At 57.3% G+C, this 172912-nt stretch carries 152 protein-coding genes, 5 tRNA genes, 1 pseudogene and 1 other annotated feature (1 of these 159 only partly in view); of the genes and pseudogenes, 91 read left to right on the top strand and 67 right to left on the bottom strand.

Translation table 11 applies throughout. From position 1 onward, the window contains the following. On the top strand, positions 1-185 hold a 185-nt coding region (locus GWQ31_RS08120; protein ID WP_275909081.1), incomplete at its 5' end, for an integrase core domain-containing protein. A gap of 65 nt (positions 186-250) precedes the next feature. Here GWQ31_RS08120 and GWQ31_RS08115 read toward each other — a convergent pair. The 3 genes from GWQ31_RS08115 to GWQ31_RS08105 form a co-directional block, all read right to left on the bottom strand. Then, the gene (locus GWQ31_RS08115; protein ID WP_021140912.1) at positions 251-499 is read right to left on the bottom strand and encodes a YfhL family 4Fe-4S dicluster ferredoxin; all 249 of its coding nucleotides are present in this window, start codon (positions 497-499) and stop codon (positions 251-253) included. 1 nt (position 500) lies between these two features. Further along, positions 501-1862, bottom strand: a complete 1362-nt coding sequence (gene yegQ / locus GWQ31_RS08110) for a tRNA 5-hydroxyuridine modification protein YegQ (RefSeq protein ID WP_005311829.1) — start codon at positions 1860-1862, stop codon at positions 501-503. Positions 1863-2101: 239 nt separating this feature from the next. Further along, positions 2102-2803 carry an EAL domain-containing protein gene (locus GWQ31_RS08105; protein ID WP_275909080.1) on the bottom strand — a complete coding sequence of 234 codons (702 nt, stop codon included), beginning with the start codon at positions 2801-2803 and terminating at the stop codon, positions 2102-2104. On the opposite strand from GWQ31_RS08105, the pseudogene GWQ31_RS08100 reads away from it, so the two are divergent. After that, positions 2796-3401: pseudogene (locus GWQ31_RS08100) on the top strand (response regulator); the annotation flags it as partial. The gene GWQ31_RS08105 and the pseudogene GWQ31_RS08100 sit on opposite strands and share 8 nt — an antisense overlap. Here GWQ31_RS08100 and GWQ31_RS08095 read toward each other — a convergent pair. The 4 genes from GWQ31_RS08095 to GWQ31_RS08080 form a co-directional block, all read right to left on the bottom strand. Further along, positions 3387-3662 carry a hypothetical protein gene (locus GWQ31_RS08095; RefSeq protein WP_265456299.1) on the bottom strand — a complete coding sequence of 92 codons (276 nt, stop codon included), beginning with the start codon at positions 3660-3662 and terminating at the stop codon, positions 3387-3389. The pseudogene GWQ31_RS08100 and the gene GWQ31_RS08095 overlap by 15 nt on opposite strands. Positions 3663-3800: 138 nt before the next feature. Beyond that, positions 3801-3885: transfer RNA gene (locus GWQ31_RS08090), tRNA-Tyr, on the bottom strand. Between the two features lie 44 nt (positions 3886-3929). Continuing rightward, a tRNA-Tyr gene (locus GWQ31_RS08085) sits at positions 3930-4014 on the bottom strand. 39 nt (positions 4015-4053) lie between these two features. Then, positions 4054-4138, bottom strand: a tRNA-Tyr gene (locus GWQ31_RS08080). Positions 4139-4484: 346 nt separating this feature from the next. Between GWQ31_RS08080 and GWQ31_RS08075 the strand changes: the two genes are divergently transcribed. Beyond that, positions 4485-5717 (top strand): cysteine desulfurase-like protein, encoded by a 1233-nt coding sequence (locus GWQ31_RS08075; protein ID WP_275909079.1) that lies wholly within the window; start codon positions 4485-4487, stop codon positions 5715-5717. A gap of 52 nt (positions 5718-5769) precedes the next feature. Here the strand turns inward: GWQ31_RS08075 and GWQ31_RS08070 are convergent, their stop codons facing one another. From GWQ31_RS08070 to GWQ31_RS08020, 11 genes are all read right to left on the bottom strand, one after another. Next, positions 5770-6831, bottom strand: a complete 1062-nt coding sequence (locus GWQ31_RS08070) for a chemotaxis response regulator protein-glutamate methylesterase (RefSeq protein ID WP_058393557.1) — start codon at positions 6829-6831, stop codon at positions 5770-5772. A 10-nt stretch (positions 6832-6841) separates the two neighbouring features. Further along, the gene (cheD, locus tag GWQ31_RS08065; RefSeq protein WP_005311846.1) at positions 6842-7312 is read right to left on the bottom strand and encodes a chemoreceptor glutamine deamidase CheD; all 471 of its coding nucleotides are present in this window, start codon (positions 7310-7312) and stop codon (positions 6842-6844) included. A gap of 10 nt (positions 7313-7322) precedes the next feature. Beyond that, the gene (locus tag GWQ31_RS08060) at positions 7323-8126 is read right to left on the bottom strand and encodes a protein-glutamate O-methyltransferase CheR (protein ID WP_275909078.1); all 804 of its coding nucleotides are present in this window, start codon (positions 8124-8126) and stop codon (positions 7323-7325) included. Between the two features lie 61 nt (positions 8127-8187). Continuing rightward, positions 8188-10359 (bottom strand): methyl-accepting chemotaxis protein, encoded by a 2172-nt coding sequence (locus GWQ31_RS08055; RefSeq protein ID WP_275909077.1) that lies wholly within the window; start codon positions 10357-10359, stop codon positions 8188-8190. Positions 10360-10431: 72 nt separating this feature from the next. Beyond that, on the bottom strand, positions 10432-11004 hold the full coding sequence (locus tag GWQ31_RS08050) for a chemotaxis protein CheW (RefSeq protein ID WP_159165712.1): 573 nt from the start codon (positions 11002-11004) through the stop codon (positions 10432-10434). 12 nt (positions 11005-11016) lie between these two features. After that, the gene (locus GWQ31_RS08045; protein WP_275909076.1) at positions 11017-12939 is read right to left on the bottom strand and encodes a methyl-accepting chemotaxis protein; all 1923 of its coding nucleotides are present in this window, start codon (positions 12937-12939) and stop codon (positions 11017-11019) included. Between the two features lie 15 nt (positions 12940-12954). Further along, positions 12955-15168, bottom strand: coding sequence for a chemotaxis protein CheA (locus tag GWQ31_RS08040; RefSeq protein ID WP_275909075.1), 2214 nt, complete (start codon positions 15166-15168; stop codon positions 12955-12957). Positions 15169-15194: 26 nt separating this feature from the next. Next, on the bottom strand, positions 15195-15521 hold the full coding sequence (locus GWQ31_RS08035; protein ID WP_265422128.1) for an STAS domain-containing protein: 327 nt from the start codon (positions 15519-15521) through the stop codon (positions 15195-15197). A 14-nt stretch (positions 15522-15535) separates the two neighbouring features. Then, on the bottom strand, positions 15536-15904 hold the full coding sequence (locus tag GWQ31_RS08030; RefSeq protein WP_021140510.1) for a response regulator: 369 nt from the start codon (positions 15902-15904) through the stop codon (positions 15536-15538). 9 nt (positions 15905-15913) lie between these two features. Further along, positions 15914-17131: a methyl-accepting chemotaxis protein gene (locus GWQ31_RS08025; protein ID WP_275909074.1), complete on the bottom strand. Its 1218-nt coding sequence runs from the start codon at positions 17129-17131 to the stop codon at positions 15914-15916. A 267-nt stretch (positions 17132-17398) separates the two neighbouring features. After that, a complete protein-coding gene (locus GWQ31_RS08020; RefSeq protein WP_265422126.1) occupies positions 17399-18487 on the bottom strand; it encodes a ketoacyl-ACP synthase III in 1089 nt (362 codons plus the stop codon). Positions 18488-18725: 238 nt separating this feature from the next. Here GWQ31_RS08020 and GWQ31_RS08015 point away from each other — a divergent pair, with 238 nt between their 5' ends. The 6 genes from GWQ31_RS08015 (at position 18726) to GWQ31_RS07990 (ending at position 24064) form a co-directional block, all read left to right on the top strand. Then, on the top strand, positions 18726-19667 hold the full coding sequence (locus GWQ31_RS08015) for a LysR family transcriptional regulator (protein WP_005311863.1): 942 nt from the start codon (positions 18726-18728) through the stop codon (positions 19665-19667). Between the two features lie 129 nt (positions 19668-19796). Then, a complete protein-coding gene (locus GWQ31_RS08010; protein WP_275909073.1) occupies positions 19797-20405 on the top strand; it encodes a LysE family translocator in 609 nt (202 codons plus the stop codon). A gap of 190 nt (positions 20406-20595) precedes the next feature. Next, complete coding sequence (locus GWQ31_RS08005; RefSeq protein ID WP_275909072.1) at positions 20596-22464, top strand: U32 family peptidase; 1869 nt, start codon at positions 20596-20598, stop codon at positions 22462-22464. Between the two features lie 180 nt (positions 22465-22644). Further along, entirely contained in the window at positions 22645-22974 is a 330-nt protein-coding gene (locus tag GWQ31_RS08000) for a DHCW motif cupin fold protein (protein ID WP_275909071.1), read from the top strand. 39 nt (positions 22975-23013) lie between these two features. After that, entirely contained in the window at positions 23014-23265 is a 252-nt protein-coding gene (locus GWQ31_RS07995; protein WP_059113107.1) for a DUF1272 domain-containing protein, read from the top strand. 133 nt (positions 23266-23398) lie between these two features. After that, positions 23399-24064 (top strand): class I SAM-dependent methyltransferase, encoded by a 666-nt coding sequence (locus tag GWQ31_RS07990; RefSeq protein ID WP_275909070.1) that lies wholly within the window; start codon positions 23399-23401, stop codon positions 24062-24064. Here the strand turns inward: GWQ31_RS07990 and GWQ31_RS07985 are convergent. Both GWQ31_RS07985 and GWQ31_RS07980 read right to left on the bottom strand, forming a co-directional pair. Beyond that, entirely contained in the window at positions 24037-24531 is a 495-nt protein-coding gene (locus GWQ31_RS07985; protein ID WP_275909069.1) for a methylated-DNA--[protein]-cysteine S-methyltransferase, read from the bottom strand. The two genes, GWQ31_RS07990 and GWQ31_RS07985, sit on opposite strands and share 28 nt — an antisense overlap. After that, positions 24518-26086 (bottom strand): AlkA N-terminal domain-containing protein, encoded by a 1569-nt coding sequence (locus GWQ31_RS07980; RefSeq protein WP_275909068.1) that lies wholly within the window; start codon positions 26084-26086, stop codon positions 24518-24520. Before GWQ31_RS07980 ends, GWQ31_RS07985 begins: the two co-directional genes overlap by 14 nt. A 188-nt stretch (positions 26087-26274) precedes the next feature. Between GWQ31_RS07980 and GWQ31_RS07975 the strand changes: the two genes are divergently transcribed. Next, a complete protein-coding gene (locus tag GWQ31_RS07975; RefSeq protein WP_275909067.1) occupies positions 26275-26676 on the top strand; it encodes a glyoxalase/bleomycin resistance/dioxygenase family protein in 402 nt (133 codons plus the stop codon). A 69-nt stretch (positions 26677-26745) separates the two neighbouring features. Here GWQ31_RS07975 and GWQ31_RS07970 read toward each other — a convergent pair whose 3' ends face one another. From GWQ31_RS07970 to GWQ31_RS07955, 4 genes are all read right to left on the bottom strand, one after another. Next, the gene (locus tag GWQ31_RS07970) at positions 26746-28224 is read right to left on the bottom strand and encodes a carboxypeptidase M32 (RefSeq protein ID WP_275909066.1); all 1479 of its coding nucleotides are present in this window, start codon (positions 28222-28224) and stop codon (positions 26746-26748) included. 133 nt (positions 28225-28357) lie between these two features. Beyond that, complete coding sequence (gene smrA, locus GWQ31_RS07965) at positions 28358-28939, bottom strand: DNA endonuclease SmrA (RefSeq protein ID WP_275909065.1); 582 nt, start codon at positions 28937-28939, stop codon at positions 28358-28360. Between the two features lie 175 nt (positions 28940-29114). After that, the gene (locus GWQ31_RS07960) at positions 29115-29264 is read right to left on the bottom strand and encodes a DUF3149 domain-containing protein (RefSeq protein WP_005311880.1); all 150 of its coding nucleotides are present in this window, start codon (positions 29262-29264) and stop codon (positions 29115-29117) included. Between the two features lie 193 nt (positions 29265-29457). Then, positions 29458-30336, bottom strand: a complete 879-nt coding sequence (locus tag GWQ31_RS07955) for a TraB/GumN family protein (protein ID WP_021140524.1) — start codon at positions 30334-30336, stop codon at positions 29458-29460. A 70-nt stretch (positions 30337-30406) separates the two neighbouring features. Here GWQ31_RS07955 and GWQ31_RS07950 point away from each other — a divergent pair, with 70 nt between their 5' ends. Then, positions 30407-30739: a DUF1904 family protein gene (locus GWQ31_RS07950; protein ID WP_275909064.1), complete on the top strand. Its 333-nt coding sequence runs from the start codon at positions 30407-30409 to the stop codon at positions 30737-30739. A gap of 118 nt (positions 30740-30857) precedes the next feature. Here the strand turns inward: GWQ31_RS07950 and GWQ31_RS07945 are convergent, their stop codons facing one another. From GWQ31_RS07945 to GWQ31_RS07930, 4 genes are all read right to left on the bottom strand, one after another. Then, the gene (locus GWQ31_RS07945; RefSeq protein WP_265432158.1) at positions 30858-31688 is read right to left on the bottom strand and encodes an SDR family oxidoreductase; all 831 of its coding nucleotides are present in this window, start codon (positions 31686-31688) and stop codon (positions 30858-30860) included. A gap of 114 nt (positions 31689-31802) precedes the next feature. Further along, positions 31803-33248: an OprD family outer membrane porin gene (locus GWQ31_RS07940; protein ID WP_021140526.1), complete on the bottom strand. Its 1446-nt coding sequence runs from the start codon at positions 33246-33248 to the stop codon at positions 31803-31805. A 508-nt stretch (positions 33249-33756) separates the two neighbouring features. Continuing rightward, the gene (locus GWQ31_RS07935) at positions 33757-35700 is read right to left on the bottom strand and encodes a methyl-accepting chemotaxis protein (protein WP_275909063.1); all 1944 of its coding nucleotides are present in this window, start codon (positions 35698-35700) and stop codon (positions 33757-33759) included. Positions 35701-35795: 95 nt separating this feature from the next. Next, positions 35796-36698 carry a DMT family transporter gene (locus tag GWQ31_RS07930; protein WP_275909062.1) on the bottom strand — a complete coding sequence of 301 codons (903 nt, stop codon included), beginning with the start codon at positions 36696-36698 and terminating at the stop codon, positions 35796-35798. A gap of 202 nt (positions 36699-36900) precedes the next feature. On the opposite strand from GWQ31_RS07930, the gene dptF reads away from it, so the two are divergent. The 5 genes from dptF to GWQ31_RS07905 are packed head-to-tail and all read left to right on the top strand — an operon-like array spanning position 36901 to position 48228. Continuing rightward, a complete protein-coding gene (gene dptF / locus GWQ31_RS07925) occupies positions 36901-38520 on the top strand; it encodes a DNA phosphorothioation-dependent restriction protein DptF (protein ID WP_275909061.1) in 1620 nt (539 codons plus the stop codon). Between the two features lie 2 nt (positions 38521-38522). Next, positions 38523-39851, top strand: coding sequence for a DNA phosphorothioation-dependent restriction protein DptG (gene dptG, locus GWQ31_RS07920; protein WP_275909060.1), 1329 nt, complete (start codon positions 38523-38525; stop codon positions 39849-39851). Then, the gene (gene dptH, locus GWQ31_RS07915; RefSeq protein ID WP_275909059.1) at positions 39832-44880 is read left to right on the top strand and encodes a DNA phosphorothioation-dependent restriction protein DptH; all 5049 of its coding nucleotides are present in this window, start codon (positions 39832-39834) and stop codon (positions 44878-44880) included. Before dptG ends, dptH begins: the two co-directional genes overlap by 20 nt. Before the next feature lies 1 nt (position 44881). Continuing rightward, positions 44882-47026: a DNA sulfur modification protein DndB gene (locus GWQ31_RS07910; protein ID WP_275909058.1), complete on the top strand. Its 2145-nt coding sequence runs from the start codon at positions 44882-44884 to the stop codon at positions 47024-47026. Between the two features lie 11 nt (positions 47027-47037). Next, positions 47038-48228 carry a hypothetical protein gene (locus tag GWQ31_RS07905; protein ID WP_275909057.1) on the top strand — a complete coding sequence of 397 codons (1191 nt, stop codon included), beginning with the start codon at positions 47038-47040 and terminating at the stop codon, positions 48226-48228. Between the two features lie 32 nt (positions 48229-48260). Here the strand turns inward: GWQ31_RS07905 and dndE are convergent, their stop codons facing one another. The 8 genes from dndE to GWQ31_RS07865 all read right to left on the bottom strand — a co-directional run bounded on the left by dndE (position 48261) and on the right by GWQ31_RS07865 (position 57543). After that, positions 48261-48608, bottom strand: coding sequence for a DNA sulfur modification protein DndE (dndE, locus tag GWQ31_RS07900; RefSeq protein ID WP_275909056.1), 348 nt, complete (start codon positions 48606-48608; stop codon positions 48261-48263). Next, positions 48608-50626, bottom strand: a complete 2019-nt coding sequence (gene dndD / locus GWQ31_RS07895; protein WP_275909055.1) for a DNA sulfur modification protein DndD — start codon at positions 50624-50626, stop codon at positions 48608-48610. The genes dndE and dndD overlap by 1 nt, the downstream gene beginning before the upstream one ends. Further along, on the bottom strand, positions 50616-52250 hold the full coding sequence (gene dndC / locus GWQ31_RS07890) for a DNA phosphorothioation system sulfurtransferase DndC (RefSeq protein WP_275909054.1): 1635 nt from the start codon (positions 52248-52250) through the stop codon (positions 50616-50618). The genes dndD and dndC overlap by 11 nt, the downstream gene beginning before the upstream one ends. Next, positions 52247-53332, bottom strand: coding sequence for a DNA sulfur modification protein DndB (dndB, locus tag GWQ31_RS07885; RefSeq protein ID WP_275909053.1), 1086 nt, complete (start codon positions 53330-53332; stop codon positions 52247-52249). Before dndB ends, dndC begins: the two co-directional genes overlap by 4 nt. 144 nt (positions 53333-53476) lie before the next feature. Then, positions 53477-55501 (bottom strand): DNA phosphorothioation-associated putative methyltransferase, encoded by a 2025-nt coding sequence (locus GWQ31_RS07880; RefSeq protein WP_275909052.1) that lies wholly within the window; start codon positions 55499-55501, stop codon positions 53477-53479. Further along, positions 55501-56040: a hypothetical protein gene (locus tag GWQ31_RS07875; RefSeq protein ID WP_275909051.1), complete on the bottom strand. Its 540-nt coding sequence runs from the start codon at positions 56038-56040 to the stop codon at positions 55501-55503. Before GWQ31_RS07875 ends, GWQ31_RS07880 begins: the two co-directional genes overlap by 1 nt. Positions 56041-56261: 221 nt before the next feature. Continuing rightward, a tRNA-Arg gene (locus GWQ31_RS07870) sits at positions 56262-56338 on the bottom strand. Positions 56339-56388: 50 nt separating this feature from the next. Beyond that, positions 56389-57543 carry a flagellar assembly protein FlgT gene (locus GWQ31_RS07865; RefSeq protein ID WP_265421661.1) on the bottom strand — a complete coding sequence of 385 codons (1155 nt, stop codon included), beginning with the start codon at positions 57541-57543 and terminating at the stop codon, positions 56389-56391. Positions 57544-57737: 194 nt separating this feature from the next. Between GWQ31_RS07865 and GWQ31_RS07860 the strand changes: the two genes are divergently transcribed. Next, positions 57738-58358 carry a FlgO family outer membrane protein gene (locus GWQ31_RS07860; RefSeq protein WP_275909050.1) on the top strand — a complete coding sequence of 207 codons (621 nt, stop codon included), beginning with the start codon at positions 57738-57740 and terminating at the stop codon, positions 58356-58358. A 16-nt stretch (positions 58359-58374) separates the two neighbouring features. Then, positions 58375-58800 carry an LPP20 family lipoprotein gene (locus tag GWQ31_RS07855; RefSeq protein WP_021140532.1) on the top strand — a complete coding sequence of 142 codons (426 nt, stop codon included), beginning with the start codon at positions 58375-58377 and terminating at the stop codon, positions 58798-58800. A gap of 69 nt (positions 58801-58869) precedes the next feature. Here GWQ31_RS07855 and pheA read toward each other — a convergent pair whose 3' ends face one another. Beyond that, entirely contained in the window at positions 58870-60042 is a 1173-nt protein-coding gene (gene pheA / locus GWQ31_RS07850) for a prephenate dehydratase (protein WP_275909049.1), read from the bottom strand. Positions 60043-60080: 38 nt separating this feature from the next. Further along, positions 60081-60203: a sequence feature (Phe leader region), on the bottom strand. Positions 60204-60373: 170 nt separating this feature from the next. Here pheA and GWQ31_RS07845 point away from each other — a divergent pair. The 21 genes from GWQ31_RS07845 to galE all read left to right on the top strand — a co-directional run bounded on the left by GWQ31_RS07845 (position 60374) and on the right by galE (position 78459). Beyond that, positions 60374-60970 carry an HAD family phosphatase gene (locus GWQ31_RS07845; protein ID WP_275909048.1) on the top strand — a complete coding sequence of 199 codons (597 nt, stop codon included), beginning with the start codon at positions 60374-60376 and terminating at the stop codon, positions 60968-60970. Positions 60971-61001: 31 nt separating this feature from the next. Continuing rightward, on the top strand, positions 61002-61280 hold the full coding sequence (locus GWQ31_RS07840) for a DUF6482 family protein (RefSeq protein WP_265461601.1): 279 nt from the start codon (positions 61002-61004) through the stop codon (positions 61278-61280). Between the two features lie 44 nt (positions 61281-61324). After that, complete coding sequence (locus tag GWQ31_RS07835; protein ID WP_275909047.1) at positions 61325-62197, top strand: hypothetical protein; 873 nt, start codon at positions 61325-61327, stop codon at positions 62195-62197. 105 nt (positions 62198-62302) lie between these two features. Beyond that, the gene (locus tag GWQ31_RS07830) at positions 62303-62851 is read left to right on the top strand and encodes a DUF3157 family protein (RefSeq protein ID WP_275909046.1); all 549 of its coding nucleotides are present in this window, start codon (positions 62303-62305) and stop codon (positions 62849-62851) included. A gap of 189 nt (positions 62852-63040) precedes the next feature. Beyond that, on the top strand, positions 63041-63682 hold the full coding sequence (locus tag GWQ31_RS07825; RefSeq protein ID WP_275909045.1) for an outer membrane beta-barrel protein: 642 nt from the start codon (positions 63041-63043) through the stop codon (positions 63680-63682). 174 nt (positions 63683-63856) lie between these two features. Then, on the top strand, positions 63857-64801 hold the full coding sequence (locus GWQ31_RS07820; RefSeq protein WP_087756312.1) for a DUF523 and DUF1722 domain-containing protein: 945 nt from the start codon (positions 63857-63859) through the stop codon (positions 64799-64801). Positions 64802-65248: 447 nt separating this feature from the next. Next, the gene (locus GWQ31_RS07815; RefSeq protein ID WP_275906457.1) at positions 65249-66151 is read left to right on the top strand and encodes a MerR family transcriptional regulator; all 903 of its coding nucleotides are present in this window, start codon (positions 65249-65251) and stop codon (positions 66149-66151) included. Next, positions 66148-67569 carry a deoxyribodipyrimidine photo-lyase gene (phrB, locus tag GWQ31_RS07810; protein WP_275909044.1) on the top strand — a complete coding sequence of 474 codons (1422 nt, stop codon included), beginning with the start codon at positions 66148-66150 and terminating at the stop codon, positions 67567-67569. The genes GWQ31_RS07815 and phrB overlap by 4 nt, the downstream gene beginning before the upstream one ends. A 1-nt stretch (position 67570) precedes the next feature. After that, positions 67571-67999: a nuclear transport factor 2 family protein gene (locus GWQ31_RS07805; protein WP_021140940.1), complete on the top strand. Its 429-nt coding sequence runs from the start codon at positions 67571-67573 to the stop codon at positions 67997-67999. Further along, on the top strand, positions 67996-68730 hold the full coding sequence (locus GWQ31_RS07800) for an SDR family NAD(P)-dependent oxidoreductase (protein ID WP_275909043.1): 735 nt from the start codon (positions 67996-67998) through the stop codon (positions 68728-68730). Before GWQ31_RS07805 ends, GWQ31_RS07800 begins: the two co-directional genes overlap by 4 nt. Next, the gene (locus tag GWQ31_RS07795; protein ID WP_059112956.1) at positions 68727-69986 is read left to right on the top strand and encodes an FAD-dependent oxidoreductase; all 1260 of its coding nucleotides are present in this window, start codon (positions 68727-68729) and stop codon (positions 69984-69986) included. Before GWQ31_RS07800 ends, GWQ31_RS07795 begins: the two co-directional genes overlap by 4 nt. Then, the gene (locus tag GWQ31_RS07790; RefSeq protein WP_275909042.1) at positions 69983-70735 is read left to right on the top strand and encodes a DUF1365 domain-containing protein; all 753 of its coding nucleotides are present in this window, start codon (positions 69983-69985) and stop codon (positions 70733-70735) included. The genes GWQ31_RS07795 and GWQ31_RS07790 overlap by 4 nt, the downstream gene beginning before the upstream one ends. After that, positions 70735-71991, top strand: a complete 1257-nt coding sequence (locus tag GWQ31_RS07785; protein WP_234593174.1) for a cyclopropane-fatty-acyl-phospholipid synthase family protein — start codon at positions 70735-70737, stop codon at positions 71989-71991. Before GWQ31_RS07790 ends, GWQ31_RS07785 begins: the two co-directional genes overlap by 1 nt. A gap of 2 nt (positions 71992-71993) precedes the next feature. Beyond that, complete coding sequence (locus GWQ31_RS07780; protein ID WP_275909041.1) at positions 71994-72473, top strand: DUF2878 domain-containing protein; 480 nt, start codon at positions 71994-71996, stop codon at positions 72471-72473. Next, complete coding sequence (locus tag GWQ31_RS07775; RefSeq protein ID WP_005311934.1) at positions 72470-72688, top strand: TIGR02450 family Trp-rich protein; 219 nt, start codon at positions 72470-72472, stop codon at positions 72686-72688. The genes GWQ31_RS07780 and GWQ31_RS07775 overlap by 4 nt, the downstream gene beginning before the upstream one ends. Then, entirely contained in the window at positions 72645-73187 is a 543-nt protein-coding gene (locus GWQ31_RS07770; RefSeq protein ID WP_265433006.1) for a chalcone isomerase family protein, read from the top strand. The genes GWQ31_RS07775 and GWQ31_RS07770 overlap by 44 nt, the downstream gene beginning before the upstream one ends. A 14-nt stretch (positions 73188-73201) precedes the next feature. Next, positions 73202-73744, top strand: coding sequence for a DUF3833 domain-containing protein (locus tag GWQ31_RS07765; protein WP_275909040.1), 543 nt, complete (start codon positions 73202-73204; stop codon positions 73742-73744). A 131-nt stretch (positions 73745-73875) separates the two neighbouring features. After that, the gene (locus GWQ31_RS07760) at positions 73876-74343 is read left to right on the top strand and encodes a Dps family protein (RefSeq protein WP_021140949.1); all 468 of its coding nucleotides are present in this window, start codon (positions 73876-73878) and stop codon (positions 74341-74343) included. A gap of 205 nt (positions 74344-74548) precedes the next feature. After that, entirely contained in the window at positions 74549-76198 is a 1650-nt protein-coding gene (gene hcp / locus GWQ31_RS07755; protein WP_275909039.1) for a hydroxylamine reductase, read from the top strand. Between the two features lie 132 nt (positions 76199-76330). Further along, positions 76331-77350 carry a hybrid-cluster NAD(P)-dependent oxidoreductase gene (locus GWQ31_RS07750; RefSeq protein ID WP_275909038.1) on the top strand — a complete coding sequence of 340 codons (1020 nt, stop codon included), beginning with the start codon at positions 76331-76333 and terminating at the stop codon, positions 77348-77350. Positions 77351-77433: 83 nt separating this feature from the next. Further along, positions 77434-78459 carry a UDP-glucose 4-epimerase GalE gene (galE, locus tag GWQ31_RS07745; protein ID WP_265461616.1) on the top strand — a complete coding sequence of 342 codons (1026 nt, stop codon included), beginning with the start codon at positions 77434-77436 and terminating at the stop codon, positions 78457-78459. Between the two features lie 180 nt (positions 78460-78639). Here galE and GWQ31_RS07740 read toward each other — a convergent pair whose 3' ends face one another. Then, complete coding sequence (locus GWQ31_RS07740) at positions 78640-79389, bottom strand: DsbA family protein (protein WP_021140953.1); 750 nt, start codon at positions 79387-79389, stop codon at positions 78640-78642. A gap of 198 nt (positions 79390-79587) precedes the next feature. Here GWQ31_RS07740 and GWQ31_RS07735 point away from each other — a divergent pair. Continuing rightward, a tRNA-Ser gene (locus GWQ31_RS07735) sits at positions 79588-79675 on the top strand. Positions 79676-80431: 756 nt separating this feature from the next. On the opposite strand, the gene GWQ31_RS07730 is transcribed toward GWQ31_RS07735, so the two are convergent. Further along, positions 80432-81337, bottom strand: a complete 906-nt coding sequence (locus GWQ31_RS07730; RefSeq protein WP_275906449.1) for a LysR family transcriptional regulator — start codon at positions 81335-81337, stop codon at positions 80432-80434. A gap of 267 nt (positions 81338-81604) precedes the next feature. Between GWQ31_RS07730 and GWQ31_RS07725 the strand changes: the two genes are divergently transcribed. The 10 genes from GWQ31_RS07725 to GWQ31_RS07680 all read left to right on the top strand — a co-directional run bounded on the left by GWQ31_RS07725 (position 81605) and on the right by GWQ31_RS07680 (position 94100). Continuing rightward, positions 81605-83098, top strand: a complete 1494-nt coding sequence (locus GWQ31_RS07725) for a DASS family sodium-coupled anion symporter (protein ID WP_275909037.1) — start codon at positions 81605-81607, stop codon at positions 83096-83098. Positions 83099-83150: 52 nt separating this feature from the next. Beyond that, positions 83151-83753, top strand: coding sequence for a histidine phosphatase family protein (locus GWQ31_RS07720; protein ID WP_265461619.1), 603 nt, complete (start codon positions 83151-83153; stop codon positions 83751-83753). A gap of 347 nt (positions 83754-84100) precedes the next feature. Next, the gene (locus GWQ31_RS07715; protein WP_275909036.1) at positions 84101-84871 is read left to right on the top strand and encodes a LuxR family transcriptional regulator; all 771 of its coding nucleotides are present in this window, start codon (positions 84101-84103) and stop codon (positions 84869-84871) included. Between the two features lie 230 nt (positions 84872-85101). Further along, positions 85102-85620 (top strand): type VI secretion system effector Hcp1, encoded by a 519-nt coding sequence (hcp1, locus tag GWQ31_RS07710; RefSeq protein ID WP_021140316.1) that lies wholly within the window; start codon positions 85102-85104, stop codon positions 85618-85620. Between the two features lie 188 nt (positions 85621-85808). Continuing rightward, positions 85809-86108, top strand: a complete 300-nt coding sequence (locus GWQ31_RS07705) for a PAAR domain-containing protein (protein WP_275909035.1) — start codon at positions 85809-85811, stop codon at positions 86106-86108. Positions 86109-86119: 11 nt separating this feature from the next. After that, entirely contained in the window at positions 86120-88165 is a 2046-nt protein-coding gene (tssI, locus tag GWQ31_RS07700; protein ID WP_275909034.1) for a type VI secretion system tip protein VgrG, read from the top strand. Beyond that, positions 88165-89034: a DUF4123 domain-containing protein gene (locus GWQ31_RS07695; RefSeq protein WP_275909033.1), complete on the top strand. Its 870-nt coding sequence runs from the start codon at positions 88165-88167 to the stop codon at positions 89032-89034. Before tssI ends, GWQ31_RS07695 begins: the two co-directional genes overlap by 1 nt. Further along, positions 89031-92210 carry a T6SS effector BTH_I2691 family protein gene (locus GWQ31_RS07690; protein ID WP_275909032.1) on the top strand — a complete coding sequence of 1060 codons (3180 nt, stop codon included), beginning with the start codon at positions 89031-89033 and terminating at the stop codon, positions 92208-92210. The genes GWQ31_RS07695 and GWQ31_RS07690 overlap by 4 nt, the downstream gene beginning before the upstream one ends. Beyond that, positions 92210-92953, top strand: a complete 744-nt coding sequence (locus tag GWQ31_RS07685; RefSeq protein WP_125606272.1) for a hypothetical protein — start codon at positions 92210-92212, stop codon at positions 92951-92953. Before GWQ31_RS07690 ends, GWQ31_RS07685 begins: the two co-directional genes overlap by 1 nt. A 496-nt stretch (positions 92954-93449) precedes the next feature. Further along, positions 93450-94100, top strand: coding sequence for a hypothetical protein (locus GWQ31_RS07680; RefSeq protein WP_275909031.1), 651 nt, complete (start codon positions 93450-93452; stop codon positions 94098-94100). A gap of 284 nt (positions 94101-94384) precedes the next feature. Here the strand turns inward: GWQ31_RS07680 and GWQ31_RS07675 are convergent, their stop codons facing one another. Together GWQ31_RS07675 and GWQ31_RS07670 are read right to left on the bottom strand one after the other, a co-directional pair. Further along, entirely contained in the window at positions 94385-102895 is an 8511-nt protein-coding gene (locus GWQ31_RS07675) for a glucoamylase family protein (protein ID WP_275909030.1), read from the bottom strand. A 524-nt stretch (positions 102896-103419) separates the two neighbouring features. After that, positions 103420-104331, bottom strand: coding sequence for a LysR family transcriptional regulator (locus tag GWQ31_RS07670; RefSeq protein ID WP_275909029.1), 912 nt, complete (start codon positions 104329-104331; stop codon positions 103420-103422). Between the two features lie 109 nt (positions 104332-104440). On the opposite strand from GWQ31_RS07670, the gene budA reads away from it, so the two are divergent. After that, on the top strand, positions 104441-105220 hold the full coding sequence (budA, locus tag GWQ31_RS07665; protein WP_275909028.1) for an acetolactate decarboxylase: 780 nt from the start codon (positions 104441-104443) through the stop codon (positions 105218-105220). 27 nt (positions 105221-105247) lie between these two features. Further along, positions 105248-106918 carry an acetolactate synthase AlsS gene (gene alsS / locus GWQ31_RS07660; protein WP_169046636.1) on the top strand — a complete coding sequence of 557 codons (1671 nt, stop codon included), beginning with the start codon at positions 105248-105250 and terminating at the stop codon, positions 106916-106918. 111 nt (positions 106919-107029) lie between these two features. On the opposite strand, the gene GWQ31_RS07655 is transcribed toward alsS, so the two are convergent. Both GWQ31_RS07655 and GWQ31_RS07650 read right to left on the bottom strand, forming a co-directional pair. Then, positions 107030-107605: a DJ-1 family glyoxalase III gene (locus GWQ31_RS07655; protein WP_275909027.1), complete on the bottom strand. Its 576-nt coding sequence runs from the start codon at positions 107603-107605 to the stop codon at positions 107030-107032. Between the two features lie 35 nt (positions 107606-107640). After that, a complete protein-coding gene (locus tag GWQ31_RS07650; protein WP_219615262.1) occupies positions 107641-108588 on the bottom strand; it encodes a 2-dehydropantoate 2-reductase in 948 nt (315 codons plus the stop codon). Between the two features lie 199 nt (positions 108589-108787). On the opposite strand from GWQ31_RS07650, the gene GWQ31_RS07645 reads away from it, so the two are divergent. Continuing rightward, a complete protein-coding gene (locus GWQ31_RS07645) occupies positions 108788-109270 on the top strand; it encodes a YajQ family cyclic di-GMP-binding protein (RefSeq protein WP_005311958.1) in 483 nt (160 codons plus the stop codon). Between the two features lie 132 nt (positions 109271-109402). Here GWQ31_RS07645 and GWQ31_RS07640 read toward each other — a convergent pair whose 3' ends face one another. The 6 genes from GWQ31_RS07640 to GWQ31_RS07615 all read right to left on the bottom strand — a co-directional run bounded on the left by GWQ31_RS07640 (position 109403) and on the right by GWQ31_RS07615 (position 114612). After that, positions 109403-110245, bottom strand: a complete 843-nt coding sequence (locus GWQ31_RS07640; RefSeq protein ID WP_021139380.1) for an outer membrane protein OmpK — start codon at positions 110243-110245, stop codon at positions 109403-109405. 156 nt (positions 110246-110401) lie between these two features. Further along, on the bottom strand, positions 110402-111781 hold the full coding sequence (locus GWQ31_RS07635) for an MFS transporter (protein ID WP_275909026.1): 1380 nt from the start codon (positions 111779-111781) through the stop codon (positions 110402-110404). Positions 111782-111866: 85 nt separating this feature from the next. After that, positions 111867-112196 carry a hypothetical protein gene (locus GWQ31_RS07630; protein WP_059112155.1) on the bottom strand — a complete coding sequence of 110 codons (330 nt, stop codon included), beginning with the start codon at positions 112194-112196 and terminating at the stop codon, positions 111867-111869. Between the two features lie 116 nt (positions 112197-112312). After that, positions 112313-112864, bottom strand: a complete 552-nt coding sequence (locus GWQ31_RS07625) for a peptidylprolyl isomerase (RefSeq protein ID WP_159165758.1) — start codon at positions 112862-112864, stop codon at positions 112313-112315. A 17-nt stretch (positions 112865-112881) separates the two neighbouring features. Further along, entirely contained in the window at positions 112882-113454 is a 573-nt protein-coding gene (locus GWQ31_RS07620) for a YajG family lipoprotein (RefSeq protein ID WP_159165759.1), read from the bottom strand. A 24-nt stretch (positions 113455-113478) separates the two neighbouring features. Next, complete coding sequence (locus GWQ31_RS07615; RefSeq protein WP_275909025.1) at positions 113479-114612, bottom strand: methyltransferase; 1134 nt, start codon at positions 114610-114612, stop codon at positions 113479-113481. 194 nt (positions 114613-114806) lie between these two features. Between GWQ31_RS07615 and GWQ31_RS07610 the strand changes: the two genes are divergently transcribed. Continuing rightward, a complete protein-coding gene (locus tag GWQ31_RS07610) occupies positions 114807-115127 on the top strand; it encodes a BolA/IbaG family iron-sulfur metabolism protein (protein WP_021139374.1) in 321 nt (106 codons plus the stop codon). A gap of 36 nt (positions 115128-115163) precedes the next feature. On the opposite strand, the gene GWQ31_RS07605 is transcribed toward GWQ31_RS07610, so the two are convergent. After that, complete coding sequence (locus GWQ31_RS07605; protein ID WP_275909024.1) at positions 115164-115484, bottom strand: hypothetical protein; 321 nt, start codon at positions 115482-115484, stop codon at positions 115164-115166. 83 nt (positions 115485-115567) lie between these two features. On the opposite strand from GWQ31_RS07605, the gene GWQ31_RS07600 reads away from it, so the two are divergent. Genes GWQ31_RS07600 through nqrM form a run of 8 tightly spaced genes read left to right on the top strand, consistent with a single transcriptional unit; the run spans position 115568 to position 122666 of the window. Next, positions 115568-116911, top strand: a complete 1344-nt coding sequence (locus tag GWQ31_RS07600; RefSeq protein WP_021139372.1) for a Na(+)-translocating NADH-quinone reductase subunit A — start codon at positions 115568-115570, stop codon at positions 116909-116911. Between the two features lie 3 nt (positions 116912-116914). Next, entirely contained in the window at positions 116915-118144 is a 1230-nt protein-coding gene (locus GWQ31_RS07595) for an NADH:ubiquinone reductase (Na(+)-transporting) subunit B (protein ID WP_021139371.1), read from the top strand. Continuing rightward, on the top strand, positions 118134-118922 hold the full coding sequence (locus GWQ31_RS07590; RefSeq protein ID WP_059112147.1) for a Na(+)-translocating NADH-quinone reductase subunit C: 789 nt from the start codon (positions 118134-118136) through the stop codon (positions 118920-118922). Before GWQ31_RS07595 ends, GWQ31_RS07590 begins: the two co-directional genes overlap by 11 nt. After that, positions 118915-119547 (top strand): NADH:ubiquinone reductase (Na(+)-transporting) subunit D, encoded by a 633-nt coding sequence (locus GWQ31_RS07585; RefSeq protein WP_265421686.1) that lies wholly within the window; start codon positions 118915-118917, stop codon positions 119545-119547. The genes GWQ31_RS07590 and GWQ31_RS07585 overlap by 8 nt, the downstream gene beginning before the upstream one ends. 3 nt (positions 119548-119550) lie before the next feature. Further along, positions 119551-120147 (top strand): NADH:ubiquinone reductase (Na(+)-transporting) subunit E, encoded by a 597-nt coding sequence (gene nqrE / locus GWQ31_RS07580; RefSeq protein WP_021139368.1) that lies wholly within the window; start codon positions 119551-119553, stop codon positions 120145-120147. A gap of 18 nt (positions 120148-120165) precedes the next feature. Then, positions 120166-121389, top strand: a complete 1224-nt coding sequence (gene nqrF / locus GWQ31_RS07575) for an NADH:ubiquinone reductase (Na(+)-transporting) subunit F (RefSeq protein WP_265421687.1) — start codon at positions 120166-120168, stop codon at positions 121387-121389. A gap of 3 nt (positions 121390-121392) precedes the next feature. Beyond that, positions 121393-122430, top strand: coding sequence for an FAD:protein FMN transferase ApbE (locus GWQ31_RS07570; protein ID WP_021139367.1), 1038 nt, complete (start codon positions 121393-121395; stop codon positions 122428-122430). Between the two features lie 11 nt (positions 122431-122441). Further along, positions 122442-122666: a (Na+)-NQR maturation NqrM gene (nqrM, locus tag GWQ31_RS07565; protein ID WP_005311992.1), complete on the top strand. Its 225-nt coding sequence runs from the start codon at positions 122442-122444 to the stop codon at positions 122664-122666. 96 nt (positions 122667-122762) lie between these two features. Here the strand turns inward: nqrM and GWQ31_RS07560 are convergent, their stop codons facing one another. Next, positions 122763-122981, bottom strand: a complete 219-nt coding sequence (locus GWQ31_RS07560) for a hypothetical protein (RefSeq protein WP_275909023.1) — start codon at positions 122979-122981, stop codon at positions 122763-122765. Between the two features lie 130 nt (positions 122982-123111). Between GWQ31_RS07560 and dinB the strand changes: the two genes are divergently transcribed. The 6 genes from dinB (at position 123112) to rlmM (ending at position 129712) form a co-directional block, all read left to right on the top strand. Next, entirely contained in the window at positions 123112-124164 is a 1053-nt protein-coding gene (gene dinB, locus GWQ31_RS07555; RefSeq protein ID WP_275909022.1) for a DNA polymerase IV, read from the top strand. Positions 124165-124230: 66 nt separating this feature from the next. Beyond that, positions 124231-126372, top strand: a complete 2142-nt coding sequence (locus GWQ31_RS07550; RefSeq protein WP_058393504.1) for a methyl-accepting chemotaxis protein — start codon at positions 124231-124233, stop codon at positions 126370-126372. A gap of 282 nt (positions 126373-126654) precedes the next feature. Next, positions 126655-127575, top strand: a complete 921-nt coding sequence (locus GWQ31_RS07545; protein ID WP_005312000.1) for a transcriptional regulator GcvA — start codon at positions 126655-126657, stop codon at positions 127573-127575. Next, on the top strand, positions 127568-128206 hold the full coding sequence (locus GWQ31_RS07540) for an alpha/beta fold hydrolase (protein ID WP_169046630.1): 639 nt from the start codon (positions 127568-127570) through the stop codon (positions 128204-128206). Before GWQ31_RS07545 ends, GWQ31_RS07540 begins: the two co-directional genes overlap by 8 nt. A gap of 32 nt (positions 128207-128238) precedes the next feature. Continuing rightward, entirely contained in the window at positions 128239-128625 is a 387-nt protein-coding gene (locus tag GWQ31_RS07535; protein WP_005312004.1) for a DUF423 domain-containing protein, read from the top strand. Beyond that, positions 128618-129712 carry a 23S rRNA (cytidine(2498)-2'-O)-methyltransferase RlmM gene (gene rlmM / locus GWQ31_RS07530; protein WP_059112140.1) on the top strand — a complete coding sequence of 365 codons (1095 nt, stop codon included), beginning with the start codon at positions 128618-128620 and terminating at the stop codon, positions 129710-129712. The genes GWQ31_RS07535 and rlmM overlap by 8 nt, the downstream gene beginning before the upstream one ends. 84 nt (positions 129713-129796) lie before the next feature. Here the strand turns inward: rlmM and GWQ31_RS07525 are convergent, their stop codons facing one another. The 7 genes from GWQ31_RS07525 to queF form a co-directional block, all read right to left on the bottom strand. Next, the gene (locus GWQ31_RS07525) at positions 129797-130240 is read right to left on the bottom strand and encodes a hypothetical protein (protein WP_275909021.1); all 444 of its coding nucleotides are present in this window, start codon (positions 130238-130240) and stop codon (positions 129797-129799) included. Between the two features lie 121 nt (positions 130241-130361). Continuing rightward, the gene (locus tag GWQ31_RS07520) at positions 130362-131369 is read right to left on the bottom strand and encodes an isocitrate dehydrogenase (RefSeq protein ID WP_058393501.1); all 1008 of its coding nucleotides are present in this window, start codon (positions 131367-131369) and stop codon (positions 130362-130364) included. A 164-nt stretch (positions 131370-131533) separates the two neighbouring features. Continuing rightward, positions 131534-132331 (bottom strand): flap endonuclease Xni, encoded by a 798-nt coding sequence (gene xni, locus GWQ31_RS07515; protein ID WP_111589299.1) that lies wholly within the window; start codon positions 132329-132331, stop codon positions 131534-131536. 165 nt (positions 132332-132496) lie between these two features. Further along, the gene (gene ppnN, locus GWQ31_RS07510) at positions 132497-133852 is read right to left on the bottom strand and encodes a nucleotide 5'-monophosphate nucleosidase PpnN (RefSeq protein ID WP_021139357.1); all 1356 of its coding nucleotides are present in this window, start codon (positions 133850-133852) and stop codon (positions 132497-132499) included. 161 nt (positions 133853-134013) lie between these two features. After that, a complete protein-coding gene (locus GWQ31_RS07505; RefSeq protein ID WP_275909020.1) occupies positions 134014-135633 on the bottom strand; it encodes a GGDEF domain-containing protein in 1620 nt (539 codons plus the stop codon). A gap of 91 nt (positions 135634-135724) precedes the next feature. Then, on the bottom strand, positions 135725-137995 hold the full coding sequence (locus GWQ31_RS07500; protein WP_234576391.1) for a hypothetical protein: 2271 nt from the start codon (positions 137993-137995) through the stop codon (positions 135725-135727). A 116-nt stretch (positions 137996-138111) separates the two neighbouring features. Beyond that, positions 138112-138960, bottom strand: coding sequence for an NADPH-dependent 7-cyano-7-deazaguanine reductase QueF (gene queF, locus GWQ31_RS07495; RefSeq protein ID WP_275909019.1), 849 nt, complete (start codon positions 138958-138960; stop codon positions 138112-138114). 177 nt (positions 138961-139137) lie between these two features. Between queF and syd the strand changes: the two genes are divergently transcribed. Continuing rightward, a complete protein-coding gene (syd, locus tag GWQ31_RS07490; RefSeq protein ID WP_275909018.1) occupies positions 139138-139686 on the top strand; it encodes a SecY-interacting protein in 549 nt (182 codons plus the stop codon). A gap of 91 nt (positions 139687-139777) precedes the next feature. On the opposite strand, the gene GWQ31_RS07485 is transcribed toward syd, so the two are convergent. The 5 genes from GWQ31_RS07485 to GWQ31_RS07465 all read right to left on the bottom strand — a co-directional run bounded on the left by GWQ31_RS07485 (position 139778) and on the right by GWQ31_RS07465 (position 142734). Next, positions 139778-140563 carry a Zn-ribbon-containing protein gene (locus tag GWQ31_RS07485; RefSeq protein WP_265461638.1) on the bottom strand — a complete coding sequence of 262 codons (786 nt, stop codon included), beginning with the start codon at positions 140561-140563 and terminating at the stop codon, positions 139778-139780. 6 nt (positions 140564-140569) lie between these two features. Further along, positions 140570-140875: a hypothetical protein gene (locus tag GWQ31_RS07480; protein ID WP_219615278.1), complete on the bottom strand. Its 306-nt coding sequence runs from the start codon at positions 140873-140875 to the stop codon at positions 140570-140572. Between the two features lie 97 nt (positions 140876-140972). Then, positions 140973-141209, bottom strand: a complete 237-nt coding sequence (locus tag GWQ31_RS07475) for a DUF2789 domain-containing protein (RefSeq protein WP_005312027.1) — start codon at positions 141207-141209, stop codon at positions 140973-140975. A 124-nt stretch (positions 141210-141333) separates the two neighbouring features. Next, positions 141334-141633: a DUF3301 domain-containing protein gene (locus GWQ31_RS07470; RefSeq protein ID WP_005312029.1), complete on the bottom strand. Its 300-nt coding sequence runs from the start codon at positions 141631-141633 to the stop codon at positions 141334-141336. Between the two features lie 72 nt (positions 141634-141705). Then, positions 141706-142734: a DUF3549 family protein gene (locus GWQ31_RS07465; protein ID WP_275909017.1), complete on the bottom strand. Its 1029-nt coding sequence runs from the start codon at positions 142732-142734 to the stop codon at positions 141706-141708. Positions 142735-143041: 307 nt separating this feature from the next. Between GWQ31_RS07465 and GWQ31_RS07460 the strand changes: the two genes are divergently transcribed. The 6 genes from GWQ31_RS07460 (at position 143042) to ptsG (ending at position 149417) form a co-directional block, all read left to right on the top strand. Beyond that, positions 143042-143377, top strand: a complete 336-nt coding sequence (locus GWQ31_RS07460; RefSeq protein ID WP_265461640.1) for a YqcC family protein — start codon at positions 143042-143044, stop codon at positions 143375-143377. Between the two features lie 55 nt (positions 143378-143432). Beyond that, a complete protein-coding gene (truC, locus tag GWQ31_RS07455) occupies positions 143433-144173 on the top strand; it encodes a tRNA pseudouridine(65) synthase TruC (protein WP_005312035.1) in 741 nt (246 codons plus the stop codon). Between the two features lie 90 nt (positions 144174-144263). Continuing rightward, on the top strand, positions 144264-144704 hold the full coding sequence (locus GWQ31_RS07450) for a flavodoxin (protein ID WP_265461642.1): 441 nt from the start codon (positions 144264-144266) through the stop codon (positions 144702-144704). A gap of 524 nt (positions 144705-145228) precedes the next feature. Beyond that, positions 145229-146503, top strand: coding sequence for a maltoporin (locus tag GWQ31_RS07445; protein WP_265461643.1), 1275 nt, complete (start codon positions 145229-145231; stop codon positions 146501-146503). Between the two features lie 140 nt (positions 146504-146643). Next, positions 146644-147555 (top strand): MalM family protein, encoded by a 912-nt coding sequence (locus GWQ31_RS07440; protein WP_265461644.1) that lies wholly within the window; start codon positions 146644-146646, stop codon positions 147553-147555. 431 nt (positions 147556-147986) lie between these two features. Further along, positions 147987-149417: a PTS glucose transporter subunit IIBC gene (ptsG, locus tag GWQ31_RS07435; protein ID WP_265461645.1), complete on the top strand. Its 1431-nt coding sequence runs from the start codon at positions 147987-147989 to the stop codon at positions 149415-149417. A 261-nt stretch (positions 149418-149678) separates the two neighbouring features. Here ptsG and GWQ31_RS07430 read toward each other — a convergent pair whose 3' ends face one another. From GWQ31_RS07430 to map, 4 genes are all read right to left on the bottom strand, one after another. Next, complete coding sequence (locus GWQ31_RS07430) at positions 149679-150062, bottom strand: DUF3461 family protein (RefSeq protein ID WP_005312064.1); 384 nt, start codon at positions 150060-150062, stop codon at positions 149679-149681. Between the two features lie 128 nt (positions 150063-150190). Further along, positions 150191-151018 carry a 2,3,4,5-tetrahydropyridine-2,6-dicarboxylate N-succinyltransferase gene (dapD, locus tag GWQ31_RS07425; protein ID WP_005312067.1) on the bottom strand — a complete coding sequence of 276 codons (828 nt, stop codon included), beginning with the start codon at positions 151016-151018 and terminating at the stop codon, positions 150191-150193. A gap of 135 nt (positions 151019-151153) precedes the next feature. Continuing rightward, the gene (gene glnD / locus GWQ31_RS07420) at positions 151154-153841 is read right to left on the bottom strand and encodes a bifunctional uridylyltransferase/uridylyl-removing protein GlnD (RefSeq protein ID WP_265461646.1); all 2688 of its coding nucleotides are present in this window, start codon (positions 153839-153841) and stop codon (positions 151154-151156) included. Positions 153842-153930: 89 nt separating this feature from the next. Beyond that, a complete protein-coding gene (map, locus tag GWQ31_RS07415; protein ID WP_111589309.1) occupies positions 153931-154719 on the bottom strand; it encodes a type I methionyl aminopeptidase in 789 nt (262 codons plus the stop codon). 363 nt (positions 154720-155082) lie between these two features. Here map and rpsB point away from each other — a divergent pair, with 363 nt between their 5' ends. The 16 genes from rpsB to dnaE form a co-directional block, all read left to right on the top strand. Then, complete coding sequence (gene rpsB, locus GWQ31_RS07410) at positions 155083-155811, top strand: 30S ribosomal protein S2 (protein ID WP_005312073.1); 729 nt, start codon at positions 155083-155085, stop codon at positions 155809-155811. Positions 155812-155915: 104 nt separating this feature from the next. After that, positions 155916-156797: a translation elongation factor Ts gene (gene tsf / locus GWQ31_RS07405; protein ID WP_021139738.1), complete on the top strand. Its 882-nt coding sequence runs from the start codon at positions 155916-155918 to the stop codon at positions 156795-156797. Between the two features lie 71 nt (positions 156798-156868). Beyond that, positions 156869-157603: a UMP kinase gene (pyrH, locus tag GWQ31_RS07400; protein ID WP_005312076.1), complete on the top strand. Its 735-nt coding sequence runs from the start codon at positions 156869-156871 to the stop codon at positions 157601-157603. Between the two features lie 57 nt (positions 157604-157660). Next, positions 157661-158218 (top strand): ribosome recycling factor, encoded by a 558-nt coding sequence (gene frr / locus GWQ31_RS07395; protein ID WP_005312078.1) that lies wholly within the window; start codon positions 157661-157663, stop codon positions 158216-158218. A 72-nt stretch (positions 158219-158290) separates the two neighbouring features. Then, entirely contained in the window at positions 158291-159067 is a 777-nt protein-coding gene (gene uppS / locus GWQ31_RS07390; RefSeq protein ID WP_265421701.1) for a polyprenyl diphosphate synthase, read from the top strand. A 26-nt stretch (positions 159068-159093) separates the two neighbouring features. Beyond that, a complete protein-coding gene (locus tag GWQ31_RS07385) occupies positions 159094-159951 on the top strand; it encodes a phosphatidate cytidylyltransferase (protein WP_240292249.1) in 858 nt (285 codons plus the stop codon). A gap of 67 nt (positions 159952-160018) precedes the next feature. After that, positions 160019-161212, top strand: a complete 1194-nt coding sequence (ispC, locus tag GWQ31_RS07380) for a 1-deoxy-D-xylulose-5-phosphate reductoisomerase (protein ID WP_271771947.1) — start codon at positions 160019-160021, stop codon at positions 161210-161212. Between the two features lie 171 nt (positions 161213-161383). Further along, positions 161384-162736, top strand: coding sequence for a sigma E protease regulator RseP (gene rseP, locus GWQ31_RS07375; RefSeq protein ID WP_219598528.1), 1353 nt, complete (start codon positions 161384-161386; stop codon positions 162734-162736). Positions 162737-162770: 34 nt separating this feature from the next. Then, the gene (bamA, locus tag GWQ31_RS07370) at positions 162771-165194 is read left to right on the top strand and encodes an outer membrane protein assembly factor BamA (RefSeq protein ID WP_219598529.1); all 2424 of its coding nucleotides are present in this window, start codon (positions 162771-162773) and stop codon (positions 165192-165194) included. Between the two features lie 148 nt (positions 165195-165342). Continuing rightward, positions 165343-165855: an OmpH family outer membrane protein gene (locus GWQ31_RS07365; RefSeq protein WP_219598530.1), complete on the top strand. Its 513-nt coding sequence runs from the start codon at positions 165343-165345 to the stop codon at positions 165853-165855. Between the two features lie 3 nt (positions 165856-165858). Beyond that, positions 165859-166878: a UDP-3-O-(3-hydroxymyristoyl)glucosamine N-acyltransferase gene (gene lpxD, locus GWQ31_RS07360; protein WP_042467152.1), complete on the top strand. Its 1020-nt coding sequence runs from the start codon at positions 165859-165861 to the stop codon at positions 166876-166878. Positions 166879-166902: 24 nt separating this feature from the next. Further along, positions 166903-167364 carry a 3-hydroxyacyl-ACP dehydratase FabZ gene (fabZ, locus tag GWQ31_RS07355; RefSeq protein ID WP_005312091.1) on the top strand — a complete coding sequence of 154 codons (462 nt, stop codon included), beginning with the start codon at positions 166903-166905 and terminating at the stop codon, positions 167362-167364. Positions 167365-167369: 5 nt separating this feature from the next. After that, positions 167370-168161, top strand: coding sequence for an acyl-ACP--UDP-N-acetylglucosamine O-acyltransferase (gene lpxA / locus GWQ31_RS07350; RefSeq protein ID WP_021139730.1), 792 nt, complete (start codon positions 167370-167372; stop codon positions 168159-168161). Continuing rightward, a complete protein-coding gene (lpxB, locus tag GWQ31_RS07345; protein WP_005312093.1) occupies positions 168154-169293 on the top strand; it encodes a lipid-A-disaccharide synthase in 1140 nt (379 codons plus the stop codon). Before lpxA ends, lpxB begins: the two co-directional genes overlap by 8 nt. A gap of 80 nt (positions 169294-169373) precedes the next feature. Then, positions 169374-169964: a ribonuclease HII gene (gene rnhB / locus GWQ31_RS07340; RefSeq protein WP_005312094.1), complete on the top strand. Its 591-nt coding sequence runs from the start codon at positions 169374-169376 to the stop codon at positions 169962-169964. A gap of 38 nt (positions 169965-170002) precedes the next feature. Further along, positions 170003-172912 carry the 5' portion of a DNA polymerase III subunit alpha gene (dnaE, locus tag GWQ31_RS07335; RefSeq protein WP_275909083.1) on the top strand. 570 nt of this gene lie beyond the right edge of the window, so the window shows 2910 of its 3480 coding nt (coding positions 1-2910); its start codon is at positions 170003-170005; its stop codon lies beyond the right edge, outside the window.

Below are 172912 nucleotides of genomic sequence, written 5' to 3'. Positions count from 1 at the left end.
TCATTCAGACAGCGCTGCGTGAATGGGCGTATGCACGGAGCTATGACTCGTCAGCGCAACGGGCAGAACACTTGCAACCGTGGCTGCATGAGTACAACTGGCATCGTCCTCATGCAAGTCTGGGCTACCAGCCCCCCATCAGTCGTCTTCAATCTGTGAACAACCTGGTGGGTTTACACATCTAGGCACGGCCAGCACCAAACGTAAAAAAGCCCCGTCAGGGGCTTTTTTTTCGACAACATGCCGGTAATTACTGCCGGTGCATCCGCACAAACTTCTCCAGCAACTGCTCTTCGGTTTCCACGTGGGCGGGATCCCAGATGATGCAATCGATGGGGCAGACGCTGATGCAGGTCGGCTTCTCATAGTGACCGACGCACTCGGTGCAGCGACTGGGGTCTATCTCGTAGATCTCCTCCCCCAGGCTGATGGCCTGGTTCGGACACTCGGGATCGCACATGTCGCAGTTGATGCACTTGTCGGTGATGAGCAGGGACATATCAGGCCGCCGAGTGCGGCTGACGGGTGTCCTGGCGATCGCCGAGGTTGCGCAGCAATATGCCGTAGTTGATGTCGATCTCTTTGGGGACTGGCACATAGACAACGTGGCCATTGCCCGGCGCCGTGTCGATGAGCTCGCCCTTGCGGTTCTGCATCTGCTCCAGATTGAAGCTGACGTTGCCCTGCGGCGTCATCAGCTCCAGGCTGTTGCCCACCAGGAACTTGTTCTTCACTTCAACTTCCACCATGTCGCCCTGGCGACCGGTGATCTCGCCGACGAACTGCTGGGTGTCGGAGACCGAGTAGCCGTAGTCGTAGTTCTGGTACTCGCTGTGGTTGTGGCGGCGCAGGAAGCCCTCGGTGTAGCCACGGTGGGCCAGATTTTCGAGGGTGCCCATCAGGGTCGGATCGAACGGACGACCGGCGACTGCGTCGTCGATGGCCTTGCGATAGACCTGGGCGGTGCGGGCGCAGTAGTAGAAGGACTTGGTGCGGCCTTCAATTTTCAGCGAATGCACCCCCATCTTGGTCAGGCGCTCCACGTGCTCGACGGCGCGCAGATCCTTGGAGTTCATGATGTAGGTGCCGTGCTCGTCCTCGAACGCCGTCATGTATTCACCGGGACGGTTGGACTCTTCCAGCAGCACCAGGGCATCGCTCGGCTTGCCGAGCCCCAGGGTATTGTCCGGGCGAACTGCGATGGGCTCCTGACGGTGGACTATCTGGCCCACGTCATCTTCCTTGCCCTCGTGCACCTTGTACTCCCAGCGGCAGGAGTTGGTGCAGGTGCCCTGGTTGGGGTCGCGCTTGTTGATGTAACCGGACAGCAGGCAGCGGCCCGAATAGGCCATGCACAGGGCGCCGTGGACGAAGACTTCCAGCTCCATCTCCGGCACCTGCATGCGGATCTCTTCGATCTCGTCAAGTGACAGCTCGCGCGAGAGGATGGCACGGGTCAGGCCCATCTGATGCCAAAACTTCACCGTCGCCCAGTTGACCGCGTTGGCCTGCACCGAGAGGTGAATGGGCATGTCCGGGAAGGCTTCGCGCATCATCATGATGAGACCCGGGTCTGACATGATCAGCGCATCCGGCTTCATCTCCACCACGGGACGCATGTCGCGGATGAAGGTCTTGAGCTTGGAGTTGTGGGGCTGGATGTTGGCCACCACATAGAACTGCTTGCCCAGAGCGTGGGCCTCGTTGATGCCGAGCTGCAGATTCTCGTGATCGAATTCGTTGTTACGCACCCGCAGGCTGTAGCGTGGCTGACCCGCATAGACGGCGTCGGCGCCATAGGCATAGGCGTAACGCATATTCTTGAGGGTCCCGGCGGGGGAGAGCAATTCTGGTCTGAACATGTTGGACTCTTAGTATCTGATTGCAAATCAGGACGACGCCACCTGATGGCGCCGGATTGGTTGAGCCGTGGTGCGAGACGGCGCTCGCGTCACAACTACCCGATGGCGTACACCATTATGCAGTATCACAGGGGATGCACCTGATATACGGGGTGCGAGATTGTACTCGCCCCCACGCCATCATGCAATTTGGCAGGTAGCTGATGCCAGTGCGAGTCGCAATGAATCTGTGGGTCCGATCAGGCCCAGCGGGAGAGGGGGGAGGGCATGGCGTAGGCGTAGCCCTGCTGATAATCGCAGCCCAGCCGGTTGGCGACCTCGATATGGGTCAGGGTTTCCACCCCTTCACACACCACCTTCATGCCGAGTCGTTGCAGGTATTCCACCAGACCGGTCAACATCTTGAGGGCATGGGGTGTGCGCGCCGCCTGCAGCAGCAGGGAGCGATCCAGCTTGATGATCTCGTAGGGCAGCGCCATCACCCGCTGGAAGTTGCATTCCAGCGTGCCGAAATCATCGCAGGCGATATGGGCGCCATGACCCCGCAGTACTTCGATCAAGGCTCTGTGCTGGCTGTGCAGTGGCGCGTGTTCCAGCACCTCGAACCAGATCTCGATCCCTGCCTTGCTCGCCTGGAGCAGCACCAGCAGCAAGAGATTCTGATAGGTCGGGCTGCACAGCATGGGGTTGAGGTTGATGGAGAGGGCATAGGATCCGCCTTTCGCCAGGGTAGGCAGATCGCGCATGATGGCCCTGAGCATGACGATATCCACATGCAGGGACTCATCCTGGCTGAGGGAGAGAAAGTCGATGCCCTGATAGCTCTGACGTTGTGGATCCCAGCGTCGGGCCAGAACTTCATAACCCTTGACCTGACGGTCGCGACCTATGATCGGCTGATAAAAGGGTACGGCCACCTCGGCCACCGCCACGGTTGCCATGCTGGCACAGCACAGTTACGACCTGATCCTGTGTGATTGCCAGATGCCGGTGATGGATGGCTACGACTTTACCCGCCAGGTGCGCACTGTTGAGGGACTGGCGCGGCTCCCCATCATCGCCATGACGGCCAATGTGATGCCGGAGCAGGCGCAGCGCTGCCTGGCGGCAGGCATGAATGATGTGCTGGGCAAACCCGTGCTGTTGGACGGGCTTCGCCAGATGTTGATGAAGTGGCGCATATTGTCCGCCCCCAAACTGCTTGATGTGACATCACTGCAGACGTTTTTCGGAGTTGGAAAGCCTTTTGAGCAGATGATGGCGCTGTTTCGTCAGGAGCTGGAACAATCCCTTGCTTTGGTACATGACGACGACAAGGGGCTGGCAAACTGGGTGCACCGTCAGGCCGGTACCATCTCCATGATGATGGTAGAGGACTTGGCGCAGCAGGCCTGGCATCTGGAGGAGAAGATCCGCAAGGAGGGGGCCGGGCAGTGTGGGGCCGAATTGGCCGGGTTCAGAGCTGTGTTGCAGCAGATAGTCGATGAGTTGACTCTGCTGCTTGCCAGTCCCCGGGAAGAGGGATCAGGAAGAGACTGAGCTGAGATAGGAGAACCTGGGCTCATGGATGACATCCGGGTGCACGGCTTGTGCCAGCCACGACCAGTCGAGCAGGGGGGTGTCCGTCTTGAAGCGCTGGTAGGCCTGACCCTTGGCTATGGTCAGGAACAGCGTGGTCGGCAGGCCGATGCGGTTGGTGTAGCGCACCATGACGTCGCCCTGATAGCTGACCAGCCGCTGTTGCAGCTGTGGCAGTGTCAAGCCGCTTGCTTGTCCTGTTTCATCCCAAATCTCAAACATGGCGCGCTATGTCCCTGAAAGGTATGAAGGCTACTGTTTCTAAAAGTAGCGGATGATGCAATTGTCAGATCTGACAGTGTCAAATGGATGCAATTTTAAAAAGCAAAAACCCGGCACCAGGCCGGGTCTTCTAAATGATGGTGGAGGGAGAAGGATTCGAACCTTCGAAGGCAGAGCCGTCAGATTTACAGTCTGATCCCTTTGGCCGCTCGGGAACCCCTCCACAGGGGTAAAGCATAGGTTATTCAGCCATTTCAATCGGGAAAATGGTGGAGGGAGAAGGATTCGAACCTTCGAAGGCAGAGCCGTCAGATTTACAGTCTGATCCCTTTGGCCGCTCGGGAACCCCTCCACGGGGTATTTCCTGATTGTCACTACATTTGCACTTGAATGGTGGAGGGAGAAGGATTCGAACCTTCGAAGGCAGAGCCGTCAGATTTACAGTCTGATCCCTTTGGCCGCTCGGGAACCCCTCCCCAAGTGCGAGGCGCATACTATCAGATCCGGCAGCTTTGTGAACCCCTTCTGGTGATATCTGGCGACAAAAAAGTGCGAGTCGGTCATTTTTTGATATCTTTCGCTCATTTTTCATCCTTATCAACGACTTCTATGTCGATTCCCGGCATGAACACGGCGAGAGACCCGTGCCGGCAGGCACTGATGGAGAGGGCGGGCCATGCGTGGCTTCCCAGCATTTTATACTGAAAATATGGCCTCATCATGTAACTGTGATGGCTGACCGGTTCACAGATGGACATTGCTGCTGCGCCATTTTACTCTCACCATGTTATTCAACTGTTAACATGGACTGTGGACTCTTCTATGCAGCCTCTCGATATTGCCGTGTTGCGCGGCCAGTTTCCCGCCCTCAATCAACTGGTTGATGGCAAGACCCCCATCTTCTTCGACGGCCCGGGCGGCGCCCAGGTGCCTCACTCTGTGCTCACCGCCATGACTGACTATCTCGGCCGCTTCAACGCCAATCTGGGGGGGCCTTTTTTCTCGGCCCGAGCCACGGAGCAGCAGGCACAGCGAGCCAGAGAGGCAGTGGCGACCCTGCTTGGGGCGGACAGAGCCGAGGAGATCGTCTTTGGCGCCAACTTCACCACCCTGACGTTTGCGGTCAGCCGTGCTCTGTCACGGGAGTGGCTGGCGGGGGACGAGATCATCGTCAGTGGGCTGGATCACTACTCCAATGTGTCGAGCTGGCAGCAGGCGGCGGCTGATCGTGGCGTTGTGGTGCATCAGGTGAGGGTGGATGTGGCGAACGGCGGGCTCGATTACGGGCATCTGTTCAGCCTGCTGGGCCCCAAGACCCGGCTGGTCGCGGTGACGGCGGCTTCCAATACGACTGGCACTCTGGTCGATATCCCTCGCATCGCCGATGCCGTGCACGGGGTCGGGGCGCTGCTCTATGTGGACGCTGTTCATTTTGCCCCTCACGAGCGCATCGACGTGCAGGCCTGGGATTGTGACTTTCTCGGCTGCTCCGCCTACAAGTTCTTCGGTCCGCACCTTGGTATCCTGTATGGCAAGCACCGCCATCTGGAGCATTTCACCCCTTACAAGGTGGAGCCTGCGAAGAATGTGGCGCCCGGCAAGTGGGAAACCGGCACCCAGAGCTGGGAAGCGCTGGCCGGAGTCGAGGCCACCATAGGGTATCTGGCCTCCCTCTCCGGGCTGGATGCGGCCGAACATGATCTGGAGGCCCGTCTCGATCTGGCATTTTCCCGCAGCCATGCCCATGAGCAACAGCTCAGCGCCCATCTGCTGGCCAAGCTGGCCGAGCGTCCCAGATTTACCCTGCATGGCATCAACGACAGCAAGGGGCGCACCCCCACCTTCGCCCTCACCTCGAGCCGCCATACCCCGGTCGAGATGGCGGAATTTCTCGGTCAGCATCAGGTCTGTAGCTGGGCCGGCCACTTCTATGCGCTGGCGCTGGTGGAACAGTTGGGGGTGAGCGAGGGGGTCTTGCGGATAGGTTGCATGCACTACAACACGTCGGCCGAGATCGACCGGCTGTTTGCCCTGCTCGACGACATGCCCGCCTGAAACAGCTGTGCCCGGCAGGCCGGGCACACTTCGCCAGTGGCTGAACGCGCGTTTATCGACCCACTATGGCGTGGTGAATATCCTGCAGCGGCAGTATGTGGCGGGCAGCTCCGAGCTTGATGGCTTCCTTGGGCATGCCAAACACCACGCAGGACGCCTCATCCTGAGCGAAGGTGTTGGCCCCCGCCTCTAGCATCTCCCGTAACCCGCGAGCGCCGTCATCCCCCATGCCCGTCATTATGATGCCGGTGGCATTGCCGCCGGCAAACTTGGCGACCGAGCGAAACAGCACGTCCACCGAGGGGCGATGGCGGTTGATGAGGGGGCCATCCATGACATCGACGTGATAATAGGCGCCGCTGCGTTTGAGCAGCATGTGCTTGCCGCCGGGGGCTATGAGTGCCAGACCCGGAATGACCCTGTCATTGCTTTTGGCCTCTCTCACCTCGATCTGGCAAAGGCTGTTGAGCCGCTCGGCAAAGGAGGCGGTGAACTTCTCCGGCATGTGCTGCACTATGACGATACCGGGACAGACCCGCGGCAGGTTCGTCAGCACGGCTTCCAGTGCCTGGGTACCGCCGGTGGAGGTACCGATCGCCACGATCCGCTCCGTGGTCTGGGCCATGGCATGCTGGCTTGCCGGCGGCATGATGGCATCGGCGCTGAGTTTGGCCGCCACGATTAACGGGGGCGCTTTGCCCAGCCGTTTGACATTGGCCTGGGCGGCGGCGCGCACCGCCATGGCCAAGGCTTGTGCCGACTCCTGCAAGAAGCTTTTGAGGCCGACAGTAGGCTTGGTGATGATGTCCACCGCTCCTGCGGCCATGGCCTGCAGCGTGGTTTCCGCACCTTTCTCTGTCAGGGACGAGCAGATGACTACCGGGGTAGGGTGTTCGGCCATGATCTTGGTGAGGAAGGTGATGCCATCCATGCGTGGCATCTCCACATCCAGCACTATCACGTCGGGCCACTCCTTTTTCAGTTTTTCCAGTGCAAACAGCGGATCCGAGGCGGTGGCTATCACCTTGATGTCCGGCTCCTGTTCGAGAATGGCCTGTAACACCTGCCTGACCACGGCGGAGTCGTCCACCAGCATGACCTTGATCTGTTTCATTCCCGTTCCCTTAACGATGTGGCAGCCGATGATGACGAACCCAGACATTGCCGCTGGCCAGTTCAAAGATCAGGCTTCTGTGTCCTGCATGTCCGAGATGATGGGCCTTGATGGTCAGGCCCAGGTGCTGCGTCAGTTGCCAGGCTGCCTTGATGTTCTTGATGGCCACATTCATGGTGGTGAGTGTCTGCTGTTCTATAAACATGTTGCCGCCACCGAACAGTTTGACCTCATAGTCGTGAATGGGGGCGGGGTACTTGCTTATTTCATTGATAAATAACTGGATTGCTTCATCGGCATAGCGGCCATCCAGTGGGTCATCGCTGCGAGCCCGGCTTGGCAGCATGTAGTGACACATGCCACCCCGTTTCTGCTCCGGATGCCACATGGTAATGGCGACACAGGAACCCAAGTGGGTGCGAATGATGGTGTCATCCTGGCCAAAAAAGAACTCTCCTGGTTGCAGCATGATCTCTTTCATTCTGAAACCCTTATGGTTTCAGATAGATGGACGGCGACACCAGTTGCAAGCCGTGGGGCAGGCCGTTCAGGCTTTCCGCATGGCTGACGATGAGGTAGCCCCCCTTCTTCAAGCGCGGCACCAGACGCTGCAGCACTTGTCCCTTGGTGTCCCGGTTGAAATAGATCATCACATTGCGGATCAGAATGATGTCGAACATGCCGATGTCGGGCAGTTCCTGATTCAGATTGATATGGCGAAACTGTACCTTGTCCCTGAGCTTGCGATCGATGATGAAGGTTCCCTCCTGAAACCCCACGCCCTTCAGGCAGTACTTCATCAGGAAGGAGAGCGGAATATTGTGGGCTCGTTCCATGGGATATTGCCCCGTTCTCGCCTGTTCCAGCACCCTGGTCGAAATATCCGAGGCGATGACTTCCCAATTGCCCTGGCTCAATGTCTCGGCCAGAGTCATGGCCAGGCTGTAAGGCTCTTCGCCCGATGAGCTGGCCGCGCTCCAGACCCTCACCCCTCTCTCTTTTGGCAGTCGTGCCAGTACCTTCTCGCTGAGAAACTCGAAGTGCTTTGGCTCCCGGAAAAAGTAGGTCTCGTTGGTGGTGAGCAGATCCAGCGCGACCTGCAGCTCTGCCCCCCTCTGGTTCATGATCAGGCTGAAATAGTCACCATAGCTCTCCAGCTCATAGTGGCAGAGCCGTTTTGACAGCCGGCTGGCGACCAGGGCTTTCTTGGCCGGTGACAGATCAATACCCGCCGTCTGGTGGATCCAGCGTTGAAACTGCGCAAATTCATCATCATGCAACTGGGTCTGATACACGGTCGGACTCCCTGTGGCGATAGGGTTGGGGCGGGGGAGCCATGCTCACCCGGCCCCTCGATTAAAACCGGACAAAATCCCCATCGTTGCGGGGGCGAGGGGAGGTACCGAATCCATCCTGCCCATTGCCGTCAGTCACGAATCGTCCTCGCGTAGCAGCACGGGGGGGCGCGGCTTTCTGACTCGCGCCGCTTTTGTGTTGCTCCAGGGTGAAGAACTCCATGGCCAGTTGCAGTTGCTCGGCCTGGCTGCTCATCTCCTCTGCGGTGGCGGCCAGCTCCTCGCTGCAGGAGGCATTTTGCTGAGTTACCTGGCTTAGCTGATTCATGGCGATGTTGATCTGGCTGACGCCAGTGGATTGTTCAGCGGAGGCGGCGCTGATCTCCTGCACCAGATCCGAAGTCTTGTTGATGGAGGGCACCATCTGGTCGAGCAGGCGACCTGCCTTTTCCGCCATGTCGACGCTGCTGGAAGCCAGCTCGCCTATCTCCTGGGCGGCCACCTGACTGCGCTCCGCCAGCTTGCGTACCTCGGCGGCAACCACCGCAAAGCCTTTGCCATGATCTCCCGCCCGCGCCGCCTCTATGGCGGCGTTGAGGGCCAGCAGATTGGTCTGGTACGCGATGTCATCTATGATGCCGATCCGCTTGGCGATCTGCTTCATGGCATCGACCGTGAGCTTGACTGCTTCACCCCCTTCCATCGCCTCCTTGGCAGCCTTGCTGGCCATGCCATCCGTGATCTGGGCGTTGTCTGTGTTCTGGTTGATACTGGCACTCATCTGCTCTATGGAGGCGCTGGTCTGCTCCATGCTGGATGCCTGCTCGCTGCTCGACTGGCTGATGGATTGGGCGGTGGCGCTGACTTGCTCAGAGGCGCTGGAGAGGTTGTCAGAAGCCCCTCTTACCTCTGTGACTATGTTGGTCAGCGAGACTATGGTCTGATTGAGGGAGTCCTTGGTGGTGCCGAACACACCAGGATAGTCAGCCTCGATCGTCTGGGTCAGATCGCCCTTGGCCAGGCATTGCACCACCCGGATGACGTCGTTGAGGCTGGTGTCTATTACCTCGGCAATATGATTGATGCCTTCCCCCAGTGTCTGGAAGAAGCCGCTCTTGCCGGTCAGATCCATGCGGCGGTGCAGCTCGCCCTTGATCACTGCCTGCACTATCTCCGACATTTCCCGCTCGATAGCGACCTCTTTGGTGCGATCCGACCACTCGACCACGGATCCCAACCGCTCGCCATCGTCGCCGAACACAGGGTTGGCGATGAGGGAGAAGGTGCGTCCGCCGAGCAGTATCTGGGTTTGGTAGGTGTTGTTCAGCTTGGCCAGCATGCTGCGTTGATGGCCGGGATTTTTGTGGAAGCTGTCGATGTTGGCGCCCATCAGGGTGGCGGAGTTGAAGCTGTAGAGCTCTTTTTTAATGTCGGATTCGGCCTCGCTCAGCATTGTCCTGACAGACTCGTTCATGTAGATGATGTTGAGGTCTGTGTCGGCAATCATCACGTTGGTAGTGGCACCATCGAGCGCCTTCTTGACCCGCAGGCTTTCGGCGGCGGCGAGCTTGGCCGCTGTGTTTGCCGCTTTCACCTCGTTTTCGATGGCGATTTCCTTGGTCCGGTCGGCCCACTCCACCACTGAACCGAGTCGCTCTCCGCTGTCGTTGAAGACAGGGTTGGCAATGAGGGAGAAGATGCGGCCACCGACCGAGATCTGCGCCCGGTAGGTCTTGTCCAGCTTGGCCAGCATGCTGCGCTGATGGGACGGATCCTTGTGAAAGGTATCTATGTTCTTGCCCATCAGTTGTCTGGTGTCGAAGTTGGGCAGATCCTTGCGGATGTCGGATTCCGCTTGCCCCAGCATGGCGAGCACGGCTTCATTCATGTAGACGATGTCGAGGTTGTTATCGGCGATCATCACATTGGTCGAGGCGCCATCCAGCGCCTTGCGTACTCGCAGGTTCTCGTCATAGAGCGCCTGATTGTCACTGATTGTAGTGAGGCTGCTGCTGAGCCGCTGCCCCAGCAGCGTGATCACGGCATTGAACTCCTGACATAGCTCCCGCAGTGGGCTGCTGAGTGTGCCCGGTTCAAGCTGGGTTGGCAGGTCACCCTGCGCTATCCCTTGCTGCAGGGTGCGTGTGGCGCCTATCAGCTGAGTCAGTTCTGTTTGCAGCAAGGCATGCGCGCTGCCGTTGCCGAAGAGATTGCCAAAGAATGATTGAGTCATGAGCCTTATCCTTGTGCGACATGCCATTGCTGTGTGGTGTGAGCGTCACCCTTGCTGTTTTTAATACCCTGCTTAAGGGGTTTGCACTCTGTGCTCCAGCTGCCGTTCCTGCTGCTGGGTCAGTTCGCTGAGTTGTGCCATTTCGTCGATGGAGAGCACCTTCTCGGTATTGATGAGAATGACGAACTTGCCATTCACCTTGCCCATGCCGCTGATGAAGTCGGCCCGGATGTGAGCCCCGAAGCTGGGGGGCGGCTCTATCTCGTCGCAGGGAATGGTCAGCACCTCAGATACCGAATCCACTACGACGCCTATGTCTTGATTGCCATGCTCCGAGTCGTCCGGGTGTATTCCTTCGATGATGACGATGCAGCTGCGGCGAGTGATGCTGGAGGGGGCGTTGCCAAAGCGGGCGTTGAGATCTACCACTGATACCACAGCTCCCCTGAGGTTGATCACGCCCCGGATGAAGCTTGGCATCATGGGGATAGGGGTGATGTTGCCGTACTCGATGATCTCTTTGACCCCGAGAATATTGATGGCAAACATCTCGCCATTGATCAGGAATGTCAGGTATTGGGCGTCGCCCTGATTGTCATGGGCCAGTATGCTGGGGGGCGCGGCCACTTCGGTTGACATGCTCATGGGTCTCTCCGGTTAAAAGCGGACAAAGTCGGCTTCGTCAACCAGGGGTTGCGGCGCCGTGTTGCCGTGCAGCGGGTGTTGGGCAGGCATGACAAACTTGCCTCTGGGGGCCGAGCCTCTATGCGAGTTGTCACTCGGCTTTGAGGGCTTGGCCAGGTTTGCCAGCGAGAAGAAATCCATGGTTTGCTGCAGCTCGTTGGCCTGGGAGCTCATCTCCTCGGCGGTGGCGGCGAGTTCTTCGCTGCTGGCCGCGTTCTGCTGGGTCACCTGATTAAGTTGACTCATGGCCATGCTGATCTGGTTGGCGGCGCTGGCCTGTTCGCCGGATGCCGCATTGATCTCCTGCACCAGATCGGATGTCTTGCGGATGGAAGGCACTATCTTGTCGAGCAGGCTGCCCGCCTTTTCCGCGGTATCGACGCTGCTGGAAGAGAGCTCGCTTATCTCCTGCGCCGCTATCTGGCTGCGTTCGGCCAGTTTGCGCACCTCGGCGGCCACCACGGCAAATCCCTTGCCGTGTTCACCGGCCCGTGCCGCCTCAATGGCGGCATTGAGTGCCAGCAGATTGGTCTGGTAGGCGATGTCATCGATGATGCTCACCTTGCGGGCGATCTGTTGCATTGCCGCCACGGTTTGTTGTACCGAGCGACCCCCTTCGGTGGCTTCAAGCACGGCGCCGCTCGCCATGTTGTCAGTGACCTTGGCGTTGTCGGTATTCTGGTTGATGCTGGCACTCATCTGTTCGATGGAGGCGCTGGTTTCCTCGACGCTTGCGGCCTGTTCGCTGGTGGCCTGGCTCAGGGATTGGGCCGTGGTACTGACCTGATTGGAGGCGTTGGTGAGGTTGTCGGCGGCGTTGCGCACCTCTTCAATAATGGCGGTCAAGGCGTCTATGGTGCTGTTGAGGCCATCCTTGGTCTGACCAAAAATGCCCGGGTAGGGTTGCTCAATTTTCTGGGTCAGGTCTCCCTGAGACAGGGCGGTGGCGATGCGCATCACATCCTTGAGGCTGGTGTCAGTAACATTGGACAACTGGTTCAGCAATTCGGACAGGCGCTTGATGTACCCCTGCCGGTTGTCCAGCGCTATCTTGTAGCTGAAATCCCCCTTCTCGACGGCCGCTGTGACCAGGGTTTCAATGTCATTGATGAGAGAGGTCAGCTTGTTGACCATGTTCTGCATGGCCATCAGCAGTTGGCCTGCTTCATCATGGGCACCAATGGTGATGGTGACATCCAGATTGCCTTCTGCCAGGTGGTTGGCTACCTGCAGCGCCTGATTGATGGGGGCAATGATGCTGCGGATGAGGACGATGCCAAACCAGGCCGCTGCCACTATGCCTGCTGTTATCACCCCCATCATGGTGAGCAGCATGGTGTCATACCAGGATTGGGCCTGCTCATATTCGGATTTGGCGACATCCAGTTGCAGGTTGACCAGCTCGGTTATCTTGTTGCCGATGGGGTCGATGGAGCCATAAAGTTTGCCGTCAAAGTCATTGAGCGTACCTGTGATGACACCGCGTTGGGTCGAAAGAAATTGCTCCAGCTGGGCGATATCGCGATCCGCCGCGCTGAACAGGTTGCCCGCCTCTGCTGACAGTTTCTGTTCTGCACCCGTTAATTCGGTGGACTGATAGTGCTGCCACTCCTGCTTGATCTGCTGCTGGGCCTGCTGGATATGTTGCAGCGCCTCTTCGGCACTGGTGAGACCCGCATTGGCCTTGTTGACGTTGTCTATGATGGCGACGGCGTAATTGTCGGAGATGGTTTTCAACTGCTTGAGCGGCACCACCCGGTCGTTATACACCCTCTGCAGGCCCTGATTGCTGCTCTGCATGTTGTAAAGTCCCAGCCCGCCCACCGCCAGCAGCAGCACGCATAACAGGCAGAGCAAGATGGTGAGGCGCATTTTAATGGTGGAGTTTTTGAACATGACTGGCTCCTGGCGTTAATTGGCTCTTGGTTGGGTTTGCATGCGAGGAATGGCGTACTGGCTCAGCTGACCCAGCTCCTGATCGATGGCATGTTGAATGAGGGAGGGGATGTCCAGGATCAGGGCGACCTCGCCCCCCCCCAAAATGGTGGAGCCACTGATCCCCTGCAGGCGTTGAAACAGCTTGCCGAGCGGCTTGATGACGGTCTGGAACTCCCCCAGCAGCTCGTCGACCACCAGCCCGGACTTCTTGCCGCCGTGACTGACGACGACGATGTTTTCCCTGCGTCCTCTTGCCCCCTCGACGTCGAAGTAGTGCTGAAGCCGGACAAATGGCAGCACCTCGCCACGCAGATTGATATAGTTGCGTCCCTGGGTGTCAGCCAGTGCACTCTGGGTCAGCTCCACGCATTCGATCACCATGTCGAGCGGGATGACGTAATGGGTGGTGCTGACTCGAACCAGGAAGCCGTCGATGATGGCCAAAGTCAGTGGCAGTCTGATTTGAACCCGGGTGCCTTGTCCCGGCTTGCTGTCCAGCTCGACGCTGCCGCGCAGGGCCGTTATGTTGCGCTTGACTACGTCCATACCGACGCCCCGGCCCGAGAGGTTGGTAACGGCCTCGGCGGTAGAGAAGCCTGCCTCGAAGATGAGCTGATAGATTTCCTGATCCGTCAATGTTGCGCCGGCGGCCACCAGCCCCCGCTCCTGCGCCTTTTGCAGGATCCTTGCCTTGTTGAGTCCAGCACCGTCGTCCAAGATCTCGATGACGATGCTGCCGGAGTCGTGATAGGCGTTGAGGGTCAAGGTGCCTCTTGCCGGTTTGCCTGCCGCGAGGCGCTGCTCGGCCGACTCTATGCCGTGATCCATGGAGTTGCGAACCAGATGCATCAGGGGATCGCCAATCTTCTCCACCACAGACTTGTCGAGCTCGGTATCTCCGCCCGTGATGACCAGCGCAATGTCCTTGTTCAGCTCGTGACTGACATCCCGCACGACCCGCTGGAAGCGGTTGAAGGTGTCGCCGATGGGCACCATGCGCAGGTGCAAGGCCCCGTCCCGGATCTCTTCAACCAGCATGGCGATGGTGGAGTTGGCCTCCTGCAGCTGGCTGTCCCGCGAGCGCTGTGCCAGCAGGCTGGCCCCCGAGCTGGCGACCACCAGCTCGCCGACCAGATTGATCAGCTCATCCAGTTTGTCGGCGTGCACCCGAACGTAGCGTCCCTCCTTGTTTTTGTTCTCCTTGTTCTGGTTCTGTTTCTTGAGCGCCGCGTCCACCACGACTCCGTCGACTGCGCCCTGAGCGACCAGTATTTCTCCCAGCTTGCAACTCTCTGTTCGCTGGTCGTCATGCTGAGTTTGCAGGCCCAGAGCCAGTTCGCTTGCCGTCAACGCTCCTGTCTTGACCAGCAGTTGCCCCAGCATGTCGTTGTCTTCCGGCAATTCATTGATGAGGTCTATGTATTCAGCAATCTTGCTATGCGGGGGCAGTATGGTGATGCGGCAGTCGTCACGTACGAATTCAAACACATCGCTCAGGGTGCTCTTGTCGGCCTGGGTATCGACATCGAGTTCATAGCCGAGGTAGCAGGTTTCCGGATCAAAATGTTCCCAGTCGGGCAGGGCATCGTGGAGGGTTTCGATGGCGCAGAGGGTGCCCATGGTGCCGAGATAACGCAAAAATGAGGTGGGATCCATGCCGTTACGCAGCACATCCGGGCCAAAGCGCAGGGAGATGTGCCACAGGGAAGTGGCGCTGGTGTGCCCCTCCTCCTTGCTGACCGGGTCCGGGGGGGTTGACGCAGTGCGCTCCGGCAGCTGGCTCTGGCTGGCAGTTTGATGCCGAGCCAAATTAAGCCTCAGCTGAGCGTCTTGCGCCAGTTCATCGTCCCCTGGCGCCGACCCTAGCTCTGCAACCAGATAGACCAGTCGCTCGATATGATCCCGGCTCTCCAGCAGATCCTTGATGAGCGCAGTCGTGATCCCTAGTTGCTGATTGCGCACCTGATCGAGCAGATCCTCGACTATGTGGGTAAAGCTGACGATGGGCTGCAAGCCGAACAGGCCAGCGGAGCCCTTGATGGTATGTGCCGCCCGAAAGATGGCACCGATCAGCTCGCTGTTCTCCGGGTCGTTTTCCAGGGCCAGCAGGGAAGACTCCATCTCTTCCAGCAGTTCGCGTGCCTCGGCTATATAGGTTTGCAGGGCCTGATCAAGATTGATGCTCACGAATGCCTCCTTGTCACTGGGACTGCCTAGGCGTGATCTGCGCGGGGAATAAGGGTGGGATCGCCAAAGAAAGCAGCCAGCTGGCACAGCTCCAGCGCATCAAGCACCGCATGGCTGTGCATGACCAGATGCAGCGGATAACCCCCTTGCTGCATCGTTTTCTTGGCGGCCAGCAGCAGTTGCAGTCCGGCGCTATCCATCTCGGATACCCCAGAAAGATCCAGCTCCAGCGCCTGCTGGCGGTAGAGCAGGGGTGTGAGCGCCTGTTTGAGTTCGGCGGCGGTATAGATGGTCATCTCCCCCGATACTTTGACCAGGGTTTTGTGCTCACCCGTCTCTATGTGCAGCGGCATGGTCGCCTCCAGGCTCAGGGCATGATGAGCTTGGCGACAGCCGCCAGCATCTGGTCTGGCTGGAACGGCTTGACCACCCAGGCTTTGGCCCCGGCTGCTTGCCCCTCCTGCTTCTTGCTGTCCTGGGATTCAGTGGTCAGCATGATGACGGGGGTGAACTTGTAGCTGGCCAGTTTCTTGGCCTCCTTGACGAAGCTGATGCCGTCCATGTTCGGCATGTTGACGTCACTGATGATGAGATTGATCTTCTTGCCGTCGAGTTTTCTGAGGGCATCCTTGCCATCGCAGGCTTCCATCACCTCGTATCCGGCTCCCTTGAGTGTCATGCCGACCACTTGGCGAATAGTTGCCGAGTCATCCACGATCAGGACTGTTTTGGGCATAGTTGTCTCCTAGAAAAAAGTGACGTCTGCATTGCTGGATGCGTTGACCACAGTGGCTTGGCGGCGGCCGTGGTGAATATTGCGTTGTTCATCGGTGGCATAGGAGAGCTCCATCTCAGCCAGCCAGCTGTCTGCATCGATCTGGAGGGGGCCGGATTGATGGGGCCTGTTGCGGGAAGAAACCAGGTGGTCATAGAGACTGTCCATGTTCTGGCGTACGTGGTTGAGTATTTGACTGACCCTATCCTGGAACTGTAACGACACTATGACATCGGAGATCTCCCTGTGGATCCCTGCGCTCTCGCTCTGCAGCAAGACGGCTGATTCCGACAGGCTGGTGGTAGCCATACGAAAGCGCTCCAGTACTTGCTCGATGGCGCACTCAGAGTCGCTGACCGCGGCTTGGTCTCGTGCTGCGGCGCTTTCTGCTATCTGGAAGGCGCGTCCGATACCTGTGTTGATGGTGTCGACCTTGTCCGTCATCTTTTGGGCCGTCTCGCTGGAGAGGCGTGAGAGGGTGCGAACTTCGTCGGCCACCACGGCAAAACCACGACCAGCCTCACCGGCTCGCGCGGCTTCGATGGCGGCATTGAGCGCCAGCAAGTTGGTCTGGGAGGCTATCTTGGCCACGTCGAGCGCCATGGTATTGAGTTCTATGGTGTAGGCGGTAAGGGTCTTGATCTCTGCCAGCATGGCGTCGCGATTGGCCTGCGCCGAATGCATGATGGTGAGCACCTGATTGAGCTGGGCCTGACTCTCGGCGAGTACGGCGGCCATGCCTGCCGACTTTGCCCCCCCCAGATCCCCGGCAGCATCGTGTGAGGCGGCTACTGCCTCTTCCAGCTTGGTGGTGAGCCCCGCAAAGCGCTGGGTCAAATCGATCATGGCCTCTTCGGTTTGCAGCCGAGAGTTTTCAATCTGTTGTGACCAGATGGGGACGGCCTTTTCACACACCTGCTCGAGCCCGATGATGGAATGGTTGAGCTGAGCTGCTGACCAGGTATGAGCCTGCTCCTCTTCGTGGGGTCTTGACTCCTGCTTGCTGTGATAGTGGTGTGAGTTCCACAAGGCGGCGCCCAGCGCCAGCACGCCGTTGGCAAGCAGATAAGGCAGGGGGCTGCCAGCCAGCACCAGCAAGAGGGTACTGAGCAGGCCTATGCCCAGGCAAGATGCCCAGCTCACCGGGTCCCAGAATGCAGTGGTCTCTGCCGTTTTGTGATCTGTCATACGTGAACTAATCCCTGCATGTGAGTTGAGATGGGAACCCGCTGCTCTCCCGCTGGTGACAAGAAGGATGAGCTGCGCCTGAACCCATAGTTACAAATGGCTCAGTAAGGTTAGCGCAAAAAAAGTACTTGGTTGCGAATTGGTCTTATTCGGGGGGGAGTACTGAGAAAACTGGAATATGGATGCGGTAGCGTGGTGATGAACTAACGAGTGGGAAGGCGGTGAAGGGAGAAGAGAGGAGCCTGATGATCAGGCTCCCGATGAAGATCAGGCCCGGTTGGCGTGGGCCTTCTGGCAGCCTTCGACGGCGTGGGCAATCAGCTCCAGCGCACTCTTGTCGCACGGAGGCAGTTCGGCATCGCATTGGCCGACAGGAGTAACGCGATCGCCCCATTTGATGATGGCTGCGCCCCAGGTCAGACCGGCACCGAAGGCGGCGGTGAGCAGATAGGAGTTCGGCTTGACGCGGCCTTGCTCCAGCGCTTCACACAGGGCGATGGGCACGGTAGCGGCGGAGGTATTGCCGTAGTTTTCGATGTTGACCATCACCTTTTCCATGGGGGCGTTCATGCGCTTGGCCAGAGTCTCGATGATGCGGATGTTGGCCTGGTGCGGCACTATGAGATCGACCTGTTCAGGGTCTATGCCAGCTTGAGCCAGCACTGAGCTGGTGGCTTCTCCCATGCCGCGCACGGCGCGTTTGAAGATCTCTGGCCCTTCGAAGTTGAAGGTGAAGAGGCCATCGACATCGGCAAAACGCACTCGATCGGTACCAAAGTTCGGGACGTGCAGTATTTCCCGCGCCTCACTGTCACAACCGAGCTTGTTGGCGATAAGGCCGCACTCCTGCTCGCTTGCTTCGATCACTACGGCACCTGCGCCATCACCAAACAGCACGGCAGTGTCCCGGCGTGCCCAGTCCAGCAGATAGGTCAGGCGCTCGGCGCCGATCACCAGTACCCTCTTCATCATGCCAGTCTGTACCAGCGAGGTGGCGACGGAGAGGGAGTAGACGAAACCGGTACAGGCGGCGTTGAGATCGAACACGGCGGCGTTGACGGCGCCGAGCTTCTTCTGCACCGCAGAGGCCGCGCTCGGCAGCAGATTATCCGGGGTAGCTGTGGCCAGTATGATGCCATCGAGATCGCTGGCGTCGAGACCGGCACAGGCGAGGGCGCGACGACCGGCCAGGGTGGCGAGATCCGAGGTGCTGACATGGGAGATCCGGCGGGCCTTGATACCGGTACGCGGATAGATCCACTCATCCGACGTATCCATGATGGTGCTGAGGTCATCGTTGGTCAGCACAGAGGGAGGCAGACATTTGCCCCAACCGGTGATATTGGCGTATTTCATCTTGTTACCGCTTCTCAAAGTGGATCGCCCGCGGGCGGAAAATCGCGCAATTATGCCGCACGAGACAACCACTGTCATCTTGTGGTCATCGTTATCTGAAGGGTTACCTGAGTGGTCATCTGGCTGCAAGGCGGCTCGACAGGTGGCATCTGTGGCCGAAAATAGCGGGAAATTTTGCTTAAAACGAAAGACGCCTCTGCCCTAAGATAGGGCTTTCCACCACGGATGGGGTCACCCCTTGCACAAAGCCAATCTCAACCTGTTGCCTACCCTCAAGGTGTTGCTGGAGACCCGCAACATCAGCCGGGCGGCGGAGCTGCTGCACCTGAGCCAGCCTTCCATCAGCAAGCAGCTCGGCCAGTTGCGCAACGAGTTTGGTGATGAACTGCTGGTGCGTGAAGGGCAACGCTGGCTGCTGACGCCCAGGGCCGAGACGCTGGCGGCTCAGCTGTCTGACTCCCTCTGTGCGCTGGAGCGGCTCTATGAGGCGCCCGGGTTTGACCCTGGCCGCTGCGAGCGGGTATTCAGACTCGCCTCGTCCGATTACGTGGCCCAGCATATTCTGCCGGATATCTGTGCGGCGCTGGCCAGGGAAGCGCCCCTGGCTGCGCTGGAATACAGTCTGTGGGACAAGCGCCAGCTGCCACAGTTGTGGCAATCCGAGCTGGATCTGGTCTCCACTATCACGGATCTGGTGCCGGAGCAGATCCGTGGTCTGCATCAGGGAGAAGATCGGCTGGTAGTGTTGATGGGCAGCCACCACCCGTTGGCGGGCAATCCTCTAGGCCTGGATGAGTATCTTGCCTGGCCCCATCTGCAGGTGAGTGGCGGTGGCGACAAGGACAGCCCGGTAGAGCAGGTGCTGGCGCCGCAGGGGCTGCTTCGGCGCTGGTTTGCCCGTGTACCTTTCTTTCAGGCTGCGGTGGAGGTGTTGCTGCGCACCGATTGCCTGATGACGACGCCTGCCCATATTGCCTGGCAGCTCTCCCGCGAGCACGGGCTCACCTTTCAGGATCTGCCATTTGCGACTCGATCCCAGCAGTATCATCTGCTGTGGCATCAGCGCCATCATCAGGATCCTGCCCACAAGTGGTTTCGCGAGCTGGCTTACCCCTTCTTGCGGGAGCACCTGCAGCGCACCATTGCCGAGAGCCGCAAGCTGCTGGTTCGTGCCCGCTAGCCCAGTCAGTTGTACCAGGCTATAGCCATTGGCTATGGAATCTATTCACAACTTTCACTTCTGGCATAACAAGCCGCCCCTTACCCTGATCTCAGATATTTACATTCAGCGTGCAGACAAGGAAAAGGTATGGAATTGACGAGTTGGCTGGCACTGGCCGCGATCTGTGTAATGGGGGCTATCAGCCCGGGGCCGAGTCTGGCGTTGATCATTCGCAACACTGTGCAGGGTGGGCAGGGGCACGGGGTGGCGACCGCCCTCGGCCACGGCTTTGGGGTGGGGATCTATGCACTCATTACTGCGCTGGGGCTGTCGGTGCTGATCACCCAGACGCCGCTGCTGTTTGATCTGATCCGCTACGGCGGCGCCGCGTTTCTCGCCTGGCTCGGCATCAAGGCGTTGCTTGCCAAGCCCGTCAGCGCCAGGACCGAGGAGGTGGTTCATCAACTGCGTGGCCGTCAGGGGGCGTTCGAAGGCTTTATGGTGGCCTTTCTCAACCCCCAGCTCGCCATCTTCTTTATCGCCCTGTTCAGCCAGTTTGTGCGGGCCGACACTGGCTGGAACGAGGGGGGGGTCATGATGCTCACCGCAGGCGGCATAGATGCTGTCTGGTACGTGCTGGTGGCGCTGGTACTCTCTCGCGGTCCAGTGCTGGCCTGGCTCAAGGCCAAGTCCTTTGTCATCGACAAGGTGAGCGGTCTGGTGCTGCTGGGGCTGGCGCTCAAAGTGGTGCTCTGAGGTTCGCTTGTCAGCGGCTCGTGCCATGAGGGCAGGGCCGCTGAACGAATTCCCGGCTCCACAGGCGGTACTGCGAGCGCCAGACGTTCAATCCTGTATTTCGCGGTGATCTTAAGCGGGATCAAGGCAAATCCAGGGTGACTGGCCTAGAGTGACGGGCATTTTCTGTCTGCCGATAGATTCAGAGACCATGCATCCACAGACTCATCACCACACACCGAAGCGCCTAGAACTGCTGGCTCCGGCCAAGAATCTCGCCTACGGCATCGAAGCCATCAACCATGGCGCCGATGCCGTCTATATAGGCGGCCCTGCCTTTGGTGCCCGCAGCGCGGCGGGCAACTCCCTCGATGATATCGAAGTGCTGGCGCGCCATGCCCACCGTTTCGGCGCCCAGGTCTTTGTCGCCTTCAACACCTTGCTGCACGATCACGAACTGGAGCAGGCCCGGCGCCTGACCCACCAGATCTACCAAGCGGGGGCCGATGCACTTATCGTGCAGGACATGGGGCTGCTGGCACTCGATCTGCCGCCCATAGCGCTCCATGCCAGTACCCAGACCGACAACCGAACGCCACAGAAGGTGAAGTTTCTGCAGGATGTGGGCTTCTCTCAGGTGGTGTTGGCGCGCGAACTGTCCCTTGCGCAGATCCGCGAGATAAGCGCAGCGACCAATGTACAGCTGGAGTTCTTTATCCACGGCGCGCTCTGTGTCTCTTACAGCGGCCAGTGCAATATCAGCCATGCCCGCACCGGCCGCAGCGCCAATCGTGGCGAGTGTGCCCAGCTCTGCCGGCTGCCCTGTTCGCTGCAAAAGCCCGATGGGGAAGTGCTGGTGGCCGACAGTCACCTGTTGTCGCTCAAGGACATGGATCAGACCGACAATCTGGAGGCGCTGATCGCGGCAGGCATTCGCTCCTTCAAGATTGAGGGGCGCCTCAAGGGGCTCGATTATGTCAAGAACGTCACCGCCTGGTATCGCAAGAAGCTCGACGCCATTCTCGATAGCCGCTCCGATCTGGTGGCCGCCTCGGCGGGTCGTTGCAGCTACAGCTTCGAGCCGGATCCGAAAAAGAGCTTCAACCGTGGCGCTACCGACTATTTCCTCCATGGTCGCCAACAGGGGATCGATTCCACCCAAAGTCCGAAATACGTGGGCGAGCCGCTGGGGCGAGTCACCAAGGTGACTCGTGACGGTATCGAGATAGACGGCAAGCAGGTCACTCTCAACAACGGCGACGGTCTCGGCTTCTTCAAGCCGAACAAGGAGCTGGTGGGTATGCGCCTCAACAAGGTGGAAGAGAGAGCAGGACGTAAGCAGTTACTCTTCTCCGAGTCCATTCCTGGTCTGAAAGTGGGCACAGAAATCTACCGCAATCACGATCAGGCGTTCAGCAAGATGCTGGAGAAGGCGAGCGCGGATCGCCGTATCCGGGTCGATATGCAGCTCTCTGAGTGCGACGAAGGGATCCGGCTCGATCTCACCGATGAGCAGGGCATCAGCGCCACCGTCCGGCTTCCCTGCGACAAACAGCTTGCCGACAATCCGGAGTGGGCGCTGCAACAAGCGCGCGACCAGCTTGGCAAGCTCGGCAATACCTTGTTTGTGGCGCGCAAGATTGAGTTGGCATTCACTTACCCGCTATTCATCGCCGCGTCCATGCTCAACGGTCTTCGTCGGGACGGCATAGCCGCGCTGGAAGAGGCTCGTCTTGCCAGCTACCAGAGGCCCGAGCGGCGCATCGCCCTGCGGGATGTCAGCTATCCCCAGCACCGCCTCTCCTACCTTGGCAATGTGCTGAACAGTGCCGCCGAGCAGTTCTTCCGCGAGCACGGGGTGGAGCGCATCGCCCCCGCCTATGAGGCGAACAAGGAGGAGGGAGAAGTGGTGCTGATGATCACCAAGCACTGCATCCGCTACAGCCAGAACCTCTGCCCGAAAGAGGTGCCCGGTCTCAAGGCCGAGCCGCTGGAGCTCAAAATGGGCAAGGACAGCTTCCGCCTGCGCTTTGACTGCCACCGCTGCGAAATGCAGGTGATGGGGAGCCTCAAGCGTTAATGGCCCATCAAGATACCAGACGGGGCATGCCACAGGGGTGGGTTTGATGGCAGTATAAGACGCTCGAGAGAGGGCCCGCTTGCCCGAGATGCCGCGGTCAACGGCTGGCATGGCGATGCCTTCTGTGGGGGCAAGCGAGTCGTCCTTGGGATCCCCGTTTTTTCGACAAATGGAGTTGTGATGGAAATCAAAGATCTGCCGTTTTGCACGACCCGCTGGGCCGATATAGCGCCGACCGAGCACAAGGGGGAAACCGGCGTTGCCCGTTGGCATACCCAAACCTTTGGTGCGCTGCGGGTTCGGATGGTGGAATATTCTGCTGGCTACCTGGCGGATCACTGGTGCAGCAAGGGCCACGTCCTGCTCTGCCTTGAGGGGGAGCTGCACACAGAGCTGCAGGATGGCCGGGTTTTCACCCTGACACCTGGTATGAGCTATCAGGTGGCCGACAACGCCGAGCCCCATAGATCCTTCACCGAGCAGGGTGCCAGGCTCTTTATCGTCGACTGAGCCGCTCACCTTCTTCCGCTGCCACTGAGGCCAACCACCATGCTCGAACTCAGGCCCAACTGTGAATGTTGTGACAAGGACCTGCCCGCCGACACCGGGCTTGCCTATATCTGCTCCTTCGAGTGCACCTTCTGCGCCGATTGCAGCGAGCACTATCTGCAACTGACTTGCCCCAACTGCGGCGGTGAACTAGTCAGGCGTCCCCGTCGCCCCACGGCCAAGCTGGCGAACAGTCCGGCTTCCATCAAGCGAATATTCAATCCGGCCCTGAGAAACAAGAAAGATAGCTAGCGGCACTCCTGGTCGCCGTTTCCGGGGCGTCTCGTGGGCGGCGTACAAGGCCTGAACTCTGGCGTCATCATGGCGCTTTACCTTCTCCCGACAGGAGCCCGTATCAAGGGTTCCAACGAGCAAGGAGGAGCAGATGGTGGAACGATTCAAAGGTGACGGGGCACAAGATTATGATCAGCGCATCTCGCGACTGGTACCCGGTTATGCGCTGCTGCATCAGCTCAGTGCTGCCCAGCTGATGACGAGGCTTGGCCCTCGCGCCCGTGTGCTGCTGGTGGGGGTCGGCACGGGCAGTGAACTCTTGCTGCTGGGCCAGTCCTGTCCCGAATGGCAGTTTATTGCCCAGGATATTTCGGCGGACATGCTGACACAGGCCCGCCAGCGGGCGGAGCTGGCTGACATGGCCGAGCGGGTCACATGGTGGGAAGGGCCGCTACCGGCGCAGAGCCTGGGGTGTGACGGTGCGCTCTGTCTGCTGGTGCTGCACTTCCTTCCCTTTGAGCAAAAAACGGCGCTACTGCGGGATATCGCCCGTCAGCTCCGGGCGGGATCTCCCTTGCTGATGGCCGACTTGATGGCGGCGCAAGATGACATCGAGCGAGCGGTTATGGGCCTGCAGGCCCATCTGGCCGGTTTACCGTTCTCGGCCAGCGAGCAGATGGTACAGCGTCTGGATCGGGACTTTTTCCCCTTGAATGAGGAGCAAACCCGACAACTGCTGGGGGCAGCCGGGTTTGGCACTGGCTGGCGCTATTTTCAGGCGCTCGGTTTTCATGGCTGGTTGGCTGAACGTGACTGATCACATTCCAGCGCCAGCAACTGCTGCTTGATAGGCAGTCCGCCCGCATAACCGGTCAGGCTGCCGTTTTGGCCTATCACGCGATGGCACGGCACTATGATCGAGAGCGGATTGCGACCGTTCGCCGCACCCACTGCCCGTACCGCCGCCGGTGTGCCGATGGCGCGGGCAATATCGCCGTAACTGCGGGTCTCGCCATAGGGAATGTCGCACAGCGCCTGCCATACCGCTTGCTGAAAGGCGGTGCCGTGGGCGGCGAGTGGCAGGGTAAAGCGCTGCAGACGCCCGGCGAAATAGGCGGCAAATTCGGCAAGATAGGGGGCGAGCGCCTCACTGTCTTGTTGCCAGCCGCTCATATCGGGCAGTGCCCGCAGGCCAGCCACAAAGTCCACGTGCACCAGGCCGCGTGCGTTGATGGCGACCAGCAGATCGCCGCAGTCTGTTGGCAACATGTCATAGCGGATCATGGGTTATCTCCTCGTCATGGCTTTGGGGCGGATTGCTCCCCGTTGTGGGTGAAACCAGGCTCGCAGTGAGGGTCGATGGCTGCTTGATGAGCAGTGCCGGTTGTTCGCTCATGGCGTGCCACAGCCAGCTCGCGGCATAGCCGCGCCAGGGTTGCCATGCTGCGCTTTGCGCCAATACCTCCTTCACCGGCAGCTTGTCGCCGCCCCCCAGTGCCTTTTGCAGCACCAGATCGGAGGCGGGGAAGGCGTCCGGATCCTGCCCGCAGCGCAGCCGCCAGTAGGCGACCGTCCAGGGGCCTATGCCCGGCAAGGCCAATAATTGCTCGTCGCTGGCTGTGCTCAGGGAAAGCGCACCGCTCGCGAGCGCAGCTGCGAGCCCCTGCAGCGTGCGGATGCGACTGCCGGGCATGCCGATGCCGTCGAGATCCAGTGCACACAGCTGCGCCGGTGTGGGCAGCTGGGCCACGCCGAATTGCGCCTCGGTACGCGCCAGCAGCCGACCCATGATGGTGATGGCGCCCTTGACCGATACCTGCTGGCCAACGATGGCGCGCAGCATCACCTCGTACTCATCCCAACCTGCGGGCAGTCGCACTCCGGGCCAGCGTGACTGCAAGCGGGCCAGCAGCGGATCCTGGCCGAGTCGCTCGCCGATGCGCTGCATGTCGGCATCGAGATCCCACATGCGGCGCACGCGATACAAGAGATCAGGCAGTGCAGCGGGCGGCAGATCATGCACTGTGAGCCTGATGCTATGGCCCTTGCCCTGCTCGATGCGGATCCATCCAGACTGATCGCCGACCCTGTGGCGCCGTTCATACACACTTCCATCGACCCGCTCCAGCCCGGGTATCGCTCGCAGCCGGTAGAACGCCAGCATGGCCGCCACATCGTAGGGCGGGCGATACGGCAATTGCAGCGTGAGTGCAGCGCCACCTTCCGCCGTCGCTTCACTCCCTTGCTGTTGTCGCAGTGCCCGGGGCGCGAGGCCATACGCCTGGCTCCAGGCATCGTTGAAGCGGCGGATGCTCGCAAAGCCTGCTGCAAATGCGATATCCGTGATGGGCAGTGCAGTTTCGGTTAGCAGCCGTTTCGCGAGCAGCAGGCGGCGCGTCTGCTCCACCTGTTTTGGCGAGGCGCCAAGGTGCTGTTCGAACTGGCGGCGCAGCGTGCGCTCCGTGATCCCGGCCTGCTGCGCGAGCTTTGCGAGCGATGTGTCTGCCAGCTCGCCACGCTCGATCCGCGTGAGCACTCGGATTAGCTGGGGCGGCAGATCGCCGCTGGCGGAAGGGGCCAGCTCGGGGCGACAGCGCAGACACGGGCGCAGACCATGCTGCTCGGCGGCAGCTGCGCTTCGGAAGTAGCGCACGTTGTACTCGTGCGGTGGCCGCGCAGGGCAGACGGGGCGGCAGTAGATGCTGGTGGAGAGCACACCGGTGAAGAAGCGGCCATCGAAGCGCGCATCGCGGGCGAGGCGGGCTGCATGGCACTGTTCGCGGCTGAGGCTCGGGATCCCCTCATCCTGAGGGTTGTCACTGACGGGCTGTGGGGTCATGGGATGCAAGCTCTGCATTGGGTGTATGGCTGAGAGTAAGGGGGAGGGGGCGCAGTGACTAGCCAGAAACGGACAGGAATTGAAATAAAATTGTCGTCGGGAGAGAGCCGATGACGAGGTTGAAAGCGGTCGAATCGGGTGGGCAAGTGTGAGAATCTGGGGTGACAACATCCAAGGAGGATTGCACCATGCCCGGACCCGCTCGCGCTGGCGCCCTGATCTACGCCAGGGATCTCGGCCTGCTGACCCATTTCTACCGCACCTTGCTGCAGATGGATATTTGCAGTCAGGAAGCCGGCGTTGTGGTGATGGAAAATCACGACATCCAGTTGCTGATCCACGCCATCCCCGAGTCGATTGCCTGTGATATCGATATTCAGGTGCCACCGATCCTGCGGGAAGAGGGGGCGATCAAATTGTTCTTTACCGTGCCAAGCCTCGCCTGGGCAGAGGCGAAGGCGGCCGACCTCGGTGGCGGCCTGTTGCCGCAGCAGTGGCCGGGACCTGGCTTGGTGCTGCGCAATGCGTTCGATCCGGAAGGCAATATCCTGCAATTGCGCGAGCTTCTCACCACCCCCGACCCGCTGTGATGGATTGCCCATAAAAACGGGGCAGTCTCGCTGCCCCGTTGCCCTCTTCATTTGCTGTCGCCGCATCCGTTATTTCAGATAGCGCTGCTCCAGATGCTGGCGCAGCCAGCGCGGGTTCAGCGCCTCGCCAGTCGCACGGCGAATGAGTTCGTCCGTGCTGTGCAGACTGCCCTGTGACCAGATGTGGCGACCAAGCCAGGCGAGCACCTCCGGCAGGCGGCCCGCCTCGATCACGCTGCTCATGTTCCCCAGCTCTTTCTCAAGCGCAAAACGCAACTGCGCCGCATACATGGCGCCGAGCGTGTAGCTTGGAAAGTAGCCAAACGAGCCGTCTGTCCAGTGAATGTCCTGCATGCAGCCATTCTGGTAGTTGCCCTGGGTGGAGAGGCCGAGCCACTGTTGCATCTTGGCATCCCACAGCTCGGGCAGATCTGCCACCTCGATGCGCCCTTCGATAAGGTCACGCTCCAGCTCGTAGCGCAGGATCACGTGAGCCGGGTAGGTCACCTCGTCCGCATCGACCCGGATAAAGCCGGGCTCGACCCGGTTGTAGAGCTTCGCCAGGTTCGCCGGCGCAAACGCTGCCTGCTCGCCAAAGTGGGCGCGGATGCGCGGCACCAGCAGCGCCAGGAAGGCGGGATCGTGGCCGAGCTGCATTTCGCAGAACAGGCTCTGGCTTTCGTGAATGCCCATGGATCGTGCTTCGGCCACCGGCTGACCCAGCAGCTGGCGCGGCAGCCCCTGCTCGTAACGGGCGTGGCCGGTTTCATGCACTATGCCCATCAGGCTGGAGACAAACTCCTGCTCGTTGTAGCGGGTGGTGATGCGCACGTCGGTCGGCACGCCGCCACAGAAGGGGTGGCTGCTCACATCGAGCCGGCCGTGGGCGAAATCAAAGCCGAGCAGCCCCATTACCTCCTGACCGAGCGCCTGCTGATTTGCGATGGGGAAGGGACCTTGCGGGATCAGCAAGGACTCGCTTTTTTGCTGTTCGCTTACTTGCTGGATCAGGCCGGGCAGCCAGCCGGTGAGATCGCCGAAGATCTGATCCAGCCGCGCACTCGTCATGCCGGGTTCGTACAGCGCCAGCATGGCGTCGTAGGGGCGCACATCAAGCGCCTCGGCGCGAAGGCTCGCCACTTCTCGCGACAGGGCCACCACTTCCTTCAGATTGGGGGCGAAGCCTGCCCAATCGTTGTTTTTGCGCTGGCTGCGCCAGGCGTGCTCGCACTTGCTGCCCGCGAGGGACAAAGCCTCGACCAGATCCGTGGGCAGCAGGCTCGCATCCTGCCAGTGGCGTTTTATCTCGGCGAGATTGGCGCGCTGAACGTCATCCAGCGGCTCGCTCTCGGCTTTGGCTATCCAGTCGCCGAGCTCGGGGGCGGTACGCTTTTGATGGATCAGCACGCCGAGTTCGGCCATGGCCTCGGCGCGTGCCTCGTTGCCGCCCTCCGGCATCATGGCTGCCTGATCCCAGCCGCAGATGGCGCTGAGGTGGGAGAGCCGGTGCAGCTGTTGCTGATGTTGTTCAAGTTTTTGATATGACATGGGATTGTCCTTGTTATCGTCCCTGATGGTATGCACCCCGTACCTGGCATGATCGGGGCCGATCGATGCTAACACTGCCATCGCGCGTTTTACCACTCTGGCTGAAGGGGCCTGACCAGATGACGGTTGCTGACTAGCCGAGCCGCTTCTGGTGTCGCTCGCGGTTCTCCGCCTTCTGGCGCTCGCTTTTTCGCAGCAGCACATAGAGCGCACCGCTGCCGCCGTGGCGGCGCTCGGCGCTGTGGATGGCCATGACGGCGGGCAGTTGCGGCAACCAGGCGCTGACATAGCTTTTGAGCAGGGCACGCGGCGTGCTGCGTTCCCCCTTGCCGTGCAGGATCAGCAGGCAGCGGATGTCCCGCACCTCGCAATCCGCAATGAATTGCACCAGCGCCTGACGCGCCTCATTGAGGGTCTTCTGATGCAGATCCAGGCTCGCCTGCAACTCATATTTGCCGAGTCGCAGCTTCTTGTAGACCCCCTCCTGCACCCCATCGCGCTTGAAGCCGATGATGTCACGGGGATCGCGCATCTCCACCGCCTCCATGGTGAGGTGGTCGAGTGCCAGTTGCTCGGCGGTAGCCGCCTGACGGCGGGCCAGTTGCGCTTCCGTCGGGACGGATTTGCCCGCAGGGGAATGGATATTGTCGCTGCGAATGGGGCGCACATCGGCCACTTCATTGCGAAACAGTGAGAGTTCGTCGTTGCAAGACACGGCAGGCTCCCCGCATTGGAATGAGCGGGCATTATAGCGGGCGGGGGCGAGTCAGAAAATGGCGGCCAGCATCGGCCGGCTGACGCTGGCCGACAGGCAGGCACTATTGGCCGTTAGACAATGCCAGCCAGGAGACATGGGCAGGCGATCGAGGGGATCGCCTGACGAAGGGGCGTTACTGCTCTTCTTTCGGCGGCTTGGCGCTCATCACCTTGTAGATGAAATAGACCGCATAGGAACTGATCAGCAGGAAGGTGCCGATAATCACCAACATGGACATGAGTCCCACGCTGTTGCCGAACATCAGGTTCATCCAGAATTCCATCTCACACACTCCTGTCATCCCATCGATGACAGGCATGATAGATACCTCTTTGGGCCTGATGAGATGATCTCGATCAAGTCCCCTTGCGGTTATTTAATCGGCAGCCTGATCTGTGAGCCGCCTCCCATTCGGCCCAGTACGTGTGTGGACAGTCCCCCGGTTTGGCAGGGCCTTCAGGTCATGCCCTTGTCGTTTACTTCGCGGCTGGATTGGTGAGCGGCGTGACGCGCCACCCTTGCTGCTCCAGCAGGGCGATCAGGCCCTGGTCGCCGTAAAGGTGCAGGGCACCTACCACGATAAAGCTCTCGTTTGGCAGGGTTGGCCACTTTTTCAGCCAGTTGTGGTTGCGTTCCGCCAGCAGGGTTTGCTCCAGCCAGGCTTGCAGCTTGGGCGGCGCCATCTCCGCTTTCAGCAGGCTGACGAGGGCGGCCTGATCCCCGTCCTGCCAGGCTTTCATCACATCGCGAAAGCCGGTTTCCAGCTGGGGAAGCTCATCCAGGGTGGTGGATAGCATCAGTGTCTGGTTGTCGCCGACGCTGGCAAGATAGCCGAGCTGTTCGAGCAGGGTCTCGAAGCCCACTATGGGCTTGCCACTCTCGGTGGCACGTTTGGCAAAGTGCTGATCCACCCCGAGTGCACTGCTGAAACCGGTGCGCTCGAGCGCGGCCTGGGTCAGGGTGATGGCGGCAAACCAGGGGCGCAGCGGGGAGAGCATGGTCTCGGTCAGGCCGTTCTGACCGGCGGCTATGATGGTGCGTCGGTAGAGATCGGCTGAGACATGATCCTTGAGCGTCTTGCCATCGGTCAGGCGGGTGATGGTGCCCATATCCTGCCACTGCTCCTCACCTATGTGGGTCAGGTCAGCTTCCATCACCAGGGCATGACTCTGTTGCCAGGCGCGCTCTATGGGGTCGGGCAGCGGATAGAGGGAGGGTTTGCCCGCATGGATGGAGCCCAGCAGCCAGTGCTGCTGGTCGCCCTTGTTCACCCGATAGAAGGCGGGATCGGCAAAGGCGGTCAAAGGCAGCAACAGGCAGAGCAGGAAGGAAATCAGCGTGCGATGAAATCTCATGAGGCACCTTATGTGAGCGGATTGAGTTCTCTATGATAAGTCCTCATTCGTCACAGCCAAGAGGTTTCCCATGCCCCATCTTCGTTTTAGGGTCGTTTCAGTCGATACCCTCCAGCAGATCAGCACCCCTTTGTTGGCTGAGCTGTGCGCCCTCACTGGCGGCAAGCCTGAATTTGTCACCCTGGAGTGTGTCGACAGCAGCTGGGTGCGCAATGGTGCGATCGAAGCTGGCTTCCCGTTTGTGGAGCTGGTCTGGTTCGAGCGGCCGCAGGCGATGCAAGATGCCGCCGCTGCGCTCATCACCCGCCATCTGAAGGCGGTGCTGGGGGAGCAGATTTATGTGGTGGTGCAGGTGCTGCCCATAGTCAAAAGTCACTATTACAGCAACGGTCAGCACTATTGAGGGGAGTATCGACCTTCATCCTGGCTGCGGGACAGATGGCGGGCAAGGGGCAGACGGGGGTCACATCATCAACCGCAGGGCGAGCAGGCGGTGCCACTCACCCTGTGTGAATCAAGGATCAGGCCGACTTGGAGAGGATCCGGTCAAGCCAGCTGCTTGGCAGCAGGCGGCGCAGTATCGCAAACAACCGGGTCGGGAAGGTGACAGGGTAGCGATGCTTGGGGCGCTTGCTCTGCAGTGCATGGAGCAGTGGCGGAATGCAGGCATCGCTTGGCAGCGTGAAGCCGCTGGTGGCCCCCTCTTTTTCCAACCGGGTCAGGGTCTGGCGATAGGCGCCCTGATGACGACTCTGGGCCGGATCGATATGGCGCACGAAGGCGGCGTGGGCATTGGCACGAAAGCGGGTATCGATGGGACCGGGTTCGATCAGGCTGATGTGCACGCCGCTTCCCTCAAGTTCGAGGCGCAGGGTGTCGGTATAGCCTTCAAGGGCAAACTTGCTGGCGTTGTAGGCGCCGCGATACTTCATGGCCACCAGCCCCAGCACCGAGCTGTTCTGCACTATGCGCCCCTCCCGGGTTGCCAGCATGGTCGGCAGTATCTGGCGGATCAGGTGATGCCAGCCAAACAGATTGGTGTCGAACTGGGCCCGCAGCGCCTCTGTGGGCAAGTCTTCCAGTGCGCCAGGCTGGCCATAGGCACCGTTGTTGAACAGGCCGTAGAGACGGCCTCCGGCCAGCGCCAGTGCCTCGGCAGCACCCTGCTCAATGCTGGCGGTATCGGCCAGATCCAGTTGTACAGCCAGTAAACCCTGCTGTTGCAGCTGTGCTACATCGTCGGCCTTGCGAGCGGAGGCGATCACGGTAAAGCCGTGGTCACCGAGCGCCTTGGCGGCGGCGAGGCCTATGCCACTGGAACAGCCGGTGATGAGCACGAAGGGGTTGGGCATAAAAATCATCCATGGTGGCGGCCTGAGTGTGGCCAAGGTGGGCATGGTAGCCTGAGTGCGACCAAAAAGAAAACCGGGCCAAGGGGCCCGGTTTGCTGAGGTTGCACCGCCTGCTTACAGTATGGTGAACGGCATTATGATGTGGAACTTGACGTCATGCTCGGAGGCGAAGATGTTCGGGTATTCGGTCCAACCGCCGCCCTGGCTGATGTCGTTGTTGTAATCTGTGTAGTGCAGTTTGAACAGGGTGCCTTTCAGCTTGCCATCCTGCACCGTGTACATGACGTCGAAGTTGGCTGCCCATTCGGTATCTTCACCGTTGGTGGCCTTGGTGCCGTCGCCTTTCTGGATATCCCAGCCGTAGGCGCCGGAGACACCGACGGACCAGCCTGGTGCACCCACCAGATCATCCAGGGAACGGGTCACACCGAAGAACAGCGCTTTTTCGTTGTTTGCGTTCCAGTCGGAGCGGGAGTCCCACCAGATTTCGTTCGCGCCCTGGGAGTTGCCGTAGCCACGGGTCAGACGGGGCAGGTAGTTGCCTTCGCTACCCTCGGCCTTGGTCCACAGCCCTTCCACACGGAAGCCGTACGGACCCATGCCCCAGGCGGCGGTCAGGGCTTGCTGCCATGCCATGCCGTCATAAGTTTCGATGTCGGCACCACCCTTCTGATAGGTGTCGGTTTCGGAACCGTAGAACTGGTAGCTGGTGGAGAGGCCGTTCAGCACGTCAAACTTGTGGGCCAGCTTGAAGTGGTAGCTGTCCATGTAGTTTTCGGAGTTGCCGTAAGAACCGGTCACGGCTGTGCCGTTTTCGAAGGTATAACGTGCCGCTACACCCTGGATGTAGTCGATGACGTTTTCATCGGCGAACGGATCCATCCATGCCTTGGCACGGGAGAACTTCTGGGTCTCCTTGTACCAGGGGGACTTGTATTCGTCGGCGATGGCGTAGGTCAGGTAGAGACCACCGACGTTACCCTCGATCTGGCCGCCACGGTAGGTACCCGGCTGATAGGACCAGTTCACACCGATCACGCCTGGTACGTAGAGCTGGGTCAGACCGCCCTTGGCGGTGACGGCACCGTCCAGCGCTTTCAGTTTCAGGGAGGCATTGGCCAGGCTGAAGCCACCTTTGGGGGAGCCATCCTTGTAGTTTTCGCCCCATTTGTTGCCAGCGAAGGAGAATTCGTTCTCCTGGTTGACCGCATGGTTCTCGGTCACGGCCAGGTCATAGGCACCAAAACCGCCCACGTCGATACCGACGATATCCCAGGCATAACCCGAGTTGAAGTTGAGAGCGGCTTGAGTTGTGGCGTGGCTCAGGTTGGACTGGTACTTGCCTTCTTTCTTGGCGGCAGTCGGGTCACCATCGATACGCTGACGATCACGCTGGAAGTAGAAGAGGCCACCGTTGAGTTTGCCTTCTTCATAGAATTTGCTGGCGGCGGCAGCATAGGCAGGACCGGCTTCGTCGGCAGCAAATGCCATACCGGGGGCGACCAAGGCGGCAACAACAGCTGCGCTCAATGCGGCACGCTTGAAGATCACTTTTTCCATTTTGTATTGCTCCTGATTTTATGGACTTAGCTTTTTGTCCGGCAGTCAGGCAAGGGCCCGCCGCTCGGTATTGGCATTGCAATCAAGACCCCGTAGGGCAAAAAATTCTTTCTATGTCGGCTGCGGCCGCGACGTCTTGGCACATCTGCGGTGGTGCAGTTCTGTTCATCACATCATTTATTTTTTATGTTCCGATTCTTGGCTATCGGACAATTCCAAGAGTACGTTCGCGGTGCGAAATATCAATGGAAAGTTCCCACCAAGTTTCAAAAATATGACCGAGTGCAAATAATCATGGATCTTGGTGTGGACACTCCCAGCCCACTCATATCGCAGCTGATAGCGTTTTCAAGTGAAATGACCTGCCGATGTGGGCGGATCTCTTACAAGGGGCATAACTTTTTTCGTTAACCTGTATGCAACAGATAATTTTGTGGCACAAAAAAAGATATGCCCCCGCGTCGGGACGCGGAGGCAGGGCGTTTTGGAGGGGAGTCCGGCGGCTGATTCAGGCCTGATGGCCGAGAATGCGGGGGATCTGGCTGGCTTGATGATGGATGTGTTCAGACACCTGAACCGAGAGCCGACTGCCCTGGCGGGCGTGCTGGCTGATGCGAGCAATCAGGTCGGCGAAGCTGGCCAGCTTGTGCTCCTGGCTCTTGGCGTTGTCCGCCCCTTGCAGGGCGATGACGGCTGTGCTGCGCGCCATCTCTCTCACCGCCTGTGTGGTCTGGCGCAACTGCTCCGCCTGCTGGCGCTGGGCGGCTGCTTCTGTGGTGATCCGCGCCAGCACAGTGCCGAGTTGATCGCCGGATTGGGTGAGTCGCACCAGGATCTCGGTGATCTGGCCAAGGGAGCGCTGGGTATCGGCGGAGAGGTGGCGTACCTCGTCGGCCACTACCGCAAAACCGCGCCCCTGCTCGCCCGCCCTGGCCGCTTCGATGGCCGCATTGAGCGCCAGCAGGTTGGTTTGCTGGGCGATGTGGCCGATCACGTCGACGATGGCGGTGACGTCATCCACCGAACGCTTGAGCTGGGTCAGGGCGCCGTCGCTTTCATCGATGGCAAGACCGGTCTGGGCGGTGGCCTGCAACATGCCCCCCACCAGCAGCTCGCTCTGGCTCATGGAGTGTTCGTTGTGCTGTGCATGCTGCGCTATCTCGGCGGCCACCTGATGGACTTCGCCGGCCAGCTGGTTCAACTCGCTCATCATCAGGTCGCTCTCGTCCACCGCCTGCTCGGTTGTGCGGGTGCTGTGGTGGATCTCTTCGACCTGATTGACCATGTCCTGCAGGCTCAATGAGACCGCCGATAGTTGGCCCTCTTTCTGCTGCTGATCCAGTTGCAAGCGAACGATAAGCCGGTTGTAGCTCTCGACTATGTCGCTGAGTTCGTTGCGCTCGCGCCCCGGGGGCAGGGTTTCGGCCTGGCCTGTCTCGTCAAGTTGCAGAAACGCACCGCGCAGCCGCAGCAGCGGTTTGACCAGCCAGCGACGCTGCACCAGTGCAAACAGCAGGGCGACCAGCACCAGACAGAGCGCCAGACTGCCGAGGATGAGAGCCAGCTCCTGGTTGACGGCCTGACGCCCGGCGGTGAGCTGCTCTCCCATCTCCCCGCTTGCTTGCAGCATGCGGGTGATGTCCTGTTGCACCGCCTGGTGGGCAGCCTGTTGTTGTTGCAGCGCCTTGCGGCTGTTTTCCAGCTCTTGCGGATAGCGCTTGAGCAGGGAGAGCAGTTCGCTGCGCGGCTGGGCGCCGAGCTCTTTGCGCACCGGCTCGCCCAGGGTGAACTCGTCGACAGGGGGGGCCTCAAACAGGCCAAGCGGCGGCAGGGCGGCCAGTCGCTCAGCCTGTTTTTGCAAGGCGGCGAGCTCGAATTGCAGCCCCTCCAGCAGTTTGGGGCTGGCCTGTTCCATGTAGTTCTGGCGCAGGTGGCCCAGCCCCGGCAGGGAGGCCAGCAAATCGGCCGCCCCTTTGCGGTAAGCCTCGGCACTGGCCTGATCCGTACCCGGATCCATGGCTCCCTGCTGGCCGTAGCGCAGCAGCGCCCTGGCCTGGGTGGTCAGTTCGTTCTCGGCATTTTGCAACAGCCACTGGCTGTTGCCAGAGAGCTTGCCCGCCGCCAGATAATCGCCATCGATGCGCTCCCCCATCTTCTCGAGCAGGGCGCGCAGCGGGGCTGTCAGCTGCTCGTCCTGCTGCGCCAGTTGGCCGAGCGCCAGTTGGCGCACCGTCTGGGCCTCGGCCAGGCGCAGGGGATCGCCGCTGCTCAGGTAGTCGCGCAAGGTGCCTTGCAGGGTATCGGTCAGCCGTTGTTGCAGCCGTTCATGTTGATGCTGGGCTTGCTCGGCCTGATCCAGCTGTTGCCAGCCATGAAACAGGGCGCCGACCTGTACGCCAGCGACCAGCAGCAGTACCAGGGAGGAGAGGGAGGCATAGTGGGCAATTTTCACGTCAGAATTCCTGCTTGAGCCAGGGGACTGGAAGTCGCCGTGAGCTTAAGCAGGAAAGATGGCGTTTTTATGACATCCGGTTCATGGCTGCGAAGTCATGACAAGGACGGTGCAGCGGGCTCCTCCTGCTTGCTGGCCGCAGGCGACTTGCCCAGCATGCCAAGCAGGGCCCCACCCATGATGAAGGCACCGGCCAGCAGATGGCGGGAAGTCAGCTCCTCTCCGTTGAGCAGCACCAGCAACAGTGTACTCAGCAGCGGTGTCAGGTAGGCAAGCGCCCCGATGCGGCGCGGATCCCCGTCCCGCAATGCCAGATACCAGGTAACGAAGGCAGCACCCATGGGGCCGAGGGCGAGCCCGACGATGAGCCACCAGTCGTCGGCGGGGATCTGCGCAATGGGCAGCGGCCCTTCCAGCCACCAGGCGAGCAGCAACGCCAGTAGCCCGGCGGGCAGGCAGGCCGCCGCCGTCACCACGGCCGGTGCAGGTGGCAGACTGCGGGAGAGCACCGAATAGGCCCCCCAGATGATGGCGGCACCCAGTGCCAGCAGGTAGCCCGGCAGATAGGCGACCTGCAGTTGCAACTCGCCGTTGACCATCACCAGTACGGATCCGGCCAGACCGAGTGCGCCGGCCAGCAAGTGACGGCTGTGCAGCGGGTGACCGGGCAGCAGCAAGGGGGTGAACAGTATGATGAAGAGGGGCCAGAGGTAGTTGATGAGGTTTGCCTCCAGCACGGGGGCGTGCCGAAAGCTCATGAACAGCAGCAGGTGATAGAGCAGCAGCGCTGTGATGGTCACCAGCCAGCTGACCGGACGGGCCCGCCACTGGCGCCAGAACGGCAGGGCGCCGACACCACAGAAGAAGAGCACCAATCCAACCAGCACCAGAGGCGACACGCTGGTGACCCGGGAGGTGAGCGCCGCCAGCGAGGCCCACAACAGTATGGTCAACAGCGCAAGGCCGGTGGACTTGTCCCACCACGAAGAACCCGACATCCAACACTCCTTTGCAAGATGAATAAAAAGAGGGCCAGTCTAGCAGACCGACCCTCCCTTGCCTGATCTAATGGCTGCTCACCGCCCTAGAGGCCTGAACATGACGAACATCAAGGAGTCATACAAAGACGCGTTTTCTGGTGGTAGCTTATGGATTCAATAAGTTACTATCTTGCAGATATACAGACTATAGGGTTATATCGTGAGCGCAATCACCCTCCGGAAGGCCCTTGGGGTCTTGGCTAAATCTTCCTCGTTTTCGGTAAAAACGACCTCTGATCGTCCGCGAGATGCTTATGATGACCTCAAAGAGTATCTCTACGTTAAATCTGAGATCGAACTCGACTTCGAAAAGTGTCTAATTGCACTGCAATCTGGCGCCTATGTATTTTTGTGCGGCAGTAGTGGCGATGGAAAATCGGAGATTTTATCCAGATGCTACGAGCGTTATAAACACCGTTACACCTTTCACCTCGATGCAACACACAGTTTTGCTCCTAATCAGTCGGCCATTGAGGCATTGGATGAGCTCTTTGACCGAGCAGGTGAAGGCCATCCTCCATTAATTGTCGGTATCAACATCGGCATGTTGGCAAATTTCGCTAAAGAGGGGGCTGAGCGGCACAGTGCGTTGCGTGGTGTAATTGAGCGTTTTCTGTACAGCGGTGAGAGAACACAAGGGACTTATCATTTTCTGGACTTCGAGTCCTACCCAAAGTTTCGCTTTAATGATGACGCAGGAAGCTATTCAAGCTTCATGCGCCAACTGCTCAAGCGTTTAACCCAGCCAACCGATGGCAATCTGTTTCATGTTATTGCGCTTGCAGATGAGCAACGTCGACGCGACATGCGCCTCATTGCCAATTTCAGGCTGCTGGCCAATGAGCACGTGCAAGAGATTATCATTACCACTCTGTTCAAAACCCGCTTGATCAAGGATCAATTCATTACGACTCGCGCCTTGCTGGATCTGCTCCATCAGCTTCTGGCCGGGGAGCATTACCTCTTTGACAACCTGTTTCTGGGTAAAGACAGCGAGCTAAGCCTGCGTCTTGCTGACTTTGATCCGGCCTTGATTCACACCCAAGCGGTAGACCAGTTTGTGCTGCGTTATGAGCTGAATCTACCGGATGAGGCGCTGGATGCCTTTATGGACGAGCTGGCAAAACTGGGGATCATGTTCAACGAGCCCCGTGATAAAGCAGGTCAAGCCGCATCTCTTCTGCGCCTTTTTTATCTGCTCAAGGACTGCGATCTTGGCAATAACTACCATCACCAATTCAAAGTCGATTTTGAAGAGCAGGTACTTGAACACTATGCCACCGTCTGGCTGCAGCATAGCCAGTATCTTGGGGAGGGTGGGAGCCAGCTGGCCTTGCGCAATTTCTATGTGAAAGCGCTGATCCCGGCCATTTTTGTCTATGCCAACCGCAATGCCCCTGAGTTGTCAAAGCGTGAGCTTTCTCTGGGTCAATTTGGCCAGTGTCATGTCGCGGCACCTGTTGAGCTGAAAGTCAACTACAGCGCAATTCAGCGCCAGCATGTAGAGAAACATGATCACTTCAGCGCTTATTTGAAAGTTGATGATCAGCCCTTGGCACCGATGGCAATCAACCTCAATCTGTTTGAGCTGATCTGCAAGCTCAACAATGGCTATCGACCAAACAAGTACGACAAGAATGCCATCGTGTTGCTCGATGAGATGGTTGAGCAAATCCGTGCTGTCGCCAAAAAGAGCCCTGTTCTTCACTATTACGAAGGTGATCAGCATTACCGTCTTGGTTTGGATGACGGCATGATCACCGTAGAAGGAACCAGATAGTCATGTCTCTGTATCCAATTCCTGTCGGATTAGCTCCGGTTGATAAAAACAAGCTCACCAACTACTGGCCCATTCGCAACAAAGGCAATGAGTTTGACTGGGATACCGTGACGGGTGTCGTGCTGGGGCTTTCCTTGCGCAAGCAGGTGACAGCCTATGAGTTCGAGCAGTTTAAGGAGGAGTGCAGAGCCCGGTTTGTAGGCAAGCTCGATGATCCTGATTTTTGGCAGGTGCTTGAGCGAGCCTATTTTTCAAATGACTCACTCTTTCACATTTCACCGCTGTTCCTCTTGTTCAAGGCCAAAGGGAAGAAGAGTGGACAAGCCGATCTCAGCGCGTCAGATACGCGATTGTGCAAATTGTTTGCAGGCCTGTTGGGGGATTTCTTTCTTGAAGATGCGCTTGATGACAAGCTCAATTTTGTCGAGCAAGAACTGTTGTCAGTTCTGCAAGGCAGGCTGCAAAGCGGCAGTCTGGTAAAAAATGAGGATGAGCTACCTTATCTGCCTTTTTTGAATGCCGTATTTCGTGAAGATATTCGCTTTTTGGCTGCAAATCCCCAGTACCTGCTGCAAGCCTTGCCCGGCACACTCAAGCTGTATGCCTTTGCCTACTGTGCTCAGCTGGCACTGAATGTGACCGACTGGCAACATGAGCCCCAGAGCAAGCCTCTCTACTTTATTCTCGATTCGGAAAAGGCCAGCTCCGAACGTACATCGGTAAAGCGCTCTGGCTACAAGCTGCTGGCTGCTGCCAGCGAGCGGGTTTTCCCGCTGCTTTCCGCCCTTGACGTGCTCCAGTTGCCGGGGGATGCAAAGAAAAGACCGCTCTGGCAGGTTTATCGCGATGCCACGCAATATGCTGACCAGGCTCAGTTGCTGGAGGAGCTGAACAACTATCTACAGGCCTTTAGAGAAATCCGCAGATTGCAGGCTGTACGGCCTCGCACAAACAGCGTGGCGGAAGCCTTTGAGCAGCTCAAAGAGTTGGCACTGGAGCAATTCCGTGATGCCAACACCTCCCGTGGCGGCGTGAACAGGAAATATGTCAAAGAGCTGGAAGAGAAGCTGCTCAGTGATTTTATTCAGGCCAGGGGGGCCGCTGGCCGCACTCTGGTGCTGAATCAGGATCAGCTGTTGCTGCTGACCAATCTCACCATCGGCAAAGCCGACAAGCTGCGTCTGCACGATCTGCGCAAAGGGTTCGAGCTGCGCGGTTTTTATCTTGATAACCAGTCGTTGCAGCAATTGGTCAGCTTCTATGAGCGCATGGGCAATGTAGAACGAATGAGTGATAGTGGAGACGCCGTGTATGTCCGCAAGACCCTTTGAGCATTTTCTGGCCGAGCGCTTTATCGAGTGGGTCAGTGCCGATATTGAGCCGGGCTCTCGTTACCAGTTCAAATCCCCCAGCGCCGACAACGGCCTGGTGTTATATCAGTCACTGGTGACCTTTGCTGCCACAAATACGCTGGCAACGGCCGATGGTATTAGCCTGCCATACATTGAATGTAATGGCGTGCGGGTTTTACCTGTGTTGCATGGTGAGGCTCCCGGATTTACCGAAAACTACATTTCCCGTTTGCGTGATCTGGTAGCAGGACGCAGTGCAGAATTTGAAAAAGCAGCCTTGCTCATTATCCACAACAGCATGCTGGATACTCTGATCAACAGTGCGCTTGATTTGGGGGCACCCGGTGCGGTCTGGCATCCGGATAGTCTCTCGCAGCAGCTTGGCGCACTGATTGATGTCGGCAGCAGCAACAAGGAGCTGTCAGCCTGTCTGCTCGAAGAGCAACTGGCTCTTATAACCGAAGAGGGGGCGACCGTATTTGGTTTTGCTCCTCTGTTCAGTGCACTGGATCAAGATGGTGTTCTGGAGTTTGATGAGCTCCAGCTATTCAATGACCCGGTCATTTTGAGCTGGAGTGGCAAGAAGGCCCAGATCAGCAAGCGGCTGCAAGCCAACCGCAAGCTGCGGCGCGAGATTGAAGATTCGGTTGAGCATTATGATATCGATCAGCTCGAGAGTGTTTTGAAAGAGTTCAGCGCCAAGTTTATCCGCCAGCATTTCCAGGATGAGAGCTGGCGTGAATTGGAATTCGAAGCCTACCTCAAGGAGATTGAAGCCAACAAAGCGCAAAAGTTGCTATTGGAAGAGGTGGTCGTTGAAAGTGGTTCACTGCAGCAAAGAGCCAAAAGCCAGAGCAAGGCGGGGCAGCGCGACCTGAGCTTGCTGATCCAGCTGCCACCGGGAGAGAAAACCCTCAACCTCTCTTTCACCTTCATCGGTAATGATCTGGACGAGAGCCAGTTCAAACTGATGCACAATGGGTCGCTCAAAAATTCGGTCACTTATTCTGTCAGCCGTGTCGGTGGCAAGCGTTGCTGGGCGACGGTGACCTTGCCCGTCACGGGAGAACCCACCTTTTTTAGCCTTGAGCTCAAACGCGATAACCGCTCCGAAGAGTACAAGTTCCGCTGCCTGGTGGTAGAGCAGGGAGATTTCTATTTCGATGAGCTGCTGCATTGTTTCCGGGTTGATGCCGGCAAGAAGTGGCTGACCCTGTTGCTGGAAGAGAACAAGTTCAAGGTCAACTCTGAGCAAGACGCCATCATGCATCTGGCTGATGACGATGGAGAAGTGGATTGCAGCGCTTGTGGCTGGGTGAACTTCGATACGCTGGCCGAGCAGAGTGAACAGATCCAGTTTGATCTAGTCAATGGTGAGCGTCGCTTGCCCATCAATATTGAAGGCCCGGCCGCCGATGAGAGCATTTGCGTTCCGCTGCTGTTTGACAGAGAGCGTTTCGCCAAGCTGCTCAGAGATGACCGTAATGCCGAGTATCTACGGGCCAAAGGCAAGATCATTTTCGATAACAGCGAAAGTGGGGTGGTCGGGATCCGCCAGCAACTGTTGAATCTCGAAGCTCGCATGGTTGATGAGCGTGTGCTGTATATCGGTTTGAGCGCCGAACCTATGCCTCTGGCTGCGATAAGCGCTATGTTTCCCACCTTGCATAGTGCTTACGAAGGTCTGTTTGATTACCTGCAACACCATAAAACATTGCCGAGTCTGGTGGCCTGGGGCGACAGCTATTGCGCCCTGGTGCAGCGGGTGCTGGATGCCTACGAAGCGGCATTAAGCGAGATACCGACCAATGCGGTGTTGGCGCTCGAGCACAAACAGCTGATGCGCATTGGCTTGTGCCGCCAGGAGGAGTGGCAACGCCTTAGCCCGCTGCACCCCTTGGTACTTGCCTATCACTTGCAGCTGGTGGCCGAGATAAAAGCCGATCGCGATGAGGATGGCGTCAGCTCTTTCGCCGAATTACCCGAGGTGACCCGCGAGCGCCTGGTTGCATCTGGCTTGCTGCCTTTCGTCTATGACAATGACTCTGGCTACGCCCATCTGCTGCCGGTGCGAGAGAACAGCTTCTGGCTCGATGTGGTGCCACAAAAGCAGGAGAGCTACAGCTACATCAAGCGTCTGGTGCGCGACAAACTGGCCGAGTTTACTCAAGCCTATTCCCGTCTGTTCAGTGCCGGAGCCAAGAGCACCCTGATCGTCAATGCCATCAATCAGGCGAGTGCGGCAGAGCTCTTCCTCGGTTTGATCGAGCACTTCAAGCATCACAAAGAGCAGGCTATTGCCATTCATGTGAACTTCTACGATGAGCGGCTGCAATTCAACGACTTCGACCGCTTTGCCGAAACGGCCGCTTATGACGAGCTGAAAGCCTGGCTTGGTTTGAATACCACCGCGTTGCGTGCTGAGGCCGATATGCTGATCGACCTGATCCGCAGCCGTCTGACCTACAGCAAGTTCACCCTGCCCAACGAGCGCGAGCAGTTCGCCTATGCCCATCTGGCGTTCTTCCGCAACCAGGAGCCGGTAGAGTGCCATCCCATCAATACCGATGAGGCGCTCAGTGGTGTGCTGTGTGATGGCTTGATCGCCGGGGAAGCGGCCGAAACGAAAGGGGCGGCCTATTTCACCGCCTTTGGTCTGCGTGGTGTGCCCTATCAAGGGGTACAGTCGTTGCGTGTGGCCCGCATGCTGGGCAACCTGTGGCAACCGGCCAGCCAGAGCAATGCCCAGTATCTGGAGACCAGCCTGGGGCTGGCGGTCAGTGCCGATTTCAAGGCTCTGTTGACCCGCTCTTATGACAGCGCACTGTGGACCACCATCATCGATCCCAAGGTGACTCTCGATTTCTTCACCAGTCAGCAGGATGTGGTGTTGATCCACTACTCGGATCAATACACCAGTGCGGCCGGTTATGACGCCATCACGGTGACCAAGCAGGTCGACCTCTTTAAACGCTTGCTGCAAAAAGAGGGTCATGGACAAGGGGAGACACTGCTATCCGAATTCAATGCCTTCAATGGCGAGTGGCTGCTCAAGATGCTCACGGCCCACGACAAGGAGCGCAAAGAGAAGAATGGCATCATTGGTGCCTACAAGTTTGTTTCGGCCTTGTTGAGGCAATCCGATATCTGCTGGGTACCCCTCTCCGTGGCCGAGATGATCCGCGTCTCTGGCAATGTCGGCCTCAAGATGAGCGACAGCGAGTTCTCTCGTCATGTACATGGGTATCGCAAAGGGGCCATTTCCGATGACGTGCTCTTTGTCGGCTTCAATGGCAAGCAACTCTATCTGCTGCCTCTGGAGGTCAAGACAGGTGTCAGACCCGACTTTGCCTATGCCGGGCAACAGGCGCTGGAGCTTAAACGTTACCTGATGGAAGAGGTGCTTGGCCCCAATACCCTGGCTGCGCGGCTCTACCGTGGTCTCTTTATTCGTCAGGTGCTGATGCAGGTCGACAAGCTTTGCCTATATCAGGTGATGCAGCCGGCGCAGCTTGCTCCGCTGCTGACCGAGCGGGAGTGGTGGCTCAAAGGGGAATATAGCCTGGCCAGCGTGCCCGACTATCCCGAAGGCTTTGTGGTCGCCCATATCGAAAACGACAGCTTCTTTGTGCCTCATTACCAGATGACCGAGCGTGGCGTTTTACAGGTTGAACTGCCCTATGCCTTGCTGGGTAGCCTGATTCAGGCCTGTAGCGCCCCTGCGCTTGATGAGTTGGTGACCCTGTGCCACGTAGACAAACAATATCTGCTGGGGCCCAGAGAGGAGGTGGTTAAGCCTGCGCCTTGCTCTAGTGTTCCTGTTCCTGTTCCTGTTCCTGTTCCTGTTCCTGTTCCTGTTCCTGTGACTCCTCACGCACCCGCAGAGCCCGTGCGTATCTTGTTCGGCCACGAGGCTCTGCGGCAAACCCCGCTCTATTGGGAGCCGACCAATACCGCCCGCTTTATGAATACCAATACCGGCATCATAGGCACCATGGGCACCGGCAAAACCCAGTTTACCAAGTCGCTGATCACCCAGCTGATGCGCCAGCAAGACAACAACGTCGAGGGGGCACGGATCGGCCTGCTGATCTTCGATTACAAATCCGACTATGTGGATGATGCCTTTAGCGAGGCCAACCAGAGCAAGCGGCTGCGGTTGTATCGCCTGCCGTACAACCCGCTCTCGCTCTATGGTGAGATGCCGATGTTGCCGGTGCATACCGCTACCGGGTTTGCTGAGACCCTGGCCAAAGCCTTTGGCCTAGGGCCCAAGCAGCAGCTGCGACTGCGCAAGTTGATCCTCGATGCCTATGAGCTGGCGGGGATCAGCAGGTCTGACGCCAGCACTTGGTCAAGGCCTGCGCCCACCTTGGCTCAAGTGTGGGATCTCTATCTTGAGCAGGAGAAGGTGGAGGAGGACTCCCTCTATGCCGCGCTCGACTCGCTGGTCACTTACGAGATATTCGAAACCATGCCGGATGAGGTGAGCTCCCTGTATGAGCTGCTCGATGGCGTGACGGTGATCGAGCTGGCGGGCTACTCACCCCAGATCCAGAACCTGGTGGTAGCCCTGACGCTGGATCTCTTCTATTCACAGATGCAAAAACGCGGCAAGCCACAAGTAAACGGGGATTATCGCCAGATCACCAAGATGATCCTGGTCGACGAGGCTGACAACTTCATGTCGCAGGACTTCCCCAGCCTGCGCAAGATCCTGAAAGAGGGGCGCGAGTACGGGGTTGGGGTGATCCTCTCAACCCAGGACTTGAGCCACTTTAAAACCGGGGAAAACAACTACGGCTCTTATATCTTGACCTGGGTGGTGCATCGCGTCGCCGAGATAAAGAATGCAGACATCAAGGCCATCTTTAATAAAGATGATAAGGCCGAGCAAGAGCAATTAATGGAAACCATCCGTAAATTGGATAAACACTTTAGTCTCTATATTGATGGAGATAAAAAGGTATCTATGATGCGGGATAGAGCATTTTGGGAGATTGTATAATATGTCTGACAGTAATATTTTTGATGAGTTTGAGAGTGAAGATATATATACGTTTAAACGTTGGGGATCTTTTGGTCGATTTTCAACGATAAATAATTTTCCGATAGAATTTTTTGTTACTACATTAAAGTCATCTCAACTAAATACTCTTACGTTTGCAAGAGATATAAAACCAGCTTCAATTGATTTCGAGCAGCTTCTTCAAAGAGATATTGATGAAGAGAGGGTTAGGTCTGAAATTAGTCCATATTTAACATCACCTCAACTGACTCAAGCTGAGGTGGGAACAAAAACTATTTTCTTTCCACCATTGCTAGTTGCAGCCGTGCCAGTTACGAATAAGAGAATGGAGTCTCATTATTCTCCGCAGTCTATAAATGACAATGGTAAGATCGTAGTTCGCGAGTGGGAATCACTTTTTAAAATTTCCCTTCGCAAAGCAAACAATGGTTACGTATTCAAACCATCTGCAATCTCGGATGAAGAAATTAGTGTATCAAGAGAACCTGCTCAAATAGAAATTAATATTTCAAATAGCATTGAGAGAGGCATAAAATTAGTCGTAATCGATGGGCAACATCGATTGAAAGCACTTATGAACGTATATATGGATAGTCCTGAAAGCTTAAAAGAGCTTGCAATTCCAGTGTGTATTTTATTTTCCCCTAATTCAACAGTCGAAGTGGTAGAGAAATTTAAGGAAAATGAATATAAAGTCCCTACTATTGCTGAAATATTTAGGCAGTTGTTTGTTGATGTAAATAAGAATGCAATACAGGTAGGTGGGCACTTCAATATTTTGTTATCTGAAGGTAATGTTGGAAGTATTATTTGTAGGGATTTGTGTTCATCTATATTAGATGGCCGTGGATTAAAAGCGCTAGCTCAAGTAGAGTGGAGTCAAAAAAATAAAAAGCTCTCTACAGAAATCACAAAGAAGTATTATGTAACTAGTATTGGGGTAATTGAAAAAGCTTTATCTGAGACCTTTGGTAAAGCAAAACTACCATTTAATTACATGATTCAGTTTGATGAAATAAAAGATTTCGTTCATCCTAATGATGATGATCATATTGAGTATCCTAAAGTTACATGGGATAGATTTTCTTTATCACAGAAACAGTATATTAAAGATCAAGTTCATTCTTATGTTACCCCTATGATTGAGTGGATTTTCTTTGAGTCCAACCTTTATGAGCCAGCAGTAAGATGTTTTAATGAAAAAATATTAGAACTAGAAAACAAAGCTAAACTTAATGCCCATGGTGAAACCCATTTCCAGCCTGTTTTAGATTATCTCTTAGAATACACGCCTATCTCAGAAGGTACTTCAATGAGAGAGGCTAGATACAACCTTCGTATTTTTGAAGAGGACGTTGGGTTGTGCAAAGAAGATAAAACGTTCCCATTGCTTAACCATGCAATTTTTCAGCGAGCAATTTTTCTGACATGGTTTGATCTTGTTAAGATTGGTCGACAGAGCGGAGTCGAATTAGTTTGTGCAAATAATGTTTTTAAGATGTTGATAAATGAAATTTCAAAAGATATTAATCAGATCGTGTCACCATTAAGAGAGTATTGTCAGTCATTTGTTTTTTATTCGAATAAGATAAATCCATCCAATGATTCTAGAGTTGGGATATCATGTCTTATTGCTGGATATTTAGCATCAAAGGATAAATTCAATATCATTATGAAAAATGCAGGAGTAAATACATCTTGTTTGGATGGGAGTGAAGCAACTTTTATTGAAAATATAACAAATCATGCATATTTCTCTATAAACAAATATATGGAACTGTATTCTAAAAATAGAGTTAAAATTTTTAAGGCATCATATGTAACCGATAAAGGTTTGGATCTGGAGGATAGAGAAGAACTGCAATTTGCAGAAAATAAGCGTAAGCGAGATGAAAAAGACTATAAAGATGGAAAAATAAGCAAAGATAAAATAAGCAATGACTTTGAAGTGCTTGTAAAAAAATATATAGAAAATGACACTAGATTAGCAATGAGAGAATTAAGCACTGTCCTATCGTTAAAGTTAGATGTTTTTGGTTTGACTGAACTGTCACCCTCATCAGAATATCTTGACTCCGAGTTTGATTCAGATTCAGATTCAGATCTAGATTCAAACTTCGAATAAGGAGTTTAAACTTGGAAGTTTGTACCGTAAATTTTAATATTTTCGAGGATGATTTAGCTGTAGATTTGCTGCAAGAAATTGCAGCAAAATCTTGTATCGATTACTTTATATTTTTTGGTGGTGCACTTAATGGGATAGATATTCCATTAGAGATATTGGATAAATGCATTTGTATAAGTGAATATCCTGTATCTGAACAGTGTATCAAAGAACTTGTTGCTATTTATGCCCTCCTCAATGTTAATGATTGTAATGGATTTTATTTGTACGAGTACGGTAATAGTAAAGAGTTTGTGCCATTAAGTACAATTCCTATATACAATTACCTATATACCTTTATTTTTAGAAAAGATGTTGGTGGTAAGAAAAAGGCTTATATAGAGAACATATTAAATGAGATGTCCACTAGTGAGAATGGACTTTTTCAGTCATTTTATAAAGACTTAAGCCCGATAATATCAAATATTATAATTGATAATGAAATATGGAAATTGTATAACTCTGAAATAAATGGATGTTTATATAAGGAATTGGATGATGATTACTGGGGCTCGCTAAATAATAGCAAAATAAGTGACTTTATATTTAATATATTCAACGCTATTAATAGAAGTATTCCCGTCAAAGAGGATTATGGGTTACAGGCAGCAGAAAGAGTAAAGCTATTAAGAGATGTTGTAGACGATTACATAAGATATTCTAAGTTCAAGAATGAACGAGCGTCTCTTTTATACTGTGCTCTTTTAATTAAAATGGCATTATTTTATAAAAATGCATTGTCATCTAACCTTGCATATAGTTTATTGCTCAGGACATTTGAAATATCAGCAACATTTTTCTTACTTAAAAAAGATGCGTTAGTCGTTGAAAATGGACAGATTTGTATGAAAGGAACGACTAAAAGTATCAATGGCGTTAATATTCTTAAAATACAATTAGAGGTTTGCAATGTTAATATTGACGGAAGGATCATTAGTAAGCTAATTAAAATAAGAAATAAGTCACTTGTTGGGCATGGATTCAATTTTCCACACATAGATGACTTTAATGAGTGCTATGCAGAGGTAAGTCGCACTCTACAAAAAATATTGAAGTGTGAGGAGTATGAATATTACAAGCGATGCTTTGATGCCTTTTCTTTTTTGGAAAAAAGCACTTACCTTTCTGAGATGAAGAAGCTGTTTCCGATAAAGAAGGTATAGTGAGATAAAATATTCACTATACCTTCTTATATTTATAATGAGCAGGTTAAATGGCCTAATGTTTTATAATTACGTAGCCCTGATATTCCATCTTCAACATGAGCAGCCCAGGCTTTTATCCAATCCTTATGATCCAGGTCAGGATATATCATCTGGAGGGTGAGCTCAGTAACAACCAGAGTCTCTCCCAGCCAGGTGATCTTGTCGAGTACCAGGCTACCATCCAGTTTTTTATGGTCTGGGTGGTAGCGAAAATCGGTTTCCACTGAGCGGAAAAAAGCCAAGCGTGCTGCCACATTGGGAGTGATCCCGGTATTGGTTTTTAGTCGTTTAAGCTGCTCTTCTGTTTGGCGGGTGAGCTGCATGCGATTCGGGAGCATTAACAAACCTCCTTGGCTTGCACTTGGACAAGATTCTCTTTCCAGAAGTAGCCTTTGGTCAGCTTTGATGACTTGGTCAGAGCATCAAATTGGATCTGATAGGCATGAGAGATATCATCAGCCAGAGCACTGGCAAAATAGCGTTCATCCACCTCCGTGTCAGTCGACAGCAAGATCACCTGATGACTGGCATAGGGGAAGTAGTGGTGAATTAGCTTGTCTCTATGGTGTGAATCAAGACGCCCCAGCGGGGTATCAATAATGACCGGCAGTTGTCGACCAGACGTTTTGGCCAAGGCCTCCAGGATCGCGATGGCATAAATTTGCTTCTCACCGGCCGAGAGCGACTTTCTATTAATGGCAATACCCGCTTCGTCTACCAGTTCCACATCAAAGGTGTGAGGATTGATCCTGGCCTTAATTTGCAAGTCTTCCTTTCTGGCCAATTTTCGGTAGGCCACTTCAAAATTCTGCTCCAGCGTTTTAACCCGAGCCTGGGTCAGTACATCGCTGTATTCATCCAGCAGGGAGATGGTCTCATTGGCATATTGCACGGCACTCACGGCACCATATTGCTCTCTGGCTTTATCGTGCAGTTTCTGGATCTGGCGGGCACAATCCAGTTGATTCATTACCGCTTGCTTGGCTTGCTCCAGTAGCACCTTGTATTTGTGGCGCTCCTCTTGCCGTTGACTGTCCATGTCTCGCAGGGTTTGGAAGATATCCATTAGCTGCTCATCATCAGGCGCCCGCTCAATATTGCTGGCGGCTTGCTCCAGTTGATGTTCAACCTTGGCCAATTCATGACGCTGCACATCAAATTTGGCCCAAGCCCGTTGGCTTTCCTGACTGATCGCCACGATGATGGCGTGGGTCTCGCGCTCCGAGATATCAAAGAGGACTTCACCTTGCGGTTTATTGGCCATAAAACTATCAAGCTGCTCTTCGATTGCTTGGGTTGTGATGGCCAGCGTCTCTTTGCCTTTAAAGCCAATATTGGCTTTAAGCTGTTCGAGAAAGAGATTGAGCTCTTGGGAAAAGCTGCGAGCCCGTTTTATCTCGATTTCTTTGGTCAGCTGTTGCTGCAGTTTGGCCATGGTGTTGGGGGCCAGTGCAAAGGGGAGGGAACCATCACATTCATGGCGTAGGCTCTTTTCAAGCTGTTCTTTTTCTTTTACCAGTTCAGCAACTTTCTGCTGCTCCTGATTTTTTGTCCGCGCAAATGCACCACCCTGTGCTGCCAACATGGCTTCATATTTCTGAATATCTTGGGTAATCAGGCCAATCCTGGCCATCACCAAATCGGCTTCAAATCGATAATGCTCAGCCTGTTTGGCAGACAGCTTTTTATTCTGTTCCAGCTCAGCCAGTTTTTGCTGTTGTTGGGTACCCAGCTCTTTGGTCCCTTGCTGCTTTAAGTAGATGCCAAGGTCAGTGCGCAGTTTGGCAATCAGATCAAGGCCGAGCAGGCGGCGTACCGCAGTCTGCAGAATCTTGCCTGATTCATCTTCTGCCAGCGAGGCGATTTTTTCGCCATCAAAAAAGAAGAGATCAGCAATACCGTGCGGGATTAACTCATTGAGAAAACCCTGGCACTGTTCATAGTTAAGCTCGTCCAGCGAGACCCCATTTTGCAGCAGCTTGAGTCTATCTTTTTTATTGCGATTCCAGCTTCGAATAACGGTAAATTCAGACTCAGTGCCCCCCTGGTTATAGGTAAAAACCAGTTCGATAGAGGCATCATGAGGTTGTAGCGCTTTGCTAACGCCGTTATGGATCAGCGCCGTAAGTTGGTCAATATAGTCCTGATTGTGGATCAGGTTATCAAAAGCCAGGCGACCATATAGCGCCAAACGAATGGCTGACAAAATAGAGGTTTTGCCTGCACCGTTGAGGCCACCAAAAAGCACGATAGGTCTGTCGTGTCGCTCGTGATCGCGTTTTTGTGGGGTCAACTCTATTTCGTGGTGACCACGAAATACACGAAAGTTATGCAAGACCAACTTCTTAATGATCATTTTTTACTGCCTCACTAAACAGCGCTGCCATATCGTCGGCTTGTGCCAATTGCTTTTGCAATTCAGCAAGCGACTGTTCGATTTGTTCTACTTCTTCTTGATAGAGATCACGCTCGTTGCGCTTTTGTAACTGGGCCTGCTTCTGCTCGATGGCTTCGAGACTGCCCCAATCTTGTTTCAGGATGGTTCCTATTTTGGCGAAGACGCCTTGGCGGCGGCTAAGTCCTTCAAGGGATATTTCGAGTTCTATCAGCTTCATCACCATCTCGGGCTCGACATCATAGCCCTGGCTTAGTTGTGCCAGCAGCTCAGCATCGCTAGCGTTAAATCGAGACTGATCGTCGATTAGCCAATCGAGATCTTCGCCATAAACCTCCTGGTATATAGCTGGCAGTGAGTCATTCCAATCCGGCTCGTTAGGATCAGTTAACCACTCCTGGCGAATCGCATGCAGCTCCGGCTTGGTGATCAGGGTGATGGTGTGGCCACGCAGGTTGAGATCACGCTCCATTTCAAGCAGTTCTTGAAGCCACTCTTTGCGGTATTTCAGCCAGTAAGGTCCAGGGACATGTTTGCGCTCGGCGCTGAGCTCTTCACCCTCTTTAGCATACTGATAGCTCACCTTGCCGGTGCGGCGCTTGTAGTTGCGGTAGGTATCTTTTTGCGCTGGGTCTGTCGTCAGAGCTAGCTGGTTGCGAAACTTGAGCAAGGGCAGCATCCAGTCTTCACCATTTTGGATCAGACTTTCCATCGCTCTGTCTTTGGTTACCACGGTGCAGGTCCAGCAACCAAAGCGTGAATTACCGCAAGAAGGGGTGCTGTCATCAATGACCAATGGACACTCGCCTTGACCCGAGGAGTCCATATAGAGGGTCCAGAGAGGGCGGTTATTGCCTCCCCAGGGGTTCTCCCACTCTTCCACATCATCTGGCGCGTATTTGAAGGCACCACGCAACAGTTTCCATACGTCTTCCACATCCCAGGTATCGATCGGGGTGTAGATAAAGGCATTGGCCAGTGTGGTATGGCGGGCAAGACGAGAGCCATCGATCTTGTGCTTGGCAATTACTTGGGCACGGGAAGCGCTCTCGCTGCTGCGAGAGCCGAGCACAACGATCACCTCTTCAAACTGGCTGACTTTGTCTTTGATAAAGTCACTGACTGGGTTGATCTTCATCCGCTCGGTACACCAGCGGAAGCTGCGAGTGGGGGCTGGATACCCCTTACCCAGCAGGTTGACCCAGAACGTCTCATGGGTTTTGGGGACTACCGGGTGGGAGGTGATAGGAAGAGCATCGCGTTGAGCTCCTTTCTCAATCTGCTTCATGGTGCGGATGATCAAGTCGACAACGACCGGTGTTTCAACCAGTGTGTCTGATGACACTACAAAGACATCCTTGTGCCGCATTTCTGGGGATAATCCCAGCAGAGCCAAATAAATCAAGGTCAAGACGGCAGATGAGTCTTTTCCGCCACTGTATCCAATGACCCAAGGCCGTTTATCAGCGCAATAGATACGTTGAACTTCTGCTACGTATTCTGCCAGTGGTCGTCCGGCAAAGATTTCGGTATTGATGAAGTCTTCATAATCGGCCAGATCATGGGTCTGAATTAAGGGGTTCATTGGGTGACAACCTGAGCTTCAAGTACCTTCTCCTCGGGTGTGAGGGGGAGGTTTAGTGATGTTTTAAGTGCGTTGCAGGTAAGCTGGAGCGCTGTGGTTGATTTGCTGAGCTTGCCATGCGACATGGTTCTGCGAATCCATTCCGGATTGGTTTTGCGCCAATCAATGGTCTTGAGTTTGCCAAGGTCTGTTTGCCAAGTATCAGGATTCTCACTAATAAGGTACCGGCCAAGCATCCCCAGCGCGTGGAGACCGACGCCGTGGGCATGAACGTACTCCTGCCTGAGCTGGGCAGGGGAAACTTCCTTGCGGCTGGCCATCTGCCAATCTGGCATATGGCGATAAACAGTCTGCCAATAGAGTGCCGCCAGTTCAGCCTCTTCTTCCGTACATCCCTCTTTCGACCCTTTGCCCAACAAGGCGCGGGTAGCCTGTTTGATGCTGCTAAGGGTGAATAGCTTGCTTGAAAGCTGCGAGATGCTGGACTTTTCCATTTCCGTCAGACCGATAAAGGGTTCCATATTGCTTGCAAGATGGCGGGCAAGCTCAGAGCCTTGATCTCTATGGTCATAGAGCGTTGACAGTGAAGGGCTGGGTTTGACCGCGTACTTGTTGAGATCAGCAAACATCTGCTGGCTGCGAGTTAATCCTTCATCGACAAAGAACAAGACTGGGATGTTGTCCTGACCCAATTCGGGACGCTCCACCAGTGCTTCTTCGATAGCCTTGCGCCGATGCTGACCATCGTTGATCAGGATCTGTGCATCCATCGGAACCCTTAAGGTACCCAGATTGTTGGAGCCGGGGTGTTCAGCAAATTCGACGTCCACTGCAATTGATGCAGTCAGGGCTGAGAAGACGTAATCCTTGGGATTCTCCAAGAGGTATCGCACCATTTCCGGGATCCGGGATTTGTTCAGGGTGCGCTGTGCCCGTAATTCAGGAGGGACTTCGCTCTCATCGAAGTTGAAAATCTTGGGGATGATGCGCATCGGGCAGGTCGCGATATAGAAGGGGCGACCGGCTTGTATCCCGCGCACGGCGGGAAACGAGTAGCAGTAGTCAGAGTCAAAGTGGTTCATGATGGTGCTCCAGGCTAGTTCTTCGCCACGTGTACTCTTACGTCATAAATTAACGTAATGTCACTTTTTTATAAGATAAAACACGAATGACTGGCGGGGGGCAAGGCATTTTTGATGTTTTTACGTCATTTTAGGGTGGGCATTCTACTCTTTTACGTTGCAAACTCGAAGCCCCACCACATATTTTTTTTGTTCACTGAGGGCAGAATCATATCTTTGATGGCTGAGATTGTGGTCTGTGCGCAGGTCAATTTTTAACAACTTGCCTAACCTCTGCTCCAGTAAGCGCTGTGCCTTGAAACTCGGATCATCCGGTGCCATCAGATAGCTTTTATTAAGCAGCGGTGGCCGGGTCTGCGCATTGATGTAGTCAAAGAAATCGACCTCCTGCTCGGCCATCTTGATCTTCACTCGCTCCACCAGATAGGGAATGGGCTTGCTGAAGTCGTCATACCCCATCAGGCTCACCTTGCCGGAGCGAATGTGCAGTTTGATCACATCGATATCGGTCAAGTCACCATAGAGTTGGCAAGCTGCCCCCAGGTAGACACGCAGCAGCGGCGGTAATTGCGCAATAAAGCATTTGTGCAGCAGCAGTGAATGGCTGGGATAGAGCAGGCTGTTGGGGAGCTGTTGATGGGCCAGCTCGCAGGCCTGGTTGATGAGGGCGATATCCGCGATCTGATAGAGCAGCGCTTTGGCGGCCTGCTGTGCCTGCGGGTTGCCACCGAAAAAGGCTTTGATATCCCGCTGCTGCTCGCTGGGGTACTGGGTATAGGCTTGTCGTTTGCCAAACAGGTTGAGTGCCAGGTAGACCAGCAGATCTTGTTGTCGCTCTTGTTCGGCCTGTTTTAGCTGGGCCAGGTCAAAATGCTGCCCAAGCAGGGTCATGGCTTTGCGATGGCTGCCTGCTATCTCCCTTAACTCGTCGCTTTGTTCAAATTCGTCATTGGCCGGAATGCGTCCAAGGGTCAGTGCCCGCTGCCAAAAGGCTTCAAACAGCGGTTGGTGGCGAGCGATCAGCAGTGCTGCAGTGGCCTGATGGTTGGGGGTGGGCGAGGTCAGCTGCTGCCAGCTGTGGCTTCGACGTTGGCGCTGCGCCAAAAAGCGCTGCTCTTCGAGCTTGTCTTTGAACACGTAGAAGATGCCGGGGCCGACGGCGATGGCATTTTCATCCAGGGTCCTATCGATATAGTGTTTGAGCTCGCTTTGGTTGTAGTAGCGCTGAAAGGTGTTACGAGAGGTGATGACGCCATCTTTATAAGGGGTGAACTGGGCAATAAAGCTGTCGTTGGCCAGCATGGCCGAGACGACCAGCAGAGTTTGGGTCAGCTCCCAGGCTCCGAGCAGCGCCTCCATCCGCTCATCTTGATCCTCAATCACGTTGATCACAAAACCGAGATTGACCAGATGGGAGACAACCTTCTCGCCATCCGGGCGAAAGTTCGGGTCCCAGCCCAGCGCATCAATACCGTGTGCTTCCAGCTCACGCAGGTCATCCCCCCGGCCGCAGCCGTAATCAAACAGCGCATAGTCACCGTCGAGATAACCATGGCGGGCCAGCATCTTCATGGGTGCTGAGAGTTCATGGCGAACCAGCGCCGTTTTATGGCGATCAATCTGTGTGCCACCCTCTTCGGGCGGCAGGGCGGAGGCGCGAAACAGGCGCCCATCAACCAGTTGATAGCCATGTCTTGCGATAAGCCGCTCCCACGAGGCTTTGAAGCCAATCATGCGAGGATGATCGTAAAGTCCCGCTAGCTCCCCCTCTTCGGTGATCTGGCGGCAGCTCTCTGCCTGTGGGTGATCCGGGGTCAGCATGCACTCTTTGCGATGCAGAATGGGGGGATTGTCTTGGTTGTCGTAGTGGGTGATTTTATGGCTCAGTTTGGCCAGATCAACGGTGACGCTCTGCTTGAGGCTGGGATAGGCCTCATCAAAGAAGCTGGGGTAGCTCAGCAGTGACAGCCGGAAATCTTTCTTGGCCAATTTGAGAAGGTCCCACTCATTTTCTGGCAGCTTTAGCGCTTGAGCTACGGCGCAGACAAAGCGATAAAGCAGCGGGCTGGTAGCAGCCAGGGTCTCTTTGTGCAGATAGACCGCATCGGGCAGCACTTTTTTGTATGGCAGGGCTGAGACCAGTTGCGTGAAACGCTCGGGGCTTAGCATCAACACAGACCTTTGAGTTGTTCGAGGGTAAGACGCTTGGGGATACGTCGACCTTGATGAGTTGCCAGCTGCACGATCATGCGACTCTGCTCCGGTCCATAGCTGATATGAAGCGGTCGATCCGCCCCATAAAGATAAAGACGATCAAACGGGGTGTGCTGAGCCAGCCAAAGTGCTACCTGATAGCTGTTTTCCTGTGGGTATATCAAGTCAACTGCTGCTCCTTGCCGAGGGCAGATAAGTCTTCCCCGCTGGTTGAGTTCACATGCTGCATGCTGATCAAGGGTGGGGGCTATGCCGGGTGAGGGATTGGCCAGAATAGTTTTACGCAGCACCGCCCCGCAAAACCCGTAGGTGAGTGACGCAGGTCCGAACATGTGTACCAGCGGGTCGAGAATATGGGTTGCTAGTTCACGGTAGGCCAGCCAGCTGTCATTTTGCTCGGGTAAGTTGGGGCATTGAATACGCTGCCAAGTTTCACCACAGTGAAACAGCATCTCGAAGGTAAAGTGGCGGCTACATGAGCGGTAGATATCCATTGCTCATTTACTCTTTCCATGGCGAAAAGGTCAATGCAGGGCTTCCATTCGCTTAAGGAATGGTAAGCGCTGTTTTTGTATGGTCTGCCTAGTACTCAAGGCTGACGCAGAGATACCGTAACAAAAGATGACACATTCGAGAATTTGGGATGTGCAGAAACACCCAAGCCAAAAACGACCAAGGGGTTGGCACCATGACGATGCCAACCCCTTGTTTTATATGGTGCTCCCGACTGGAGTCGAACCAGTGGCCTGTCCCTTAGGAGGGGACCGCTCTATCCTACTGAGCTACGGGAGCTTTGTGGCGGGCATTATACAAGAAGCCGCTCCCTTTTAAACCCTTGATTCTTATTCCAATACTGCCAAATCCCCGATCTGGATGTTAAACGGTGAATATTTGTTCTGGCTGCTGATGATGGCGCCATCCTCGAATACCTGTACCACTTCGAACAGGCCGTCGGCCGGGTTGCGCATCATGCGGGATTTGCCGTAAGGATCGATGAAGTCGGCGCTGTGCTGGATGCGGTACTGATCCCCCAGCCTGACGCCGTTGCGTCGGCCGAGATTGATGTGGGGGCCTCGCTCGTTCTGGCCTATCACCCGGGCGGTGACAGGGGCACAGTTCAGCTGGGCAACCAGATCCTGCGCCGCTTCCTGCAACTGATAATTCACCTCCTGGCCATAGCTCGACTGCCAGAACTGGCCGCTGCTGCTGCCGACCTGGTCCCGCTTGCCGAAGGTCCAGTTGGCACGCCCCTGATACTCCTTGCGGCTGATCAGGCTGCCGTTGATGCCATCGAACAGGTAGAGCTGCATGCGAAAATTGCGGATGGGGTCTTCATACCAGCTGGTCAGCTGGTTGCCCTGAGGCTCGAGGGAGAGGTCGTCTATGCTGCCGAGCACCAGATACTGGCTGTCGGTGCGCAGGCTGAGGGCCTTGATCTCCTCCAGAGCGCTGCGATCCCCCTGTTGCAGGTGGAGCGGGTCGATGCGCAGGTTCTCGTCCAGCCACTGACGGGCTGCCACGCCTTGCGGTGCGTTGGCCAGGGTCTCGAACATACGGCGTGACAGGTTGGCAGGCATGTCGTCGAGGGCGCCGTAGCTAGCCTGATCCGGATAGCGCAGCCGCAGCCGTACCAGTGTCAAATCCTTGGCGTAATGCTGGGTCTGGCAGATCTGGCGCTCGGCCTGAATGTCGGCCTGTAGCGTGATGTACATGCGGCCGTTGCGCACCTCTTCCCGTTTGAGCCGGTACTGGCGAATGTCGCCACCGGAGCGGATCTGGATCTGCTCGGAGCGCAGGCTGCCGTTTTCCAGGCGCTGTATGCTGGAGACGGCAGCGCCGCTCGCCAGCAGGGCCTGGCGCAGGGCGTCGCGGGTCGCCTGCTCACGGGCATAGGCCTCGTCGCCCCCCAAAATGGCGGCACTGCCCTGGGCTTCGATAAGCTCGGCCCGGGCTGACAGGCTGGCCAGCAGCAGGATTAACAGCAGCGGTAATTTCATGACAAACACCTTGAATATGCGGGTCGGCGCATTCACTCCTGTCGAAGTGACGGCGCCGGCCGATACAGACCACAGAACCGTGTCAGTTGCACAGCACACTGCAAATCAAAAGCAAGATTCATGCCTCATTCCTGACTCAAGCTTTGGCCGGTCGAACCGATAACGAATCAGGTGCAGATACAGGAAAGGTATCCATGAACAAACTCATCACGGCGTTGGCCCTTGCGCTGGCCCTGACCAGCTGTAGTTCCGACCCCATCAATCGGGATCAGGGTGACCCTCGCCAGGCCGCTGTTGGCATGGAGCTCAACTGGCTGGTGGCCCGCATGACCGATCAGCTGATGGAGCGCAAGTCGCTCACGACCCTGACCGAGCCCATTGCTGTCTCCTCCTTCGTCGATCTCGATACCCTGCAGGACACCAACTGGATGGGGCAGCAGATTGAGGAGAGCTTTATTTACGAGCTGAACCGCCGTGGGGAAGTGGTGGTGGACTTCAAGATGACCGGCAGCATCAAGGTAACCCCTCAGGGTGACTTCGTGATGAGCCGCAATTACAAGGACCTTTCCCCCCGTCTGCCCATCTCCCGCATCCTGACCGGTACCTTCAGCCGCAATGGCAAGGGGATCCTGGTCAATGCCCGCATCATAGATCTGCGGACCAAGATGGTGGAGACCACAGCCCAGAGCCTGATCCCGCAAAAATACCTGTTTGGCGCCAACAATTCGTTCGGCCGGGCCTCCATCAACCGTGGTTATCTGATGCGCGATAGTCAGGCGCGTCCCGGCGGCCATCTGGTCAACCTGACGCCCTGATATAGGAGTGATCACAATGAAAATCCTGTTTGGATGCCTGCTGGCCCTGCTGCTGACCGCATGCAGTGGCAATCGGGTGGTCAACTACGGTGGCAACAACAAGCCTGATGACTTCCCGGTGCTCAAGGCGGTCGGTTATGCGGTGATCGATATCCAGCCCGGCCCGTCCCAGTCAGAGAAGATGTTGCAAGCCATCCGGGCTTCCAAGATGGATGCCTACCGCGAGCTCGCTGAACAGCTTAATGGCCAGCAGGTACGGGGGCAGAGCAGCTACAAGGACCTGACTCAGACCTCCAATTCGCTGGATGTGTCCGTGGCCGGCATGGTGCGCGGCGCCCGGGTAGTGGCCTCCTATCCCCGTGGCAATACCTATGCCACCGAGATGGAGCTCGATACCCGTGCCCTCTACAACATCAACCAGTTGATGGCGGGCCAGTTCTGACGGCGTGCCGAGCTGAGGTAAAAACAAAAAGGCGAACATGATGTTCGCCTTTTTGTTTGCTGTTGACGGTCAGTTGCCCATCAGGACCGGCGGCACTGTGGTCGGCTTGACGTCTTCGCTCGGGTAGCAGCCAAGCACCTTGATGTAGCGGGTGAGCTTGGTCAGCTCGATCAATGCGGCTTGCATGGCCGGCGTCTGCAGGTTGGCGGAGACATCCAGATAGAACATCTCTTCCCAGGGGTTGCCCTGTACCGGCCGGGATTCAAGCTTGGTCATGTTGATCTCGTTGTTGCGCAGCACCAGCAGCGCCTCCACCAGGGAGCCCGGTTTCTGGGAGGTGGACATGATGAGGGTGGTCTTGGCCGGAATTTGCGGCGCTACGTCGATGGGTTTGCGCGCCACAACGATGAAGCGGCTGTAGTTCTCCTTCTGGTTGGCGAGCTGTTCGGCCAGCACGTTCAGGCCATAGAGCTCACCGCCGGCTGCGCTGCCGATGGCGGCGGCATCGGGGCTGGCCAGCTCTTTCACCTTCATCATGGCGCTGGAAGAAGAATCGCAGATCTCGTGGCGCGCCCCTTCCAGCTTGCTGAGGTAGTAGGAGCACTGCTGGAACACCTGGGGATGGGCGTAGAAAGTCTTGATGCGACCCAGCTCTGTCGGCACTGCGGTGAGGATGCAGTGCTCTATGGGATAGGTCAGCTCACCGACGATGGAGAGGCTGGTGTGCTGCATCACGTCATACACCTCGTTGATGGAGCCCGAGCTGGTGTTCTCGATGGGCAAGACGCCAAAGGCGGCGCGCCCTGACTCCACCGCATCCAGCACCTCGCGGAAGTTCTGGCAATTCACCTCTATCACCTGATCCTTGTAGCGGGCCAGATACTTGCGGGCCGCCAGGCTGGAGTAGGAGCCGCGCGGGCCTAGATAGGCGACGCTGGTCATGGGCTCCTGCTGCTCCGGGTTGAGCAGGCTCTGCAGATAGGCCTGCTGGGAGAGCACCGAATCTTCGATGATGGTGTGGTAGATGCGGGTGATGTACTGGGCATCCAGCCCCAGCAGCCGGCCCTGCTGGATCAGGGCGACCAGCAAGTCCTGCTCGCGCTGGGTATCGCGAATGGGACGGGGATTGGCCTGCTTGGCACGGGCGACCTCGATACTGAGAGTCTTGCGCTTGGCCAGCAGGGCAAGCAGCTCCTGATCCAACCGGGTGATGTCTTGTCTGATCTCGTCGAGCGTAGCCATGATTGTTCCCTATCCAAGTAATCGATTGTTGTAGCTGCAAAAAAAAGCCTCCACTAGGGGAGGCTCGATTCGTCTTTGGTTGCTGTTCACGCGACGACAGGGCCTTCCCTCATGTGGGCCGGATAAACGAGAAAGCAAAGAAGAATGGTGCGTGCATGGGTCTTGTCCTGAAAATATCGTCATAACCATTAAGGGATTTGGACCCGGGATGCAAGTAAAACTTGCCCGTGGGGTGCGAACGGAGCAGGGTATTTGCTGGCGCTGGCCGGGGCGCTAAAGAGCTGGATTGGTACTGTCAGCCTGGCGGCAGAGGCATATGGAGGAAGTGAACATGGCGATTATTTTCGATCTGGGGCGGGTAGTGGTGAGCTGGGATCCTGTGGCCATAGTGAGTTCGGTGCGAGGGCCGGGCGGCGCTGAGGCGCTGGCGGAGCGGCTGTTCAACCACCCGGACTGGCTGGAAGTGGACAGGGGCACGCTGTCACTGCATACCATGGCCCGTCAGGCGCAGGAGCGTACAGGTTTGTCAGCGGCAGAGAATCTCACCATTTTGCAGGCTGTGCCCGCTTCGCTCTTGCCGGATCCCGCTATGCTGACCCTGATAGCCGAGCTGCATGGCGCAGGCCACACTCTCTATGCGCTCTCCAATATGGGTCATGCCAGCATCGACTGGCTGGAGCAGCAGCCGTTCTGGCGCTTCTTCAGCGGCAAGGTGGTGTCGGCGCGGGTGCGGATGATAAAGCCGGAGCCGGATATTTACCGCTACCTGCTGGTGTCGTTTGATTTGAAGGCCGACGAGTGTCTGTTTATCGATGACAGCCCCGCCAATGTGGCCGCTGCCGAAGCGCTGGGGATCAGGGGCATGGTGTTTACCGATGCGCACAGCTGTCGTCAGCAGCTGGTATCGCTGGGCTATCTGCCCGGTTGAGCTGACTGTCAGGAATGCTCGAGGAGAAGTCATGGAGCATGGCCGGTTTCGCAATTGGTTGAGTCACTATCCGGCTGCCGGCTTGCTGATTGCCTGCAAGGATGGCAGCGGTTACCAGCTCTGCGTCGATGTGGATGGCGAGATGCAATGTCTCACCGACAGTGAGGGGGCACGGCTGACATTCGGCTCCCTCGAACAGGCCGAAGGCTTTTTGCGAGCACACAGAGTGCATCAGGCGAAACTGCGGATTTATGACTCCATCCAAGATGAAAATGAAGATAATTGTCATGAAATTATAATTAAATTCTGATTAAACTTGTTTTTTAAGGGTGTATTCAGGATTGTACCGGCACAATGGCCGCCAATTCATCATCCGGTGCTGTCGTTATGGCTGCCAATATAGTTGTGCTGAATCGAGGATACGATCAGACCTTTCAGACCAGGGAACAGTCACTTATCGAGACCCTGGCCAGTTACGGCGAGCTGGTGGTCTCCTTTTCTGGCCGACTGGAATCCTGCTACAGCATGGATTTGTGCCGAGCCAGCGGCGTCCGGATCCGGGCCATCACCCTGGACAGCCCGACCCGCCACCGCAAGGAGATAGCGCGGGCCAAGCGCTACTGCCAGCGCTACGGTATCGAGCAGATCGTCATCAAGACCGACGAGATGATCTTCTGCGATCATCTGCGTCACCTCAACGAGGTCATCGACCCTGTGCGCTATATCTGCCACCTCATGGCGCAGGAAACTGACTGGAGCCATCTGCCCATGCTGTTGCCCGCCCCGGTCGAGGAGCAACAGGAGTACTTGCATCGTTTTGGCACTTTGCCGGCCAACACCCTCTGGCTGTTTGCCGAGCAGGGCATGACCCACAGGGATTTTCGCTATGGTTTCAACAAGCGACAACTGGGGCGCTGGGGCAAGAGCGCCTATGGCTGCTTGAGCCGCCGCTTCTCCGATCTCGAGCTGGTGGACAAGCATCATCTGCGGATGGTGGACATGGCAGAGCAGATGCTGGCCGACATGGGGTTGGAGGAGGCGCAGGTGTTCTTTCATACCCTCTCCGATCAGGCGACTACCCTGGCGCGGGTGAGAGTGCCACCGAAGCTTCGTGCTCAGGCCTTTGATCTGCAACCGGATATCCTCAATGCCCTCAAGAGCACAGAGTTCGATCTGGTGACCCTGGACATGGTGCAGGAAGAGGAGCGACAGGAGTCTCTGCGCTGAGACGAGCGCCACGGCAGAGGGCAAGAACGTGAGTCGGGTCATAGGCAAGCCGGAGCCGACTCTTTATACTGACGCCCTTTTCCATCGACGCCGAGCCATCACCCTATGAAACCCTTGTCCCGCCTGCTGGTTGCCCTCTGCCTGTCCCCCTTGTTGGCTCAGGCCGCCCCCATGACCCAGGTGACCCTGCCGGATGGCCGCCAGGTGCAGCTCAACGATGACTTCACCTGGGAATATCTGCTGATCAAGCCGACGGCGAGCGGCGAGAGGGCCACGGGTGCGGTTGCCGTGCCTGTGCTGACCGAGCAGGCGATGACCAATCCGGATCTGCTGGCTCAGGTGGTCAAGGACGGCATCGGCGTCAAGCTCGACAAGGTTGAGGGCTCGGATCCCTTGCTGCTGCAATTTACCGTGAGCAACACCGGCACCCGCAGCGTGGTGCGGGTGCGTGGCACTGTCACCCTGTTCAGCGAACAGGGTGCGCAGCTGGCCAGACAGGAGGCCCGTTTCTGGGTCGGCGAGAACCGTCTGCCGGAATCCTATCTGCGCAAGGGGCAGCAGCGTCCCTCCCTGGTGCTCGAGATGCCTCGCCCGGCTGGCCTGACCGGCAAACCCCTGGTGCGGGTCGAGATTGAGGAAGTGGAGTTTCGCTAAGCCCTTGCCAAACAGGCTCCGTTACGGAGCCTGTTTCAGTTCAAGTGTTAACCCGGTAACCGCCAGCAACAGTTGCTTACATCTGACATGATTTGGCAACAGCTTGCCGCTCGGCATTCTGCACGCCCCTCGGCACAATGACTCCATTCCAGCTAGGTCTCAACTAGCTCAACACGAGGAGTCATCAAAATGAAAAAAGTTGCACTTTCTGTTCTGGTTCTGGCCGGTTTCGCTTCTACTTCCGCTCTGGCACAGGATGCCTTCAGCTACGCCAAGGGCGGCCTGACCTGGGCCCACACCAAATCTGACTATATCGGTGACAAGCTTGATGGCAAAGACAGCAACAACCGCGACTTCGGTGGCCTGAACCTGGACGTCTCCAAGAGCTTCGGTTCCAATTTCTATGGCCGTATGGGCAGTGAATACACCTCCCGCAACGACGGCAATGACAGCATGGGCATCTCCAGCCTGGGTCTGGGTGTCTACACCCCGCTGAGCACGGGTCTGAACCTGTACGGTGAAGCGGGTCTGATGGGCTACAGCGTGGAGCGCCAGACAGAGGCCAACCTAGAGGGCAGCGGTTGGGATCAGATCGTCCGCAAGAGCAGCGGCAGCATGTACGGTGAAGTGGGCCTGCGTTATGACATTGGCGCCGTCGAGCTCTCCACCGGCTACCGTTACGCCAACATGACCGACGACATGCAGGATTTCAAAGTGGGCGCCGCCTACAAGGTGAGCCAGAACCTGGCCCTCACCGCCGACTACACCTATCGCAACTGGGATATGCAAAAAGGTTCCATCTCCAGCCTGGGTGTGAAGTACAGCTTCTGATCTTCCCTCCCGTAGTGTCTTGATTGCTTGCCCATGACGTCAGTCATGGGCTTTTTGGTTTCTGGTGATCCAGATGTCGCCCTTGCGCCGTATTCAGTCCGCAATAGTTATACAGCTTCCATTCTTTTGTATAACTGCTATAACTGAATCAAGGCTTATACAAGGAGCGCCAACATGTACAAGATTAAAGTCGGTATCAGTGCCTGCTTGCTGGGACAGGAAGTGCGGTTCGATGGGGGCCACAAGCGCTCCAGTTTCTGCGAACGGGATCTTGGCGCTCACTTTGACTATCACCCCGTCTGTCCCGAGATGGCCATTGGTCTGGGATCGCCCCGCGCCGCCATCCGGCTGGTCAAGCGCAACGGCGAAATACGCGCCGAGGCGAGCAACGGCAGCTTCGATGTCACCGAGCAGCTGATCGCCTTCAGCGAGCAGAAGGCTCGCCAGCTCGACTTCATCTCCGGTTATATCCTCTGCGCCAAGTCACCCAGTTGTGGCATGGAGCGGGTGCGCATCTATGGCGCCAACAACGAGGGGAGTGCCAAGGAGGGGATTGGCCTGTTCGCCAAGGCGTTGATGGAAGCCAATCCCCTGCTGCCGGTGGAGGAAGACGGTCGGCTGTGCGATCCCATACTGCGGGAAAATTTCGTGCTGCGGGTCTTCGCCTACCACGACTGGCAGCAACTCTGCGCCCAGGGGCTGACGGCCGCGGCGCTGATCCGGTTCCACTCCCGCTACAAGTATCTGGTGCTATCTCACGCCACTACCCACTATCGGGCGCTGGGCAAACTGCTTGGCAACCTCGGCAAGGCCAACTTGCAGGAGGTGGCCGACAGTTACATCACGGGGCTGATGACAGCGCTGACCCTGAGAGCCAATCGCCGCAGCCACACCAATGTGCTCATGCACCTGCAGGGTTACTTCAAGCGGGTATTGACACCTTCCCAGAAGCAGGAGCTGGCTGAGACCATCGACAAGTACCGCACCGGCATTTTCCCGCTGCTGGTGCCGCTGACCCTGATCCGCCACTACCTGCGCGAATACCCCAATCCCTATCTGTCCGGGCAGGTTTATCTCAATCCTCATCCCGATACGCTCAAGCTTCGTTACGGGCTCTGAAAGTGCGGCTTGGTATGGTCGAGCAGGTCTATCCCGACCTGCATCCCGATACGCTCAAGCTGCGCTACGGGCTCTGAAAGTGCGGCTTGGTATGGTCGAGCAGATCTATCCCGACCTGCATCCCGATACGCTCAAGCTTCGTTACGGGCTCTGAAAGTGCGGCTTGGTATGGTCGAGCAGGTCTATCCCGACCTGCACCCCGATACGCTCAAGCTTCGTTACGGGCTCTGAAAGTGCGGCTTGGTATGGTCGAGCAGGTCTATCCCGACCTGCACCCCGATACGTTCAAGCTGCGCTACGGGCTCTGAAAGTGCGGCTTGGTATGGTTGAGCGGGTCTATCCCGACCTGCACCCCGATACGCTCAAGCTGCGCTACGGGCTCTGATCCCTGTTTTGCGACCCCGGCCCCTTGGGCCGGGGCGCCCCATAGATTGAATGGAAGTCGTTATGTCTGACCTACCCAAACAAGATGATGTCACCCAGCCGGATGAGGGGATCTATCCCATCCGCGACGTTTCCCGCCTGACCGGTGTCAACCCCGTCACCCTGCGTGCCTGGCAGCGCCGCTATGGTCTGGTGCAACCGGCCCGTACCGAGAAGGGGCACCGCCTCTACAGCGAGCAGGATATTCGCCAGATCGGCGAGATCCTGAGCTGGCTGGAGCGGGGGGTGAGCATAGGTCAGGTCAAGGGACTGTTGAGTGAGCCTCAGACCCAGCTGGTCAGCGATCACTGGCAGCAGACCCTGGAGCAGATCAGCCAGGCTGTACTTGGTTTCAATCAGCGCAAGGTCGAAGCGCAGCTTAACGAACTGCTGGCGAGCTACCCGTTCGAGCTGGTGCGCAGCCGGGTGCTGCAACCCTTGGTGGATCAACTGCTCGGCCTGTGGCGTGAGCGGCCCGATGGCGAGCTGCTGCAACAGGTCTGGCTGGGCTGGCTGCATACCCGCTTCGCTCGCCACCTCATCGAACAAGAGAAGGGACGCCCGGTTACCCTCGCAAGCTGGGGGCAGCTTGGTCCCCTCGACTTGGTCTGGAGCGCCTATGAGCTGGTAAGCCAGGGTTATGAGGTGCAACTGCTGGGGGCCGTCGAGCCCAGGCTGGCCACCTTGCTCGAAGGACGTGCCATGACGCCCTGGCTGGTGTTGCTGGGTGCCGGACTTGGCAAGCAGGAGCTGATGACCGCCAGCTGGCCCGATGGTACTTGTCTGTTTGGTGAGCTGGGCAGTCTCTATGACGCCCAGTGGCTGGCGACCCAGGGGTGGCAGCCCACCCTTGCCGACTGGCTGGCTGCACAGTCGGCAGAGACGCCAGTCCAGGGCAAGCGCAGTCGCGGGAGGAAGGCATCATGAAGCTGGTCTGGTTTCGCAATGACTTGCGCCTCGCCGACAATCCGGCTTTGCGACACGCTTGCGCCGAGGCGGGAGAGGTGGCCGCCCTGTTTGTCATCTCTCCGACCCAGTGGCAGCAGCACAAGATGGCCCCTATCCGTCAGCAGTTTCTGCTGGCGCAGGTGGATGAGCTGGGCAGGGCGCTGGCGGCGCTCGGTATCCCGCTCCATCTGCTGCGAGTGGAGACCTTTGCCGAGATGCCAACGGCGTTGGCGAGCCTCAGCCGCGAGCTGGGTGTCAGCCAGCTGTATGCCAATCAGGCCATCGAGATCGACGAGCAGCGCCGCGACCTGGCCGTCAGCGCCATGCTGGCCGAACAGGAGGTGAGCTGCCACTGGTTCAACGGCTGCTGCGTGCTGCCACCGGGACGGGTGCTGACCGGGTCAGGGGAGATGTTCAAGGTGTTCACCCCCTTCAGCCGTGCCTGGCTCAAGGCGCTGGAGGAGGATGGCTTCGTCATTCATCGCGCCCCCGCTCCGCGCGCCGAGCCGCTGCCGTGGCAACCGCTGGCCGCGAGGGAATGGAGTTATGGGGCGCTCGGCGAAGTAACGCCGGATCCCCGCTGGCCAGTGGGAGAGGCGGAAGCTCAGCGCCGTCTGCACGCCTTTCTGGAACAGGCGGTGCTTGACTATGGGGAGACCCGGGATTTTCCGGCGCAGGCGGGCACCTCCATCCTCTCGCCTTATCTGGCCGCCGGCATCATAAGTCCGCGTCAGTGCGTCGGGGCGCTGCAACAACGGCTCGGCCACCGGCCTCAATCCAAGGCAGAACCCGGTTTCGTCTGGCTCAACGAACTTGTCTGGCGCGAATTTTATCGTCATTTGCTGGTGTTGGTGCCAACCCTCTCCATGAACCTGCCCTTCAAACCCGAGACCGCTGCTCTGCCCTGGAGCTGGGATCCCGTGGCCTTTGCCGCCTGGTGCGAGGGACGTACCGGTTATCCCATCGTCGATGCGGCCATGCGCTGCCTCAATGCCACCGGCTGGATGCACAACCGGTTGCGGATGATAGTGGCGAGTTTCCTCACCAAGGATCTGCATATCCACTGGCGCCTTGGGGAAGATTACTTCATGAGCCAGCTGATTGACGGGGATCTGGCGGCCAACAACGGTGGCTGGCAATGGGCCGCAGGCACAGGTGCCGATGCGGCCCCCTATTTTCGGGTGTTCAATCCCACCACTCAGGGGCAACGATTTGATCCACAAGGAGACTTTATCCGTACCTGGGTAACTGAACTGGCCGATATTCCCGCCGCCTACGTGCATCAGCCCCATGACTGGTTGCGACTCAAAGGAGGAAGGGGGTATCCGGCACCCATGGTGGATCACGCCCTTGCTCGGGTGAGAGCCATCGAGATGTTTCGAAATCTGGAGAAATAGGATGAAGGAGCCGCTGGCCCGCTTTATTGCCCTTTACCAGCAACTGGACAAGCAGCAACTGCACCGCTTGCCAGAGGTTTATGCCGAACAGGTGATCTTCATCGATCCGGCGCACCGCATCGACGGGCTGGCCGCGCTCACCGACTACTTTGCTGCCATGTACCAGCGCCTCGCTTATTGCCGCTTCGAGATAACCAGCCAGCAGCAACAGGGTCGTGAGGCCTGGATCAGCTGGGTCATGACCTTCTCTCACCCAAGACTGGCTGCGGGTCAGCCGGTGAGGGTTGAGGGGGCCACCCGGCTTGAGTTCGACGACGCAGACAAGGTGTGTCTGCATCGCGACTACTTCGATCTCGGCGCCATGCTCTACGAGCAGTTGCCGCTGCTGGGCGCCCTGGTGCGCACCATCAAGGGGAGGTTGGGATCATGAGCGGACGAGTGTTGATCACGGGTGCCAGCTCCGGGCTGGGTCGCCAGTTGGCGATGGATTACCGGCAGGCGGGCTGGCAGGTATGGGGTTGTGGTCGCGATGGCGAGCGGCTGGCGCAGTTGGCCCGGGACGGCATCACCCCCTTGCAGTTCGATGCACGGGATGCGGTTGCCATGGCAGAGGTGGCGGCCAGCTTGCCACCCCTTGATCTGCTGATCCTCAATGCCGGCAACTGCGAATACATGGATGTGGCGGACGGCTTTGACGGCGAGCTGTTTGCCAGGGTGATCGAGACCAATCTCATCGCTACCGGCCATGCTCTTGCCGCCTTTTTGCCGCTGCTTGGCGAGGGGGCGCGGCTCGCCATCGTCAGCTCGTCGGTGAGCTGGTTGCCGCTGCCAAGGGCCGAAGCCTATGGCGCCTCCAAGGCGGCACTCGACTATCTGGCTGCCACCTTGCGACTCGATCTCAAGGCCAGGGGAATCGCGGTGACCCTGATCCGTCCCGGTTTTGTACAGACGCCGCTTACCGCCAAGAATGATTTTCCCATGCCTTGTCTGGTGCCGGTGGAGCAAGCCTCCCGGCTCATCATGACCGGGCTTGCTGCGGGTCGGCATCAGATCCATTTCCCCAGCCGCTTTATCTGGCTGCTGCGCGCGCTGGGGACGCTGCCGGTGTGGTTGTGGCTGCGCCTTGGCAGCTCGCTTGTTTCGAAAGGACGCCATTCATGAAGAAAAAGATTGCCATCGTCGGCTCGGGTATCTCGGGCCTCACCGCCGGTTTTCTGCTGCACAGGTTGCACGACGTTACCCTGTTTGAGGCCGCGCCCACGCTGGGCGGCCACACTGCGACCGTCGATGTGAGCCAGGGTGGCCGCAGCTATGCCATCGACACCGGCTTTATCGTATTCAACGATCGCACCTATCCCAATTTCCTTAAATTGCTGGAGCGGATCGGCGTGGCGCGCCAGGACGCCGAGATGAGCTTTTCGGTGAAAAGCCCGGAGGGGCTCGAGTACAACGGCCACAACCTGGATACCCTGTTTGCCCAGCGCAGCAATTTGCTGAGCCCGGGTTTTTACCGCTTCGTCGCCGAGATCCTGCGTTTCAACCGGGAAGCGCGCGCCTGGCTGGCCGACAGTCAACGGCAGCAAGATAGTCCTGAGCTGACTCTCGGGGATTTCTTGCAGGTGGGGGATTTCAGTGACTACTTCGCCCGCCATTACATTCTGCCCATGGGGGCGGCCATCTGGTCATCCACCCTGGCGGACATGCGCGCCTTTCCCCTTGGCTTTTTCCTGCGTTTTTTTGCCAACCATGGCCTGCTCGATGTGGCCAATCGCCCTCAGTGGTACGTGATCCCCGGCGGCTCGCGGGAGTACATAGGCCCGCTGACCGCAGGTTGGCAACAGCAGATCCGCCTCGCCTGCCCAGTGCAGGGGATCCGGCGCCTGGCCGAGGGGGTGCTGATCCAAAGCAGCTATGGCGAGGAGCAGTTTGACGAGGTGATCCTCGCCTGCCACAGCGATCAGGCGCTGGCTCTGTTGCAGGATGTCAGCGAGCGGGAGCAGGCGATTCTGGGCGACATGGCCTATCAGGCCAACGATGTCTGGCTCCATACCGATGTCAGCTGTTTGCCCACTCGCCGCAAGGCCTGGGCCAGCTGGAACTATCAGCTGGACGGGGACGACGAGGCGCGGCCGCTGGTGAGCTACAACATGAACATATTGCAGGGGGTGAACTCACCGCAGCCCTTCTGCGTCAGCCTCAATCCCAAAGGAAAGGTGGACGAGAGCAAGGTGCTGCGCCGCTTCGTTTATCACCACCCTGTGTTCAATCAGGCATCCATCCAGGCGCAGCAGGCACGTCTGGAGATCTGTGGTCAGCATCACACCCACTTTTGCGGTGCCTACTGGTACAACGGTTTTCATGAAGACGGGGTGCGCAGCGCCCTGGACGTCGCCAGACGCTTCGGAGCCGAGCTATGAGTGCTGTCACCATGGCTCAGACAGTCAGTGCCATCTGGCAGGGCTCTGTGCGACATCGCCGCTTCGCACCCAGGGCCCACGCCTTCTCCTACAGCCTCTTCATGTTGGGGCTGGATCTGGACGAGCTGCCGAGCCTCAGCCAGGGGCGCTGGTTTGGCGTGGAGCGGGCCGGGTTGCTCTCCTTTCATCGCAAAGACTATCTCAAAGGCAGCGAGGGGAGCCTCAAGCAGGCGGTGTGGCACAAGGTGGCAGAGCTGGGGGGCACAGCCGAGCAGGACGGGCGAGTGCTGCTGCTCGGCAATGTACGCTGCATGGGCTTTTACTTCAGCCCGGTCAACTTCTACTTCTGCTACCGGCAGGGTGAGGCGCGTTACCTGCTGGCCGAGGTGTCGAACACCCCCTGGAATGAGCGTCACTATTACCTGCTGGATCTGGCGGCGCTGACGCCCCACGACAAGGATTTTCACGTCTCCCCGTTTATGGGGCTGGCCATGCGCTACCACTGGCGCATTCGCCCACCGGAGCAGGAGACATTGATCCACATAGAGAGTCATCCCCAGTCCGGCGAGGCCAAGTTGTTTGACGCCACCCTGGCGCTGAGCCGCGAGCCCCTGTCCCGCAAGGGACTGATGGCGCTGCTCGCTCGCTGGCCCTGGATGACCCTGAAGGTGCTGCTCGGTATCTACTGGCAGGCCCTGCGTCTTTTTATCAAACGAACACCTATTTTCAGCCATCCGGAGACTCGCTAATGGAACTGGTGCAATCAACAAGTTCGGCCTCTTTCATCGATAAAGGCGCAAGGCAACTGCTGCTCAAGCTGCTGGGGCGTCTCGAGCACGGTCAACTGCTGCTGCGGGACGGCAGCGATCGTCATAGTTTCGGGGTGGCTGGCACTGACCTGCACGCCGAAGTGGTGGTAAAGGATCCGGCCTTCTATCGCCGCTTGTTGCTGGGAGGCAGCATTGCCGCCGGTGAAACCTGGGTAGAAGGGCTCTGGACCAGCCCGGATCCGGTGGCGCTGGTACGCTTGCTGGCCCGCAACATGACACTGCTCGACAGCCTGGAGCGGCGGCTCAGTTGGCTGAGTTTCCCCTTCAACAAGGCGCGCCACTGGCTCAATCGCAATACCCTGACAGGTTCACGATCCAACATCGCCGCCCACTACGACCTGGGCAATACCCTTTATCGAGGTTTTCTCGACAGCCATATGCAGTATTCGAGTGCCATCTATCCGGGGACAGAGTCCACTCTGGAGGAGGCACAACAGGCCAAGCTGCATACCATCTGCGAGCGCCTTGAGCTGAGGCCGGACGATCACCTGCTGGAGATAGGCACAGGCTGGGGCGGGCTGGCCATTTATGCGGCCCGTCACTATGGCTGCCGGGTGACCACGACGACCATCTCCCAGGCCCAGCATGACTATGCGCGCGAGTGGATCGAGCGGGAGGGACTCGGAGATCGCATCACCTTGCTGCTGGAGGATTATCGCAAACTGGAGGGGACCTTCGACAAACTGGTCTCCATCGAGATGATAGAGGCGGTGGGCCACGCCTTCCTGCCCGATTACTTCCGCCAGTTGTCACGTTTGCTCAAACCCGGTGGCCGCCTGCTTATTCAGGCCATCACCATTGCCGATCAGCGCCACGCCCAGTATGTGCGCAGTGTCGACTTCATCCAGCGTTACATCTTTCCGGGCGGCTGCCTGCCGAGTGTCTCCCAGATGGCGGGACTGATTGCCCGCGAGACCGACATGCAGCTGGTGCGGCTGCACGATCACGGTCATCACTATGCCCGTACCCTGGCGCACTGGTGCGAGCGCTTTCTGGCGCTGGCCCCCGAGCTGCCCAAGCTGGGTTACAGCCAGGATTTCATCCGGTTGTGGCACTTCTATTTCGCCTATTGCGAGGGGGGCTTCTGGGAGCGGGCCATCAGTCTGGTCCAGCTGGAAGCGGCCAAACCAGGGCCAACGGGCTGGCGCGGTGACGTGCCAGTGAGCGGTCACTGACCATGTGGCAGTGGGCCCATCTGCTGGGGTTCAACCTCTATTGGCTGCTGGCGGTGAAATGGCAGCTGCCGGGTCCGCTGCTGTTGATGCTGCTGCTCCACTTCATCTTCTCTCCAAGCCGCAAGGGGGATCTGTGGCTATTGCCGGTGGCTCTGGCTGGCTGTCTGCTCGATGGCCTGCTCTGGCAACTGGGGCTGTTTCAATTCCCGGCCGGCTTTCCTCTCTGGCTGGTGCTGCTGTGGCTGGGATTTGCCTTGAGTCTCAGCCATGGACTGCGCTGGTTGCGCCCCTTGCCCCGCTGGCAGCAGGCGCTGTTTGGCATGGCGGGTGGCGCCTCCTCCTATGTGGCGGGAGCGGCCATGGGCGCAGTACACTTACCCTGGGGCATCTGGATCAGCACAGCACTATTGGCGGTGATCTGGATGTGGTGGTTACCCGTACTCCTGTGGGTAACGGTCAAGCTTGAGGGTGAATCAAGATGAACACCTTTTCGACCGACGCCTTGTTGTTTTCCAAGTGGACCAAAGAGAGCCAGCACGAGCTGACCGAGCGTTACTATCTGGTGGTTGCCTGCCAGCGTGATGCGCAGGGGCGACTGGCGCGCGTGGTGATGCAGGATATCAACACCTTGCTGGAACAGGAGATGGATTGGCATGAACTGGAAGATCCCGCGAATTGGCACATGGGGTGGAATTAGCCTCCTGATTGCCGCGCTTGGCGCCATGATGGCACCCTCTGCACAGGCCTCTGCCGCCCCCTGGCAACAGCTGCGTCCGGTCGGACAGGGGGAGATGAACTGGCTCTGGTTCAAACTCTATGATGCCACCCTCTACAGCCAGAGTGGCCGCTATCAGCCGGGCCACTATCCCCAGGCACTGACCCTCACCTATGCCAGAGATATCGAACGGGATGACCTGCTGACCGCCACCGCAGAGGAGTGGCAACGGCTGGGGCTTGGCAGCGAGACGCAGCGCCAGCAGTGGCTTGGGCAACTGGCAGCCTTCTGGCCTGATGTGGCGGCGGGGGACACACTGACCTTCTATGTGGATGAAGCCGGGGTTGGCCACTTCTGGTGGCAGGACAAACCCCTCGGCACTCTTGCTGATCCACAATTTGCGGTCGCCTTTCTGGCCATCTGGCTTGCCGACAACAGTCGCGATCCTGCCCTTACCCGCCGCCTGCGCGGTCAACTCTGATGCTGGAGTACTCAATGTCTTTCTATCGTTGCTGTCGTTTTCTGTTCTTGTTGCCACTCCTGTTGCTCACTGGCTGTGGTGCCAGTCTGGATGACTATCGCGGTCAGGGGCCGAACTGGGATCTCGCCCGTTTCTTCAATGGCAAACTGGTGGCTCATGGCCTGGTGACAGACCGCAGCGGCGAAGTGACCAGTCGCTTTCGGGTCGAGATGGTGGGGCGCTGGCAGGATGGCAAGGGCGAATTGTTTGAGCAGTTCTACTTTGATGACGGCCGTCAGCAGACCCGAACCTGGTTTTTGAGCAAGGGGGCAGATGGTCACTGGCGCGGTACCGCATCCGACGTAGTGGGGGAGGCGGTAGGCAAGACGGAAGGTTTTGCTCTCAACTGGCGCTATCAGCTCGATCTGGTTCTGCCGGATGAGCAGGTGGTGAGGGTGAGCTTTGATGACTGGATGTACCTGCTGGATGAAGATCGCCTGATCAATCGGGCCGAGATCAGCAAGTTCGGCATTCATCTGGGCGAGGTGATCCTCTATATCGAACGCATCCAAGGGTGATAAATCTGGATAATCAGCGGGTTGTCACACCAGGCGATAGCCATTCCCTATCAATCACTCAGGTAGCAACGATTACCTCTTGAGTCTGAATGGCGTTAATCTGGCTCCGTCGTCAAATCTGGAGGTGAAACATGAAAAGTCCGATTGGTCTTGATACCGTTCAATCACAAGCTCTGGCCGCCGAGCTGAACAAGTTGCTGGCCAGCTACCAGATCCTCTACATGAACGTCCGTGGCTTCCACTGGAATATCCGCGGCAACCAGTTCTTCGAACTGCACCTGAAATTTGAAGAGATCTATAACGATCTGCTGCTCAAGGTCGATGCCCTGGCCGAGCGCATCCTCACCCTGGATGGGGTACCCATGCACAGCTTCAGCGACTACCTGAAAGTCTCTGCCATCCCGGAGCAGAAGGGGCTGCATGACGGTCGTGCCTGTGTCGAATCCCTGCTTGAGAGCTTCCGCGAGCTGCTGGTCGCCCAGCGCCGGATCCTGGGACAAGCCGCCGAGGCCGGTGACGAGGGGACGGCATCCATCCTCTCCGACTATGTGCAGCAGCAGGAAAAACTGGTCTGGATGCTGCGCGCCTATCTTGCCTGACCGCTTGTTGATGTGAGTTTTGTTGTAAACCTGAGTTGTCTCTCCTTTTATCCACCCGCTTGCCGCCCTGTTTGGGCGGCTTTTTTGTTTTTGATCTGCATCAATGAAAACTTAATTGGCAAATTGAATGCCTATTAAGTTTTTGGCGAGGGGCATAGAATCGCCACAAAACAAGCAACTGAAATGTCCAATTAGGAGAGGCATGATGTTTTGTGTGCAATGTGAACAGACAATTCGTACCCCGGCAGGCAATGGCTGTGCTTATGCACAAGGCATGTGCGGCAAGACGGCCGAAACCTCGGATCTGCAGGATGTGCTGATCTATGCGCTGCAGGGCCTCAGCGCCTGGGCGCTGGCCGCCCGCGAACATGGCGTCATCGACAACGAGATCGATGCCTTCGTGCCCAAGGCCTTCTTCGCCACCCTCACCAACGTCAACTTCGACTCCGCCCGCATCGTTGCCTATGTCAACCAGGCGTTGGCTCATCGTCAGCAGTTGGTCGACCGTCTGGCGGCACTGGCGGTGCAAGTCACCGGCTTGCCCGAGGCCGCCGGCTTCGAGCCGGGTGACGAGCTGCTCGCCCAGCTGGCTCATGCGCCGCAAACCGCGGTCAATCGCGGCAAGAGCGAGGTGCACGAAGACATCATGGGGTTGCGTCTGCTCTGCCTCTACGGCCTCAAGGGGGCTGCCGCCTACATGGAACATGCCCGGGTACTGGGTCAGCAGGATAGCGAGGTAGCCGCCGAGTTCCATCGCATCATGAGCTGGCTCAGCACTGACCCGAGCGAGCTGGATCCCCTGTTCAAATGCGCCATGGAGATTGGTCTGTTCAACTTCCGTGTCATGGAGATGCTGGATCTGGGCGAAACCACGACCTTCGGCCACCCCGAGCCGACGCAAGCAAGGGTCACCCCTGTGCCTGGCAAGTGCATCCTGGTCTCCGGCCACGACATGATGGATCTCAAGCTGATCCTGGAGCAGACCGCAGGCACTGGCATCAATGTCTACACCCACGGCGAGATGTTGCCGGCGCTGGCCTACCCCTTCTTCAAGCAGTACCCGCACCTGGTGGGCAACTACGGCTCCGCCTGGCAGAACCAGCAGAAGGAGTTTGCCAACTTCCCCGGTGCCGTGGTGATGACCTCCAACTGCATCATAGATCCCAACGTGGGCGACTACAGCGACCGCATCTTCACCCGCTCCATCGTCGGCTGGCCGGGTGTGACTCACCTGGAAGGGGATGACTTCTCCGCCGTGGTGGCGAAGGCACTGGCGCTGGACGGTTTCAAACACACAGAGCTCGAGCACTTCATCACCATCGGCTTTGCCCGCAATGCCCTGATGCAGGCCGCCCCGGCAGTGATTGAGAAGGTGAAGGCCGGTGAAATCAGCCACTTCTTCCTGGTGGGCGGTTGTGACGGCGACAAGGCCGAGCGCGCCTACTTCACCGAGTTTGCCAAGGCCGCTCCCCGAGACAGCCTGCTGCTCACCCTGGGCTGTGGCAAGTACAAGTTCAACAAGCTCGATTTTGGCAACATAGGTGGCATTCCCCGCCTGCTGGACGTGGGTCAGTGCAACGATGCCTACTCCGCCATCCAGCTGGCACTGGCGCTCTCCGAGGCGTTCGAGTGTGGCGTCAATGACCTGCCGTTGACCCTGGTGCTCTCCTGGTTCGAACAGAAGGCCATCGTCATCCTGCTCACCCTGCTGGCGCTCGGTGTGAAAGACATTCGCACCGGTCCGACCGCACCGGCCTTCCTGACCCCGGCCCTGCTCAAGGTGCTGGAGGAGCAGTTCGGCCTGAAAGGGACCACTACGGCCGAAGCAGATCTCGCCGAGATCCTGGCTGCCTGAATCCGGTGATCGCGCAGGCCGTGCCGGCCTGATCATCTCAGCATGTTGTAAGCCTTTGGCGAGCCTGATGGCTCGCCTTTTTTTCAAAGCGTCGTGTTTAAAAAACATGTTTTCAAAATGAGGAGCCTTGTGATGACCTCCCCCTCTCTCACCCTGCGTTGCATCGGTCGTCGCGCCGACACCCATGATGTGGTGAGCTGGCAGTTCGCGCCGGTTGCAGGAAGCCTGCCCCCCGTGCTGGCCGGCCAGTGCGTGACCCTGCACACAGAGATCGACGGCCAGCCCATGTGCCGCGCCTATACCCTCTCCTCCAGCCCGCGGGATGCGTGCTGGCAAGTCACCATCAAGGATGTGGGGCGGGTCTCCCACCATCTGCACCAGAGCCTGCAGGTGGGGGACGAGATCCGGGTCGACGGCCCTTTTGGCGACTTCAACCTGACTGCGCTGCCCTGCGAGCGGCCGCTGCTGCTCAGCGCAGGCTCCGGCATCACCCCCATGTGGGCCATGTTGCGCGACGAGCTTGCCAAACGGCCTGAGGCGGACATCCGCTTTATCCACAGCGCCCGCTCGCCAGCGGATGTGATCTTCGCAGATGAGCTTGCTGAGCTGGCCGAATCTCATCCCGGCGTGCGCCACGCTTTAGTGCTGGAGCAAGTACCGGAAGAGGCGCCGACGGCTTATCCCTGGGTGGGCCGACTCAGCCCGGACATGCTGAAGGAATTGGCGCCGGACTTGCACAGCCGCCACGTCTACCTGTGCGGTCCTGCGCCTTACATGGCGGCGGTGAGTCGCATGTTGGCGGAGCTGGGGTTGCCAGCGGAGCAGTTGCATCAGGAGTCGTTCGGCCTGCCCGCTGTTACATCGGGCGCGGCGCCGGTTGCTGCCGCCAGCGACCATTTCTGGCTGACTCTCAAGAAGAGCGGCAAGAAGGTGAAGATACTGCCGGGCCAGACCCTGCTGGCCGCACTGGAGGGGGCTGGCGAGACCATGATAGCCGCCTGTCGCGCCGGTGTATGTGGCGCCTGTCGCTGCACCACGATTGGCGAGATCGAACGGCAGAGCGTGATGACGCTGAGTGCACAGGATCTGGAGGGCGGCGTCGCACTGGCCTGTTCCTGCACCGCAAAGGGGGATATCAGTCTCGATTACTGATGGTGTCATGAGTATCTCAGCCTTTTCCTGGTGAAACCGGGCGAGTAGACTCAACCCAGTTTCACCAGAACACGGGATAACAAATGACAATATTGGTCACGGGCGGCGCCGGCTACATCGGCTCACATACCCTGGTTGAGCTGCTGGGTGCCGGGCAGCAGGTGGTGGTGCTGGACAACCTGTCCAACTCTTCCCCCGAGTCCCTCAAGCGGGTCGAGCGGATCACCGGCAAGCCGGTCATCTTTGTGGAAGGGGATGTGCTGGACAGAGCCTGCCTGCAGCAGCTGTTTGCCGCCCACAAGATTGAATCCGTGATCCACTTCGCCGGTCTCAAGGCGGTGGGGGAGTCGAGCCAGATCCCGCTCACCTACTACCAGAACAACATCACAGGCACTTTGGTGCTGTGCGAGGAGATGGCCAAGGCTGGTGTGTTCCGGCTGGTGTTCAGCTCGTCGGCCACCGTGTATGGCGATCCTGCCTCTGTGCCGCTGCGGGAAGATTTCCCCACCAGCGCGACCAACCCCTATGGTCGCTCCAAGCTGATGGTGGAAGAGATACTGCGTGACTTGTCCAAATCCGATCCGCGCTGGGCCATAGTGCTGCTGCGCTACTTCAACCCGGTTGGCGCCCACGAGAGCGGCCTCATCGGTGAAGATCCTAACGGCATCCCCAACAACCTGCTGCCCTATATCAGCCAGGTGGGCGTCGGCAAGCTCAAGGAGCTGGGAGTGTTTGGCAACGACTATCCGACCCCGGATGGCACAGGCGTGCGCGACTACATCCACGTGGTGGATCTCGCCCTCGGTCATCTCAAGGCGCTGGCCCGCATCGCTGCCGATACCGGTGTCTTTACCTACAACCTGGGTACCGGTCAGGGCTATTCCGTGCTGCAGATGATCAGGGCGTTCGAGGCGGCCAGCGGTCGCACCATAGCGTACCAGATCAAACCGCGCCGCCCCGGTGACATAGCCGAATGCTGGGCCGAGCCGCACAAGGCCCGTGACGAGCTGGGCTGGCAGGCTGAGCGCGGGCTCGAACAGATGATGGCCGACACCTGGCGCTGGCAAAGCCAGAACCCGAACGGCTATGGTCCTGCTGCGAAGCCATGATCAAGGGTCATGCGCTGCTCGGGAGCCTCATTTATTCATATAAACTCCGGTCCCTGCGCAGCTCTTCGCCTTGCTGACAGCTCCTCGCGACGGCCCATCAGGCCTGAGGGCTAAAGCCTGAATGGCAAAACGCCCCGGCATCGCAATGCCGGGGCGTTTTTTTATGTGCGACGGGCCTGGTTACTGAATGCTCTTGCCCGCTCGCACATCCTTGATGAAGCCTTTCAGGCTCGCCAGATCGCGGGGGGCGCCACGCAGTATCTGGTCACCTATGATGAAGGCCGGTGTGCCTGAGATGCTCATGGCTTCGGCCAGCGCCCGGTTGGTGCCCAGGTTCTGATCTATGCTGCCGTCCTTGATCTTGGCCTCGACCTTGCTCCAGTTCACTCCGGCCGCTTCCGCCAGCTGCTTGACCTGTGCTTCATCGGACAGCGGGCCCTGATGGGCGTACAGCTTCTCGTGGAAGGCCTGGTATTTGTCAGGTTGACCCAGTTGCACCGCCAGCGCCGCACGGGCGGCGAAGTAGGAGGTTTCGCTCAGGATGGGGAACTGCTTGTAGATGTAGCGGATATCCTTGTCTTCACCCAGCAGTTGCTTGATCAGCGGATGGGCGCGCTTGCAGTAACCGCAGTTGTAATCGAAGAACTCGACCACGGTCAGGCTGCCCTTGGGGTTGCCGCTCTCGGGATCCTTATTGGAATAGAGCTGCTTGGCGTGCGCCTCGATCAGGCTCTTGTCGTTGGCCGCCTGCTGGCTCTCCTGCTTGGCACGCAGGGCATTGGACATCTCGACCAGGATCTCCGGATTCTTGACCAGATAGTCGCGCACGATTTGCTCGACATCGCTCTTGGTCAGCTCGCTTGCCTGAACCGGCGCCGCAAGCAGGGTGGCGCCAGTCAGGGCGCAAAGCAGGGCATGTTTGATTCTCATAAGTCCATCTTGCTGGGAATTTCGTGATGGTCACTATAGTGGGTGAGTCTGTTTTCAAGTCAAGTTATCTGGTTGAAAAAGCGCTGTTTCTGCCCGTTTTATCGACTTTATGCGTCATTTAGCCCAATAAATCGGCAAACGAACCAAAAGGGGATTTACAAGCCGGATCGCCATGGGTAATATTCGCCGCACTGTCGCGGAGGGGTGGCAGAGCGGCTGAATGCACCGGTCTTGAAAACCGGCGATGGGCGACCATCCGTGGGTTCAAATCCCACCTCCTCCGCCATTTATTCAGCCAAAAAGGCCATCCGAAAGGATGGCCTTTTTGCTATGTAAAAAATGATGAGCGAAGGCATTGGCGGTCACACATTCAAACAAGATTAAAATCCTTTTGTGGTTTGGTTTTAGTCTCCCAATACACCATGCAAAATGCGATGCCAACCGCTGTTACAAGTGCGCCTTTCTGCCGCCAGGCCAGATAGTATTACTCCTGACTACAAGTGTTCCTTCCTAAATGGACCATCATTCCCATTATGCTGAAACGGGACTGTGACCGCCGAAGTCACCGCAGGATAGCATCATCATGCAGTTGGCTGCTCCAACGGATCCTTCCACTGTCAATTGCGTGAAGCACTGTTAACTCTGTCTGTCAACATGCGATCTGAGCGACTATCTCCTGTCTATTGTCCAGTGGGTGAAGAAAGTGGCCAAGATGTCTAAGGAGGGAGGCTCGCAACCTGTTCAAGGGATTTATGGGATGGAAAGCATTTGCTGTGGGATTATGAGGACCTGCTATTTATCAATGTGGCTGATGGCTTTGGCATTAATGAAAGATCGAGCGTTGATATTGGAGGATGGTGAACATGATTGAATGCCATAGTGCATTTTTCGGTGAGAGGCTTTAGTACAACATTTATTAATAAGGCAGTTCCTCATATGAGAGTGGCCATATGCGCGCTGATTTATATTAAACTCTAAGAAAGAATTTTTAATAGCAGCGGTAAATACCACTCGAATTTATTATTGGTAATGTCAACATTTTTCATATTTTTGATAGGCTCCTCGCAAGGAATTGAATTTCTTTTATAAATAAAGCAGTTGCAGGCGGCATATGTTTCTCCACATGATGGACGATGCGGATGCCTCGTTCGAATGTGAGCCCCTCTATAGGGATCTCGACCAGTCTTCCACTTTCAATATCATGAGAAACTGCCAGCCGTGAAATAATAGAAATGCCTAGGTTGTGAATGACACCTTGTTTAATTGCTTCCTGACTTGAGATCTCTAGCAAATTATGTAACTGGACGTTATGGGACTCTATCGTCTTGAACAGGAATGAGCGTGTTGCCGAGCCAATGGGTTTGGTCAGAAAAGTTTCATTGCACAAATCAGCCAACTGACAATGACGCTGCTGCGCCAAGCGGTGATTAGGTGAGCTGACCAACACCAGAGTATCGCGATAAAAATCAGTTAGTAAGTAACGCTCTGAATCTATTTTTATCTGATCAGACAGTAATAGAAACTCGACCTCATTTGCCTCCAATTTACGTAGTAAATGTTGTGAGGACGTAATATCTATTAAGAATTTAATATCTGGAGCCTGCTTTTTATACAATGAAAGCAGTCTTGGGATAAGATAGACACCAATAAAATTACTGGCTCCAAATGTAACAGTCCCCTTAAGCGGGTTATCAAGTTGGCGCAGATGTTCATGTGCTGCTTGTAATGTATTAATAACCTGTGCTGCGTAAATGCGAAACTCCTCCCCTTGATGAGTCAGATGCATACGCTTCCCAATGCGATCAAATAGTACTGTGTCTAGTTCCTGCTCCAATGTCCGTATTTTCTGGCTCATTGCTGGTTGTGAGCAGTGCATGAGATTGGCTGTTTCGGTCAGATTAAGACAATCGGACAGAATGAGAAATGCTTGAAGCTGATTTAAATTCATCATTTTCACCTAAAAGTTAGGTATGTTATAAAATATATATGCCATAAGCTGCGTAAGAAGAACAGTGGTTTCATATCATTTTCTTCCTGATTTCAAGTTACTACCATGAGGGTTACTATTGGGGTCGACACTCACTCATCATATAGACTTGCTCCATCGATATCCCCCTAATAGGTAAATCTTATGACTTAAATTCAAAAAAGCAATTGGATTTACATACTGTTTTCCATGAAAGTAACATGGCACATGCTAAAAGGAGAAAGTCGCATGAACATCAGTCCATTGGGTGAATCGCATAATATTCCCCCTCAACAATTAAACAAGAAGCTAAAAAGCTCATCATTTTTGAATAAATTTGGTATTCCTATTGCAATAGTAGTATTTTTAGTTTTGATGTTTATGCCAACTCCTGAAGGCCTGACTGCTGAAGGTAAAAAGGCATTGGCAATATTTTGTTCAGCCTTGGTGATGTGGGTGTCAGGATCATTGCCCATCTATTTGACATCCATAATTGCTATCATTATGTTGGTGTTGACAAATACAGTAAAAGAAAAAGCTGCATTTAGCACCCTGGGATTTGATGTCATATGGTTAATGGTCTCAGCATTTATTTTGACATCAGCCATGATGAAGTCGAATCTGGCTCGCCGCTTTGCTCTATGGATGATTACTCATTTTGGCCAGACCCCTAAAAAAACTCTATTGGTTCTGATATTCATCAACTTTGCATTGGCCTTTTTCGTTCCATCGACAACCGCTAGAGCCAGCCTAATGGTGCCTATTTGTATTATTTTATTAGAAATTTATCGTGCTATCCCAGGTGAAAGCAACTTTGGTAAATTAACAATGTTGCTAGGAGTGCAAGCTGATGCTATTGCTACATCTGGTGTCATGACGGGTACTGCAGCAAACATGATAGCTGTTCGATTTATTGAAGAACAAACTGGTGCAAATATTGGTTATATGGATTGGTTGATGGCCAGCATGCCAACAGCAATTCTAACTATGCTTCTTACTTATGGCGTAGGATTACGGCTGTTTTCATTCAAGGGCGAAGTGGGTTTTTCTGAAGGAATGAATAAACTGACAGCCGAATTGGCGTCGCTGGGTAAGATAACCAGCAATGAAAAACGAGCGATAGCGATCTTTATTTTTACTGTCGTGCTATGGGCAACGGAGGACTATCACGCAGTCTGGTTCAATGGCTGGAGTATCAGTGTATATATGACAGCTGTGATAGCTGCAGTTTTATGTTTGATGCCGAAAGTTGGCTTGCTGACATGGTCTGAGGCAAATATAAAATGGGACTTGATGTTATTTGCGGCCGGTGCCTATGCTGCAGGTAATGCGCTGGAATCAACCCAGGGGGCTCAATGGATAATTGGTAAGCTGGTCTATGGCTTGGGACTGGAAACAATGACTCCAACAACCACTTATGTTGTGGTTATTTTCCTAAGCATGTATAGCCACATGATTTTTACTTCTAAAACGGTACGTACTACTATTTTGATTCCTGCATTTATTGCACTGGCTAAAACATTAGGCCTTAATCCAGTTACACTCGCTCTAGCAGCAGCCTTTACCTTGACATACACAATTACATTGCCACCTCATTCGAAAGTTAATGCTATTTATTTCTCCACAGGTTTTTTTACAGTTCTAGATCAGCTGAAATATGGTGTTATCACTTGTTTTATTGGGGCCAGCATTATTTCCATCGCAGTATTAAGCTGGTTTAAGCTACTTGGATATACATTGTGATGTTCATCAACCATGAGTGGTATCTTTATATTGATAACGTGGAGGTATAAATATGCGTCTTATTCTTATGAGACACGGTGAAACACTATGGAATATAGAAAAACGTCTGCAAGGACATGAGAATACACCTCTTTCTCCTCGTGGGATTGCTCAGGCAAAGGCGATTATTCCAAATATACGCGAGCTTTCTCCCGTACGAGTTGTCAGCTCGGATCTTGGCCGTGCTCGACAAACTGCGGAGATCATTGGATATGGTCAGGCACTCTCAGATCCTGAGTTACGTGAATTGAATATGGGGGTGTGGACAGGACAATCCAAGCCTGAGTTAATCGCAACACAAAGTAGTCTTTATGATGCATGGCGGGCAGGTACATTTACCCCTGAAGGTGGTGAGAAATGGGATGTATTTTTATCCAGAATAGAAAAGGCACTTCATTCATGGGTTCAGGCCGGCGATGGAGATCTTTTAGCTGTAGTACACAGCGGTGTTATAAGAGCAGCTTGTGTGGCGTTCTTGGGATTGAAGCCTTCACAGCTGTTACCTGTAACGCCTGGGAGTCTGACAATTTTTAATTTTTCCAGGCATTCATATCGGCCTCAACTGGAAGCTTATAACATAGGTGGGTTATCACCTGATAAATCTGTAGCGGATTAATTAGATTATGACTCTTCCTTTAAGGAAGAGTCATAATCTTTTCTCCCTCTATAGTCTTGCAGACCTTTGTATTTTTATTGCTATAATTTCTTTTGTGAGATTCATATGGTTTTTTTGAGGTTATCAATAGAACGTTTATCTGGTGTTTAGTGTATTCGAAATTAATGTGTAACTTCGTTTAAAACTTCTGTGGTGTACGTAGCAAACGCCAAGTTTGCAGGCATTATTTACCGAAAAACTTTGGTTCTGTGATGGGAGCTGGTTTACGAGTTGTTGATGCTTGTTAACATGTGGCACGTTTCCATATTTGGCCACCCTATCTCGTGCATGATCCTCATACCGTAGAAATGAACACCCTGCATGCGCTGGATCTCATCACCCAGTTTGAGACGGCCGCTGATGAGCGCACCATAGTGATCCTGTTGCGTGAACTGACAGCGCGCATGGGGTTCGATTATTTCAGGCTCGGCCTGATCTTCCCCAGTACCATTCAGCGTCCCGACGTCATCATCTTCAACGGTTGCCCACAAGCCTGGGTAGATACCTATACGGCCAGCGGCTTCTTTGCCATCGATCCCATCGTCAAACGTGGCATGACCCAAAGCACTCCCATTCTGTGGGCCGATGTGGCGCGCGATGACGAGAGTTGCGATGAGCAGGGCCGGGAGGTGATGCAACTGGCCAGCGAATTTGGCATTCGCGATGGCGTGACCTTTCCCTGGCACGGTGCCAACGGCCATGTGGGCCTGCTCTCCTTCATCACCAGCACACCACGTAGTAGCCAACAGTGGCTCTCTGCGGTGCCGTTTCTCAGCTGGCTCTCCATGCATATCTTCGAGGCGGTAGCCCGGGTCTGTCTGGCCGGTCTGTCACCGCAGGATGCGCTGAGCGTGCGGGAGCTGGAGGTGTGCCGATGGGCGGCGGAGGGAAAGCAGGTGAGTGACATTGCCCAGATATTGGGGATCACTCCTCGTACCGTGACGTTTCACCTGAACAATGTAGTGAGCAAGCTGGGAGCCAGCAGCAAGAGCCAGGCCATCTCATGGGCCCTGAAGCAGGGCGTCGTCAGACTGAATGTAGAGATGGCATTGGTTGCCAATGTGGATGAAGGGCAGTGATTCACTTTGTATCGCGCAACAAATTGCGCAATATGCGAAATATTCAGCTGGCTGGGCAACTATTCCCGGTGTAAACGGTGGCCGGGCGCAGCTTATTGCGTCATGTGAGCTGGCTGGTGCAAAGCTATGTTGTTAATGCATTGAAAAATATGAAATAAAAAGAGTGGCATGGTCACTGCTAATGGTTTCGGTCGAGTGTCATTACCGTTCAACCAATCAGGAGCATACCCATGCCAACTCCATGTTATATCAGCATCGAAGGTAAAACCCAGGGCAACATCACCGCGAGTGCCTTCACCTCCGATTCCGTCGGCAACATCTTCGTGCAGGGCCACGAAGACGAGATGCTGGTGCAAGAGTTCCAACACGTTGTGACCGTACCGACTGACCCGCAATCCGGTCAACCGGCTGGTCAGCGTGTCCACAAGCCGTTCAAGTTCACCGTTGCCCTGAACAAGGCCGTACCGCTGATGTACAACGCCTTGGCCTCCGGTGAAATGCTGCCGAAAGTGACCCTGAAGTGGTATCGCACCTCCGTGGAAGGCAAGCAGGAGCACTTTTTCTCTACCGTGCTGACCGATGCCACCATCGTCGACATCGACTGCCAGATGCCCCACTGCCAGGATCCGGCGAAGTCTGACTTCACCCAGCTGATCCAGGTCTCTCTGGCCTACCGCAAGATTGACTGGGAACACACAGTTGCCGGTACCTCCGGCTCTGACGACTGGCGCGCACCCAGCGAAGCATAAGCTCCGCTCTCTTATTGACGTTATTCCTTGTTGCACACCCAGGGTTCTGGCACTCGCAGTGTCAGCGGTTACCAGACCCGTGCAAATTTTCTCCGGCCTGTTCATCTGGATGTGGTCGGAGCTTTTGTGTTTTGCCATATGGCCCATGATCTCGGCCTTATTGCAAAGCACAACAGAGGCCAGTCGAGATGTGTTCCACTATTTCAGTGCTCGGTGACACAGGCACCGACCACGATGGTTTTCACCCATCCCCAGTGATTGCCGCGAGCCCAGACGTCTTTCTCGACGGCAAACCGGTGGCCAGTCAGGGCGATCCGCTGGCGTCCCATGATAAACCCAACAATCCTCCCCATCCGCGTAGCATCTCGGGGGCCGTCGGCACTGTCCTGTGCTCTTTGCGGCGCAGTGGCAAACCCATCGCCGTGACCGGTACCGCTATTGGTTGCGGTGGGGTTGTGATTGGCTCGGGCAGCGGACAGGCAGGATAAGGAACAGCGTTATGGCAGACAGCACAGGATTACAATTTACCGTCAAGGTAGGGGCGCTGCCCGAGAGCACTTTCGTGGTGGCCGAGTTTGCGCTAGAAGAGGCGCTGAATGGGCCGTTCCAGTTGCGATTGGAATTGGCGAGCCCAGAGCCTGACGTCGACTTTGGCGCCGTGCTGGACCAGCCGTGCGAACTGCTGGTGTGGTACAACGGCGAGTTGCAGCGGCGGGTGTGTGGTGTGGTCAGTGACTTTGCGCAAGGTGACAGCGGCTTTCGTCGTACCCGCTACCAGTTGCTGGTGCAGCCGGCGTTGTGGCGGCTTTCGCTTCGTCACAATTCCCGTATCTTCCAGGCGCAGAAACCCGATGAAATCCTCTCCATCCTGCTGCAAGAGCACGGCATCACCGACTACGCTTTTGCCCTCAAGAATGAGCACGCCAAGCGGGAATACTGCGTGCAGTACCGGGAAACCGACCTTGCGTTCGTCAACCGGCTCGCCGCGGAAGAGGGGCTCTTCTATTTTCATGAATTCGACGCGGGCAAACACCGCATCGTGTTTGCTGACGATGCGGCTGCATTAACAGCCGGCCCCGAGCTCTTTTTCAATCTCGGCAACCGCTCGCTGGAGCAGGGCCCCTATGTGCGCCAGTTCCACTACCGGGAAGCGGTGCGCCCGAGCGATGTGGAGCTGAAAGACTACAGCTTCAAGACCCCGGCCTACGGGCTCTCCCACAAGAAACAGGGCAGCGAGCTGGAGCATCAGCGCGATAGCTACCAGCACTTTGACTATCCGGGCCGTTACAAGCAGGACCCTAGTGGCAAGGCGTTTGCCCAGCACCGACTCGATGCGCTTCGCAATGACGCAGTGGCGGGCAGCGGCAAATCCAACAGTGCAGCTCTGCTGCCGGGCCAGTTTTTCTCGCTGACCGAGCACCCGAATAGCAACCTCAATGGCGACTGGCAAATCGTGCGCATCAGCCATACCGGCTTGCAACCACAGGCGCTGGAAGAGGAGGGGGGCAGTGGCCCCACCGTCTACCACAACGAGTTTGGGGTGGTCAAAGCTGCGACCACCTGGCGTGCCCGCATTGGCAGCCTACAAGCGCCGCACAAGCCCATGGTGGATGGCCCGCAAATCGCCATTGTGGTGGGCCCCGAGGGGGAAGAGATTTACTGCGACGAACACGGCCGGGTGAAGCTGCAATTCCCGTGGGACAGATATGGTAGCTCCAACGACCAGAGTTCCTGCTGGGTGCGGGTGAGCCAGGGGTGGGCGGGGGGCCAGTACGGCATGATGGCGATTCCGCGTATTGGTCACGAAGTTATCGTCTCATTTCTGGAAGGGGACCCGGACCAGCCTATCGTCACCGGTCGCACCTTCCACGCCACCAACCGGCCGCCCTACGACTTGCCTGCCAACAAGACCCGTACCGTGCTACGCACCGAGACCCACCAGGGTGAGGGCTTCAACGAGCTGCGTTTTGAAGACCAAGCGGGGCAGGAAGAGATTTACATCCACGGTCAGAAAGACCTGAACGTGCTCATCGAAAATGATGCGGCCTGGCATATCAAGCACGACCAACACACAGATATCGACAATGAGCGCGTGACCCGCATCAAGGGGAGCGACCACCTGACGGTGGAGGGGGAGAAGCGGGACCATATCAAGGGTGACCTGTCACTGACTGTCGATGCATCCATGCACCAGAAACTAGGGCAGTCCCTGCTGGTCGATGCTGGCAGCGAAGTACACCACAAGGCGGGTATGAAAATAGTGATGGAAGCGGGCGCCGAGCTGACCCTGAAAGTGGGCGGCAGCTTTGTCAAGATTGACCCGAGCGGCGTCACCCTCAGCGGCGGCTCCATCAAGATGAACTCGGGTGGCAGCCCGGGTTCCGGCTCCGGCTGGGGTGGCCAGATGCCGATCCAGCCCGGTGAGGTTGAAGTGGTCGCACCGCCGCCGCCGATGGAGCCTGTGCGTCAGATTGCGACGCTAAAATCTGCCGAGCCAGTGTGTGAAATTTGTGAGCAGTTGGCCAGACAGGAAGGGGGCGATTGATGGGAACTATCCCAATCGAGATGGCACCCGATATTGAGCTGGCCAACGCTGAGCGGCTCTATTTGCTGCTCGATGGTGCCCGTATTCCCGAGCTGGAAAGGGTTTTGTTCGAACAGGATGATGCTCCCGCTTATCAGCCTATTTATCTTTATGCCCCTTGGGACAGCCTGCGAGAGGTGAGCCCCTGTCTGGTGTGTGCAACGCCTAATCTGCTCGATTGGTTTATGCAAAACCGTGAACCATCATGGGGTTACCTGCTATCGTCCCAGCTTGGCTTGTTGCCTCTTGCTGAGCGACTAAGAGCGCTAATCGAAGTCGAAAGCCCTTACGGCAGCCGGATCCTGCTCAAACTTGCCATGCCTGAAACCATGTGGCGTTTGTTTATGGATGACGAGCCCTGGCTCTGGCAAGACGTTGAGCAGGTCTGGATCCCGGTGCGGCAAGCCAACCAGCCAGTGTGGTGGCACAAGACAGTGTCACCTGAGTTGGGTGAGCCGGTTGGCAAACGGTTCAGACTCTCGGATGCGCAGTGGACTCGGCTGGGGGAAGTCAGCTGGCAGCACACCCTGGATGTGATCCGGCAACACATGGCCAGCTGGTTCCCGGCCCGTTTGCAGGAACAAATTGAGCCCGCAGCGTGGATTGCCCGTTGGGCTGAACAGGCCTATGGCAAGGGGTTCGAGAGTGAACGGGATTTGCTGCTGTTTTTCAATGTGCTTGGCTACCTCGGCAGTGGCTGGTTTGAGCAGGATGAATATCCCCGTATAAAGGCCTTGATCACTCAGCCTTCGGCACAAACCCCATCGCAACGTATTGAGCAAGCCGCTGAGCTGGCGGAAGCACTGAGTAAAAAGGATCAAGACGCATGAGTACGCCCAATCAAGCCGCCCAGTGTGCAAGTCCAAACAACAGCAAGAGCCCGGCAGGAGTCTGCCCGCTCAAGAACAAGAAGATTGCCATCATCCCTGTGCGTTACGCCCTCGATGAGCCGTTTTCCCCGCCACAAAAGCAGCCCCATCCAGTGCCTGCCGGCGCTGGCTTTATGGCCCCGCTCAAGTTCAAAGAGAGCGACTATGCCTTGCGCCAACTGCGTGATGGCTGGCTCTATGTTTATGACGAAAAGGCCAAGACGTTCGATGAATATGAAATAAAGGGCGCGACTTTCATCAGTCAAAGCAAGGGGAGCAAGGGTCATCTGCTCTACCCCGCGAGTCACACTCTCTCCCTCATTTATTCTCCCCAGCGCTGGACGGGGCGCATCAGAAAAGAGATGGAAAAGAGCAGCAGCTTGCGCAGTGCCTGGATGCGACAAGTCAAGCTGGGCAGCTTTGCCAGCTCCATGAAGGCACCCCATTGCGGCCTGCCTGATTTACTCGACAAGGTCGCGGATCTGGGGATGTCGAATCAGGGATTCGTGCTCTCTTGTGCTCCACTGGCCAAGCTGGCAGAAGAGGATCAGCAAGGGATCAAACTGTTGGCACACAAGCCTGCGGGTTCACCCGCCGCCTACAAGGCGGGAATGCCAGATCCCCAAAGCGCCATGGTGGTCGCTCTGGAGGATCCGCTGGCCGATCTTGCCGACCTTTCCATGAAGGTCAATCAACTGCTGGCCAAGCGGGAAGCCTTGATGGGGGAAGATGAGAAACTGCGCAAGGTAAACACGCACAAGCTGATGATGGCCGAGGTGACGCGCAATCTGGCCAGGGTGCGACTTGATGAGAAAGATTTGCCCGCCTCCGTCAGGGGCAATGTGGCCAGGACCCAGGCGTTTGAAGAGGCGCTGGATGATTATCTTGGGGATCGTTATCTCGCGGATATGGAGAGCATGACAGCAGAGCCTGGCGTGGTGAGGTTCGACTCCCCCATGGAGAAGCAAGCAGATGCCAAGCTGAAACTCTTGCGGGAACAATATGGTTTCAACCCATCCCAAAAGCAGGTAAGGCAGTGGAAAGAGCGCGCCGCCTTTCAGGATGAGGTCAATTGGACTGGGCTCAATGCGTTTATCAAGCAGTATCAGGTACCACTCAATGAGCTGGAACTGGCTCTGGGTCGAGCCCATGAGGACTTGTTCAATGGCGTGACCCGCCTCAAGGCCGAGCCGCTGCCCTTTGGTCTGGACAACAGAACGACCAAGGGACAAGCCTATCTGCAGACCCTGTTTGCCGAGGCTGGGCAGGCGCTCTCCCTTAGTTGCAGCACTGAGACCAGGAAAAAAGCGCTGGAAAAACTGCTTGGCGAAAAGAGCCGTGACAACTTGCTGGCGCTGGCCCCTTATGGTTTTGATATTGCGTTGTACAAGGGGTTGAGCGAACAGACGGTAGACAATGCCTGGCTCAGCACTTCGTCTGGCGACATGACTGCCCTCTTTGGTAGAGCGGCCGATCTGGAAACGCTATTAGGGGATGAGAGGCTCAAGCAGAAATCCTGGTTCCAGACTGCCGAAGCCGTGATCGAGGCCATGAAGGTGGCGGGAAAATCCATGGCCAAGGGGGCTCACGCCCAGATCATGGCGGCTATCTTACCCCACGCCTGGAAGAACAGCCTGGCAGGCAATCTGAGGCTGGTGCTGCTGGAGTCGTTGCTCGGCGACCAGCCGCTGCAGGTCAACAGCGGCTATCGGATGCTCTACAACAGTTTCCAGCAGAGGGTCTGGTCCATTGTCAAAGAGATGTCGGCCATCAGCTCGCCACCACCCGGGCGCAATACCACGGTGCAAGCCATCAATGGCCAGCTAAAAACCCTGCAGCAACGGCTGGATACCCTGATTGCCAGCGAGATGCCCATGCTGGTCAAACTGAAAGGCGATCTTTACCAGCAGCAGGCCAGACAATATGTCGGTGACTATCTGGCGAGCGTGCGCAGTGGAGTGAATCAACGCATCACTGCCATGAACGAGAGAGTCCCCAATCTGGCGACCTTTGGTGGCTTGGTGGCCCTGCTCAATCTCTGGAACCTGACTGTGGTCATTGCAGGGACGGCGCAAAACGCCCAGTCCATCGGTCGGGGACGGGCAAATATGCAGCTGGGCTCGGCCTTTGCCTGGACGGGCAATGCCATCGCCGCGCTCTATCAGGGGGCTGCGTGGGGGCAGTTAAAGCCACTCACTGCCGATGGAGGTAAGAGAGCCCTGACAGCAATCTCGATAAAAGCAGCGATAAAAGAGGGTGAGCATGCGGTCTGGGTTAAAGCCTTCTCTTTACGGATGCTGGCGTTTTCTAGTCTAGGTTTGGCTGCGGCAGGGCTTGAAGCCTTGGACAGTTGGCAGGCTAGCCAAGATCCACTGATAAGTGGCATGGAAAAAACACTCTTGCAGATGAAAGCAGGGGTGTTATTTGGGCAAGGTGGCATCTTCCTCATCCAGCTTGCGTATTTAGGTGTCAATAGTTTAGGTTTTTCATCCGTCGCTGCTATTTTTGCGCCCTGGATGGTTGTCGGGCTCTTTGTGCTGGGTATCGCCTATCTGGCTCTAACAGTGCTGCTGAATATCTTTAAACGCTCGGATCTGGAAAAGTGGTTGCTGCAATCGACTTGGGGCAAGCAGCCTGCCAACTGGTCTGCCGAGGATGAGCTGGCTCGCTTTGAACAACTGGTCAATAAGCCGGGGGCCAGCTTGACGGTAGTACGCTCCGCGCCTCAGGGTTGGATGGATACTGGCCGCCCCCAGTGGCAATTGCAACTCTCGCTCCCTGCGCACTTGCGGGGGCAGACCATAGGGCTGAAGGTGATCGGCCAACCGCTTGCCAGAGCCGGTCAGGTGGTACCGGCTCGTACCAAAGAGGATCTAGACCGTTATCATGCTGCTATGCAGCCCAAAGTGATAGAAACGCAGCGCGGACGCTGGGATGAGTTGGTCTATATCCTGCCGCTAGGTGTCGATACCAATTCGGCCATAAAATTGGAGCTGGGTTATCTGGGTGGTATGGTACAGCGGCAATTTATCTTCAAGGGCAGTGGCAATAGCAATGGCCCAATCACATTGGATGCAAACCAAGGCGAATTGAACTCAATGCCCGCTCTAGTGGTCGGTAAGCAAGGGAATAAATAATGGTTAAGGCAAACGAAGTAGTTGATGTTAGCGAGCAGGAGACCCCTTTTCGTCTATTACCGCAGGAAGAGCAACAACGTATTATCGAGGCGAATCAAAAAAGAGTACGTGAGGCACCGACGCTTCATGAATGGAATATTCAGGTTCCTACACCATTCGCTTGGCTAATGATTCTAACAGTTACAACAATTATGACGTTGTTCGCTGTGGGGTGCGTATTGCTTGCTGGTGATGGTGATTGGGGATTTGCTTATCTAGCATTCGGTGTCGCTATGGCAATGACCCCCTACTTTCGTTATTTAGTGATGGCAGATAAAAGCTATCATTACCGCCTTACAACGGAAGGCGTTATCGTCACTTATCAGGATATGATTCCAGAAGTGGCTTATACGATAGTCCGTGGCTTGGCTTGGTTGGGTGTGGTGGTATGTGTGATAGCTGTTGTCGTATTGGGGCCATTAGCGCTGGTTGGTGCAGGTGGTATGGCGCTCTTTGCGGTATTTTTCACTGACTTTAAAAGTGAAGTGTCAGAGCATGAAACCATTTTTAAAAAAGACTGGCCCTACACGCTTTCTATTTCTAATAGAAAAAAGGCGATTAGATTTGAATCAAACCCCTTTAAAATATCATATAGCGATAACTTATATTGTAAGTCTGAGGATTTTGAATGGGTTGTTGAACTGATTAAAGAGCAGATTAGATGCGTCGAGATAAAGTATATTAAAGGTCACCCAATGACCTGATGTTTATATCCTAGCTGTCATTAGGTAAATAACTATTGTGGCAGTTCACCATGGAAATTACCTGTCAGCTTGTTTGACGAGGAGGTCAAGCTAGTTCGTTATCAGACAGCCATGCAGCCCTGAATACAGGAGACCAAACGCGGACGCTGGGATGAGTTGGTCTATACCTTGCCGTTGGGTGTCGATACCAATTCGGCCATCAAACTGGAGTTCGGGTATTTGGGGGGCATGGTACGGCGGGAATTTATCTTCAAGGGAAGTGGAAAGAGTAACGGGCCCATCATTTTGGATAGCAGTAGCGGAGAGTTGGGTTCTATGCCGGCGCTAGTAGTCGGTAGTCAAGGAAATCAATAATGAACAATGCTAATAAAAAAATGACATGAGTGAGCAGGGCGAGTCCCATTGCAAAACTTCACATGAAGAGCAACAAAAGATTGTTTAAGTCAACAAAAATAAAATAAAACACGCACCTACAGTGTATGAGTGGGATATTAAAGTGAAAACAGTAGGAGTCCTTTTCGCTATATTGTTCCCTACGGGGATATTGTTTCTTGTTGGTGCGTTTGTTTTATATGGAGGTAGCAATTCTGGCTGGGGATTTATAATTATTAGTATTTTTGTTGCTCTGTTTTCTCGTTATTTATGGCTGGCTGATAAAAACTACCATTATCGAATGACAACTGAAGGCATCATCACAACTTATCAGGATGCGATACCTGAAATGGCGTACGACATAGTGCGTATGCTGGCTTGGTTAGGGGGAGGGGTATGCGTAATAGCTGTTACTATTTTAGGGCCTATTGCTCTAGTAGGTGCAGGTGGCATGGCACTTTTTGCATTCTTTTTTACTAATTTCAAAAAGGAAGTTACCACAGATTACACTCTATTTAACAAAGACAAGGTTAATCTTGTTAAAGTGGTTAGAGATATATCCTATATTAGATTTGAAACTGTTTCATTTGGTTGCTCTGGGTTCGCGAATATATATTGCCATGAAAGTGACTTGAATAGAATTTTATTGTTTTTGCTACCGACGTTGAGTTGTGATGAATATAGAGAGTTTAAATCCTTATCATCTTTAATGAAGGCTCCCCATAATAAAATTGATGTTGGTACTCCAAGAAAAATGGATGAGCTCCAAGAGTAACTAAAGTGAAACTGTATTAGTGGCTGGAGCAATCTACCAAGGGTAAACAACCTGCTGGCTGGTCTGAGTAAGACGAGCCGGCTCGCTTTGAACAGCTAGTTAATAAGCTGCGGTTAAGGATTACCATTACCAGCTAACGATCGAGGGCCTATACCCCAGTCCTTGGCTTGGTCTGGCTGGGATACACGTCATGATCAGGATAAAAAGTTGGGCGTGCGTGCAATCAAGCAAAAAGCGGCCCGGGAGCAGGCCGCTTTGTCTCTAGTTTGTTCACTCAGACTCTGTTATTGCACCGCCAGGGTAATGTCAATCCTGTGGTGCCCGTCGATCAGTGGTACGCGAAATGGTGAGCCGCAAGGCTCCATCAGCACATCATCGAGTCGGATTGTGTCTGCTTGCAGCCCCGATAACACCTCTGTATTCACCGCTATGTTGTAGTGGGCGGCATCAAGGGTGATGGTTGCGCTAAATCCGGGCCAATGCGCGGGCAAGTTGGGGGCGATGAGCAACAGCTGCCCCTCACGACGGATCCCCAATATGCCTTCGATACCGGCCTGATACATCCAGCCTGACGCCCCCGTGTACCAGGTCCAGCCGCCACGACCGTTGTGCGGCGCGACTGAGTAGATATCTGCAGCCATCACGTAAGGTTCAACCTTGTAACGCTCGACGGCCTCAGGATCCAGTGCATGGTTGATGGGGTTGAGCAGGCAGAACAGGTCATAAGCCTTGGTGCCTTCTTTGAGGCGCGCGAAGGCGAGGATGGCCCAGATGGCGGCATGAGTATACTGGCCGCCATTTTCGCGCAGTCCGGGCGGATATCCGCGAATATACCCCGGATTCTGGGTCAGCTTGTCAAACGGTGGACTGAACAGCAGAGACAAACCCTGATCGTATTTGATGAGGTGTTGCTCCAGGGATTGCATGGCTATTCTGGCTCGGGTCGGGTTGGCCGCACCGGACAGGACGGCCCAGGATTGTGCGATGGAGTCTATCTGGCATTCGGGGCTCTCTTTTGAACCCAGCCAGCTGCCGTCATCGAAGGTCGCCCGGCGATACCAGGCACCATCCCAGGCTTTGCGTTCCAGCGCGACCCCGACCCGATTGGCATGAGCCAGCCAGAGTTCGGCACGCTTGTCTTGACGGGCGTGGGCCAGAGGTGCAAACAGACTGATGGTGCGCAGTAGCAACCAGCCTAGCCAGACACTCTCCCCCTTGCCTGCACTGCCGACCTGATTCATCCCATCGTTCCAGTCACCTGAGCCCATGAGTGGCAGACCATTGCTCCCGGTGAGCGCCATGGCTTGATCCAGGCAGCGAGCGCAATGCTCATACAGAGAGGCTGACGTTTCGGATACTTGTGGCAGGAAGAAGGCATCCTGCTGCTCCGTGCCCAGTGCCGGGCCTTCCAGAAACGGGATCTCCTCATCGAGAATGCTGTCATCAGCACTGCTTCGAACGTAGGTGGCCGTGGCGAAGGCCAGCCAGACCCTGTCATCGGAGATCCGGGTGCGCACACCCTGGCCCGAGTGGGGCAGCCACCAATGCTGCACATCCCCTTCAATAAACTGGCGAGCGGCCGTGCGTAACAAATGTTGCCGTGTGCTCCGGGGGTTGGCAAAGCTGAGTGCTATCCCGTCTTGCAACTGGTCGCGAAAACCGTAAGCGCCTCCCGCCTGATAGAAGGCAGAACGGGCCCAGATCCGGCATGCGAGCGTTTGATACATCAGCCAGCCGTTGAGCATTATGTCCATGGCCCTGTCCGGGGTCTTGACCTGAACGGCCCCGAGCAGTGACTGCCATTGAGCCTCCACCTCGTCCAGCACCACATCGAGATCATGACGATAGCGGGTGACGAGGGCACGGGCTTGTTCGGTTGAGCCTGCCTGACCGAGCAGGATCACAAGCTCAAGGCTCTGGCCTGGGGCAAGATCAACATGGGTTTGCAGCGCTGAACAGGGATCAATCCCGGCCCCTGTGCTGCCAGACAAGGCTTTATGGCTTGCCAGCGCCGCAGGAGAGGCGGGTTGACCGCGGTATCCCAGGAACTCACTGCGATCGGCGGTCCAGCTCGTTTGCTGTCCCCCCAGATCGAGGAAGGCTACCCGGCCAGGGAAAGCGGCATTCCAGGGGTTGTGTGCCAGCATGGCCCCCGTCTGTGCATCCATCTGGGTCGTGATAAAGGGGGCTGTGACGCTGCGAGAGGCGCCCAGCACCCATTCCACGTAACAGGTCACTGAGAGACGGCGGGGGGCATTCGTCTGGTTGCGCAGTGTCAGGCGGGAGATCTTGACGGGATCCGCTATCGGGACATATTGCAGCAACTCGCTATGGATGCCGTGAACCTGATGCTCGAAGCTGCTGTAACCATAACCATGACGAGCGATATAGGTACCGCCATCACGAATGGGCTGAGCGGTCGTCGTCCAGAGATCAAGGGTCTCTTCATCGCGTATATAGATGACTTCACTGACGGGATCCGTCACAGGATCATTGGACCAGGCGGTCAGCTGGTTCTCTTTGCTGTTGTCTGCCCAGGTGTAACCACTGCCTTCGGTGGAGGCTTGAAAGCCAAACTGCGGATTGGCAATCACGTTGATCCAGGGGGCGGGTGTGGTGTGACCCGCGCTGAGCAAGGTGACATATTCACGTCCGTCTTTGGCAAACCCACCCAGCCCATTGAAACACTCCAGCTCGGGATGCTGTAAATGTTTGCTGGCGCTGATGTGGGGCGCCCTGAAGACAGGTGAGGGTTGCGGTGACTGGGATGTGTCTGGCAGACGGGCCAGTTGCTCCTGCAGGGAGCCACGGTGAGCGACCAGTACGACCCGCGCCGCCGCATACAGCAGTTGGCAAACCTCGGCATTCATCAGATCGGTGCGCACCGTATAGACGGAGCCGCGGGCCAGCTCGCTATGGAAGCGGGGTCGGGACTGGCTGCTGCGCACGGCTGTCTCTATGCCATTTTGCAGATCCTGCACATAGGTGGCGGCGTGCTCATTGACGATCACCAGGTCGACGGCCAGACGCTTCATGCGCAGATATTCATGGGTCAGCAGCAGTTCGCGTACCTGGGCCAGATCCTCTATGTCATCGATGCGCAGCAGCATGATGGGCAGGTCACCTGAGATGGCGAGCTGCCAGAGGGCGGATTGCAGTGCCAGCCCATGCAATATGGTGTTCGATGAGGCGCGAAAGCGCGAGTCTGCGTAGAGCAGGGGAGCGGCGAGCCTCTGGAAGTTGGCCGCATCCGCCGCCTGAATATCCAGATGGTGCAACTGCACCTGTGCCTGGGTCCATGCCAGTGTCTTGGCCCGTTGGAAGGCATGGCGGTTGTGGTGCTGATCGATGAGATCGAGCAAGGCCTGCCGGGATGAAGCCACCAGCGTCCAGAATGCAACCTTGGTACTGCTGCCGGGCAAGACCTGCACCTGCTGGCGCAGCGAGAAAATGGGGTCGAGCACTGTGCCCGTTGTGTTGGACAGGGCAACATCCCGCTGCAAGGCATGGGCCGAGGCCAGGGTTCGGCCCTGGCCAATAAACCGGGCGCGATCGGATTCATATTGAAGCGTACCGGCCAGTTGCTCCTCGACAATGATGAAGTGAGCGGCCCAGATCTCGCTGTCTTCCGGTGTTCTGGAGCGCCGGGTCGCAATCAGCGCGCCCAGCTCCGCCAGAAATTCGGTGACCACAAAAAGCTTGCTGAAGGCGGGATGTGCCCTGTCAGTTTCCGGTGTGGTCAGCACGACCTCGGCGTAAGAGGTGAGCTCGATACAGCGGGTGCTGCGACCACGGTTGTTCAGCGAGATACGTCGTACTTCGCCATCCGCTTCACCGGACACCAGAACTTCCAGTGTGGTGGTCAGGCGGTCGTGATGATGAATGAACTGTGCCCGATCCTCGGCAAAAACAACTTCCCCCTTGTGGTCGGAATTGCCCAGCGGGTGCGCACAAGGAGACCAGGTCTCACCACTGTGGACATCGTGCAAAAAGAGGAAAGAACCCCAGTGATCCCGAGTGGCGTCCTCATGCCAGCGGGTGATGGCAATGTTGCCCCAACGGCTATAGCCGGCCCCCGCACTGGTGAGCATGACGTTGTAGCGACCGTTGGAGAGCAGGTGGGTCACGGGGGCACCCAGGGTCGATGAGGACAAGCGGCGTACTGATCGCACGTCCTGTATGGTCCTGATCCGCGATGCCTTTATCTCGGCGGCACGGGGTCTGACAATGGGCATGTCCTGCGGGATCCGCTCTTGCAGCAGCAGTTCACAAGCCTGAATGATGGACTCTTCATGGAATCTGGCGCGCATCAGCCCCTGATGCAGGGCATTGGCGAGGGCGACGATGGTCATCCCCTGATGATGGGCCATGAAGTTGTGCACTATGGCCACATCCTGGTTATCGGGCAAACGGGACGGGGTAAAGTCCAGCGCCTCGTAAAAGCCGTAACGCCCACCGCCCCCCATGGCAGCCAGCCGTTGATAGTTTTTCAAGGCCGCGCCCGGGTTGACCATGGCGGCCAAACCTGTGGCATAGGGTGCTATCACCCGGTTTTCGGCCAGTCCGCGCTTGAGGGCAAGCTGGGGAATGCCGAAGTTGGAGTATTGATAGGTGAACTCCATGTCCCGGGCGTTGAACGCCGACTCCGATATGCCCCATGGAATGCCCAGCGAGTGGCCATAGCTTATCTGCAAGTCGACGATCAGGCGGTTGGTACACTCCAGCTGAGAGCCGATAGGGGCCCGCATGACAAGGGAGGGCATCAGATACTCGAACATGGAGCCGGACCAGGAGATCAGGGCCGCGGCCTGACCCAGCGGGGTAGCAGAGCGACCCAGCTTGAACCAGTGCTTGGTCACGACATCGCCTTTGGCGATGGCGAACAGGCTGGCAAGCCTTGCCTCCGAGGCGAGCAGATCATAACAACTGTTGTCGAGCCGGTTGTCGGAGAGGGAATACCCGATGGAGAGCAGCTGGCGCTCCGGATCCAGCAAGAATGCGAAGTCCATTCCCATGGCCAGGGTGCGTGCGCGTTCGGCCAGTGCTTGCAGCCGTGGCGCAAGCGCATCGGGGAGGCTGGCGCCATCCTGGCGATGTTCGGCCACCGTCTGACTGAGCGCCTCTGACCAGAAGATGACCTCGGCCCCCTCTTTGGGATGCGCTTGCAGATCAATACGGTGGGCTGTCTCGACGCCTTGCTGAGCAAGCCGTTCGAGCTCAGCTAGCTGGCTTGTTACGGGCTGCTCGCCATAGAGCTGGCTGCAGATTGCTTTCAGGCAGGCCGTGAGCGCGTTCACCGGCTCGCTGTTTTTTACCGGGTAGGCTTGCAGGGCCTGAAGCATCAGCAGATAGGTGTCTTGCAAGCCGCTGCGTATCGAGGTGTTGTCGGCGGCTTGTTGCCAGTTTTCGCAGGTGCTCGCGACCACCAGCAGATGGCCCGCAAGATTGCCACTGTCAACGGAAGAGACATAGGCCGGCTCCAGGGTGAGCAGGCGCCGGGTGTCATACCAGTTGAAGAAGTGGCCCTTGAAGCGCGGCAAGTGTTGCATCACTTCCAGGGTGGCTTCCAGCCGTTTGATGACGGCCTCGCGCCCGGCCCAGCCAAAGTCATTGGCCGCCAGGGTCGAGAGCAAATAGAGCCCCATGTTGGTGGGCGAGGTTCTATGGGCAATGACCTCTGTCGGAACTTCCTGAAAGTTGTCAGGTGGCAGCTGGTTGTCGAGATCGGTCACAAAGGTCTCGAAATAGCGCCACGTCTTGCGGGCAATCAGCCGCAGCTCTACCGCTTCCCTGGCACTGCAGGTCATCTGTTTGCTCAGATAACAGGGCCGGCTGGTCCAGTACGCCACCAGGGGCGCCAGCAGCCAGAGGGTGCCAAAAGGCAGGACCAGCGGCCAGGCGGTGGGGGCACTGAACAGCGTCATGGCGCACACTCCCATTCCCAGTACCGCACCGCTCATCATCATTTGGTAAAAGCCCAGGCAGGCCAGTCGCGGTGCGCCCGAGGTTTGGGCCGTGGTGGTCCACTCCAGCAGGTGGCGATGTGACAGGGATAACCGGAACAGAGTACGGACTATGGCATCTGTCATGCGCCAGGTTTGGTCGGCCAGAAAGGTGAGGCTGAGCAGGGTTTGCATGACGGCACGCTGCAGGCTGTTGCCAATCCTGCCCACATAATGGCGCCATAAAATATCCTGTTTGCGGGGGAGTATGGTGAAGATGAGGGGCAAAAATATCGGAAGAGCAAGACAGGCAAGCAGCATCAGATCCGCCGCCACCGCCGTGCCCAACGGCAGTTGCCAGGATGCGAGAAAAGCCAGCAGGGCACTCGGTGCCAGCAGTGAACGGCAGAGGTTATCAAACATTTTCCAACGCCCTATCAGGGGCAGTGAGTGCTGGCCATGTTTGCGCTGACAGATCCAGGCGAGCAGTTGCCAGTCGCCGCGTGTCCAGCGATGCTGCCGTTTGGCACTGACGTCGTACCGCGATGGAAACTCTTCGACAACTTCAATATCCGAGGCCAACCCTGCGCGGGCAAAGATGCCCTCAAACAGGTCGTGGCTCAGGTGACTATTTTCCGGTACACGCCCTTCCAGCGCGGCGGTAAAAGCATCGACGTCGTAGATGCCCTTGCCGGTGAAAGAGCCCTCCCCGAACAGATCCTGATAGATGTCCGAAACGGTGGCTGCATAGGGATCCATGCCGCCGGGCCCTGAGTAGAGCCGTTGGTAATAAGAGCCATCCTGACCCAGTGGAAGAGAGGGGGTGACACGGGGCTGGAGAATGCCATAGCCATGGGTGACGCGCTGCTGCTCGGCATCAAAATGCGCGCAGTTGAGTGGATGCGCCATCTTGGCAATCAGGCGACTGGCGGTATCCCGCGGCAATCGGGTATCTGCATCCAGCGTGATGACATAGCGCACATTTTGGGGGACGGCAGGGGGCTGACCATCGATCACCATAAAACTGGTGTCCGTTGCGCCTCGCAGCAAACGGTTCAGCTCATAGAGCTTGCCACGCTTGCGCTCCCAGCCCATCCAGCACTCTTCGCCCGGGTTGAACTGGCGGTGGCGATGGAGCAGCAGAAAGCGATCCCCTGACGGCCCGGGGCCATATTTGCTGTTCAAGCGGGCGATGGCCTGACTGGCTTCGCTCAGCAGGGCCGCATCTTCGGGCATGTGTTCCTGGGCTGCATCCATCCCGTCGGAGAGCAGGGCAAAGCTGAGGTCGCCACTGATCCCTGACAGGTGATGGATCTCCAGCTGCTCGACTTGTGCCAGCAGATCGGAGTGAGAGGTCAGCAGGGTGGGGATGACCACCATGGTGCGCAGGGATGAGGGAATGCCGTGAGTGAGATCCATGGCCGGCAGAGGCATGGGCACCAGATAAAAACTGATGAGATAGTTGACCAGCGAGATGGCTGCCGCCTTGACCGGCAAGAAGGCAAACAGGATGAAGAGCGGCATCCAGAGGGACCATGGCTCACCGGGCTGTGCGAGCTGCTGGTAGGTGAATGTCAGCAAAAGCAGCGTCAGCAGGGTAATGATGCCGACATAGCCGCCGATCCCGAGTCGGGAATGAAACCGGTGAAGTCGAAGGCGTAACGGGGGGCGAAAACCCAGATCGGTTTCCAGGGCGAGTCGGCCCTCGGCCATCAGATGATAACCGGGATCCTGCACCCTGAGTTTCATGTCATCTGGCAAGGTGTCGACATCTTGTCGGGTCGCCGACAGGACCCGCGCCGTGACATCCAGCTCATCGTGGGGGGAAGAGCGGGCCAGCAGCTCGATTGCCCGGCGATAGAGATTGCGGGTGGGAAAGTCCATCTCGGCGAAGTTGCTGCTGGCTCGTAACTGCTGATCCACCAGACTCATCTTTTCAAACTGCTCGCTCCAATCGATGTTCGAGATGAATCGCATGCTGGTGATGATGTTGCGAATGGTGACGTTGGAGGCCCCCTGCCGCTGCTGTGCATGCTGGACAACTTCATCGATGGAACCCCCCTGCAGCGTCAGGCGCGCTTCCAGCCAGCCGAGTGCCGGTGTGATATCAGGATCCTGGTCACGCAATTGTTTGACGAGTTGAGCGGCAAAAATCTCGGACAGGGGGCCTGTGGCACGAGAAGCTATGTCTTCGTTCAGTGCCGACAAGGCGCACCCTGAGGCGAGCAGGCGCGAGCAAAGAAGATCTGCATCGGCTCTGGCCTGGCGGGCCAGCGAGATCTGTTCAACCAGACGCCGCAAGTTTTCAATGAGCACAATCCTGAGGGTGATGGGCACAGCCCATAACTCACCGATGGTCAGGGGTTGCACACGCTGATAGGCCAGGATGAAACGGCTCAAGGTCTCGGGGTCGAAGTGGCTGTCGTTGTGGGCAATGAAAGCCCAGGCGATGCCAAAAACTCTGGGATAACCGGCAAAGGGGCCTTCGGCCAGCTTTGGCAGCTGACGGTAGTAGCTGGTGGGCAGGCTGCTGCGGATCTCGTAGAGCTGGGCTTCGACCAGGTGATAGTTGTCGAGGAACCACTCGGCCGCATGGGTCAGATCATGCCCCAGTTCGAGTTCAGCTGCATTTGCCTGATGGGCGGATGACAAGACCGCCTCGTTTTCTTTCAGGCGCAGATGCAACGATTGCACCGCCGCCGGTCTGGCGGTGACTGACTGTGCTTCTGCCAGCGTCATGGCGTGGGATTCCAGCCGCTCTATGCCGAACAGCTCTTCACGAACGGGCTCCTTGTCCTGCCAAGGGTCATTGGTTGGCTTGAAGCCAAATAACCTAGCGCACCAACCATTCATGGATATCTCCCTGCTTGTTGTTACCGGACCCGGGTCCGCGTTCGTGGAACATCAATCCATCGTTGGATATGGGTAATGTCTCTCTGTTGTCGGCGGCTCGGTCGGAGCCATCGACATGCATGACTGATGAAGGGGCCAGCCTCGCCTGTCGCGCGACAGCAGACAGGCAAGGGCCCAGGTGTTGGGTAGCTAATGAACTGTTCAATGGAAGAACGGGGAAAGGTGAGTCCTGGCGGTTCTTCAAAGGCGGGCATAAATGACCTGCCGCCGGGTCTGACAGTCGTGGTGAACAAGCACCTTGTTTCACGTGAGTGCAGTCGCTGCACTGACACTATGGGGGCGCGGGGGAGTGCCGTCTGTTCGCTAACGAACGTGTTCGGGTGAGTCTTGCTGGCAAGGTCGTACCATCCAGCCGCAGGGAATGAGCGATTCGCTTGGGTTCAATTGCAAGGCACCACCAGGCTGTCACTGACAGCGTGGTGGTCTATTGGTGGAACGCAGATGAAGGTGTGCGGGGGCTGGCGCTATGCCGATGCGATGTCGGTGTGTCTATCACGCCAGCTCGGGATCAGCCCTATCAGGTGCAGCAGGCTCTTCTGGCGTGGATGGCGGCGGGTGGCGAGGCTGATGCGGGTGGTGAGCGGTTCATCGGCGATGGGGTGATAGCTGACGCCGTGGGGATGCAGTTCGCTCACAGAGCGCGGGATGATGGCGACCCCGAAACCGGCCTGCACCATGCCGACGGTGGAGATCACCTGAGGGCTCTGGCTGCCGAGACGGGGGCTGAAACCTGCCCGCTGGCAGCGTTGGGTGATGGCATCGTGCAGGCCCGGCCCCAGTTCGCGGGGGAACAGGATGAAGGGATCCTGCGCCAGGGCCTCGATGGCGATGGCGCCCGTGCTTGCCAGCGGGTGGTGCGGGGGGAGGGCGATCAGCATCTCCTCCTCATCGATGAGATGGTGAGTCAGCGCCGAGCTGCTGCTGCACGGCAGGCGCAGTATGGCAGCATCCAGCTCCTCGCTCACCAGGTCGCGCACCAGATTGGGCATGCTGTTCTCGATGGGGTGCAGGCTCACCTCGGGCCAGGCCTGACGAAAGTCGTGGATCAGGCGCAGCACGCTCGGATGCAGCACAGTGGAGCCGGCAAAGCCCAGGCGCAGGGAGCCAAGCTGACCGCGGGCAATGCGCTGGGCTTTCTGCATGGCCTGCTCGGTTTGCGACAGTATGCCCTTGGCATCCTGATAGAGGCTCAGCCCCGCCTCGGTCAGCTCCACACTGCGGGTCAGCCGGTGAAACAGCGGCGTGCCCACCTCCTGTTCAAATTTGCGGATCTGCTGGCTGAGAGGCGGCTGGGCCATGCCCAGCGCCTCGGCCGCCTTGGTAAAGCTCTGCTTCTCTGCCACGGCTACCAGGTAGCGCAGGTAACGAAATTCCATATCTGGTACGTCTCGAAGCTGATGAGTTTGGATATTGGTATCAAAGTGTGATCTTGGTCACTATTGAATCCTGATTCGCCAACCTAACAGGATTGGAGGTTAAATCCAAATGGAAACCCATACACAGTGTGACTGTGCCATCGAGATCAGCCAGCAGTTTGCTCGCTGGCAAGCCCGTCAGAGTGGTGGCGAGGTCTATCAGAGCTCCTTGATGAGCGCCCTGCTGGCAGGCGTCTATGAGGGCGAGACCACCATGGCCGATCTGCTGCGCCACGGCGACTTCGGCCTTGGCACCTTCAACCGGCTCGACGGCGAGCTGATTGCGTTCGAACGCCAGATCCATCAGCTCAAGGCCGATGGCTCGGCCCGTCCTGCCCAGGCCGGGCAGAAAACCCCGTTTGCGGTGATGACTCACTTTCGGCCCTGTCTGGAGCGCCGCTTCGATCACCCCCTGAGCCGCGACGAGATCCATCAGTGGATCGATCAGCTGGTGGGCACCGACAACGTCTTCGTCGCTTTTCGCCTCGATGGTCTGTTTGAGCAGGCCCAGGTACGCACAGTGCCCTGCCAGACCCCGCCCTACAAGCCCATGCTGGAGGCCATAGAGGCACAGCCGTTGTTCTCTTTCAGCCAGCGGCGCGGCACCCTAGTGGGCTTTCGCTGCCCGCCCTTCGTGCAGGGGATCAATGTGGCCGGCTATCACGAGCATTTCATCACCGAAGATCGCAAAGGCGGTGGTCACATCCTCGATTACGCCATGGGCCACGGCCAGTTGCAGTTGTCTGTGGTTCAGCATCTCAACATAGAGCTGCCACGCAATTCTGCCTTTCAACAGGCTGACCTCAATCCCGCCGATCTGGACCGCGCCATCCGCGCTGCTGAAGGCTAATCCCTTCGCTTACAAGGAGTTATTCTCATGGAAAATCAACACTGGAGCTGCGGGGCCGAGCTGGTCGTACGCCATCTGGAGGCACAGGGCGTCAAGCAGGTATTCGGTATTCCGGGGGCCAAGATCGACCGGGTATTCGATGCTCTGGAAGATTCCCCCATCGACACCATAGTGGTGCGCCACGAGGCGAACGCCGCCTTCATGGCCGCCGCCGTGGGCCGTTTGACCGGCAAGGCCGGGGTGGCGCTGGTGACCTCGGGCCCAGGTTGCGCCAACCTGATCACAGGCCTCGCGACCGCCACCTCTGAAGGGGATGCCATGGTAGCGCTGGGGGGCGCCGTACGACGTGCCGATGGCCTCAAGCTCACTCACCAGAGCCTGGACACCGTCAGCCTGTGCCGCCCCGTCACCAAGTTCAGCGCCCAGGTGGGAACCGGATCCGCTCTTTCAGAGGTGATGGCAAACGCCTTTCGGTCCGCCGAGCTGGGCCGCCCCGGCGCGGCCTTCGTCAGCCTGCCCATGGACATCATCAACGAGCCGACCGATGGCGCCATTCTGGTGCCCAGAGCCATACCCGAACCGGGCGCCGCCGATGAGGCGGGCATAGACAGGGCGCTGAGCCTGCTGGCGCAGGCCCGCAAGCCGGTGGTGCTGCTCGGCCTGCTGGCCAGCCGGCCCGAGAATTCCCTCGCGGTGCGCGCCTTTTTGGACAAGAGCCGGTTACCGGTGACGGGCACCTATCAGGCGGCCGGTGTGGTGGATACCCACCATTTCGATGACTTCGCCGGTCGGGTCGGGCTGTTCAACAACCAGCCGGGGGACAGGTTGCTGCAGGATGCGGATCTGGTGATCTGCATAGGTTACAGCCCCATCGAATATGACCCTGTGCTGTGGAATGGCACGGGTGAGCGGCAATTGCTGCACATCGATGCCCTGCCTGCGGAGATAGACAGCAGCTACTGCCCGGCGGTTGAGCTGGTGGGCTCCATCAGTGCCAATCTGTATTGCTTGACCAAGATGTTGCACAAGCCGCTGGCACGGGATCCCGCCATCGCGGCCCTGCTTGGGGAGATACGGGCCCAGCGTCACCAGCTGACCCAGCATGCCCAGCATCTGGGGGGCATGCCCATCCATCCGCTGCGCATCGTCAAGGAACTGCAGGACATCATAGGGCAGGACATGACACTGTGCGTGGACATGGGCAGCTTCCACATCTGGATTGCCCGCTACCTCTACAGCTTCAGGGCGCGCCAGGTGCTTATCTCCAACGGTCAGCAGACCATGGGGGTAGCGCTGCCCTGGGCCATAGGTGCGGCCATGGTAAGGCCGGGTGAGAAGATCATCTCCGTCTCCGGCGATGGCAGCTTCATGCAGTCGAGCATGGAGCTGGAGACGGCGGTGCGGCTCAAATCCAACATAGTGCACATCATCTGGGTCGATAACGGCTACAACATGGTGGCGATGCAGGAGGAGAAAAAGTACCGCCGCAGCTCGGGGGTGAGCTTCGGGCCCATCAACTTCAAGGCCTATGCCGAGTCCTTCGGGGCGGCCGGGTTTGCGGTCACCAGTGCCGAAGATTTGCGGCCGACCCTGCGCGCCGCCATGGCGGTCGTTGGGCCTGCCGTAGTGGCCATACCGGTGGATTACAGTGACAACCACCTGCTGATGGAGCAGCTCAGGCCAGAGTTGTTGAGCTAGCGATTGAAGGGGGGCAGTCCGAGTGGTGTCCGGCCAATAGCAGAGCGCCCCTTGCCGGCTGGCAAGGGGCGCTCTGTCATGACGAGAGGGCATCCGCGATGGCAACAGAAGTCATGGCATGACAGAAGGGGGCATCACCATGGGGCCGGCGACCGCGAGGGCGGTGTCATCCCCGCGTAGCACCCGCACGATCTCGAGGGCAAATTCGATGGCGGTGCCCGGCCCCTGACTGGTGATCAGGCAATGTGCCTCATCCGTCACGACCCGCGCCGTGCTGAGCTGGCTGGTGGGCAGTTGGGCCTGCAAGCCCGGGTGGCAGGTCACGCTGGCATCTCCCAGCAGGCCATGATGCTGCAGTACCACCACGGGGGCGGCGCACATAGCCGCCCGCCAGCGGCCGAGCGCCGCCTGTTCCCTGAGCAGATCGATGGCGAGCGGCGTATCGCGGATGGCCTCGCTGCCGGGCAAGCCGCCCGGCACGACGATGGCTTCGAAGTCACGGCTGGTCAGCTCGTCGATATGATAGTCAGCGACCAGCTGTACCCCGCGAGAGGCACGGATCTGGCGCAGACCCGCCGGACAGCAGGAGGCCAGCAGCACCTCGATGCGGGCGCGCACCAGGGTGTCGACGATGGCGACGGTTTCGATCTCTTCAGACCCCGGTGCTACCAATACCAATACTGTCATGCTGCACTCCTTGGTTACCCGCCATCTCGGCGGGCTCAGCTCTTCTCTTTGATGGCCTGATAGAGGCCCTGATTGACCGGCACCGCTATGCCGTGTTTGGCGGCGCAGGCCAGCAGGAAGCCGGTGATGGCCTCGATCTCTGTCTCGCGCCCCTGCTCCATATCCTGATGCATGGAGGAGTAGTTGTCGGCGGTCAACTCGACCACCGTCATGGCGCGGCGCAGCAGCTCATCGCTGCTGGTGGGCTGGCCTTCGGCCTGCATGACGTCGGCCACTTCCACGCAGATCTGTTGCAGGGCATCGGCGAAGCGAGGGCCGGCCAGCTCGCCATTTTTGAGCTTATAGAGCGCCGTCAGTGGATTGATGGCGCAGTTGATGGCGAGTTTTTGCCACTGGCGAGCCAGGATCTGCTCGTCCCAACCGGCCTGGCCGAGGGCGGCGGCGAGATCCTCTGCCAGGGAGGCATGAGCCCTGGCCGCTTCATTGACCGGGCCGAGCCAGGTCTCGCCCTTGCCGGTGTGGCGGAACACGAAGTGACCGCTCTGCATGGCGCCGTGGCTGGTGACGCCCGCAATGACAGGATTATGCGGAAACAGCTGCACCACCTGCTCGGCAATGCCCATGCCATTGTGCAGCAGCACTATGGGCACGCCTGCCGCCAGCTTGCCTGCCAAGGGAGTCAGGGCCGACACGACCTGACCTGCCTTGGTCATCACCAGCAGGCGCTTGATCTGACCGGGCTGGTCGATAAAGCCGCGCTCGATGGCGATCAGCTGGGTCTGGCCTTCCAGCGAGGTGAAATCAATCCCGGGGTGCAGGGTTGAACGGTGACGATCGCGCAGCAAGACACGGGTCGATTGGCCGCTTTGAGTCAGCAGGGAGGCGAAGACACCACCCAGGGCGCCGCAGCCCAGCAGTGACCATTGGGGGGAGGAGGGCAGTCGGCTTGTTTTAAGGTTGTAATCGCGTAATCCGCTTGGCATGGAGAGACTCAATCAAGGTAGGGTTGCATTCCGATCAATCATTTACCGGGGATAAGTGAAATGTCGCTTGGCGGACACTAACGGGTCTCGCCATTCCTGTGCGCAGGGGATTCTAGCAGAGCAACCCCATCGAAATCAGCAAATTTGCCGGTTTTCTGGTAGATTTGCGCCCTTATAGCGCAACATGAGGAGCCCTGACATGCCGTCATTCGATATTGTCTCTGAAGTCAAAATGAACGAGGTGTTGAACGCCGTCGATAACGCCAATCGTGAACTGGCGACCCGTTTCGATTTTCGTGGTGTTGAAGCCAGCTTCGAGCTGAACAAGGAAGAAGTAAAGCTGGAGGCCGATGCCGACTTCCAGCTCAAGCAGATGGTCGAGATCCTGCGCGCAGCACTGCTCAAGCGCAACATCGAGAACAGCTCAATGGACGTGGGTGACAGCGTTCACTCAGGCAAGCGTTTCCACCTGAACGTCAAGTTCAAGCAGGGGATCGAGAAAGAGATCGCCAAGAAGCTGGTGAAGTTGATCAAGGATTCCAAGATCAAGGTGCAGGTCGCCATTCAGGGTGATGAAGTGCGGGTCACCGGCAAGAAGCGTGACGATCTGCAGGAAGCCATGGCGCTGGTACGTGGTGCCGAGCTGGGTCAGCCGATGCAGTTCCAGAATTTCCGCGATTGATGACGGGCGGGGAGGGTTCGGCCCTCTCCCTTGTTCGATTGCACATAGTGCGATAGCAAAAGGCTCGATGACAAAGCCATAAAAAACCGGAGCAGCTGCTCCGGTTTTTTTGTGTCCACATTACCCGTTCGATTAGAACTTGTAGGTAACGGAGAAGTAGTGGCTGAAGCCAGAGCTCTTCCAGGCGGTACCGTCAAACGCGGTAGAGCCGTCTTTGGTGCCGTAGGCATCCATGAAGTACTTCAGGCCATAACCCACTGCGTAGCGGTCGGAGTGCCAGTAGATACCGTGGAAGGTCGCCATGTTGTCGCTGGTGCGGTCAGCACGGTTGTGGGTATCCAGGTCGAAGGCGTAATCCAGGTAACCCTGATAGGAAACGAAGCTGCCGTTGCTGAAGGTGTAGAAAGGCTTGAACCAGTTCATGGCGAACCAGTAACCGTTCCAGTCACCTTCTTCTTCGGTGAAGAACTGGTTTTCGGTAGCGTGGCGGGCATACAGGTTCATGCCAACTTTGCCGAACCAGGGAACCATGACATCAGCACCCAGACCGATCATGTTTTCCATCTGGTTGTCGCCGATGTTGTTCAGGGAGGCGATGTACACCTCTTGCACCGGGCCGAAGGAGAGATCTTTACCAGTCAGCGCATCCAGAGACATACGCGGCGCAAACTTCATGAACAGGTTCTGACCATTGTGCTTGTCGCTGTGACGGGAGTCGAAGATGTCGAACACATCAACGTAGCCGTACAGGTCAAACAGACCGGAGCGACCACCGAATTCCATTTCGAAATAGGTATCGTTGTAGCTATCTTGACCGGAGGTGAAGGGACGCTGGTCGATGGTGTGCATGACGTTGAACTGCATCCACTTGTAATCATTCTTGTGGATGTCACCGCTGTAGTCAGCAGCGAAGGCCGGAGTAGCGGCAGCAGCCAGCAGACCGGCAGCGATCAGAGTCTTGGTAAATTTGGCCATTTTATTGGTCTCTTGTGCGTTAGTTGAGGTTTTCCGTAGCCTGCCCACAAGGAGCGGGAGGGATTCTAGCCAAATAAATTCATCGGAGAAACAAGCACCGGGGAACTTTATTCGGAAGTGTGAATCTAATCACCCCCAATTTCACGCAAACGCTTGCTATTTGTCCGATTCCGAGAGCAAAGCCCTTCCTCGTCTGGCAACCATGACGATCAGGATCAACACCGGAATGCCAAGCAGGCTGGTGCCAATAAAGAAGGTGCTGTAGCCAAACTGTTCGACAAAGCGGCCGGAAAAGCCTGCCAGCAGCTTGGGCATCAGCAGCATGACTGAGCTGAACAGGGCGTATTGGGTGGCGGAGAAGGCCACGTTGGTCAAGCTCGACAGATAGGTCACGAAGGCGGCAGTCGCTATGCCGGCGCTCAGGTTGTCGACCGAGATGATCAGGGTCAGCAGCTGCAGGTTGTGGCCCACTTCGTTGAGCAGGGCAAACAGCAGATTGGTGCTGGCGGTGAGCAGGGCGCCGAGGAACAGGATCCGCAAGGTACCAAAGCGCATCACCAGCACGCCCCCCAGGGCAGCACCCACCAGCGTCATGATGACGCCATACACCTTGGTAATGGTGGCCACTTCTGTCTTGCTGAACTGCATGTCCACGTAGAAGCTGTTGGACATCACGCCCATCACCACGTCCGAGATGCGATAGCAGGCGATGAGCCCGAGGATCAGCATGGCCGATCCACCGTAACGGCGGAAGAAATCGGCAAACGGACACCAGATGGCCTCATAGATCCAGGCACCGACTCCGGCCAGCGAGGTTGGCCAGCCATGGGAGAGCAGCAGCGCCTTGCGCGCCTCCTGCTGTTCGTTCTGACCGGCGAGATCGATATCCGGCTCATGGCAGATCAGTGTGGTGATGACGCCAAGAGACATGAGTCCCGCCATCAGCAGATAGGTGAGTCGCCAGCCGTTGTAGTCATAGCCGGTGTTGCTGCCAAGCCAGGCTGCCAGCGCCAGTGCCCCCGCACCCGCCATGATCATCGCCAGTCGATAACCTGTCATATAGGAGGCGGCCATGGCTGCCTGCAGCCGCTCCGGCGCCGACTCGATGCGATAGGCGTCGATGACGATGTCCTGAGTGGCGGAGGCGAACGCCACCAACAGGGCGAACAGGGCCAGTTGGGCCAGCTGGGTCTTGGGATCGCAGAAGGCCATGCCCACCAGTGACGCGGCAATCAGTATCTGGGAGAGCAGCATCCAGCTGCGACGCCGCCCCAGCCAGCGGGAGAGCAGTGGCAGGGGCAGTCGATCGACCAGCGGTGACCACAGCCACTTGAAGCCATAAGCCAGTGCTACCCAGCTCATGTAACCGATGTCGGTCAGGCTGACATCGGCCTCGCGCAGCCAGAACGACAGGGTGCCAAACACCAGCAGCAGCGGCAGACCGGAAGAGAAGCCCATGGCAAACAGTATGAGGACCCGAGACTCAAGATAGACGGCGAGCGAGTCTCGCCAGCTCGGTGTGCGGACAGTGTTCAAATACCTGACTCCTCTGGGAAAATTGCGCCATTTTGTCAGGTTCGGGGGGGATAGCCAAGGCAAGCCGAGCAGGGCGGACCAGGATTCAGGGGCGGGAACCCATGCAGTGGCGGGGGCAGGGGCCTTCCATGGTCAGATAATTGGCACACGCCATCAGCTGCATGCGCAGCCAGACATCGGCGATGATCTGCTGCTCGTCCCACTGATGCAGGCTGTGCAGCAGGAACCAGAAGACCCCCTCCTGATCGGTGGCGGCTTGGGTGTTATAGGGAGCGTGGGGCAAATCTTGCCAGTGGGAGAGGAGCTGCCAGCTCAAGTCTTCCAACTGCTGATAGGGGATTTCTCGTGCCAGAAAGTGACGAACTGCCCGAGCCAGCGGGACGGCGTGTTGGGTTAAATACTGGTGGTAGATCACCGGAACCTCCTTCTCTTCGGGTGGGCCCTGCCCCGGGGAAACGGGGCAGGGTCAGAGTATAGAAAGGGGCACCGGTGACCCGGGCAAAGACGCGGCGGAATGTGATCCGGCTCGTGTTATTTCTCCGCCAGCAACACCATCTTCTTCAGGATGATGGGGCTGGTGGGTACGTCGTTGGCGCGCAGAATGGAGCTGTAACCCGTCTGCACCTGGGCCAGCTTGTCCAGTACATCCATACCCTGCACGACCTGGCCGAATACGGTATAACCGGCGCCGGCATTGGCGTTGAGGTTATTGTTGTCGGTCAGGTTAAAGTAGAACTGGCGGGTGGCGCTGTCCACGGCCTGGGTACGGGCCATGGCGATGCTGCCGCGTTTGTTGGGCAGGCCGCCCTTGGATTCGTTGACCACGGGATCGAAGGTCGGCAGTTGCTGGAACTGCTGGTTGTAGCCGCCCCCCTGCACCACGAAATCCTGGATCACCCGGTGGAACAGGCTGCCGTCATAACTGCCGTCCGCTACGTAGCGCAGGAAGTTCTTCACCGTCTGCGGCGCCTGTTTGGATGCCAGCTCCACTACTATATTGCCGTGGTTGGTCTCCATCCTGACCTTGGGGCCGGCAAACGCCAGCGGGGCGATCAGCATGGCCAGTAACCAGAGTTTCTTCATTGTTTAGCTCTCCTTTCTCAGCTCGGCTGACCCTTGAGGTAACCACGCAGAGCGTCATCCGTCATGATCTGTTGCAGCAGGCTGCCCAATTGCTGGTTCAGGATGGATTCCAGTTCGGCCATGCTCGGCTCCCCCGGACCTTCCTTGCTGGAAGACATGTTGAACTGCTTGGTCAGCTTGCTGCCCTGGAAGTCGGCAATCACCTGCAGGCTGACGCGGGACTTGGTGACATAGGTGAAGGTTTTCTCTTCCACCGTGACGGCGGCGCTGGAGATGGCCAGGGTCAGGTTGGTGGTACCGCTGTTGCCAACGATCAGTCCCTGACTGCGCAGCCCTTCGGCCAGTTTCTCGGCCAGCAGGTTGTTGAGCGGCTGTTCGCTGTTGACCAGCACGGCTGCCTTCTCTTTCTTCTTGATGGAGAAGACGTAGGCGGCTTCACGCTTGTCGACCCCTTCCAGGGTGATGCGGTTGCCAGAGTAGTACTGCTGGTTGGAGGGGATGACCTGCGGGTTCAGCAGCGCGGTTTCCGGCCAGTGAGTGGCACAACCACCCAGCATCAGGGCGGCCAGCAGCAAGATTGACTTTTTCATCATGGGTTTCCTTTAACCTTATCTTTAGCGTTTGATGGCTTTCAAAATAACGAATTTGCTGTTCGACGCAACGACTTGTGCGTTGGCAAACAGGCGCTTGAGTTTGTTGTGATAATCCAGATGACGGTTGCCTACTATCCAGAGTTCGCCCCCCTGGGGCAACACCCGATGGGCATCGGTGAACATCTGCCAGGCAATATGATCGGTAATAGCCTGCAGCTGGTGGAAGGGGGGATTGCAGAGGATCCTGTCCGCCGAACCGACCGCCACGCCGTCGAGACAGTTATTGACCATGAAGCGGGCCCGCGGCAGGCCGTCTGGCAGATTGTGCTCGACGTTGAGTTGCGCCGAGGCCACTGCCATATAGGACTCGTCGATGAAGGTCACTTCCACCTCGGGATCCTTCGCCAGCAGTGCCAGCCCCAGCACACCGTTGCCGCAACCGAGATCGATCACCTTGCGCGCACTGTGGACAGGCAAATTGTCCAGCATGAAGCGGGCACCTATATCCAGGCTGGTGCGCGAAAACACGTTGGCATGGTTGTGGATGAGCATGCCGGTGCCCTCCAGCGGCCAGACCGTCGGATAGGGGTTGGCCAGTTCCGGGTATATCGCTTGCGGCTCACAATGGATCAGGCGCGCCTTCTTCCAGGCCAGCGAGGTGCGGGTCGGCCCCAGGTATTTTTCAAACAATGCCAGGGTCGAGCTGTGAATGTCCTTGGCCTTGCCGGCGGCAATGACGCGAGTAGCCGGTGTGACCACCGCACGCAATGCCAGCAGTTGCTGCTCCAGCAGCGCCTGATACTTGGATACCTTGATCACTACCAGTGCCGGGGCAGGGGGCAGCGGCGTCAGCGCATCCTGCAATCTGATGGCGTGAGGATCCAGTTCGTTCTCTGCGAGGTTGGCAAGGATCGCCCGCTCGCTGATATAGGAGTCGCTGACACAGACTGGGGCGTGAGGATGCAGAAACGCCGCCAGTGCGCCGAAGCCGTCATTCATGATGATGACGGGGCCGGCTTGCTCGAGAGGCGTCTCAGCCAGGGTATTGATCAGATACTCGTCTGCCGCATCCCAGGCTTGCAACGGATCCTGGCTCTGGCGTGGGTAGCGATACAGGGTCAGACGACAATGAGCCGTGTCGAGAAGGGTTTGCATAAGCGAGAGTCCAACGTGATTCATAAAACAGGCGCCGACGGGGCGCAAAGTGGCGCTATTCTAGCGGGGGCGGAGAATTTCACCAGTCCGGCAGCTGTGTGGGCGGGGCAAATTTGCGGCCATTTTCCCACGCAGGGCAATTTCGTCATATCGCCAACTCTGGCTACAATGGCCGGACATCTATTTTGGGAGTGATGCTCGTGACCATGCAACAACAGATAGAGGCCAAGCTGGCCGCTGCCTTGTCCCCCACTCATCTGGAGGTCGTCAACGAAAGCTATATGCACAGGGTGGCACCGGGTTCCGAGAGCCACTTCAAGGTGGTGGTGGTGAGCCCGCATTTCGACGGTCACCGGTTGCTGGCCCGTCATCGTCAGGTCAATGCCGTGCTGGCCGACGAGCTGGCTGGCGCCATTCATGCACTGGCGTTGCATACCTATACTGAGCAGGAGTGGTTGCAACGGGAACAGGCACCAAAGACGCCGAGCTGTGTCAGCAAAAATGGGCTGGCCTAACATTATTGATCAATCAGTTACTTAATCCGCGACCAGTTAACAATTAACAAACGTTTTTGGGCTGCGTCTTGTGTCCGGAAGCTTGGTGCTATTCCCCTGCCCAGACATCAAAATTTCTAATCCATTTTTGAACATAAAAACCATTACCCATTTTGGGGTATTAATGGCTAACTCAACGCAGAGCCTGAGGTTTAGCGAAAAAAACGGTGCGATTAAATTTCGATGATTTTGTGATAGAGCGGGGATTTTCCCCATTTTGCATAGAAGCTGACTTGCCATAAGTGCTAAACTCAAGCGCTTTTGAATGACCCTGTATGTTGCTGATTTGTTTGTCGCTTCGACATTATCCTGCAACATGAACGGGCTCATTCAACAACTCGTCGTGATGTATTTCTCGGCGCTAACCAACCTGTCTTCCCTTAACGGTAGTGCAAGTGAGTATGATTACAATTAAAAGAGGACTGGACATCCCCGTGCTGGGTGCTCCGGAGCAAGTAATCTACGATGGCCCGGCCATCACCCGTGTTGCTACACTCGGCGAAGAGTTCGTGGGGATGCGTCCTACTATGCTTGTCAAAGTAGGTGATCGCGTCATTAAAGGTCAGGAGCTCTTCGAAGATAAGAAGAACCCTGGCGTTAAATTCACGGCCCCTGCCACCGGTGTGGTTTCAGAGATCAACCGGGGTGCCAAGCGCATTCTGCAATCCGTTGTCATCGATATCGATGGGTCCGACGAGCAGGTGACCTTTGAACACTTTGCGTCTGCCGAGCTGGCACAGCTCGCGCGCAGCAAGGTGCAGGAGATCCTGGTCGCATCAGGCCAATGGACTGCGTTGCGTACTCGCCCGTTCAGCAAGGTGCCGGCCGTGGAGTCTTCTCCCCGTGCCATTTTCGTCACCGCCATGGACACCAACCCGCTGGCTGCCAATGCCGAGCTCATCATCAAGGAACAGTCACAGGCTTTCCTCGATGGTCTGGCCGTATTGACGCGTCTGACCGATGGGGCCGTCTACGTCTGTAAAGGCGAGGCCAGCCTGCCGCACGCTTCTCTGGCGCAAGTCAAAGAAGAAGTGTTCGTCGGTCCGCATCCTGCCGGTCTGCCAGGTACCCATATCCATTTCCTGGATCCGGTCAGCGCCAAGAAGGTGCAGTGGCATATCAACTATCAGGATGTCATCGCGTACGGCAAGTTGTTCACCACTGGCCAGATCTTCACCGACAAGGTGATCGCCCTGGCTGGCCCGAACGTACTCAAGCCACGCCTGCTGCGTACCCGTCTGGGTGCCTGCATCAGCCAGTTGACCAACAACGAGCTGCGCGCGGGTGAAAACCGCGTCATTTCCGGTTCCCTGCTCAGTGGTGCCAAGGCTGAAGGAGTCCATGACTACCTGGGTCGTTACCACAATCAGGTGAGCGTGCTGAGTGAAGGTCGTGAGAAAGAGTTTCTGGGATGGGTCAAACCCAGTGCCAGCAAATTCTCCATCACCCGTACGACGCTCTCTCATCTGATGAAGGGCAAGCTCATCAACTTCACTACCACCACCAACGGTAGTGATCGCTCCATGGTGCCTATCGGCAACTATGAGCGTGTGATGCCGCTCGACATCCTGCCGACCCTGCTGCTGCGGGATCTGGTCTCCGGCGATGCCGACAGTGCGCAAGCGCTCGGTTGCCTTGAGCTGGATGAGGAAGATTTGGCGCTCTGTACCTTCGTCTGCCCCGGCAAGACAGAGTACGGCCCGATCTTGCGTGAGTGCCTGACCAAGATAGAACTGGAAGGTTAAGCGATGAGTTTCAAGCAACTTCTTGAAAATATGGAACATCACTTCGAGCCGGGTGGCAAGTACGCCAAGTACTATGCCCTGTTCGAAGCGGCGTACACCCTGTTTTATACCCCCGGGTCCGTGACCCGCAATGCTGCCCACGTCCGTGATGCGATCGATCTGAAGCGCATGATGATCATGGTGTGGCTGGCCGTGTTCCCGGCCATGTTCTGGGGCATGTTCAACGTCGGCAACCAGTCCATCGCCGCCATCGCCCATCTGGGCAGCGCGGCCGGTGCCGATACCTGGCAATACACCATAGCGACTCTGCTGGGAGCCTCACTGGATCCAGCGGTTGCCGGTATCGGCAGCAAGATGCTGATCGGTGCGGCTCACTTCCTGCCCATCTACCTGACCGTGTTCCTGGTCGGTGGTTTCTGGGAAGTGCTGTTCGCCATGGTGCGCAAGCACGAGATCAACGAAGGCTTCTTCGTGACCTCCATCCTGTTCGCCCTGATAGTGCCGCCAGAGCTGCCCTTGTGGCAAGCCGCTCTGGGTATCACCTTCGGTGTGGTGATGGCCAAAGAGGTGTTCGGTGGTACCGGCAAGAACTTCCTGAACCCGGCCCTGGCGGGTCGTGCGTTCCTGTTCTTCGCCTACCCGGGCCAGATCTCCGGTGATGCCGTCTGGGTGGCCGTTGATGGCTATTCGGGCGCGACTGCGCTGAGCCAGTGGGCCCAGGGCGGCCAGATGGCGCTGATCAACGGTACAACCGGCCAGGCCATCAGCTGGATGGACGCTTTCCTTGGCAACCTGCCGGGTTCCATCGGTGAAGTCTCTACCCTGATGATCCTCATCGGTGCTGCCATGATCGTCTACATGCGGATCGCCTCCTGGCGCATCATCGCAGGTGTGATGATCGGTATGGTCGCCACCTCCCTGCTGTTCAACGTCATAGGTTCCGACACCAACCCCATGTTCAGCATGCCGTGGCACTGGCATCTGGTGCTGGGCGGCTTTGCCTTCGGTATGGCATTCATGGCGACCGATCCGGTCTCCGCCGCCTTTACCAACAAGGGCAAGTGGTGGTATGGCGCTCTGATCGGCGTCATGGTAGTGCTGATCCGGGTGGTGAACCCAGCGTTCCCGGAAGGCATGATGTTGGCCATTCTGTTTGCCAACCTGTTTGCCCCCTTGTTTGACCATTTCGTGGCGCAGGCGAACATCAAGCGGAGGATCGCTCGTGGCGTTTAATAAAGACTCTACCGTCGGCACCCTTACCGTCGTGGCTGGTCTGTGTCTGGTGTGTTCCATCGTGGTCTCAGTGGCTGCTGTGGGGCTGCGTCCGGCTCAGCTGGAAAACAAGGCGCTGGACAAGCAAAGCAATATCCTGTCCGTTGCCGGTGTCGATATCAGCAGTGTGGCCAAGCGTGACCTGGCACAACTGTACGGTGACAAGATTGAAGCGCGTTTGGTTGACCTGACTACCGGTGAATTCGTTGACGGCGATGCCGACAACTTCGACACCAAGCTGGCAGCGAAAGACCCGGCAAAAAGCATTCGTCTGGCACCTGCCGATGACAAGGCTGGTTTGCGTCAAATCTCCAGGCTGATCCCTGTGTTCTTCGCCAAGGATGCCGAAGGCAAGGTCGACAACATCATTCTGCCAATTTATGGCCAGGGTCTGTGGTCCACCATGTATGCCTTCGTTGCCGTGGCGGCAGATGGCGAGACCATCAAGGGCATCACCTACTATGACCACGGTGAAACCCCGGGTCTGGGCGGCGAGATTGGCAACCCGGTCTGGCAAGGTCTGTTCAAGGACAAGAAGTTGTTCGATCAGGACGGCATGCCCGCCTTGCGAGTCATCAAGGGCCACGCCCCTGAAGGTTCCAAGCATGAGATCGATGGCCTGTCTGGCGCGACTCTGACTGGTAACGGTGTACAGCACACGTTCGACTTCTGGATGGGACCCAAGGGCTTTGGTCCTTTCCTGGCCAAGATTCGTGCAGGAGAAATCAACAATGGCTGACAAGAGCGAAATGAAGAAGTTGCTGTTGACGCCTGTGCTCGGCAACAACCCCATCGCCTTGCAGGTGCTGGGTGTCTGTTCCGCGCTGGCCGTTACCAGCCAGATGAAGACGGCATTCGTGATGACGCTGGCCGTTACCGCGGTCACTGCCTTCTCCAACCTGTTCATCTCCCTGATCCGCAACCAGATCCCGAACAGTGTACGGATCATCGCCCAGATGGCGATCATAGCGTCACTGGTTATCGTGGTTGACCAGGTGCTCAAGGCGTATGCCTATGAGATCTCCAAGCAACTCTCGGTATTCGTGGGCCTTATCATCACCAACTGTATCGTGATGGGCCGTGCCGAAGCCTATGCCATGAAGAGCGCCCCGTTGCCCTCCTTCCTGGATGGTATCGGTAACGGTCTGGGTTACGGCGCCGTGCTGCTGACCGTGGCCACAGTGCGTGAGATCCTGGGCTCCGGCACCTGGTTCGGTATCGAGCTGCTGCCGCTGGTGAACAATGGTGGCTGGTATGTGCCTAACGGTCTGCTGCTGCTGCCGCCGAGTGCGTTCTTCATCATTGGTCTGATCATTTGGGGCGTTCGCACCAAGGATCCCAAGCAGGTGGAGGCGAAGGATTAAGGTATGGAACACTATCTGAGTCTGTTGATTCGTTCGATTTTCATCGAAAACCTGGCCCTCTCTTTCTTCCTGGGGATGTGTACCTTCCTGGCAGTGTCCAAGAAGGTCAAGACCGCCATGGGTCTGGGGATTGCCGTTATCGTGGTTCAGACCGTTGCCGTTCCGGCCAACAACCTGATCTACAACTACGTCCTCAAGGATGGTGCCCTGGTCTCCGGCCTGGATCTGAGCTTCCTGAGCTTCATCACCTTCATCGGTGTGATTGCAGCCCTGGTGCAGATCCTGGAAATGGCGCTGGACAAGTACTTCCCTGCGCTCTACAACGCGCTCGGCATCTTCCTGCCGCTCATTACCGTGAACTGCGCCATCTTCGGTGGCGTCTCCTTCATGGTGCAGCGTGACTACAACTTCGTGGAGTCTGTGGTCTATGGCGTGGGGTCGGGTGCCGGCTGGATGCTTGCCATCGTGGCGATGGCGGGGATCCGCGAGAAGATGAAGTACTCCGACGTGCCGCAAGGTCTGCGTGGACTGGGCATCACCTTCATCACCGCGGGACTCATGGCGCTGGGCTTTATGTCCTTCTCTGGTATTTCCCTGTAATCGGAAAAGGAATAATAGATGGAAATTATTCTGGGTGTGGTCATGTTCACCGTGATCCTGCTGGCTTTGGTGGCAGTCATTCTGTTCGCCAAGTCCAAGCTGGTGACCGCAGGTGACGTGACAATCAGCATCAACGGCGACCCGGCCAAGGCTGTCACCAGCCCGGCGGGTGGCAAGCTGCTCGGCGTGCTGGCCGGCAGCGGCATCTTCGTCTCCTCCGCCTGTGGCGGCGGTGGCTCCTGTGGTCAGTGCAAGGTGCGGGTGAAAGCTGGCGGCGGTGATATTCTGCCGACCGAGCTGGATCACATCAGCAAGGGTGAAGCCCGTCATGGGGAGCGTCTGGCCTGTCAGGTCACAGTGCGTTCCGACATGGATATCGAGCTGCCTGAAGAGATCTTCGGGGTGAAGAAGTGGGACTGTACTGTTATCTCCAACGATAACAAGGCCACCTTCATCAAGGAGCTCAAGCTGCAGATCCCGGATGGCGAGAGCGTGCCGTTCCGCGCCGGTGGTTATATCCAGATCGAAGCCCCTGCTCACCATGTGCAGTACAAGAACTTCGATATTCCCGAGGAGTATCGCGGGGATTGGGATCGCTTCAAGATCTTCGAACTGGAGTCCAAGGTCAACGAGCCGATCATTCGTGCTTATTCCATGGCCAACTATCCGGAAGAGTTCGGCATCATAATGCTGAACGTGCGGATCGCGACCCCGCCGCCCAGCAACTGGACTGCGCCTCCCGGCCAAATGTCCTCCTATATCTTCAGCCTCAAGGCTGGCGACAAGGTGACCATCTCGGGTCCGTTCGGTGAGTTCTTCGCCAAAGACACCAATGCCGAAATGGTGTTCGTCGGTGGTGGTGCGGGTATGGCGCCGATGCGCTCCCATATCTTCGACCAGCTGCGTCGCCTGAAGACCCATCGCAAGATGAGCTTCTGGTACGGTGCCCGTTCCAAGCGCGAGATGTTCTATGTCGAAGACTTCGACATGCTGGCGGCCGAGAATGACAATTTCCAGTGGCACGTCGCCCTGTCTGATCCGCAACCGGAAGACGACTGGGATGGCTACACAGGCTTCATCCACAACGTCTTGTTCGAGAACTATCTCAAGAACCACGAGGCGCCGGAAGATTGCGAGTTCTACATGTGTGGACCTCCCGTCATGAATGCTGCCGTCATCAACATGCTGAAGAACCTCGGTGTTGAAGACGAAAACATCCTGCTGGATGACTTTGGTGGTTAATCAATGCACAGCGTTGTAAAGACCTGGCTAGCCTTAGGGCTAGCCTTTTTCTTGACTGGGTGCGGTCAGGAAACGGTCCAATCCAAGCCGGAGATCCACATCACCGGCAGCACCATGGGTACCTACTATTCCATCAAGGTCGCGGATGAGATCATCCAGGATCCGGCCAAGTTTCAGGCTGAAGTAGACATTCTGCTGGAGCGGGTCAACGACCAGATGTCGACGTACCGCCCCGATTCCGAGTTGTCCCGTTTCAACCAGCACAGAAGCTCGACCCCTGTGGTGGTCTCTCGCGATACTGCCCGGGTGGTGACTGAATCCCTGCATCTGGGCCGTGAGAGCCGTGGGGCGCTTGACGTTACCGTCGGCCCCCTGGTCAATCTGTGGGGCTTCGGGCCGGATGCGCGTCCGACCAGGATCCCCTCCGAGGAGCTGATCACCCAGACCCGTCAGAAGACTGGTCTGGGCAATTTGCATGTGATCACCTCCGCCGATGCAGATACGTTGCAAAAAGATATTCCGGACCTCTACGTGGATCTCTCTGCCATTGCCAAGGGCTTCGGGGTGGACAAGGTGGCTGAGTATTTGGAGTCAATGGGGTCTCGCAATTATCTGGTGGAGATCGGCGGCGAGCTGCGGATCAATGGCGTCAACGGCAAGGGGCACCCCTGGCGCGTGGCCATCGAGAAGCCGACCGCCAATGCCGGCTCTGTGCAGGAAGTGATAGTGCCGGGGGACAACGGGGTTGCCACTTCAGGCGAGTACCGCAATTACTACGAAATGGATGGCCAGCGTTTCTCCCACACTATCGATCCCATGACGGGCAAACCCATCCAGCATCGCATGGTGTCGGTGACCGTCATTCACCCTTCCTGCATGACCGCAGACGGGTTGGCGACCGTGTTCATGGTGCTCGGGCCCGAGAAGAGCCTGGCGTATGCCAAGGAGCGCGGACTGGCGATCTTCGTGATCACCAAGACGGCCGATGGGTTTGACGAAGCCTATTCAGATGCGTTCAAACAGTACCTGGTTAGAAAGTAAGGGGCACTAGCATGCAGATTTTTCTGATCACCTTCGGGGTATTTCTGGTCGTTGTGGTGGCCATGGCCATAGGTTACATCTTCCAGAAGAAGACCATTTCCGGCTCCTGTGGCGGACTGGGCACTATAGGTATCGAAAAAGAGTGCGATTGCCCGGAACCCTGTGACAACCGCAAGAAGAAGATGGCCAAGGAAGAGGCCCGTCGCAAGATGCTGACCGATAACCGGATCATCTGAGCGGGCCTGGGTTTTCGAGTTGCACTCGGGCCAAGGCTGAATGGCAGGCGGGCTGACCTTGGGGTCAGCCCGCTTTTTCTTTGGTGGAAGGGGGATTCAGTAGTCGTATTGATGACAGGCTTTCTTTTTGAACTCGACCTTCCAGCGCGCCAGTTCCTCCCGTGTTCCCAGCTCATCCCCTTGCTTGATGGCCTTCTCCAGTGTCTCGATGCGATCATGCAGCCAGCTGCATTCGGCGGTCGGGTGGTCCTTGGTACTGCCAAACAGCGGCAGCAGGCAGAGTCCCAGTCCTACTCCCAGCCAGAGTGCTCTCATGCCCTTCCTCCTTGTCAGTTGTTGTGAGTGGTGCCTTAAGAGTCTATGCCTGTTCGTTGTTTCATGCCGATGGCAGAAACGGGTGCGCTGGGTTAGCATGGGTGAGTTAACTGTTTATTCGTACAGTGGTATGCGCAAAATCATTCACATCGACATGGACTGCTTTTATGCGGCGGTAGAGATGCGGGACAACCCGGCTCTGCGGGACGTACCCTTGGCGATAGGGGGCTCCTCCGATCGGCGGGGGGTCATCTCGACCTGCAACTATGTGGCGCGCCGTTTCGGGGTGCGCTCCGCCATGCCGAGTGGTCTGGCCAAGAAGCTCTGCCCGCCGCTTGTACTCATACCGGGACGAATGGCGGTCTACAAGGAGACCTCCCGTCAGCTGCGCGCCATCTTCCTGCGCTACACCGAGCTGGTGGAGCCGCTTTCGCTGGACGAAGCCTACCTCGATGTCACCGACAGTAACTGCTGTGGTGGCAGTGCCACCCTGATGGCGGCCGAGATCCGCCACGCTATAGTGACCGAACTGGGGCTGACCGCTTCGGCCGGGGTCGCACCGAACAAATTTCTGGCCAAACTCGCGTCGGAGCAGCGCAAACCCGACGGCCTGTTCGTGATCCGGCCAGAGGAGGTGGATGAGTTCGTGCGCCAGTTGCCTTTGGCCAAGTTGCCGGGGATCGGACGCAAGACGGCCGATCGGCTGGAGTCCCAGGGACTCTATTCGTGCGAGGATGCAAGAGTGCTCAGCAGTGATGAGCTGATCGCCCGGTTTGGCAAGTTGGGGGAGATGCTGACTGGTCGGATCTGGGGCCGTGATGATCAGCCGGTGCAGGCGCAGCGGATCCGTAAAACCATTGGCGTGGAGACAACGCTGGCCAGCGATGTGCTGGATGAGGCCGCCTGCTGGCAGGTACTGAGCCAGCTTATTCCCGAGCTGGAGCGTCGTTTTGCCGCTGGCTATGCCAGGGAGCAGTTGATGGGGCAGGGGATCAAGCTCAAGTTCGCCGATTTTCAGCAGACCACTGTCTATCGCCGTGGCGGCTATCAGCCCGAGCTGTTTCACGATCTGCTCCATGAAGGGCTGCTGCGGGCGCAGGGCAAGCCCATTCGACTGCTAGGACTGGTGGTGGGCCTTCCTCGTGACGGGGAAGTTAACCAGCTGAGCCTGGATTTTGCTTGATTAGGTTAAGTTTTTGTATCCAAAACCGATACACTGATCACATCTGTATGAGCTAGGAATGGTGGCATGAGTTCTCTTTCTGTTCAGGGGCGAATCACCCTGATCGCCGGTTGTTGTTTATTGGCCAGTGCTGGTGCCCTGGTTGCCTCTTCTCTTTATAGCGCCGCCCGGATGCAGGATCAGGTGCTGACCTCCACCACTGAGGAGGCGCAACGCTCGGCCGAAAACTGGATGAAGGCGATGGGATCCGAGCAGGCGGCCAAGGTCACCAGCTATCTGGATGAGGCCTATTTCCGTACCACTCTGCTGGCTCAGAGCATATTGTTCCAGCGCAAGAATGCGGCCGACAACTTTGGCTCTTCCGAGGCGCTGCGTGGTGCCGTCAATCAGCAACTGCACGATGCGGCGGCGGCTTCCGCCAACCTGCTTGGTGTCTATGCGGTGTTCGAGCCCGATCAGCTGGATGGGGAGGACAGCAACTACCACGGTTCCAGCGAGCTGGGTGCCAATGACAAGGGGCGCTTCTCCACTTACTGGGCCCGGGTCGACGGCAAGATAGAAGCTGAGGTGCAAGACGAATCCGTGCTGGTGGACGAGAGCCCCACGGCAGCAGGTGGCGTGGAGAACGACTGGTATCGTTGCAGCATTCGCAGCAAGGCGCTCTGCCTGCTCGAACCCTACCTCGATGATGTGGGGTCGCAGAAGGTGCTGATGACCTCGGTGACAGTGCCCCTGCTGGAGCAGGAGAACCTGCTTGGCATGGTCGGGGTCGATATCTCGCTGGCGACCCTGCAAAGTCTGGTCAAGGAGATGGATCAGGCGCTGTACGACGGGCAGGGCAAGGTATTGCTGGTCAGTCACGAAGGGCGAGCCGCCGGGGTGGATGGGTTTGACGTCACCCTGGGCAGCCCGTTGGGGCAGCAATATCAGGCACTGGCTGGCGATCTGAAAGGCTGGATCGGCCAGGGGCAGACAATGACACGCTGGAGTCCTGACGGGACTCTGCTGCAAACCTTCGTGCCGGTCAGCATGCGCGGCACCGAGCACAAATGGGGCATCTATATCGAGCTTCCCCGCACCGTTGTGCTGGCCTCGGCCCGCCAGCTGCAAGACGAACTCTCCAACCAGGCCAATGGCAGCGTGGTCACCCAACTGGTGATTGGCGGCGTGATTTCGGTGGTAGCCCTGCTCTGCATCTGGTTGATGGCTCGTCAGATAGTTGCCCCCATTCGCGCCGTGGTGGCTCGCCTCAAGGACATAGCCACGGGGGAGGGAGACCTGACCCAGCGGATTGACCTGCATCGCGATGACGAGATTGGCGAGTTGGCCAAGTGGTTCAACAGCTTCCTCAACAAATTGCAATCCACCATCAGTCAGGTGATTGATACCGTTGCGGGCACCCGCGCCAGTGCGGAGCAGGCGGCTCAGGTTGCCGAACGCACCAGTGCCGGCATGCAGGCCCAGTACCAGGAGGTGGATCTGGTGGCGACTGCATTCGAGGAACTCAGTGCCACTGCCTTGCAGGTGGCGGGCAACGCCAACTCGGCGGTGGCGGCGGCCAACCAGGCAGATACCTCGGCGCAGGAGGGCAAGTATGTGGTGGCCGATACCCAGGAGGCCATGCGCAAGTTGATGGCGGTGATCAGCGATGCCAAACCTGTGGTGGAGCGACTCGCCGCCAACAGCGACAACATCAACGACATACTGGTGGTGATCCAGGGGATCGCCGAGCAGACCAACCTGTTGGCGCTGAACGCCGCCATCGAGGCGGCGCGGGCCGGTGAACAGGGCCGTGGCTTCGCCGTGGTGGCCGACGAAGTGCGCAATCTGGCGGGGCGTACCCAGAATGCCATCGTCGAGATCCAGACCCTTATAGGGCAGCTTCAGTCCGGTACCGAGGCCGTGGTCAAGGCGATCATGACGGGTCACAGCCAGGCGGATGTGACGCTGACAAAAGTGGATCTGTCGGTCAGCGTACTTGAGCAGATTATCCATGCGGTGGCGACCATTCATCAGATGAACGAGCAGATTGCCAGGGCGGCGCAGGAGCAGAGCGGGGTGGCGGACGAGATCAATCGCAACGTCAGCAACATTCGCGATGTGAGCCATACCATACGGGCCGAGGCGGCGACCTCCGCCGAAAATGGGCGCGAGTTGTCGGCGTTGGCGGACAAACAGCAGCAGCTGGTGGGGCAGTTCAAGGTATAGGATAAGAAAAAAGGCGCCATCCAACCGGAGGCGCCAAACACATTCAGATGACAGACTGGGTTAAATCGGTCCGATTTAAGCCCCTCTTCCCGCAGAGGAAGAAACACAACACCACAATCGCAGACCACTGACTCACAAAAATCACATGTAAACCAACATGGAAGAGAAAAAGTGAGCCATATGACAACGGATTGCGAAGCGAATTATGTTTATTCACTGGTCGACCCGCAACCGACAAATTATAATGCGGCCCATTAGAAAAACTCATCGTCGGCTGGTCTCATGTCTCGTCGTTTACCCCCGCTCAATGCCCTGAAAGCATTCGAAGCCGCGGCTCGTCACTTAAGCTTCACCCGGGCAGCGGAAGAGCTGTTTGTGACCCAGGCTGCCATCAGTCACCAGATCAAGGCGTTGGAAGAGTATCTCGGCATCAAGCTGTTTCGCCGCAAGAACCGCTCCTTGCTGTTGACCGAAGAGGGGCAGGGTTACTTCCTCGATATCAAAGACATCTTCACCTCCATCTCGGAGGCGACCGACAAGCTGCTGGCCCGCAGTGCCAAGGGGGCACTCACCGTCAGCTTGCAGCCAAGTTTTGCCATCCAGTGGCTGGTGCCCAGACTGGTGAAGTTCAGTGAACGTCATCCGGACATAGACGTACGGATCAAGGCGGTGGACATGGACGAGGGGTCGCTGACCGACGATGTGGACGTGGCCATCTACTACGGCCGTGGCAACTGGCCTGGACTGCGTGCCGACAAGCTGCACACCGAGTACCTGATCCCTGTCTGCTCGCCGCTGTTGCTGACCGGCCCCAAGCCGCTGCGCACCCCGGATGATCTGATCCGCCACACCCTGTTGCACGATACCTCCCGCCGTGACTGGAAGGCCTGGTTTCGCCAGCTCGACATCGATGCGCCCAACGTCAATCAGGGACCTATCTTCAGTCACTCCACCATGGTGATCCAGGCGGCGATCCACGGTCAGGGGGTGGCGCTTGGTCACAGTGTGCTGGCCCAGCCAGAAATCGAAGCGGGACGCCTTATCTGCCCGTTCGAGCAGGTGCTGGTGAGCAAGAATGCGTTCTACCTGGTATGCCAGGAGCAGCAGTCCGATCAGGGCAAGATAGTGGCCTTCCGCGACTGGATGCTGGAGCTGGTGGAGCAGGAAGAGGCTCGTCGCCGGGCACGCCTCGCCGATGCCTGATGTGATGAGAGAGGGGGCGAGTGATGCCCCCGTTCGCATCTTGCTGGCCCATGGCGCCGGGGCCGGTATGGAACACGCTTTTCTTTGCGAGCTGTCACGCCTGCTGGCGGGGCCCGATATCGAGGTAGTGCGTTTCAACTTCCCCTACATGACCAATCGGGCCCAGGATGGCAAGCGCAGGCCGCCGGATAGGCAGCCGGTATTGCTCGACCATTGGCGCCAGATGGCGCAGCTGTTCGCTCACCCAAGGCTGTTCCTGGCGGGCAAGTCCATGGGGGGACGCATGGCGGCAGAGCTGTATGGCGAAGGTGGGGACGAGATGAATGCTGCAGGATTGCTCATTCTCGGGTATCCTTTCCACCCCCCGGCCAAGCCCGACCGCTGGCGGGGCGAGGTGCTCAAGCAGATCAAGACGCCGACCCTGCTGTTGCAAGGGGAGCGCGACACCTTCGGCACGCGCGCCGAACTGGCAGATTTTCCCTTCTCACCCCACGTATCGGTCCACTGGCTGACCGATGGTGACCATGGCTTCAAACCGCGAAAAGCCAGCGGCGTGAGCGAGCAGGAGAACCTGCAGCAGGCGGCTGATCATATCAGGTGCTTCATCGCGGCGACGCTGGCACAGGGCTGACGGTCGCGACGGAGAGAACGAGGAGGGTAAGAATGCAGATCCATCGACATTGGTTGGTACTGGCGGGTTTTTTTGGCCTGACGGCGACCATGCTGGGGGCTTATGGCGCCCACGGTCTGGCGGCGAGCGGTATTACGGCTTCGCAGCTGGCGGCGTTCAACACCGCCGTGCACTATCAGTTTTTTCACGCATTGGCCCTGCTGGTGCTGGGTTGGTGCGGTGTGCGCAGCAAGGTAATCACCTTCGCTGGCACCGCATTTTTGCTGGGGATCCTTGGATTCTGCGGCAGTATTTACGCCATGGTGCTGCTTGGCAGCAAGGGGCTGGGGCTCATTACCCCGGCCGGTGGCCTCTGTTTTATGTTGGGATGGGCGGCTCTGATATGGGCTGGCTGTCGTCTTGGAGGAAAAAATGAATAATCTGCTGCTTTATTGCCGCCCCGGTTTTGAGAAAGAGGCGGCGGCAGAGATCACCGAGCGTGCCAGTAACATGCAGTGCTACGGTTTCGCCCGGGTCAAGGACGACAGCGGTTATGTGATATTCGAGTTGTATGACGAGGAGCAGGCCGATCTGCTGGCGCGCAAGTTGCCATTCAGAGAGCTTATCTTCATCCGTCAGATGCTGGTGGTGACCCACGAGCTGAAGGATCTGGATGTGGCTGATCGGATCTCGCCCATCATAGAAGCGACCCGTGAATACACCATCTGTGGCGATCTGCGAGTTGAAACCGCCGATACCAACGAAGCGAAAGAGCTGTCGGCCTTCTGCCGCAAGTTCACAGTGCCGCTTCGTCAGGCCCTGCGCAGCAAGGAGTTGCTGACCAAGAAAGAGACGCCGCACCGTCCTGTGTTCCACGCCTTCTTCATGGCCAACGATCACCTGTTGCTGGGGTATTCCTACTCGTTCAACAACTCCGAATTCCACATGGGCATTCCCCGTCTGCGCTGCCCGCCGGATGCACCGAGCCGATCCAGCCTCAAGCTGGAAGAGGCCTTCTATGTGTTCGTACCGCGGGAAGAGTGGGACCTGCGCCTCACCTCCGGCATGAAAGCCGTCGATCTGGGCGCCTGCCCGGGTGGCTGGACCCATCAGCTGGTACGTCGCGGCATGATGGTGACAGCGGTGGATAACGGCACCATGGCCCAGTCCCTGATGGATACCGGTCAGGTGAAGCACCTGCGTGATGATGGTTTTGTGTGGCGCCCCAGCAAGAAGAATATCTACTGGCTGGTGTGCGACATGGTGGAGAAGCCGGCGCGGGTTGTTCACATGATCGCTGACTGGTTCCGCGAGAACGACTGTCAGGAGGCCATGTTCAACCTCAAGCTGCCGATGAAGAAGCGTTACGCCGAAGCGGTACACAACATAGAGGTGTTGCGCGGCCTGCTCAAGGAGGTAGACAACGCCTTCGTCATTCAGGCCAAGCAGCTCTATCACGATCGCGAAGAGATCACGGTACACGTCTACAACAAGTACTGGGTCTCCAAGCTGGAAGCCAAGGAGTGACATCCGGCCCCTTGCCGTGAGCAGAAAAAAGACCGATGGCAGCGATGCCATCGGTCTTTTGCTATCTGCGCCATGCAGCCAGTGTCAGAAGCGGTAGTCGAGACGCAGGGATGACTCGTCATCCGTGACTTTGAGCTCTATCTGCAGGGGGATGCTCTTGTCGACCGGATTGAACTGCAACTTGACCCCATCCCCTCTGAGTTTGATGGCCGTATTCATGCCAGCAGCCTTGAACTTGATCCTGGGTTTGTGGTGCTCGAAGGAGAGGCTAACGCTCTTCTCCGCCGTCAAATTCAGCTTCTGGTATGCGGTAACCTGCTGGTTGCCGTCGCTGTCCGTCATGATGTCTACCCCGAAGGAGAGCGGTTTGGGCGCCTTGAGCAGATCATTGGTATCCAGGCTGGAACGCCATACCTGACTGGCGGGCTGCGACTGGGCTGCCGGAAGCTGTTTCCAAGCATTTCCGACCGGTCTGTCTACTGCCATGACGCTGCTGCTGATAAGCAACAGGGGAAAAATAGCGCGCATAATGGATCTCCTTATCCCTTATGCATTGAACATAGTAGTCAATTGACTAGGCGGGTAGCGCGCCGCGAGATAAAACAAGGGGAGCCTGAGCTCCCCTTTTGAATCAACGAATTAAGATGAATTACAAACGGTCTATGATGGATTGGGTGAACTCGCTGGTAGAGGCGGTCCCCCCGAGATCCCGGGTCACGCGATCACCGGATTCGATGGTGGCGCGCACTGCCTCACGGATGCGCTCAGCCTTGTCCTGCATGCCCAGGTATTCCAGCATCTGGATGGAGGCGAGGATCACCGAGGTCGGGTTGGCGATGTTCTTGCCTGCGATATCCGGCGCCGAGCCATGGACCGCTTCGAAGATGGCGGCGCCATCGCCGATGTTGGCACCAGGTGCCATACCCAGACCGCCCACCAGACCGGCGCACAGATCCGAGAGGATGTCGCCAAACAGGTTGGTGGTGACCATGACATCGAACCGCTCCGGGTACATCACCAGGTTCATGCAGGCGGCATCGACAATCATCTCTTCGCTCTGGATATCCGGGTAGCGAGCGGCGACATCGCGGGCCACTTCCAGAAACAGGCCAGAGGTGGACTTGAGAATGTTGGCCTTGTGGATGATGGTCACTTTCTTGCGTCCTTCCTGGCGGGCCAGTTCGAAGGCAAACTTGACGATGCGTTCTGCCCCGTCGCGGGTAACGATACTCATCGCCTCGGCGCTATTGTTGTCATCACTGCGCTTCTGGCCGGCGCCCGAGTACATCCCTTCTGTGTTCTCGCGCACTGTGATGATATCGATGTTCTCGTAACGACTCTTGGTGCCCTTGAAGGAGATGACGGGGCGGACGTTGGCGTAGAGGTTGAATTTCTTGCGCAGGGAGACGTTGATGGAGGTGAAGCCGCCGCCGACCGGGGTGGTGAGCGGGCCTTTCAGGCTGACCTTGTTCTTCTCGATCAGATCCAGGGTTGCCTGGGGCAGCAGCTCGCCGTGCTTCTCCAGCGCGACCAGACCGGCATCCGCATACTCGTATTCGAAGTCACAACCGGCGTGGGTCAGGATCTGGATGGCGGATTCGATGATGCTGGGGCCAATGCCGTCGCCCGGGATAACGGTAATCTTTCTTTTTGACATGAGAGGTATCCACTTCTAGGGAACAGAGGGGGAGGATTCGGCCGTTTTATACCATTTATACAACTAACCCTCCATGTTTCTTTACATTCTATCTGTTTTTGTCAACAGCAAGGGTGAGTCCCGTCATGATTGGCAGGATTGCTGGTCAATGGGGGACGTCGGTGTCATGCCTCGCTCTCGGGTGCTGGGGGATAGCGTATTTCCCGCAAGTTGAAACCCAGGGGAATATCACGCTGCAGCCGGACCAGACGCTGGGCCAGCAGGGCATCGTCCTGATGCTGGCGCAGCTTGAGCAAGGGCTTGCTGGCCTCCTCCTGTTGGCAGGCCGCGAGCAGCGCCGACAGGCTGCCATATTGCTGCAGTAATTGGGTCGCCGTCTTGGGGCCTATGCCGGGCACCCCCTTGATATTGGATCCGCTGATGCCGGTCAGGGCCCAGAAATCCACCAGCTGGGCCGGTGCCACACCATATTGCTGCTCGACGAAGGCGGCATCCAGCCAGCGTTTGTTGAAATAGTCCCTGATCTGGATCTGCGGGCAGATGAGCTGACAGAACCCCTTGTCGGTAGAGATGATGGTGGCCCTTGCCCCGTGCTGGGCGATGCCGCTGGCCAGGGTGGCGATGAGATCGTCCGCCTCATCGGTCTGGGAGAGCAACGCGTCTACGCCACACTCCCAGAATGCATCCTGCAGCGTGTTCAGACCTTCACGCAGCTCCACCGGCATGGGGGTTCGTCCCTCCTTGTAGGCCGGGTAGACCTCTTTGCGCCAGCTGTGTATCTCGCCGTCGAATACCGCTATGACGTGGGTCGGCTCGCTGCCCGCCAGCAGCTTGCGGCAGGTATTGATGAGATTGGCACGGGTGGCGATGAGCGCCTGGGCCGGGGTCAGCGCCTGCTGGGCTTGCACCGCGTGCAGACGGCGGATGAGGTTGAGGGCATCGATGATAAGCAGGTGTGGCATGGGGGACTCTTGGCAGTCAGGACGCGCCATTGTAACAACTGGCAGCCTTGATGACAGTGTTCAGGTGGTGCCAGAGCGTCAGATGCTCATACAGATGGCAAAAGGAAGGGGCGCTGCTGCGCCCCTTGTGCCATGTTGTCGCTGGTCACCGGCGGCTTACTGCCCTTAACGAACTATCTCGTAACAGGGTACGTATTGGGTGCCAGGCAGTTTCATGCGCTGTTGTTTGACGAAGCTCTCCAGCAGCTTGTCCATCAGGTGCATCAGCTCCTTGTCGCCGTGCAGCTTGAAGGGGCCTTTCTTCTCGATGGCGCGGATGCCCCCTTCCTTCACGTTACCGGCGACGATGCCGGAAAAGGCGCGGCGCAGGTTGGCTGCCAGCAATTGGGGCGGCTGGTTGCGATGCAGATCCAGGCTGGCCATGCTGGCGTGATCCGGCTCGAACGGCAGCTGGAACTCGGGCTCGATCTTGAGGGACCAGTTGAAGGAGTAGGCATCGCCGACCGATTTGCGATATTCGCGAATTTTCGGCATCGCTTCCTTCATCACCCGGGCCACTTCCGGCGCATCGCCGACGATGATCCGGTAGAGGCTGGTAGCGGGTTCGCCCAGGGTAGCCTTGACGAAGTCATCTATGGCGCGGAAGTAATCGGCGCTCTCTTTCGGACCGGTCAAGATAATCGGCATGGGTTGGCGCTCATTGGCCGGATGCATCATGATGCCGAGCAGATAGAGCAGCTCTTCGGCCGTGCCGACCCCGCCCGGGAATATGATGATGCCGTGGCCCAGACGCACGAAAGCCTCCAGCCGTTTCTCGATATCCGGCAGTATCACCAGCTCGTTGACGATGGGGTTGGGCGGCTCGGCGGCAATGATCGAAGGTTCGGTCAGACCTATGTAGCGGCCATTGCGTACCCGCTGCTTGGCGTGGCCGACGGCGCCCCCCTTCATGGGCCCTTCCATTGCACCCGGACCGCAACCGGTACAGATGTTGAGCTCGCGCAATCCCAGCTCGCTGCCGACCTCGCGGGTGTACTGGTATTCAATGGGGTTGATGGAGTGGCCGCCCCAGCAGACCACCAGATTGGGATCCGCCCCCGGCAGGATCGCCTTGGCGTTGCGCAGTATGGCGAACACCACGTTGGTGATATGGGTGGAGCTGGTCAGGTTGACCAGTCGGTTCGACTCCAGCTGGGTCGACACATAGAGGATGTCGCGCAGCACGGAGAAGAGGTGCTCCTGAATGCCACGGATGATCTCGCCATCCACAAAGGCATGCTCGGGGGCATTGAACAGTTCGAGTTTGACCCCGCGCTCGCGCCGGATCACATGGATATCAAAGGATTTGAAACGCTCCAGTATCTCTTTGGAGCTGTCGGTATGGCTACCTGAGTTGAGCACCGCCAGCGAGCAGTTGCGAAACAGTTGATAGATATCGCTGGAAGCAGTCTGTTTGAGGCGATCCACCTCGAGTTGTGACAGCAAGTCCATGCTGCCCACAGGATTGATGTGCGTAATCATAAGTTCCCCTTTCACTCGCTTGTTATCGTTGTGCTTTTCCCTGGGGAGAAAACAGGATGCCATGTGGCATCCCTTGAATTTGATAGTAGATGTAAGCGGTAGGGCAGGGGAATAGGGGAGAAGTGCGTTTGCTGCTTTTTTAGCCGCAGCTCAGCCCGGATTCAGGCCAGATTGACCTGATCCCGACCCGAGTGCTTGGAGCTGTAGAGCGCCTTGTCGGCTCGCTCGAACGCATCCGTGGTGTGATCCCCTTCCCGAAACAGGGTGGCACCGATGGAGATGGTGATCTCGACCCTTGCATCCCGAAAGCGGAACGGAATGCTCTTGATGGTCTGGCGCAGTGTCTCCAGCGGCTTCTGGTATTTGTCCGGGTTGATGTTCGGCAGCAGCACCACGAACTCCTCACCGCCAAAGCGGGCGATGAAGTCGGTATCGCGCAGGGCGCCCTGCAATGCCTTGGCCACCACCTTCAACGCCTTGTCGCCGGCCATGTGGCCATAGTTGTCATTGATGTTCTTGAAGTGATCAATGTCTATGATGGCCAGACAGAGTGGAGTGTTGTAGCGCAGCCAGCGCTTGTATTCGAGTTCGAGCCGCTCGTCCAGCGCCGCCCGGTTATGTACCTGGGTCAGGCTGTCGAGGAACAATTTGTGTTTCTGGATGGTGAGCCGCTTCTTGTACTCGGCGGTCTCCTCCTTCATCAGTCGCAGCTTGGCCTCCATGGTGGAGAGGCGGGTGAGCAGGTGGCGCTCACGGGTAGCCATGGCTTCCCTGTCCTGCAGCAGCATGTTGATGGCACCCATATGGCCCGAGATGGCATCCTTGAGCTCGCCGAAGGCGTCGTGGCTGGCCAGGGTATGGTCGAGGGCTCGTAGCTCCTTGTCGATGGCCTGACGGGTATCCTGGGTGGCGCTTTGCAGGGCGCGCCCTTCGTCGAGGGATTCGGTGAAGCTGAAATGCACCGCAGAGAGGCTCTCGTTGAGGGTGCTCAGGAAAGCCTGGGAGGATTTTCGCTCCTCGCGGGTGCCCTCAATGATGAGCTCTATCACCTGCAGGCAGATCTCCGCCAGCAGCGGTGGCGTGATGCCATTGAGCAACTGGCGGCGGATATCCGCCAGACTCTCGCCAACGGCGCCGGCAAAATCCAGCTCTGTGATGAGCCGTTGCAACTCGTCGGCGATATGGGCGTGAGCCTTGGCGTCAAAGGGGATCACAGGCTCAGGGGACGAGAGCTCTGTGATGGCCATGGCCTGCACGCTGGCGGCGGGAGCCGGGGCTAGCAGGGGCTGGGTCGGCAGCAGCTGGATCTTGATGGCCTGCTGGTAAAACTCCAGCAGGCGGATCACTTTCTTTTGATGGTCGCCGATGCCATAGCCATCTGTGCTTGCCAGAAACTCCTTGAGGGACTTGCGGGTATCCTCCGGGAAGCCCTTGATGGATTTGAGCTGTTTGGTGCCAAGGTCGATGGCGGACTTGGTCAGGCTGATGGACTCTTCCAGCGCATTGCCATGTTGCTGCAACAGCTTTTCGATGACGGCGAGGTCGGCATCCAGCGAGGAGAGCGGCGGATTGCCGTCGAGTTTTTGCTTGAGCTTGGCGAGCTTGTTGTCCAGCTCCCTGTCATGGCCACGACAGGCTTGCATCAATTTACCGATGAACTGGATGCTGCGGGCTCGCTCTGCATCGGAAAAAGTGACTATGCCGTCTAGCTCCAGCTGCTTTTGCTGAAGGGATTCCCTGAGTCTGGCCAATTGTCCTGCTACGGCAGCGATATCATTCATTATTCAGGTCGCCCTGTTGTCATTATCGTTTTTGTGTTGGATAGCAACGGCGGTCGAACCCAGTTCCAGACCCAGTTGATTATCTATAGGGTTATTGGTTATCCGGTGCTTTCGTCCGTGAAAGTCGAAGCCAATTAACCCATTGCTTTTCATGAGAAGAATTTACTTTTACCAGTCCCTTGTCAATTGCCATCAAGCAGCATTGCCACACATCCCCATTAAAAAATGCGGCCTGTTGGCAATCGATGGCGGCAAGCTCCAGCCAGACGCTTTGCTGGTATTTTTCACTGAGCTGAATGGCTCCGGCCAGTGCCAGATAGCAGAGGTCGAACAGGCCGTGGTGATCGAGGGCGGTCGCCGCCTTGGGCAGGAAGGGGTGGCTGACGATGCCGAGGCTGATGTGGCGATCCAGCGAGTGCTGGCAGGGGAAAGCGGCAAAGGCCGCGAGCAGATCCTGAGCCAGCTTGTGCAGATCCTCCACGTGGCGTTGGGGCACCACGTAGAGCAGATGGCCTTCGCGCAAATCATAGATGCGGCCATCCTGCGGTGTCAGCCCCTTGATATAGGCGCCGAAAGCCTGCTCTATCTCTCGGCTCACCTGATAGCCGTGCTGCTCCAGGCTGTTCACCAGAAAGGGCACCCGAAACAGCAGGTAATGCAACTTGTCGTCAAATTCACTGGTGGGCCGTTCGCTCAGATACCAGCGTTCTGATTTTTGCTGGCGTCTTGCCATCTCCCGCGGCCAGCGGCTCATCAGCCGCTGCCAGTTGGCAAGGCCGGTGCGTGGCTCGATCAAGATGGCCTCACCCAGTTGTTTGCCCTGCAGGCGTGCGACCCTGAGCTTGAGCCAGAGGGTGAAGAACAGATAGATGAACAGGGTCAGCAGCAGGCCCGTGATTACGCTCGACCAGAGGTAGCGATCCTGCTGATGCTGGCTGATATCCAGTTGTTGTTCCAGCTCCTTGATCTGCTGTTCCCGCTCCACCTGGACATAGTTGTCGCGGATCGCCTCCTGCTCCAGATCGACCTGCTGCTGGCGTACCTGCTCGCTGCGCTGGTGGAAATTCTTGTAGCTGTCCAGCGCCTGCTTGAGGTAGCCCTTCTGCTCGTAGGCCACCGAGAGCAGACGGAAGATCTCGAACTGGCGCTGGGCGTCGCCAATCTGGTTGGCCAGCGCCAGCGCATTTTCCAGCTGAAGGATGGCGATGCCCGCCTCCTTCTGCTTGAGGTGCAGCTCACCCAGCAACAGCAGGGTGTCGATCAGCGGCTCCTTGTCGTCCCCCAGTTCGTGGGATTGACGGGCCGCCGTGAGGTAGTTGCGGGCCAGGGTCAGATTGCCGGTTTGCAGATAGGTCTTGCCTATCTCGTACTTGAGATTGGCGATGCGGGTGCGGTTATTGCCCTCGTCCAGCAGATCCAGCGCATTGAAGAAGTAGACCAGCGCCATGTTCATCTCGCCCTGATCCCGGTTGAGGCGGGCCAGCACGATCAGCGCATCGCTGAGCAGGGAGGGATTGCCGAGGGCGTGGAAGTAGTTGGCGGCCTCATTGGCATATTGCAGTGCCTTCTGTGGTTCCTGCTCCGCCTGATAGAGGTTCACTATCTGGTTCGACAGTAGGCCGAGGAAGAGGGGATCCTGCAGTCCTCGCGCCTGTTGCTGGGCATCTATGTAGTCACCAAGAGAGAGCTGGGGCTGCTGGAGGGCATGGTAGAGATCGCCGCTCACAGCGCTGACCCAGGCGCTGGCCAGCGGGTTCTTGGCCTGATCTGCCCAGCGCCGTGCCTCTGCCAGCTGGCGTTTGGCCTCGTCAAACTGGTGTGCCTCTATGCTGGCGTTGGTGCGCAGCAAGCGGCTGTATACCTGCAACTGGCTCTCTTTGAGGCTGGGGGTGCTGAGCAGGGTCTCGAGTTGGCCGAGCAGAGTGGCGCTGGCGCCATGGGAGTGCTCCTGCAGATTCTGGCTGCGGATCTTGAGATAGAGGCCGTGGGCCTGCAACTCCAGCTGCTGCTCCTTGGTGGCCATGGCAATGCCTTGATCAAGCGCCTTCTGGGCCGCCTGGAACTGGCCCAGTTGCAGCAGGCATTCCCCCTTGAGCAGGTGGGCGCCCGTGGCCTGGGCTGCCGTGCCATAGCTCAGCAATGGCTCGCGATAGCCATACTCCTGGCGATTGCTGATGATTTGCTTGGGATTATTGGCTGTGCGTGTCAGGAAGGCAGAGGTGATCTGGACACATCTGGCAGGATCGGTCAGTACCAGGGTTTGGGCCTGCTGCAGATCGATAGACAATTGCTCCTTGGCCAGATCCAGATCAGGAGCCGACAGGGAGGACATCATCATTGCCAGAAAAAACAGTTGATTCATTGGATTAAGGACAGCACAGGGGTGTGGGCATGTTATCCAAGCCCCCCCCTGCACGTCCAGAGTTTACTGACAGATACGATATCCAAGGTCCTTCTCTGTCAGCCAGGACCCCAACTTTACTGCCGGATCAGCCGCAGGTTGGCGGGGGGAAGCTCCCAGTCGCTGCGAAACGGGTTGATATCCAGCCCGCCACGGCGGGTGTAGCGGGCATACACTGTCAGCTGGCTCGTGCGGCAGAGGAGCTTGAGATCGGTAAAGATGCGCTCGATGCACTGTTCATGAAATTCGTTGTGCTGGCGAAACGAGATGAGGTAGCGCAGCAGTTTTTCCCGATCCAGCCGTGGGCCGCGATAGTGGATCACCACTGAGCCCCAGTCGGGCTGGCTGGTGACCAGGCAGTTGGATTTGAGCAGGTGACTGTGCAGTGTCTCTTCCACCTCCTCGTTGCCCGCGGCCCCTTGCAGCAGATTGGCATCGAATTCATAGCAATCAACCTCTATATCCTGCTCATCGATGCACTCACCCGGCAGGGCGGCAATATGGTGTGGTGCCTGTGCCAGGGGGAACAGCGTCACGCTCACTTCGCTGCCGGCGCAGGCACTCAGATCCTTGACCAGTATGGCTTGTACCGCTTCCAGCGAGTCGCAACGGGTCTGGTTGAAGGAGTTGAGATAGAGCTTGAACGACTTGGATTCGATGAGGTTGGCGCTCACTGCGGGTACGGACACCTCACCCACAGCCACCATGGGTTTACCCCTGGCATTGAGCCAGGAGAGCTCGTACAGAGTCCAGATGTCGCAACCCTGGAAAGGCAACTCGCCGGTCAAGCCGAGGTCGTCGCGATTGAGGCTGCGCGGCACAGGTTGCAGCAGGGCAGGGCTGTACTGACTGATGTAGGCAGATTGCTGACCCAGGCTCAGCCCTTGCAAGGCGCTGGCACCGGCGTATTTCTCTTGTTTGCTCATTGTGTTTATGGATCCGGATGTTGAATGGGCCATTGCGCTGCAGCGTCAGGGGCGCTTGCCCCTACCTGGATATTGCATGGGATCGCCACCGGATGGCGACGTCTCATGCTTCACCTTGTCTGCTCGTGGGTTTGATGATGCAATAGCGAACTTTGGCAGCAATTGTGGGGAATTTCGATGTCGGATCAAGTCTTGTCTGCCCTGGAACACTTTTTTTTGCGCTGGCAGCGTGATGGTGAGGCAAGGCGGGGATTGCCCCTGTGTGAATGGGAAGCTGACTGGCGCTCCCCTTGCGAGCTGGATGAGCCCAGAGAGGGGCGGGTCGCCTGGCGCCCTCACCAGCGCCAGCAAGCGGCCGATTTTGCGGCCATGGCCAATGCGCTGGAGCTGGTGCTGCATCCTGCGGCCCAGGCGCTGTTTGGTCACTGGTTCAGTCGCCCCATCCCCTGTTCCTACAAGGGGCTGCGCCTTGAGCTCATCTTGCCGTGGAACGAGGCGGATCTGGACCTGCTCAGGGAAAACCTCATCGGTCATCTGTTGATGCTGCGCAAGTTAAAGCGCACGCCATCGCTGTTCATAGCCACCACCCGCAACGAGATGACCCTGGTGTCGCTGGACAACGATAGCGGTCAGGTATGGCTGGAGTGGCTCGATTCCGGTCGCCGTCTCACCTTGGCCCCCTCGCTGCCAGCCTTCCTCGAGCGGCTGGAAACCCTGCCCTATTGATCCTGTCTCTGTGAGACGAGAAGGGCCTTGCCATCCGGCAAGGCCCTTCTGCTATCTGGACACAAGGTAGTGCCATCTCAAGGGAGGAGGCTCAATCCTTGAAATCCCAGGAGAGGTTGGAGATCAGCCGGCAGGGATCGCACTTGAAGTCGAAGATATCGTGCAGCGGCGCTGTCAGTGCCCACTCACCGCCGCAGCCTGGACAGGGGCGGCTCCTCTCTTCGGCTGCGCTCAGCCCGCCGACCCGGTAGAGGTAGTAGTAAGTGGGAATGCCGCTCAGGGCCTCCAGCCGCTTGACCAGATCGCTGCCGCGCCGATGGAGGCGGCTGCCCACTTCCCCTATTTCGTGCAGCGCCGCATGTTCGGCAATGGAGCCGTTCATCTGCAACTGATCGCATGCCTCCCAATCCTCCTGCCACTTGATGATCTGTTTCTGATCGCCGTTGGCGACGGCAGGCAGCCGGTAGAGCGGTATGGGAGCGAAGTGGTCACCGCAGCGCAGCGGCGAGCAGGTGTGCAGGAAACTGGTGTAGAGCAGCATCCAGCTCGGCCGCTCGCCTGTGTGGCCGCAAGGGTCTGTGCTGTCGGAGAGCAAATCCATCCCTTGCAGCTGGAGCTTGGGTGCGAGCAGACCTGCCTGATTGAGCTGCTGTTCAGCCAGCTTGACCTGTTCACTCTGGTTGTCCGGATGCAGGCTGTCCTGTTCGGGGCAGACCACCCGGCTGATGAACTGCCCTTCATGCATGCTGGTGGGAAACTCCCGTCCCAGGATCTGGCCCTGATAGCGCAGCATGTCCAGGTAGTTGACGATGGCCCGTTCGGCCTCACCGAGGGAGGTATCGCGATAGCACTCAAAGCAGAGTTCGAGAATATACATGGGGGCTCAGTCTGGTTGGCGTTGGAGCAGCAGGGTGGTCAGGCGATCGACTTTCTGCTCGAGTCGGTTGAGCTGCTCGCTCAACTGTTGCAGGTTGACGGCATCGGCCTGCGTGCCGGTATCGGCAGCGGCTGGCGTGCTCGCCGGGGCCGGTTCTGTGGGTTGGGGCTGCTGCTTCCACTGGCTCAGCACCTTGAGCAATTCGGCCATGGGAACGGGCTGACTGAGGCGGGCCTTGACCATGGCAGTGGAGGGGGTGATCCCCTTGGCGGCCAGTTCGTTGGCGATGCGGATGATCTCTTGGGCGGACATGGGGGCTCCTGCGCAGTAGGGCTGTGATACGGGCTTGACGGGGCACAGAGCTTAACCAAACCGCTCTCCTCTGGAAAGCGGGTGGTAAAAGAAGGGATCAGTCAGTCTGGCGCAGCAGCACATCCAGCTGGTCTATGGTTTCCGACCAGTCCGAGTCATTCCAGAGGGCATCGCGCAGGAAGCCAGCCTGGGATGGGGTCCAGAAGCTGGCTTCGGGCAGCAGGGTCTGATTGTCCAGTTTGTGTTCGTGGATGAAGCGGTGCAGGCTCAGCTCGTCATTGGGCAGGCCCAGCTGGGCGAACAGGGCAGGCAGGTCGTGGGTCAACAATTCCATCTTGATCTCTCCCGGGGGACATCCCTGAACATTATAGGTTGTGATCCGCCGCGTCTTGTTTACTGGGATGGCATGCGTCCGGGGGATAGGGCCGCTCTGGCCTCGTATCGGGCTACCGGGGGCCTTATTGGGCGGGGATGCGATGGGGCGGCAGGTCGACTCCGACTATATGCAGTCCCTGCATGCGCAACTGTCCCTGATAATGGCTCTCGCCATCGCTGGAAAATTCAAACTCGTAATAGGTCAAGAGTCGCAGCGGCCTGTGTGCCAGCGCGCGGTGGCTGCGTGCCAGAGACAGCAGTTGCAGATCGTGATGCTGGCAGTAGCGGCGCATGTATTGCCAGGCGAGCTCCGCTTGGCGGCGCTGATGCCAGAAGGCGCCCCCGACGAGGATAAGCAGCAAGATACCGAGCATTTCACCCATCAAGGGCTCCTTGTGTGATCTGGAGTTGTCTTTGCCAGGCGGCAGCCCACCTGGCCGTTATTCCATTAACCGTTACGCCGAGGCAAACAGACGTCCGATAGCCTGACCGAGTGCATTGCTGCGCTCAGGATCACGCAATCTTGCCAGCATATCATTGCGCAGGGTCGGCAGGGTCACCAGTTCGGCAAACACCTGATTGAAGAACTGGGTCGGCTGCAGCGCCAACTGTTCCAGGAACAGGCTGAGCAGGCTTGGCTCTTTGAGGTCGGGCCAGAGGCGCCCTGCGATGGCGAGCAACAAAGCCGGGCTTGGCTGGGTTTGCAGCAGGGTCAGCAGCTTGTTGGTGCGCATCGCATTGCCGTTGCAGGAAGCCAGCGCCCGGCACAGGTAGGCCAGGGTTTCGGCATTGGGCTCGGCAGTTTCCTGTTCCTTGCCGATCCGCTCGAACAGGGCACCTTGCACGGCCGGCGGCAGCGGGACATTTTCCAGGCTCTGACACAGGGCGTAGAGCGGGGCCTGGGGTAGCTTCGGCAGGGCCTTGCACACCAGCGCCAGATTGCGTTCGTCCTGCAGCCGCTCCGCCATGTCGGCAAAACCTTGCAGTCCCAACGCTTGCCAGCCCTCGTCACCCGGCGCAGCCAGATAGTGGCACAGGCCCTCATAGTAGGCGGAAGGAGCCTGTTCCAGCTGGCGAGCCAGCTTGGCATGCAGGCTGGCCATCTTGGCTTCGGCAGGACGGAAAGTATAGGGATTGTCGGCCAGTCGCTGGGCCTTCTCTTCATCCAGATCGCCGGTCAGCTTGTAGCCGAGGGTCTCGACCACTTGATCCATAAAGAGCTTGGGGCCGCTGCCGATGAGCAGGCCACGCTCATCGAGTGCAAACTTGAGGAACCAGAGATAGTGTCGGGATTCTGCCGGCTGGAAGAAATGAACGCCGAGCCAGGCATGCTGCTGCAGTGGCCAGGGATAGGGCTCTTGTTGCTGCTCTATGCGTTTGAAGGCGTCGCTTGCCAGCGGTCGCACCTGGCGACCCATGTCAAACAGTTGAAACTGGGTATCGGCCTGGGTCAGAAACTCGGTCAGCGTATTGATGGTAGACATGATGTGATCCGGCTAAGAGTGATGCGGGCCGATTATAAAGCGCTTATATCAGATAGCCAGTGGGGGCACCAAGGCCACCCTGTTACGAGCTGAAAAAGACGCATTAGCCCACTTGCGGGTCAATCTGTATCAAGCGGTTGTATCAGATAGCCAGTGGGGGACGCTGAGTCTTGCTTGCCAATGGAACATGGCAGAGGGGGAGGGGGACGGTGTATAGTAGCGCCCTTTTTTGAGGAACCCGGCCAGCCTTTATCTGCCATGCAGAGGAGCGTCAGGCCGGTATCGCAGTAATGAGGAAGAGAACGAGATGAATCAATATCTGCTGGTAGCCGGCCTGCTGGGTGAACTCACTGCCGAGTTGCAGCGCCTGGGGCGCTGGCAAGACGAGTATCCAGGCAAAGAGGCTCTGGCGAGCGAGCTGCCGTTCTGTGTCGATACCCTGAGCTTCGATCAGTGGCTGCAATTCGTGCTGATCCCGCGCATGGAGCAGCTTGTCATGCTGCAAGCCCCCTTGCCTACCAGCGTCTCCCTCTATCCCATGGCGAGCGAGGTCTACAAGAACGAGCTGGCCGAGATGGCGAGCCTGCTGCGTCTCATCGGTCGCTTCGATCTGTTGCTGACCGGTAAAGTGGTGGAAAAATGAGTCTGACCTTGCGCTTTCAGAGAGAGACGCAGCCGAGTGACGATGTGGTGATGCAATGAAACTGACTCTGCTCTATCAGGATGATTGGTTGGTAGCGGTCAACAAACCCTCCGGTCTGCTGGTGCACCGCAGCTGGCTCGACAAGGCCGAGACCCGGTTCGCCATGCAGATGACCCGGGATCTGATCGGAGGCCGCCATGTCTACCCTGTGCATCGCCTCGATCGCCCCACCTCGGGCGTGCTGCTGTTTGCTCTGGATCCTGCCGTTGCCCGTATCCTGACAGAGGCCTTTGCCGCCCGGCAGGTACACAAGGAGTATCTGGCGCTTGTGCGGGGCTGGGCCCCGGAGCAGGGGGTGATCGACTACCCCCTCAAGGAGCAGCTGGACAAGATCGCCGATGCCATGAGCAATCCTGATCGCCCGGCCCAGGAGGCGGTAACAGCATTTCGTTGCTTGCATCAGGTCGAACTGCCTCATGCGGTTTCCAAGAAGCACCCCACCAGTCGCTATAGTCTGGTCAAGTTGTTCCCGAAAACCGGTCGCAAGCATCAGTTGCGCCGCCATATGGAACATCTTTTCCACCCGATAGTGGGCGATACCACTCATGGTGATGGTCGCCACAATCGCTTCTTTCGTGAGCACTTCGGCTGCGAACGCCTGTTGCTGGTAGCTCGTACTCTCAGTTTCGAGCACCCGATCCTCAAGGTCCCGATGCGGATCCAGGCGCCGCTGGGCCTTGATCTATTGCAGCTGTTCGCCGAGCTGGGCTGGCCTGGCAGTGAAAGTGACTACTGATCATCCCCTCTATTCCCGCATCCTGACAGGGTGTTGCCTTTGACGGCGTTGTGGCATGCTGTAAAGCCATACTCGTCAAAGGAATCCGTTATGGCTCAGATAGATCTTGTAGTGGGAACCGTCTATGGCTCAGCCATGCTGGTGGCCGAGACGCTGGCTGAACATCTGCAGCAAGCCGGACATGTATGTCAGATTTTCGATGAGGCCGTGCTGGAAGACATAGATGCCTCCCGCTTCCTGCTGCTGATCACCGCCACCACGGGGCAGGGCGATATTCCGCCCAACTTGCAACCCTTGGCCGCCGCCCTGGCGGATCGGGCTCCTTATATGAAAGGCTGGCGTTATGCCCTTATCGCCATGGGGGACAGCAGCTACGAACACTTTTGCGGTGCCGGTCGTCAGCTCGACGGTTTGTTGCAGGAGCTGGGGGCGAGTGCACTATTACCCCGCCTCGAGATAGATGCCGCCGTCGATGATGAGCCGGAAAAGGTGGCATTGGCCTGGCTCACCGGCTGGGAAAATAAACTCTAAGGCCATTTCCTCGTCATTTTTTATTCATCCCCGATGGGTTCGTCCACGGGGGTGTTTATTTCTGCGTTTCAGACCTGTCAGTTGAGTCTATTTCCCATCATTTCGCCGATTATTTCCCTGTCACCCAATCATGTATTTGGGCTTTTATTCCAGTCCTGACCGACATGCAGGGAAATTAAAAGTTCCGCATTGAAAGCGATTTCAGTCATGTTTTTGTCATTGAATTGATATTTTTCACCTTAATGCTCGAAGCAAATTAATTGTTGATAGCGTTTTCAAGATTTTTTTTGAGCTTTTTTTTATGTTTTAAGGGTGATTTATTGCTAGTTATTGGTCTTTAATCTTCATTGAACCCCCTTGGTTGTGGTGGTGGGCGATTTGTCGCCATTTTGTGAATCAGCTCATGTTTGTCTCGAAATTGGCTACCTATAATCCATCCCGGTTATCACCGAAACGTTTTTCTAGGTGATAAGAACTTGAATATCAGGATCACACTCCTCTCAGCGGGAATAAGGAAAATGAAAATGAAAGCAAAGTGGCTCCCGATCGCTGCAGCAGTAACCGCAGCCCTGGCTTCCCAAGCCGCCTTCGCCGTTGATTTCCACGGCTACATGCGTTCCGGTGTCGGTACTTCCGATAACGGCAGCCTGCAAACTTACACCAAACAGAAAGTCGGTCGTCTGGGCAACGAAGCCGAGACCTACGGCGAAGTTCAGCTGGGTCAAGAGGCTTACAACAAGGATGGCAAGTCCTTCTACGTAGACTCCATGTTTGCAATGGTTTCCGGTCAGCAGGGTCGTGACTGGGAAAGCACCAACGGCAGCGATGCCGACTTTGCTCTGCGCCAATTCAACGTCCAGGCCAAGGGCGTGCTGGGCTTCGCGCCGGAAGCTACCCTGTGGGCCGGTAAGCGTTACTATCAACGTCACGACATCCACATCTCCGACTTCTACTACTGGGATGTGTCTGGTGCCGGCGCTGGTGTAGAAAACATCCAGGCAGGCCCGGGCAAACTCTCCTTTGCATGGCTGCGTAATGACCCGTGGGAAGATTATGATGCGTTTGTTGGCGGGGTTGGCGTAGACAAGCGTGTTGATACTGACGTGCTGGATCTGCGTTACGCAGGCATTCCGCTGTGGAAAGACGGTTCGCTTGAACTGGGTTATGACTACGCCCGTGGCAATCTGACCGATGAGCAGAAAGCCGCTCTGGGTAGCAAGGATTACGAGAAAAATGGTCATATGCTGACCGCAGAGCTGACTCAGTCCATGCTGGGTGGCTTCAACAAAACTGTCGTTCAGTATTTTGCTGATGGCTATGCTTCTCAAGCTGTTGATTATGGTAGTGGTTCTGGTAGTGGCATGAGCCAGTCTGCATCAAAAGGCGATGGCTGGCGCTTCATCAACTGGGGTGTACTGCCGGTTGGCGACAAGGTCGAATTTGGTCACCAACTGGTTTACGGTACTGCCAGTGATCTGGAGAACGATACCGCCGACAAGGATACTTTCTCCGTAGTCGTTCGCCCGATGTACAAGTGGAATGACACCATGAAGACCATTGCCGAACTTGGCTATCACCATGACAGCTACAAGCCAAACAATGGTACCGACACCAGCACTACCGGCAAGAAGTACACCCTGGCACAAGCATGGTCCGCAGGCTCCAGCTTCTGGGCTCGTCCGGAGATCCGCGTTTATGCCTCCTATCTGGATTCTGATGGCCAATTCCGTCCGGATGAGAACGGCGTGAAACAGGATGATTCTTGGAACTTCGGTGTTCAAGCTGAAGCTTGGTGGTAAGCTGCTAATGTCATGACTACAAGTGCCCCCGCATGACGGGGGCGCTTTTTTTACAACACATTTCTTAGGGTCACGCGATGAGATATTCAAGATTAGCCTTGACTGTGTTCTGTTCTGTTGTGCTGAGTGGGTGCGCCACGTTGGAAACGACGGTAGCGCCGACCCAGGAGTTCAAGTCCATCATGGGAAATCGCGACGTTGCGATGAGCCAATTGGCTACGGTTAGCAGCTGCTGCCGCGATGTAGCCAGTCTGCCGTTTCAGGACATACAACCGGGCGCAACCAAGCTTATCCCCATTGATGGCAGCTCCCCCGTTTACACTTTCAGCGAAGGGAAAAGCCACTTTGCCGCCTTCCGGTTGCCGGTCAACTCCGGTGACCTGCGCATCACGGTTGATGGGTTGATCGACAAATCGCTGTTCAACCCGACCGTCTTGATGCTTGATTCCAAATTCAATGTGACCCGCAAGTTGGGCAGCGACGTGTTCAAGTACGAGCCTGCACGCATGCTGCAGGGGGATCGTATGGAAGCCGTGTTTACCGTGGATCGCTCCTATGTCGGTAACCCCAATAACGAAAGTTACATGGTGATCTACACAGACCAGAGCGGTCTGGACAAAACAACCACCATCTTGAGCCCTTCCAAGCTGATGACCAAGTCGCTGGGGGTGGTTGATTATGGTGAAAAAGATCCTGTCATTCCGCACTCCCCCTGGGGCGTGGTCAGCCTCTCTGTAGAGGATTTGAGTGGCGTTAAAACCGAGAGCAACTATTACAAACCTGTCTATCAGGATGTGATTGATGCCAACACCCCAGTAGTCAACACGGCACCGAACAAGCTTGTCGTGCCCCTGGCGACAGCCGGCGCAGTCAAGAGCGCGGCCCCCATGCTGAGCGAAACCGAAGCCTTCTATCAATCCCAGATCGAGAAAGCGGTGAAAGCCGGCGACATCGACAAGGCGATGAGATTGGTCAGCGAGGCGGAGCGGGCCGGTTCGACCAAGGCGAAATCGGTCTTTGTTGATGCGGTCAAGCGTTCCCAGAAAGGCTGAATATTGTCCGGTCTTTAAAATATAATATTTATTTGAGGCCTCCCTTGTTGGAGGCCTTTTTAATCGGTAGACTAAAATAGAAAAAACAGCAAACTGTTACGTTTGGTTACAATGCGTTTCCTTGTGTATTGGTTTGATTGGTTAAAATACAATGCGAAACAGCACTTTTCATATTTATGGCATACAATGAAAATGCCTAAATATATCCCTGATTAATCTGCAATTCCCCCCAAAATTATCTTGTGATCTCCCCTCCAAAATTTTTATTCCCTTGTGCCTGATGGAAGAAATTTCCGATCTGCTGGGTTATATTCAGCTGGTCAAAATAAACAACCCCAATCGAATTCACGACAATGAAAGATGATGCTCGTGATCGTCTATCAATTGGACTGAACCGTTTACGGGAAGACAATTCATTCAGGAGCGCACACATGTTTAAAAATGCTTTCTCTAATCTGCAAAAGGTCGGTAAGGCGCTGATGCTGCCAGTGTCGGTCTTGCCAGTTGCAGGTATTCTGCTGGGGGTGGGCGCCGCTCACTTCAGCTGGTTGCCAGAAATTGTCTCCCAATTGATGGAGCAAGCTGGTGGTTCCGTATTTGGCCAGATGGCCCTGCTGTTCGCAGTGGGTGTGGCCCTCGGCTTTACCAATAACGACGGTGTATCCGGTCTGTCTGCCATCGTCGGCTACGGCATCATGGTCGCGACCCTGAAGGTCATGGCACCTGTGATGGGCGTAGAGAGCATAGATACCGGTGTGCTGGGGGGTATCCTCGCCGGTGGTGTCGCTGCCTGGGCGTTCAACCGTTTCTACAAGATCCAGCTGCCCGAGTACCTTGGCTTCTTCGCCGGTAAGCGTGCCGTGCCCATCATCACCGGCTTTGTTTCCATCGGCCTGGGTGTTGTGCTCTCCTTCATCTGGCCGCCGATCGGTGGTGCCATCGGTGCCTTCTCCGACTGGGCTGCCAACCAGAACCCGGTACTGGCCTTCGGTATCTACGGCGTGGTTGAGCGCTCCCTGATCCCGTTCGGTCTGCACCATATCTGGAACGTGCCTTTCTTCTATCAGGCGGGTACCTGTGTCAACGCAGCCGGTGAGACTGTTCACGGTATCATGACCTGCTTCCTGACTGCTGATGACGCTTCCCGTGCTGCCGGTAACGGCTTCGGTCAACTGGCCGGTGGTTACCTGTTCAAGATGTTCGGTCTGCCTGCCGCTGCGTTTGCCATCGCTCACTCTGCCAAGCCGGAAAACCGCGCCAAGATTGTTGGTATCATGGCCTCCGCTGCCCTGACCTCCTTCCTGACCGGTATCACCGAGCCTATCGAATTCTCCTTCCTGTTCGTGGCACCTGTACTGTATGCGATTCACGCTCTGCTGGCCGGTCTGGCTTACGTGCTGACCAACATGCTGGGCGTTGTGCATGGCCATACCTTCTCCAACGGCTTCATCGACTTCGTGGTGCAATCACCCCGTGCCGACAACATGCTGCTGTTGGTTGGTCTGGGTCTGGTCTACGCCGTCATCTACTACGTGGTCTTCACAGTGGTGATCCGTGCCATGAACCTGAAAACCCCGGGTCGTGAAGACGAGACTGCTGAAGAGACTGTCAGCCAAAGCAAGGACGGCATGTCTGAAGCTCTGGTTACTGCCTTCGGTGGTAAAGAGAACATTGCCTCTCTGGATGCCTGCATCACCCGCCTGCGTGTTGGCGTGAAGGATGTGGCCAAGGTTGACCAGGCTGGTCTGAAGAAACTGGGTGCTGCCGGTGTGGTAGTCTCTGGCTCCGGCGTTCAAGCCATCTTCGGTACCAAGTCCGACAACCTGAAAACCGACATGGATATCTGGATGAAGAGCAACTAATCCTGTTGCCTGGATTTCGGAGTTCCGAAGAGGGAGGCGCAAGCCTCCCTTTTTGTTGGCCGCTTTTCGACTTGGTAAAGAGCCTGGATAAGGAATATTCAGGTATCTTGGCTTGCTGTATCGAAAAGTGCTTCAAGGGAGCAGTGCGCAGGTGTGAGGTGCCTACACCTGATACCAGCGTCATGAGCCAGTGGTCTGACACGCATTAAAGCCAAACAACAAGGGCGCCTGATGGGCGCCCTTGTTGTTGCTGGTGCTAGCTTACAGTTTTTCCAGATCCCGCTCTATTTCGCTGATCTTGTTCTGCACCACTTTTTCCAGATGGCGCAGGTCACGCAGTATCTTCTGTTTGATATCCGGGTCTGCCTGGATATGTACGCCCTGAGTCAGGTTGTCCAGCTCATCCACCACGTATTTGAGATTGGCGTTGATCTCGGTGACATCCTTGTACTCATGAGTACCCGAGTCGACCAGCATGGTCTTGCGCTGGCGAGGGTATTTGAATTTGACACTTTTGGCGAAGAACTCGCCCTTCTGCTTCTTGAAGTAGATCTTGAGGATGTCGTGATTGGCTTCCTGGCGCAGGGTATAGCTGTCCACTGAGGTGGGTTCCTGGATCCCCAGGCTCTTCAGATTCTCGTACATCGGGCTTCCTCGGTTTGAAACGATCCTGACCAATCTATCTTAACCGAGTCGATGTGGCTTGCCTGTGACAGGGGCGCCAAAATCAAAAGGGCGCCATCAGGCGCCCTTGTTCTCAATGGTGAGAGGCATTACTCGTCAATGGAACGCAGTAGGGCATTGATGCCGACCTTTGCACGGGTCTTGGCATCTACCTTCTTGACGATGACGGCGGCGTAGAGACTGTACTTGCCACACTTGGAAGGCAGGGAGCCAGAAACGACCACTGAACCCGCCGGCACGCGGCCGTAGTGAATTTCGCCGGTTTCGCGATCATAGATGCGGGTGGACTGGCCGATGAAGACGCCCATGGAGATGACGGAACCTTCCTCGACGATAACCCCTTCAACCACTTCGGAGCGGGCACCGATGAAGCAGTTGTCTTCGATGATGGTCGGGTTGGCCTGCAACGGCTCCAGCACGCCGCCGATGCCGACGCCGCCTGAGAGGTGCACGTTCTTGCCGATCTGGGCGCAGGAGCCCACAGTGGCCCAGGTATCGACCATGGTGCCTTCATCGACGAAGGCGCCTATGTTGACGTAGGAAGGCATCAGCACAGTATTGGGGGCGATGAAGGAGCCTTTGCGAGCCGTCGCAGGCGGCACCACACGCACACCCGCTTCCTTGAACTGCTCGGCGGTGTAGTCGGAGAACTTGAGAGGAACCTTGTCGTAGTACTGGGCATCGTCGCCCTTGATGATGCCGTTGTCATTGATGCGGAAGTAGAGCAGCACCGCCTTCTTCAACCACTGGTGTACCACCCACTCGCCGGCAATCTTCTCGGCGACACGGGCCTTGCCGGCGTCCAGCAGGTCTATGGTCTGCAGGATGGCGGACTTGGTGGCGGCATCGACGGAGCCGGGAGTGATGGAATCACGGCGCTCGAAGGCCGCTTCGATGATCTGTTGCAACTCGGTCATGACAGGTTTCCTTTAAAAAATTCGGTTTGTTGTATCACACTTTTCCAATTGTTTTTAAGGGCTCAAGCCGATTTCTTCAGGAGAATGGCGATTTATTATACTCAGGTGGCCCAACCACTTGTTCTATTTGAAGAATCAGGATGAGGAAAGGCGCCTTGTGAGGCCTGTAAACGGCTCGCCGTCAGGGGCTTCATCCGCCGATTCCTGCGGGTTGAGCTGGCTCACCAGTCGATCCTCCAGCGCCAGCTGTTCGGCCTGGTTCAGCGGCTCCCCCGCCAGTGTGGTGAGGCTGAAAAAGTCCTCCACTCGCTCGCCTATGGTGGTGATCTTGGCCGCGTGCAGGGAGAGGCCACACTGCTGGAACACGGCGCCGATACGAGCCAGCAGGCCAGGGGTATCCAGTGCCGTTAGTTCCAGCAGGGTGTGACGGGTTTCGCCCTTGTGGGGCAGAAACACCACCCGGGTCGGTACGCTGAACTGACGGTGGCGCCGCGACAGCGGCTTGTTGCGCAGCACCAGCTTACCCGGTTCCTGCAGGGCCTTCTCCAGCGCCTTTCTGATGGTGGCGGTGCGGTTGGGGCTGATGGGCTCGCCGCTGGGCTCCAGCACCACGAAGGTATCCAGCACATAGTCGCTGCGGGAATTCATGATCTGGGCATCATGGATGTTGAGGTTTTTCTGATCCAGTGCCGAGGCCACGGTGGCAAACAGATTCGGTGTGTCGCGGCAGTAGATAAATACCTCGCTGCCACCCCGGGTCGGGTGCTTGCCGATGATCACCAGTGGCGCCGGGTTGTCGCCGTGCTCAATGATCTTGCGGCAATGCCAGGCGATCTGCTCAGGGGTGTGGCGCAGGAAGTAGTCGGCCTTGAAGTCGCTCCACAGCTGGTTGATGGCCTCTTCCGGCACGTCCCGCTGGGCCAGGATCTGCTTGGCCTGGCGCTGGTTCTCACGAATGCGCAGTCGCATGTCGGGCGGGTTTTCCAGCCCCTGACGCAGGGCTTTCTGGGTGGCGAAATAGAGTTCGCGCAGCAGGGTGCCTTTCCAGTCGTTCCAGAGGGTGTCGTTGGTGGCGCAGATATCGGCCACCGTCAGGCAATAGATAAGGTCGAGGTGCTGCTCGTCGCGCACCTTCTGGGCGAAGTCGGTGACCACGTCCGGGTCGTAGATGTCGCGGCGCTGGGCGGTGACCGACATCAGCAGATGGTGGCGTACCAGCCAGGCCACCAGTCGGCTCTCGTAGCGATCCAGGCCATGCAGCTGGCAGAACTCCAGCGCGTCCACGGCGCCTAGCTCTGAGTGATCCCCGCGCCGGCCCTTAGCGATGTCGTGGAACAGGGCCGCTATGCTGAGCAGTTCCGGCTTGCGCAACCGGGTAAACACCTCGTGGCAGAGCGGGTGGGTCTGGCGGCTGGCCGGATTGGGAAACTGATGGATGTTCTTGAGCAGCCTGTGGGTGTGCTCATCGACCGTATAGGCGTGGAACATGTCGAACTGCATCTGGCCGACGATGAGGTTCCACTGGGGCAGGTAGGCCGCCAGTATGCCGTACTTGTGCATCAGGGTGAGGGGCTGGCCGATGCCGTTGGGGTGGCGCAGCAGCGCCATGAAGAGGCGGCGGCAATCGGGCAAATCCTGCAGCCAGCAATTGAGTTTGCGCCTCGCCTCGCGCAGCTGGCGCAAGGTGGCGGAGTGAATGCCGGCAATCTCGGGATGCTGGGCTATCTGGTAGAAGAGCCGCAGTATGGCAGCGGGCTCACGGCCAAACAGCTCTGAGTCCACCGCATCGATGAGGCGGCCACGCAGCTGGAATTCGTCGCAGAGGCGGCGCACGTCCATGGCGGTGTTGCCGAGGATCGCCTCGTCAAACAACTGCAGCAGCATCTCGTTGAGCTCGGAGACTCGCCGCACCGTCTGGTAGAAGCGCTTCATCATCTGCTCGACCGGGCTGTTGCCTTCCCCCTCGAACCCCAGCATCTGGGCCACGGTACGCTGGCGGTCGAACAGCAGCCGGTTGTCACCCTTGTTGATGGCCATGTGCAGGGCGAAGCGCACCTTCCACAGGAAGTTCTGACAATCGAGCAGTTCACGGTACTCCGCCCGGTTGAGAAAGCCGTGGCTGGTCATCTCGAACAATGTGGTGGCGCCGAAGTGGCGGCGGGCGACCCAGGCCAGGGTCTGAATATCTCTCAGTCCGCCAGGATTGCTCTTGAGGTCGGGCTCCAGCTTGTAGGCAGTGCCAAGAAATTGCTGGTGGCGCAGGGCCTGCTCTTCGCGCTTGGCCTGAAAGAACTGCTCGCTCGGCCAGAAGCGCTCGGGACGCGTGGCCAGGGTGAGCTGATCGAAACCGGCTTTGCGGCCTGTGATGAAACGGGCCTCTATGAGGTTGGTGGCGACCGTGATGTCGGCGCGGCCCTGCTCGATGCACTCGGCCACGTTGCGTACCGCCTGACCCACCTCCAGCTTGAGATCCCACAGCAGGGTAATGAATTCACCGATGCGCAGTCCCAGCACCTCGTCCAGCTCCTCCCCTTCATAGAGGATGAGCAGGTCGATGTCGGAGTGGGGATGCAACTCGCCGCGGCCATAGCCGCCGACGGCTATCAGGCTGAGATCTGTCTTGTCGAAGCCAAACTTCTGCCACAGTCGGGTCAGCAGCGCATCCATGTATTCGGAGCGGGTCGCAACCAGCTCTATGATGTTGTCGCCGGCATCGAAACGGGCGTGCAACCAGCCGAGAAAGCGGCCCAGATATTCTTTGCAGTTGTCACGGGTGAGCTGATCGTCGGGTAACAGATGGGGGGAAAGCAGGCTGGCATCCATGGCATCTCACGCTCTTGTCGCACGCATACGCAGCGGCTGATAAAAACAAACCCCGGTGCCTTCTCGCTTCGGCGCCGGGGTTTTTGATGTTAACCGTGTTTGATATAGCGGTCGATAGTGTCATCGGGGCGCAGGGTAAGCACCTCGCAGCCATCGTCAGTCACCAGCAGTGTGTGTTCCCACTGGGCGGAATCGCCGCCATCCTTGGTGGTCACTGTCCAGCCATCTTTCGGGTTGATGCGGCAGTGATACTTCTTGCTGTTGACCATGGGCTCTATGGTGAAGCACATGCCCGCTTTGAGCTCCAGCTTGCCGCCATTGCGGTAGTGCAGGATTTGCGGCTCCTCGTGGAATTCGCTGCCGATGCCGTGACCACAGTAGTCACGCACCACGGAGAAACCGGCCTTCTCGACGATGGGCTGGATCAGGGCACCTATCTCTGTGATGCACATGCCGGGACGCACCTGCTTGATGGCCGCGTAGAGGCTCTCCTGGGCGACTTTGCACAGCTGGCGACGCAGCGGTGTGGTCTCACCCACGATGAACATGGCGGAGGTGTCACCGTGGTAGCCATCCTTGATAACTGTGATGTCCAGGTTGATGATGTCCCCTTCGCGCAATTTCTTGTGGTTTGGGATGCCATGGCAAATCACGTCGTTCACCGAGGTGCAGATGGACTTGGGGAAACCGTGGTAGTTGAGCGGAGCCGGAATAGCCTGCTGCACGTCGACAATATAGTCGTGGCACAGGGTGTTCAGCTCATCAGTGGTGACGCCTGCCTTGACGTGGGGGGCTATCATGATCAGCACATCGGCGGCCAGCTGGCCGGCAACGCGCATCTTTTCAATCTCTTCCGGTGTCTTGATTTTAATGGACATGGGATCTCTCTTGGGGCCTGACTGCGCATCCTGTCGATGCCCAACAATCAGGTAATGAAAAATAGATGCGTTTGCAATCAGGCCAAAATTTTATCCCCAACCCCCGTTTACTTCCAGTGTGATTGTCATCACAACGTCAAATCCTCTGGTCAGCATTGCGCGCAGGGATCCATTTTTAGCACTGTGCTCGGTGGTGTCCTGAGCAAAGGTATGGTATAAAGCGCGCCGGAATGGGGAACTTGCGTCCACCATTTCATCACCCTTAATCAATAACACACACACATCGACACCTGTACCGGGGTGCCCCTTTGGGGTCGGTTACATGGGATGTGTGGAGGCCTAACCCCAATACAGAGGTATATAATGGCTAAAGTTTCTATGCGCGACATGCTGCAAGCCGGCGTTCACTTCGGTCACCAGACTCGTTACTGGAACCCGAAAATGAAGTCCTACATCTTCGGTGCCCGCAGCAAGGTTCACATCATCAACTTGGAAAAAACCGTTCCGATGTTTGACGATGCCATGAACTTCATCAGCTCCGTAGCTGCCAAGAAAGGCAAGGTACTGTTCGTAGGTACCAAGCGTGCCGCGTCTGAAGCCGTAAAAGATGCCGCCGGTCGTTGTGACCAGTTCTATGTCAACCACCGCTGGTTGGGTGGCATGCTGACCAACTGGAAAACCGTTCGTCAGTCCATCAAGCGTCTGAAAGATCTGGAAACCCAGAGCCAGGACGGTACCTTCGAAAAGCTGACCAAGAAAGAGGCGCTGATGCGTACTCGCGAAATGGACAAGCTCGAGAAGAGCCTGGGTGGTATCAAGAACATGGGCGGCCTGCCTGACGTGCTGTTCGTTGTCGATGCCGACCACGAGCACATTGCTATCAAAGAAGCCAACAACCTGGGTATCCCGGTAGTTTCCATCGTTGATACCAACTCCAACCCGGACGGCGTTGATTACGTCATCCCGGGTAACGACGATGCTATCCGTGCCGTACAGCTGTACCTGAATGCTGCTGCTGACACCGTACTGGAAGCTCGCGCTCAGGACATCGTTGTTCAAGCTGAACAAGATGGCTTCGTTGAAGCTGAGTAATTGATAAGGACTGTAAAGCCCTTATTAACCAAGCTGATGTAATTGGTTAGCAGGGGCCCTTGTGGCCCCTGTTTCTTGTCAATTCAAGACCGAGGATACTGGACATGGCTAACGTTACTGCCGCCCTGGTAAAAGAACTGCGCGAGCGCACTGCCGCTGGCATGATGGATTGCAAAAAAGCGCTGGAAGAAGCCGCTGGTGATATCGAGCTGGCAATCGAGAACATGCGTAAATCCGGTCAGGCCAAGGCCGCCAAGAAAGCAGGCCGTATCGCTGCTGAAGGCGTGATCTTTGCTCGTACCGAAGGCAACGTTGCCGTCATGATCGAGCTGAACAGCGAAACCGACTTCGTCGCCAAAGATGCCAGCTTCATGGCAATGGGCCAGAAGATCGCCGATATCGCTGCGACCCAGAAAATTGCTGACGTTGACGCACTGAAAGCGGCTGACTTCGGTAACGGTGAGTCCGTCGAACTGACCATCACCAACCTGATCGCCAAGATCGGTGAGAACATGAACCTGCGTCGCGTGATGCTGGTTGAAGGTGACAACCTGGGCACCTACGTTCACGGTTCCCGCATTGGTGTTATCACCAAGCTGACCGGTGGTACTGCCGAGCTGGCCAAAGATCTGGCCATGCACGTTGCTGCCAACAGCCCGCAGTTCGTCAAGCCTGAAGACGTGTCTGCTGAAGTCGTTGCCAAAGAGCGCGAAATTCAGATCGACATCGCCATCAACTCCGGCAAGCCGAAAGAGATCGCCGAGAAGATGGTTGAAGGCCGCATGAAGAAGTTCACCGGTGAGGTTTCCCTGACTGGTCAGCCGTTCGTGAAGGATCCTTCCATGACCGTTGCCGAGCTGCTTAAGAAAGAAGGCGCTGACGTTGTCTCCTTCACCCGTTTCGAAGTGGGCGAAGGCATCGAGAAGCAAGAGACCGATTTCGCTGCTGAAGTAGCAGCCCAAATCGCGGCCGCTCAGAAGGCCTAATCGAACCGGTTTTTCCGTTTCCCCAGACCGCGACTTATGTCGCGGTCTTTATATGACCAGGAATCAGTGACATGAGTACCAATCCCAAGCCTGCATACAGACGTGTTCTTCTGAAGTTGAGTGGTGAAGCCCTGCAAGGATCCGAGGGTTTTGGCATTGATCCAGCTGTGCTGGAGCGGATGGCCCAAGAGATCAAGGAACTGGTTGAGTTGGGTGTTCAGGTCGGTCTGGTCATCGGTGGCGGCAACTTGTTCCGTGGTGCCGGTCTTGCCAAAGCGGGCATGAACCGCGTGGTGGGCGACCACATGGGTATGTTGGCTACCGTTATGAACGGTCTGGCCATGCGTGATGCCCTGCATCGTGCTTATGTGAATGCCCGTCTGATGTCTGCCATCTCCCTGCAGGGTGTTTGCGATTCCTATAGCTGGGCCGAGGCCATCAGCCAGCTGCGCGCCGGCAAAGTGGTGATTTTCTCTGCCGGTACCGGCAACCCCTTCTTTACCACCGATTCTGCAGCCTGCCTGCGTGGCATCGAGATCGAAGCCGATGTTGTGCTCAAGGCGACCAAGGTCGATGGCGTATTCAACGAGGATCCGGTTAAGAATCCGGACGCCGTGCTGTATCATGAGCTCAGCTACAACGAAGTGCTTGAAAAAGAGCTCAAGGTGATGGATCTTGCAGCCTTTACTCTGGCCCGTGACCACGATCTGCCGATCCGCGTGTTCAACATGAACAAACCGGGTGCATTGCGTCGGGTTATCATGGGTGAGCCGGAAGGCACGCTGATCCACCACATCGGCAAATAAGATAAATATGATAGACACGAGCCGCGTGATGGCTCGTTTGCCAAAAGGAAAACCACTGTGATCAACGAGATTAAAAACGACGCCAAGGACCGTATGGCCAAGAGCGTAGAGTCGCTCAAGACCCAGATGTCCAAGATCCGTACCGGCCGTGCTCACCCGAGCCTGCTCGACGGTATCCAGGTTGAGTATTACGGTGCTGCCACTCCTCTGAAACAGTTGGCCAATGTGGTGGCAGAAGATGCCCGCACCCTGTCCATCTCCATTTTTGACCGTTCCATGATCCAGGCGGTAGAAAAGGCCATCCTGACCTCCGATCTGGGCCTGAATCCGTCCAGCAACGGTCAGACCCTGCGTGTGCCCCTGCCGCCGCTGACCGAAGAGCGTCGCCGCGATCTGACCAAGATCGTCCGTGCCGAAGCGGAAGGTGCCCGTGTGGCCGTGCGCAACATCCGTCGTGATGCCAACGCCGATCTGAAAGCACTGCTCAAAGACAAAGAAATCTCCGAAGACGATGACCGTCGTGCCCAGGAAGAGATCCAGAAACTCACCGATTCCTTCATCAAGCTGGTGGATGACGCCCTGGCCGCGAAGGAAAAGGAGCTAATGGAAATCTAAGCCTCTGACAGGTATATTACGAGCGCCGTGTAGTGCCCCTGCACGGCGCTTTTGTCTTTGTGGGAGAAATGAATGTCGCTTTTGGCAGCGTTAGGTGATTGTGCCAATTCGTCCTTGCCTCGTCATGTGGCCATCATCATGGATGGCAACGGGCGCTGGGCTCAGAGTCGTGGCAAGATGCGAGTTTATGGCCACAAGGCGGGCGTGAAGTCTGTTCGTGAGGCGGTGACGTTTGCCGCGCGCGCCAAGATAGAGGCGTTGACCCTGTTTGCGTTCTCCAGCGAGAACTGGCGGCGTCCGGAAGGGGAGGTCAGTGCCCTGATGGAACTCTTCATGACAGTGCTGGGCCGCGAGGTCAAGCAACTGCACAGCAACGGGATCCGGCTCAAGGTGATCGGCGATACAGCCCGTTTCAGCGAGCGCTTGCAGGCCAGGATCGCCAAGGCCGAGGCTTTGACTGCAGACAACAAGGGGCTGACCCTCAACATTGCTGCCAATTACGGTGGTCAGTGGGATATCGCTCAGGCGGCCCGTAAACTGGCCCGAGCCGTGGCGGCAGGGGAGCTGGATGCCGATGCCATCGATGAGTCCCTGCTGGCCGAGCAGGTCTGCATGGCGGATTTACCACCTGTGGATCTGCTGATCCGGACCGGCGGCGATCATCGCATCAGCAATTTTGTGTTATGGCAGCTCGCCTATGCCGAGCTCTATTTTACCCCGGTATTGTGGCCCGATTTCAACGAGGCCGAGTTCAGTGAGGCCGTTGCCTCTTTCGTTGCCCGCGAGCGTCGCTTCGGGTGTACGGGTGAACAGATACGGGAATTGATCGCCGAGCATCAGACCGGCTAAATCCCCTCCCAAGAGAGAGGTTTCTTTTGCTAAAACAACGAATTATTACCGCATTACTGCTTGTTCCCCTGGTATTGGGAGCGCTATTTTTCCTGCCGTTGAAATTCTTTGCCCTGTTGGCAGCTCTGGTGTTTCTGTTGGCCAGCCGCGAGTGGAGTGGCTTCGTCTCTGCCCAGCCGCAGCAATGGTTGCCGCTGGTGTTCTGTCTGTTGCTCGGTGCCAGCCTGTTCTGGCTGCCGGTCGATCAGCTCTGGACCCCCCATCTGCATCCGCTGGTGATGGGCGTGCTCTGGACCGCCGTCAGCTGGTGGCTGTTCGGGCTGCTGCTGGTATTGCGCTATCCCCGGAGCGCCAGGTTGTGGAAAGAGTCCATCTGGCTCAAATCCCTGTTTGGTCTGGTGACCCTGGTGCCCTTCTTCTGGTCTCTGGTGGCCATTCGTGGTTACAACTTCTATCACGACCCCATGATGGGGTCCTGGATCTTGTTGTTCGTCATGGGGCTGGTCTGGGCGGCAGATTCTGGCGCGTATTTTTTCGGCAAGGCCTTTGGCAAACACAAGCTGGCGCCGGCCGTCAGCCCGGGTAAAACCATCGAAGGCATGTGCGGTGGCCTCTTTACCGCCAGCCTGCTGGCGGTCGGTGTGACCTGGTTCATGGGCTTTGTACCCGCCAAGATGGCGATAGTGCTGTTCTGCTCCTTGCTGGCCGTGCTGGCTTCCGTGCTCGGCGATCTCACCGAGAGCATGTTCAAGCGGGAGGCAGGCATCAAGGATTCTGGCACTCTATTGCCCGGTCATGGTGGTATCCTCGACCGGATCGACAGCCTGACCGCGGCCCTGCCAGTCTTCCTGCTCAGTTATCTGTTACTCAGTCAGGAGTTCTGATGCACATCTTGCTGATGGTTTTGAGCGCTTCCGGCTCCATTGGTTTGTTACTCAAGCAGGAGTTCTGATGCATAACCTGGTGATTCTGGGAGCCTCCGGCTCCATCGGTCAGAGTACGCTCAAGGTACTGCGCCGCAATCCCGGGCGCTGGCAAGTACTGGCGCTCACCGCCGCTCGCAGCGTGGATGCCATGGTGCGGGACTGTCTCGAGTTTTCCCCCCGTTTTGCTGTCATGGTGGATGAGGCTGCCGCGACCGCACTGGCGGGCCAGCTCAAGACCCACGGTAGCGCGACGCGGGTGCTGTCCGGTCCTGCCGCTCTGTGTGACGTGGCCGCTCACCCCGATGCCCACAGCGTGATGGCGGCCATCGTCGGTGCGGCGGGTCTGGCACCGACCATGGCCGCAGTGCGTGCCGGCAAGCGGATCCTGCTGGCCAACAAGGAGGCGCTGGTGATGTCCGGGGCCTTCTTCATGGAGGCGGTGCGCGAGCATGGCGCCGAGCTGCTGCCCATCGACAGCGAACACAATGCGATTTTTCAGTGCCTGCCCGAAGCCATTCAGCGCCAGCCCGGCTACTGCGATCTGGCAGGGGCGGGCATCAGCAGGATACTGCTGACCGGCTCAGGCGGTCCGTTTCGTTATACCGATATCAATGCGCTGGCACAGGTCACGCCGGCCCAGGCCATCGCCCACCCGAACTGGTCCATGGGAGCCAAGATCTCGGTCGACTCCGCCACCATGATCAACAAGGGGCTGGAGTACATAGAGGCGCGCTGGCTGTTCAACGCCGCGCCCGAGCAGATCCAGGTGGTGATCCATCCCCAGTCAGTGATCCACTCCATGGTGCAGTACAAGGATGGTTCAGTGATGGCCCAACTTGGCAATCCGGACATGTGTACCCCCATAGCGCACGCCCTGGCCTATCCGGCTCGAGTTGAGTCCGGAGTGGAACCTTTGGATTTCTTCAGTGTCGGAGAGTTCAGCTTTATCCGGCCCGATTATGAGCGTTATCCCTGCCTGGCACTGGCCATGAGTGCCTGTCAGCAAGGGCAGGCGGCGACCACGGCGCTCAATGCCGCCAATGAAGAGGCCGTTGCGGCTTTCCTTGCAGAGCGGATCGGTTTTATGGATATTGCCAGAGTCAATGAGGCCACCATGGTGACGCTGGGGAGTTCCGCTGTGGGTTCGCTGGATGATTTGATTGCGCTGGATGGTGCGGCCCGTGCCCGTGCTCACAATTTGATTGAGGAGCTTAGCTAATGAGTGGTATTTCGTGGCATTGTGCTGCCTTTATCGTTGCCTTTGGGTACCGGACCATGCATGAAATCGAGGTAACTGGCTGATGAGTGCTGTGCTGTGGAATGACAAACCTGCCTTTGTTACTGCCTCCTTCGGTGATTCGAATGGGTGTGATCTCGAGGTGATAGGCTGATGGGCGGCGTGCTGTGGAACATTGGTGCCTTTATCATCGCCCTCGGATTGCTGGTTGCGGTGCATGAATTTGGCCATTTCTGGGTGGCCCGCCGTTGCGGCGTCAAGGTCGAGCGCTTCTCCATCGGGTTTGGCAAGGCTATCTGGCGCCGGATGGGCAAGGATGGCACCGAATATGTGCTGGCACTGATCCCGCTCGGCGGTTACGTCAAGATGCTGGATGGTCGGGTCGATGAGCTCAAACCCGGCGATGAGCAATTTGCTTTCAATCACAAGAGTGTCTGGGCGCGGATGGCCATAGTGGCAGCGGGCCCCATGGCGAACTTTGTGTTTGCCCTGTTTGCCCTCTGGCTGATGTTCATGATCGGTGTCCCTGCCGTCAAACCCGTGGTGGGGGAGGTGCGTCCCGCCTCCATTGTGGCGGCGGCCGGGGTCGAACCCGGCATGGAGATCGTCGGTGTCGGCGACAAGGCGACCGGTGACTGGGAGAGCGTGACCTATGCCCTCATCAGCCACCTGGGTGATGATGCCGTCCAGCTCAAGCTGAAAGCGGCCAACACCAGTTATGCGGTGGACAAGACCCTCGTGCTGGAGGATTGGACGTTCGATCCGGACAAAGAGTCCCCCGTCGGCAGCCTGGGGATAGTGCCCCTCGGCGGCAAGGTACTGCCCGTGGTCGAGGCCATAGTGCCTGCGAGCGCCAGTGAGAAGGCCGGTATCCTGGTCGGCGATCGCATCAAGCGGGTGGGCGAGCAGGAGGTCACCGAGTGGACCCAGTTCGTGCACCAGGTCCAGCAATCTCCCGAGCAGCCATTGCAGGTCGTGGTGGAGCGGGCAGGCAGTGAACTGACCTTGACCCTGACTCCGGATGTGAAAAAAGTGCGTGGCCAGCTGGTCGGTTTTGTCGGCTTGTCACCGCAATTGGTTCCATTACCGGATGAGTATCGAATTCTGTTACAGTATGGGCCTTTGCAGGCCCTGTGGCAGGGAGCCCAGAAGACCTGGAGCCTGACCACGCTGACCTTTGACATGATTGGCAAGCTGATTGGTGGCATCGTCTCCCTGGATAACCTGAGCGGTCCCATCTCCATTGCCAAGGGGGCAGGCAGCAGTGCCGATTACGGTCTGGTCTATTTCCTCGGCTTTCTGGCGCTGATCAGCGTCAACCTGGGGATCATCAACCTGTTTCCCCTGCCGGTGCTGGACGGAGGCCATCTGGTCTACTTCCTCATCGAGGCAGTCACCGGCAAGCCGGTATCAGACAAGATTCAGGAAGTGGGTTTCAGGATCGGCGCCGCCATTCTGATGTTACTGATGGGCATTGCGCTATTTAATGATTTCGCTCGCCTCTGAGGCCAGAGCATCAACAAGGACACACAAGAACAAAATGGCTGTTAAAAAAGCATTGGTGTTGAGTTGCCTGCTGGGTGCCAGTTTCCTGGCCCAGGCGGCCCCTGCCTCTTTTGTGGTGCAAGATATCCAGGTCGACGGCTTGCAGCGTGTAACGCTGGGGGCCGCCCTGTTGAACCTGCCGATCCGGGTTGGCGACACCGTCGATTCCGTGACCCTGGCCAACGCCATCAAAAAGCTCTACTCCTCCGGTAACTTCGAGGATGTGAAGGTTTACCGTGACGGCCAGGTGTTGCAAGTGGCGGTCAAGGAGCGGCCGACCATCTCCAGCATCGAATTTTCAGGCAACAAGGATATCAAGGAAGAGCAGCTGACCCAGAGCCTGGAGTCCTCCGGCATCCGGGTGGGTGATCCGCTGGATCGTACCGTGCTGAGCTCCCTCGAAAAGGGTCTGGAAGATTTCTACTACGGCGTGGGCAAATACTCCGCCAAGGTCAAGGCCATCGTCACCCCGCTGCCGCGCAACCGGGTCGACCTCAAGTTCACCTTCGTGGAAGGGGAAGCGGCCAAGATCCAGCAGATCAACATAGTTGGCAACAATGTGTTCCCGGAAGAGAAACTGCTGGCCCAGCTCTCCCTCAAGGACGATGTGCCCTGGTGGAACTTCACCGGTGACCAGCGTTACCAGAAACAGAAACTGGCCGGCGACATCGAAACCCTGCGCTCCTACTACATGGATCGCGGTTATATCCGCTTCGCCCAGGAGTCGACCCAGGTCTCCATGACCCCTGACAAGAAGGGGGTCTACGTGACACTGAACGTCAAGGAAGGGGATCAGTACAAGGTCTCCGGCGTTCAGCTCAAGGGCGATTTGATCGACCGTGGTGGCGAGATGAAGGGCCTGATCCCCATAGGGGCAGGCAGCACCTACTCCGCCAGTCAGGTAACCCACACTGAAGAGGTGCTCTCCAAGTTCCTCGGTCGTTACGGCTATGCCTACCCGAAAGTGGTCACCTTCCCCCAGGTCAACGACGAAACCAAGGAAGTGGAGCTGATCGTCAACATAGAGCCGGGTCCCCGTGTCTATGTGCGCAACATCAACTTCAGCGGCAACGTCACCACCCAGGATGAAGTGCTGCGCCGCGAAATGCGTCAGATGGAAGGCACCTGGCTCTCCTCCGATAGCGTCGAGCAGTCCAAGACCCGTCTCAACCGTCTCGGCTTCTTTGAAACCGCGGAAGTGGACACCAAGCGGGTGCCGGGCAGCGATGATCAGGTCGATCTCGACTTCAAGGTCAAGGAGCAGCCAGCTGGCTCCATCAACGCCGGTGTGGGTTATGGTACCGAATCGGGCCTGAGCCTGCAGGCAGGCCTGCAGCAGGACAACTTCATGGGTACCGGCAAGAAGATCGGTATCTCCGCCAGTACCAACAAGTACTCCAAGAGCGTCGACCTCAGCTACAACGATCCCTACTTCACCGTGGACGGTGTCAGCCTGGGTGGCCGCCTCTACTACAACCAGTTCAGTGCGGCCGATGCCAACATCGTCGACTATGAAAACACCACGATTGGTTTCCGCCTCTCCAGTGGTTTCCCGGTCAACGAGAACAACCGCCTCGACTTCAGCCTCGGGGTCGAGAACAACAAACTGTCCCAGCCCAACCCCTATCTGCAGGTGGACGAGTTTTGGAAGGTGTACAGCAAGAACAAGGATGGCGACAACCGCATGGTGTTCAACACCGTTGACGTCACCGCCGGTTGGACCCGTTCAACCCTCAACAAGGGGATGTTCCCGACCGCGGGTGACCGTCAGCGTGTGAACGCCAAGGTGACAGTGCCCGGCATGGATCTGCAGTACTTCAAGCTGAACGCCGAAGATGCCCACTACTTCCCGTTCGATGCGGACCACAAATGGGTGTTGATGGCCAAGGCCCGCGCCTCTTACGGCAACGGTTATGGCAGCAACGGCAGCTATGATCACGTCCTGCCGTTCTTCGAGAACTACTTCGCCGGTGGTTTCGACACGCTGCGTGGCTTCAAGAGCAACACTGTAGGTCCGAAGGCGCTCTACTACTACAACCTGAGCGGTAACGACGTCATTCAGGGCACCGACAGCTCGGTGGGGGGCAATGCCCTGGCGGTGGCGTCCCTCGAGATGATAGTACCGACGCCGTTTGCGTCTGAAACCTATCAGCCTCAGTTGCGTACCAGCTTCTTCATCGACGCCGGTTCAGTGTGGGATACCACTTTTGACTATGCCCAGTACCAGAACCGCTGTTTCAGTGGTTGCAACTATCTGACCGACTATTCGGACCCGACCAACTACCGTGCCTCGGCCGGTCTGTCGCTGCAGTGGCTCTCCCCCATGGGACCCCTGGTGTTCGCGATTGCCCGTCCGCTCAAGGAGTACGAAGGGGACAGGACAGAGTTCTTCTCGTTCAATATCGGCCGTACCTTCTAAGGACGGACGCGCCCCCACCCAGCCGGTGGGGGTATTCAATGATGGGACGCGCAGCTTGCGTGCCTCACCAGGTAACAAGTCGGTCCGGGTACCACTTGCATAATCAGGTAAATCAGGTTGCCCTCACATGAGGGAACAAGGAGTTAGTGTGAATAAAGCGTTGAAAGTAGCTGGTTTGAGTTTTGCACTGATGGCTGCCGGCATGGGCTCCGCCTTGGCTGACACCAAGATCGCCGTGGTCGACATGGGCGAAATCTTCCAGAAGCTGCCCCAGCGTGAAGCTGTTTCCAAGAAGCTGAAAGGTGAATTCGAGCCGCGCATGCGTGAACTGCAGAAGCTGGAATCCGACGGTCAGAAACTGGTCGAGAAGTTCAAGAAGGATGAAGCCTTCATGAGCGCCGATCAGAAGAAGCAGAACCAGGAAAAACTGGCCAAGCTGCAGATGGAGTTCAACCAGAAGCGTCAAGCGTTTGAGCAGGACAACGGTCGTCGTCAGTCCGAAGAGCGCAACAAGATCCTGACCAAGGTACAGGCTGCCATCGATTCCATCGCCAAGAGCAATGGCTACGATCTGGTGCTTGAGCGCAATGCTGCGCCCTATGCCGCCAGCAAGCTGGACATCTCTGCCCAAGTTATTTCTCAGGTAAGCAAGAGCAACTAATTGATGGCATTCACTCTCGCACAGCTGGCCCAGCAACTGGGGGCCGAGATCCATGGCGACGGAACCCTGGAAATCCGCAAGGTAGCGACACTGGAAAAGGCCGGGGAGGGGGATATCACCTTCCTGTCCAATAAAAAGTACCGGCATTATCTGGAGCAGAGCAAGGCCTCGGCCGTGCTCATTACAGAAGCGGATCTGCCATTTTGTCCCACCAATGCCCTGGTACTCAAAGACCCCTATGTGGGGTTTGCCCGGGTAGCCCAACTGCTGGACACCACACCGCAGCCGGCCACGGATATCCATCCGAGCGCCGTCATTGCGGCTGACGTGCAACTGGGCGAGAGAGTGGCCATCGGGGCCAATGCAGTGATCGAATCCGGCGTCGTGCTGGGGGATGACGTACGCATAGGCCCTGGCTGTTTTGTTGGCAAGAATACCCGACTGGGAGCGCGCTCCCGGTTGTGGGCCAACGTCACCCTGTATCACAACATCACCATGGGTTCCGACTGTCTGGTTCAATCCGGCACAGTGATCGGGGCCGATGGGTTCGGTTATGCCAATGAGCGTGGCGAATGGATCAAGATCCCCCAGCTCGGTGGCGTGACTATCGGCAACCGGGTCGAGATTGGTGCTTGCACCACCATAGACCGCGGCGCGCTGGAAGATACCCGCATCGCGGATAACGTCATCATCGACAACCAGTGCCAGATCGCCCACAACGTCGAGATCGGCTACGGCACCGCCGTGGCAGGCTCCACCGTGATGGCTGGTAGTCTCAAGGTCGGCAAATACTGTATCATTGGCGGCGCCTCCGTCTTTAACGGGCACATGGAGATCTGCGATCAGGCCACCGTTACCGGCATGGCCATGGTGATGCGACCCATTACCGAGCCCGGTGTCTACTCTTCCGGCATCCCCCTGCAAACCAATAAAGAGTGGCGCAAGACCGCCGCCCGGGTGATGCGTATCGAAGAGATGCACAAGCGGTTGAGCAAGCTTGAGAAGAAGCTGGATCAAGAATAATCACGATTGGTATAGGGTACTGTTTTGACTACTGAAAAGAAGAGCCTGGGCATCCAGGAAATCATGGATCTGCTGCCCCACCGTTATCCGTTCCTGATGGTGGATCGGGTCGACGATTACGAGATCAGCGATGAGCGCAAAACCTTGCGTGCCATCAAGAATGTCTCGTTCAACGAGCCGATCTTCCAGGGACATTTCCCGGCCAAGCCGGTGTTTCCCGGCGTACTGATCCTGGAAGCCATGGCGCAGGCCACCGGTATCCTGGCCTTTACCATGGTGGGCAAGCCGTCTCCCAACGAACTCTATTACTTTGCCTCCATCGACAACGCTCGTTTCAAGCGTCCGGTGGGCCCCGGCGATCAGCTGGTGCTGGACGTGGAGTTCCTGAAAGAGCGTCGCGGTATTGCCAAGTTCACCGGTGTGGCCACGGTCAACGGTGAAGTGGTTTGTACCGCCGAGCTGATGTGCGCCAAACGCGAGGTTTAATACACGTGATCGACCAGACTGCCATCATTCACGATACTGCCATCGTCCATGAGTCTGCGGTGATTGGTAAAGGGGTTGAAATCGGCCCCTTTTCCGTCATCGGCGCCGAGGTGGAAATCGGCGACAACACCTGGGTAGGTTCCCATGTGGTGATCAAGGGGCCGGCCAAACTGGGCCGTGGCAACAAGATCTTCCAGCACACCTCCATCGGTGAGGATTGCCAGGACAAGAAGTACGCCGGCGAGCGCACCTTCCTCGAGATTGGCGACAACAACGTCTTTCGCGAGAACTGCACTGTGCACCGCGGCACCATCCAGGATCAATCCCTGACCAGGGTGGGCAGCGGCAACCTCTTTATGGTCAACGTGCACGTTGCCCATGATTGCATCATCGGTGACAACTGCATCTTCGCCAACAACGCGACCCTGGCGGGCCACGTGGTGATCGGTGACTTCGTGATCTTCGGCGGTCTCTCCGCGATCCACCAGTTCGGTCGCGTTGGCTCCCACGCCTTCATCGGTGGCTGCGCCGCCCTGAACAAGGATGTGCCGCCCTACGTGATGGCCGCTGGCAACTATGCCAAGCCGTTCGGGGTCAACTCCGAAGGCCTGCGTCGCCGCGGTTTCAGCGCTGAAGCCATCTCCGCCGTCAAGCGTGCCTACAAAGAGATCTTCCGCTCCGGCAAGACAGTCGAAGAGGTGTTGCCCGTGCTGACAGAGATGGCGGCCACCGAACCGGCCGTTCAGCTCTACGTGGATTTCCTCAAGGACAACGAGCGCGGGATCATCCGTGCCTGATCCCGTTCGCATCGGTATCGTCGCCGGAGAGACCTCCGGCGACATTCTGGCCGCCGGGCTGGTGCGCGAGCTGCAGCGCCGTTATCCGGATGCGCAGTTTGAAGGGATCGCCGGGCCGCGCATGCAGGCCCTCGGCGTCAAGGCCCTGTTCGAGATGGAAGAGCTCTCCGTCATGGGGATCACAGAGGTGCTGGGCCGTCTGCCGCGCATCCTCAAGGTTCGCCGTGAACTGCTGCGCCATTTCATTGCCAATCCACCTGACATCTTCGTCGGGGTGGATGCACCGGATTTCAATATCGGGGTGGAGCTCAAACTGCGCCGCGCCGGTATCAAGACGGTTCACTATGTCAGTCCCTCTGTCTGGGCCTGGCGTCAGAACCGCATTCACAAGATCAAGGCCGCCACCGACATGGTGCTCGCCTTCCTGCCGTTCGAGAAAGCCTTCTACGATCGCTTTGCTGCCCCTTGCCGGTTCGTGGGTCACACCATGGCCGATGCGATCCCGCTCGAACCGGACCAGGCTGCCGTGCGCCAGGCGTTGGGCATTGACCCGGGCCGACGCTGGCTGGCCGTGTTGCCCGGCAGTCGCACCGCCGAGGTGGGTTTCATGTCACCGGTATTTCTCGAGGCCTGCAAGCGGCTGACGGTACGTTATCCGGATCTCGGCTTTATCGTGCCGCTGGTCAACGAGGCGCGACGAGCGCAGTTCATGGCCATCAAGGCCGAGCTGGCGCCGGATCTCGACATGGTGTTGCTGGAAGGTCAGGGTCGCGAAGCCATGATAGCTGCCGATGCCGTGCTGCTTGCCTCAGGTACCGCAGCGCTGGAAGCCATGCTGGTGAAAAAGCCCATGGTGGTGGGCTACAAGCTCAAACCATTCAGCTATTGGCTGGCTCAGCGGCTGGTGAAGACCGCCTATGTGTCGCTACCCAATCTGCTGGCCGATCAGATGCTGGTGCCCGAGCTTATTCAGCACGAGTGCACCCCGGACAATCTGGTGGATGAAGTCAGCAAGCTGCTGGAACACGACAACCGTGAACTCATCGCCACCTTCACCCGGCTGCACCAGAGCATTCGCTGTAACGCCGACGTGCAGGCCGCGGATGCGGTGGCCGAACTGCTCGGCAGATAACAGGCAGGGTGGCCGATAGCGCTGCGCTCATCTACCCCATGTCAGGCCCTGCGGGGCCTGTTTTGATTCAAGGCTGCAAGATGATGATCGATATTCCCGAAGACAAGCTGGTTGCCGGGGTGGACGAGGTGGGTCGTGGCCCCCTGGTGGGTGACGTGGTCACCGCCGCCGTGATCCTGGATCCGGCCAACCCGATCACCGGGCTCGCCGATTCCAAGAAGCTCTCCGAGAAGAAGCGTCTGGCGCTGTTTGACGAGATCAAGCAGAAGGCGCTGGCCTGGGCCATCGGCCGCGCCAGTCCCGAAGAGATAGACGAGCTCAACATACTGCACGCCACCATGCTGGCGATGCAGCGCGCCGTGGCGGGCTTGTCCATCACCCCTGAGCTGGTCTTTATCGACGGCAACCGTTGTCCAAGCTTGCCGATGGAAGCGCGCGCCGTGGTCAAGGGCGACAGTCTGGTGGCTGCCATCAGCGCCGCCTCGATTCTGGCCAAGGTGACTCGCGATGCGGAGATGACCGAGCTGGACAGCCGTCATCCCGAATATGGTTTCGCCCGTCACAAGGGCTATCCGACCCCTGAGCACCTCGCCATTCTGGCCGAGCGCGGGCCCTTGCCCGCCTATCGCAAGAGTTTCAAGCCGGTGCGCCATGCACTTGGGATCGAATAGCCAATGCATTTCTGTTTGAGCAACGAGAGGGTATGACGATGGCTGAACCCCGTTTTATCCACCTGCGCGTCCACTCCGATTTCTCCATGGTCGATGGTCTGCAGAAGATCAATCCCATCGTCGGAGCCGCTGCGGCCAACAACATGCCGGCGCTGGCCCTGACCGACCAGATGAACATGTGCGGTCTGGTGCGTTTCTATGGCTCCGCCCACGGCAAGGGCATCAAGCCCCTCGTCGGGGCCGACTTCTGGGTGCAAAGCGATGAGCTGGGGGACGAGCAGTTCCGCCTCACCCTGCTGGCCATGGACAACGACGGCTACCAGAACATTACCCTGCTCATTTCCCGCGGTTATCAGCGCGGGCATGTGCAGGGACGTCCCGTCATCGACAAGGAGTGGCTCACCGATCACGCCAAGGGGGTCATAGTGCTCTCGGGCGGACGAGAGGGGGACGTGGGCAAGTTCCTGCTCAAGGGCAACCGGCAGATGACGGAGTCGTGTCTCGCCTTCTACCAGACCCACTTTCCCGACGCCTACTACCTGGAGCTGCTGCGTACCGGTCGACCCGATGAAGAGGTCTACCTGCACATGGCGGTGGCCATTGCCACCGAGTTCGAGCTGCCGGTGGTGGCCACCAACGAGGTGGTGTTCCTCAACGCCGAGGACTTCGACGCCCACGAGATCCGGGTTGCCATCCACGATGGCTATACCCTGATGGACAAGCGTCGCCCACGCCGTTACAGCCCGCAGCAGTACCTGCGCAGCCAGGAGGAGATGGCCGAGTTGTTTGCCGACATCCCCGAAGCGCTGGAAAACACGGTGGAGATCGCCAAGCGCTGCAACGTGACAGTGCGTCTGGGTGAATACTTCCTGCCCAATTTCCCGACCGGTGACATGACCACCGAAGACTTTCTGGTGGCCAAATCCAAAGAGGGCCTGGAAGAGCGTCTCGCCTTCCTGTTTCCGGATCCGGCCGTGCGCGCCGTCAAGCGCGGCGAGTATGACGAGCGCCTCGAGATCGAGCTGAAAGTCATCAACCAGATGGGCTTCCCGGGTTACTTCCTCATAGTGATGGAGTTTATCCAGTGGTCCAAGGACAACGGCATCCCCGTTGGCCCGGGCCGGGGCTCGGGGGCGGGTTCACTGGTGGCTTACGCGCTCAAGATCACCGACCTCGACCCGCTGGAATTCGACCTGCTGTTCGAACGTTTCCTGAATCCGGAGCGGGTATCCATGCCCGACTTCGACGTTGACTTCTGCATGGACAGACGGGACGAGGTGATCGAGCACGTCTCCGACATGTATGGCCGGGATGCGGTGTCCCAGATCATCACCTTCGGCAGCATGGCGGCCAAGGCGGTGGTGCGGGACGTGGGCCGGGTGCTGGGCCACGCCTATGGTTTCGTCGATCGCATCTCCAAGCTGATCCCGCCTGATCCGGGCATGACCCTGGCCAAGGCATTCGAGGCTGAGCCCAAGCTGCCCGAGCTTTATGAGCAGGACGAGGAGGTCAAAGACCTCATCGACATGGCGCGCCGGCTGGAAGGCGTGGTGCGCAACGCCGGCAAACACGCAGGTGGCGTGGTAATAGCGCCCACCAAGATCACCGACTTTGCGCCGCTTTACTGCGACGACTCCGGTAATCACCCTGTCACCCAGTTTGACAAGAACGATGTGGAATACGCCGGGCTGGTGAAGTTCGACTTCCTGGGGCTGCGTACCCTGACCATCATCGACTGGGCGCTCGGCATGATAAACCCGCGCCTTGCCAAAGAGGGCAAGCCGCCGGTCGACATCGCCGCCATCCCCATCCACGACAAGAAGTCGTTCGATCTGTTGCAGCGGTTCGAGACCACGGCGGTATTCCAGCTCGAATCCCGCGGCATGAAGGATCTCATCAAACGGCTGCAGCCTGACTGTTTCGAAGACATGATAGCCCTGGTGGCCCTGTTCCGTCCGGGCCCGCTCCAGTCGGGCATGGTGGACAACTTCATCGAGCGAAAGCACGGCAAGGAGGCGATCTCCTATCCGGACGAGAAGTGGCAACACGAGAGTCTCAAACCGATCCTGGAGCCCACCTACGGCATCATCCTCTATCAGGAGCAGGTGATGCAGATAGCCCAGGTGCTGGCGGGTTACACCCTGGGTGGGGCGGACATGCTGCGCCGGGCCATGGGCAAGAAAAACCCGGCCGAGATGGCCAAGCAGCGATCCGGGTTTGAGGAAGGGGCGGTCAAGAACGGCATCGACGGCGAACTGGCGGTAAAGATCTTCGATCTGGTGGAGAAGTTTGCGGGCTACGGCTTCAACAAATCTCACTCCGCCGCCTATGCGCTGGTCTCCTACCAGACCCTCTGGCTCAAGACCCACTTCCCGGCCGAGTTCATGGCGGCGGTCATGACCGCCGATATGGACAACACCGACAAGATAGTGACTCTGGTGGACGAATGTCAGCGCATGGGGCTCACCGTGATACCGCCGGATGTGAATACCGGTCGCTATCGGTTCAGCGTCAACGAAGATGGCCACATCGTCTACGGCATAGGGGCTGTGAAGGGGGTGGGGGAAGGCCCTATCGACGCCATTCTCAGCGCTCGGGATCAGGACGGCCCGTTTCGCGATCTGTTCGACTTCTGCAACCGGGTCGACATCAAGAAGATCAACAAGCGGGTGATGGAAAAACTCATCCTCTCCGGCGCCATGGACAGGCTCGGTCCTCACCGCGCCGCCCTGATGGCGACTCTGGAAGAGGCGATGCGCGCCGCCGAGCAGCACGCCAAGGCACAGGCCGTGGGTCAGGTCGACATGTTTGGGGTCTTGACCCAGGAGATTGACGACGTCAGGAAGGCGTTCGCCAACGTGCCGCACTGGCCTGACAAGGTGTGGCTGGAAGGGGAGCGGGAGACGCTCGGCCTTTACCTGACCGGCCACCCCATCAACCAGTACAGC

Source organism: Aeromonas sp. 2MA4, from assembly GCF_029237305.1.
In the GTDB taxonomy this organism is placed as follows: Bacteria; Pseudomonadota; Gammaproteobacteria; order Enterobacterales; family Aeromonadaceae; genus Aeromonas; species Aeromonas salmonicida.
The sequence above is the reverse complement of the archived record's forward strand: the minus strand, read 5'-3'. Positions and strand labels throughout refer to the sequence as shown.

Excerpts from the sequence above, each read along its gene's own strand:
- rpsB (WP_005312073.1), top strand. The coding sequence starts at position 155,083 with ATGGCTAAAGTTTCTATGCGCGACATGCTGCAAGCCGGCGTTCACTTC.
- GWQ31_RS07715 (WP_275909036.1), top strand. The coding sequence starts at position 84,101 with ATGAACACCCTGCATGCGCTGGATCTCATCACCCAGTTTGAGACGGCC.
- GWQ31_RS07865 (WP_265421661.1), bottom strand. The coding sequence starts at position 57,543 with ATGAAATTACCGCTGCTGTTAATCCTGCTGCTGGCCAGCCTGTCAGCC.
- GWQ31_RS07825 (WP_275909045.1), top strand. The coding sequence starts at position 63,041 with ATGAAAAAAGTTGCACTTTCTGTTCTGGTTCTGGCCGGTTTCGCTTCT.
- bamA (WP_219598529.1), top strand. The coding sequence starts at position 162,771 with ATGGCTGTTAAAAAAGCATTGGTGTTGAGTTGCCTGCTGGGTGCCAGT.
- GWQ31_RS07790 (WP_275909042.1), top strand. The coding sequence starts at position 69,983 with ATGAGTGCTGTCACCATGGCTCAGACAGTCAGTGCCATCTGGCAGGGC.
- map (WP_111589309.1), bottom strand. The coding sequence starts at position 154,719 with ATGTCCATTAAAATCAAGACACCGGAAGAGATTGAAAAGATGCGCGTT.
- ppnN (WP_021139357.1), bottom strand. The coding sequence starts at position 133,852 with ATGATTACGCACATCAATCCTGTGGGCAGCATGGACTTGCTGTCACAA.
- GWQ31_RS07675 (WP_275909030.1), bottom strand. The coding sequence starts at position 102,895 with ATGAATGGTTGGTGCGCTAGGTTATTTGGCTTCAAGCCAACCAATGAC.
- GWQ31_RS07560 (WP_275909023.1), bottom strand. The coding sequence starts at position 122,981 with ATGAGAGCACTCTGGCTGGGAGTAGGACTGGGACTCTGCCTGCTGCCG.
- GWQ31_RS08035 (WP_265422128.1), bottom strand. The coding sequence starts at position 15,521 with ATGCCGCTGCACATAGAGACGGGTGAGCACAAAACCCTGGTCAAAGTA.
- GWQ31_RS07800 (WP_275909043.1), top strand. The coding sequence starts at position 67,996 with ATGAGCGGACGAGTGTTGATCACGGGTGCCAGCTCCGGGCTGGGTCGC.
- GWQ31_RS08050 (WP_159165712.1), bottom strand. The coding sequence starts at position 11,004 with ATGAGCATGTCAACCGAAGTGGCCGCGCCCCCCAGCATACTGGCCCAT.
- nqrM (WP_005311992.1), top strand. The coding sequence starts at position 122,442 with ATGCAGATTTTTCTGATCACCTTCGGGGTATTTCTGGTCGTTGTGGTG.
- GWQ31_RS08045 (WP_275909076.1), bottom strand. The coding sequence starts at position 12,939 with ATGTTCAAAAACTCCACCATTAAAATGCGCCTCACCATCTTGCTCTGC.
- GWQ31_RS07470 (WP_005312029.1), bottom strand. The coding sequence starts at position 141,633 with ATGGGTGAAATGCTCGGTATCTTGCTGCTTATCCTCGTCGGGGGCGCC.
- pheA (WP_275909049.1), bottom strand. The coding sequence starts at position 60,042 with ATGGCTACGCTCGACGAGATCAGACAAGACATCACCCGGTTGGATCAG.
- phrB (WP_275909044.1), top strand. The coding sequence starts at position 66,148 with ATGAAGCTGGTCTGGTTTCGCAATGACTTGCGCCTCGCCGACAATCCG.
- ispC (WP_271771947.1), top strand. The coding sequence starts at position 160,019 with ATGCATAACCTGGTGATTCTGGGAGCCTCCGGCTCCATCGGTCAGAGT.
- dapD (WP_005312067.1), bottom strand. The coding sequence starts at position 151,018 with ATGACCGAGTTGCAACAGATCATCGAAGCGGCCTTCGAGCGCCGTGAT.
- GWQ31_RS08005 (WP_275909072.1), top strand. The coding sequence starts at position 20,596 with ATGCATCCACAGACTCATCACCACACACCGAAGCGCCTAGAACTGCTG.
- dndB (WP_275909053.1), bottom strand. The coding sequence starts at position 53,332 with ATGAACCACTTTGACTCTGACTACTGCTACTCGTTTCCCGCCGTGCGC.
- GWQ31_RS07460 (WP_265461640.1), top strand. The coding sequence starts at position 143,042 with ATGAATCAATATCTGCTGGTAGCCGGCCTGCTGGGTGAACTCACTGCC.
- GWQ31_RS08105 (WP_275909080.1), bottom strand. The coding sequence starts at position 2,803 with ATGGCAACCGTGGCGGTGGCCGAGGTGGCCGTACCCTTTTATCAGCCG.
- dptH (WP_275909059.1), top strand. The coding sequence starts at position 39,832 with ATGTCCGCAAGACCCTTTGAGCATTTTCTGGCCGAGCGCTTTATCGAG.
- GWQ31_RS07760 (WP_021140949.1), top strand. The coding sequence starts at position 73,876 with ATGAAAAGTCCGATTGGTCTTGATACCGTTCAATCACAAGCTCTGGCC.
- hcp (WP_275909039.1), top strand. The coding sequence starts at position 74,549 with ATGTTTTGTGTGCAATGTGAACAGACAATTCGTACCCCGGCAGGCAAT.
- GWQ31_RS07690 (WP_275909032.1), top strand. The coding sequence starts at position 89,031 with ATGAGTACGCCCAATCAAGCCGCCCAGTGTGCAAGTCCAAACAACAGC.
- GWQ31_RS08075 (WP_275909079.1), top strand. The coding sequence starts at position 4,485 with ATGCAGCCTCTCGATATTGCCGTGTTGCGCGGCCAGTTTCCCGCCCTC.
- GWQ31_RS07815 (WP_275906457.1), top strand. The coding sequence starts at position 65,249 with ATGTCTGACCTACCCAAACAAGATGATGTCACCCAGCCGGATGAGGGG.
- GWQ31_RS08000 (WP_275909071.1), top strand. The coding sequence starts at position 22,645 with ATGGAAATCAAAGATCTGCCGTTTTGCACGACCCGCTGGGCCGATATA.
- hcp1 (WP_021140316.1), top strand. The coding sequence starts at position 85,102 with ATGCCAACTCCATGTTATATCAGCATCGAAGGTAAAACCCAGGGCAAC.
- dndE (WP_275909056.1), bottom strand. The coding sequence starts at position 48,608 with ATGCTCCCGAATCGCATGCAGCTCACCCGCCAAACAGAAGAGCAGCTT.
- GWQ31_RS07880 (WP_275909052.1), bottom strand. The coding sequence starts at position 55,501 with ATGCTAAGCCCCGAGCGTTTCACGCAACTGGTCTCAGCCCTGCCATAC.
- GWQ31_RS08025 (WP_275909074.1), bottom strand. The coding sequence starts at position 17,131 with ATGACAGATCACAAAACGGCAGAGACCACTGCATTCTGGGACCCGGTG.
- GWQ31_RS07605 (WP_275909024.1), bottom strand. The coding sequence starts at position 115,484 with ATGTTGCAGGATAATGTCGAAGCGACAAACAAATCAGCAACATACAGG.
- GWQ31_RS07540 (WP_169046630.1), top strand. The coding sequence starts at position 127,568 with ATGCCTGATGTGATGAGAGAGGGGGCGAGTGATGCCCCCGTTCGCATC.
- GWQ31_RS07835 (WP_275909047.1), top strand. The coding sequence starts at position 61,325 with ATGGCCGCCAATTCATCATCCGGTGCTGTCGTTATGGCTGCCAATATA.
- GWQ31_RS07960 (WP_005311880.1), bottom strand. The coding sequence starts at position 29,264 with ATGGAATTCTGGATGAACCTGATGTTCGGCAACAGCGTGGGACTCATG.
- GWQ31_RS07650 (WP_219615262.1), bottom strand. The coding sequence starts at position 108,588 with ATGCCAAGCGGATTACGCGATTACAACCTTAAAACAAGCCGACTGCCC.
- galE (WP_265461616.1), top strand. The coding sequence starts at position 77,434 with ATGACAATATTGGTCACGGGCGGCGCCGGCTACATCGGCTCACATACC.
- GWQ31_RS08055 (WP_275909077.1), bottom strand. The coding sequence starts at position 10,359 with ATGACTCAATCATTCTTTGGCAATCTCTTCGGCAACGGCAGCGCGCAT.
- GWQ31_RS07625 (WP_159165758.1), bottom strand. The coding sequence starts at position 112,864 with ATGAAGAAACTCTGGTTACTGGCCATGCTGATCGCCCCGCTGGCGTTT.
- cheD (WP_005311846.1), bottom strand. The coding sequence starts at position 7,312 with ATGAAAGAGATCATGCTGCAACCAGGAGAGTTCTTTTTTGGCCAGGAT.
- GWQ31_RS07695 (WP_275909033.1), top strand. The coding sequence starts at position 88,165 with ATGGGAACTATCCCAATCGAGATGGCACCCGATATTGAGCTGGCCAAC.
- GWQ31_RS07430 (WP_005312064.1), bottom strand. The coding sequence starts at position 150,062 with ATGTACGAGAATCTGAAGAGCCTGGGGATCCAGGAACCCACCTCAGTG.
- GWQ31_RS07830 (WP_275909046.1), top strand. The coding sequence starts at position 62,303 with ATGAAACCCTTGTCCCGCCTGCTGGTTGCCCTCTGCCTGTCCCCCTTG.
- GWQ31_RS07445 (WP_265461643.1), top strand. The coding sequence starts at position 145,229 with ATGAAAGCAAAGTGGCTCCCGATCGCTGCAGCAGTAACCGCAGCCCTG.
- GWQ31_RS07600 (WP_021139372.1), top strand. The coding sequence starts at position 115,568 with ATGATTACAATTAAAAGAGGACTGGACATCCCCGTGCTGGGTGCTCCG.
- GWQ31_RS08070 (WP_058393557.1), bottom strand. The coding sequence starts at position 6,831 with ATGAAACAGATCAAGGTCATGCTGGTGGACGACTCCGCCGTGGTCAGG.
- GWQ31_RS07595 (WP_021139371.1), top strand. The coding sequence starts at position 116,915 with ATGAGTTTCAAGCAACTTCTTGAAAATATGGAACATCACTTCGAGCCG.
- GWQ31_RS07620 (WP_159165759.1), bottom strand. The coding sequence starts at position 113,454 with ATGAAAAAGTCAATCTTGCTGCTGGCCGCCCTGATGCTGGGTGGTTGT.
- GWQ31_RS07685 (WP_125606272.1), top strand. The coding sequence starts at position 92,210 with ATGGTTAAGGCAAACGAAGTAGTTGATGTTAGCGAGCAGGAGACCCCT.
- GWQ31_RS07875 (WP_275909051.1), bottom strand. The coding sequence starts at position 56,040 with ATGGATATCTACCGCTCATGTAGCCGCCACTTTACCTTCGAGATGCTG.
- truC (WP_005312035.1), top strand. The coding sequence starts at position 143,433 with ATGAAACTGACTCTGCTCTATCAGGATGATTGGTTGGTAGCGGTCAAC.
- GWQ31_RS07990 (WP_275909070.1), top strand. The coding sequence starts at position 23,399 with ATGGTGGAACGATTCAAAGGTGACGGGGCACAAGATTATGATCAGCGC.
- GWQ31_RS08030 (WP_021140510.1), bottom strand. The coding sequence starts at position 15,904 with ATGCCCAAAACAGTCCTGATCGTGGATGACTCGGCAACTATTCGCCAA.
- pyrH (WP_005312076.1), top strand. The coding sequence starts at position 156,869 with ATGAGTACCAATCCCAAGCCTGCATACAGACGTGTTCTTCTGAAGTTG.
- GWQ31_RS07485 (WP_265461638.1), bottom strand. The coding sequence starts at position 140,563 with ATGTATATTCTCGAACTCTGCTTTGAGTGCTATCGCGATACCTCCCTC.
- GWQ31_RS07525 (WP_275909021.1), bottom strand. The coding sequence starts at position 130,240 with ATGCGCGCTATTTTTCCCCTGTTGCTTATCAGCAGCAGCGTCATGGCA.
- GWQ31_RS08020 (WP_265422126.1), bottom strand. The coding sequence starts at position 18,487 with ATGAAATACGCCAATATCACCGGTTGGGGCAAATGTCTGCCTCCCTCT.
- nqrE (WP_021139368.1), top strand. The coding sequence starts at position 119,551 with ATGGAACACTATCTGAGTCTGTTGATTCGTTCGATTTTCATCGAAAAC.
- GWQ31_RS07785 (WP_234593174.1), top strand. The coding sequence starts at position 70,735 with ATGGAACTGGTGCAATCAACAAGTTCGGCCTCTTTCATCGATAAAGGC.
- GWQ31_RS07765 (WP_275909040.1), top strand. The coding sequence starts at position 73,202 with ATGTCTTTCTATCGTTGCTGTCGTTTTCTGTTCTTGTTGCCACTCCTG.
- GWQ31_RS07550 (WP_058393504.1), top strand. The coding sequence starts at position 124,231 with ATGAGTTCTCTTTCTGTTCAGGGGCGAATCACCCTGATCGCCGGTTGT.
- dptG (WP_275909060.1), top strand. The coding sequence starts at position 38,523 with ATGTCTCTGTATCCAATTCCTGTCGGATTAGCTCCGGTTGATAAAAAC.
- rnhB (WP_005312094.1), top strand. The coding sequence starts at position 169,374 with ATGATGATCGATATTCCCGAAGACAAGCTGGTTGCCGGGGTGGACGAG.
- GWQ31_RS07615 (WP_275909025.1), bottom strand. The coding sequence starts at position 114,612 with ATGCAAACCCTTCTCGACACGGCTCATTGTCGTCTGACCCTGTATCGC.
- GWQ31_RS07670 (WP_275909029.1), bottom strand. The coding sequence starts at position 104,331 with ATGGAATTTCGTTACCTGCGCTACCTGGTAGCCGTGGCAGAGAAGCAG.
- rlmM (WP_059112140.1), top strand. The coding sequence starts at position 128,618 with ATGAATAATCTGCTGCTTTATTGCCGCCCCGGTTTTGAGAAAGAGGCG.
- GWQ31_RS07465 (WP_275909017.1), bottom strand. The coding sequence starts at position 142,734 with ATGTCTACCATCAATACGCTGACCGAGTTTCTGACCCAGGCCGATACC.
- GWQ31_RS07950 (WP_275909064.1), top strand. The coding sequence starts at position 30,407 with ATGCCCCATCTTCGTTTTAGGGTCGTTTCAGTCGATACCCTCCAGCAG.
- yegQ (WP_005311829.1), bottom strand. The coding sequence starts at position 1,862 with ATGTTCAGACCAGAATTGCTCTCCCCCGCCGGGACCCTCAAGAATATG.
- GWQ31_RS07780 (WP_275909041.1), top strand. The coding sequence starts at position 71,994 with ATGTGGCAGTGGGCCCATCTGCTGGGGTTCAACCTCTATTGGCTGCTG.
- GWQ31_RS07480 (WP_219615278.1), bottom strand. The coding sequence starts at position 140,875 with ATGTCCGCCCAAGAGATCATCCGCATCGCCAACGAACTGGCCGCCAAG.
- GWQ31_RS07930 (WP_275909062.1), bottom strand. The coding sequence starts at position 36,698 with ATGTCGGGTTCTTCGTGGTGGGACAAGTCCACCGGCCTTGCGCTGTTG.
- alsS (WP_169046636.1), top strand. The coding sequence starts at position 105,248 with ATGGAAAATCAACACTGGAGCTGCGGGGCCGAGCTGGTCGTACGCCAT.
- dndD (WP_275909055.1), bottom strand. The coding sequence starts at position 50,626 with ATGATCATTAAGAAGTTGGTCTTGCATAACTTTCGTGTATTTCGTGGT.
- dndC (WP_275909054.1), bottom strand. The coding sequence starts at position 52,250 with ATGAACCCCTTAATTCAGACCCATGATCTGGCCGATTATGAAGACTTC.
- GWQ31_RS07520 (WP_058393501.1), bottom strand. The coding sequence starts at position 131,369 with ATGTCAAAAAGAAAGATTACCGTTATCCCGGGCGACGGCATTGGCCCC.
- lpxD (WP_042467152.1), top strand. The coding sequence starts at position 165,859 with ATGGCATTCACTCTCGCACAGCTGGCCCAGCAACTGGGGGCCGAGATC.
- GWQ31_RS07655 (WP_275909027.1), bottom strand. The coding sequence starts at position 107,605 with ATGACAGTATTGGTATTGGTAGCACCGGGGTCTGAAGAGATCGAAACC.
- GWQ31_RS07995 (WP_059113107.1), top strand. The coding sequence starts at position 23,014 with ATGCTCGAACTCAGGCCCAACTGTGAATGTTGTGACAAGGACCTGCCC.
- tssI (WP_275909034.1), top strand. The coding sequence starts at position 86,120 with ATGGCAGACAGCACAGGATTACAATTTACCGTCAAGGTAGGGGCGCTG.
- GWQ31_RS07840 (WP_265461601.1), top strand. The coding sequence starts at position 61,002 with ATGGAGCATGGCCGGTTTCGCAATTGGTTGAGTCACTATCCGGCTGCC.
- GWQ31_RS07860 (WP_275909050.1), top strand. The coding sequence starts at position 57,738 with ATGAACAAACTCATCACGGCGTTGGCCCTTGCGCTGGCCCTGACCAGC.
- GWQ31_RS07980 (WP_275909068.1), bottom strand. The coding sequence starts at position 26,086 with ATGACCCCACAGCCCGTCAGTGACAACCCTCAGGATGAGGGGATCCCG.
- GWQ31_RS08010 (WP_275909073.1), top strand. The coding sequence starts at position 19,797 with ATGGAATTGACGAGTTGGCTGGCACTGGCCGCGATCTGTGTAATGGGG.
- GWQ31_RS07775 (WP_005311934.1), top strand. The coding sequence starts at position 72,470 with ATGAACACCTTTTCGACCGACGCCTTGTTGTTTTCCAAGTGGACCAAA.
- GWQ31_RS07450 (WP_265461642.1), top strand. The coding sequence starts at position 144,264 with ATGGCTCAGATAGATCTTGTAGTGGGAACCGTCTATGGCTCAGCCATG.
- GWQ31_RS07910 (WP_275909058.1), top strand. The coding sequence starts at position 44,882 with ATGTCTGACAGTAATATTTTTGATGAGTTTGAGAGTGAAGATATATAT.
- GWQ31_RS07970 (WP_275909066.1), bottom strand. The coding sequence starts at position 28,224 with ATGTCATATCAAAAACTTGAACAACATCAGCAACAGCTGCACCGGCTC.
- GWQ31_RS07855 (WP_021140532.1), top strand. The coding sequence starts at position 58,375 with ATGAAAATCCTGTTTGGATGCCTGCTGGCCCTGCTGCTGACCGCATGC.
- GWQ31_RS07545 (WP_005312000.1), top strand. The coding sequence starts at position 126,655 with ATGTCTCGTCGTTTACCCCCGCTCAATGCCCTGAAAGCATTCGAAGCC.
- GWQ31_RS07940 (WP_021140526.1), bottom strand. The coding sequence starts at position 33,248 with ATGGAAAAAGTGATCTTCAAGCGTGCCGCATTGAGCGCAGCTGTTGTT.
- GWQ31_RS07770 (WP_265433006.1), top strand. The coding sequence starts at position 72,645 with ATGAACTGGAAGATCCCGCGAATTGGCACATGGGGTGGAATTAGCCTC.
- rseP (WP_219598528.1), top strand. The coding sequence starts at position 161,384 with ATGGGCGGCGTGCTGTGGAACATTGGTGCCTTTATCATCGCCCTCGGA.
- GWQ31_RS07535 (WP_005312004.1), top strand. The coding sequence starts at position 128,239 with ATGCAGATCCATCGACATTGGTTGGTACTGGCGGGTTTTTTTGGCCTG.
- tsf (WP_021139738.1), top strand. The coding sequence starts at position 155,916 with ATGGCTAACGTTACTGCCGCCCTGGTAAAAGAACTGCGCGAGCGCACT.
- GWQ31_RS07610 (WP_021139374.1), top strand. The coding sequence starts at position 114,807 with ATGCTCGTGACCATGCAACAACAGATAGAGGCCAAGCTGGCCGCTGCC.
- glnD (WP_265461646.1), bottom strand. The coding sequence starts at position 153,841 with ATGGATGCCAGCCTGCTTTCCCCCCATCTGTTACCCGACGATCAGCTC.
- ptsG (WP_265461645.1), top strand. The coding sequence starts at position 147,987 with ATGTTTAAAAATGCTTTCTCTAATCTGCAAAAGGTCGGTAAGGCGCTG.
- GWQ31_RS07645 (WP_005311958.1), top strand. The coding sequence starts at position 108,788 with ATGCCGTCATTCGATATTGTCTCTGAAGTCAAAATGAACGAGGTGTTG.
- GWQ31_RS07570 (WP_021139367.1), top strand. The coding sequence starts at position 121,393 with ATGCACAGCGTTGTAAAGACCTGGCTAGCCTTAGGGCTAGCCTTTTTC.
- GWQ31_RS07845 (WP_275909048.1), top strand. The coding sequence starts at position 60,374 with ATGGCGATTATTTTCGATCTGGGGCGGGTAGTGGTGAGCTGGGATCCT.
- GWQ31_RS07720 (WP_265461619.1), top strand. The coding sequence starts at position 83,151 with ATGCGTCTTATTCTTATGAGACACGGTGAAACACTATGGAATATAGAA.
- uppS (WP_265421701.1), top strand. The coding sequence starts at position 158,291 with ATGTCGCTTTTGGCAGCGTTAGGTGATTGTGCCAATTCGTCCTTGCCT.
- GWQ31_RS07730 (WP_275906449.1), bottom strand. The coding sequence starts at position 81,337 with ATGAATTTAAATCAGCTTCAAGCATTTCTCATTCTGTCCGATTGTCTT.
- budA (WP_275909028.1), top strand. The coding sequence starts at position 104,441 with ATGGAAACCCATACACAGTGTGACTGTGCCATCGAGATCAGCCAGCAG.
- GWQ31_RS07820 (WP_087756312.1), top strand. The coding sequence starts at position 63,857 with ATGTACAAGATTAAAGTCGGTATCAGTGCCTGCTTGCTGGGACAGGAA.
- nqrF (WP_265421687.1), top strand. The coding sequence starts at position 120,166 with ATGGAAATTATTCTGGGTGTGGTCATGTTCACCGTGATCCTGCTGGCT.
- dinB (WP_275909022.1), top strand. The coding sequence starts at position 123,112 with ATGCGCAAAATCATTCACATCGACATGGACTGCTTTTATGCGGCGGTA.
- GWQ31_RS07955 (WP_021140524.1), bottom strand. The coding sequence starts at position 30,336 with ATGAGATTTCATCGCACGCTGATTTCCTTCCTGCTCTGCCTGTTGCTG.
- GWQ31_RS07475 (WP_005312027.1), bottom strand. The coding sequence starts at position 141,209 with ATGGAATTGTTGACCCACGACCTGCCTGCCCTGTTCGCCCAGCTGGGC.
- GWQ31_RS08115 (WP_021140912.1), bottom strand. The coding sequence starts at position 499 with ATGTCCCTGCTCATCACCGACAAGTGCATCAACTGCGACATGTGCGAT.
- GWQ31_RS07725 (WP_275909037.1), top strand. The coding sequence starts at position 81,605 with ATGAACATCAGTCCATTGGGTGAATCGCATAATATTCCCCCTCAACAA.
- GWQ31_RS07585 (WP_265421686.1), top strand. The coding sequence starts at position 118,915 with ATGGCTGACAAGAGCGAAATGAAGAAGTTGCTGTTGACGCCTGTGCTC.
- queF (WP_275909019.1), bottom strand. The coding sequence starts at position 138,960 with ATGAGCAAACAAGAGAAATACGCCGGTGCCAGCGCCTTGCAAGGGCTG.
- GWQ31_RS07805 (WP_021140940.1), top strand. The coding sequence starts at position 67,571 with ATGAAGGAGCCGCTGGCCCGCTTTATTGCCCTTTACCAGCAACTGGAC.
- GWQ31_RS07500 (WP_234576391.1), bottom strand. The coding sequence starts at position 137,995 with ATGAATCAACTGTTTTTTCTGGCAATGATGATGTCCTCCCTGTCGGCT.
- GWQ31_RS07740 (WP_021140953.1), bottom strand. The coding sequence starts at position 79,389 with ATGAGAATCAAACATGCCCTGCTTTGCGCCCTGACTGGCGCCACCCTG.
- GWQ31_RS07945 (WP_265432158.1), bottom strand. The coding sequence starts at position 31,688 with ATGCCCAACCCCTTCGTGCTCATCACCGGCTGTTCCAGTGGCATAGGC.
- GWQ31_RS07750 (WP_275909038.1), top strand. The coding sequence starts at position 76,331 with ATGACCTCCCCCTCTCTCACCCTGCGTTGCATCGGTCGTCGCGCCGAC.
- GWQ31_RS07985 (WP_275909069.1), bottom strand. The coding sequence starts at position 24,531 with ATGATCCGCTATGACATGTTGCCAACAGACTGCGGCGATCTGCTGGTC.
- GWQ31_RS07705 (WP_275909035.1), top strand. The coding sequence starts at position 85,809 with ATGTGTTCCACTATTTCAGTGCTCGGTGACACAGGCACCGACCACGAT.
- syd (WP_275909018.1), top strand. The coding sequence starts at position 139,138 with ATGTCGGATCAAGTCTTGTCTGCCCTGGAACACTTTTTTTTGCGCTGG.
- xni (WP_111589299.1), bottom strand. The coding sequence starts at position 132,331 with ATGCCACACCTGCTTATCATCGATGCCCTCAACCTCATCCGCCGTCTG.
- GWQ31_RS07505 (WP_275909020.1), bottom strand. The coding sequence starts at position 135,633 with ATGAATGATATCGCTGCCGTAGCAGGACAATTGGCCAGACTCAGGGAA.
- GWQ31_RS07975 (WP_275909067.1), top strand. The coding sequence starts at position 26,275 with ATGCCCGGACCCGCTCGCGCTGGCGCCCTGATCTACGCCAGGGATCTC.
- GWQ31_RS07795 (WP_059112956.1), top strand. The coding sequence starts at position 68,727 with ATGAAGAAAAAGATTGCCATCGTCGGCTCGGGTATCTCGGGCCTCACC.
- GWQ31_RS07640 (WP_021139380.1), bottom strand. The coding sequence starts at position 110,245 with ATGGCCAAATTTACCAAGACTCTGATCGCTGCCGGTCTGCTGGCTGCT.
- GWQ31_RS08095 (WP_265456299.1), bottom strand. The coding sequence starts at position 3,662 with ATGTTTGAGATTTGGGATGAAACAGGACAAGCAAGCGGCTTGACACTG.